The 230,686-nt window shown below is 47.3% G+C and carries 213 protein-coding genes, 6 tRNA genes, 3 rRNA genes and 4 pseudogenes (2 of these 226 running past the window's edge); 95 read left to right on the forward strand and 131 right to left on the reverse strand.

Annotation, left to right across the window (positions count from 1 at the left end):
• The 8 genes from tssH to SFSGTM_RS12180 all read right to left on the reverse strand — a co-directional run.
• Window positions 1–2,061, reverse strand: partial view of a type VI secretion system ATPase TssH gene (tssH, locus tag SFSGTM_RS12145; RefSeq protein ID WP_162085390.1) — the 5' portion only. It extends 576 nt beyond the left edge of the window; 2,061 of the gene's 2,637 nt are visible here — the first part of the coding sequence; the start codon lies at window positions 2,059–2,061; the stop codon falls past the left edge of the window.
• Window positions 2,062–2,107: 46 nt separating this feature from the next.
• On the reverse strand, window positions 2,108–3,190 hold the full coding sequence (gene tssG / locus SFSGTM_RS12150; protein WP_162085391.1) for a type VI secretion system baseplate subunit TssG: 1,083 nt from the start codon (window positions 3,188–3,190) through the stop codon (window positions 2,108–2,110).
• Complete coding sequence (tssF, locus tag SFSGTM_RS12155) at window positions 3,154–5,001, reverse strand: type VI secretion system baseplate subunit TssF (RefSeq protein ID WP_198420556.1); 1,848 nt, start codon at window positions 4,999–5,001, stop codon at window positions 3,154–3,156. The genes tssG and tssF overlap by 37 nt, the downstream gene beginning before the upstream one ends.
• Before the next feature lie 6 nt (window positions 5,002–5,007).
• On the reverse strand, window positions 5,008–5,493 hold the full coding sequence (gene tssE, locus SFSGTM_RS12160) for a type VI secretion system baseplate subunit TssE (protein WP_232525973.1): 486 nt from the start codon (window positions 5,491–5,493) through the stop codon (window positions 5,008–5,010).
• A 70-nt stretch (window positions 5,494–5,563) separates the two neighbouring features.
• Entirely contained in the window at window positions 5,564–6,055 is a 492-nt protein-coding gene (locus SFSGTM_RS12165; protein WP_162085392.1) for an Hcp family type VI secretion system effector, read from the reverse strand.
• Window positions 6,056–6,086: 31 nt separating this feature from the next.
• Window positions 6,087–7,583, reverse strand: a complete 1,497-nt coding sequence (gene tssC, locus SFSGTM_RS12170) for a type VI secretion system contractile sheath large subunit (protein ID WP_232525974.1) — start codon at window positions 7,581–7,583, stop codon at window positions 6,087–6,089.
• Window positions 7,580–8,089: a type VI secretion system contractile sheath small subunit gene (gene tssB / locus SFSGTM_RS12175; RefSeq protein WP_198420557.1), complete on the reverse strand. Its 510-nt coding sequence runs from the start codon at window positions 8,087–8,089 to the stop codon at window positions 7,580–7,582. Before tssB ends, tssC begins: the two co-directional genes overlap by 4 nt.
• Before the next feature lie 62 nt (window positions 8,090–8,151).
• Entirely contained in the window at window positions 8,152–8,853 is a 702-nt protein-coding gene (locus SFSGTM_RS12180) for a tetratricopeptide repeat protein (protein ID WP_162085393.1), read from the reverse strand.
• A gap of 326 nt (window positions 8,854–9,179) precedes the next feature.
• Between SFSGTM_RS12180 and tssJ the strand changes: the two genes are divergently transcribed.
• From tssJ to SFSGTM_RS12285, 21 genes are all read left to right on the forward strand, one after another.
• Window positions 9,180–9,794 (forward strand): type VI secretion system lipoprotein TssJ, encoded by a 615-nt coding sequence (gene tssJ, locus SFSGTM_RS12185; RefSeq protein ID WP_162085394.1) that lies wholly within the window; start codon window positions 9,180–9,182, stop codon window positions 9,792–9,794.
• Between the two features lie 40 nt (window positions 9,795–9,834).
• Window positions 9,835–11,181 carry a type VI secretion system baseplate subunit TssK gene (gene tssK, locus SFSGTM_RS12190; RefSeq protein ID WP_162085395.1) on the forward strand — a complete coding sequence of 449 codons (1,347 nt, stop codon included), beginning with the start codon at window positions 9,835–9,837 and terminating at the stop codon, window positions 11,179–11,181.
• Window positions 11,181–11,963, forward strand: a complete 783-nt coding sequence (gene icmH / locus SFSGTM_RS12195) for a type IVB secretion system protein IcmH/DotU (RefSeq protein WP_162085396.1) — start codon at window positions 11,181–11,183, stop codon at window positions 11,961–11,963. The genes tssK and icmH overlap by 1 nt, the downstream gene beginning before the upstream one ends.
• A gap of 21 nt (window positions 11,964–11,984) precedes the next feature.
• Window positions 11,985–14,750 (forward strand): type VI secretion system Vgr family protein, encoded by a 2,766-nt coding sequence (locus SFSGTM_RS12200; protein WP_198420558.1) that lies wholly within the window; start codon window positions 11,985–11,987, stop codon window positions 14,748–14,750.
• On the forward strand, window positions 14,743–15,720 hold the full coding sequence (locus tag SFSGTM_RS12205; protein ID WP_162085397.1) for a hypothetical protein: 978 nt from the start codon (window positions 14,743–14,745) through the stop codon (window positions 15,718–15,720). The genes SFSGTM_RS12200 and SFSGTM_RS12205 overlap by 8 nt, the downstream gene beginning before the upstream one ends.
• The gene (locus SFSGTM_RS12210) at window positions 15,686–16,360 is read left to right on the forward strand and encodes a hypothetical protein (RefSeq protein WP_162085398.1); all 675 of its coding nucleotides are present in this window, start codon (window positions 15,686–15,688) and stop codon (window positions 16,358–16,360) included. Before SFSGTM_RS12205 ends, SFSGTM_RS12210 begins: the two co-directional genes overlap by 35 nt.
• Window positions 16,361–16,716: 356 nt before the next feature.
• Entirely contained in the window at window positions 16,717–16,983 is a 267-nt protein-coding gene (locus tag SFSGTM_RS12215; RefSeq protein ID WP_162085399.1) for a hypothetical protein, read from the forward strand.
• 52 nt (window positions 16,984–17,035) lie between these two features.
• Window positions 17,036–19,165, forward strand: a complete 2,130-nt coding sequence (locus SFSGTM_RS12220) for a DUF2345 domain-containing protein (protein WP_269780108.1) — start codon at window positions 17,036–17,038, stop codon at window positions 19,163–19,165.
• Window positions 19,122–20,384: a hypothetical protein gene (locus SFSGTM_RS12225; protein WP_162083358.1), complete on the forward strand. Its 1,263-nt coding sequence runs from the start codon at window positions 19,122–19,124 to the stop codon at window positions 20,382–20,384. The genes SFSGTM_RS12220 and SFSGTM_RS12225 overlap by 44 nt, the downstream gene beginning before the upstream one ends.
• Window positions 20,385–20,401: 17 nt before the next feature.
• A complete protein-coding gene (locus SFSGTM_RS12230) occupies window positions 20,402–21,175 on the forward strand; it encodes a hypothetical protein (protein WP_162085401.1) in 774 nt (257 codons plus the stop codon).
• 93 nt (window positions 21,176–21,268) lie between these two features.
• Window positions 21,269–21,523 carry a hypothetical protein gene (locus SFSGTM_RS12235; protein ID WP_162085402.1) on the forward strand — a complete coding sequence of 85 codons (255 nt, stop codon included), beginning with the start codon at window positions 21,269–21,271 and terminating at the stop codon, window positions 21,521–21,523.
• 36 nt (window positions 21,524–21,559) lie between these two features.
• On the forward strand, window positions 21,560–23,500 hold the full coding sequence (locus SFSGTM_RS12240; protein WP_162085403.1) for a type VI secretion system Vgr family protein: 1,941 nt from the start codon (window positions 21,560–21,562) through the stop codon (window positions 23,498–23,500).
• A complete protein-coding gene (locus tag SFSGTM_RS12245; protein WP_162085404.1) occupies window positions 23,497–24,684 on the forward strand; it encodes a glycoside hydrolase family 19 protein in 1,188 nt (395 codons plus the stop codon). Before SFSGTM_RS12240 ends, SFSGTM_RS12245 begins: the two co-directional genes overlap by 4 nt.
• A complete protein-coding gene (locus SFSGTM_RS12250) occupies window positions 24,681–25,205 on the forward strand; it encodes a hypothetical protein (RefSeq protein WP_162085405.1) in 525 nt (174 codons plus the stop codon). Before SFSGTM_RS12245 ends, SFSGTM_RS12250 begins: the two co-directional genes overlap by 4 nt.
• A gap of 91 nt (window positions 25,206–25,296) precedes the next feature.
• Complete coding sequence (locus tag SFSGTM_RS12255) at window positions 25,297–25,836, forward strand: hypothetical protein (RefSeq protein ID WP_162085406.1); 540 nt, start codon at window positions 25,297–25,299, stop codon at window positions 25,834–25,836.
• Window positions 25,837–25,987: 151 nt separating this feature from the next.
• The gene (locus SFSGTM_RS12260) at window positions 25,988–26,389 is read left to right on the forward strand and encodes a glycoside hydrolase family 19 protein (RefSeq protein ID WP_162085407.1); all 402 of its coding nucleotides are present in this window, start codon (window positions 25,988–25,990) and stop codon (window positions 26,387–26,389) included.
• A gap of 4 nt (window positions 26,390–26,393) precedes the next feature.
• Window positions 26,394–27,143 carry a hypothetical protein gene (locus tag SFSGTM_RS12265; RefSeq protein ID WP_162085408.1) on the forward strand — a complete coding sequence of 250 codons (750 nt, stop codon included), beginning with the start codon at window positions 26,394–26,396 and terminating at the stop codon, window positions 27,141–27,143.
• Window positions 27,144–27,207: 64 nt separating this feature from the next.
• The gene (locus SFSGTM_RS12270) at window positions 27,208–27,783 is read left to right on the forward strand and encodes a M15 family metallopeptidase domain-containing protein (protein WP_162085409.1); all 576 of its coding nucleotides are present in this window, start codon (window positions 27,208–27,210) and stop codon (window positions 27,781–27,783) included.
• A gap of 629 nt (window positions 27,784–28,412) precedes the next feature.
• Window positions 28,413–28,595 (forward strand): hypothetical protein, encoded by a 183-nt coding sequence (locus tag SFSGTM_RS12275; protein ID WP_162085410.1) that lies wholly within the window; start codon window positions 28,413–28,415, stop codon window positions 28,593–28,595.
• Between the two features lie 101 nt (window positions 28,596–28,696).
• Window positions 28,697–29,149, forward strand: coding sequence for a hypothetical protein (locus tag SFSGTM_RS12280; RefSeq protein ID WP_162085411.1), 453 nt, complete (start codon window positions 28,697–28,699; stop codon window positions 29,147–29,149).
• A 122-nt stretch (window positions 29,150–29,271) separates the two neighbouring features.
• Entirely contained in the window at window positions 29,272–29,526 is a 255-nt protein-coding gene (locus SFSGTM_RS12285) for a hypothetical protein (protein ID WP_162085412.1), read from the forward strand.
• Between the two features lie 322 nt (window positions 29,527–29,848).
• Here the strand turns inward: SFSGTM_RS12285 and SFSGTM_RS12290 are convergent, their stop codons facing one another.
• From SFSGTM_RS12290 to SFSGTM_RS12330, 8 genes and pseudogenes are all read right to left on the reverse strand, one after another.
• Window positions 29,849–30,964 (reverse strand): IS91 family transposase, encoded by a 1,116-nt coding sequence (locus SFSGTM_RS12290; RefSeq protein ID WP_162083488.1) that lies wholly within the window; start codon window positions 30,962–30,964, stop codon window positions 29,849–29,851.
• Window positions 30,961–31,874, reverse strand: a pseudogene (locus tag SFSGTM_RS12300) (tyrosine-type recombinase/integrase). Before SFSGTM_RS12300 ends, SFSGTM_RS12290 begins: the two are co-directional and overlap by 4 nt.
• Window positions 31,875–32,173: 299 nt before the next feature.
• Window positions 32,174–33,655, reverse strand: coding sequence for a glucose-6-phosphate dehydrogenase (gene zwf / locus SFSGTM_RS12305; RefSeq protein WP_232525975.1), 1,482 nt, complete (start codon window positions 33,653–33,655; stop codon window positions 32,174–32,176).
• Complete coding sequence (gene gnd / locus SFSGTM_RS12310) at window positions 33,652–34,566, reverse strand: phosphogluconate dehydrogenase (NAD(+)-dependent, decarboxylating) (protein WP_162085413.1); 915 nt, start codon at window positions 34,564–34,566, stop codon at window positions 33,652–33,654. The genes zwf and gnd overlap by 4 nt, the downstream gene beginning before the upstream one ends.
• A gap of 166 nt (window positions 34,567–34,732) precedes the next feature.
• Entirely contained in the window at window positions 34,733–35,341 is a 609-nt protein-coding gene (locus SFSGTM_RS12315) for a glutathione S-transferase (protein ID WP_162085414.1), read from the reverse strand.
• A gap of 4 nt (window positions 35,342–35,345) precedes the next feature.
• Window positions 35,346–36,779 (reverse strand): threonine synthase, encoded by a 1,434-nt coding sequence (gene thrC, locus SFSGTM_RS12320; RefSeq protein WP_162085415.1) that lies wholly within the window; start codon window positions 36,777–36,779, stop codon window positions 35,346–35,348.
• Between the two features lie 18 nt (window positions 36,780–36,797).
• Window positions 36,798–38,111, reverse strand: coding sequence for a homoserine dehydrogenase (locus SFSGTM_RS12325; protein ID WP_162085416.1), 1,314 nt, complete (start codon window positions 38,109–38,111; stop codon window positions 36,798–36,800).
• A 26-nt stretch (window positions 38,112–38,137) separates the two neighbouring features.
• Complete coding sequence (locus tag SFSGTM_RS12330; RefSeq protein WP_162085417.1) at window positions 38,138–39,391, reverse strand: pyridoxal phosphate-dependent aminotransferase; 1,254 nt, start codon at window positions 39,389–39,391, stop codon at window positions 38,138–38,140.
• A gap of 107 nt (window positions 39,392–39,498) precedes the next feature.
• On the opposite strand from SFSGTM_RS12330, the gene SFSGTM_RS12335 reads away from it, so the two are divergent.
• Window positions 39,499–39,873, forward strand: a complete 375-nt coding sequence (locus tag SFSGTM_RS12335; protein WP_198420559.1) for an Mth938-like domain-containing protein — start codon at window positions 39,499–39,501, stop codon at window positions 39,871–39,873.
• Here the strand turns inward: SFSGTM_RS12335 and yrfG are convergent.
• Genes yrfG through surE form a run of 5 tightly spaced genes read right to left on the reverse strand, consistent with a single transcriptional unit; the run spans window position 39,870 to window position 43,801 of the window.
• Complete coding sequence (gene yrfG, locus SFSGTM_RS12340; RefSeq protein WP_232525976.1) at window positions 39,870–40,535, reverse strand: GMP/IMP nucleotidase; 666 nt, start codon at window positions 40,533–40,535, stop codon at window positions 39,870–39,872. The genes SFSGTM_RS12335 and yrfG overlap by 4 nt on opposite strands.
• Window positions 40,532–41,461 carry an RNA polymerase sigma factor RpoS gene (rpoS, locus tag SFSGTM_RS12345; RefSeq protein ID WP_162085418.1) on the reverse strand — a complete coding sequence of 310 codons (930 nt, stop codon included), beginning with the start codon at window positions 41,459–41,461 and terminating at the stop codon, window positions 40,532–40,534. Before rpoS ends, yrfG begins: the two co-directional genes overlap by 4 nt.
• A 2-nt stretch (window positions 41,462–41,463) precedes the next feature.
• The gene (locus SFSGTM_RS12350; protein WP_162085419.1) at window positions 41,464–42,402 is read right to left on the reverse strand and encodes a peptidoglycan DD-metalloendopeptidase family protein; all 939 of its coding nucleotides are present in this window, start codon (window positions 42,400–42,402) and stop codon (window positions 41,464–41,466) included.
• The gene (locus SFSGTM_RS12355; RefSeq protein ID WP_232525977.1) at window positions 42,402–43,073 is read right to left on the reverse strand and encodes a protein-L-isoaspartate(D-aspartate) O-methyltransferase; all 672 of its coding nucleotides are present in this window, start codon (window positions 43,071–43,073) and stop codon (window positions 42,402–42,404) included. Before SFSGTM_RS12355 ends, SFSGTM_RS12350 begins: the two co-directional genes overlap by 1 nt.
• A complete protein-coding gene (gene surE / locus SFSGTM_RS12360; protein ID WP_162085420.1) occupies window positions 43,061–43,801 on the reverse strand; it encodes a 5'/3'-nucleotidase SurE in 741 nt (246 codons plus the stop codon). The genes SFSGTM_RS12355 and surE overlap by 13 nt, the downstream gene beginning before the upstream one ends.
• A 761-nt stretch (window positions 43,802–44,562) precedes the next feature.
• On the opposite strand from surE, the gene SFSGTM_RS12365 reads away from it, so the two are divergent.
• Window positions 44,563–46,737 (forward strand): glutamine synthetase III family protein, encoded by a 2,175-nt coding sequence (locus tag SFSGTM_RS12365; protein WP_162085421.1) that lies wholly within the window; start codon window positions 44,563–44,565, stop codon window positions 46,735–46,737.
• A 389-nt stretch (window positions 46,738–47,126) separates the two neighbouring features.
• Here SFSGTM_RS12365 and SFSGTM_RS12370 read toward each other — a convergent pair.
• The 21 genes from SFSGTM_RS12370 to aas form a co-directional block, all read right to left on the reverse strand.
• A tRNA-Pro gene (locus SFSGTM_RS12370) sits at window positions 47,127–47,203 on the reverse strand.
• 46 nt (window positions 47,204–47,249) lie between these two features.
• Window positions 47,250–47,627 carry a MerR family transcriptional regulator gene (locus SFSGTM_RS12375; RefSeq protein WP_162085422.1) on the reverse strand — a complete coding sequence of 126 codons (378 nt, stop codon included), beginning with the start codon at window positions 47,625–47,627 and terminating at the stop codon, window positions 47,250–47,252.
• Window positions 47,605–47,910 (reverse strand): integration host factor subunit alpha, encoded by a 306-nt coding sequence (locus SFSGTM_RS12380; protein ID WP_162085423.1) that lies wholly within the window; start codon window positions 47,908–47,910, stop codon window positions 47,605–47,607. Before SFSGTM_RS12380 ends, SFSGTM_RS12375 begins: the two co-directional genes overlap by 23 nt.
• Before the next feature lie 7 nt (window positions 47,911–47,917).
• Window positions 47,918–50,275, reverse strand: coding sequence for a phenylalanine--tRNA ligase subunit beta (pheT, locus tag SFSGTM_RS12385; protein WP_162085424.1), 2,358 nt, complete (start codon window positions 50,273–50,275; stop codon window positions 47,918–47,920).
• Between the two features lie 11 nt (window positions 50,276–50,286).
• Window positions 50,287–51,270 carry a phenylalanine--tRNA ligase subunit alpha gene (gene pheS / locus SFSGTM_RS12390; RefSeq protein ID WP_162085425.1) on the reverse strand — a complete coding sequence of 328 codons (984 nt, stop codon included), beginning with the start codon at window positions 51,268–51,270 and terminating at the stop codon, window positions 50,287–50,289.
• A gap of 115 nt (window positions 51,271–51,385) precedes the next feature.
• Window positions 51,386–51,745: a 50S ribosomal protein L20 gene (gene rplT / locus SFSGTM_RS12395; protein WP_162085426.1), complete on the reverse strand. Its 360-nt coding sequence runs from the start codon at window positions 51,743–51,745 to the stop codon at window positions 51,386–51,388.
• Window positions 51,746–51,757: 12 nt separating this feature from the next.
• Window positions 51,758–51,955, reverse strand: a complete 198-nt coding sequence (gene rpmI / locus SFSGTM_RS12400) for a 50S ribosomal protein L35 (RefSeq protein WP_087446232.1) — start codon at window positions 51,953–51,955, stop codon at window positions 51,758–51,760.
• Between the two features lie 126 nt (window positions 51,956–52,081).
• The gene (gene infC / locus SFSGTM_RS12405; RefSeq protein WP_162086325.1) at window positions 52,082–52,600 is read right to left on the reverse strand and encodes a translation initiation factor IF-3; all 519 of its coding nucleotides are present in this window, start codon (window positions 52,598–52,600) and stop codon (window positions 52,082–52,084) included.
• A 44-nt stretch (window positions 52,601–52,644) separates the two neighbouring features.
• On the reverse strand, window positions 52,645–54,564 hold the full coding sequence (gene thrS, locus SFSGTM_RS12410) for a threonine--tRNA ligase (protein WP_162085427.1): 1,920 nt from the start codon (window positions 54,562–54,564) through the stop codon (window positions 52,645–52,647).
• A gap of 167 nt (window positions 54,565–54,731) precedes the next feature.
• Window positions 54,732–54,808: transfer RNA gene (locus SFSGTM_RS12415), tRNA-Val, on the reverse strand.
• Between the two features lie 37 nt (window positions 54,809–54,845).
• Window positions 54,846–55,739 (reverse strand): formylglycine-generating enzyme family protein, encoded by an 894-nt coding sequence (locus SFSGTM_RS12420; RefSeq protein WP_198420560.1) that lies wholly within the window; start codon window positions 55,737–55,739, stop codon window positions 54,846–54,848.
• Window positions 55,740–55,800: 61 nt separating this feature from the next.
• A complete protein-coding gene (ppa, locus tag SFSGTM_RS12425) occupies window positions 55,801–56,331 on the reverse strand; it encodes an inorganic diphosphatase (protein WP_162085428.1) in 531 nt (176 codons plus the stop codon).
• A 40-nt stretch (window positions 56,332–56,371) separates the two neighbouring features.
• On the reverse strand, window positions 56,372–56,746 hold the full coding sequence (locus SFSGTM_RS12430) for a YchJ family protein (protein WP_162085429.1): 375 nt from the start codon (window positions 56,744–56,746) through the stop codon (window positions 56,372–56,374).
• A complete protein-coding gene (locus SFSGTM_RS12435) occupies window positions 56,739–56,951 on the reverse strand; it encodes a hypothetical protein (protein WP_162085430.1) in 213 nt (70 codons plus the stop codon). The genes SFSGTM_RS12430 and SFSGTM_RS12435 overlap by 8 nt, the downstream gene beginning before the upstream one ends.
• 129 nt (window positions 56,952–57,080) lie before the next feature.
• Window positions 57,081–57,194 (reverse strand): 5S ribosomal RNA (gene rrf / locus SFSGTM_RS12440).
• 114 nt (window positions 57,195–57,308) lie between these two features.
• Window positions 57,309–60,192: ribosomal RNA gene (locus SFSGTM_RS12445) — 23S ribosomal RNA — on the reverse strand.
• 310 nt (window positions 60,193–60,502) lie between these two features.
• A tRNA-Ala gene (locus SFSGTM_RS12450) sits at window positions 60,503–60,578 on the reverse strand.
• 9 nt (window positions 60,579–60,587) lie between these two features.
• A tRNA-Ile gene (locus tag SFSGTM_RS12455) sits at window positions 60,588–60,664 on the reverse strand.
• Between the two features lie 132 nt (window positions 60,665–60,796).
• Window positions 60,797–62,334: ribosomal RNA gene (locus tag SFSGTM_RS12460) — 16S ribosomal RNA — on the reverse strand.
• The 16S, 23S and 5S rRNA genes sit together here with 2 tRNA genes alongside, the layout of an rRNA operon.
• 279 nt (window positions 62,335–62,613) lie before the next feature.
• Entirely contained in the window at window positions 62,614–63,792 is a 1,179-nt protein-coding gene (lplT, locus tag SFSGTM_RS12465; RefSeq protein ID WP_162085431.1) for a lysophospholipid transporter LplT, read from the reverse strand.
• Window positions 63,793–63,794: 2 nt separating this feature from the next.
• Window positions 63,795–65,936, reverse strand: coding sequence for a bifunctional acyl-ACP--phospholipid O-acyltransferase/long-chain-fatty-acid--ACP ligase (gene aas, locus SFSGTM_RS12470; RefSeq protein WP_162085432.1), 2,142 nt, complete (start codon window positions 65,934–65,936; stop codon window positions 63,795–63,797).
• Window positions 65,937–66,017: 81 nt separating this feature from the next.
• Between aas and SFSGTM_RS12475 the strand changes: the two genes are divergently transcribed.
• Window positions 66,018–66,497, forward strand: coding sequence for a dihydrofolate reductase (locus SFSGTM_RS12475; RefSeq protein WP_162085433.1), 480 nt, complete (start codon window positions 66,018–66,020; stop codon window positions 66,495–66,497).
• 50 nt (window positions 66,498–66,547) lie between these two features.
• On the opposite strand, the gene SFSGTM_RS12480 is transcribed toward SFSGTM_RS12475, so the two are convergent.
• A complete protein-coding gene (locus SFSGTM_RS12480; RefSeq protein WP_162085434.1) occupies window positions 66,548–68,194 on the reverse strand; it encodes a DEAD/DEAH box helicase in 1,647 nt (548 codons plus the stop codon).
• A gap of 329 nt (window positions 68,195–68,523) precedes the next feature.
• Between SFSGTM_RS12480 and typA the strand changes: the two genes are divergently transcribed.
• The 12 genes from typA (at window position 68,524) to SFSGTM_RS12540 (ending at window position 80,732) form a co-directional block, all read left to right on the forward strand.
• Window positions 68,524–70,329, forward strand: a complete 1,806-nt coding sequence (gene typA, locus SFSGTM_RS12485; protein WP_162085435.1) for a translational GTPase TypA — start codon at window positions 68,524–68,526, stop codon at window positions 70,327–70,329.
• A gap of 141 nt (window positions 70,330–70,470) precedes the next feature.
• Complete coding sequence (gene ndk / locus SFSGTM_RS12490) at window positions 70,471–70,896, forward strand: nucleoside-diphosphate kinase (protein WP_162085436.1); 426 nt, start codon at window positions 70,471–70,473, stop codon at window positions 70,894–70,896.
• 6 nt (window positions 70,897–70,902) lie between these two features.
• On the forward strand, window positions 70,903–71,985 hold the full coding sequence (gene rlmN / locus SFSGTM_RS12495) for a dual-specificity RNA methyltransferase RlmN (RefSeq protein ID WP_162085437.1): 1,083 nt from the start codon (window positions 70,903–70,905) through the stop codon (window positions 71,983–71,985).
• A complete protein-coding gene (gene pilW / locus SFSGTM_RS12500) occupies window positions 71,982–72,737 on the forward strand; it encodes a type IV pilus biogenesis/stability protein PilW (RefSeq protein WP_162085438.1) in 756 nt (251 codons plus the stop codon). Before rlmN ends, pilW begins: the two co-directional genes overlap by 4 nt.
• Window positions 72,737–73,543: a helix-turn-helix domain-containing protein gene (locus SFSGTM_RS12505; RefSeq protein WP_162085439.1), complete on the forward strand. Its 807-nt coding sequence runs from the start codon at window positions 72,737–72,739 to the stop codon at window positions 73,541–73,543. Before pilW ends, SFSGTM_RS12505 begins: the two co-directional genes overlap by 1 nt.
• 5 nt (window positions 73,544–73,548) lie before the next feature.
• A complete protein-coding gene (gene ispG / locus SFSGTM_RS12510; RefSeq protein ID WP_162085440.1) occupies window positions 73,549–74,817 on the forward strand; it encodes a flavodoxin-dependent (E)-4-hydroxy-3-methylbut-2-enyl-diphosphate synthase in 1,269 nt (422 codons plus the stop codon).
• Window positions 74,818–74,819: 2 nt separating this feature from the next.
• Window positions 74,820–76,085, forward strand: a complete 1,266-nt coding sequence (hisS, locus tag SFSGTM_RS12515; protein ID WP_162085441.1) for a histidine--tRNA ligase — start codon at window positions 74,820–74,822, stop codon at window positions 76,083–76,085.
• A 1-nt stretch (window position 76,086) separates the two neighbouring features.
• Window positions 76,087–76,728 carry a YfgM family protein gene (locus SFSGTM_RS12520; protein WP_162085442.1) on the forward strand — a complete coding sequence of 214 codons (642 nt, stop codon included), beginning with the start codon at window positions 76,087–76,089 and terminating at the stop codon, window positions 76,726–76,728.
• The gene (gene bamB / locus SFSGTM_RS12525) at window positions 76,725–77,894 is read left to right on the forward strand and encodes an outer membrane protein assembly factor BamB (protein ID WP_162085443.1); all 1,170 of its coding nucleotides are present in this window, start codon (window positions 76,725–76,727) and stop codon (window positions 77,892–77,894) included. The genes SFSGTM_RS12520 and bamB overlap by 4 nt, the downstream gene beginning before the upstream one ends.
• 42 nt (window positions 77,895–77,936) lie before the next feature.
• Window positions 77,937–79,349 carry a ribosome biogenesis GTPase Der gene (der, locus tag SFSGTM_RS12530; protein ID WP_162085444.1) on the forward strand — a complete coding sequence of 471 codons (1,413 nt, stop codon included), beginning with the start codon at window positions 77,937–77,939 and terminating at the stop codon, window positions 79,347–79,349.
• 57 nt (window positions 79,350–79,406) lie between these two features.
• A complete protein-coding gene (locus tag SFSGTM_RS12535) occupies window positions 79,407–79,814 on the forward strand; it encodes an NfeD family protein (RefSeq protein ID WP_162085445.1) in 408 nt (135 codons plus the stop codon).
• Window positions 79,815–79,826: 12 nt separating this feature from the next.
• Window positions 79,827–80,732 (forward strand): SPFH domain-containing protein, encoded by a 906-nt coding sequence (locus tag SFSGTM_RS12540; RefSeq protein ID WP_162085446.1) that lies wholly within the window; start codon window positions 79,827–79,829, stop codon window positions 80,730–80,732.
• A gap of 46 nt (window positions 80,733–80,778) precedes the next feature.
• Here the strand turns inward: SFSGTM_RS12540 and SFSGTM_RS12545 are convergent, their stop codons facing one another.
• Entirely contained in the window at window positions 80,779–82,488 is a 1,710-nt protein-coding gene (locus SFSGTM_RS12545; RefSeq protein ID WP_162085447.1) for an SEL1-like repeat protein, read from the reverse strand.
• 313 nt (window positions 82,489–82,801) lie between these two features.
• Between SFSGTM_RS12545 and SFSGTM_RS12550 the strand changes: the two genes are divergently transcribed.
• Window positions 82,802–84,664, forward strand: a complete 1,863-nt coding sequence (locus SFSGTM_RS12550) for a DUF3857 domain-containing transglutaminase family protein (RefSeq protein ID WP_162085448.1) — start codon at window positions 82,802–82,804, stop codon at window positions 84,662–84,664.
• Between the two features lie 137 nt (window positions 84,665–84,801).
• Complete coding sequence (locus SFSGTM_RS12555; protein WP_162085449.1) at window positions 84,802–85,611, forward strand: prohibitin family protein; 810 nt, start codon at window positions 84,802–84,804, stop codon at window positions 85,609–85,611.
• 13 nt (window positions 85,612–85,624) lie between these two features.
• Here the strand turns inward: SFSGTM_RS12555 and SFSGTM_RS12560 are convergent, their stop codons facing one another.
• Window positions 85,625–86,455 carry a secretin GspD/PilQ domain-containing protein gene (locus tag SFSGTM_RS12560; RefSeq protein ID WP_162085450.1) on the reverse strand — a complete coding sequence of 277 codons (831 nt, stop codon included), beginning with the start codon at window positions 86,453–86,455 and terminating at the stop codon, window positions 85,625–85,627.
• On the reverse strand, window positions 86,452–87,405 hold the full coding sequence (locus SFSGTM_RS12565; RefSeq protein ID WP_162085451.1) for an MBL fold metallo-hydrolase: 954 nt from the start codon (window positions 87,403–87,405) through the stop codon (window positions 86,452–86,454). Before SFSGTM_RS12565 ends, SFSGTM_RS12560 begins: the two co-directional genes overlap by 4 nt.
• Before the next feature lie 101 nt (window positions 87,406–87,506).
• Between SFSGTM_RS12565 and SFSGTM_RS12570 the strand changes: the two genes are divergently transcribed.
• Genes SFSGTM_RS12570 through SFSGTM_RS12595 form a run of 6 tightly spaced genes read left to right on the forward strand, consistent with a single transcriptional unit; the run spans window position 87,507 to window position 92,916 of the window.
• Window positions 87,507–88,043, forward strand: a complete 537-nt coding sequence (locus tag SFSGTM_RS12570; RefSeq protein WP_162085452.1) for a hypothetical protein — start codon at window positions 87,507–87,509, stop codon at window positions 88,041–88,043.
• Between the two features lie 9 nt (window positions 88,044–88,052).
• Window positions 88,053–88,955, forward strand: coding sequence for a regulatory signaling modulator protein AmpE (gene ampE, locus SFSGTM_RS12575; RefSeq protein ID WP_162085453.1), 903 nt, complete (start codon window positions 88,053–88,055; stop codon window positions 88,953–88,955).
• Between the two features lie 2 nt (window positions 88,956–88,957).
• Window positions 88,958–90,196: a nucleoside recognition domain-containing protein gene (locus SFSGTM_RS12580; protein WP_162085454.1), complete on the forward strand. Its 1,239-nt coding sequence runs from the start codon at window positions 88,958–88,960 to the stop codon at window positions 90,194–90,196.
• A gap of 16 nt (window positions 90,197–90,212) precedes the next feature.
• On the forward strand, window positions 90,213–91,688 hold the full coding sequence (gene ppx, locus SFSGTM_RS12585; RefSeq protein WP_162085455.1) for an exopolyphosphatase: 1,476 nt from the start codon (window positions 90,213–90,215) through the stop codon (window positions 91,686–91,688).
• Window positions 91,689–91,696: 8 nt separating this feature from the next.
• Window positions 91,697–92,371: a cytochrome b/b6 domain-containing protein gene (locus tag SFSGTM_RS12590; protein ID WP_162085456.1), complete on the forward strand. Its 675-nt coding sequence runs from the start codon at window positions 91,697–91,699 to the stop codon at window positions 92,369–92,371.
• Window positions 92,372–92,376: 5 nt separating this feature from the next.
• On the forward strand, window positions 92,377–92,916 hold the full coding sequence (locus tag SFSGTM_RS12595; protein WP_162085457.1) for a YaeQ family protein: 540 nt from the start codon (window positions 92,377–92,379) through the stop codon (window positions 92,914–92,916).
• A gap of 4 nt (window positions 92,917–92,920) precedes the next feature.
• On the opposite strand, the gene SFSGTM_RS12600 is transcribed toward SFSGTM_RS12595, so the two are convergent.
• Complete coding sequence (locus SFSGTM_RS12600; RefSeq protein ID WP_162085458.1) at window positions 92,921–93,148, reverse strand: hypothetical protein; 228 nt, start codon at window positions 93,146–93,148, stop codon at window positions 92,921–92,923.
• A gap of 6 nt (window positions 93,149–93,154) precedes the next feature.
• Window positions 93,155–93,610: a c-type cytochrome gene (locus SFSGTM_RS12605; protein WP_162085459.1), complete on the reverse strand. Its 456-nt coding sequence runs from the start codon at window positions 93,608–93,610 to the stop codon at window positions 93,155–93,157.
• Between the two features lie 132 nt (window positions 93,611–93,742).
• On the opposite strand from SFSGTM_RS12605, the gene SFSGTM_RS12610 reads away from it, so the two are divergent.
• From SFSGTM_RS12610 to SFSGTM_RS12640, 7 genes are all read left to right on the forward strand, one after another.
• The gene (locus SFSGTM_RS12610) at window positions 93,743–95,707 is read left to right on the forward strand and encodes a site-specific recombinase (protein ID WP_162085460.1); all 1,965 of its coding nucleotides are present in this window, start codon (window positions 93,743–93,745) and stop codon (window positions 95,705–95,707) included.
• Between the two features lie 75 nt (window positions 95,708–95,782).
• Window positions 95,783–96,031 carry an FmdB family zinc ribbon protein gene (locus tag SFSGTM_RS12615; protein ID WP_162085461.1) on the forward strand — a complete coding sequence of 83 codons (249 nt, stop codon included), beginning with the start codon at window positions 95,783–95,785 and terminating at the stop codon, window positions 96,029–96,031.
• A 13-nt stretch (window positions 96,032–96,044) separates the two neighbouring features.
• Window positions 96,045–96,656 (forward strand): DUF502 domain-containing protein, encoded by a 612-nt coding sequence (locus SFSGTM_RS12620; protein WP_162085462.1) that lies wholly within the window; start codon window positions 96,045–96,047, stop codon window positions 96,654–96,656.
• A gap of 9 nt (window positions 96,657–96,665) precedes the next feature.
• Window positions 96,666–98,450, forward strand: a complete 1,785-nt coding sequence (gene aspS / locus SFSGTM_RS12625) for an aspartate--tRNA ligase (protein WP_174237417.1) — start codon at window positions 96,666–96,668, stop codon at window positions 98,448–98,450.
• A 173-nt stretch (window positions 98,451–98,623) separates the two neighbouring features.
• Window positions 98,624–99,286: a homing endonuclease associated repeat-containing protein gene (locus SFSGTM_RS17070; protein WP_198420561.1), complete on the forward strand. Its 663-nt coding sequence runs from the start codon at window positions 98,624–98,626 to the stop codon at window positions 99,284–99,286.
• 97 nt (window positions 99,287–99,383) lie between these two features.
• Window positions 99,384–99,803, forward strand: a complete 420-nt coding sequence (locus SFSGTM_RS12635; RefSeq protein WP_162085463.1) for a hypothetical protein — start codon at window positions 99,384–99,386, stop codon at window positions 99,801–99,803.
• 184 nt (window positions 99,804–99,987) lie between these two features.
• Entirely contained in the window at window positions 99,988–100,455 is a 468-nt protein-coding gene (locus tag SFSGTM_RS12640; protein ID WP_162085464.1) for a hypothetical protein, read from the forward strand.
• 137 nt (window positions 100,456–100,592) lie between these two features.
• On the opposite strand, the gene SFSGTM_RS12645 is transcribed toward SFSGTM_RS12640, so the two are convergent.
• A complete protein-coding gene (locus tag SFSGTM_RS12645; protein ID WP_162085465.1) occupies window positions 100,593–101,909 on the reverse strand; it encodes a carbohydrate porin in 1,317 nt (438 codons plus the stop codon).
• 82 nt (window positions 101,910–101,991) lie between these two features.
• The gene (locus tag SFSGTM_RS12650; RefSeq protein ID WP_162085466.1) at window positions 101,992–102,321 is read right to left on the reverse strand and encodes an ArsR/SmtB family transcription factor; all 330 of its coding nucleotides are present in this window, start codon (window positions 102,319–102,321) and stop codon (window positions 101,992–101,994) included.
• Between the two features lie 102 nt (window positions 102,322–102,423).
• Here SFSGTM_RS12650 and gpmI point away from each other — a divergent pair, with 102 nt between their 5' ends.
• From gpmI to SFSGTM_RS12670, 4 genes are read left to right on the forward strand one after another with little or no spacing between them, the layout of a single operon-like run.
• Window positions 102,424–103,977 (forward strand): 2,3-bisphosphoglycerate-independent phosphoglycerate mutase, encoded by a 1,554-nt coding sequence (gene gpmI, locus SFSGTM_RS12655; protein ID WP_162085467.1) that lies wholly within the window; start codon window positions 102,424–102,426, stop codon window positions 103,975–103,977.
• Between the two features lie 26 nt (window positions 103,978–104,003).
• Window positions 104,004–105,209 carry a murein hydrolase activator EnvC family protein gene (locus tag SFSGTM_RS12660; protein WP_162085468.1) on the forward strand — a complete coding sequence of 402 codons (1,206 nt, stop codon included), beginning with the start codon at window positions 104,004–104,006 and terminating at the stop codon, window positions 105,207–105,209.
• 23 nt (window positions 105,210–105,232) lie between these two features.
• On the forward strand, window positions 105,233–106,693 hold the full coding sequence (locus SFSGTM_RS12665; RefSeq protein WP_162085469.1) for a S41 family peptidase: 1,461 nt from the start codon (window positions 105,233–105,235) through the stop codon (window positions 106,691–106,693).
• 1 nt (window position 106,694) lies between these two features.
• Complete coding sequence (locus SFSGTM_RS12670) at window positions 106,695–107,477, forward strand: HesA/MoeB/ThiF family protein (RefSeq protein ID WP_162085470.1); 783 nt, start codon at window positions 106,695–106,697, stop codon at window positions 107,475–107,477.
• Here the strand turns inward: SFSGTM_RS12670 and SFSGTM_RS12675 are convergent.
• From SFSGTM_RS12675 to SFSGTM_RS12690, 4 genes are all read right to left on the reverse strand, one after another.
• Window positions 107,474–109,003: an alkaline phosphatase family protein gene (locus tag SFSGTM_RS12675; RefSeq protein ID WP_162085471.1), complete on the reverse strand. Its 1,530-nt coding sequence runs from the start codon at window positions 109,001–109,003 to the stop codon at window positions 107,474–107,476. The two genes, SFSGTM_RS12670 and SFSGTM_RS12675, sit on opposite strands and share 4 nt — an antisense overlap.
• A 319-nt stretch (window positions 109,004–109,322) precedes the next feature.
• Window positions 109,323–110,639 (reverse strand): ATP-binding protein, encoded by a 1,317-nt coding sequence (locus SFSGTM_RS12680; RefSeq protein WP_162085472.1) that lies wholly within the window; start codon window positions 110,637–110,639, stop codon window positions 109,323–109,325.
• Between the two features lie 234 nt (window positions 110,640–110,873).
• Window positions 110,874–111,542, reverse strand: coding sequence for a response regulator transcription factor (locus tag SFSGTM_RS12685; RefSeq protein ID WP_162085473.1), 669 nt, complete (start codon window positions 111,540–111,542; stop codon window positions 110,874–110,876).
• Between the two features lie 43 nt (window positions 111,543–111,585).
• Window positions 111,586–112,701: a metallophosphoesterase family protein gene (locus SFSGTM_RS12690; RefSeq protein WP_162085474.1), complete on the reverse strand. Its 1,116-nt coding sequence runs from the start codon at window positions 112,699–112,701 to the stop codon at window positions 111,586–111,588.
• 324 nt (window positions 112,702–113,025) lie between these two features.
• Between SFSGTM_RS12690 and SFSGTM_RS12695 the strand changes: the two genes are divergently transcribed.
• From SFSGTM_RS12695 to SFSGTM_RS12710, 4 genes are all read left to right on the forward strand, one after another.
• Window positions 113,026–115,299, forward strand: coding sequence for a TonB-dependent receptor (locus SFSGTM_RS12695; RefSeq protein ID WP_162085475.1), 2,274 nt, complete (start codon window positions 113,026–113,028; stop codon window positions 115,297–115,299).
• 91 nt (window positions 115,300–115,390) lie between these two features.
• A complete protein-coding gene (locus SFSGTM_RS12700) occupies window positions 115,391–116,068 on the forward strand; it encodes a MotA/TolQ/ExbB proton channel family protein (RefSeq protein WP_162085476.1) in 678 nt (225 codons plus the stop codon).
• 3 nt (window positions 116,069–116,071) lie between these two features.
• Window positions 116,072–116,464 carry an ExbD/TolR family protein gene (locus SFSGTM_RS12705; protein WP_162085477.1) on the forward strand — a complete coding sequence of 131 codons (393 nt, stop codon included), beginning with the start codon at window positions 116,072–116,074 and terminating at the stop codon, window positions 116,462–116,464.
• The gene (locus SFSGTM_RS12710; RefSeq protein ID WP_162085478.1) at window positions 116,454–117,146 is read left to right on the forward strand and encodes an energy transducer TonB; all 693 of its coding nucleotides are present in this window, start codon (window positions 116,454–116,456) and stop codon (window positions 117,144–117,146) included. The genes SFSGTM_RS12705 and SFSGTM_RS12710 overlap by 11 nt, the downstream gene beginning before the upstream one ends.
• A 19-nt stretch (window positions 117,147–117,165) precedes the next feature.
• Here SFSGTM_RS12710 and slmA read toward each other — a convergent pair whose 3' ends face one another.
• From slmA to polA, 8 genes are all read right to left on the reverse strand, one after another.
• Window positions 117,166–117,738, reverse strand: a complete 573-nt coding sequence (slmA, locus tag SFSGTM_RS12715) for a nucleoid occlusion factor SlmA (protein ID WP_162085479.1) — start codon at window positions 117,736–117,738, stop codon at window positions 117,166–117,168.
• Window positions 117,739–117,750: 12 nt separating this feature from the next.
• Window positions 117,751–119,289, reverse strand: coding sequence for a 2-isopropylmalate synthase (locus SFSGTM_RS12720; RefSeq protein ID WP_162085480.1), 1,539 nt, complete (start codon window positions 119,287–119,289; stop codon window positions 117,751–117,753).
• 64 nt (window positions 119,290–119,353) lie between these two features.
• Complete coding sequence (gene pssA / locus SFSGTM_RS12725) at window positions 119,354–120,112, reverse strand: CDP-diacylglycerol--serine O-phosphatidyltransferase (RefSeq protein WP_162085481.1); 759 nt, start codon at window positions 120,110–120,112, stop codon at window positions 119,354–119,356.
• Between the two features lie 150 nt (window positions 120,113–120,262).
• Window positions 120,263–121,279, reverse strand: a complete 1,017-nt coding sequence (gene ilvC / locus SFSGTM_RS12730; RefSeq protein ID WP_162085482.1) for a ketol-acid reductoisomerase — start codon at window positions 121,277–121,279, stop codon at window positions 120,263–120,265.
• Window positions 121,280–121,328: 49 nt separating this feature from the next.
• Complete coding sequence (gene ilvN / locus SFSGTM_RS12735) at window positions 121,329–121,820, reverse strand: acetolactate synthase small subunit (protein ID WP_162085483.1); 492 nt, start codon at window positions 121,818–121,820, stop codon at window positions 121,329–121,331.
• Window position 121,821: 1 nt separating this feature from the next.
• On the reverse strand, window positions 121,822–123,528 hold the full coding sequence (locus tag SFSGTM_RS12740) for an acetolactate synthase 3 catalytic subunit (protein ID WP_162085484.1): 1,707 nt from the start codon (window positions 123,526–123,528) through the stop codon (window positions 121,822–121,824).
• 70 nt (window positions 123,529–123,598) lie between these two features.
• A complete protein-coding gene (locus SFSGTM_RS12745; RefSeq protein ID WP_162085485.1) occupies window positions 123,599–124,408 on the reverse strand; it encodes a M48 family metallopeptidase in 810 nt (269 codons plus the stop codon).
• Between the two features lie 47 nt (window positions 124,409–124,455).
• Window positions 124,456–127,173, reverse strand: coding sequence for a DNA polymerase I (polA, locus tag SFSGTM_RS12750; RefSeq protein ID WP_434784329.1), 2,718 nt, complete (start codon window positions 127,171–127,173; stop codon window positions 124,456–124,458).
• 10 nt (window positions 127,174–127,183) lie between these two features.
• Here polA and SFSGTM_RS12755 point away from each other — a divergent pair, with 10 nt between their 5' ends.
• The 11 genes and pseudogenes from SFSGTM_RS12755 to SFSGTM_RS12795 all read left to right on the forward strand — a co-directional run bounded on the left by SFSGTM_RS12755 (window position 127,184) and on the right by SFSGTM_RS12795 (window position 136,199).
• On the forward strand, window positions 127,184–127,912 hold the full coding sequence (locus SFSGTM_RS12755; protein WP_162085487.1) for an LOG family protein: 729 nt from the start codon (window positions 127,184–127,186) through the stop codon (window positions 127,910–127,912).
• Between the two features lie 64 nt (window positions 127,913–127,976).
• Window positions 127,977–128,306 (forward strand): DUF2782 domain-containing protein, encoded by a 330-nt coding sequence (locus SFSGTM_RS12760; protein ID WP_162085488.1) that lies wholly within the window; start codon window positions 127,977–127,979, stop codon window positions 128,304–128,306.
• Between the two features lie 54 nt (window positions 128,307–128,360).
• Window positions 128,361–129,314 (forward strand): homoserine kinase, encoded by a 954-nt coding sequence (locus SFSGTM_RS12765; protein ID WP_162085489.1) that lies wholly within the window; start codon window positions 128,361–128,363, stop codon window positions 129,312–129,314.
• Between the two features lie 8 nt (window positions 129,315–129,322).
• Entirely contained in the window at window positions 129,323–130,036 is a 714-nt protein-coding gene (locus SFSGTM_RS12770; RefSeq protein WP_162085490.1) for a BPSS1780 family membrane protein, read from the forward strand.
• A gap of 327 nt (window positions 130,037–130,363) precedes the next feature.
• Entirely contained in the window at window positions 130,364–130,633 is a 270-nt protein-coding gene (locus SFSGTM_RS17075) for a protoglobin domain-containing protein (protein ID WP_198420562.1), read from the forward strand.
• Window positions 130,575–130,817, forward strand: a pseudogene (locus SFSGTM_RS17335) (protoglobin domain-containing protein); the annotation flags it as partial. The gene SFSGTM_RS17075 and the pseudogene SFSGTM_RS17335, both read left to right, overlap by 59 nt.
• Before the next feature lie 18 nt (window positions 130,818–130,835).
• Entirely contained in the window at window positions 130,836–131,456 is a 621-nt protein-coding gene (locus tag SFSGTM_RS12775) for a GGDEF domain-containing protein (RefSeq protein WP_232525978.1), read from the forward strand.
• Between the two features lie 88 nt (window positions 131,457–131,544).
• Window positions 131,545–132,732 carry an S-methyl thiohydantoin desulfurase domain-containing protein gene (locus SFSGTM_RS12780; protein ID WP_162085491.1) on the forward strand — a complete coding sequence of 396 codons (1,188 nt, stop codon included), beginning with the start codon at window positions 131,545–131,547 and terminating at the stop codon, window positions 132,730–132,732.
• Window positions 132,733–132,736: 4 nt separating this feature from the next.
• Window positions 132,737–133,669: a sensor domain-containing diguanylate cyclase gene (locus SFSGTM_RS12785; protein ID WP_162085492.1), complete on the forward strand. Its 933-nt coding sequence runs from the start codon at window positions 132,737–132,739 to the stop codon at window positions 133,667–133,669.
• Window position 133,670: 1 nt separating this feature from the next.
• Window positions 133,671–134,851 (forward strand): annotated as a pseudogene (locus tag SFSGTM_RS12790) (IS3 family transposase); the annotation flags it as partial.
• Window positions 134,852–134,990: 139 nt separating this feature from the next.
• The gene (locus SFSGTM_RS12795) at window positions 134,991–136,199 is read left to right on the forward strand and encodes a putative bifunctional diguanylate cyclase/phosphodiesterase (RefSeq protein WP_269780109.1); all 1,209 of its coding nucleotides are present in this window, start codon (window positions 134,991–134,993) and stop codon (window positions 136,197–136,199) included.
• A 78-nt stretch (window positions 136,200–136,277) separates the two neighbouring features.
• Here SFSGTM_RS12795 and SFSGTM_RS12800 read toward each other — a convergent pair whose 3' ends face one another.
• Together SFSGTM_RS12800 and SFSGTM_RS12805 are read right to left on the reverse strand one after the other, a co-directional pair.
• Window positions 136,278–137,057, reverse strand: a complete 780-nt coding sequence (locus SFSGTM_RS12800; RefSeq protein WP_162085494.1) for an EAL domain-containing protein — start codon at window positions 137,055–137,057, stop codon at window positions 136,278–136,280.
• 74 nt (window positions 137,058–137,131) lie between these two features.
• Window positions 137,132–137,974 carry a 23S rRNA (adenine(2030)-N(6))-methyltransferase RlmJ gene (locus tag SFSGTM_RS12805; protein ID WP_162085495.1) on the reverse strand — a complete coding sequence of 281 codons (843 nt, stop codon included), beginning with the start codon at window positions 137,972–137,974 and terminating at the stop codon, window positions 137,132–137,134.
• Between the two features lie 106 nt (window positions 137,975–138,080).
• Between SFSGTM_RS12805 and sbcB the strand changes: the two genes are divergently transcribed.
• Window positions 138,081–139,508, forward strand: a complete 1,428-nt coding sequence (gene sbcB, locus SFSGTM_RS12810) for an exodeoxyribonuclease I (RefSeq protein WP_162085496.1) — start codon at window positions 138,081–138,083, stop codon at window positions 139,506–139,508.
• 10 nt (window positions 139,509–139,518) lie between these two features.
• Window positions 139,519–140,355, forward strand: a complete 837-nt coding sequence (locus SFSGTM_RS12815; protein ID WP_162085497.1) for a potassium channel family protein — start codon at window positions 139,519–139,521, stop codon at window positions 140,353–140,355.
• Here the strand turns inward: SFSGTM_RS12815 and SFSGTM_RS12820 are convergent.
• From SFSGTM_RS12820 to cysS, 4 genes are read right to left on the reverse strand one after another with little or no spacing between them, the layout of a single operon-like run.
• Complete coding sequence (locus tag SFSGTM_RS12820; RefSeq protein WP_162085498.1) at window positions 140,297–141,052, reverse strand: TrmH family RNA methyltransferase; 756 nt, start codon at window positions 141,050–141,052, stop codon at window positions 140,297–140,299. The genes SFSGTM_RS12815 and SFSGTM_RS12820 overlap by 59 nt on opposite strands.
• Window positions 141,049–141,696: a MarC family protein gene (locus tag SFSGTM_RS12825; RefSeq protein WP_162085499.1), complete on the reverse strand. Its 648-nt coding sequence runs from the start codon at window positions 141,694–141,696 to the stop codon at window positions 141,049–141,051. The genes SFSGTM_RS12820 and SFSGTM_RS12825 overlap by 4 nt, the downstream gene beginning before the upstream one ends.
• A gap of 24 nt (window positions 141,697–141,720) precedes the next feature.
• Complete coding sequence (locus SFSGTM_RS12830) at window positions 141,721–143,118, reverse strand: HD-GYP domain-containing protein (protein ID WP_162085500.1); 1,398 nt, start codon at window positions 143,116–143,118, stop codon at window positions 141,721–141,723.
• 25 nt (window positions 143,119–143,143) lie between these two features.
• Window positions 143,144–144,508: a cysteine--tRNA ligase gene (cysS, locus tag SFSGTM_RS12835; RefSeq protein WP_162085501.1), complete on the reverse strand. Its 1,365-nt coding sequence runs from the start codon at window positions 144,506–144,508 to the stop codon at window positions 143,144–143,146.
• A gap of 90 nt (window positions 144,509–144,598) precedes the next feature.
• On the opposite strand from cysS, the gene SFSGTM_RS12840 reads away from it, so the two are divergent.
• The 4 genes from SFSGTM_RS12840 to SFSGTM_RS12855 are packed head-to-tail and all read left to right on the forward strand — an operon-like array spanning window position 144,599 to window position 148,063.
• Window positions 144,599–145,567 carry a nuclear transport factor 2 family protein gene (locus tag SFSGTM_RS12840; protein ID WP_162085502.1) on the forward strand — a complete coding sequence of 323 codons (969 nt, stop codon included), beginning with the start codon at window positions 144,599–144,601 and terminating at the stop codon, window positions 145,565–145,567.
• 17 nt (window positions 145,568–145,584) lie between these two features.
• Window positions 145,585–146,811 (forward strand): L,D-transpeptidase family protein, encoded by a 1,227-nt coding sequence (locus tag SFSGTM_RS12845; protein ID WP_162085503.1) that lies wholly within the window; start codon window positions 145,585–145,587, stop codon window positions 146,809–146,811.
• A 26-nt stretch (window positions 146,812–146,837) separates the two neighbouring features.
• On the forward strand, window positions 146,838–147,329 hold the full coding sequence (locus SFSGTM_RS12850) for a peptidylprolyl isomerase (protein ID WP_162085504.1): 492 nt from the start codon (window positions 146,838–146,840) through the stop codon (window positions 147,327–147,329).
• 5 nt (window positions 147,330–147,334) lie between these two features.
• Window positions 147,335–148,063, forward strand: coding sequence for a UDP-2,3-diacylglucosamine diphosphatase (locus SFSGTM_RS12855; RefSeq protein ID WP_162085505.1), 729 nt, complete (start codon window positions 147,335–147,337; stop codon window positions 148,061–148,063).
• 5 nt (window positions 148,064–148,068) lie between these two features.
• Here SFSGTM_RS12855 and SFSGTM_RS12860 read toward each other — a convergent pair whose 3' ends face one another.
• The 21 genes from SFSGTM_RS12860 to msrA all read right to left on the reverse strand — a co-directional run bounded on the left by SFSGTM_RS12860 (window position 148,069) and on the right by msrA (window position 169,420).
• Window positions 148,069–148,467, reverse strand: coding sequence for a YccF domain-containing protein (locus tag SFSGTM_RS12860; protein ID WP_162085506.1), 399 nt, complete (start codon window positions 148,465–148,467; stop codon window positions 148,069–148,071).
• Between the two features lie 41 nt (window positions 148,468–148,508).
• Window positions 148,509–149,165: a hypothetical protein gene (locus SFSGTM_RS12865; protein ID WP_162085507.1), complete on the reverse strand. Its 657-nt coding sequence runs from the start codon at window positions 149,163–149,165 to the stop codon at window positions 148,509–148,511.
• Entirely contained in the window at window positions 149,155–150,333 is a 1,179-nt protein-coding gene (locus tag SFSGTM_RS12870) for an O-succinylhomoserine sulfhydrylase (RefSeq protein WP_162085508.1), read from the reverse strand. Before SFSGTM_RS12870 ends, SFSGTM_RS12865 begins: the two co-directional genes overlap by 11 nt.
• A gap of 140 nt (window positions 150,334–150,473) precedes the next feature.
• The gene (gene purF / locus SFSGTM_RS12875) at window positions 150,474–151,991 is read right to left on the reverse strand and encodes an amidophosphoribosyltransferase (RefSeq protein ID WP_162085509.1); all 1,518 of its coding nucleotides are present in this window, start codon (window positions 151,989–151,991) and stop codon (window positions 150,474–150,476) included.
• A 9-nt stretch (window positions 151,992–152,000) separates the two neighbouring features.
• Window positions 152,001–152,489, reverse strand: coding sequence for a CvpA family protein (locus SFSGTM_RS12880; RefSeq protein WP_162085510.1), 489 nt, complete (start codon window positions 152,487–152,489; stop codon window positions 152,001–152,003).
• A gap of 3 nt (window positions 152,490–152,492) precedes the next feature.
• Window positions 152,493–153,314, reverse strand: coding sequence for an SPOR domain-containing protein (locus tag SFSGTM_RS12885; RefSeq protein ID WP_162085511.1), 822 nt, complete (start codon window positions 153,312–153,314; stop codon window positions 152,493–152,495).
• Window positions 153,315–153,322: 8 nt separating this feature from the next.
• Window positions 153,323–154,567 (reverse strand): bifunctional tetrahydrofolate synthase/dihydrofolate synthase, encoded by a 1,245-nt coding sequence (gene folC, locus SFSGTM_RS12890; RefSeq protein WP_162085512.1) that lies wholly within the window; start codon window positions 154,565–154,567, stop codon window positions 153,323–153,325.
• Complete coding sequence (gene accD, locus SFSGTM_RS12895) at window positions 154,567–155,436, reverse strand: acetyl-CoA carboxylase, carboxyltransferase subunit beta (RefSeq protein ID WP_162085513.1); 870 nt, start codon at window positions 155,434–155,436, stop codon at window positions 154,567–154,569. The genes folC and accD overlap by 1 nt, the downstream gene beginning before the upstream one ends.
• Before the next feature lie 3 nt (window positions 155,437–155,439).
• Window positions 155,440–156,243: a tryptophan synthase subunit alpha gene (gene trpA / locus SFSGTM_RS12900; protein WP_162085514.1), complete on the reverse strand. Its 804-nt coding sequence runs from the start codon at window positions 156,241–156,243 to the stop codon at window positions 155,440–155,442.
• A gap of 22 nt (window positions 156,244–156,265) precedes the next feature.
• Window positions 156,266–157,465 carry a tryptophan synthase subunit beta gene (gene trpB / locus SFSGTM_RS12905; RefSeq protein ID WP_162085515.1) on the reverse strand — a complete coding sequence of 400 codons (1,200 nt, stop codon included), beginning with the start codon at window positions 157,463–157,465 and terminating at the stop codon, window positions 156,266–156,268.
• The gene (locus SFSGTM_RS12910; RefSeq protein WP_162085516.1) at window positions 157,452–158,075 is read right to left on the reverse strand and encodes a phosphoribosylanthranilate isomerase; all 624 of its coding nucleotides are present in this window, start codon (window positions 158,073–158,075) and stop codon (window positions 157,452–157,454) included. Before SFSGTM_RS12910 ends, trpB begins: the two co-directional genes overlap by 14 nt.
• A 6-nt stretch (window positions 158,076–158,081) precedes the next feature.
• Window positions 158,082–158,855 carry a tRNA pseudouridine(38-40) synthase TruA gene (gene truA / locus SFSGTM_RS12915; RefSeq protein ID WP_162085517.1) on the reverse strand — a complete coding sequence of 258 codons (774 nt, stop codon included), beginning with the start codon at window positions 158,853–158,855 and terminating at the stop codon, window positions 158,082–158,084.
• Window positions 158,855–159,496, reverse strand: coding sequence for a hypothetical protein (locus tag SFSGTM_RS12920; RefSeq protein WP_162085518.1), 642 nt, complete (start codon window positions 159,494–159,496; stop codon window positions 158,855–158,857). The genes truA and SFSGTM_RS12920 overlap by 1 nt, the downstream gene beginning before the upstream one ends.
• The gene (locus SFSGTM_RS12925) at window positions 159,496–162,291 is read right to left on the reverse strand and encodes a motility hub landmark protein FimV (RefSeq protein WP_162085519.1); all 2,796 of its coding nucleotides are present in this window, start codon (window positions 162,289–162,291) and stop codon (window positions 159,496–159,498) included. The genes SFSGTM_RS12920 and SFSGTM_RS12925 overlap by 1 nt, the downstream gene beginning before the upstream one ends.
• A gap of 59 nt (window positions 162,292–162,350) precedes the next feature.
• Entirely contained in the window at window positions 162,351–163,367 is a 1,017-nt protein-coding gene (locus SFSGTM_RS12930; RefSeq protein WP_162085520.1) for an aspartate-semialdehyde dehydrogenase, read from the reverse strand.
• A complete protein-coding gene (gene asd, locus SFSGTM_RS12935; RefSeq protein ID WP_162085521.1) occupies window positions 163,364–164,479 on the reverse strand; it encodes an aspartate-semialdehyde dehydrogenase in 1,116 nt (371 codons plus the stop codon). Before asd ends, SFSGTM_RS12930 begins: the two co-directional genes overlap by 4 nt.
• A gap of 14 nt (window positions 164,480–164,493) precedes the next feature.
• Window positions 164,494–165,558, reverse strand: a complete 1,065-nt coding sequence (leuB, locus tag SFSGTM_RS12940; protein ID WP_162085522.1) for a 3-isopropylmalate dehydrogenase — start codon at window positions 165,556–165,558, stop codon at window positions 164,494–164,496.
• Window positions 165,559–165,600: 42 nt separating this feature from the next.
• Window positions 165,601–166,239, reverse strand: coding sequence for a 3-isopropylmalate dehydratase small subunit (gene leuD, locus SFSGTM_RS12945; protein WP_162085523.1), 639 nt, complete (start codon window positions 166,237–166,239; stop codon window positions 165,601–165,603).
• 13 nt (window positions 166,240–166,252) lie between these two features.
• Window positions 166,253–167,656, reverse strand: a complete 1,404-nt coding sequence (gene leuC, locus SFSGTM_RS12950; protein ID WP_162085524.1) for a 3-isopropylmalate dehydratase large subunit — start codon at window positions 167,654–167,656, stop codon at window positions 166,253–166,255.
• 62 nt (window positions 167,657–167,718) lie between these two features.
• Window positions 167,719–168,873 carry an MFS transporter gene (locus SFSGTM_RS12955; RefSeq protein WP_162085525.1) on the reverse strand — a complete coding sequence of 385 codons (1,155 nt, stop codon included), beginning with the start codon at window positions 168,871–168,873 and terminating at the stop codon, window positions 167,719–167,721.
• A complete protein-coding gene (gene msrA, locus SFSGTM_RS12960) occupies window positions 168,866–169,420 on the reverse strand; it encodes a peptide-methionine (S)-S-oxide reductase MsrA (protein WP_162085526.1) in 555 nt (184 codons plus the stop codon). The genes SFSGTM_RS12955 and msrA overlap by 8 nt, the downstream gene beginning before the upstream one ends.
• An 80-nt stretch (window positions 169,421–169,500) precedes the next feature.
• Between msrA and SFSGTM_RS12965 the strand changes: the two genes are divergently transcribed.
• From SFSGTM_RS12965 to SFSGTM_RS12980, 4 genes are read left to right on the forward strand one after another with little or no spacing between them, the layout of a single operon-like run.
• The gene (locus SFSGTM_RS12965) at window positions 169,501–169,917 is read left to right on the forward strand and encodes a hypothetical protein (protein WP_162085527.1); all 417 of its coding nucleotides are present in this window, start codon (window positions 169,501–169,503) and stop codon (window positions 169,915–169,917) included.
• Window positions 169,910–170,551, forward strand: coding sequence for an endonuclease III (gene nth / locus SFSGTM_RS12970; protein WP_232526096.1), 642 nt, complete (start codon window positions 169,910–169,912; stop codon window positions 170,549–170,551). The genes SFSGTM_RS12965 and nth overlap by 8 nt, the downstream gene beginning before the upstream one ends.
• On the forward strand, window positions 170,548–171,636 hold the full coding sequence (locus SFSGTM_RS12975) for an FIST N-terminal domain-containing protein (RefSeq protein ID WP_162085529.1): 1,089 nt from the start codon (window positions 170,548–170,550) through the stop codon (window positions 171,634–171,636). The genes nth and SFSGTM_RS12975 overlap by 4 nt, the downstream gene beginning before the upstream one ends.
• Complete coding sequence (locus SFSGTM_RS12980; RefSeq protein WP_162085530.1) at window positions 171,629–172,066, forward strand: DUF1841 family protein; 438 nt, start codon at window positions 171,629–171,631, stop codon at window positions 172,064–172,066. The genes SFSGTM_RS12975 and SFSGTM_RS12980 overlap by 8 nt, the downstream gene beginning before the upstream one ends.
• Here the strand turns inward: SFSGTM_RS12980 and SFSGTM_RS12985 are convergent.
• The 18 genes from SFSGTM_RS12985 to tpiA form a co-directional block, all read right to left on the reverse strand.
• Window positions 172,052–172,345, reverse strand: coding sequence for a DUF2818 family protein (locus tag SFSGTM_RS12985; protein ID WP_174237418.1), 294 nt, complete (start codon window positions 172,343–172,345; stop codon window positions 172,052–172,054). The two genes, SFSGTM_RS12980 and SFSGTM_RS12985, sit on opposite strands and share 15 nt — an antisense overlap.
• Complete coding sequence (gene nuoN / locus SFSGTM_RS12990; RefSeq protein WP_162085531.1) at window positions 172,342–173,787, reverse strand: NADH-quinone oxidoreductase subunit NuoN; 1,446 nt, start codon at window positions 173,785–173,787, stop codon at window positions 172,342–172,344. The genes SFSGTM_RS12985 and nuoN overlap by 4 nt, the downstream gene beginning before the upstream one ends.
• A gap of 19 nt (window positions 173,788–173,806) precedes the next feature.
• Window positions 173,807–175,294: an NADH-quinone oxidoreductase subunit M gene (locus tag SFSGTM_RS12995; RefSeq protein WP_162085532.1), complete on the reverse strand. Its 1,488-nt coding sequence runs from the start codon at window positions 175,292–175,294 to the stop codon at window positions 173,807–173,809.
• A 37-nt stretch (window positions 175,295–175,331) separates the two neighbouring features.
• The gene (gene nuoL / locus SFSGTM_RS13000; RefSeq protein WP_162085533.1) at window positions 175,332–177,344 is read right to left on the reverse strand and encodes an NADH-quinone oxidoreductase subunit L; all 2,013 of its coding nucleotides are present in this window, start codon (window positions 177,342–177,344) and stop codon (window positions 175,332–175,334) included.
• A gap of 31 nt (window positions 177,345–177,375) precedes the next feature.
• Complete coding sequence (gene nuoK / locus SFSGTM_RS13005; protein ID WP_162085534.1) at window positions 177,376–177,681, reverse strand: NADH-quinone oxidoreductase subunit NuoK; 306 nt, start codon at window positions 177,679–177,681, stop codon at window positions 177,376–177,378.
• Window positions 177,682–177,693: 12 nt separating this feature from the next.
• The gene (locus SFSGTM_RS13010; protein WP_162085535.1) at window positions 177,694–178,311 is read right to left on the reverse strand and encodes an NADH-quinone oxidoreductase subunit J; all 618 of its coding nucleotides are present in this window, start codon (window positions 178,309–178,311) and stop codon (window positions 177,694–177,696) included.
• A gap of 12 nt (window positions 178,312–178,323) precedes the next feature.
• On the reverse strand, window positions 178,324–178,812 hold the full coding sequence (gene nuoI, locus SFSGTM_RS13015) for an NADH-quinone oxidoreductase subunit NuoI (RefSeq protein ID WP_162085536.1): 489 nt from the start codon (window positions 178,810–178,812) through the stop codon (window positions 178,324–178,326).
• A gap of 23 nt (window positions 178,813–178,835) precedes the next feature.
• Window positions 178,836–179,864 (reverse strand): NADH-quinone oxidoreductase subunit NuoH, encoded by a 1,029-nt coding sequence (nuoH, locus tag SFSGTM_RS13020; RefSeq protein WP_162085537.1) that lies wholly within the window; start codon window positions 179,862–179,864, stop codon window positions 178,836–178,838.
• Between the two features lies 1 nt (window position 179,865).
• Window positions 179,866–182,214, reverse strand: coding sequence for an NADH-quinone oxidoreductase subunit NuoG (nuoG, locus tag SFSGTM_RS13025; RefSeq protein WP_162085538.1), 2,349 nt, complete (start codon window positions 182,212–182,214; stop codon window positions 179,866–179,868).
• Window positions 182,215–182,222: 8 nt separating this feature from the next.
• Window positions 182,223–183,497, reverse strand: coding sequence for an NADH-quinone oxidoreductase subunit NuoF (nuoF, locus tag SFSGTM_RS13030; RefSeq protein WP_162085539.1), 1,275 nt, complete (start codon window positions 183,495–183,497; stop codon window positions 182,223–182,225).
• A gap of 1 nt (window position 183,498) precedes the next feature.
• The gene (nuoE, locus tag SFSGTM_RS13035) at window positions 183,499–183,972 is read right to left on the reverse strand and encodes an NADH-quinone oxidoreductase subunit NuoE (RefSeq protein WP_162085540.1); all 474 of its coding nucleotides are present in this window, start codon (window positions 183,970–183,972) and stop codon (window positions 183,499–183,501) included.
• Entirely contained in the window at window positions 183,972–185,225 is a 1,254-nt protein-coding gene (locus tag SFSGTM_RS13040; RefSeq protein WP_162085541.1) for an NADH-quinone oxidoreductase subunit D, read from the reverse strand. The genes nuoE and SFSGTM_RS13040 overlap by 1 nt, the downstream gene beginning before the upstream one ends.
• On the reverse strand, window positions 185,225–185,824 hold the full coding sequence (locus SFSGTM_RS13045; RefSeq protein ID WP_162085542.1) for an NADH-quinone oxidoreductase subunit C: 600 nt from the start codon (window positions 185,822–185,824) through the stop codon (window positions 185,225–185,227). Before SFSGTM_RS13045 ends, SFSGTM_RS13040 begins: the two co-directional genes overlap by 1 nt.
• Before the next feature lie 19 nt (window positions 185,825–185,843).
• Entirely contained in the window at window positions 185,844–186,320 is a 477-nt protein-coding gene (locus SFSGTM_RS13050; protein ID WP_087446148.1) for a NuoB/complex I 20 kDa subunit family protein, read from the reverse strand.
• A complete protein-coding gene (locus SFSGTM_RS13055) occupies window positions 186,311–186,667 on the reverse strand; it encodes an NADH-quinone oxidoreductase subunit A (protein ID WP_162085543.1) in 357 nt (118 codons plus the stop codon). Before SFSGTM_RS13055 ends, SFSGTM_RS13050 begins: the two co-directional genes overlap by 10 nt.
• A gap of 148 nt (window positions 186,668–186,815) precedes the next feature.
• Window positions 186,816–186,901: transfer RNA gene (locus SFSGTM_RS13060), tRNA-Leu, on the reverse strand.
• 43 nt (window positions 186,902–186,944) lie between these two features.
• On the reverse strand, window positions 186,945–187,322 hold the full coding sequence (secG, locus tag SFSGTM_RS13065; protein WP_162085544.1) for a preprotein translocase subunit SecG: 378 nt from the start codon (window positions 187,320–187,322) through the stop codon (window positions 186,945–186,947).
• Window positions 187,323–187,358: 36 nt separating this feature from the next.
• On the reverse strand, window positions 187,359–188,114 hold the full coding sequence (gene tpiA, locus SFSGTM_RS13070; protein WP_162086330.1) for a triose-phosphate isomerase: 756 nt from the start codon (window positions 188,112–188,114) through the stop codon (window positions 187,359–187,361).
• A gap of 214 nt (window positions 188,115–188,328) precedes the next feature.
• Between tpiA and pstS the strand changes: the two genes are divergently transcribed.
• The 4 genes from pstS (at window position 188,329) to pstB (ending at window position 192,093) form a co-directional block, all read left to right on the forward strand.
• Entirely contained in the window at window positions 188,329–189,384 is a 1,056-nt protein-coding gene (gene pstS, locus SFSGTM_RS13075) for a phosphate ABC transporter substrate-binding protein PstS (protein ID WP_162085545.1), read from the forward strand.
• A 115-nt stretch (window positions 189,385–189,499) separates the two neighbouring features.
• Window positions 189,500–190,462, forward strand: coding sequence for a phosphate ABC transporter permease subunit PstC (gene pstC, locus SFSGTM_RS13080; RefSeq protein WP_162085546.1), 963 nt, complete (start codon window positions 189,500–189,502; stop codon window positions 190,460–190,462).
• A gap of 2 nt (window positions 190,463–190,464) precedes the next feature.
• Window positions 190,465–191,310 carry a phosphate ABC transporter permease PstA gene (pstA, locus tag SFSGTM_RS13085; protein WP_162085547.1) on the forward strand — a complete coding sequence of 282 codons (846 nt, stop codon included), beginning with the start codon at window positions 190,465–190,467 and terminating at the stop codon, window positions 191,308–191,310.
• 21 nt (window positions 191,311–191,331) lie between these two features.
• A complete protein-coding gene (gene pstB / locus SFSGTM_RS13090) occupies window positions 191,332–192,093 on the forward strand; it encodes a phosphate ABC transporter ATP-binding protein PstB (protein ID WP_162085548.1) in 762 nt (253 codons plus the stop codon).
• A 51-nt stretch (window positions 192,094–192,144) separates the two neighbouring features.
• On the opposite strand, the gene glmM is transcribed toward pstB, so the two are convergent.
• The 4 genes from glmM to SFSGTM_RS13110 form a co-directional block, all read right to left on the reverse strand.
• Window positions 192,145–193,500, reverse strand: a complete 1,356-nt coding sequence (gene glmM, locus SFSGTM_RS13095; protein WP_162085549.1) for a phosphoglucosamine mutase — start codon at window positions 193,498–193,500, stop codon at window positions 192,145–192,147.
• Window positions 193,497–194,330 (reverse strand): dihydropteroate synthase, encoded by an 834-nt coding sequence (folP, locus tag SFSGTM_RS13100; RefSeq protein WP_162085550.1) that lies wholly within the window; start codon window positions 194,328–194,330, stop codon window positions 193,497–193,499. Before folP ends, glmM begins: the two co-directional genes overlap by 4 nt.
• Window positions 194,331–194,376: 46 nt before the next feature.
• Window positions 194,377–196,260 (reverse strand): ATP-dependent zinc metalloprotease FtsH, encoded by a 1,884-nt coding sequence (ftsH, locus tag SFSGTM_RS13105; protein ID WP_162085551.1) that lies wholly within the window; start codon window positions 196,258–196,260, stop codon window positions 194,377–194,379.
• Between the two features lie 64 nt (window positions 196,261–196,324).
• Complete coding sequence (locus tag SFSGTM_RS13110) at window positions 196,325–196,951, reverse strand: RlmE family RNA methyltransferase (RefSeq protein ID WP_162085552.1); 627 nt, start codon at window positions 196,949–196,951, stop codon at window positions 196,325–196,327.
• A 36-nt stretch (window positions 196,952–196,987) separates the two neighbouring features.
• Here SFSGTM_RS13110 and yhbY point away from each other — a divergent pair, with 36 nt between their 5' ends.
• Window positions 196,988–197,284 carry a ribosome assembly RNA-binding protein YhbY gene (gene yhbY / locus SFSGTM_RS13115; RefSeq protein ID WP_162085553.1) on the forward strand — a complete coding sequence of 99 codons (297 nt, stop codon included), beginning with the start codon at window positions 196,988–196,990 and terminating at the stop codon, window positions 197,282–197,284.
• Here the strand turns inward: yhbY and SFSGTM_RS13120 are convergent, their stop codons facing one another.
• The 4 genes from SFSGTM_RS13120 to carA form a co-directional block, all read right to left on the reverse strand.
• The gene (locus SFSGTM_RS13120; RefSeq protein ID WP_162085554.1) at window positions 197,285–197,740 is read right to left on the reverse strand and encodes a DUF4149 domain-containing protein; all 456 of its coding nucleotides are present in this window, start codon (window positions 197,738–197,740) and stop codon (window positions 197,285–197,287) included.
• Window positions 197,740–198,216: a transcription elongation factor GreA gene (gene greA / locus SFSGTM_RS13125; protein ID WP_162086331.1), complete on the reverse strand. Its 477-nt coding sequence runs from the start codon at window positions 198,214–198,216 to the stop codon at window positions 197,740–197,742. Before greA ends, SFSGTM_RS13120 begins: the two co-directional genes overlap by 1 nt.
• Before the next feature lie 20 nt (window positions 198,217–198,236).
• Entirely contained in the window at window positions 198,237–201,443 is a 3,207-nt protein-coding gene (gene carB, locus SFSGTM_RS13130; protein WP_162085555.1) for a carbamoyl-phosphate synthase large subunit, read from the reverse strand.
• Between the two features lie 93 nt (window positions 201,444–201,536).
• A complete protein-coding gene (carA, locus tag SFSGTM_RS13135; RefSeq protein ID WP_162085556.1) occupies window positions 201,537–202,664 on the reverse strand; it encodes a glutamine-hydrolyzing carbamoyl-phosphate synthase small subunit in 1,128 nt (375 codons plus the stop codon).
• A 125-nt stretch (window positions 202,665–202,789) separates the two neighbouring features.
• Between carA and SFSGTM_RS13140 the strand changes: the two genes are divergently transcribed.
• Both SFSGTM_RS13140 and SFSGTM_RS13145 read left to right on the forward strand, forming a co-directional pair.
• A complete protein-coding gene (locus tag SFSGTM_RS13140) occupies window positions 202,790–203,455 on the forward strand; it encodes a Crp/Fnr family transcriptional regulator (RefSeq protein ID WP_162085557.1) in 666 nt (221 codons plus the stop codon).
• 86 nt (window positions 203,456–203,541) lie between these two features.
• Entirely contained in the window at window positions 203,542–203,733 is a 192-nt protein-coding gene (locus tag SFSGTM_RS13145) for a YgaP family membrane protein (RefSeq protein ID WP_162085558.1), read from the forward strand.
• Window positions 203,734–203,775: 42 nt separating this feature from the next.
• Here SFSGTM_RS13145 and SFSGTM_RS13150 read toward each other — a convergent pair whose 3' ends face one another.
• Window positions 203,776–204,852: a calcium:cation antiporter gene (locus tag SFSGTM_RS13150; RefSeq protein WP_162085559.1), complete on the reverse strand. Its 1,077-nt coding sequence runs from the start codon at window positions 204,850–204,852 to the stop codon at window positions 203,776–203,778.
• 188 nt (window positions 204,853–205,040) lie between these two features.
• On the opposite strand from SFSGTM_RS13150, the gene SFSGTM_RS13155 reads away from it, so the two are divergent.
• The 3 genes from SFSGTM_RS13155 (at window position 205,041) to SFSGTM_RS13165 (ending at window position 210,357) form a co-directional block, all read left to right on the forward strand.
• The gene (locus SFSGTM_RS13155; protein ID WP_162085560.1) at window positions 205,041–206,915 is read left to right on the forward strand and encodes a pyruvate kinase; all 1,875 of its coding nucleotides are present in this window, start codon (window positions 205,041–205,043) and stop codon (window positions 206,913–206,915) included.
• Window positions 206,916–207,104: 189 nt separating this feature from the next.
• Window positions 207,105–208,961 (forward strand): ABC transporter ATP-binding protein, encoded by a 1,857-nt coding sequence (locus SFSGTM_RS13160; protein ID WP_162085561.1) that lies wholly within the window; start codon window positions 207,105–207,107, stop codon window positions 208,959–208,961.
• Between the two features lie 346 nt (window positions 208,962–209,307).
• On the forward strand, window positions 209,308–210,357 hold the full coding sequence (locus tag SFSGTM_RS13165) for an IS110 family RNA-guided transposase (protein WP_162086332.1): 1,050 nt from the start codon (window positions 209,308–209,310) through the stop codon (window positions 210,355–210,357).
• Between the two features lie 449 nt (window positions 210,358–210,806).
• On the opposite strand, the gene SFSGTM_RS13170 is transcribed toward SFSGTM_RS13165, so the two are convergent.
• Window positions 210,807–211,586, reverse strand: coding sequence for a hypothetical protein (locus SFSGTM_RS13170; protein WP_162085562.1), 780 nt, complete (start codon window positions 211,584–211,586; stop codon window positions 210,807–210,809).
• Window positions 211,587–211,678: 92 nt separating this feature from the next.
• Window positions 211,679–215,125 (reverse strand): DNA polymerase III subunit alpha, encoded by a 3,447-nt coding sequence (dnaE, locus tag SFSGTM_RS13175; RefSeq protein WP_162085563.1) that lies wholly within the window; start codon window positions 215,123–215,125, stop codon window positions 211,679–211,681.
• Between the two features lie 197 nt (window positions 215,126–215,322).
• On the opposite strand from dnaE, the gene SFSGTM_RS13180 reads away from it, so the two are divergent.
• Window positions 215,323–216,237, forward strand: a complete 915-nt coding sequence (locus tag SFSGTM_RS13180; RefSeq protein WP_162085564.1) for an ADP-ribosylglycohydrolase family protein — start codon at window positions 215,323–215,325, stop codon at window positions 216,235–216,237.
• A gap of 219 nt (window positions 216,238–216,456) precedes the next feature.
• Here the strand turns inward: SFSGTM_RS13180 and SFSGTM_RS13185 are convergent, their stop codons facing one another.
• The gene (locus SFSGTM_RS13185; protein ID WP_162083488.1) at window positions 216,457–217,572 is read right to left on the reverse strand and encodes an IS91 family transposase; all 1,116 of its coding nucleotides are present in this window, start codon (window positions 217,570–217,572) and stop codon (window positions 216,457–216,459) included.
• A pseudogene (locus SFSGTM_RS13195) lies at window positions 217,569–218,482 on the reverse strand (tyrosine-type recombinase/integrase). Before SFSGTM_RS13195 ends, SFSGTM_RS13185 begins: the two are co-directional and overlap by 4 nt.
• Window positions 218,483–218,563: 81 nt before the next feature.
• Here SFSGTM_RS13195 and SFSGTM_RS13200 point away from each other — a divergent pair.
• Both SFSGTM_RS13200 and SFSGTM_RS13205 read left to right on the forward strand, forming a co-directional pair.
• Window positions 218,564–218,824 (forward strand): ADP-ribosylglycohydrolase family protein, encoded by a 261-nt coding sequence (locus tag SFSGTM_RS13200; protein ID WP_269780110.1) that lies wholly within the window; start codon window positions 218,564–218,566, stop codon window positions 218,822–218,824.
• 42 nt (window positions 218,825–218,866) lie between these two features.
• A complete protein-coding gene (locus SFSGTM_RS13205; RefSeq protein WP_162085565.1) occupies window positions 218,867–219,727 on the forward strand; it encodes a sulfurtransferase in 861 nt (286 codons plus the stop codon).
• Here SFSGTM_RS13205 and def read toward each other — a convergent pair.
• Genes def through pgsA form a run of 3 tightly spaced genes read right to left on the reverse strand, consistent with a single transcriptional unit; the run spans window position 219,682 to window position 222,696 of the window.
• Window positions 219,682–220,215 carry a peptide deformylase gene (gene def / locus SFSGTM_RS13210; protein WP_162085566.1) on the reverse strand — a complete coding sequence of 178 codons (534 nt, stop codon included), beginning with the start codon at window positions 220,213–220,215 and terminating at the stop codon, window positions 219,682–219,684. The genes SFSGTM_RS13205 and def overlap by 46 nt on opposite strands.
• Window positions 220,216–222,108 (reverse strand): potassium transporter Kup, encoded by a 1,893-nt coding sequence (locus SFSGTM_RS13215; protein WP_162085567.1) that lies wholly within the window; start codon window positions 222,106–222,108, stop codon window positions 220,216–220,218. It lies immediately after the preceding gene.
• Between the two features lie 24 nt (window positions 222,109–222,132).
• Window positions 222,133–222,696, reverse strand: coding sequence for a CDP-diacylglycerol--glycerol-3-phosphate 3-phosphatidyltransferase (gene pgsA / locus SFSGTM_RS13220; RefSeq protein ID WP_162085568.1), 564 nt, complete (start codon window positions 222,694–222,696; stop codon window positions 222,133–222,135).
• A gap of 144 nt (window positions 222,697–222,840) precedes the next feature.
• Here pgsA and SFSGTM_RS13225 point away from each other — a divergent pair, with 144 nt between their 5' ends.
• The gene (locus SFSGTM_RS13225; RefSeq protein WP_162085569.1) at window positions 222,841–223,317 is read left to right on the forward strand and encodes a hypothetical protein; all 477 of its coding nucleotides are present in this window, start codon (window positions 222,841–222,843) and stop codon (window positions 223,315–223,317) included.
• 43 nt (window positions 223,318–223,360) lie between these two features.
• On the opposite strand, the gene uvrC is transcribed toward SFSGTM_RS13225, so the two are convergent.
• The 6 genes from uvrC to SFSGTM_RS13255 all read right to left on the reverse strand — a co-directional run bounded on the left by uvrC (window position 223,361) and on the right by SFSGTM_RS13255 (window position 228,271).
• The gene (uvrC, locus tag SFSGTM_RS13230) at window positions 223,361–225,160 is read right to left on the reverse strand and encodes an excinuclease ABC subunit UvrC (protein ID WP_162085570.1); all 1,800 of its coding nucleotides are present in this window, start codon (window positions 225,158–225,160) and stop codon (window positions 223,361–223,363) included.
• Window positions 225,153–225,785, reverse strand: coding sequence for a uracil-DNA glycosylase (locus SFSGTM_RS13235; protein WP_162085571.1), 633 nt, complete (start codon window positions 225,783–225,785; stop codon window positions 225,153–225,155). Before SFSGTM_RS13235 ends, uvrC begins: the two co-directional genes overlap by 8 nt.
• Window positions 225,782–226,867, reverse strand: coding sequence for a beta-N-acetylhexosaminidase (gene nagZ, locus SFSGTM_RS13240; RefSeq protein ID WP_162085572.1), 1,086 nt, complete (start codon window positions 226,865–226,867; stop codon window positions 225,782–225,784). Before nagZ ends, SFSGTM_RS13235 begins: the two co-directional genes overlap by 4 nt.
• Entirely contained in the window at window positions 226,864–227,244 is a 381-nt protein-coding gene (gene acpS / locus SFSGTM_RS13245; RefSeq protein ID WP_162085573.1) for a holo-ACP synthase, read from the reverse strand. Before acpS ends, nagZ begins: the two co-directional genes overlap by 4 nt.
• A complete protein-coding gene (locus SFSGTM_RS13250) occupies window positions 227,241–228,101 on the reverse strand; it encodes a radical SAM protein (protein WP_162086333.1) in 861 nt (286 codons plus the stop codon). The genes acpS and SFSGTM_RS13250 overlap by 4 nt, the downstream gene beginning before the upstream one ends.
• A gap of 82 nt (window positions 228,102–228,183) precedes the next feature.
• Window positions 228,184–228,271 (reverse strand) — tRNA-Ser (locus tag SFSGTM_RS13255).
• A gap of 264 nt (window positions 228,272–228,535) precedes the next feature.
• On the opposite strand from SFSGTM_RS13255, the gene SFSGTM_RS13260 reads away from it, so the two are divergent.
• Window positions 228,536–230,065: a cyclic-di-GMP receptor FimW-related protein gene (locus SFSGTM_RS13260; RefSeq protein ID WP_162085574.1), complete on the forward strand. Its 1,530-nt coding sequence runs from the start codon at window positions 228,536–228,538 to the stop codon at window positions 230,063–230,065.
• Here SFSGTM_RS13260 and SFSGTM_RS13265 read toward each other — a convergent pair.
• The gene (locus tag SFSGTM_RS13265; RefSeq protein WP_162085575.1) at window positions 230,032–230,571 is read right to left on the reverse strand and encodes an NUDIX hydrolase; all 540 of its coding nucleotides are present in this window, start codon (window positions 230,569–230,571) and stop codon (window positions 230,032–230,034) included. The two genes, SFSGTM_RS13260 and SFSGTM_RS13265, sit on opposite strands and share 34 nt — an antisense overlap.
• Window positions 230,568–230,686, reverse strand: partial view of a tRNA pseudouridine(55) synthase TruB gene (truB, locus tag SFSGTM_RS13270; protein ID WP_162085576.1) — the final stretch only. The gene runs 814 nt beyond the window's last position; the window shows 119 of its 933 coding nt (coding positions 815–933); the start codon falls outside the window, past its right edge — the gene reads right to left on this strand; it ends in the stop codon at window positions 230,568–230,570. Before truB ends, SFSGTM_RS13265 begins: the two co-directional genes overlap by 4 nt.

Raw genomic sequence — 230,686 nt, forward strand, 5'->3', positions numbered from 1 at the left:
TTCATCGAGCAACACCACGCTGTAAGGATTGCGGCGCACAGCTTCAGTGAGGATACCGCCCGTGCCATAACCGACGTAACCTGGTGGCGAACCTTTAAGACCGGAGACGCTATGTGCTTCCTGGTATTCACTGAGGTTGATGGTGATGAGTTTATGTTCGCCACCATACAATGCGTCAGCCAGTGCCAGCGCGGTCTCGGTTTTACCCACACCCGATGTCCCTGCAAACAGGAATACACCTTGCGGCTTATTAGGGTCGTCCAATCCTGCGCGCGAGGTGCGTATGCGTTGCGCGAGCGTGGCGATGGCGTGACGCTGGCCGATGATGCGTTTATGCAAACGCGCTGGCAAATCCAGCACTTGTTGCAGATCGTCTTTGAGCATGTTGCCCAGTGGTATGCCCGTCCAGCTGGAAATAACCTGGGCAACGGTATGACCATCGACTTGCACGGCGGTGAGAGGAATTTCACCTTGCAGTTGTTGCAGCTGCTGAGTCAAAGCGGCTAGTTCACTTTGCTGTTGTGCTGTTGGTGCATGTTCGCCAGTTTCAAGCTGGCCACGCAATGCTTGTATTTGTTGTGACAATGCACGTTCTTCATGCCAGCGCTGAGCCAATGCAGCCTGTTCGGCAAGCAGGCTGTCACGTTGTGCAATACAAGCATCCAGCCGTACCTGATGCTGACCACTGGTGCGAGTTTCACGACTGAGCTGGCTGATTTCTGCTGCAAGATGCTCCAGTCGTTTGGTAACGGTTTCCAGCGGCGCGGGAGTAGCATTCTGCGCCAGTGCGACTTTGGCACAAGCGGTGTCGAGTACGCTGATGGCTTTGTCTGGCAGCTGACGACCGCTGATGTAACGATGCGACAGACGCACAGCATCAATAATGGCCTGATCCTGTATGCGCACGTTGAAGTGTTGTTCCATATGCGGCAACATACCGCGCAGCATGGCGCAAGCAGTGGCTTCGTCCGGCTCTTCTATCTTGACGACCTGAAAGCGACGCGCGAGGGCGGCATCTTTCTCAAAGTAAGTCTTATATTCGCTCCAGGTCGTAGCCGCGATAGTACGCAACTCACCCCTCGCCAAGGCAGGCTTGAGCAAGTTGGCCGCATCGTTCTGCCCCGCTTGCCCACCTGCGCCTATCAGCGTATGGGCTTCGTCGATAAACAGAATGATAGGGCGCGGGCTTTTCTTGACTTCGTCGATGACCGACTTAAGGCGATTTTCAAATTCGCCTTTTACGGATGCGCCTGCCTGTAGCAGCCCCATGTCTAATGTGTGCAGCTCAACGTTGTCCAGCACTTCAGGTACGTCATGCGCCGCTATGCGTAATGCAAGCCCTTCTACTACTGCAGTTTTACCTACCCCTGGCTCGCCAGTAAGTATAGGGTTGTTCTGCCTGCGCCGTAGCAGGATATCAATAGCCTGACGGATTTCAGCATCGCGCCCGATAACCGGATCAAGCTTGCCTTCGCGTGCGCGCTGGGTGAGGTTGGTGGTGTATTGGTCGAGCGCTGGGGTTTTTCCTGCTGCGGGTTGAGATACGATCTCGGCATCAGCACTTGCAGCAGTATCATTTACGGTGGTTTCTTGTGAACCCGTGGTCAACGCGGGTAAATCATGCTTGAGCGCATCCAGCGCGATACGACTAAATAGCTTGGAGCTACGCCATGCCAGTTGTTGTAAATCAGGTGCTGTCAGCAGTGCCAATAGCAACTGACCACTACGTACACTCGCGCTAGCATTATCCAGTGACGCTATGAGCCAGGCGTGCTCAAACAGTTTGGACAGGTTAGGCGAAAACACGGGTGTACGGCTGTTGCCGCTCTGGAACTGTTCGGTTTCTGCCTGCAGGTCTGCGGCAAGCTGGCGCGGGTCTATGTTGTTGCGGCGCAGGATCAGGCTGATATCACTTTTATCCTGTTCCAGCAAAGCCAGAAATAAATGCTCAATATCGACTTCATAATGCCCGCGACTGATACATATATTGGCTGCCCGTTCGGTTGCTAAACGGCACGTGTCGTTAAGTTTGGTGATCAGCGTTTTAAGATTGATGCTCATATTGTTATCCCCTGTATTTTTAATTATTCACCGCTAATCGCCTGTTTCAGGCTATGGCGTTAATGATGTAGTTAATGTCGCGTCTATCTTCGGTTGCGGGCTGACTGACCAGAAAAGTATCCCAGCCTAATCGCCCATTACCCGCCGAGCTCCCCAAGCTACTCCCCTGCACATGCTCAGCGGCCAGTATCAACTGGATTTCATACTCGAATTCATGATGTGTCAGCAACATAAGCAGCTTATCCAGTGCACGCGCTGATTGCCATTCTGGCAAAAATCGTTCGAACTGCGCTTTATCCAAGGCTCCGATTACCAGCCTTATACGCAAATCTCGTTGCCATACTCTTGCACCTGACATAGCGGTGACACCTAGCACTGCGTTATTGCTGCCCAGACTGGTCTGCTGGGTAGCTGGCACGGCATACCAGCTGCCTGTGAATAGTTCGACTTCAACCGGTACGGCAAAATATGACGTCAGAGTCCGTTGCAGCACCGCAGCTGAAACAGGTCGATGCCGCATTGCGCCTGCAAAATGGGCGATGCTGGCATCCAATACACCCTCTTCCTCTTGTTGCAGACGTGCTTGTAAATCGGCATGTCCCAAACCAGATAACGACAGCAGCAGAGGTAAAAACTTGTCTTTTCCTTGACGCTCGTAGCCTAACGCCAATCGATACTTGCACCACGATTGATAAAACAGACTGACAACTCGGCTGGAGAACACATCGAGAAATGCACGGGGCGCATCGTCACGGTTATACATCGCGTGCGCAGCAATTTGCTCTGTGTAATGATTAGGCAGGCTGCCATTTCCACCCAGAAATCCCATAAATGCGGGCGTGATGGTAATGGTTTGCACGTCTTGCACACCAGGCTGTTCGGTGACAGCCGCATCGTCATCAACAGGCTGATAAGTCAGATGCAACGCCTCAATCTGGCTGGCAGGAAATTGCAATGACAAGCTGTTACGGAAACGGATGTAATCATTCAGCGTTTTGTCCGTTGCTACGCCATTCTGTTTCAACCAGTTCTCAAGCAGGCGCACCGCCTGGAAAAATTCGAAGCGGTGAGGCGCGGCTTTGAGCTGATCAATTACAGCAGGCTTAAATCGCCGCTTCTCGGTTTGCATCGTAATAATTCTTCATTGGTACGTTTTGATAGGATAACCAGCTGAACAAAGCTGTTGGCATGAGCATATAGACCCAGAAACTGCTCGAGTACACGTGCGAAACCATAGATGCCGCTACCAACGAAACTCTCTTCATCAATAGTGACTTGCACTTCAACACCACGCACCAGACAGGCAAAAGGATTGCCAGGCAACCAGGCTGTCGTTGGCTTGCTGTTCATTGCCACAATGCCACCCAGCTGGCGACGGGAAATAGGGCTGCGTGGCAAGTCATACAAAGTCAATGTTTCACGAAACGCATCGATTCCCCCCTGACTCAGCGACAAGTGGTTAAGCGATAACTGGGAGATTAACCGCCAATGCGCACCATGGCCGCGTTCGAAACGGTAAGGGTCGGTCGGTTTACGCAGAAAGCTGATATTGCGTACAACGGAACCGCCTTCAAGGAAAAGGTCACCGCCTGGCAACCCATAACTTAACTGCGCGGGTAAATCACGATTGGAGCAGGTAAGCGCCAGACTCAGCGTATCGGTTTCAATGTCAGCAGGGTTAAAATCGATGTCCACTATGGATATTTCTGTCTCATAGCCAGGGCTTTTAATCGCAGTTATATCATCGCGTCGTTGCACCCAGTAATGGCCATCGCGCTCTGCTGTTTCACCGTGACGTAATCCATAAAAAGGACGAAACTCGGTAATCGATTCACCTTGCGGGGTCTGCCTGACCATGCGCACATTGTCGATAGAGTAAACTTCATAAGCATAGGCGCGCCGCGCATCTGCCAGCACAGGATAGGCACTGGTAGTGTGCGTCAGGCGTATGGGCTCACCGCGTTGTTCGAACAAATTCACCACTGGCGTACATCCCAACAGCAATTTTTCTGTTGAGAGCGTACCCAATATGCGCGACAAACTGGAGTCTGCTCTAACATCAGACAGGACCAGATGCAGACTAAACGCATTGCAGCCTTGCGGTAACAATTTGGCTATAGCAGCCAGATCAATTTCAAAAAAATTGAATTTATCCGGAAAAGCAAAATACTCGGTCAGAATTCGGTAAGCGGTGTGCGACTGCGCGGGGAAAGGAATCAGCGCTTCATCATCTGCAAAGCCCACCAATTTAAGCGGTATATTATCCAGCGCCACCCAGCGCCCAGTTCGTGGGATTTCTATATAGGCGCGGATAGTGCGCATGAATAAAGCATCACGAAAAGCTGCACAAAAAGAGGGTTCGCCATGCATGAACACACGCAGCGACTGCAATTTTAATTGCGCAAAATTAATTTGTTCGAAAGCGGTTTCAACGCGAATGCTGATAGCCGAACTGGCATTGGCTGGCAACACTACCGTATCAGGCGCTTCAACAATGGGATCAAACTGTGCCTGAGTCAGACGTACCGGGGCAATCGCCACATCATAGGCAGTCCGGAACTTGCATGCCAAACCATTTACTGGTCGCGTGTTTAATTCGGTGCCTCGTTTGAGTATGTTTACACTGGTTAATTGCGCAGCCGCAGCGGTGTAATCCAGATGCGCAATGGAACATGAAGGAAATGGACGCAAATAATGCGGGTACATCACTTCAAATAGCGCTTCGGTAAACTCCGGATAATCATCATCCAGCCGACGTGATACGCGTGCGGTTAGTAACGCAAACGACTGTATCATGCGCTCGATGTGAGGATCTTCTGACACTTCACCAGACATCTGTAACTGGCTGGCTATTTTAGGATAGCGTTCGGCAAACTCGCGTGAATAACGCCGAATAAAACTCAACTCTTGTTCATAATAGGGGAGCAAGTCGTCCATCATTACTCCTTAAGTGCGTGCATGACGACGTGCTTTGGTGATCGTGTACTGCAAACTGGACGGTTGTAATACTGCATCAAAATTAACGGGTTCTTGTTCCATTTTCAAAACCAGCAAGGCAGCGATAGCAAAATTCAAACGATTGGTAGAGCCATCCTCCAGCTCTAATGATGCGCGCACATTGCGTAATCGCGGTTCATGACGAAGTATGGTTTGCTCTAATGATCGGCAAATATAATTTCTATCATTAGCACTCGACAAACTAAGCCCTGCAAAATCATTTAATCCATAGGTGACGATAGATTTACTACACTCCGGGTAATGACTTAACGTTGTTTCTGACATCACCGAGCGTGTATTGAGTAATGACTCAAGATCCTTGGCAACGACGTCTTTCATCTCTTCGAGACTTAAACGAGTCACTACGCTGTTCGATGTACCTGTACTTCCAGCCATCAATTTGTCAAACAAACCTAGCGTGTAACCCTTCATCATTAGCAATCCAATTAAGCCCTACAAAATAAAGAACCGCAGACTAGCTGCGGTTCCAAGGCATACCAACAGTTTATACAGTTTTGTTGGTAGAAAGATCCCAGCCGCCAGCTGTGTTACCACCTGCGCCGCCATTAACTTTCTGTTGCAGATATTTCCATTTAACTTGTGAATATTTCAAGCTCACAGTTTCATGAAGAATATCGCCGCCGTTTACTTCAGGTGCTACTCCACTCACCAAAACATTCAACAACTCAATTTCAAAATATTTAACGCGATCGCCATTGCTGTCAGCGCGTAAAAATTCGAATTTTGCTTTAGGGAAAGTTTTACCTGATGAGCAGTTTTGCAACAACAATGGTGTAGACAAATCAGCCAATTTTGTCAGCACGATATCTTTATGCTCACAACGCTCTGCTGTGTGACCACCACCTGTTGATGCGGTTGCTGACTTAGGCTGCAATACTTCCCAAGTTACTGATTTGCATTCAATCCAGTCTTTATGTGAACTGTCTGTTGACTCACCTTTGATGGTGTCAATTTGTAAATAAACATCTATTGCCATTATTCAAAAACCCCCTAATGTGTGATTAATTTTAAGATTTGGTCGACTGAGGCAGCTCCGCGACCAAACGGAGTGAAACCGAAAGTTCGTCAAGCTGAAAATGCGGTCTCAAAAACGATACTGCGCGATACACACCAGGACGACCAGGTACTTCAGCTACCTGAACCGATGCTTCCCGCAATGGAAACTGCGCTTTGGCTTCCTGGCTGGCATTGTCATCCAGCAGTACATATTGCATTAGCCAGCGATTAAGGAAATCTTCCACATTGGATGCAGCAGCAAAACTACCAATTTTGTCGCGCATCATCGCCTTCATGTAATGCGCGATTCGAGAAACGGTGAAGATATATTGCAATTGTGCTGACAGCACCGCATTCGCATTGGCAGAATCTGTATTGTATTTTTTAGATTTTTGAGCAGATTGCGCACCAAAAAATGCTGCATAATCGGTATTTTTACAGTGAACCAATGAAATAAATCCGAGGTCACTCAGTTCTTTTTCACGTCTGTCAGTAATCGCAATTTCGGTTGGACATTTCAGTGCAATTTCACCTTCATCCGTTTTGAATGTATGCGTAGGCAAATCTTCAACCAAGCCGCCACCCTCGACACCACGGATTGCAGCACACCAGCCGAAGTCCTCAAAAGCCTTGGTCAATTTGGCACCAAACGCATAAGTCGCGTTACACCACAAATATTTGCTGTGGTCAGTTCCATCAACGTCTTCAACGAAATTGAAGCCTTCAACCGTTGCCCCATCTTTAGGATTAAATGGCAAGCGACCGAGGAAACGTGGCAAGGTCAAACCCACATAACGCGCGTCTTCAGACTCTCTGAAAGATTTCCATTTAGCATATTCCACGGTATCAAAAACTTTGGACAAATCGCGTGGACGACCTAAGTCAGCGTATGTTTCCAATCCAAATAACTCAGGCGAAGCCGCAGATATGAATGGTGCATGTGCAGCTGCTGCAATATGCGACATCTGCTCAACAAAATACATGTCTTCTGGTTGGCGTGAAATTTCAAAATCGCCTAACAAGGTTGCAAATGGCGCGCCACCAAAGGTGCCAAATTCTTCCTCATAAACCTTTTTGAACATCGCACTTTGATCAAAGTCGAGCGCAGATTGAAAATCCTTGACCAGTTCTTTTTTCGTTGCATTTAACACTTTTATTTTTAGATTGCTGCTGGTTGATGTATTACGGATCAGGTAATTCAAGCCAGTCCAGCTAGATTCCAGCCGTTGAAACTCAGGTGCATGCATAATGGCACTCACCTGCGCTGAAATCAGCTGATCCAGTTCAGCCACACGCGCATCAAGCGTAGCAGTCAGATTTGCAGACATTACCACCGTGCCTTGCATGACCTGATTCACCAATTCAGAAATCAAATCCTTCGCTCGCGCATGCTCTGTCGAGGATTTAGCGACTTTACTGTTTTCAATAATCTGGTCTAACAGACTGGGTTCTGCAAACTCAGCGGCAGCGACGCCTTGAGCAGCTTCATTAAATTGAGCTGACATCATTGCTCTCCTTGGTTATGTGTCAATTCGCCAAGCGCATTGAGTTTTTCGGTGTTGTTGAGCACATCATTCAATATGTCTTCCAGCTTGTCATTGCCAGCCAACTTATTACGTAAGTCAGCAAGACGAGTGCGCGCTTCGAGTAATTGCTTGAGTGGTTCAACCTGCTGCACAACTGCTTCTGGACGGAAATCACTCATAGACTTGAATTTCATGTCTACAGCAAATTCACCACCCTGCGCACTCAGTTCATTAGCCACACGGAATACAGCTCTAGGCTCAATCGCTGCCAGCATTTCATCAAAATTATCATTATCAACACTGACGAATTTACGATCTTTCAATCGCTTCTTGTCGACTTCAGAAGCACCACTAAAATCACCGATTACGCCAGCAACAAAAGGTAATTCCTTTTGCTCAATAGCATCGCCAATTTCAACGTCATAAGTCATTTGCACACGAGGTGGACGCACTTTTTGCAGACGTTTTTGCACGCTGTCTTTTGCCATAATGTTTCTCCCTGATTATTTTTAATTACTGACTGAGGTCAATATTGATAAATACTAAATATTTATTTCAATGCACCGAATGGATTACCTGAATTGCTGGCAGGTGGTGGTGAAGATGGCGTTACGCCATGAGCAGGTGCAGCAGTCGAATTAACGGCTGACTTTGTATGATGAACCGATTTTTTATGTGACTTAGCTATGAGTGCGGACTCGCCTAAATTTTCACGTAAAATTTTAGCCAAATCTTGTGCTTCCGTACGCAATGATCCTGAGATCTCATTCTGTGTACGCAAATCAGCCAAAGTTTTCGTTGATAAACGCAGACCACTTACAACGATAATGCTTTTGGCAACTTGATCCTTCGCATCGCGCTTCAACACTTCTAACGAGTTAACAATCGCCTCCCCATAATTAGCAACATCAAATTGCGCTTGCGCCATTCTTAGCCATGGCGCTTTATCCATAGGACTGCTAACTGTTGCCTCTTTAAGAATTGCATAGGCTTTTTCTGGTTGATTAGATTTAAAAGCAATATCCGCTTTTGCAACTGCTGCATTAACCGTTGCATTATCACTAAACTTAATCGCAGGAATTTGATTTGTTTTGGCTGCTACCGTTTCCGCAGCTACATCTTTGGCGCTTTTACTTACTGTTGTTGTCTGTATACCACTAGCAGAATTTGATACATCCTGGTTATTAACTCCTGCACAACCACTCAACAATGCCACAACTAGAAAACCAGATTTCTTTAAATTACTTATCATCACCACTCCATCCCACAAGCTTAGTAAAGCCACTGTTATTGATTTATACAACCATATGAAAAAATTGAATTTATTCGCACATCACGATTAATCGACAGCAAAAATTCGCGCTATTTTTTATACTTAAAACTCAATAAAATTTGTCATCCCTTTTTAATAATGCATCAACTCAAAATTAAAAACAATCAAAAACAAGAAAATAATTTGGAAATTACAGGAAGATAAATAATAGATTTGCACCTACAGCACTAAAGATATAATATACGCACTAAATAAAAAATATAACAAAAATAAACACCAAAACTTACCGCGACATCAATCAATATATGGCCTTTACTAATAAAATAATCAGTATTCGTGCTGCATTGTCACTAATACTCATAACGACACTTTCTGGGTGCGCTGCTGCGGGGGCGGTTTCTGCAGTTGCTCAAATAGCAAGCCTGGCAATGAACTCAACTGGCCTAAACAAACCGATCGACCCTAACGCGACAAATAACATTCCATTAAAAATATTAGCCAGCAATGCTTTAAACAGTGACAACCAAAAGCATCCTTTTTCCGTTGTAGTGCGTATTTACCAACTAAAACAAAGCAGCGCATTTCAACAAGCCTTTTATGATGTATTTTTAGATCCCCAAAAAGAGAAAGATGCATTAGCTGGAGACGTAATCGCAGTTAAAGAAATCACACTTATTCCAGGTCAAACCTACATTAACACTGAGAAAATTTCTGTTACTGCCGACTATGTTGGTGTGGTTGCGCTCTATCAAGCGCCTGCCTCTGGTAGATGGAAACTGACCTTTCCCACCAAAGACATCAAGGACAAGGGATTAGTACTAGGCCTTAATGACTGCTCTATCACAGTCACTGCGGGCAACTCGCTTGAATACACGGACAACAAACAAAGCCTGATAAAAACACCGGCACAATGTAGCTAACTTCAATCAAAATTAAATAATTACAGAAAAAATTACCGACATGAACGAAACAACTAAAGTTTTATGGGGTGAAGGTTTGTTTCTCAGACCACAACATTTCCAGCAACAAGACCGCTATCACGAATCCCGTTTACAAACGGCAACAGCATCGCTGCACCCATATGCATGGGGCGTCACCAGGGTGCAAGTTGATCGGGGTGCGCTTGCCAATGACTTATTACGATTGCAGGAATTGGTTGCGATATTTCCTGATGGTGAACAATATTCAGCTCCCTCCAGTGATGATTTGCCCGAGGCTATTTCGCTAGGCGACATACCCTTGTCACAACAAACCATCACCTACTTTGCCGCATTGCCGCTGCTTAAAGAATATGGCGGTAATTTCAATGCTATGGAGCAATCATCCTCCGCAGCACGCTATATGCAACGCAATATGGAAACCCCGGATTTATTCACTCAAGGTGCTCAAGCTGAACTCAGCTACCTGACCAAATCTGTACGACTTGTTTCAGAATTAGAGCCGCGAGATTCTTTAGTAAGCTTCCCACTATTGCGTTTAAGACGTGCCAGCAGTGGAGGATTTGAGCTGGATCCTAACTTTATTCCACCCTGCATCACCATTCGTAGCGCACCGTTGTTAGTTCAACTGCTGCGCCATCTGATGGATGCGCTACAAGCTAAAATTAATGCGCTATACGGCCACCACCGCGAACCCAGCAAAAACGTCATAGAATTTCGCTCTGGCGACATTGCATCATTCTGGTTATTGCATACCGCCAGTGCTGGCTATGCCTCACTCACACACTATCTGAACAATCCTCAATTACCACCTGAGCGCTTATATGAACAACTATTAGGATTGGCTGGTGGCCTGATGACATTTTCAAAAAACCAGACATTAAACGATCTTCCTGCCTATCAGCATCTTGATACGGGGGGATGCTTTTTCAAACTCAACAGCATCATTCGTGAGTTACTGAACACTGTTATTTCCACTCGCCATTTCGCAATCGCTTTGTCTGAAGCGCGCCCATCCTATCACCAGGGCATACTTGATTCTGGCAAAATTGACGACCGGACTGCTTTCTATCTGGCTGTTTCGGCCAGCGTTCCTGCTACAGAACTGGTCGATACCACGCCACTACGATTTAAGCTGGGGGCGCCGGATGACGTAGATAAACTGGTCTTGTCAGCCATGCCTGGCGTTAAATTGGTCCACGCACCACAGGTTCCTGCTGCCATACCTGTGCGGCCAGATACTTATTACTTTGCGCTGGATAATAAATCGCCGTTGTATGCGCGCATGTTACAAGCGCAAGCCATTTCAATTTACACCCCGTCTGGCATACCAGAACTTCATCTTGAACTCTTTGCGGTGACAGCATAATGAACACAGCACCTTCATTACTAGACAACAACGTACCCCTCACTGGATCCCCATTGGGCAACGAGCCTGCCATGAATTCGGCGCATAGCTTAATGGATTTGATGTACGACGGCTTTTATGCCTTATTCCTGTTAAAAAATGGCAATGCACCCAAAGATGAAGCCAGTTTTGCTAGGAAATTACAGCAATTTCTCAGCACCGTAGATGTCAATGCAAAAAAATTACACATCTCCGCCGAAGACATCCACATGGCGAAGTATGCATTTTGTGCAGCTGTAGACGAAACTGTTTTAAAAGGCAATTTTCCCATCAGCGAATCATGGTCTCGGCACCCCTTACAGTTAGTGCTGTTTGGCGATCAATTGGCAGGTGAACACTTTTTCATGCGACTTGAAGAGTTACGCAGCAAAGGCACACCGCATGTGCAAGCGCTGGAAGTATTCCACATGTGTTTACTGCTGGGATTTCAAGGAAAATATTTGCTGGAATCCCCTGAAAAACTGCATTATCTGACAGCACGATTAGGTGAAGAAATAGCCAACATCAAAGGCAAGCCAGCTGTATTTTCACCGCATTGGGACAGGCCAGATCAAGTGATTAACAAGCTGCGTACCGAGACACCACTATGGGTTATGGCTGCCATTTTCGCTGGTGTTGCAATGGCTATATTTGTTGGTATCAACCAGATGCTTACTCATCACACGCTTACCGCAATTGCAGGGTATAACGACATTATCCAGATGGCGCCCCATCCAGCCACACTGATACTGACCCTACCTTAAGCTGACTTAGTACACGCGATTATGTCCACTATGCCCATCCTCAGCCCTGCCCTGGCTGATTTAATTGCGCAACTAGGTACTGGTTTATCCCAAAATGCGCGTCTGCTAACACTCACCCCATCACTGCCAAGTGAGCGCCCAGATAACTTTGTGGTCGAACGCATGTCCGGGTTTGAGTCAGTCAACGCAGCTTTTCAACTTACGGTTGATGTATTGAGTGTATCCACACAACTCGCTATGGATACCGTGCTTGGCGCCCCTTTGACTTTGCGCCTGTTGCAGGCAGATGGCAGTTATCGAGCATGGCATGGCTATGTTACGCAGGCAGATTGGCTAGGATCAGATGGTGGCGTTGCTCGCTATCGTTTGCAACTGGAAAGCTTTCTGGCATTTCTTGCTATGCGCGAAGACAGCTATATTTTTCAGGATAAGGATGTGCTCGGCATAGTCACCGAGCTGCTTGCTGAGTATCCTCAGGCTCACGTACGCTTCGACGTCACCCAGCCCCTGCCCATACGCGCCATCAGCACACAATATCGCGAAACTGACTGGGATTTCCTGCAGCGCATCCTGGCACAGGATGGCTTGAATTATCGTATCGAACATGATCAATCTGCGGCGTCTTCGAGCAGTGATGCAAGTCTGCAGGCGTTACATACGCTAGTGATTTTTGATGGACAAGCCACCGTGGCAGATATGCCAGGTGGACGAGCATTACGCTTTGCGGGAGTGCGTGCCAGTGACAGCACCGATGCCATAGATGGTTTTGCGTCATTAAGCCAGATACGTCCAACTCAGGTAGCCACCAGTAGCTGGTTGCCCAGTACGGTAGTCGCCCCTGCAGGTGAGGCCAGTCGGGATAGTTCATCCGCCCTGCCCAGTCTGGCGCAGTATGTAGATATGGGAGAGCAGCATTTTGCTGATACATCCCATGCTGCCACTTGGGCTGATCAGCAGTTACTGGCGTTGGCGTTTGATGCCTCACTGGTATCAGGTCAGGGTGCAGTACGCAGTCTGGCACCGGGCTTCGGTTTTGATTTGACCGGGCATGATGGTTTTGCCGCAGGTGCTAATCAATTTACGCTGGTGTCGGTGAGGCATGAGGCGGTGAACAATCTGGGGGCAGGTTTTCAGCGGGGTGTGGGATTAGCGGATGCGGAGGATGGTACTTATCGTAATCAGTTTACGGCTGCGCCTGCGACGACGATGTTAATGCCCAGTGCGTCCAGACGTTTACCCCGCCCTGCGGTGCTGGGTGCGCAGTCTGCATTGGTGGTAGGTTTACCCGATGCGGTAACCACCTCTACCCGAGATCATCAGTTGCGTATTCAGTTCCACTGGCAGCGCGGTGTGTTACCCAATATGGGTGGCTTGATGGATACGGGCAATTCGGTAGATACAACCGGGCATGCGCCAGGGAATGATCAGTCGGGTACGTGGGTGCGGGTGGCTGAGGTGTTGGCGGGTGAGAATTGGGGCAGTGTGTTTACGCCGCGTATCGGGTCTGAGGTGCTGGTGGATTTCATCGGTGGGGATATTGATAGGCCAGTGGTCACTGCCAGTCTGTATAACGGGGTGGATACGCCGCCGTTTGCAGCTGGGGTGGATGGTGGCCTGGATCATGCCGGAGTGGTGTCGGGTTGGCATAGTCAGAATTTCAGTGGAGATGGCTTTAATCAGTGGCTGGTAGATGATGCGGCGAGTGAGTTGCAGATGCAGTTGATGAGCAGTACGGCGAATTCAGCTTTGAATCTGGGCTGGCTACGCAGCCGGGTGCCAGCTTCTGCGCTGCGCGGTACGGCACGAGGATTGGGGTTGGAGGCGCGTACCGATGCGTGGGGGCAGTTGCGCGGTAATGCGGGGGCATGGCTGACGACGGCACAACGCAGTCAGTCGGGTGCGAGTGTGACGTCTACGCAGCTGGATGTGAGTGAGGCGGCTGATCAATTAGCGGCAGCGGCGAGTTTGAACCAGACGCTGCGTGATGCGGCAGTAGCGCAATCAGCTCAGGTGTCAGATGCGGCATTGAAGTCTGTGCCAGATTTGCAGTTGAAGTTGCAACCTAAGGCAGATACTGCTGCGGCCAAGGCACTGCGCTTTGATGCGGCCACCGTGGGGCTAGACAGTGATGCGAGTCTGAATGCAGCCACATCGCAGAGCATGCTGCTGTTTGCGCAAGGCAATCTGAGCTGGACTACACAAGGAGATAGCCACTGGGCGGCACAGCATACAGTGAGTGTGAATAGTGGGGATGCAACCACACTGTTTACGCATGACGGTGGCATGCATGTGATTGCGGCGAATGCGCCTGTTTCTCTGGCGGCGCATACGGATGCAATGGAGGTGTTTGCGGATCAGGCTATCAATGTGACCAGTACCAATAATGCAATTCTGGTAGAAGCGCAACAGAAGATCGTGCTGCAAGCTGGGCAGTCGGCCATTGTGCTGGAGGGTGGCAATATTACTTTTACCTGCCCGGGGACGTTCTCGGTTAAGGGGGTGGCGCATCAGTTCTCAGGTGGGGCTAGGGATGTGGCGAGTTTAGGAGCTTTGCCGAACGAATTTGCTCATATTTTCGATCAAAAACTTCGCCTTGTTTATCCCAATACAGAGATAGCAATTGCTAACCACCCATACAGAATTACAGCATCAACAGGAGAAATTATCGAAGGCACGACGGATGATGATGGTTATACCATTCGTATCTTAACAAAGGGCGAAGCCACGTTAGATATAGAAATCCTAGAAACGATGACCGAAAACACCATAGGAGATGTGAATGTCTAACCATAAAAAAACCATCGCCAAAACAAATGCAAAATCGGACAATACACAAGACTCACTACTAAAATGCGAAGTCAATCTGGAAACAGGTGAATGGATTAGCCCCGAGGGATGCAAAGTATTTTATATAAATGAGGATGCCAAGTTCCCTGATATTACATATGAGATTAAGACGGATAATCCTGGGCCGTATGAGTGGCAATGGAAAATAAATTGGGTGGTTCAGTCATGTCTAGCGCAAACAGGCAAAAAGCGAGGTAAGGTAACGCATCCAAAAACGTTTTCCGAACAAGGCAAATTCACATCCAATTCCAAGTCTTGGAAAGCTGATTTGGGTGCTGTTATTGGTGGCGACCTGACTGTCACAGTCAAAGTAGGAACTCAAAAATTTATCCGCAAAACTTTTATTCGAGGCAAAGAGCCTGGTTCGACAAAAGTTCATGCTTACCTAGACACATTCCCAATCAAGGAAGACGTTGAACTTGTTAAGAAAATTTTTAATCAGGAATCACATACCAAACACTTCTACTCAGATGAAATGCCACTTACCTCATTTGACAACGGATATGGACTTGGACAGCTGACCAATGAGCCACCTACCTATGAACAAATTTGGAGTTGGAAAAAACATATTGATGAGATATTAAAAAAAAGAATTCCAACTCATCGAAAAAGAGCCAAAGCATATTTAGATGTTCACAGAAACTATGACCAAGCAATGCTCAATCTTGAAACTCTTGCCAGCTATAACGGGCTCGCCCATCAGCAACGTTATTTTAATTGGGATGGCAAAAAGAACCAATGGATTGAAAACGAAAACGTAATTTGCGATAAAACTCAATCAAACAAAGGCTGGGATTTAGAAGAAAAAACCAATCAAGACAAAACATTGGAAGAGCTAAAAAAGGATGGACATCCCTTTTATACTGGAGTTTGCTATGCAGAACATATCAAAAACAATCAAGGCATTTAAGTTAATAGGGCTTTTACTATTAGGCGTAATGACTTCAACAATAGTACATGCGACACAAAATGAGATGTGTTTAGACAAAAAAAAACATGGCGTTTATCAAAATACACTTTCACGAACTGCTGGATGCATTAGCTTCCACTTTGACCATAAATCTAATGCAGTTTTACTCACTTCATCACAGCCACAGAATAATAAATATACCGTCATAAAAATATCACCTGAACGTTCTCCAGCATTAAATAATGAAGTAGAACATATGGGATTTTTTACACAAAAACCAATCCTCATTGGTAATACTGAATACATACCATTAATTTATTCAATGCGTACTCATTCAGGAAGTTTTAATGGCGAATGTGGCTCAGGCGTTGAAGATTACCTTGCTGTTATAAGCCTCACGAGTAAAGGTCATTTCAAAAAAGTGTTTTCACACCTTGTTTCTAGCTGTGCACAATCTCTTAGCTATGACGACAATGCAATACGTCAGCCAAATGGAGCTGTTTATGTCCAAGATGAATATATTTATTTTGATTGGTATATACATCCTGATTTTGAAAAAGCTCCCATCGGAAAAATCCATTTATCAGATGGTCAAATCGAATATGTCGACGGTATAAAAAATCAAGCGTTAAAAAACTAATACATTGTTCACAGCACCAAACTAGCCATCGGAGAAATCACATAATGTCTATATTAACTTGCCCCCACTGCCATACCAACCTCCCTCATAACGCTAACACATGCAGTGGATGCCAGGCAGAGGTGGAATATGGTGTCCCAAACTCTGCATTCATACTCTTGCTGATTGCAGCAATATTCACTGGCGTTGCCACTCGAAATATGTCGTTTGGTGGATGGGTGGCGTTAACTACTGTTCTGGTCGGCGGTAGTATTGTGCTGAATATGATATTTGCCAATCGGATTGTTTTTAAACGCTAATTTTATATTTTACCCAGCCACTAATTACAAAGTGCTACCACACGGAGGAAACATCTAATGTCTGATTTAATTTGCCCACACTGTCATACCGAAGTACCTCATGGCGCTACCGTTTGCCGTGGATGCCAAGCAGAAGTGGAATATGGTGTGCCAGGTGGCGTACTCATATTTTTGCTCATCGTTGCAATAATCGCTGGAATCGCTACTAGAAATATGATGTTAGGTGGATGGATTTTGTTCATAATAATTTTGATTGGTGGTGGAATCACTTTTAACAAACTATTTTCCAATCGAATTTCTTTTAAACGCCACTATCGTAGTTAATCCAGTCTGCCACCACATGTGAACAAGTCTGCAGGCGTTACATACGCTGGTCATTTTCGACGGACAGGCCACCGTGCCAGATATGCCAGGTGGACGGGCATTACGCTTTGCGGGAGTACGCGCCAGTGACAGCACCGATGCCATAGATGGTTTTGCGTCATTAAGCCAGATACGTCCAACTCAGGTAGCCACCAGTAGCTGGTTGCCCAGTACGGTAGTCGCCCCTGCAGGTGAGGCCAGTCGGGATAGTTCATCCGCCCTGCCCAGTCTGGCGCAGTATGTAGATATGGGAGAGCAGCATTTTGCTGATACATCCCATGCTGCCACTTGGGCTGATCAGCAGTTACTGGCGTTGGCGTTTGATGCCTCACTGGTATCAGGTCAGGGTGCAGTACGCAGTCTGGCACCGGGCTTCGGTTTTGATTTGACCGGGCATGATGGTTTTGCCGCAGGTGCTAATCAATTTACGCTGGTGTCGGTGAGGCATGAGGCGGTGAACAATCTGGGGGCAGGTTTTCAGCGGGGTGTGGGATTAGCGGATGCGGAGGATGGTACTTATCGTAATCAGTTTACGGCTGCGCCTGCGACGACGATGTTAATGCCCAGTGCGTCCAGACGTTTACCCCGCCCTGCGGTGCTGGGTGCGCAGTCTGCATTGGTGGTAGGTTTACCCGATGCGGTAACCACCTCTACCCGAGATCATCAGTTGCGTATTCAGTTCCACTGGCAGCGCGGTGTGTTACCCAATATGGGTGGCTTGATGGATACGGGCAATTCGGTAGATACAACCGGGCATGCGCCAGGGAATGATCAGTCGGGTACGTGGGTGCGGGTGGCTGAGGTGTTGGCGGGTGAGAATTGGGGCAGTGTGTTTACGCCGCGTATCGGGTCTGAGGTGCTGGTGGATTTCATCGGTGGGGATATTGATAGGCCAGTGGTCACTGCCAGTCTGTATAACGGGGTGGATACGCCGCCGTTTGCAGCTGGGGTGGATGGTGGCCTGGATCATGCCGGAGTGGTGTCGGGTTGGCATAGTCAGAATTTCAGTGGAGATGGCTTTAATCAGTGGCTGGTAGATGATGCGGCGAGTGAGTTGCAGATGCAGTTGATGAGCAGTACGGCGAATTCAGCTTTGAATCTGGGCTGGCTACGCAGCCGGGTGCCAGCTTCTGCGCTGCGCGGTACGGCACGAGGATTGGGGTTGGAGGCGCGTACCGATGCGTGGGGGCAGTTGCGCGGTAATGCGGGGGCATGGCTGACGACGGCACAACGCAGTCAGTCGGGTGCGAGTGTGACGTCTACGCAGCTGGATGTGAGTGAGGCGGCTGATCAATTAGCGGCAGCGGCGAGTTTGAACCAGACGCTGCGTGATGCGGCAGTAGCGCAATCAGCTCAGGTGTCAGATGCGGCATTGAAGTCTGTGCCAGATTTGCAGTTGAAGTTGCAACCCAAGGCGGATAGTGCTGCGGCCAAGGCTCTGCGCTTTGATGCGGCCACCGTGGGGCTGGACAGTGACGCCAGTCTGAATGCGGCTACACCGCAAAGTATGCTGCTGTTTGCGCAAGGCAATCTGAGCTGGACTACGCAAGGGGATAGCCATTTGGCTGCACAGCATACGGTGAGTGTGAATAGTGGGGATGCAACCACACTGTTTACGCATGACGGTGGCATGCATGTGATTGCGGCAAATGCACCTGTTTCTCTGGCTGCACATACGGATGCCATGGAGGTGTTTGCGGATCAGGCTATCAACGTGACGAGTACCAATAATGCGATTCTGGTGGAAGCGCAGCAGAAGATCGTGCTGCAGGCCGGGCAGTCTGCAATTGTGCTGGATGGCGGCAATATTACCTTTACCTGCCCGGGGACGTTCTCGGTTAAGGGGGTGGCGCATCAGTTCTCGGGTGGGGCTAGGGATGTGGCGAGTTTTATAAAACTGCCTGACACAAGAGCAAAACTGTTTGACGAACAATTGCGCGCAGTATCGACAACCAGCGGCGAGCCGTTAACGAACATGCCTTATAGAATTGAATCTGCTACAGGTGAAGTGTTTTCTGGAATAACGAATGAAGAAGGCAAAACAGAACGGGTAACCACTGCTGACCCAGAATCACTCAAGCTATTCTGGGAACAAACCGATGCAACACCTGAATTACAAAACGGCGAATGTGACGAGTGCTAATATGACCACAAAAAACAAAACCCCTGATTGCGTAGTAACCACCAATGATAAGCCGAATTCTTGCGTGGATGTGCCAACTCTCAAGAAAATTACCGTCACTTATGAAATACATCCGGCGGGCAAAATTACGCCTAAAGATAATCAGAAGTATGGGCCGTCAACAAAATTGAACAGCTTACCTTTTGCGGTTTGTGTGGACAGCAAAGTTCTAAGTATGTACCAAAGCAACCCTGATAAAGCAAGGGATGATAGCCCATTAATTAGACATGAAAAAGAGTCCATAAGAATTAACTCTGGGCAAAACACATCACTATATTTAGGCAGCGATGCCAGAGCAGGATATCGCAAATACCCCGTATATGAAGTAACCGCTGGTGACAACGACATTGTTGTCACCATCAATGAGAAATACGGCACACACCCGAATCCAGATACCGATAGCAAACCCGTATTTCAAAAGACGGAAAACGGTAAGGATTATTACACGGCCTCCCTCACTGGCGACATCTGGCTAAAAATCACACACAAATTCACATCTGAAGAAGTCGATACTTTGTTAGCATCAACATCGTTAAGTGCGCCAGCCAAACAGGCCGTCAGTAATATTTATGCGGGTAACTTTGATCCTGATACCAGTGGAAATGCAGCCGCGCTAACCATATCACTAACCCCGACATATCAATTAAAAATAATCTGGCTTTCAGAATCACTAACCAATGTTCGCCTCAATGTTAGCCAATACGATGCAAAGTCGGATATTTACACCCGCGTGCATCCGCATACATATGCGGCATTAATTCAGGCCGCAATTTCCACTGGTTTAACAGAAGTACAACTAACATCTGGTTGGCGTCCTATGCTGGGATCTGTATTACATCGGATTGGTTTGGGATTAGATGTAAAAGTGATTAAAAATAATGCAGAATCAATATCACTACATCGAAATCAGGCAGAATACGCCAACTATCAGCACTCAACGTTGGGGAACGAAGCCGAGAAAGAGATCGACAACTTCAGAGATGCGCTTTTAAAAGAGAAAGACCTTGTAAGACAGATTTTTGATCCATGGAAAATGGATATGAACACCTCGGATCAGAATGCCCCAACTTACAACCAGGGGATTTCAGCAAATGAAAAACTACATGAAACACATATGCATGTCACCGCAGTAGACGCCGGGTTAGGATTCACTGGCTCAACTCCAGCAACAACTAAATAGAAATTACGAAGGTTCTCATGATGCTCAATATTATTAAACGTTGCTTGGTAACGATGCTGTTATTGGGTGCTTACTCGCAAATTGTGTATGCCGATACACCTGCACAACAGAAAACAATTCAAGGCAATACTGAATGGCCATTTAGATATTTTGCTGAAGGTCATAATGGAATGCCCACGATGGCATGCGAAGGCGGAAATAAACTTATCTGCGACATTAAACCAAGCATTTATATCCAAGAAGCAGGTTCTGGTGAAGGCCTTACACCTTACGCTGCGTATGTATACTATTTTGATCATTTCGGAAATGTTCTTGATCCAGAAACAAAACAGCTAACCCAGTGGGGTGGCAAATACGAACCTGTGCCAAACCATGCACATTTATATAAAGTAAGCCTGTGGGAAAAAACTGATTCCAACCCTGATAACTTTCATTTGTTGGGCTATTACGATCCTATAAAAGATAGATTTTATGGCAAATTCAATGAAGCAGATGATGACAAACCCTACGTATATAACTTTGGTTCTTCTGAACGAAACGTAAGCACTAGATGTGCTCCAAAAAATGATTGTCGTAATTTAAACAATAAGGTAATAGACGTTACAGATTACGATAGCGATGATGCTCCGATGCCAGATCAATTCGTAGGTTATCGAAGATTCATAGACCCCATCAAACCAGTTATCGCTCTGAACGCTGACACATGGTATTGCTTTATAGATTGCCCAAATAATCAGCCCGCTGGGATATTGACGGACAAGTCGCTTATTCCACACCACAACTGGAAATAAATCAGAAATTTGTTGCACGCCATGAATGGCGGCATCCGAGCAATCATTGGGGTTAACTTCCATTTATACACAAAAATCCAAAGGAATCTCATCATGTCCGATCTAACCTGCCCACACTGTCATACCGAACTACCTCATAGTGCAAACACTTGCCATGGATGTCAGGCAGAGGTGGAATATGGTGTCCCAAGCAGTGCATTCATACTCTTGCTGATTACAGCAATATTCATTGGCGTTGCCACTCGAAACATGTCGCTTGGTGGATGGGTGGCGTTAACTGCTATTTTGGTTTGCGGTAGCGTTGCGCTGACTTCACTATTTGCCAATCGTATTGCTTTCAAACGCTAATACCAAAATCCGTTCATCCTGCCACAGTATGTAGCCATGGGTGAACAACAATTTGCCGATACATCCCATGCTGCCACTTGGGCTGATCAGCAGTTACTGGCGTTGGCGTTTGATGCTTCTCTGGTGTCAGGTCAGGGTGCAGTACGCTGTCTGGCACCGGGATTTGGCTTTGATTTGACCGGGCATGATAGTTTTGCCGTGGGGACCAATCAGTTTACGCTGGTGTCGGTGACGCATGAGGCAGTGAACAATCTGGGAGCAGGTTTTCAGCGGGGGATGGGATTAGCGGATGCGGAGGATGGGACTTATCGAAATCAGTTTACGGCTGTGCCTGCTACGACGGCGTTAATGCCCAGTGCATCCAGACGCTTACCCCGCCCTGCGGTGTTGGGTGCGCAGTCTGCATTGGTGGTGGGCTTGCCAGATGCGGTAACAACCTCTACCCGAGATCATCAGTTGCGTATTCAGTTCCACTGGCAGCGCGGTGTGTTACCCAATATGGGTGGCTTGATGGATACGGGCAATTCGGTAGATACAACCGGGCATGCGCCAGGGAATGATCAGTCGGGTACGTGGGTGCGGGTGGCTGAGGTGTTGGCGGGTGAGAATTGGGGCAGTGTGTTTACGCCGCGTATCGGGTCTGAGGTGCTGGTGGATTTCATCGGTGGGGATATTGATAGGCCAGTGGTCACTGCCAGTCTGTATAACGGGGTGGATACGCCGCCGTTTGCAGCTGGGGTGGATGGTGGCCTGGATCATGCCGGAGTGGTGTCGGGTTGGCATAGTCAGAATTTCAGTGGAGATGGCTTTAATCAGTGGCTGGTAGATGATGCGGCGAGTGAGTTGCAGATGCAGTTGATGAGCAGTACGGCGAATTCAGCTTTGAATCTGGGCTGGCTACGCAGCCGGGTGCCAGCTTCTGCGCTGCGCGGTACGGCACGAGGATTGGGGCTGGAGGCGCGTACCGATGCGTGGGGGCAGTTGCGCGGTAATGCGGGGGTATGGCTGACGACGGCACAGCGCAGTCAGTCGGGTGCGAGTGTGACGTCTACGCAGCTGGATGTGAGTGAGGCGGCTGATCAATTAGCGGCAGCGGCGAGTTTGAATCAGACGCTGCGTGATGCGGCAGTAGCGCAGTCAGCGCAGGTGTCGGATGCTGCGTTGAAGGCGGTGCCTGATTTGCAGTTGAAGTTGCAACCCAAGGCGGATACAGCTGCGGCCAAGGCGCTGCGCTTTGATGCGGCCACCGTGGGGCTGGACAGTGATGCCAGTCTGAATGCGGCAACGCCACAGAGCATGCTGCAGTTTGCGCAAGGTCACCTGAGCTGGACCACGCAAGGAGACAGCCATTGGGCGGCACAGCATACGGTGAGTGTGAACAGTGGGGATGCAACCACACTGTTTACCCATGACGGTGGCATGCATGTGATTGCGGCCAATGCGCCTGTTTCTCTGGCGGCGCATACGGATGCGATGGAGGTGTTTGCGGATCAGGCTATCAATGTGACCAGTACCAATAATGCGATTCTGATAGAAGCACAGCAGAAGATCGTGCTGCAAGCTGGGCAGTCGGCCATTGTGCTGGAGGGCGGCAATATTACCTTTACCTGCCCAGGGACGTTCTCGGTTAAGGGGGTGGCACATCAGTTTAGTGGGGGTGGGTCTGACAGTGCCATGCTAGGTGCATTGCCTGTTGCAATGCTCACGTTGCCTGAAGATTTGCACTATGGCATTGAGCTTGATGTGGGTAGTTTTTTCCATAACGATCCCGAGCTGGAAAATGCCATGTATGAGGTATGGACTCAAGGCAGTACACCCGTATTGTTAGGCAGCGGCACTATTGATGAAATAGGTCGCTCTGAGCTGGCGATGAGTGCCGCACCCTGCCCTGTCGATATTTTCGTGGGGGAAAACGAGTGGGTTGATATCGTGGATATACAGGTTAATGAGGATGATTTAGACGAGGATGTAGCATGAGTTTGTGGGAGGACTTTCTGGACGATGTGTTTGGCGATATCAAACAACCAGGTACAGTAATGATCTGCTTTGTGAACCGTTATCTGGAAGGCATGGATGACGTTAAATATAAAATTAAATATGACGGTCATGAGAAAAGTGGCGTGACCACTGCGCAAAACTATTGCATAGAATTGACACCGACTAGCTTCAAGCCTATCCAGATTTTTGTATGGTCACGCAAGGCTAAGGCCTATAAGAAGCTAGATGATGTAGCAGCAGAACCTGGGCGCAAAAAGTTAGTGCGTAAAATGATGAGAACCATTAAAGTACCGGGCAAAACAGATGATCTGCCCGATACACAACCCAACAAACGACCAAACCAACCAGCGCCTGCCCCAGCTCCTGGACCATCACCGACCGATCCACAGGGAATTACGCCAGATCAGACCCAAAACGAGAATGATCAGCCGCAGGCCAAGCCTAGACGGCCTGTGCCGGGGGAGATTACGGTTGCGCAGTTGAAGAAAATTTTTCCAGCAGCGAAAGATGATTTTTTGCAAGGCATTGCTGATGAATGCAACAAGGATTTAGTTAAATACCATCTGGATACTCCTTTACGTCGAGCGCACTTTTTTGCGCAAATCAAGGGTGAGACCGGAGCAAAGATGAAGCCAGTGAATGAAAGCTGGGAGTATTCCCCAACTTTTCTAAAAACATTCAGCTACTACAAAAAACACCCAGACGAAGCAACTCAAGATGGCTATCTTTTAGGAACCCCACCAAAAATTAATGGACGAAAAAATTATATCCGTCATGCAAACCAAGATGCAATTGGGAAAAAACACTTTAGTAAGCTTAACGGCAACAGGGCTGACCACCCTGGCGATGGCCTCCTTTTTAAAGGGCGAGGCCTGATTCAGATTACGGGTTATGAAAAATATGCTGGATTCATGGGCAACTATAGCAAATACTTTGACGGTCAAGCACCTGATTCGATCAACAATCCAGATGTTATAAATCAAGCCCCTTATGCCATAAGGTCAGCTATTTGGTTTTGGTTGTGGAAAAAAGTATATTTACAAGCAGATCAAAAAAATGGATTTAAAGATGTTGAGGATGTTACCTATAAAATAAACGGCGGCTATAACGGCATAACAGAAAGACAAAGTGCATACAAACTAGCAGAGGCTGCATTCAAATGAAAAAAGTAATTCTTAGCAACGTATTTTCCTACTTAAGCTTTATTTTATCTTCACAGATGGCTTACGCAGCTGAATCAACACTATGTAAGACAGACGAAGAAATCATTCTTTCTTGCCCTGTTAAAGGTAAAGAAAGAAAAATTATTTCCATTTGTGCTAAAAACACAGTCGACAGTAAGGAACTAAGCTACATAGAGTACCGATTTGGCACACAAAAAAATACGGAAATGACGTATCTTGTAACCAAGGATAACACTGCAAAAATTTACCGTGGTTTATATGATGGAACTTACTCAGTATTCTTCGGATTTAAAATCAAAGAATATTTTTACATAGCAGAAGTTCCTCAAGAAGTGAAAGGTGCACATATGAATGTAATCGTCAGGAAAAATAATACTCGTATTGCAACAATACTTTGCAAAGCCAACAACTGGGAAGAAAACAAAAATATTAAAACACCATTGCTTACAGAGGTAGATGGCGAAGCTTTAATGGAAGGCAAAATAGAGCCGACGAAATAAGCTCTCATGATGCTCACTATTATTAAACGTTGCTTGGTAACGATGCCGTTATTGTGTATTTACTCGGGTAATCGCCCCAGCAAATAATCGTATGCATATGAAAAAAGTAATTCTTAGCAACGTATTTTCCTATTTAAGCGTTATTTTATCTGCACAGATAACTTACGCAGATGAACCGACACTATGTGAGGCAGACGAGAAGATCATTCTTTCTTGCCCTGTTGAAGGCAAAAAAAGAAAAATTATTTCCATTTGCGCTAAAAATACAGTCGACGGCAAGGATCTAAGCTACATAGAGTACCGATTCGGCACGCAAAAAAATACGGAGATGAAATACCTGGTAACTAGGGACAACGGGGCAAAAATGTATCGAGGTCTAGATAATGGAACCTATTCTGTTTATTTTGCGTTTCAAAAATATGATTATTATTATCTGGTAGATGTAATGCAAGAGGTAATTGGTGCTCAAATGAGCGTAACAGTTACGAAAAAATCTACTGGTGCAGATGTTGCGGCCATTCTTTGCAAACCAAACAATTGGGTAGAAAACAAAAATATAAAAACATCATTACTTACAGAAGTTGATGGTCGCTATTTAATCGAAGGCGAAATCAGACCACCAGAGAAATAAATTAACTATATGGCAATATATAAAAATCAAGCTAAAAAAATAGTTCCGAGCATTTTTGCATTATTTTTCACAAACACATATGCAGCTGATGTCATACACGTACCTACTGAGCAGTCATTGTGTACTTCTGACGAAGTAAGCGTTGTTTCATGTGAAATTGAAAGCCATAAAAGAAATATTATTTCAATATGCGCAAACTCGTTGGAAATTTCGTGGTCGCGGCTTAAAACAAGTAAAGGGTAAATACAATTACTCAGAATTTACTAAAGGCTACAAATACATTTGGAGCGATGGATCGGACTTCATTGAAAATCCTGACTTGTTAGCTGCGATTCCTCATAAAGTACGTTCGGCCGTATGGTTTTGGGTTGCGAAGAAAAATGCAAATGGTCAACACTGTTGGGAAATTGCAGATGAAGGTGACAGTCCCACGACAGTAAATAAAATAACGGCAATCGTTAATTCTGGCGAGTTAGGAACTGCTGATATAGCAGGTGGTGGTGCAGAAGCTAGACGTAAATTTTTCATTCTTACATATTCAACATTCAAATAAACTCATGAAAAAATATATTTTATCTATGTTGTCAATTACCATATTTTTATTTATGGCAATTGACCGGAATGCAATCGGAAAAGACTTAAATAATGGAGCACTAATTGTTTATCCGTTAATTTCTGAAACCTCTAAATCCATAGAAGGATTTGTTCCATTGGATTGGCTAGTTGAGAAAAAACTTGAAGGCGACTTAAATAATGACGGACTAAATGATTTGGTATTGGTTCTAAGGAAAAATGATCCTAAATTAATCAAGCAAACCGAAGATAGTCCTGTGCCGTTCAATACGAACCCAAGAATTCTTGTGGTGGCAATTAAAAGTAAAGAAAACTCAAGCTATAAGTTGATATTGCAAAACCATAAGCTAATACCACGACCTGACAATCCCGCATTTGACGATCCATTTGATAGCAGCACACTAGTAAGTGGCGCCTCCATTAAAAAAGGTATTTTACATATAGACTTGGCCTCGTGGGCGAGTTCAGGAACTTGGTATATGTCCACTTCTTCATATGCATTTAAGTACAATAATATATGTTTTAAATTAATAGGTTATGACAAGAATGAAACGCACCGCACCACACTCGATTTCACAAACAAAAGCGTGAATTTTTTAACAAACAAAGCAAAAATAACCAAAGGAAATGAAAGTCAAGATAAGGAATATTCTCATTGGATAAAGCTCAAAGATAATAATGGTTACTGTTTGGATGACATTAACAATGGAATATCTTTTTCTCCAATAGATTAACTTTGTCCACCACCCGAATAATTTTTATTTGCGTGGTGATTGCGCATTAAATCTCATATAAATCATGAAACTATTCATATTCAGCCTATTCATTACATTTTTATCAAATTCTGCTTTTTCAGATGACGCTATTGAAATGGCAACTTCGAACTTATGCACAACGGATGAACAAATATTATTTTCATGTCAATTATGGAATAAAAAGATAGTTTCCATATGTGCGTCTAAAAAAGATCAATTAAATCCATTCGCTGAATATAGGTATGGAAGTTTAAAAAAGACTGAACTGATATACCAAGCCAGTGCTAAATATCCACAAAATAAGATTTACCTACTTACGACCCAGCAAAAATCAGAGCTAAAGCCCAGCTATATAATATTTTTTCAAAATCACAATTATGGTTATTCGCTAGACATTCCATATACTAGCTCAACAAATGAATATGACAATCCGAAGCTATTTGTAAACAACCCAAACTGGGCTGATGCTGACTGGAATGAATATGGTTGCGTAGCCAATGACAGCGATAAAAAATGGATAATTAACTTACTTCCGAACACACCTGAATTAACTAATGCGACAACACATGATTTTGATAAATGGGTTAAAAAATTTGGTAAACGTTCATATGCACCTTAATCCAACTCCACCCTACTGTGTTTGGTGAGCAGTCGATGCTAGTGGTGGGTTTACCCAATGCAGTAACCACCTCTACCTGAGATCATCAGTTACGTATTCAGTTCCACTGGCAATGTGGTGTGTTGTCGAATTTTGGGGGGTTAGTAGATACGGCGGATACAACTAGTCATGCACCAGAGAATGATCAGTCAGGTACCTGGGTGCGGAACGGCAAAACGCATTTATTATTGCAGAGGCAGTATTCAAATGAAATTCAAATTTTTACTTTTAGTGACTAGCAGTTTATTAAGCCTACCTGCTTGTTCTCAAGAAACCATTAAATCAACACTATGTAATAGTAATACGGAAAATGAAATCGTTGTCTTTTCTTGCTCAATGACAAATCGAGATCATAATAAAACAGTCTCCATTTGTGCATCAGCGAAGCAAGGGAAACCTGACAGCTATATTGAATATAGGTTTGGCACAGCGAAAAAATAGAATTAACTTATAGCGTCGCTCCGAATACCCAAGAAACACACATTCTGTATCGCGGCTATGCACACAATGAGGATATTGGAAAAACTGATGCATACGTCTATTTTGGCTTTGAAAATAAAGAATATTTCTACGAAATTGAAAATTACGGAATGACTGTTTTTCGTAACAAAAAAGGTGTTGCAATAAATAACGATAAAAATGATATTTATTACAGAGATATTTTATATGGTCTATCTTGTGATACACCCGCAATCGGTGAGAAATCACTCCAAAGCAATTTATTTACCGAAGTGGATGGAAAAAGGCTAAGGGTGGGGAAAATTCACAAGTGAATATCAGCTCTACCTAGGTAGCGTGCAATGAGAGATTGTTTGCATTCTAGAACTGCCCCCGAAGTTCCATCCGTTCCCATTAACTAACCTTTGGAATCAACATGGAAATTGATTGGACCAACATCGTTGCAACGTTAACCTCAGCCATGCTGGGAGGGTGGATTGCAAGTAGAATCGCAACCTATCAAACACAAGCAACCGTACGCAGTAATGAACAAAACCAGAAGCAAGAGGTCGCACGCGATTTACTCGAAGCAATTGACTCATTCATACATGTAGCATATCGAGGAGAGTCATCCGAGCGGCAACGTCATAGTCGGCGCATTCGTACATTGTGTGCTCTTGTATTGCCATCTGAATTTGAGGAGATTAACAATCATCTCAAAAAAGTTGAAGCCTGGCATCGTGCAGAAAGCAATGATAGGCCACGCGGGATGGGCATTAGTGCAACAGACAAACTTCTGAGTGCAACAAAACAACGTATTTTTTTAGATGTCTTTAATCAACGCCTAGACCTGAGCAATGATACAGATAACACAAATTCCGCTACGTAATTTATATGCTAGGGAACATCAGGATCATATCTAAGTTGATAGCCTGAGATGAGCAGATTTTTAGTTATAACGATTTTAGAAATTTTACCTACACCCAAATTACAACACGGAGGAATCACATAATGTCTGATCTAGTTTGCCCACACTGCCATACCGAACTACTTCATAATGCTAACACTTGCAGTGGATGTCAGGCAGAGGTGGAGTATGGCGTCCCAAGCTCTGCATTCATACTCTTGCTGATTGCAGCAATATTCACTGGCGTTGCCACTAGAAATATGACGCTTGGTGGATGGGTTGCGTTAACGACTGTTCTGGTCGGTGGTAGCGTTGTGCTGAATATGCTATTTGCCAATCGGATTGCTTTTAAACGCTAATAATCATTTATAACGAATAAGGTTAGATTGTGATCGCGAAGCGAGCCACAATCTGAACCGTTTGTTGGACAAGCCCGGCATGGCTGGGGCGGGTGTTGCTTGAGCGCTTATGGAAATATCTTTTTGACTATGCTGGCATAACTGGACGCGTTACGCATCCCACCCGCCATTTCACGACCTTCACGTTGCCATTGCAGCAACTTATTCTATTCAACTCACCGTTTTTAGTCGGCTTTTCGGGCATGTTAACCCAATTTCAGCCTTCTTCAGGGCGAGCACGGCCATACCTGCCTAGTCTGGCAGGTGGGCGGTGTGGGCTGGTTTAGCGCATGGTCTCCCACCCTGTGTCATCTGCTCTGTGTTCCCGTTTTATAGATGGGGCTGATGTGGCTAGCGGTATCGCTTTGATACGTGTGCGCACTATCTTCATCACCCCACCGCAACATTGGCAACGTATCGCTGGTCTGGGTTGCGCTGGCGGCGGATTGTTCCGTCGCCATAGGTGGGTCAGCTGTAGCTGGGTGAGTAGTTTGCTATTGGGATGCAGGTAGCCAAAGTTGCGGGCGCGGCGGTAGCCTTTGGGCAGAATGTGTTGCAGTATCAGTCGCAGGAAGGCTACACCACTCAAGGTACGGGTTTCCATTTGTTTGGTTTGGCTGTTCCGGTAACGGAAGGTGACCTGACCATGCCGGTCGGAGAGGATGTCTTTCTCCTGTATCACCCCCCGATACAGATAGCGCCCAAGGTAGATCAGAGCGTGCTGTCCAGTGCCGACGGCTTTGCAATCCACCACCCAATCGGTCGGGTAATCGTTTGGCAGGGTGAGTCCTGCTTGTCTGATGCCTGCCAGTAATTTGGCACGAAATACTTTGGCCAGGGCTTTGTGGTTAAACAGGTAGTTGCCGTGTTTATGACGCATGCGTCGCTGTTTGGGGTTAAAGGCGACAGCGGGCATGACGAGATGCACATGGGGGTGATAGTCCAGTCGGCGGTTATGGGTATGCAGTACAGTCACCGCCCCTGCGCTGCCGCGCAGCTTGTTGTCGTTTTGGCTGAAGGTGTTGACTGTTTCCCACGCGCAGCGTGTGATCAAGTCATACATGACGCGCTGATGTTGCCAGGCCAGTGTGCGCAACTGGGCGGGCACGGTGAAGGTGAGCATGAAGTAGTTGGCGGGGATGGATTTGTGTAATTGCTGGTCTATCCAGCGCTGTGATTCGTGCGCCTGGCAATGCGGGCAATGCCGATGACCGCAGGAATGTGGCAGGTAGCTGGGTGTTTGACAATCATCACAGGCAAGTTGCATCCTCGGGCTCATCTGGCTACGGCAGGTTTGAAAGGCGGTTAAGGCAGCTTGCTGGCTGGGCAATAGGTGATGACCGTGTTGTGCAAGCAGTTTAGCTGCGTAGGTTGCTACGATGTGCGCCAGTCTGATCATTTGACTTTGCCCCAATGAATGTGGAATTTCTCCATTAATTGATTAAGGCGAGTGTGTGCGCTCTGATGGCGTTGTTCGGTGAGGTGGGTGTAGCGGATGGTGGTGAGGATGGACTGGTGTCCGAGTATCTGCTGAATTTCGAGTAAATCGATGCCAGCTTCTATCAGGTGGGTGGCATAGCTGTGGCGCAGGCTGTGTGGTGTAATTCTTTTTTTAAGCCACAGTCACGGGTCACTTGACCCAAGGTGGTCTGGATACCACCACGATCCAGCGGGGTGCGTGCCAAGTGCGATTTGGCAAGACCGCCGTGTCGATTAGGAAAGAGCAAGCTTGGGTTGCGATGGGTGAGCCAGAAACGGCGCAATACCTGCAAGGTGTTCTCTGATAACGGCACCAATCGATCACGGTTGCCTTTGGCGTTGCGTACTTGCACCCGCATCCGATCCGCATCGATATCCCCTACCTGCAAGCGTAAGCCTTCGCCTAATCGTAAGCCCAGGCTGTAGAGGGTGAAGAAGAATACGCGGTAGCTCAATACGCGGGTGGCCATGAAGATTTGTTGTGCCTGGGCGACGGTAATGATGTCGGGCAGGCTATATGACTTGGGTGGTTTAACCAGATCCGCACCTGGCCAGGGTTGGCTGAGTACATGGGCATAATAGAACTTCAGTCCATACAGATCATGTTTGAGCGTACTCCATGAATGGGTATCCAGGATGCGAACAAAATAGTCGGTTAATTGTGGCTTGGTGAGCGCGTCTATCTGGTCATTAAAATACACCGCTGCGCGCCGTACGCCGTGTGAATACAAGGCGATGGTTTTAGGCTGCATGCCTCTGAGCTTGAGGCAATTCAGCAGTCGCTGGTGATTGTGCTCGAAGTGCGCGGGGATGGGTGTGGGGGCTGTCAATGTCGTCTCCTCGTGGTACAGTAATCAAAATTCCATTGCTGGGGGAGACGAAATTATGCTGCGTAATTTGATGGTTCGGGAATATTTCTCCGCGATAGCGGCTTCGTTCAACTGCGACTTGTAGAGGTCTCGCGGCCATAACGAGTTTGCATTTAGACTAGATTGTGACCATTGATAAGTGACATTTTGAGTTCGCTTGAAGCCGTTGCAACAATATCATGCAAAGATGCCACACCCATAAAAAAACAGGAATAATGATTCCTGTTTTTTTATGCTGCACTAACGTAACAAAATAGCTGTTACAGGTAATTACGCCATTCCTGATCTTCTGCATCAAACAAGCGATTGGCTTCCAACGGCCCCCAGATACCTGCAGGATAGGTGTGGATAAAGTCGCGTTCTTGCGCCCAGCTTTTCAGTATAGGATCGACTACACGCCAAGCCCACTCTACTTCGTCATAACGGATAAACAGAGTTCTATCGCCGCCTATCACATCCAGAATCAGGGTTTCATAAGCATCTAATTGCTCTTCGCCTTCCTGACGGTAACCTGCATCCAACGATACCACACGCGTATCCATGTCCAGACCCGGCTGTTTCACATGAATTTCCATTTTCATGCTTTCCTCTGGCTGGATGGACAGTACTATCCAGTTCGGAGAAATAGCTTCCTGAGGTGTGGAACGGAATAATTGCTGTGGTGGATGGCGGAAACGTATCGCCACCATGGACTTGGAAGCGGCCATACGTTTGCCAGTACGCAAATAAAATGGCACACCACGCCAACGCCAGTTATCGATATAGAATTTTGCTGCGATAAATGTCTCTGTCATCGATTTGGGTTCAACACCAGCCTCATCTTGATAACCAGGTACGCGCTTACCTTTAACCAGCCCCTCACCATATTGCGCACGGAAAGCATGGGCATGAACTGAGCGTTTATTAATCGGACGTATTGAGCGCAGCACTTTCACCTTTTCGTCCCGTAGCGCATCAGCCTCGAGTACAGGTGGTGGCTCCATGGCAACTACGGTCAACAATTGCATGAGGTGGTTCTGCAACATATCCCGCATCGCACCCGCTTTATCGTAATAATCGGCACGATTTTCTATGCCCATATCTTCTGCCACGGTAATTTGCACGTGATCGATGAAATTACGATTCCACAACGGCTCAATCAAGGTGTTAGCGAAACGGAACACCAGCAAGTTTTGTACAGTATCTTTACCAAGATAATGATCGATACGGAAAATCTGCTGTTCGTCAAAATGCTGGTGTAACAGTTTGTTCAATGCCTGCGCAGATTCTATATCTTCACCAAATGGTTTTTCCACCACGACGCGATGTAAACCTCGGGGTTGTGCCAAACCTGATTTATCCAGATTTTTAATAACACCAGAAAAATCGCTAGGTTTAATCGCCAGATAAAACACGACATTCCCGCAGCTACCCATACTCGGCTTGGATAGTTCTTCCTTCAAGCGATGATAGGCATCCAGATCATGTAGTTCGCCACGTACGTAACTAAAACGGGCTAAAAATTTTTCAGCACAGACTTTGTCGTATTTATCTTTTAACTTTTCCTGCAACAAAGCACGCACGTGATCGCACCACATTTCGTTGCTCCATTCACGACGACCTAAGGCTACAAAAGCCATTTCATTTGGAAGGCGATTCGCTTGCTCCAAATGATACAGTGCTGGCAATAGTTTCTTAGTCGCAAGATTACCCGTCGCACCAAAAATCACAAAACTACATGGTGTTTGCATATCCAAACTCATACATCCCCCTTAACGCCGTGTCCACCGAAACCCTTACGCATCATTGCAATCAATTTGTCGGTATAGTCGTGCTTGCCCTGGCTGGCAAAACGCATCATCAATGCCAGCGTCATCACTGGCGCAGGTGTTCCCTGCTCAACCGATTCAAGTACGGTCCAACGCCCCTCACCAGAATCAGGTACAAATGGCGCAATCGCCTCCAATGTCTGATCTTGCTGCAAAAATTCAGCTGTCAAATCCAATAACCATGAACGCACTACACTACCATGCCGCCACATTTCACTTATTGCAGCAACATCCATGCCATATTCTGTCTTTCCTTTGATTAATGCCAGCCCCTCACCCAACGCCTGCATCATGCCGTACTCAATACCGTTGTGTACCATTTTCACAAAATGACCACTACCAACGGGGCCACAATGTAGCCAACCTGTTGCTGGGCCAGGCGCCAAGATTTTAATAAACGGCGTCACCAAAGCGACAGTATCGGCTTCCCCACCGACCATTAGCGCGTAGCCATTTGCCAAACCCCACACACCACCCGATACGCCCGCATCCATGAAACGCAATCCCTTTGCGGCCATTTCAGCAGCGTGGCGCTCACTGTCTTTATAAAACGCATTTGCGCCATTTACGATTACATCGCCTGGCGCTAATAAGTCAGCTAATTGGTCCATCGCAGCTTCGGTTGCAGCACCGGCTGGCAGCATTAACCAAAGTACGCGCGGGCTCGCCATTTGTGCAACCATCGCAGCCATATCCGGACATGCGGTCACATTAGACTCAGCTTGTGCCAACTGGGTAGCTACGTCCGCGCTGCGATTCCAGACCAGTACATTCGCACCGCCACGTGACAAGCGACGCGCCATGTTAGCGCCCATTTTACCCAACCCCAACAGTCCAATTTGCATAGTTCATTCTCCTCTAAAATTATCGATATAAGCACTGGAAATAATCGTCCAATTTCTAATAACCCATACACAAGCAATATGTACGCCTAGGCTAAATTCGCACTAGCTTTTTATTATATTCAACTTGCACAAAACATTAGAGCTCCCTAAAGGAGCTCTAAAAATATCAACCTAACGGTATAGTACTGGCAAATGCAGCCCGTTCATTCAATTTGGTAGACAACCGTGCCAAGTTTGGATGGGTTTCTCGCCATGGAATATCGGCAAAACGTAAATCCAGATATCCCAGTGCGCAACCTAATGCTATATCAGCCAGACTAAAACTATCACCCATGCACCAACTTAGTTCACCCAAGTCTTTCTCAGCAGTCGCTAATCCACGATGAATTTTTTGCCGTTGACGCGCTATCCAGTCTGAGCTCTGCTGCGCCTCAGGGCGTTTTTTCTCCAGGAATATAGCCGCTGCTGCGTCGCATATACCATCCCCCAGCGCCTCCCACCGTTTTGCCATGATACGACTACGGGGTTCTTTAGGCAGTACATTACGGACTGGTGACGCATGATCAAGATACTCAACTATCACTCTGGAATCATAGAGCGCGGTACCGTCATCTAATAGCAGCACAGGGATTTTACCCAGTGGATTAAAATCCGGTACATGCGTGTCTTCTGTCCACGGGATATCAACTTGTAATTCACATTCAATATGTTTTTCTGCCAGCACAATACGCACTTTGCGTGCATAGGGGCTAGTAAGCGATGCAATTAGTTTCATGATTTTAGCTCGCCAAATGCGATACGATAAACTGCTTAATGTCCTCAACGTCATTACGCATAACTGTAAAACGTTGTGGTAAATTTTCTATATCACCTATAGTGGCTGGTCGCTCAGGTGCGCGCCCCAATGCTTCATGGATAGCTTCATCGAACTTGGCTGGCAACGCGGTTTCCAATACGATCATAGGTACGCCTGGCTCAAAATATTCCAAGCCTACTTTTAACCCGTCTGCCGTATGAGTGTCTATCATCACACCGTATTTTTCCCAGGTGTCACGTATGGTTTCCATACGACTGGCATGATTGCTGGCACCCGAAACCATACCGTAATCTGCCACTTGCTCAAACCAGCCTTGTTGATTCAAGTCAAACATACCGCCTTGATCTATAGGCTCCCACAGCGCACGTAATACCGCACCATCACGCCCGGTCAAATCAGCCACAAAACGTTCAAAGTTAGAGGCTTTGGATATGTCCATAGACGGGCTGCTGGTGTGATAAGTCTGCGCCGCAGCACGAGGACGATACACGCCTGTTTTAAAAAATTCGTCGAGTACGTCATTTTCATTAGTAGCAACAATCAAATGCTTAATCGGCAGCCCCATCATACGCGCAATATGGCCTGCACACACATTACCGAAGTTACCTGACGGCACCGAAAAACTAACTTGTTGGTTATTGTCATGGGTTGCTGCAAAATAACCTTTGAAGTAATACACGACTTGCGCAGCAACACGACCCCAATTAATTGAATTAACTGCGCCAATTTTATACTTGGCTTTGAATTCATGATCGTTGGAAACCGCTTTAACGATATCCTGACAATCATCAAAAACACCATCGACTGCGATGTTATGAATATTCTCATCTTGCAGAGAAAACATTTGCGCTGTTTGAAAGCGGCTCATCTTGTTATGAGGCGACAGCATATATACGTTAATGCCGCGTTTGCCGCGCATCGCATATTCTGCGGCAGAACCGGTATCACCTGAAGTTGCACCGAGGATATTGATATCTTCGCCCGCACGATTTAAAACATATTCAAACAGATTCCCTAACAACTGCATGGCCATGTCTTTAAAAGCCAGGGTTGGACCATTGGAAAGGCATAACAAATGCAAGCCAGGTTCTAAGGTATGCAGCGGCGTAATATCCGCTGCCTGTTCATCACTACGTGCATTGCCATATACTTCTGGCGTGTAAGTTTTATCGATAATCGCACGTAAATCTGCCGCAGGAATATCATCTATAAAGCGTGACAATACGGTATACGCCAGCTCACGGTAATTCATCCCACGCATGGTCGATAAATCTGCCGCGCCAAAATGAGGATAAGTCTCTGGCAAATATAATCCGCCATCGGGTGCTAAACCACCCAACAAAATCTGAGTAAAGCTCTGTGCGGGAGAGTTACCGCGCGTACTGATGTAACGCATTACCATATACTTACCTCTTTATTTCGCCAGCTCTTCCAGGCGTATCCGTGCAACAGGCTCTGAGATTGCTGATAAAGCCTCTATTTTTACCATCGCCGCATTCACATTCTTTTCCAGACATGTGTGCGTAAGGATGACAATATCAACCAGCTCCTGACCTTCGTGCGGTTCTTTTTGCACCATCGCATCAATGGAAATATCCAAATCAGCCAAAATTCGTGTTACATCTGCCAGCACACCAGGCTTGTCAAACGCACGCAGACGCAAATAATAAGCAGTACGTACGTCATCCATAGCCAGTATCGGTTCATCTGACAACGTATCTGGCTGGAACGCCAGATGCGGCACACGACTATGCGGATCCGCTGTATGCATACGCGTCACATCGACCAGATCCGCCACCACTGACGAAGCTGTCGGTTCTGCACCGGCACCGGCACCGTAGTACATAGTCACGCCCACCGCATCACCTTTAACCAGAATCGCGTTCATCGCACCATCTACATTCGCAATCAAACGCCGCGCAGGAATGAGCGCAGGATGTACGCGTAACTCTATACCGTTTTTAGTACGTTTGGTAATACCTAATAATTTAATGCGATAACCTAACTGCTCCGCATATCTCACGTCATCACCAGTCAGCTTGGTAATGCCTTCCATGTATGCCTTATCGAACTGCATAGGAATACCAAATGCAATCGCTGACATAATGGTAAGTTTGTGCGCAGCATCCACACCTTCAACGTCAAATGTCGGATCGGCTTCTGCGTAACCCAGACGCTGCGCCTCTTTCAGCACATCAGCAAAATCCGCTCCTTTGTCTCGCATTTCAGTCAGTATAAAATTCGTCGTACCGTTGATAATCCCAGCTATCCATTCAATGCGGTTGGCTGTGAGACCTTCACGTATCGCTTTGATAATAGGTATACCACCTGCTACCGCTGCTTCAAACGCGACCATCACGCCTTTGCGCTGAGCTGCTGCAAAGATTTCGGTGCCATGATTGGCAATCAAGGCTTTATTCGCGGTAACGACGTGCTTGCCGTTTTCAATCGCTCTCAAAATGAGTTCTTTAGCTGGGCTTTCACCCCCGATCATTTCTACCACGATATCAATTTCAGGATTATCAACAATCGCATAAGCATCATCTATCAGCTTCAAGTCAGGCGCAGCATACATTTTAGCTTTATCTAAATCACGAACTGCTGCCATGGTGACGCGAATTTCGCGCCCAGCACGACGAGTGATTTCTGCCGCATTACGTCGCAATACGGTCAATGTGCCGCCGCCTACAGTACCCAGGCCAAGCAAGCCTACATTCATTGGTTTCATCGTTATCTTTCAGTTTCTAATTAAATTTACACCACGCTGCCATGCTGTTTGCGATACCGTTCCAGAAAGCGCGCGATACGCGTCATCGCTTCACGCAACTCATCTTCATAGGGCAATATAACTACGCGGAAATGGTCTGGATAAGGCCAGTTAAATCCCGTACCTTGCACGAGCAAGACACGCTCCTCTTCCAATAAATCCAGAATAAATTTCTGATCATCCTTAATCGGGTACATTTTGTGATCCAGTTTTGGAAACATGTACAGCGCTGCCTGAGGCTTGACACACGTTACGCCGGGTATGGCCGTCAGCAACGACCAGGCTAAATCACGCTGCCGTGTCAAACGACCTTCAGGCGCAACTAAATCCTGGATACTCTGATACCCGCCCAACGCTGTTTGTATTGCATATTGGCCTGGCACGTTAGAACACAAACGCATTGAGGCCAGCATGTTCAAGCCTTCGATATAATCCTGTGCATGGCGTTTGTCGCCTGAAATCGCCATCCAGCCAGCACGGTAACCACAGGCGCGATAGTTCTTCGACAATCCATTTAGGGTCACACACAGCACATCATCAGCCAATGAGGCTATAGAAATATGCTCACAACCATCATAGAGCACTTTGTCATAAATCTCATCAGCAAATATAATCAGCTGATGTTCGCGTGCTATCGCTAAAACACCCATTAATAACTCACGGGTATACAGTGCACCCGTAGGATTATTCGGGTTAATAATCACAATAGCGCGTGTATGTTTGGTTATTTTGGCACGGATATCATCCAGATCCGGCATCCAGTTCTGGCTTTCATCGCAAATATAATGCCGTGCCACGCCGCCAGCCAAAGTTGCAGCCGCGGTCCACAATGGATAATCGGGCGCAGGTACCAGCACTTCATCTCCAGAATTCAACAATCCCTGCATTGCCATCACGATCAATTCAGACGCGCCATTACCGATGATGATGTCATCTATCTGCACCCCAGCAATTCCCTTGCTTTGGGTGTAATGCATGATAGCCTTACGCGCAGAAAATAAACCCTTGGAATCGGAGTAACCCGATGCATTAGGTAAATTAAGTATCACGTCCTGAACAATTTCTTCAGGTGCTTCAAATCCAAATGGCGCAGGATTACCAATATTCAATTTGATAATGCGCTGACCTTCATCTTCCATCTGTTTGGCACGCGCCATCACTGGACCACGAATGTCATAACAGACATTATCCAACTTGCTTGATTTCTTTACTGGTCGCAACATTTTCACTGATTTCGTCATGAATTATATCTATCCTCACCAAGCCGTCACATGTCAGCTTGGTCATCATGTTACCCAAATGTATAATCTTACTCGACTGTGCACCTATGCCGCAATTGGAGAGCGTTTTGAAATTCCATTTAACCCAACCCGAAGGTCTTAATTTATTTACTGGCTATGGTGACAACTACGTCATTATCAATGGTGAACGCTATACTCAGCCCAGTTTACTCGTCACGCCTGATGCCATATTGACTGATTGGCAAGTCAATGACTTCAGTGCGCTTACCGCCGAACATTTTGCCCATATCGCCGATCAAAAACCTGAAATCGTTTTATTAGGCACCGGTGCCCGTTTACAATTTCCCCATCCGCGCCTGTCTGTTGCTTTGCAACAAGCCAGTGTTGGTCTGGAAGTCATGGATACCAAAGCCGCATGCCGTACTTATAACATCCTCGTCGCAGAAGGGCGTCGAGTCGTGGTTGGCTTGCTCATCGGCTAAATTACGGGCATCAGCTCCAGAAACTTTCCAACTACCGCAAATTCGTCCGTCACTTGTGGCGCAGCCTGGCTATCAGGTTGCAATATACCTCGCACATGTGCCAAGCCATATTGCTGCGCACTGCGCAACACAGGCAAGCTATCATCGAACAGCACAGTGCGCGCAGGATCAAAATCTATTTCATCCCGCAATGCTTGCCAGAATCCGGCTTGCTCCTTGGCTAAACCAAATTGATGCGAAGTCAGTATTTGGTCAAAATGAGGGGCGAGTCCAGTACACTGCATTTTCAAACTCAGACTATCCTCATGCGCATTAGTGACCAGAATGATGCGTTTTCCAGCCTGTCGCAACTGTTGCAAAAAATCCTGCACACCATCACGCACCGCAATCAAATGCTGCACTTCCTGCTTGAGCGCAACAACATCCAAGCCTAGCTGTTCCTGCCAGAAGTCCAGACAATACCACTGCAAACTACCATAATGTTTAGCAAATAATGGCGTCAGATAGTCGCTCGCGAACGTGGGCGACATCTGGTTTTTTGCCGCATAGCGTAGCGGCAAATGCTGCCGCCAGAAGTAATTATCGAAATGCAAATCAAGCAACGTCCCGTCCATATCAAACAGCACGGTATCAATAACTTGCCAGTCTAGCCTAGCGTTCACAACAACCCCACTGCATCCATGCCGGTACGCCGCAACTGCTTACGCAGCACTAATAAAGCCTCGGCCTGAATCTGGCGTACACGCTCACGACTCAGATTCATACTGTCTGCAATTTGCTCCAGAGTAGCAACCTCCTGATTATTCAGACCAAACCGCCGCTCTATCACACCACGCTGCTTATCTGTCAACAGACTCAACCAGGTCTGAATAAAACTCAATACTTCCGTCTTTGCCAATACATCTTCTGGTAACTGCGCCGCGTCATCCGCCATCGCATCACCCATGCTAAGATCAGTATCACCATTCAAGGGGCTATCCAAAGATACGGCACTATCGTTCAACCGTAACAACTCATAAACTTCGCTCTCTGGCATATGCACCAATAGCGCGATATCTGCGACGCTGGCATCTTGCATACCATGCATAGCCAAATGGTGACGAGCACGCAAAATAACATTAATGGCTTTAACAATATGCACAGGTAAACGCACGGCACGCGACTGGTTCATGATCGCTCGCTCTATATGCTGTCGCACCCACCAACTGGCATAAGTAGAAAAGCGGAAACCGCGTTCTGGCTCAAATTTCTCCAAGGCGTGGATTAAACCTAAATTACCCTCTTCTATCAGATCTAGTAATTGCATACCTCGATGCTGATAGCGCTTGGCAATACTGACGACCAAACGCAAGTTGCTGGTAATCATTTTTTGCCTTGCCGCAAAATCACCTTCCCGCACACGTCGCGCCAGCGCCAATTCATCGGTGGCATTCAGAAGCTCCGCATGACCTATATCTTGCATGTACATACACACGACATCGGCCTGACGTTCATCGAATAATGTATCGACTCCGGATATCTGTGCTAAAAAGGCGTCCTCAGACACAGCCTCCAGCAACACATCCGGCAATTCGTCCGCATCATCCATCTTTATTTCCCAGCCTCAGGTAAGTATTTCATGGGGTCAACAGGTTTACCCATTTGACGTATTTCAAAATGCAGCTTTACCTGATCAGCATCGGTATTACCCATCTCGGCAACTTTCTGCCCACGCTGTACAGTCTGACCTTCTTTGACCAAGACGGTCTGATTATGCGCATAAGCACTCAGGTAAATCGCATTATGTTTGATAATGACCAATTTCCCGTAACCACGCAAACCCGATCCGCTATACACCACCTTGCCCGCAGCAGCCGCAAATATGGGTTGCCCGGCGGTACCGGCTATATCTATCCCTTTGCTTGATTGTGCTTCACTGAATTCAGCAATGGTTTTCCCTTGTGCAGGCCACATCCAGTCCAGTGCAGTATCATCCGCCTCTTTAGGTGCTACATCTTTTACAACATCCTTAACGACAGGGGGAGGAGCAGGCAGGGGTTTACTCGACAATACCGGTGAATTACTTACCACCGGCTGACTATCACTTTTTGGCTGATTTAACTGAGCTACGGCCTGTTCTGAATAAGGCAGTTTCAATGCTAAAGGCTGGGTAATGTTAACCGACTCAGGCAAGGCTTGTGTTGTTACTACGGCTGGAGACATCGCACTGGTTTGCGGACCTTCTTTAACTACCGTTGTAGCAGGCTCAGTCAATCGTAACGTTTGCCCCACGTAAATCCGATTCACGTCGGTTAATTTATTCCAGCCACTCAGTTCACGATAATCTAAACCATATTCCAACGCGATACTGTACAGAGTATCGCCTTTAGCTACAGTGTAAGTGGCAGGACGCCAATCTCGAACCTTAGCGTTCGCCGCAGCACGTTTCGCATTTGAATTTTTGTAGTTGGTGCCATCATACACAGGGGCTACCCGCGTCGTACTACAACCGGCCAATACTAATACAACGCCTATCCACCACCATTTCATCAAGCCACTCCTGGCAATAATGGTACGAAATGCACCATCTCCAACACTTGTTCATGATACCCATCAGCCTGACGCTCTATCAACACCATTTGCTGCGACTCACCGACGCCACGCGGCATCACTAATCGCCCACCCTCGGCCAATTGCGCCAGCAATGCAGGCGGCGCTTCTGCACCTGCTGCTGCTAAGATGATGCCATCAAACGGCGCCACCTCTGCCAGACCAATATGACCATCGCCATGCTGCACTTTAATATTAGCAATACGTAATGCGCGTATCGTACGCCGCGCGTGTCCAAGCAAGTTAGCTATACGCTCAATCGAATACACTTCACGCGCCAACTTGGAAAGCACCGCAGCCTGATAACCGCAGCCACAACCTACCTCTAGTACGCGCTGCATATCTTTACCATTGCGCAATACCTCTATCATCCGTGCCACACTGTACGGATGTGAAATAGTCTGACCGAAGCCAATGGGCAACGCCGTATCTTCATATGCACGTATCGCCAATGCCTCACTCACAAATAAGTGACGCGGCACCATCGCCATTGCAGTCAACACATCACTATCTTTGATACCCTTTTCACGCAAACGTTCTATCATACGCAGGCGCGTACGTTCAGAAGTCATACCTATACCATCATGTCGACTCGGTTTCACTGCCACCATCCCTGCAAGGTTTGTATTTGTTGATAATGGGTTAAATCAATCTGCAACGGCGTAATAGAAACTTGCTGTTGCGTAATTGCATAAAAGTCAGTTCCTGTACTCGCGTCTTGCGCTGCACCTGCAGCCCCCACCCAATACACGGTTTGTCCACGTGGATTGGTAGCTTTAACAACAGGCTCTGCTTTGTGTCGGCGACCCAGACGTGTAATCTGCGTACCATTTAACGCCTCATATGGCACATCTGGCACATTGACATTCAGCAACATCGGCGTTAATTGCGGTTGCTTGAGCAGTCGCTCTACCAAATCAAGCACAACACGCGCGGCTGTTTCGAAATGCCCACCACTATGATTGGTCAGTGATACCGCAATTGCTGGCACACCCAGCAAATAACCTTCAGTGGCAGCAGCAACGGTGCCTGAATAAACAGTATCGTCACCCATATTCGCACCATGATTAATACCCGAAATTACCATATCCGGCAAAGTGTCCAGCATGCCTGTGACCGCCAAATGTACGCAATCAGTCGGCGTGCCATTAACGTAATAAAAACCAGAGTCAGCCTGCCGTAACATCAATGGACGATCAAGGGTCAACGAATTACTCGCGCCACTACGGTCACGCTCTGGCGCAACCACGACAATTTCAGCAATAGTTGATAATGTCTTGGCTAGAACAGCCAGACCAGGTGCAAAATAACCGTCATCGTTGCTCAATAAAATGCGCATAAATAAATGGACGACACCCTTCTGTTGATATTTTATAAATTAAGGGAATTTGGTCGGAGCGAGATGATTTGAATATACCATCACATGCACCCCATTTTCTTAAATCCCGTTTTAAACGAAAACCTTATCGCACCTTGCTGGGCGACTTCGAACATCAAAAACAATAATGCATAACAAAAACATGATGTTAAAAAATAACGGGGTTTCAATATTTGTCCAGCAAAGTACAGCACAGTTCAATAACAACCAGCGCTCGGTTTATCCACAGATGTACTCATGAGAGGATAAAACTCATATAGCTATTATCAGCTCGATTCTAGCGCATTTTCATCATGATTGACACACATCAGACACAGCTTCATTCCTAAGGCCTAGAGGTGACAATATGTCCAAAGGGTATCCAGAGACGCAATTCGCTTTTTACCAGCCATGATCAATCATAGAAATTAACTACACCCAAGCTTTCTCCAAACAATATTCTGATGCGTCTCCAAGCGCCATTTCAGTGCGACTTGCACTGAAATGGCACGCCATCATTACTAGCTATATGGCTACATCTGTAATGAGAGGCTTGATCTGACTGCATTCGAATTTGCTTGATATATTGGCTCGTTTTTTGCTTTATTTGATCTTATGCTTGCAAGTCAAGACAGTAGTCGTTATTCGATGTTTTCTGGTAAGCACTGCCATTTGATCAAGGCCTCTTACCAAGAAGATTCGACTGAATTTATTAGTATCACAAATCTTGTCAGGAGAGAAAAATGAGTGGGAATGAAGTTCGCGTTCAAGCAATTAACAAAATTACAAACCGTGTACCTTTATCTGTAAAAACGCCAAAACCATTAAGTGAAATATGGGGATGTGACGTTTTCAATCTGGCACGCATGGAAGAATCGCTTTCCAAGAACGTCTTCAAGACCATCAAAAATACCGTACAAACAGGTGCCGCCCTTGATACGGCGACTGCTGATATGGTTGCTGCAGCAATGAAGGAATGGGCACTATCGAAAGGCGTCAAGTTCTACTCTCATATTTTCTATCCGATGACCAATATTACGGCAGAAAAGCATGATGGTTTTATCATCACTAATTCCGATGGTGGGGCGATTACCGAGTTTACCGGCAGCCTGCTGATCAAAGGCGAGCCTGATGGTTCTTCTTTCCCCAATGGCAGTATCCGTATGACCAATGCAGCTCGTGGCTATACGGCATGGGATCCGACCAGCCCTGCATATATCATGCACACAGACAATAGCTCCACCCTGATGATTCCGTGCGTATTCATGTCCTGGACTGGTGAAGCGCTTGACAAGAAAATCCCGCTGTTGCGCTCTAATCATGCAATGAACAAAGCGGCTCAGAAAGTGCTTGCTTTGATGGGCGAAACAAATATTGCAACATTGAATTCCAGCTGTGGCGCGGAACAGGAATATTTCCTGGTTGATTCCGCTTTTGCCAACAGCCGTCCGGATCTGTTGCTTGCCGGGCGCACCCTGTTCGGCGCATCACCTGCAAAAGGTCAGCAATTCGACGACCATTACTTCGGCGCTATACCAGAGCGTGTTCAAGTATTCATGCAAGATTTTGAGGACCAATTATACCGACTCGGTATCCCTGCCAAAACCCACCACAATGAAGTTGCGCCGGGACAGTTCGAAATTGCGCCCTACTTCGAAGCGGCTAATGTGGCAGCTGACCATCAGCAGCTAATGATGACTTTGATGAAAAGCACAGCGAAGAAGCACGGATTCATGTGCCTGCTGCATGAAAAGCCATTTGCAGGCGTGAACGGTTCTGGCAAGCATGTGAACTGGTCGGTGGGTAATGCAACCCAAGGCAATTTGCTCGACCCGGGCAAAACACCGCATGACAATCTTAACTTCTTGCTGTTCTGCGGAGCAGTCATCCGTGGCGTTCACCTGTTTGGGCCATTGCTGCGCGCCGTTATTGCATCCGCTGCGAACGACCATCGCTTAGGAGCTAACGAAGCGCCACCAGCCATTCTGTCTGTCTACCTGGGTGACCAGCTGGAAAAAGTCTATATGGACATCAAAGCCGGAAAGCTCGCTATGACGACGGATGGTGGATTGATGGATCTTGGACTTCCGCAAATCCTTAAGTTTGAACGCGATCCTGGCGACCGTAACCGTACTTCTCCTTTCGCGTTTACTGGCAACCGCTTCGAATTCCGCGCAGTAGGTTCATCACAGTCGGTCTCGGGGCCTTTGGTTGCGATGAATACAATGCTGGCCGACTCCTTGAACTGGATAGCTGACAAACTGGAAGCAGAACTGAAAAAGAAGGACGACAAAGCAACTGCCGTGTTTGCTGTGCTTAAGGAAATTATGGAGTTGCATGGTAATGTGGTGTTTGGCGGCAATGGATATTCACCTGAGTGGCACAAAATGGCGGTCGAAGAGCGCGGCTTGAAGAACCTGCCAACTTCGGCAGAGGCAATTCCGATGCTGCGTGAAGAGTCCGTCAGGAAGCTATTTGAAAGCACGGGTGTACTGACACGCGTGGAATTGGAAAGCCGGTTTGAGGTTTATGCTGAACAATACATTTTGTCTATCGAAGTTGAAGCCAAGTTAGTTATTGATATGGCAAAAACTTCTATATATCCAGCCGCAATCCACTACCTGTCAGAAATAGCACAGACAAGCTCAGAGATGGCAAAAATGGATGTTAAGCTGGATGACACTGTGGCAAAAGCCGTTGCAGCAGAGGCAAATGCGATGATGGCTGCTGTCGGGAAACTCAGCGCCGCTATCAAGCAGCATGATTTCGCCACGACTGAAGAACATATGAATTATTGCGCCCACGTCATTCGTGATCTGATGAACGAAGTTCGTGCTCATGCAGATGCGCTTGAAATGGAAGTAGCAGATGAACTATGGCCTTTCCCTAAATATAGCGAAATGCTGTTCATCAAGTAATTCTTAGCGGGGAACGGTAATTAACCTTTCCCCGCCTTCAAGGCCTTCTAGATTCAAGTAAGCAGCCAGTGTATAGCGGCGCGCCCTAGTTTCCCAATTAACTCTCATATATAGCACAACGATCATGACAGATCATATATTGAGTATTGAGCATCGCTGTAGCCAATACCCCTAAGATGTAAAACTATGTAGGTTGTTGGAATTTGAACCTGTTGAGGGAATGGAAGTAAGCTATTTCATAAGCTGGATTCATTGAAAACCCAACCTACAATCATAAAAATCCTGACATAAACCACTATAAGATTCTCATGATTTACCCATGAGTTTACCCATAATTTACTAAGCCAGAAAACCAGAAAGCTTAATTCAGTTTAACCCATTGATTTTATTGGTCGGGGCGAGAGGATTTGAACCTCCGACCACATGCACCCCATGCATGTACGCTACCAGGCTGCGCTACGCCCCGAAGCGTAAGATTATAGCAGGATTGGCACATGAGCTAAAGTGCCAGATCACACTTTCAAGATTTGAATGATTTCCAGTATTTCTTCACGCAATGCAGAATAATCAAGCGGTGCAGGTGCCGCAACTATCAGTTCCACTACGTCCGTCTGCACACAGGCTTGTTCATCAAGACGTTGCCGCGCACCATTAATAGTGAAGCCCTGCTCGTATAACAACTCACGGATACGACGTATCAATAACACTTCATGATGTTGGTAATAGCGCCGATTACCACGACGCTTCACTGGCTTGAGCTGGGTAAATTCCTGCTCCCAATAACGCAATACATGCGGTTTTACCGCGCACAACTCCCCCACCTCACCAATGGTAAAGTAACGCTTGGCAGGAATTGCAGGCAATGCCTCAGTTAGCTGGTGTTCCGCCATAATGCTTATCAACTAAGGTTTTTAACTTATTGCTCGGATGAAAAGTCACCACACGACGTGCACTAATAGGCATGTCTTCCCCAGTCTTAGGATTACGTCCTGGACGCTGCGGTTTATCTCGCAACTGAAAATTACCAAAACCCGACAATTTAACCAAATCACCCGCTTCCAGAGAAGTCCGGATTTCATCAAAAAAGGTTTCTACCATTTCTTTAGCTTCGCGCTTGTTCAAGCCAACTTCTTCAAATAATAAATCTGCCAATTCGGCTTTAGTCAGTGTCATTACTACCTCAGGAACGCAATTGCGCATTAAATTTTTGTTGTAACAAACTCATCAATTGAGCCATGACGGCATCTACTTCTTGGTCTGTCAGCGTCTTTTGATTGTCTTGCATCAGCACACGGAAAGCAAGGCTTTTTTTATCAGAATCAATACCTTTACCACGGTAGAGATCAAACAGCGCAATATCGATGACGCTCGGTATTTTAGCAGAGAGCATCGCATCCAGTAAGGATTGCGCAGATAAATTCTGCTCAACTATCACTGCCAAATCTCGACGTACTGATGGCAAACGAGAAATCTCGCCATGTTCAGGCACTTTGGTCGCCAATAATGGTTCGACTGCCAACTCGAACAGTACAGGCGTGCTGCTTAACCCAAATTTCTGTACCAGCGCAGGATGCAACGCGCCTAACCAACCCAGCTGCACATCACCCAACCATATCGCAGCGCTTTGACCCGGATGTAAAGCTGGATGCTGTGCCGCTTCAAAACGCACCATTTGTGGTATACACATCGCCACCACATCGGCCTTAACATCATAAAAATCGACACATTGAGCGGCAACACTCCACTGCTCAGGCATCACATCACCATAAGCCAGACCAGCTATGCGTAATGGTTGAGCATAACCACCGTCCTGCGCCAAATAACAATGCCCGACTTCCATAATGCGTACACGAGTCTGACGACGATTCAAGTTGGTTTGCAACACATCCAGCAAGCCACCCATTAAAGTCGAACGCATCACACTCATATGACTGGCAATCGGGTTTTTTAATGTAACAGGTGTCAGTTCTGGCGCTAAGTCTGCCTCCCATACCGCATCAACGAATCCGTAAGTGATAACTTCCTGATAATCACGACCAACCAACACATGACGCAAATTATCCACTGGTCGCGACAATTCAGTATCTGGCAACATGCTCAGTGCTGCCACTGGCGTGGTCGCAGGGATATTTTCATAACCATAAAGCCGAGCCAACTCTTCTATCAAATCAACTTCTATCGTTAAATCGAAACGATAACTTGGTGGCGTAACTCGATATATGTTGCCTTCAGCCACGTAATCAAACTGTGCACGTTGTAGCAAATCACCAACTTGCTCATGTGTAAGGGATACACCCAACACTTTGACTGCGCGCTCAGGACGTAAACTGATTGCTGCACGCTTGGGCAAATCACCCAGTACTTCTGTGACAGCACTTGCCTCACCGCCACATATAGCTACGATTAACTGTGTTGCACGTGCCAATGCGTAGTTGGTCTGTGCATAATCCACGCCACGTTCAAACCGGTGCGCCGCATCGGTGGTCAAATTAAGGCGCCGCGCACGTCCCGCAATAATATCAGGCTGGAAAAATGCAGATTCCAGCAACACACTGGTCGTTGTATCACCCACTGCGGTCGCTGCTCCACCCATAATCCCGGCTAAAGCCTGTGCACCATTCTGATCAGCGATAACCAGCATATCCTGATCAAGTTGTACGACTTGATCATTCAGCAAAGTCAGCTTTTCATCTGGCAGCGCCATGCGCACATTAATGCCGCCATTTAACTTATCCAAATCGAATGCATGTAACGGCTGACCCAGCTCTAACAATACATAATTGGTCACATCTACCACTGGGCTAATTGCACGCACACCACTACGACTTAAACGCTCAACCATCCAGTCAGGCGTAACTGCATTCGGGTTAATCCCAGCGATCACTTGCGCACAATATCGTGGGCTTGCATCCTTGGCCGTGACGACGATTTCAGGCACATCCACAGCGCTTGCTGGTACAGTGTCAAAGGTGGGCAACTGCCATGCTGACGCGGTCAATGCTGCCACTTCTCGAGCTATGCCAGTCACACTCAAGCAATCGCTACGATTAGGTGTGAGCTTGAGCGTAAACAAATTATCGTTCAGCCGTAGATATTCCCGCACATTCATACCAATAGGTGCATCGGCGGGCAACAGCCACAAGCCATCGGCTTCATCGGCCATGCCTAATTCACGCGCTGAGCACAACATGCCCATAGACTCCACGCCACGTAATTTTGCCTTTTTGATTTCAAATTCGGGAAGCTTGGCACCTACCGTCGCGCATAACACTTTGGCATCGGCACAAACATTAGGTGCGCCACACACGATTTGCAAGGGCGCGTCCGCACCGACATTAACCTGACACACACGCAACCTGTCAGCATCAGGATGAGGCGCAACACTGACCACATGACCCACTACCACACCGGTGAAATCAGCCGCAACAGGCTCCATTACTTCAACTTCCAAACCCGCCATCGTCAACAGATGCGACAATGCCGCACTGTCCATGGACGGGTTCACATAACTACGCAACCACAATTCAGAAAATTTCATGATTACCCAAACTAATTAAATTGCTTCAAAAAACGCAAATCATTGCTGAAGAATAAACGCAGATCATCTACGCCATAACGCAGCATCGCCAGACGCTCAACCCCTAATCCAAATGCGAATCCCAGGTACTTTTCGCTATCGATGTTCACATGTTTGAGTACATTAGGATGCACCATGCCGCAGCCACCGATTTCCAGCCAGCCATCTCCCCAACTCATATCCATCTCTGCTGAAGGCTCAGTAAATGGGAAGAATGATGGCCGGAAGCGCACTTGCAAATCATCACGCTCAAAAAAACGCTGCAGAAAATCTTGCACTACACCTTTGAGATTGGCAAAACTCACATCTTCACCTACCCACAAACCTTCAACCTGATGGAACATAGGCGAATGTGTCGCATCAGAATCAACCCGATAAACCCGGCCTGGCGCGATAATTTTCAACGGTGGCGCATTGTTCTCCATGTAGCGTATCTGTACTGGCGAAGTGTGGGTACGCAACAAATATTGCGCATCGACATAAAACGTATCGTGCATCGCACGTGCAGGATGATTTTCTGGAATATTCAGTGCGGTAAAATTATAGAAGTCTGTTTCTATCTCTGGACCCTGTGCTACATCGAATCCTATGGAACGAAACAAGGTCTCAATGCGTGCCAATGTACGTGTCACAGGATGCAAACCACCTATCGCCAAACCACGGCCAGGCAAAGTCACATCCAGCGTCTCTGCAGCCAGCTTCTCAGCCAGCTCTGCTTCTCGCATTGCTGCGCGGCGCGATTCCAATGCGGCTTGAATCTGCTCTTTGGCCTGATTAATTAAGCTACCTGCAGCAGGACGCTGTTCTGCTGGCAACTTGCCCAATGACTTCATCTGCTCAGTCATCAAACCTGTCTTACCCAAATAACGCGCCTTAACCTGCTCTAATTCTGCAGCTTGTGTCACTGCCGCAAAATCCTGCACTGCGCTCGCGACAATTTGTTCCAAGTTTTCCATGCTTATCCACTCTCACTATGGTTTATATTAAGCAACTGTATATATAAATTGTTTAATATAAACCCGCATAAACAAAAAAGGAGGCCAGCGGCCTCCTTTTTCTCTACCCGCGTATTTAAGCAGCCAGTTTTGCTTTAGCTTGTTCAGCCAATAATGCAAATGCTGGTTTATCAAACACAGCCAAATCAGCCAACACCTTACGGTCCAGCACGATTTCAGCTTTTTTCAGGCCATTCATGAACACGCTATAACGCATACCGCACTGACGTGCAGCCGCATTGATACGCGCAATCCACAATGAACGGAATTGACGCTTCCGTTGACGACGATCGCGGTAAGCATATTGACCCGCTTTCATCACCGCTTGCTTAGCAATACGGTAAACGTTTTTACGACGACCACGGTAGCCCTTGGCTTGAACTATGATCTTTTTATGACGCGCACGCGCGGTGACACCACGTTTTACTCTTGGCATTTAAATTCTCCTTTATGCGTAGGGCAACATGGCGCGCACAGAACGCATGTTGGTTGCATCAACCATCAGCGTGCCACGCAATTGGCGCTTGTTCTTGGTCGTTTTCTTGGTAAGGATGTGGCGTTTGAACGCTTGACCGCGTTTTACACCGCCGTTAGCTAACGCTTTGAAGCGTTTCGCTGCACCCGACTTAGTTTTCATCTTAGGCATTACATTACTCCTGAATGGTACACGCTAGGCAGTCTCACTTTGAGACATTTAGGAACCTCCGTATCACCTGTTAACGTTTGGTTTTCAACACCAAACGCGTTTGTGGCAAACCACACCACAAATTCTTTACTTACGCTTAGGCGCGAGCATCATAACCATTTGCCGACCTTCCATTTTTGGAAATTGCTCGACAACTGCATGTTCAGCCAAATCAGCCTCAACTCGTTTCAATTGCGCCAAACCAATTTCCTGATGCGCCATTTCGCGACCACGGAAGCGCAAAGTCACTTTTGCTTTATCACCTTCCGCCAGGAATTTGATCAGATTACGCAATTTAATCTGGTAATCGCCTTCATCAGTACCCGGGCGGAATTTAATTTCCTTAACCTGTATCTGCTTTTGCTTCAATTTAGCTTCGTGCTGACGCTTGCTTTGCTGGTATTTAAACTTACCATAATCCATCAAGCGACATACTGGCGGTTTGGCTTGTGGTGCAATTTCAACCAGATCCACTTCAGCTTCTTCAGCTAATTTCAACGCTTGTGCTGCCGTGAATATACCCAACGGCTCGCCGTCAACCCCAATCAAACGAATTTCTGAACCTGTAATTTCGGTATTAATTCGTGTTTCTTTATCCTGAGCGATAGTCGCAACTCCTGTAAATCAAAATACAAGAGGAGTGAGTAAACTCACTCCTCGCTAGGTTTACGCTGTGCTATTTCAAGCTTCAATTTGGCAACAAAGGCATCTACTGACATTTGACCGAGATCTGCACCATTACGTGCACGCACCGCGACCACATCAGCCGCCATTTCTTTATCACCAACAATAAGCTGATAAGGTAGCTTTTGTAAACTATGTTCCCGAATTTTATAGGTTATTTTCTCATTTCTCAAGTCCAACGTGACATTAATTCCTGCAGCACGTAAATCATCATAGATTTTTTGGGCATACGCGGCCTGATGGTCGGTGATATTCATGACTACAACATGAACTGGCGCCAACCATAATGGGAAAATGCCCGCATGGTGTTCTATCAAAATACCAATAAAACGCTCCATCGAACCTAATATTGCACGATGCAACATCACCGGAGGTTTACGTGTATTGTCTTCATCAACGAACTTGGCATCCAGTCGCACAGGCAGATTAAAATCAAGCTGTATCGTGCCACATTGCCACAAACGTCCGAGACTATCTTTCAACGTAAACTCTATTTTCGGACCATAAAATGCGCCTTCACCTGGCTGCAAATCATAATCTAGTTTGTTTTGCGTTAACGCAGCAGCCAAAGCTGCTTCTGCCTTGTCCCATGTTTCGTCAGTTCCCACACGTTTTACTGGACGTGTAGAAAGCTTGACCAGCATCTCGTCAAAGCCAAAATCAGCATATACCTTTTGCAGCATGACAATAAAGTCAGCCACTTCAGATTCAATCTGCGCTTCGGTACAGAAAATGTGCGCATCATCCTGAGTAAATCCTCGCACCCGCATCAATCCATGCAGTGATCCAGAAGGCTCATTCCGATGACACGAACCGAATTCAGCCAGACGCATAGGCAGATCACGATAGCTATGCAGACCATGATTAAACACTTGCACGTGACCAGGACAGTTCATCGGCTTGACCGCATATTCACGGTTTTCCGAAGACGTTGTGAACATGTTGTCGCGATAGTTTTCCCAATGACCGGATTTCTCCCACATGTGCCTGTCCATAACAGTCGGAGTACGGATTTCCTGATAATTGTATTCACGGAACTTGTCACGCATATACTTCTCAATCTGCTGCCAGATTGACCAGCCATTAGGGTGCCAGAACACCATACCTGGTGCCTCGTCCTGCATATGAAACAGGTCGAGCTGCTTGGCCAATTTACGGTGGTCGCGCTTATCGGCTTCTTCCAAACGATGTAAATAAGTGTCTAAATCTTCTTTCTTAGCCCAAGCCGTACCATATATTCGTTGTAACATCTCATTGCGATGATCGCCACGCCAGTAAGCACCGGCCAACTTCATCAGCTTAAAGTGTTTTAACTTACCCGTTGATGGAACATGAGGCCCACGGCACAAATCAGTAAAGTTTCCCTCACTATAAAGAGAAACCTCATCACCAACTGGTATAGCTTCAATAAGCTCAGCTTTATAAACCTCACCAAAGCTTTTAAAATAATTTATTGCCTCGTCTCGCGGCATCACGCTGCGCGAGACCACTTCATCCAACTTTGCCAATTCCACCATCTTTTTTTCTATGGCTAGCAAATCTTCAGGCGTAAATGGGCGTTTATAAGCAAAGTCGTAATAAAAACCATCTTCTATCACAGGACCTATAGTCACTTGCGCATCCGGAAACAAAGATTTCACCGCGTAAGCTAATAAATGCGCAGTTGAGTGACGTATCACTTCCAGACCATCAGCATCTTTGTCTGTCACTATAGCCAATTGCACATCAGCTTCAATTAAATGGCTAGTATCCACCAAACGTCCGTCTACGCGACCAGCTAAAGCGGCCTTAGCCAACCCTGCTCCGATGGAAGCAGCGACACCAGCAACTGTTACTGGCTTATCAAACTCACGAACTGAGCCATCTGGTAAAGTAATGTGCAACATAATTTCTCCGATAGAAAATAAAAAAGCGCGGACTCGCCGCGCTCTTTAGTCACAATTTAATTGTGAAATAATTTAGATAGCTACGCGACTCAATAATTTTATAAACAAACTAGTTCGCGGTGTCATAACGCTACCTTTCTATCTTACACAAATAATTTCTAATCTAATGGTAGGCAGTAGCAGACTCGAACTGCTGACCCCTTGGATGTCGACCAAGTGCTCTAACCAACTGAGCTAACCGCCTGAAACAAGAGGAGCATTATACTGCAAAAGCAGATTGGCTACAACTCGCGTACCAACCGAAAACCCATATTAACATCCAACTCATCTCGCAAGCGAGACCAGCGCGCAGCACTTCTTGCTGCTATAGCTGGATCAAACCATGACCCACCCTTGATTACGATACGTTGGTTTTTACCACCCGGCTCAATCTGATGTGCGTCACGCGGCGTTTTAGTATGGTCCGGCAACCACGGAGTCGCGGTGATTTCCCAGACATTTCCATGCACATCGTGCAAACCCCAAACATTAGCAGGCTTAGAGCCTACTTCCATCGCCCAGCGCATGGCTGCACACTTTGGGAAAAAAGACCATTTCTTTTCGGTCACATCAGGCATCGGCAAGTTAGGTTTAAATAAGACATCCTTACACGTTGCCATATCACCCATATTAAATGCAGTCTGAGTACCAGCACGTGCGGCATACTCCCACTCAGCTTCGGTAGGCAGACGGTATAGCTGCCCCGTCTGTTTATTTAACCAAGAGATATATCGCAATATATCGGCTGTTCGTACATTAACAATAGGCTCACGACCTTTAGGCCAGATCAATTCACGCTCAGGACGAAAACCCGTGGCATCAGCAAACTCAGCCCACTCCTCTGCCGTAACCGTAAAACGTCCAATTGCATACGAACGAGTCACTTGTATGTAACATTGCGGTGATTCATTGACGTCATGACCCAACTCATTGGCAGGAGACCCTATCTCAAACCAGCCTGTAGGTATAACCGTCATCTCTGGCGCTTTAATACCCAGATCATGTAACGTATCGCTAAAATAAACAGACAAGCCAACCGATTGCGCTGCATCTTGCTGTGCAGCACGTAGCTGCGAGGCTGTCATCTCATGGGATAACACCACGGATGGATCAATACCTTGCATCACCACATTCATATTCCACCCTTAAATAAAAAAGACACCGATACCGGTGTCTTTAAGATTAACCACAACAGAATTAAGCCGCTTGATAACGCGCCACACCTGCCATAATTTCAGCTTTCGCTTCATCAACACCAACCCAATCTTCGACCTTGACCCACTTACCAGGTTCCAAATCTTTATAGTGTTCAAAGAAATGAGCGATTTGTGCCAAAGTTAAGGTAGGCAAATCTTGCACAGACTGGACAGTTTTATACAAACTACTTAGCTTTTCAACAGGAACGGCAACTAATTTCGCATCAAATCCTGCTTCGTCACTCATCTTCAGCATACCTAAAGTACGGCAACGCACTACTACGCCAGGCATGAGCGGGAATGGAGTAATCACCAACACATCAACAGGATCGCCATCATCGGACAATGTTTGTGGAATATACCCATAATTACATGGGTAATGCATAGCGGTAGACATAAAGCGATCAACAAAAATAGCACCACTATCTTTGTCCACTTCATATTTAATCGGCGCACCATTCATAGGGATTTCAATCACCACATTAAAGTCATTAGGTAAATCCTTACCTGCTGCAACCTGATTTAAGCTCATGTTATTGCCTTTGCTAACTAGTTAAATTGTGAATTATAACTTATCTCAATACGCCATCGAGATAAAACCAGCGCCCTTCTTCGAAAACAAACTGACTAATTTCATGTAAACGATATGCACGTCCTGAAATTTTATAGCGTGCTATAAACTCCACCACAGCGTGAGTATCATCTTGCTGTTGGTGTTTTACAATTTTCAGACCTAACCACTTTGCCTCATCCTCATCAAGAAACCTAGGCCTTGTTCTTAGATGCCATGTAGCGAGCAGATATGCCTCATTTTTAATCGCATATGCAGTGTAACGAGATCGCATTAACTGCTCGGCAGTCTGTGCAGCCATGCCTGCAATATAACAACCACAACAATCAACCAAGTACACACCAGAACCGCACGGACAAAGCGCTTGCTTACTCATGGGTTTGCTGTTCAATTGCTTTGCGCTGAGCCTCAGCCTGTTGATCCATTTGCTGACTAACCTGTTTCGCTTGATCTAACGCTTGTCGCTGTGTATCAAACAATCTGTCATTGTTTGCCGTTTTAGGCACAGGCTTAGGAATATCAGGTGAATTGCAACCCGCAATAAAAAACACCAATAGCAAAACAATACTTCTCATCAACATGATAAGTCCAATAGCACATAAAATTGACAGGGTAATCCATTCAATCTATTAGATCAATCCAAGCTAATTAAATCCACAAGCAATAAAAAACCCCCACCAGATAACTGGAGGGGGTTTTTAGAATGGGGAGTCTGACGATGACCTACTTTCACATGGGTAATCCACACTATCATTGGCGCAGTCTCGTTTCACGGCTCTGTTCGGGATGGGAAGAGGTGGTTCCAAGACGCTATTGTCGTCAGACGTAAGGGGTGAGATGCTGATTAAATCAACATCTCTTATCTGGAAGAAGTAAAGTCAGGTTTTAGACTGCATGTCTTATAACACTCGTCACACTAACCTCATACTTAAGGTTATAGGGTCAAGCCTCACGGGCAATTAGTACTGGTAAGCTTAATGCATTACTGCACTTCCACACCCAGCCTATCAACGTGGTGGTCTTCCACGACCCTTTAGGGGGGTTATACCCCCGGGAAATCTCATCTCAAGGCGAGTTTCACGCTTAGATGCTTTCAGCGTTTATCTCTTCCGAATTTAGCTACCCGGCAATACCACTGGCGTGATAACCGGTACACCAGAGATTCGTCCACTCCGGTCCTCTCGTACTAGGAGCAGGTCCCTTCAAATTTCCAGCGCCCACGGCAGATAGGGACCAAACTGTCTCACGACGTTTTAAACCCAGCTCACGTACCACTTTAAATGGCGAACAGCCATACCCTTGGGACCGGCTACAGCCCCAGGATGTGATGAGCCGACATCGAGGTGCCAAACTCCCCCGTCGATGTGAACTCTTGGGAGGAATCAGCCTGTTATCCCCAGAGTACCTTTTATCCGTTGAGCGATGGCCCTTCCATACAGAACCACCGGATCACTATGACCTGCTTTCGCACCTGCTCGACTTGTCAGTCTCGCAGTCAAGCATCCTTTTGCCATTGCACTATCGCTACGATTTCCGACCGTAGCTAGGATACCTTCGTGCTCCTCCGTTACGCTTTGGGAGGAGACCGCCCCAGTCAAACTGCCCACCATGCACGGTCCCCGATCCAGATAATGGACCTAGGTTAGAATCTCAAACACACCAGGGTGGTATTTCAAGGTTGGCTCCACAAGAACTGGCGTCCCTGCTTCTATGCCTCCCACCTATCCTACACAAGTCTATTCAAAATCCAATGCAAAGCTACAGTAAAGGTTCATGGGGTCTTTCCGTCTAGCCGCGGGTAGATTGCATCTTCACAAACATTTCAACTTCGCTGAGTCTCAGGAGGAGACAGTGTGGCCATCGTTACGCCATTCGTGCGGGTCGGAACTTACCCGACAAGGAATTTCGCTACCTTAGGACCGTTATAGTTACGGCCGCCGTTTACTGGGGCTTCGATCAAGAGCTTGCACCCCATCAATTAACCTTCCAGCACCGGGCAGGCGTCACACTGTATACTTCCACTTTCGTGTTTGCACAGTGCTGTGTTTTTATTAAACAGTCGCAGCCACCTTTTCACTGCAACCTCGTTCTGCTCCTCCCGCAGGGGATTCACATACTTGAGGCACACCTTCTCCCGAAGTTACGGTGTTAATTTGCCGAGTTCCTTCTCCTGAGTTCTCTCAAGCGCCTTAGGATTCTCACCCTGCCCACCTGTGTCGGTTTGCGGTACGGTCGTTCTTGAACTGAAGCTTAGTGGCTTTTCTTGGAAGCATGGTATCGCTCACTTCAGTGCCGTAGCACCTCGTCATCATGCCTCAGCATTAAGATCCCGGATTTGCCTAAGATCTCTGCCTACACACTTAAACCAACTATTCCAACAGTTGGCTGAGTTAACCTTCTCCGTCCCCACATCGCATTCAAGACCGGTACAGGAATATTAACCTGTTTTCCATCGACTACGCTTCTCAGCCTCGCCTTAGGGACCGACTCACCCTGTTCCGATGAACGTTGAACAGGAAACCTGGGGCTTTCGGCGAACGGGCTTTTCACCCGTTTTATCGCTACTCATGTCAGCATTCGCACTTCTGATACCTCCAGCAAGGTTCACACCTCACCTTCTCAGGCCTACAGAACGCTCTCCTACCATATGTCATAAATGACATATCCGTAGCTTCGGTGCACAGTTTGAGCCCCGTTACATCTTCCGCGCAGGACGACTCGACCAGTGAGCTATTACGCTTTCTTTAAATGATGGCTGCTTCTAAGCCAACATCCTGGCTGTCTATGCCTTCCCACATCGTTTACCACTTAACTGTGTCTTTGGGACCTTAGCTGACGGTCTGGGTTGTTTCCCTTTTGACACCGGACGTTAGCACCCGATGTCTGTCTCCCAAGCTCGCACTCTTCGGTATTCGGAGTTTGCAATGGGTTGGTAAGTCGTGATGACCCCCTAGCCATAACAGTGCTCTACCCCCGAAGGTGATACTTGAGGCACTACCTAAATAGTTTTCGGAGAGAACCAGCTATTTCCAGATTTGTTTAGCCTTTCACCCCTATCCACAGCTCATCCCCTAATTTTTCAACATTAGTGGGTTCGGACCTCCAGTGCGTGTTACCGCACCTTCATCCTGGCCATGGATAGATCATCTGGTTTCGGGTCTACGCCCAGCAACTATCGCCCTTATCAGACTCGGTTTCCCTTCGCCTCCCCTATTCGGTTAAGCTCGCTACTGAACGTAAGTCGCTGACCCATTATACAAAAGGTACGCAGTCACGGATCAAGTCCGCTCCCACTGTTTGTATGCATGCGGTTTCAGGATCTATTTCACTCCCCTCCCGGGGTTCTTTTCGCCTTTCCCTCACGGTACTGGTTCACTATCGGTCGATTACGAGTATTTAGCCTTGGAGGATGGTCCCCCCATGTTCAAACAGGATTTCTCGTGTCCCGCCCTACTTGTCGCAAGCTTAGTTCTACTAACAGGTTTTTACATACGGGACTATCACCCACTATGGTCGGCCTTTCCAAACCGTTCTGTTAACGTGTTAGCTATATCTTGCAGGCTGCTCCGCGTTCGCTCGCCACTACTTGCGGAATCTCGGTTGATTTCTTTTCCTCGAGCTACTTAGATGTTTCAGTTCGCTCGGTTCGCTCCTCTAGACCTATGTATTCAGTCTAGGGTACCCCTAAGGGTGGGTTTCCCCATTCGGACATCTGCGGATCAAAGCTTGCTTGCCAGCTCCCCGCAGCTTTTCGCAGGCTGCAACGTCCTTCTTCGCCTGTAATCGCCAAGGCATCCACCACATGCACTTAGTCGCTTGACCCTATAACCTTAAGTCTCTGTCGCCAGAGCTTTCAGTCATAGGTTAGTGCAACGTTTGTGTTGCCAACTCGGTTCGACTAAGTTCCAAGTTGGTTTGATACAATCTAAAACCCATTTCGTCAATTCGCTTCTCAACAAGGCTTGCACCTGGTCAATCCACTTATCAACAACTTTACTTCTTCCATTTTTTTAAAGAGCATTTACACTTAAAGTGTAAGGTCTAGGGTGTTTGCTTTGTTTTTCATGCAACACGCTACACCTGACACTTCAGGTCTTCGCTTCCTAACAGTTTTACTTCGCACTAAGGTGAGTGGTGGAGGATAACGGGATCGAACCGTTGACCCTCTGCTTGCAAAGCAGATGCTCTCCCAGCTGAGCTAATCCCCCATTCATTCTTGGTGGGTCTGGTTGGGCTCGAACCAACGACCCCCGCGTTATCAACACGGTGCTCTAACCAACTGAGCTACAGACCCTTTGACAGGTCTGGTCGTGTGAGGCTGCTTGAGTCGCGTTGCTCTGCTTGTCTCAGGCTTTGCCTTGCCGCGCCATTCCTTGTGCGTCGCTGACAATCGATAAGTGTGAGTATTTACTGACGGTTACTCTAGAAAGGAGGTGATCCAGCCGCAGGTTCCCCTACGGCTACCTTGTTACGACTTCACCCCAGTCATGAATCCTACCGTGGTAAGCGCTCTCCCGAAGGTTAAGCTACCTACTTCTGGTAATACCCACTCCCATGGTGTGACGGGCGGTGTGTACAAGGCCCGGGAACGTATTCACCGCGACATGCTGATCCGCGATTACTAGCGATTCCGACTTCATGCAGTCGAGTTGCAGACTACAATCCGGACTACGATCGGCTTTCTGAGATTAGCTCCCCCTCGCGGGTTGGCAACCCTCTGTACCGACCATTGTATTACGTGTGAAGCCCTACCCATAAGGGCCATGAGGACTTGACGTCATCCCTACCTTCCTCCGGTTTGTCACCGGCAGTCTCATTAAAGTGCCCAACTAAATGATGGCAATTAATGACAAGGGTTGCGCTCGTTGCGGGACTTAACCCAACATCTCACGACACGAGCTGACGACAGCCATGCAGCACCTGTGTTACGGTTCTCTTTCAAGCACCAAGCTATCTCTAGCAAGTTCCGTACATGTCAAGGGTAGGTAAGGTTTTTCGCGTTGCATCGAATTAATCCACATAATCCACCGCTTGTGCGGGCCCCCGTCAATTCCTTTGAGTTTTAATCTTGCGACCGTACTCCCCAGGCGGTCAACTTCACGCGTTAGCTGCGTTACTAAGGAGGTCTCCCTCCCCAACAACTAGTTGACATCGTTTAGGGCGTGGACTACCAGGGTATCTAATCCTGTTTGCTACCCACGCTTTCGTGCATGAGCGTCAGTATCGACCCAGGGGGCTGCCTTCGCCATCGGTATTCCTCCACATATCTACGCATTTCACTGCTACACGTGGAATTCTACCCCCCTCTGCCGTACTCTAGTTTATCAGTTTCCAACGCAGTTCCCAGGTTAAGCCCGGGGCTTTCACATCAGACTTGATAAACCGCCTGCGCACGCTTTACGCCCAGTAATTCCGATTAACGCTCGCACCCTACGTATTACCGCGGCTGCTGGCACGTAGTTAGCCGGTGCTTCTTCTACAGGTACCGTCATTATTACTGGTTATTAACCAGTAACGTTTCTTCCCTGTTGAAAGAGCTTTACAACCCGAAGGCCTTCTTCACTCACGCGGAATGGCTGGATCAGGCTTGCGCCCATTGTCCAAAATTCCCCACTGCTGCCTCCCGTAGGAGTCTGGACCGTGTCTCAGTTCCAGTGTGGCTGATCATCCTCTCAGACCAGCTACTGATCGTCGCCTTGGTGAGCCTTTACCTCACCAACTAGCTAATCAGACGTCGGCCGCTCCACTAACGCAAGGCCCGAAGGTCCCCTGCTTTCTCCCGTAGGTCGTATGCGGTATTAGCACATCTTTCGATGCGTTATCCCCCATTAGTGGATACGTTCCGACGCATTACTCACCCGTTCGCCACTCGCCACCAGAGCAAGCTCCGTGCTGCCGTTCGACTTGCATGTGTAAAGCATTCCGCCAGCGTTCAATCTGAGCCAGGATCAAACTCTTCAGTTTAATTCCTGTTGTGCTACTCGCTACATAAATGCAACTTTCGCTTGTCGCTTGCTTACATATTTCTATTTCAGCATGCGTATTTACTACTTTTAGTTTCGTTTCAGTACAGCACCAGTTGCCCAGTACCGCACCAAACTCACCGCAGTAAATACCCACACTTATCGATTGTCTTCTTGTTAAAGAGCGTTTGCTGCTTGGTCATTCGCGCTTTGCTGCGCTAACAACGAGGTGCGAATTATACAGAGCTATTTTACGTTGTCAACTATATTTCTTGTTTATTTAACATTGACGTCTTATTTTTAACATTAATCCTGTGATACATACCAACATCAACAAACCTAAAACAAACATATCAGCCGTCACCGAATAGTTCGCTATCCCGCTATAGCCACTCACCAGTACCAACATCGTTATATTTTCAAACAGGTTTTGTATTGCCAGTGCATGCCCTGCACCTACGGTTACATGCCCTCGCTGTTGCAGTAACGCATTCAATGGAACTACGAACAATCCACCCGCCACCCCCAGCAATACCAGCAGTAGCGCAACGCCATATATAGCATGCTGCAACGACAGCAGCATAATAATAGGTCCTATAAACAATCCAACTACAAACACCTTATTTACGTTATCTAAGGTAACGAATTTTGCTGCAATAATGGCACCTATAACGATACCTATAGATAGCACCCCCATTAAATTTGCAGGTGTTTGGTTATCCATTATTCCCAGTGCCAACGGCACCCAAATAAACAACATCAAACGTAATGTTGCACCACTTCCCCAAAACAAACTTGTCCCTAACAAGCTTACAAGTGCTTGTGGATCCTTTATCAATTTCATCAATGAATTGAGAAATTCGGTAATTAGTTTATGCATCCGCCATTGCTGCATTTCATGTTCGGCTACAATTTTAGGAATAAATAAATTGAGTACTGCTGCTAGAACATAAATCCCAACCACACTGAGTAAAGCCAATCGTACGGACTGGTCGGCCAGCCAACCCCCTAGCACTACACCTAACAATATTGCGGCAATAGTTGAGCCTTCCAGCCAGCTATTAGCCCTTACTAACTTATCCACATGAAAAAATTGCGTCAATATGCCATATTTTGCCGGCGAATAAAGAGTCGCCCCAATACCTACTATTACGTATGAAACCACTGGCGATACCTGCGCAACAACCAGCAACGTACCCACAAGTTTGACTGTGTTACCAACCAGCATTACCCTGCCTTTAGGGTAAGCATCCGCAAGCGCACCCACAAAAGGTGCCAACACAATAAACGGCACTACAAATCCAATTTGCAGCCAACTAATATGCTGAGCCTGCCCGGCTGATTTCATTGAGGCTATCAATGCTATTAACAAAGCATTATCAGCCAACGCCGACAAAAATTGTGCTGTTAATAATGCAAACATCGGTCTGGATTTCAATTCCAGATTCAAATTAGCCATGCTCACACCCCTGCCCCCATTTGTTTGAGCGTCACATAATCTACTTTGCCTGTACCCAACAACGGCAAAGCTTCAATGATGATAATTTTACGCGGCACGGCTATATCTGATTGACCAAGGACTCTGGCTGACTGTTGCAAATGCTCACGTGTTAATGCCACATCCGTGGTGTATAACAAAATGGCCTCACCACGCTGCGCATCAGGTTGCGAAGTAGCTGCATGCTGCTTTGCGGGCGACGCTTCATTAGCTATCCGCTCAACCACTTCCAAAGAGACCATTTCACCCGCAATTTTGGCAAAGCGTTTTACGCGCCCCAGAATATGAATAAACCCTTGTTCATCGCGATAAACAATATCACCTGTTTCATACCATCCGACTCCTAATTCTGATTGCGGCGGCTCAAGCTGACCCGGGTGTTCTACACGCAAATAACCAGACATCATATTCGGACCATGCACATAAAGCATTCCACCATGCTCAATTCCAGGCACAGGCAGGATACGCGCATCTATTCCCGGCAATAACTGCCCAACTGTCCCTTTTCTGAAAGCCATTGGCGTATTAACCGCCAATACAGGTGCCGTTTCGGTTGCGCCATAACCTTCCAGTATTCTGATACCAAATTTCTCAAACCATACCTCTCGCACGGCGTCACTCACCTTCTCCGCCCCTGCAACGACGTAGCGAAGTCGATAAAAATCATAGGGATGCGCAAACTTGGCGTAATTACCCAGAAAAGTACCAGTGCCAAACAAAATCGTGCAACTTTTATCGTATATCACCTCTGGAATGATGCGGTAATGCAGAGGAGTGGGGTAAAGAAACACATTCATCCCAGTCAAAATCGGCAGCAGCGTCCCACCTGTTAGCCCAAACGAATGGAACATAGGCAACGCATTAAACACTTTGTCGGTAGGCTGCATATCGATTACAGCTCTAACCTGCGCTACATTTGATAACAACGCCCGATGCGACAACACCACGCCTTTTGGCTTACCTTCCGAACCCGAGGTAAACAACACTACAGCGGGATCTTCCGGATTTCCGTGCGATAAAATCTGATTGGGAAAATAAGTCGCGGCCATCACCCATAACTTATCTGGCCAAGTCATAGCAGCCTTGATATCTTCCAGATATAGAAATTGCACCTGCGGCAATTCCTGCACCACTGTAACTAAATTCGCCTTTTCCAGAAACAACCGTGAAGTCAACACCAGCTTTATATCCGCAGCTTTAAATGCACTCGCCATACCATCACGGCCTGCCGTATGATTAATCATCGCAGCCACCCGGCCACACGCAGAGAGACCAAACACCGCCGCAACCGTCGGCGCCAGATTAGGCAGCAAAATACCTATGCGCTCACCCCCTTGTGTATCGCGAGATAGCACACGCCCTATTGCCATAGACAATTTAAACAAGGTACGGTAACTCATGGGGACTTGCCGCACATCCTCAAGCACTTTACGCCGTGCGCCATAGATCAACATGGTTTCACGCAATGCTTGCCATAAAGTCAATCTTGGTTGAGATTGAAATAACATTTCCTGCATAACTTGACGCAACAACTCGCCCGCCTGCTTACGACGCAATTTCGCACTAGGCAATACTGGCATAGGGATATAGGTTGATGGCTGAATGAAAATACGGATAGCAGGAAATAGGCGATGCGGATAATTACCCGTTAAACGGCTAAAATACGAGCGGGCTGGACCATCCAGCCGCACTGCAACAACTGCCGCACCCGTCTTAGCAGCAATAAATGCCGTGCCGTCATAAATCTTCATCAAACTGCCTGTCAGCGTAATTCTTCCCTCTGGAAAAATCACTACAGGCCGACCACTTTCAACCAAGCGCAAGACAGTTTTCATTGCCATCGGCTGCATAGGATTTACCGGCAAGTAATCAACCAATTTCAACAATATGCGAAATACGGGATTTTCTGCGACCCAGCTATGCACGACAAATACTGGATTAACCGGTAAAAACAAACCTAACAATAAGCCATCTAAAAATGACTCATGATTAGCCACAATCAACGTGCGCGGGTGGTTAAATGCGTTTAAATCACCTTCAACCTTGACGCGAAAAACAACACGACACAGCAGACGCAAACCATATCTCAAAGCATTTCGTAACATAGTCACCTTTACACTCTCAACAATATTAATTAGCGTCACACGCCATCAGCACCGATATAATACCGCTTAAGGAGAAAAACCATGCCCATCATTTCACTTATTGCAGCCATGAGCAAAAATCGTGTTATTGGCATTAACAATACATTGCCATGGCATTTACCCGCGGATCTACAGCATTTCAAACAACTCACACTAGGCCACCCCATCATCATGGGCCGCAAAACATTTGAGTCAATAGGTCGCGCATTACCAGGCCGTACCAATCTGATTATTTCGCGCAACAATTACTTTGCACCTGCTAACTGCGTGGTGGTCAGCAGTATTGAAGCCGCAATTGATTCATGCAAAGAACTTAATGAGATGTTTTTTATTGGCGGTGCACAAATCTATGAACAAGCCATACAAGTTGCCGATCGCCTCTATTTAACTGAGATAGCTACTGAAATAACCGGTGATGCACATTTTCCAGAAATCGATAGTGCACACTGGCTGGAAACGGATAGGCAACACCATCAGGAGCTGCCTTACGCTTATGACTTTGTGACCTACAACCGCAAATAGCAGACAATAAAAAAGGCGCATAAAGCGCCTTTTTTCAAATCACCTGGAGATTAACTCCAAGAACGATTACCGTTACCGCGGTTTCCACCACCATTGCCAGTGTTACCACCACCGTTGCCGCCGCTATTGCCACCACGGTATCCGCCAGTAGCACCTTGACCATCACGACGAGCACCTGAGTTACCTGCAGGGCGTGGCGCGCTATCACGACGCGGTGCAGCTGGTGCTGAAGTTGAATTACCCCAGCTATTACCGTTTACTGCTGGTGCTGCAGCGCGATCGGCACCACGATCATTGCCGCGATTGGCAAAACCATTGTCACGATTTGCATAGCCATTGTCACGACCAGCAAAACCACTGTCGCGGCTAGGCGCACCGCCATCACGATTAGCAAAACCGTTTTGACCACGATCACCGTCACTACGCTGATTGTTGTTACCGTAGCCACTGCTACGACGCTGTTCACCATAACCACCGCCACCACCTGCTGGACGACCACCGCGACCTGCCCCATTGCTAGGACGGCCACCGCTTGGCGCACTACCAGTACGTGGCTTAAGCTTAGGCTCAAGACCATCAATCACCTGTGCAGGAATCAGTTGACCAGTAAAGCGCTCAATACGCTTCAATTGCATAGAATCACGTGGGCTCGCCAAGGAAACCGCAATACCTGACGCACCAGCACGACCAGTACGACCAATACGGTGTACATAATCTTCTGGGTTCTTAGGCAAATCATAGTTGATAACGTGAGTAATACCAGGCACATCCAGACCACGCGCGGCCACATCAGTAGCCACTAGCAGACGAATCGAACCATGACGCATTTGCGTAATAGTACGGTTACGCGCACCTTGATGCATATCACCGTGCAACGCAGCCACTTTATGACCTGCTGCTTGCAAGTCATCAGCCAAACTATCAGCATCACGCTTGGTAGCGGTGAAAATAATTGCTTGATTGATGTCTGTGTCATTCACCAAGTGGGTCAGAACACGATTTTTATGTGACAAATCGTCTACATAATGCATGTGCTGAGTAATGTTTTCATGACGCGCTTGCTGATGAGCCACTTCGATACGCTTAGGTGATTTCAACAACTGTGTAGCCAGACGTGCGATATTGCCTTCGAATGTTGCAGAGAACATTACGGTTTGACGAGTAGCAGGTGTCGCCATGGCGATACGCTCTACGTCATCGAAGAAGCCCATATCCAACATACGATCAGCTTCGTCCAGAATCAACAATTCCAAACGTGAGAAATCAATACGACCGCGTTCAATATGGTCAATCAAACGACCCGGTGTTGCTACCAGCACTTCATATGGCTGTGACAACATTTTGTTTTGTACTGGGTAAGGCATACCACCCAATACGCTAACTACTTTAACGCGGCGCAGATGTGAACCGTATTTTTGCGCAGCAGCAGTAACTTGCAATGCCAATTCACGAGTTGGTGTTAACACCAGCACACGCGGGCCACGAGCCGAAATAGCACTAGGGGTAGATAATTTTTCTAAAGCTGGCAACATAAACGCGGCTGTTTTACCAGTACCTGTTTGTGCGGAAGCCAATAAATCGTGACCTTCCAAAATCATTGGAATTGCTTGTTCTTGGATAGGTGTTGCTTGAGTGTAGCCAGAATCTTCTAACGCTTTGATAAGAGACTCATTAAGACCGAGAGATGCAAAAGACATGGTATTTCCTTATAAAAATGCAAAGCATAGCCAACGTTGGGGAGGCTATGCTTATAAGCCATCCACTGCCGGCGCGGGAACATCGTCGCTAACCGGGGTGGAGACTGCACTTTCAGGAAATTTCAGCTGAAATGCGATAAGGTCAGGGATCGATGGCGTGTGACTCTGTAATGTAACCAATCAACACGCACCTGATTGCTATGTGAGCAACCAGAAGCCAGCATTCTACACCAAGCTCATAATTAATCAAGTAATTTTTTAATCTTCATAAATCTATCATACTTAACATGGTATAATTTTCGGTTTATTAAATCTGGAACTTCATAAATATGGCTCGCGCGCTCCGTAACATCGCCATCATCGCTCACGTCGATCATGGTAAAACCACTCTAGTCGACAAACTCCTGCAACAATCAGGTACGTTTGCCGCGCACCAATCCGTGACCGAACGCGTCATGGATAGCAACGATCTGGAAAAAGAACGCGGCATTACTATTACTGCTAAAAATACCGCCCTCGAATACGAAGGCAACCACATCAACATCGTTGATACTCCAGGCCACGCCGATTTCGGTGGTGAAGTTGAGCGCGTATTATCCATGGTTGACGGCGTATTGTTGCTAATCGATGCTGTTGATGGCCCTATGCCACAAACTCGATTCGTTACCCGTAAAGCTCTGGCATTGGGTTTAAAGCCTATCGTTGTGGTAAACAAAGTTGACCGCCCAGGCGCGCGTCCTGACTTTGCTGTTAACGCAACATTCGATTTGTTCGACAAACTGGGTGCAACTGAAGAGCAACTGGATTTTCCAGTGGTTTACGCTTCTGCACTAAATGGCTTCGCGATGATGGACATGAGCGAAACCAGCGACAACATGCGCGCATTGTTCGAAACTATCCTGAGCCACGTACCACCTCCTCCTGGTGATGCTGAAGCACCGCTACAGTTGCAAATTACCGCTCTGGATTACTCCAGTTTCGTTGGTCGCATTGGTATTGGTCGTATCAGCAATGGCCGTATCAAACCAGGCCAAAGCGTGGTTGTTATGGCGGGTCCTGATGGCACACCTAAAACAGGTCGTATCAACCAGGTTCTGGGTTTCCAGGGTCTGAACCGCGTTCTTGTTGACGAAGCTGAAGCAGGCGATATCGTTATCATTAACGGTATCGAAGACATCGGCATTGGCGTAACCATTTGCGACAAAGAAAATCCGCAGCCTTTAGAAATGCTCAAGGTGGATGAACCTACCCTGACCATGACTTTCCAGGTCAACAGCTCACCATTGGCCGGCACTGAAGGAAAGTTCGTTTCCAGCCGTCAGATTCGTGAACGCCTGAATAAAGAATTGCTCACCAACGTCGCGCTAAAAGTTGAAGACACTGACGACGCAGATACCTTCCTGGTTTCTGGTCGCGGCGAATTACACTTGACCATTCTGCTGGAAAATATGCGTCGCGAAGGTTTTGAAATCGCGGTTTCCAAGCCTCGCGTAGTATTCAAGGAAATCGATGGCGCAAAATGCGAACCATATGAAGCCTTGACTATCGACGTTGAAGAAGTCAACCAGGGCGCGATCATGGAAGAACTTGGTCGTCGCCGTGGTGATTTGCAAGACATGTCACCTGACGGTCAAGGTCGTGTACGTTTAGAGTACCTGATCCCAGCCCGCGGCTTGATTGGTTTCCAATCAGAATTCATGACGCTGACTCGTGGTACAGGCATCATGGCGCACGTATTTGATGATTACGGCCCGATGAAAGCTGACATGCCTACCCGTCGTAACGGCGTTCTGATTTCACAAGAGCAAGGCGATGCAGTTGCTTATGCATTGTGGAAACTGGAAGATCGCGGTCGTATGTTTGTCTCCCCAGGCGACAAACTGTACGAAGGTATCATCATTGGTATTCATAGCCGCGACAATGACTTAGTGGTTAATCCAATCAAGGGTAAACAACTGACCAACGTTCGCGCATCAGGTACGGATGAAGCAGTTCGCCTCACACCTGCGATGAAAATGACACTGGAATCAGCTGTTGAATTTATCGAAGATGATGAGCTGGTAGAAATCACCCCTATCTCTATTCGTATCCGCAAACGCTATTTGACTGAAAACGAACGCAAACGCAATCGTTAATATTTAGGTAGCGCAATAGAGGTGGAATCGCTGACGCGGCTCCACCTTTTGCGTTTATACATATTGGGCTTAACGCTTTATTTAGTCAGCTTTTCATGCTATTTTTAGCAAAATTTTTTACTTAAAAACTGGAGTATTAACATGGCAATTGAACGCACATTATCTATTATCAAACCTGACGCAGTCGCTAAAAATGTAATCGGTCAAATCTATCAGCGTTTTGAAGGCGCTGGCTTGAAAGTGATTGCTGCACGCATGATGCATTTGTCACGCGCTGAAGCTGAAGGTTTTTACGCAGTGCACAAAGAACGTCCATTCTTCAAAGACCTGGTTGATTTCATGATCTCTGGTCCAGTTATGGTACAAGCATTGCAAGGCGAAAACGCTATGCAAGTTAACCGCGACCTGATGGGCGCTACCGATCCTAAAAAAGCAGACAAAGGCACTATCCGTGCTGATTTTGCTGACAGCATAGACGCTAATGCAGTGCACGGTTCTGATTCAGTTGAGAATGCAGCTATCGAAATCGCTTACTTCTTCCCAGCTTTAAACGTTTACGCACGTTAATTTTACATGCCCGTCAATCTGCTCGATTACGACCTGCCTGGCCTGACCAGTTATTTTGCCGAACTCGGCGAAAAGCCGTTTCGTGCCAAGCAAGTGCTACGTTGGCTGCACCACTACGGCGCAGCAAACTTTGAGCAGATGACGGACTTAGCAAAATCTCTCCGCACCAAACTAAATGAAGTTGCCAGCATCGTTCCGCCACAAATGATGGCAGAACAGGCATCCGTTGATGGCACACGTAAGTGGCTGCTGGATGTTGGCAGCATGAATGGTGTGGAGACCGTATTTATTCCCGATGATGGACGTGGCACATTGTGCATCTCGTCACAAGTCGGGTGCGCGCTTGAATGCACTTTCTGCTCTACAGGCAGACAAGGCTTCAATCGCAATCTAAGCGTGGCCGAAATTATCGGTCAGCTCTGGTGGGCTAATCGCGCTTTAGGTCACGACCCTAAAGGCGACCGCACCATCACCAACGTCGTCATGATGGGTATGGGCGAACCCTTGGCTAACTACGCCAACGTGGTCACCGCACTTAATCTTATGCTCGACGATAACGCCTATGGTTTATCACGCCGCCGCGTCACCGTCAGCACCTCAGGTCTGGTTCCCGCTATGGACAGACTGCGCGAAGACTGCCCGGTCGCGCTCGCAGTTTCACTTCATGCCCCCAATGATAAACTGCGTGACGAAATCGTCCCTATCAACAAAAAATACCCACTAGCTGAACTCATGGCAGCTTGCCAACGATACCTGGAAAAAGCGCCTAGAGACTTTGTCACCTTCGAATACGTCTTGCTCGATGGCATTAACGACCAGCCTGTTCATGCGCATCAATTAGTACAACTGGTCAAAGATGTACCGTGCAAATTCAACCTCATTCCTTTTAACCCGTTCCCTAATTCGGGTTATTTGTGTTCCAAAACGGATGCTATCCGTCGTTTCCGTGATATTTTGATACAAGCAGGTCACATCGTCACCACACGCAAAACACGTGGCGACGACATCGACGCAGCGTGTGGTCAACTCGCTGGACAAGTTCAAGACAAAACCAAACGCACTTTACGACGTATCGAGGTGAATCAATGAACAAAATTTTCGTCCTTTTAATACTGAGCAGCCTGATGTTATTCAACAGCATTGCACACGCTGATGATGACCAACTTACTAAAGAGCAAAGACGGGCACGTATTCATACAGAACTAGGTGCCGCTTATTTCAATCGAGGCCAGTTTGCTGTTGCATTGGATGAATTGCGGGAAGCATTAACTTCAGATAACCACTATGCCACCACATATAGCATCATGGGCCTGGTTTACATGGAACTGAAAGAAGAAAAATCAGCAGAGGATAACTTCCGTCGAGCACTGGATTTAGCGCCAAATGATTCCGATATACGCAATAATTATGGCTGGTATTTGTGCACTCGTAAACGCTATGACGAATCCGTAGTGCAATTCAATACCGCATTAGGCAATCCACTTTACAGCACGCCAGAACGCGCGATGACCAATGCAGGTATCTGTTCACTGCAAGCTGGAAAAACTGAACAGGCTGAAGGGTATCTGGAAAAATCACTCAAATTACAACCTAATCAGGCACAAGCTCTGACTAAATTAAGTGAGATTTACTTTCAGCAAGGCCGCTATTTTGAAGCTAAAACGCTAATTGACCGCTTTATCACAAATAACAATCCCACAGCAGAAGTCTTGTGGTTAGGTGTGCGTGTCGCACGCAAGCAAAACAACAAAGACGCTGAAGCCAGCTTTGCACAGCAATTACGCGGAATGTTCGCAGACGCGCCTGAAACCCAATTATTACTTCAGGGGAAATTTGAGTAATGCATCAGGATGAAGCATCTATAGATACCCTTACTGTCGGTGAACAACTTTCTCATGCGCGTGCGGCAATGCAGCTAAGCATCGAGGATATTGCACAACATCTTAAGCTATCTCCATTACAAATTACGCGCCTGGAGAACAATGATTTTGCCACACTAGGCGCCGTATTCAGTCGCGGCTTTGTAAGGTTGTACGCGCGTCATGTGGGATTAAATGCAGATGAACTTGTTGCAGCTATGGCAGGCAATTTGCATCGAAATAAAGAATCATTGAGTGTACACAATGAAGAAATCCCTCTTGGCAAAGGGTTATCAAAATATTGGCTAATCCTCTTTGTTATGGCGATTATCCTGGTGCTGGGTGTACCACTGGCAATCTACTACTGGCTATCCAGCTCCGCAACTATCACGCCCGCTTCAAAGCCGCCCGTGATTGTGCCACATCCTGTTGCCCCGGCAGTCAATAAAGTTTTAGCCCCGACAGCATTACCACCCGCTGCGCCAGCCGCAGAAAAGAAAGATGCAACAACAGAAAATGACACAGCAGTTGAGCCTGTTACCGATGCCAATACAGGACGCATGTCTTTTAAATTCGACGCTGATTCGTGGGTTGAAATTCGTGATGGCAGCAATCATACTGTGCTATCGCATTTATATCGCGCTGGTGAAACCGCTGAAATTTCAGGTACACCACCGTTGTCGCTAGTTATCGGCAATGCTGCACAGGTCAGTTTGCAATATAACGATCAACCCGTTGATTTAAAACCCTATACAGGCGTAACTGTCGCCAAAGTCACTTTAAAATAGATACCATGTTTAATACTAAACTTCCACGCCATACCACCCGCAAAGTTTGGGTAGGCAACATTGCCATCGGTGGTGATGCGCCAGTCGTTGTGCAATCCATGACCAACACGGATACAGCTGACATAGCAGGTACAACCGAGCAAACTTATGCACTATGGCGTGCAGGCTCAGAAATGGTACGCATCACTGTTAACACTCTGGAAGCAGCTCAAGCCGTGCCGCATATCCGTGATGCATTGGCGAAAATGGGCTGCGATGTGCCGCTCATAGGTGACTTCCATTTTAACGGTCACAAGCTACTTACCAGTGTGCCTGAATGCGCTGAGGCATTGGCAAAATACCGCATAAATCCGGGCAACGTCGGCAAAGGCAGCAAACGCGACGAACAGTATGCCGCCATGATAGAAACAGCCTGTCGCTACAACAAACCTGTACGCATAGGCGTCAACTGGGGAAGTCTGGATCAGGCACACTTGGCACGGATGATGGACGAAAACGCCCAGCGTGCACAGCCATTTGAACCTGAATGGGTAATGCGCGAAGCGCTGATTACGTCCGCGCTGGAATCTGCACAAAAAGCCGAAGAAATTGGCTTACCGCGCGACAAAATCATCTTGTCATGCAAACTGTCAGGCGTACAGGATTTAATCAGCACTTACCGCGAACTCGCATCACGTTCTGATTATCCTTTGCATTTGGGCTTAACCGAAGCTGGCATGGGTTCCAAAGGCATAGTCGCTTCTACCGCTGCATTATCCGTGCTGCTGCAGGAAGGTATAGGCGACACCATCCGTATCTCTCTCACCCCTGCACCTGGTGGTGACCGTAGCCAGGAAGTCATTGTTGCACAGGAAATATTACAAACTATGGGCTTGCGTTCATTTACACCTATGGTTGTGGCATGCCCTGGTTGTGGACGCACCACCAGCACCGTATTTCAGCATTTAGCCCAGGACATACAACGCTATTTACGCGACCAGATGCCGACCTGGCGTAATCAGTATCCTGGCGTTGAAGCCATGCATGTTGCCGTCATGGGTTGCGTGGTCAACGGTCCTGGCGAATCCAAGCATGCCAACATCGGCATTAGCCTGCCAGGCACAGGTGAGGTTCCTGTTGCGCCGGTATATGTCGATGGACAAAAAACTGTGACCCTCAAAGGTGAACATATTGCTGAAGAATTCCAGGCGATAGTTGAGGATTACGTTCACAGCCACTATGGCGCAAATGCCCCTGCAATAACCAACAAAACTATTCCCATACACAGTATTTAAGCATGAGCCAAACCATACAAGCCATACGCGGGATGAACGACATCCTGCCTGATATCACGCCCCGCTGGCAACATTTCGAGCATATCGTTGCCGACTGGCTTGCCGCTTACGGTTACCGTGAAATTCGCACCCCGATTGTTGAGCAGACCAGCTTATTCAAACGTGCGATCGGCGAAGTGACTGATATCGTCGAAAAAGAAATGTACTCATTTGAAGATGCGCTAAATGGCGAACATTTGTCACTACGTCCAGAAGGTACCGCTGCCTGCGTACGTGCAGTTATACAGCACAACTTAATCTACAACGCCCCGCAACGCTTATGGTATGCAGGCCCGATGTTCCGCCATGAACGCCCGCAAAAAGGCCGCTACCGCCAGTTTCATCAAGTCGGTGTAGAGTCACTCGGTTTTGCCGACGCGGACATGGATGCTGAACACATCATCATGACAGCGGACTTATGGAAGCGCTTAGGTTTATCCAACATCAGATTAGAAATCAACACGCTGGGAGACGCCGCCGCACGTACACGTCACCGTTCCCGACTAATCAGTTATCTGGAAGCACATGCTGATCAGCTGGATGAAGATGCTAAGCGACGTTTACACACCAATCCGCTACGCATACTCGACACCAAAAATCCTGCTATGCAAGCATTAGTCGATGCTGCACCAAGGCTCTATGATGACCTGGATGAAGCCGCTTTGGCACATTTTGAACAAGTGCAAATCCTGCTCCGTGCGCACAATATCGAATTCAATATCAATCCTCGCCTGGTGCGCGGACTGGATTACTATAATTACACCGTCTTTGAATGGATAACCGACCAGCTCGGGACGCAAGGTACTGTATGTGCAGGTGGTCGCTATGACAGTTTGATTGAACAAATTGGTGGTAAACCCGCACCTGCATGTGGTTATGCCATGGGTATAGAACGCCTGTTAGCACTGATTGAAGCCAATGACATTCCTGCTCCCTCGGCTAAACTTGATGCCTATATCGTGCATCAAGGTGAAGCTGCCAATGTATATGCATGGCAAGTCGCGACTGAATTACGCGCTGCAGGATTAAATATAGTCTTGCACTGTGGTGGCGGCAGCTTCAAGTCACAAATGAAAAAAGCCGATGCCAGCGGTGCAGCGTTTGCCTGTATCATAGGCGACGACGAAGCCGAACAGGCACAAATCAGCTTAAAATCCCTACGCAATGCTGCAGAACAAGTTAGCTGCACCCCAGCACAAGCCATTAGCCTATTAACCGCAAGGAATTAACATGTCACTCGACTTGGAAGAACAAGAAAAACTGGATGAACTCAAGGATGCGTGGAAACGCTATGGCAACTTCATCGTTGGCGCGCTCAGCATAGCAGCAATCAGCTACGCTGGATGGCAGTGGTGGCATCACACCCAGCAACAAAAAAATGCAGAAGCAGCCGCGTTATATGGCGCATTACAAACAGCCCAGAAATCTCAACAAACCAAAATCGTTACTGATAGCGCTAAAACACTGACAGAAAAATATGGTAGCACTGCCTATGCAGCACGCGCAGCGCTGATTGCTGCTGCCAGTAACGTTCAAGCGCAAGACAATAAGACTGCAAAAGTCGAATTACAGTGGATACTCGATAATAGTAAAGAAGATGCCATTAAATCCGTTGCTGCCTTACATCTGGCACAAATCCTTTATGATGAAAACGATTTGAATGGCGCCCTCGCCCTGCTCAATGCTGCACATGATGAATCTTATGCAGATTTATACAATGACCTCAAAGGCGACATACTCGCAGCGCAAAACAAACAAGCCGACGCACGTGCCGCCTATAAAATCGCTTTAGAAAAACTGTCAGCCGACAGTCCTTATCGTCAAGTAATCACCATTAAACTCAACGCTGTTGCAGGAGTATCAATGCAATGAAAATTCGTTTAAGTATACTTAGCCTTGCCGTAGTCACCAGCCTCAGTGGATGTGCTGGCGTGACCAGACACCTCAACCCGATGAACTGGTTTGGCAGTAGTAGCACGCCAGTAGAAAAACCTGCTGCGCTTGTAGACTTCAAACCCAGCGCAACCATCAAAACCAGCTGGCAGACCAGCACAGGCGAGAGCAAACAAATTGAATTTGCACCTGCAATCGCGCTTGATGCTATTTATACCGCCAATATCAAAGGTCAATTAACGCGTCTTAACCCCACCACGGGCAAAATAGACTGGCAAATTGATACGGGCACGCCACTCAGCGCAGGTGTCGGAGCAAATATTGACAATGAATATGTTGGCACACCCAGAGGCGACGTTATTGCCTATGATGACAAAGGTAAAAAGCGTTGGACTACGCACTTATCCAGCACAGTACTCGGCGTGCCCAAAGCCGCTGAAGGTATTGTCGTAGTACGTACTGAAGACGGCCATATATACGGTTTGAATGCCGATGATGGCGTGCAAAAATGGATGTATCAGCGCTTGTTACCCGCGTTAATTCTGCGTAGCCAAGCCAGCTTGTTAGTTACCAAAGGTGCCATATTCGCTGGTTACCCAGGTGGCAAATTGGTCGCATTGGCACTGGATACCGGTAATGTAGGCTGGGAAGCCAACGTTGCTCAACCACGTGGCGCATCTGAAATTGAACGCGTCACCGATGTTACCAGCACCCCAGTTATCGACGACAAACAAGTTTGTGCCGTTGCCTATCAAGGTCGGGTTGCCTGCTTTGAAATTCGCACAGGCAATTTATTGTGGGCCAAAGAAATGTCCAGCACCGCAGGTTTAACCATGGACACGGATAACCTCTACATTAGCGACAGTAAAGGCGATGTTGTTGCTCTGGAGAAAACCCACGGCGTCAGCGTATGGAAGCAAACTCAATTGAAGAACCGCCACCTGACAGCACCACGTCGCATAGGTAATTACCTGGCTGTGGGTGATATGGAAGGTTATATCCATTTATTGGCACTGGATGACGGTCATATGGTAGCCAGAACCAGTACTGACGGCTCCGCCATCATCAGCCAGCCACAAGATAAAAGCGACAATATCGTCGTGCAAACAGCCAAGGGTAGTATTTACACCCTGACTGTTCAATAAGCGGGCAGAACACGCCCGTTTATTTAGTTTTTTAAGGTTAACATGAAACCCACTATCGTACTCGTCGGTCGTCCTAACGTCGGCAAATCAACTTTATTCAATCGTCTCACCAAAACTCGTGATGCGATTGTTGCTGACATTCCAGGTCTCACCCGCGATCGCCATTATGGTCATGGCAAAGTCGGTAGCAAACCTTACCTCGTCGTTGATACCGGTGGTTTTGAGCCTGTAGTCAAAGACGGCATCATGCACGAAATGGCGAAACAAACCCTGCAAGCCATCGATGAAGCCGATGTAATTCTGTTCATGGTCGACGTGCGCACAGGCTGTACTGCGCAAGACAAAATTATCGCTGACCGCTTGCGCCGTTGCAGCTGCCCTGTGCATCTGGTCGTCAACAAAGCCGAAGGCATGCGCCGTGAAGTGGTCACTGCCGAATTCCATGAACTCGCCCTTGGTGAGCCTATGGCAATTTCCGCCAGCCACGGCGAAGGTGTTACTGACCTCGTAGAAATCGCACTGGAACATATTCCTGATGCGACAGAGGAAGAGGAAACCAAACATCCACGCATCGCACTTATTGGTCGTCCTAATGCAGGAAAATCGACATTGGTAAACAGCTTTCTCGGTGAAGAACGCGTTATCGCATTTGACCAGCCAGGTACAACTCGCGACAGTATTCATATCGATTTTGAACGTAACGGCAAACCCTACACCCTGATTGACACTGCAGGCGTACGCCGCCGTGGCAAGGTGTTTGAAGCAATAGAAAAATTCTCCGTCATCAAGACTTTACAAGCCATCGACGACTGTAATGTAGTTATATTGGTGCTGGACGCGCAAGCCGACATTTCCGACCAGGATGCCCACCTCGCAGGCTTTATCCTCGATGCAGGACGTGCGCTGGTTGTTGCCGTCAACAAATGGGATGGCATGAGCGATTATCAACGCGACAATATCAAACGCGAAATTGGTCGCAAACTGCAGTTTTTGGAATTTGCTAAATTCCATTACATTTCTGCGCTCAAGGGTACAGGACTAAATCCACTTTTGGTCTCAGTTGATGCCGCGTACGCAGCAGCAATGGCGAAACTGTCTACACCGCAACTCACCCGTATCCTTATCGATGCTGTTGCCGCGCACCAGCCGCCCAAAACTGGCCCATTCCGCCCGAAACCACGCTATGCTCACCAAGGCGGCATGAATCCACCGCTCATCGTTGTTCACGGTAGTGCACTGGATAAAATCAGCGACAGCTATAAACGCTATCTGGAAAAAACTTTTGTACAAGCATTCAAGCTACAAGGCACACCGCTGAAGGTACAGTTTAACGTCGGCCATAATCCATTTGCCGATAAAAAACCTGCTCCACTCACCCCTGCAGAAGAAAAAGCTGCCCATCGCAAACGTCGTACCGGTCGCAAACTCTACGGCAAACAGCGTAAAAAAGATTAACATTTGCACGGTGCTTTGCGATTACAATGGTTCATCTAATAAGCTAATTGATATTTAATGGACACAGCTACAGTTTGGTTTGTAATCGCAAGCATACTCATTATTTTTGAACTGTTCACCGGCACGTTCTACCTGCTGATATTTGGTTGTGCCGCACTCGCAGCAGCAGGAATTGCCTTTACTGGCTTAGACCTGATCGCACAATACATTACCGCAGCACTTATCGCCAGCAGTGGTGTTTTGTGGTTACGTAATCGCCCCAAATCCCAGAACAGTAGTACTAACAACCTCGATCAGAACCAGACCGTAGAAATCATCAGCTGGCTCAGCGATACCAACGCACGCGTGCGTTATCGCGGCACTGAATGGGATGCCACACTGGTTGCCAATGCCAGCAACACCGACACCCATTACCTCATCCACGAAACACTAGGCAATACCCTGATTATCAAACCCATAAAATAAAAGGAGCTCACCATGGAATTTGCTTTATTCCTGCTATTTGTCGCCGTCGTTTTTGCTGCCAGCGCCATCAAAATCGTGCCGCAACAGAATTCCTGGGTCATAGAACGGCTGGGACGCTACCATGCCAGCCTGCAACCCGGCCTGAATATCGTCGTTCCTTTCGTTGACCGTGTCGCCTACAAACATCTGCTCAAAGAAGTCCCGCTAGATGTACAACCGCAGGTTTGTATCACCAAAGACAACACGCAGGTGCAAATCGACGGCGTCATCTTCTATCAGGTCACCGACCCACGTCTGGCCAGCTATGGCACAGCCAATTTCCAGCTCGCCATCGTGCAACTGGCACAAACCAGCCTGCGTTCAGAATGTGGTAAACGTGAGCTGGACAGGCTGCTGGAAGAACGCAACGACATCAATCGTGCCGTCATCGCCGCTCTGGACGAAGCCAGTCCAAACTGGGGTGTTAAAGTATTGCGCTACGAAATCAAAGACATCACCCCACCCGATGCGGTATTGCGCTCCATGCAAACACAAATCACCGCCGAACGCGAAAAACGTGCACTGGTTGCCCAATCTGAAGGTAAGCGTCAGGAAGAAATCAACCTCGCCGAAGGCGCCATGACCGCCGCTATCCGTGAATCCGAAGGACAAAAACAAGCCGCCATCAACAACGCGCAAGGCCAGGCTCAAGCCATCATGCTCACCGCTACCGCCACAGCAGAAGCCATCCGCAAAGTCGCCGCCGCCCTCAGCGAACCAGGAGGCATGGAAGCCGTCAACCTCAAAGTGGCGGAGCAATACGTCGCCGCCTTCGGCAACATCGCCAAACAGGGCAACACCCTGATCATCCCTGGTGATTTATCCAACATGGGCAGTCTGGTTGCCAGTGCGATGGAGATTGTGAAGCAGAAAAAGTAACACTTTAACTAAACAGATGGGGCGCGTCATACCCTTTCTATAACTATCAGTTTCCCAACTGCAACACCTTTGCCAGGCCAACATTGTTATTAAGCATGTTACGTGTCAGGGTTTTGGCTTCAGTCACCTGTGCGGCGGTAAGTTGCTTACCCAGTTTTTCTCGACTATCCGCAGCCTGATGTGCGGGTGCCGCCTCGATCATGGCTGCTGCATTGTATAGTGCATAAGCTATTACTATATTTTGTGGAATTTGCTCGCCTTGTTCATATAAGCCGGCCAGACTCATGAAGGCAGGCATATTGCCCTGATCTGCCGATTTGACGTAATAATCTAATCCGAGGTGAATATCTTCCGGGATACCCATGCCAAGAGCATAAATATTACCTAATTGATATTGCGCCATTGCATGACCTTGCTTAGCGGCTTGCTGGTAATAGCGTATCGCTTCCAGATAGTTAAGTTTGACACCATGCCCTTGAGCATACATTAAACCCAAACTGTATTGCGCGGGCGCATAGCCCTGCTTGGCAGACAGTTGATAGTAACGTTCAGCAAATTCATAGTCTGTCGCGACGCCTTGGGCGTGGTCGTACATATAAGCCAGCTGATATTGTGCGAGCATGTCGCCGCGGTCAGCAGCCTGCTGGAAACAACGCAACGCCAGCGGATAATCTTGTGCGCCACCCTGACCATAATATGCCATGTACCCCAAGCTGGCCTGCGCATCGCTATTACCAAGCTGGGCGGACTTTTCCAGCCATGCACGTGCAATAGCATAATCCTGCGTAACGCCCTGTCCATACGTATAAAGTGTGCCAAGATTGTATTGTGCAATGGCATTACCCTGCGTTGCCGCTTTTTCATATAGTTGAGATGCAATGGTGAAATCTTGTGGGACGCCTTGCGCATTGGCATACATATAACCAAGATTAGTCTGCGCTTGTGCATTACCTTGTTCAGCTGCCTTTTTTAGCCAACTGATCGCCGTAGGGTAGTCAGGTTTGCCCAATGTTCCATTAGCATACATGTAACCCAAGTTTTCCTGTGCCTGTGCGTACCCCTGATTAGCGGCCTGCCGGAACCATTGCGCGGCTGTATCATAATTTTGAGTGACGCCTTGTCCATTGACGTACATCAAGCCCAAGGTAAATTGGGCGACAGCCAGACCCTGATTAGCGGATCGCAACATCCACATCTGTGCCGCATCATCATCCTGCGCCAATCCCTTACCAGCACCATACATAGTGCCCAGTTTATATTGTGCGTTAGCATAACCTTGCTCAGCAGCGGCACGGTAATACTGAACTGCGCTGCTATTACTGACAGGCACACCTTTACCTGTTTCATAAAAATAACCCAAGGTATATAACGCCTGCACATTCCCTTGCTCAGCCGCTTTTTCGTACCAGCGCAACGCCGAGGCATAACTCTGCGGTACGCCTTTACCATTGGCATGCATGTATCCCAGATTGGTTTGCGCTTGTGCATCGCCTTGATCCGCGGCCCGTTGATACCACGAAATGGCATTGCTATCATTTTGCGGCAATCCTCGACCTTGTTCATACAACAAACCTAGTGCGAATTGAGCAGAAGGCATCCCTTGACTAGCTGATAGTTGCAACTGTTGTAATGCTAACTTATTACCCAATGCAGCTTGCTGTACCGTCAATGAAATATCGGTTAAGTCAGCGGCCAGGCTAGTGCTGAATACGGCGATAGTAAGCAAAAAAACTAAGTAATATTTTTTTGAGCACATTGTATCAATCCACACGATTACAACCTCAATTAAATGGCCGTTTACTCAGGCAATGAGAACAATACGGATGACTAAAACGCACAATCACAATACGTGATGATTCGAGCTTAATTTTCATGACTTTCAAATAATTATCATGTACAGTTATTACAGCAATACGGCAAATCATATATAAAAAATAATAGCACTATAAATACAGTTTTAGTCTGTACCAAACAATTACGTAAGTATTTAAATAATATTTCAGCAAAATAAAGTCACACCAAGTGACCAAAACCATTATTCAAAATAATAAACTCCAAGGGATACTCAATTGAAAGCACGCTTGCTCAGCCTCATCATTTTACTATCAACAGCAGTACACGCCTACGCCGATGATGCCCCGGATATACAGACACGCTACACACATGATTATGTAGACTACCAGCTCAATGCAGATGGCTCTCATATAGAAACCCATGATTGGGCAATGAAAATATTAAAAGAAAACGCAGTCGCTGATGCCAAAAGCACATCCATTACTTATAGCACCAGCATTCAGAAAACCGATGTCATATCGGCATACACCATCAAGGCCGACGGGCGTCGTATCGATGCACCAAAATCCAATTATCAACTCGAGACCAATAGCGGTAAAGATCATGACGCACCAGTTTTTTCCGACTTGGCAACACTCACAGTCGTTTTCCCAGATGTTGCTACGGGTGACACAGTCGGTCTGGTATACAAAATTACGCAAACCGAGGCCATGTTTCCTGGGCAATTCTCAGAAATGGCGTATTACCCCAAAAATATCGCTTACGATGATATTCGCATACGACTGGACTACCCTACCTCATTAAATTTGAATTACGAAGCACGACAAATGCAAACTGTGGAAAACAGTGAAGCCGCTGGACGCAAAACGCTAGTGTGGACATACCAGAACAAGTCACCCATCTTAAGCAAACGACGCGACTATTCAGTCTATGACGTCGAGCAAGATCCCGGATACAGCATTTCTACCTTTAAAACCTATGCTGAGATTGCCCATGCTTATGGCATTAGAGCATTACCTAAAGCGGCAGTTACTGAACGTATACAAAAACTAGCAGATGAACTGACCAAAAACCAGAAAACGCCTTCCGATCAAGCTCGCACCTTGTATGAGTGGGTCGCAACTCACATTAGTTATGCAGGTAATTGTATTGGGGTAGGTGCTGTCGTTCCGCATGATACGGGTTTTATACTCGACAATCGTATGGGCGACTGTAAAGACCACGCCACACTGCTGCAGGCGCTATTGGCTGCCAAAGGCATTGCCAGCACCCAGGCATTGATCAACTCAGGATCTACCTACAATCTACCAAAAATCCCCGTGGTATCCATGGTTAATCATGTAATTAACTACTTACCTGACCTCCATCTTTATTTGGATTCAACTTCGGATTCCACGCCTTATGGAATGCTGCCATTTAGTATAAGTGACAAGCCCACCTTGCTGACCACAGGGTATAAGGATGGCACGCGTACACCAGCCACACCGGTAGGTAGCAACAGCCAAATCATGAAAAGCCAGCTCATTATTCATTCCGATGGTAGCGTAACTGACAATTTCAGCATATCGGCAACGGGATTGTTTGCAGTCAGCAATAGAGAACGTTTCCGCCGTTTAAACAAGGATCAACAAACTGATTTGGTCAAAAACATATACAAAAGCAGTGGCTATAGTGCAAATGGTACTATCAACCTTTACGATACCGAAACATTAGCCAATCATTACCATTACCTGGTACAGATGAACTTAGATCAATTCGTACAGCGCCCGGGTAGCGGTGCATTTAATATATATCCACTCTTTATTAGCGCCGCACCTATACAGGATTTTTTACGTTCCGCCATTGCATACGAAGACAACATTCCCACAGCATGTGTGAGTGGATATAGCGAAGAAACCTATAGCTACCAATTTCCCAAGGACATGAAAATACTTGCGATACCAGACAATATCAATATCACCAACAATGCACTCAGCTACCATGCCAGTTATCGATTGCAAGGCAATACGCTTATTGTCAAACGTAGCTTAGATGACCAAACTCCTGACAATGTATGCACAGCAGAAAAGTCTAATGCGGAGAAGAAACTCGCCATCCAGGCTTGGCAAAACATGAAGGCTCAAGTGTTATACAAATAAGCTTGGAAAAGTCGCATGTCATTGATATATATGAATGACAGAGCAAAGAAGATTCACAACGATTAGTTTAGGTATGGATCTTAGTCTTTAAAATCATAAAGTAATGCTGTTAAAAATCAAGATAAACGGGGATAACAATGAATAAATTAAGTGCTTATGGCGTAGTCATAATCATGGCTTGTATAGCCATACTAATTTTTGTTTTAGATATATTTGTACAGGTTGGTGCAGGTGAACGAGGTGTACTCATGACCTGGGGTGCTGTACAACCGGGCGTACTTAATCCCGGGCTGCATATTAAGATGCCGATAGCGCAACGAGTTGTTAAACTAAATGTGCAAGTTCAGAATTCACAAGCCGCAGAGACATCAGCCAGTCTGGATTTACAAGATGTAACAACGACCGTCGCTACGAACTGGCATATCTTACCCGCTGATGCAGAGTGGGTTTACCAGAATGTAGGTAATGAAGATGCATTAATTGCCAAAATTATCAAACCAACCATCAGCAATTCCGTTAAAGCCGTTACCGCTTTGTACAATGCTGAAGATTTAATTATTCACCGAGATAAAGTTCGTGGTCAGATCGAAGATCAAATTATGAGCTCGTTGAAGCAGTATAGAATCGTAGTGGACTCTGCAAATATTATCGATTTCAAATTTAGTCCACAATTCGCGCAAGCAATTGAGCAGAAACAAGTTGCACAGCAACATGCCCAACAGGCGCAATATGATTTACAAAAAGCACAAGTTGTTGCTGAACAGCGGGTAGTTGAAGCCGAGGCGCAATCCAAGGCACAAAAACTACTACAATCGACCATTACTCCCGAGATTATTCAACAGCAGGCGGTCGCTAAATGGAACGGTGTTTTACCACAAGTGGTGGGTGGCAATGGCGTCATTCCAATGATAGGTTCAATAAGCACCATGTCCTCGGGTAACAAGTAGAATAAGACACCAATCAATCTGCCACTTCCACCTTCAACCATACTCCGCGCTGACTTTGCTGTGACTCGCTGCCAGTACCTAATAATTGGCCAGTTGACTGGGTATTATTACTGTCAGTACCGCCGATTTGTACCCACTCGCCCAGTCTGGTTTGTACGGTGGTAGTGAGGCGCTGGACGTTGCGGTTACCATATTGCCCAGCCTGCACACTGGTTTGTTGCGGACTGATGTCCAAGGTGACACGCTCGCCGGTTAAGCGTGGCGTGGCATAGAAGCCTGAGCCCAGGTCTTGATAAACGGTGGCAGTAGAAACGATGGCGCCATTCACGCCATACTGAATACTTTGCATCACCATAGGCACTGACACGCCCGCATTAATATATGCCGCCCCACCATCGATGACACGCACCATCTGGTCTGCAGCTTCTTGGCTATTGTGCTGACTGTTTTGCACATCCAGATTGACGCCACCATCACTTAACCGTGCGCTTGGGCGTTGGTGGTTGGGTACGGTGACGCTAACACCACCCACGCCGACCCGCCCATTAACATTGATGCCACGATTTTGCTGCTGCTGATCCATATGCTGGCGCACATAAATCACCAATTGGCGTGGCGCCTGATCGATACGCGCCAATACTGCTTTAATTTGCGCACGATTTTTAGCCGATGCACGCAAGATCAGCTGATCGTCCATACCCGTCAACGTGCCACCCGGCTCCAGCAAGGGCTGCAATACCGGCAACACTTCGTTGATACTGCGGTTCTGCAATTGCAGCACTTCGATTTCATCGGCATGCGCCAGACTCACGCTTATCAGCAAAACCAGCAATAATAATTTCATTGGTTTAAGGACTCTTTTTCCATGAGCAAATAAGTGTTGTAAGCATTTGCCCGATTCGCCTGCACAAATGCTGGCATGCTGGCATATTTTTTCCAGTCCGTTTTAGCATAAGCCTCGTCGAACGGCACTAAATCCGCTACTGCCTGCCCCATTGTTTTACGTAAATATTCCAGATATTCACGCGTAAATTTCAAATCACGGGAAGATTTAAGCGATGCAGTACCATGTCCAGGTATCATTACTCTGGGTTTAAGAACAATAAGCTTATTCAATGAACCTAACCATAATTTACTATCCGCGTCCCCCACAAACGGAATGCGCCCACGGAACACGACATCACCCGTATACAACACGCCATCTTCCTGCACCAGCATTGCCATATCCTCCGCACTATGCGCAGGACCAACATAACGCAATTTGAAATGCACGCCTCCCAGTTTAAAATCCGTATCACCGTCTAGCCATTTATCAGCAGGCAACAGCTTGGTTTGCTCATCAACCCAAGGGAATAAAGTCACACGACGCTGTGCCAAACGTTCAGCCGCCGCATCGGTATCTATCGCACCCTGACCATTCTTGTGTGCCCAACTTTCAGCACCCAAGGCCTTAAATACCTGTAAACCGTAATAATGGTCGGCATGATAATGACTGATAATGACGTACTTAATCGGCAACGGCGTTATTTTATGAATTTGTCTGACCAGTTCTGCTGCCAATGAAGGTGTACCCAGCGTATCAAATACCACTACACCGGCTGGCGTCACCACAAATCCAGCATTTGACATATAACCTTGATTCTCTGACGACGCGGCGCCAGCCATGCCCTGAACATAATAACTGTGCTTGCCAACTTTGATGGGGGTCATGTGCACACTCACTGCAGCGTAATCCTCAGCCTGCGCAAAACTCACCCACATAAGCAATAAAACCAAGATCAATTTATACATCATCACCCTCCTATTTGTTATAGCAGTCTCATAGTACCGCGACAATGGGTGCCTGAATATGGTATCTTCACACCAACTGACATTACTAACTTCGAACACGCATTATGCAATTTATCAAGAAAAACTGGATCGCTTTCTTATTAGCTTTTATTTTCCCTATCGTTCTCATCATTTGGTGGTGGGGCGGATTCAGCCACGCGACAATTACCGAAACCGAAAGTGAACCGCTGTATTATGCCTATACTGAATATTATGGTGATTATGGCAATCTGGGTGACACCCAACAGAAAGTGTACTCCGCCCTAATCGCACAAAATATCAAACCTGGCAAATTTCTCACCATACTCTATGCTGATCCACGCACCACCAAAAAGCATGATCAACATGCGCGTGTAGGTTATTTATTACCCATGAATACCGTAGTCAGACAACCCTTACTCACTGACACGCTGCCACGCCGTCAGGTACTGCGTGCCAGCGCCAAGGCAAGCCTGATGTTAGCCCCCAGCATCGCTTATCAGGGACTGCACGATTACCTCAAGCCTCTCGGCAAAGACATCCAAATGCCCAGTGTGGAGATTTACACAGCCGGAACCAGCATCAATGAGATGGGCACTTTAACCGTGGACATCCCTTACTAACTCAATACTATGACTGCAATCCTCGCCGCGATTTTACTTGAACACTTTCGCCCCTTGCAGTCATCCTGGACACGCTGGCTGACACGCCCGCTCCAGACGCTGGCACATCTCCTCAACGCGGGCACCCACCAGCATGGTGTGATTGCCTGGTTAGTTGCTGTATTACCGTTATTAACCATCACCAGCCTGATATTTTTCACATTGACCTCCATCAGTGCCTGGCTGGGCTGGCTCTGGCAAATTGCCGTACTTTACAGCTGCATACGCTTCAAATCGGTCACGACACCAGCATCCACTATTGCTCAGGCACTTAATCACAACGACCTCCCAAAAGCGCAAACGCAATACTCAGTTAACCATCATGAGATACCCGAGACGACTCACGGACTTGCCCGCGTGACCATAGAATGCTTATTCAGTGATGCATTGCACTATTTATTTGGCATATTGTTCTGGTTTATTCTGCTGGCGCCACTGGGACCTGTAGGCGCACTGTTATATCGCCTTAGCCATCATCTTGCACACACCTGGCAACCCAACCAAATGGGTGAATTCGCGCAATTCTCTCAACGTGTCAGCCAGGTATTAGATGCCCTGCCCGCTCGCCTGACAGCGCTTACCTTTGCCATTGCAGGCGATTTTGAAGATGCAGTTTATTGCTGGCGCAGCCAGGCTGCAGACTGGGCTAATCACGGCATAGGCATTGTGCTCGCCAGTGCGGCCGGCGCCATGGAAATTAAGCTCGGCGGCAAAATACAGCACCAGCAGGGTGAAACCTGGCGCCCCGAATTAGGTCTGGGCAAGCCTCCCGAAGCAACAGATATCAATAGCGCTATCAGTCTTGTCTGGCGGGCACTGACCATATGGCTGTTACTGCTGTTTTTCTTTGCACTAGCCAAACTGGCACACTGAACATGCTCAATCTGATTTGGGCAGGATTTTTTTTAGTTGCGTTTGTTTTTGCCAGTGTCAATTGGTTAATCTATGGTCAAGCTGACAGCTACGCCCTTATCATGCAGGCGGTGTTTACTGCCGCAAAGAATGCAGTCGAAATTTCGCTAGGCTTAATCGGCATCATGGCGCTATGGTTAGGCATCATGCGCGTAGGCGAAAAGGCCGGATTTTTACAAAGCCTGACCTGGCTGATGACGCCGCTTTTCCGCCGCCTGTTTCCAGATGTCCCTGCCCACCATCCTGCGCTAGGCGCGATCACCATGAATATGGCAGCCAATATGCTGGGGCTGGACAACGCCGCTACACCCATGGGAATTAAAGCCATGCAGGAACTGCAAACACTGAATCCTGACAAAAAAACCGCTTCCGATGCACAGATACTATTTCTGGTCATCAACGCCTCATCAGTCACTCTGCTCCCCGTCACCATTTTCACCTACCGTGCGCAAGCAGGTGCGCATGACCCGACCGATGTGTTCATCCCCATCCTCATCGCTACCTATTGCTCAACCATGGCTGGGTTATTGGCAACCGCTTTTTTCCAGCGTATTAACTTATGGGATAAAGTCGTACTGGCTTATTTAGGTGCAATTAGTGCACTGGTGTTCGGACTGGTTGCTTATTTTGCCCAGTTACCAACAACAGAAATGCTACGACAATCCAGCCTGATCAGTAATCTGCTGTTATTCAGTTTAATCATCAGCTTCATCGCAGGTGCAGCATTTAAACGTGTCAATGCCTACGAGGCTTTTGTCGAAGGCGCGAAAGACGGTTTTCATACTGCTGTCACCATCATCCCTTACCTTGTCGCCATGCTGGTTGCGATTGCCGTGTTTCGTGCCAGTGGCGCATTGGAGTTAGTCATGCAAGGCTTACGCCACACCGTTCTCTGGCTGGGCTGGGATGCGCGCTTTGTCGATGCACTGCCGACCGCATTAATGAAGCCATTATCAGGCAGCGGCTCACGCGCAATGATGATAGATACCATGCATACCTTCGGTGCCGACTCTTTTGCAGGCAGACTGGCGTCCGTCATCCAGGGCAGCACAGAAACCACGTTCTATGTAGTCGCAGTTTATTTTGGCGCTGTCGGCATACAGCGCGTGCGTCATGCCGTCGCTTGTGGTCTAATCGCTGACTTAGGCGGATTAATTGCCGCAATTGCTATTACCTATTTATTTTTTGGTGCACTAAGCTAAACACCCGCTGTTAATTATGAATGAATATACCACCCTCGCTGCCGTAGATCTTGGTTCCAACAGTTTCAAACTCCAGGTTGCACGCGTTGTTGATGACCAAATTTACCCGCTGGACGTACTCAAAGAACCTGTACGTCTGACTGCAGGCATAGGCGCAGACAAGTTACTGGACGACGCCTCACAGGCTCGTGGCTTGGCCTGTCTGGCTCGATTTAGCGAAAGATTACGCGACTTACCGCAAGGCGCAGTTCGTTGTGTGGGCACCAGCGCCTTACGTGTCGCCGAAAACACTGATGCATTTCTGCAACAGGCAGAAGCTATCCTTGGCTATCCAATAGAAATTATTGCCGGCCGTGAAGAAGCACGTCTGGTCTATATCGGTGTAGCACATAGCCTGCCTGCTGCCGATCATCCACGCATGATTATTGATATTGGTGGCGGCTCGACTGAATGCGTCATTGGCGTAGGCATGAATCCGCAGTTGATGGAAAGCCTGCATCTCGGCTGCGTCAACTTTACCCAGCGTTTTTTCATAGACGGCAAAATCAGCAAAAAAAACATGGATCTTGCCATCCTCACTGCTCGCACCGAAGCCCAGACCATAGCCGCAAATTACACAGGGAAATGGCATGAAGCCGTTGGCTCCAGTGGCACGGCACGGGTCATCAGTGATGTATTAGTTCAAAATGGCTGGGCAGAACAAGGGATTAGCAGCGAGGGCTTGGCTAAACTTTGTGAGCACATGATCATGGTCGGCGACCTTGCCAAAATTGAACTCGCGGGGATGAAGTCCGATCGCAAACCAGTTTTTGCAGGTGGCGTTGCGGTCATGGCGGGCATATTCGCCGAATTCGGCATTACCCAAATGACCATCGCAGATGGTGCATTGCGTGAAGGCGTACTATACGATTTGCTGGGACGATTCCACCATAAAGACATGCGCGCGGCGACCGTCACCCAATTCATGCGCCGCTATCATGTTGATAGCAAACAGGCACGGCGTGTGAGTGACTTTGCCACCCAGCTATTTAATCAGATTGCGCCCCAGCTCACTGATGCCGAAGCACTGAAACCTTATCTGATCTGGGCGGCACAACTGCATGAAATCGGCATTTCCATAGCCCATGCCGGCTATCATAAACATGGTGCTTATATACTCGCCAACGCCGACATGCCAGGATTTTCGCAAAAGGATCAGGCACGTATTGCGCTGCTGGTACGTGCTCAACGTGGCGGAATGGATAAACTGACACCCAGCCTGCCTGATACACTCAAACCACTAGTACTAATTTTACGTTTGGCTATTTTGTGTTACCGCAGTCGTGCCAATCTGAGTTTGAGTGAACTGGCACTAAAGCTCAACGACAATAGCGCACAACTCACGCTTACCCACAACTGGCTTAACAGCAATCCACTGACTGCAGCCGCACTCACCGATGAAAGTCGAAGCTGGAAACAAATAGGCTATAAATTCACTATCAACGCTATCTAAACATCACTATGAATACGACCAATCAAAAAATCAAAGTCTGGGATTTGCCCACGCGTTTATTTCACTGGAGTCTGGTACTCTGCTTTGCCGTCTCATGGGGAAGTGTCGAACTTTTTGACGACGCCATGCAAATCCATTTTTACGCGGGTTATACCCTGCTCACACTGCTCATATTCCGTGTACTTTGGGGATTCGTTGGTGGCAGCACAGCACGATTCAGCCATTTCTGGTCCGGAGTACACGCCACTAAAGCTTATGCACGTACATTACTCAAGCCCCGTCCCAATGACAATATAGGCCATAATCCAGTCGGTGGCTGGGCGGTTATTATCATGCTCACATTACTGGCAGCACAGATGATCACCGGACTGTTTTCCAATAATGATTTACTGGATAGTGGCCCACTCGCGCACTACATCAGCGGGGACTTGAGCGATACGATCAGCGGCATTCATGGCACCATATTTAATTTCCTGATCACTATTGTCGGCCTGCATATTGCAGCTGTATTTTTCTATCGTTTCTACAAACACAGCAACCTGATTATCGCCATGATCACAGGTTACAAAACCTTACCCAACACCCTCAACACCAGCGGCCTGTATTTCGTCAGCAATTTCCGCGCCATACTGGTGTTAGCCATTGCCGCAGCCTGTGTTGCCGCGCTGGTCATTTACAGCTAAACAATATGGCACTCAAATCCACCATTTTCAAAGCTGCGCTGCAAATCTCCAATATGGATCAGCATTATTATCAGGATCACGCGTTGACACTTGCCCGCCATCCATCCGAAACCGATGAACGCATGATGATGCGCCTGCTGGCTTTTGCACTTCATGCCAATGATGCGCTCAGTTTTGCCAATGGTATCTGTGTAGAAGATGAGCCAGACTTATGGCACAAAGATTTAACGGGGGCGATTGCCACCTGGATCAATGTCGGCTTACCCGACGAAAAACTGGTGCGTCGCGCCTGTGGTCGAGCAGATCAGGTTTATATCTACAATTATGGCGGACGCACTGCTGATATGTGGTGGGAACAAGCCAGCAGCAAACTGAACAAGCTCGATAATTTAACTGTTTACAGCCTGCCGCCAGAAACCACACGCGCACTCGCCAAGCTGGCTGAACGCAACATGCAGCTGACATTTACCATGCAAGAAGCGCAAATATGGTTAAGCAATCAGGCGGAAACTGTAGAGGTAGAGTTAGTTGCGGTTAAAGCGTAGTAGCTTATTGTGCCAACAGCTTAACCACATTTTTGATTTGAGCTGTTTGGTCAACGGGGTGATCATCAAACTTATCAACCACCGCTGACACCAGCAAAGACACCACGGTAGCAAAAACAAAAACGACAATATTGCGGGTCATACCGTGATTAATGTCGTTTTCGTCGAGATAGCGTTTAATCCAGAATGCCGCCGCAAAAAACGCGATGGTTGAGAGCAACAGGCTCAGCATTACGATTTAACGTGGAATGCCACGGAATTGTTGGTGACAGGCTTTACAGCTATCTTCTACTGCTGCGTAATCATGTTTAATCTTACTAAAATCACCTGTTTTTGCCGTGCTGACTAGCACCGTACTCGCATCCATAAAATGCTGTTGCGCCTGTTTGAATTCTACAGGTTTATCCCACACATCAGGCTTGGCACGAGTCGGGGCGTAATTACTATCCGGGGTAAAATAATGCCAGGGTTGGCTGCTTAAGGCTTGTAGCGCTTCAGCATATTTCAAAAACTCAGCGGCATTGTAAGGGTTACGTTCACGCACCATCAACCCCATAGGTTCGAAAGAGCGTAGCATTTCTTTAAAAACCGCTTTACGTTTAGTAACAGGCTGGCCTTTATGGGTATCCTCATTGCTGCTACATGAGGCTAATGCAAAACAAGCCAATAATATTACGGATAATTTAATCATCATTCTTTCTCTCACAAACACAGATAGGATAGTGCCACTTTGCCACTGACAGCATCCTGAAACCAAAACGCGAATTCTTGTTCAATAACACGTTACAATCAACCAACCGAAGTTTATCACCTTGTCGAATACGTAATGGATTACACACCAGAATATTTAGAGCGCGCATTAAAACGCATGATGCAAGAGCCTGCGAATGATCAGCACGCCTTGATGTGGCGGCTATTCTTTCTGCTCCGCCCCAAAAACTGCAGAGATATTACCTCAGCCACTCAAAAATTAGCAGATTTATTAGGATTAATTGAACGCAATCCAGACTATGCGACTGCATTACGCACGCATTTATTCAGCCTGATTAATCAAAAACAGATCAGTGAACTGTTGATGTCCGCGGATATTTTACCTACTCACAGTTTTGCAGGTGAATTTTCACGACGCCTACAGTTCAAACTGCTACCGCCGCTTCCCCTGACCCACTCCCTCCGCGACTGGCTCGATAATACGCTGCGCGAGGATGACAGCGTATGGATAGGCGGTATTGATCCCAGCTTGTGGCAACGTTTATTTATTACACTTAAGACTGACGTACCGGCAGCGGACTTTGACCAGCTCAACATTAACTTTCGCGAAGCCATTAATGGATTATCGCACCGTATTGCTGCGGCAGGATTAGAACAAGAGTTGCTCGCTCGGGAACCTGAACTTAGCCAGCATGCATCGCCTTTTTTAGCGCAGCATGAGGAAATTGCCACCCGAATACTCGGTAACACAGACCAATTACCGGATATCGCACAAGCACAAGTGCTGATAGAACAATGCCAGGAAGTATTAAACCGCATTGCCCGCAATGTTGCACACCAAGGTACCAGTATTGAACTCACCCATTTGCGAGTGCGTTTAGAGCAGCAACTGGCTCGCCTCGATTTATTATTACGCATACTCAGTACCGACGGATTAGCACAGCTGGATTTGATCATCAGCTTATTCGTGACGATTAGTGACAGTACAAGAGAACGTTACAGTATAAGAAGGCTGTTACGTGACACCACGCAACAACTGGCTTACCAAATCACTCAACACGCAGGTCACACAGGTGAGCATTATGTGGCAGAAGACCGCTCCGCATTATTCAGCATGTTCTACTCCGCCTCGGGTGCCGGTATTATTATTGCTGTGATGGCGCTACTCAAAATCTTCATTGCCAAGTCACACTTTCTCCCCTTGCAAGAAGCGGCGCTGGTCAGCCTGAATTATGCATTCGGTTTTGTACTGGTCTATATGTTGGGGTTAACGATAGCGACCAAACAGCCAGCGATGACCGCCAGCTGGATGGCGCAAACACTCACTCAGCTACGCACCGAAGCCAGCCAGTTCAAGGCGCTGCAAACATTTATTCAACAGGTATTCAAAAGCCAGTTGATGGCGATTCTGGGTAACCTGATTTTTGCATTTTTAACTGCATTTGCCATCATGGCTGTCGCAGATCACTTCTGGCACTGGAAGCCAATTGGCACAGATAAAGCCCAGATTTTATTGAACGAAGTATCGCTGTTAGCACCAATGAACTGGTTCTATGCTGCAGTTGCTGCCGTTGGGCTTTTTCTTTCTGGTGTGGTCAGCGGTTATTACGATAACAAAAGTATCCATGAAAAAATCCCGCAACGTCTGGCATTACTGACTTGGCCCACACACATTATCGGCGCCCATCTCTGGCGCTGGATAACGCGATATGTTGAACATAATCTAGGCGCATTAGCGGGTAATTTTTTCTTTGGCTTATATCTGGGATTAGTCGCCGCATTTGGTAGCTTATCCGGCCTGCCACTGGATATACGCCATATTGCTTTTGGGGCTGCCAATCTTGCTTACGCACTATTCACCCTGGGCTGGCAAGCAGGTTGGGTAAACATTACGCTAGGTTCTCTGGGTGTATTAGCCATCGGCTTTATCAATCTTACCGTCAGCTTTTCCCTCGCATTTTATCTGGCACTCAGAGCCTCTAAAATGTCCAGGCAAGATGCACGCCGCTGGCTAATTCAAGTCGTTAGTGATTTATTAACGGCCCCCTGGCGATTTATAGCCAAGCTATTTAGATCTTGAAATTAGTGCAAATAGCCTTAAATTCACATGGCTTAATGTACAATATCGCTTATATATATTTTCAGGAGTTTTATCATGGCTATCTATGCATATAAATGTGCCGACTGTGGTTTTGAACAAGATGTTATGCAAAAAATGTCTGATGCTGAATTAACCACTTGTCCACAATGCAGCAAGGAAACTTTCAGCAAACAAATCACTGCTGCAGGCTTCCAGCTCAAAGGTGGCGGTTATTATGTAACCGATTTCAAAAACGGCAGTCCGAAGCCGGAAGCAGCGCCATCTCCAGCATGTGGCACGGGCGCATGCCCGGCGTGTGTGTAAACCGTCACCCTTTATGAAACGCTACTTCATTACCGGTCTACTGATTTGGGTGCCGCTGGGCATCACCATTTGGGCACTTAATCTCATCATATCCTCACTGGATCAGAGTTTATTATTGCTTCCTATGGAGTGGCGTCCTGAAGCCTGGCTGGGACATAGAATCCCCGGATTAGGTGTCATACTCACGCTGGCAGTCATCGGTTTGAGTGGCGTCGTAGCCACCAACATTGTGGGTCAGCGCCTGCTAGCATACTGGGAAAATTTACTGTCACGCATTCCTATCGTCAAGTCAATTTACTCCAGCGTAAAGCAGGTGTCAGACACATTATTCTCGGGCAATGGCGAAGCGTTTCGTAAAGTACTGATGGTGCGTTATCCGCATCCTCAGGCCTGGTCAATTGCATTCCAGACCAATTTACCTAAAGAGCTACTTCAGCATTTATCTGAAGAGCACGTTGCGGTATTTATTCCGACCACACCTAGTCCAGTAAATGGATTTTATTTTTTCGTCAAGAAAAGTGAAACTGTAGAACTCAACATCAGCGTAGACACCGCATTGAAATACATCGTATCCATGGGTGTGGCAAGCGCATCCGAAAAACTTATTCCTTCTTCACATACTTAAAAAATCATTATGCGTACTCATTACTGTGGCGCGGTTAACCGCGCACATCTAGATCAAACTGTTACCATCACTGGCTGGGCGCACCGTCGCCGCGATCACGGCGGTGTTATTTTCATCGACTTGCGTGACCGTGAAGGCATGGTGCAAGTGGTGTGCAATCCTGAACAAGCGGAAACATTCAAAGTAGCGGAAGAAATCCGCAGCGAATACGTCCTCAAAATCACTGGTCTGGTTCGCGCCCGTCCTGAAGGCACGGTCAATACCAATCTGGCCACTGGCGAAATCGAAATCGTCGCCGCCGACATTGAAGTGCTTAACGCCTCCGCCACCCCGCCATTCCAGCTGGATGACGAAAACCTGTCCGAAAACGTGCGCTTGACCCACCGCTATCTGGATCTACGTCGCCCTGCCATGCAAGCCAATATGCGCCTGCGTTACCGCGTTGCCAAGACCCTGCGTGATCATCTCGATGCCAATGGCTTCATGGAAATTGAAACTCCGATGTTAACCCGCTCCACACCGGAAGGTGCGCGTGACTATCTGGTGCCATCACGCGTGCATTCAGGTATGTTCTATGCGTTGCCACAATCACCGCAGCTGTTCAAACAATTGCTGATGGTGTCTGGCTTTGATCGTTATTTCCAGATTACCAAATGTTTCCGTGACGAAGATTTACGCGCAGATCGCCAGCCTGAATTCACTCAGGTCGATATCGAAACCTCATTCATGAACGAAGACGAAATCATGGATCTGGTTGAAGACATGATACGCAAAATGTTCAAACTGGTAATGGATGTGGATCTGGTCAGCCCGTTCCCTCGCATGCCTTACTCAGAAGCGATGAACCGCTATGGTTCAGACAAACCTGACATGCGCATTGCACTGGAACTCATCGACCTTACCGATTTGATGAAAACAGTCGACTTCAAAGTATTCCGCGGCGCTGCCGACATGGAAGGTGGCCGAGTTGCCGCGATGAACGTACCGAACGGCGCCAGCTTGTCACGTAAAGAAATCGACGACTATACCGATTTCGTCAAAATTTACGGCGCTAAAGGTCTGGCATACATCAAGGTTAACGATGCCAGCCAGGTTACTGAGCCAGGTTTGCAATCACCTATCGTTAAATTCCTGCCTGAAGCAGCTTTGGCAGAAATCATCAAACGCACTGGCGCAAAAAATGGCGACTTGATTTTCTTCGGCGCCGACAAAGCCAAAGTCGTCAACGACGCATTAGGTGCACTACGCCTCAAAGTCGGTCACGCTCACGGTCATGCAGTCAACGAATGGCGTCCATTGTGGGTGGTCGACTTCCCCATGTTCGAATACAACGAGGACGAAAAACGCTGGGATGCGCTGCATCATCCGTTCACCGCGCCAAAAATCGGACACGAAGAACTGCTCACCAGCAACCCGGGCGCAGCATTATCCCGCGCCTACGACATGGTATTAAACGGCTGGGAAGTCGGCGGCGGTTCAGTCCGTATCCACCAGCAAGCAGTGCAAGACGTAGTCTTCCGCGCCCTCGGTATCAGCGCAGAACAAGCCCAGGAAAAATTCGGTTTCCTGCTAGACGCACTCCAGTTCGGCGCACCACCGCACGGCGGTCTGGCATTTGGTCTGGACAGGCTAGTCGCACTGATGGCAGGCGCAGAATCCATCCGTGATGTGATTGCATTCCCTAAAACTCAGCGTGCTAACGACCTGATGACACAAGCGCCTAATAATGTAGATGAAAAACAACTGCGTGAATTGCATATCCGTTTGCGAAATTTGGAAGTGAATAAGGCTTAATGATTAGAGATACCCTGATGTCGTTATTTCCATCGACATTTAGGGTGTGTTGTTATTTTTTCTTATTAAAATACAATTAATTGCATTATTAACTCCAGAATATACACCTTGAAGATGCTTTTTATGGCATTTTTTAGGGTGTCTACTTTACGTTATGCGGCAAAGGCTGACCCGTGCAATTTGAACTGAGTCACGACAAACGGAACATCTCAGACGACGACCTGTTGGCTGATCTTCAGCGCGTTGCGTCCGAGCAATCGGAGCAACAAGTGAAGCAACGCACCTACAAAGATTTCGGAAAGTATGGCGTAACGACGGTCATTCGGCGCTTTGGCTCCTGGAACGGTGCTGTGAAAGCAGCAGGGTTGGAAACTCCGATAGAGCGGAACATCCCGGACGAGCAGTTGTTTTCTACCCTCTATGATTTGTGGCTTACCCTTGGTCGGCAGCCCAGTTACTCGGAAGTACAAAAGCCTTCATGCAAATTCCATGTCGCCACCTACGAACGGCGTTTTGGTTCTTGGAGGCAAGCCCTTGAGGTGTTCGTTGCCTATGCCAATTCCGAAGACATGGCCGGGCCAGAAGCTTCCGAGTTCTCTGGAGTGGCTTCCCGTCGAACGTCTCGGTCTCCCGACCTGCGGCTTCGTTTCAAGGTGCTCCAACGTGACCGCTTCGGTTGTTGCGCGTGTGGTGCATCGCCATCAGTTACACCGGGTGTCGTGCTTGAGGTCGATCACATCAAACCGTGGTCAAAAGGTGGTGAGACCGTCATCGAAAACCTTCAAACACTGTGTCTTGCTTGCAATCAGGGGAAAACCAACCTCCATGAAACGTAAGCCACATAACACTGCGCTCCAAGGGACGCACTACATGCCGCTTCGCGACATTCCGTGCGCCCTGCGCTTCGACGTTAGACCGCTAAAGGAGTTCCGCATGAACACTGCACGCAATCTAGTAACGGCCACAATTATCGCCGCAGGTCTTCTTGTCTTTTCTGAAGCGAACGCACAGCTTCTTCGATCTGATGAGTTGGTTTGCAGCGGAATAGTTACGTATGGCAAAAATACCTTCTCGGATCAAATCGTATTGCGGTTTTCGAACAATGACGTTGCAGTGAGTGGCGAGGCAGGAATGACAAGCACGTTCGAGGGCTTGCTGCGATACAAAATTTGTTCCGAAAGCGAGAACGAAGCCGATTTTGAATACACAACATCAAATAAGTGCGGCAGCAAGGCAACGCGCAGCGGACATTTGAGCAAAGTTGTCGGAAGCCTTCGCCTCACACGATCAGACAGAGGAGAACCGTTCATTGGTGAGTACAAGTGCAAACCCGCACAGCGCGTTCTCAAGTAACGCGGTCTAACCTTACGGTCAATGAAGCTCGGGGTCAAGTCTAGATTCGTTAGGATGTGTTTATATTTATTGGAATACAATGCGTTATATTACTAGTTCCAGAATAGAAATCTTGAAGGTAGTTTTAATGGTATTTTTTGGGGTGGTTTTTTATGTTGAACTTTAAGTTACCACGAGGATAGCGATGAAAAGACTATTTGTTGCTGGCTTTCTGTTTTTACTCTCATTAAGCGCATTTGCAGATATTGACACAACCGTATTACATGAACTAAGTGTAAAAATGGTTGTTCAAGCTACAAAGATAGCGTCCGCATTTACTGAGAATAAGATGCGAACTGACGACGGTGTTTATCAAGACATTTGGTTAGAAGAGTTTAATATTAGTGATTCTCTCGAGATTGTTGTCAATACGGTAGAACTATATAAAGGTTTGAGTAGTAAAAGCAAGGACTCTTTAGTCATTCATGCGTTAGATAATTTAATGCTCACTAATGAATCATGCAAAATAAATCTAGTGAACTTAACTAACTCAAGAGATAGCATTCATAATATTCATTTAAAAAACGAAGTCGCTAAACAGTCTGACTATGCTAACCAAGCTTGTGATGGTATTGAAAAAATGCAGAAGGTTTTTTTAAAGACGCTGAATTGAAACTAAACGAAGCTCGGGGTCAGGTCTAGATTCGAAGCGCAGTGTCAGGCCTTACATTCCACACATAAATTTTAACTATAAATTCAATTAGTTATATACTAGCTTTGAAAAAATCAGATTTGCAGCATTTCTGTGAATCAAAACTCCGTATGCAATCGTAAAGCCACCATATCCACAGGGCCGCGGTCGGCGTTGTAGGCGGGGTTGCGGATGTGTTGCCAGTCTGCGGTCAGACTCAGCAGTTTTGCTACTTGCCAGCTATAAAAACTCTCCAATATCAGCTCAGGCTGATAGTTCAATGCACCATCGCCAATAAAAAATCCCAAGCCACCCGCAGCGAGATAATCACGGTGCGCTTTTGACAGTTCATTCCGAGCAAATGCAATGCCCAGCGTATCTTGCGCGCGTCCCCAGGCGGCACCTTTGAGCAGCGTGCCCGCAGACACAGACTGGTCTATTTCGGTAAATGCGTAGGTTTCGGTTTGACCATCACCCCAGCCTGCGCGGGCGAATACGCCAATGTTATCGCTGATGGACTGCTCTGCATTCAGGCCAAAACCGTATTTGATCTGCTCGCCGTGACGCACGGCACTCAGTTCTGGTGTGGTGCTGGTAGCTGCTGCTAAATTCAGGGCATCATCATAACGCGCCATGATTGCGCGGTTACGGAATGCCAACACGCGTATCTTACCTGGCTGATTGGCAATGACATGTCCATGTTCGATTTCGATCTGGTCGCCAAAGTGGGTGAAGATTGCGCTGTCCAGGCTGGTCTGATTCGGCTGGTTAGGCTGGATAAAGCGCCCTGCACGTAATGCCCAGTTGTCGCGATACCACTCGACCGCTGTTCCCCATGAGTAACCCCGCGCATCGGCTGCATAATCATAGGAGCCTTGGTTCATGATAGACCAATTCATAAACTGGGTGCGCGGATCGTGACTGTAGGCGTTATTGTCAAAAATATCGCTCACAGCCAGATTGCCTATGGTCCAGACAACACGGCGTTTATCAACCATACCAGCCAATTGATTCATGTCGGAATCCTGTTGCTCGCTACCACCACCCAAACCCCAGGTCTGCCGCAAAAATAGTCGCGCCTTGTAAAGCGCTAACCGAGGTCCCGAAGTACGCGCCATTTCACCATTGGTAAAACCAGCCAGACCAGTCAAGTTTGACAGCGGCACACCTTGAGACAATTCAGGATTGAAGTAAATCTCACCCCCTGCCCAAGGCCGAAAGCCAAATGCGGCGGTGGTGGTAAAGGAATAGCTTTTTTCGTGCGCCGTGATCAGGCTGTTGGCACCTGAATAGGCCGCTGGAAACGCATCTTTGACTTGCCAGACGTAGGTGGACTGGAATTTAAGGTTGTACTCTTCGGTGTCAGCATGGCTGTACGTTGTTGCCAGCGCTAATGCGCCTGAAAGTAGCAAGACCCTGATATCAAAAGACGGCATACAACTCCACATAGCGACTTAAACTTCAAAGTCTTGGATTGTAACAAACCGCCAAATTGAATTTATGAAAGTTTAATGAAAATCAGGCAAATCCGCAGAATACATCGCGCATCAAGCTGATTAAACGCAAGGTGCGGGTATCGCCGACGCGATAATAAACTTTATTTGCATCTTTACGAGTGCGCAAAACGCCTTTGTCACGCAAGATAGCCAGATGTTGGGAGATATTACTTTGCGATGTGCCCACATGGTCGACTATATCTTGCACACTAACTTCTTTATCACCTAGCACACATAAAATTTTCAACCGCAGAGGATGCGACATCGCTTTCATGGCACGTGAGGCTTGCTCAATGTGCTCATCTTTGTCGATCAAATCAATATGTTCTAAATTTAGGTTATTGGTTGGCATCGCGTAGTAAATAAGTATATAACCTAATCATTATAATCCAACATGACACAAAATATACTAAATCCGCGTGGTAAAATAAATATAAATTAAATTTCACTCTGCATGAAGAAAGAATCGCCCGTGACTCCTGCATTATTGATCATACTAGATGGCTTCGGCTGCCGTAAATGCAACACTGACAATGCCATCGCGCAAGCAACCAAACCCAATTGGGATAAGTACTGGCAGCAATATCCACACACGCTCATTCAGGCTTCTGAATCTGCTGTTGGCTTGCCATCAGGGCAAATGGGCAACTCGGAAGTCGGGCATCTGAATATTGGTGCAGGACGCGTTGTTTATCAGGAATTCACCCGTATTGATCTGGCAATTAAAGGCACCTCGTTCTTTACCAACCCTGCGCTCAAACGTGCAGTTGATCTGGCGCTGGAAAATGACCGTGCCCTGCATATTCTGGGTCTGCTATCAGATGGCGGCGTACACAGTCATGAACGACATATCCACGCGATGCTGGCGATGGCTGCGCATGCGGGGCTCAAAAAAATCTATGTCCACGCATTTCTGGATGGCCGCGATACCGCGCCTAAGAGCGCTGAACTCTATCTCAAAAATCTACAAGCCAAAATAGACGAACTTGGCGCCGGTCACATCGCCTCTATCATCGGTCGTTACTACGCCATGGACAGGGACAATCGCTGGGCGCGAGTACAAACAGCATATGATTTAATCACTCAGGGCAAAGCTGATTTCAGCGCAACTGATGCACTAGACGGACTAGCGCAAGCTTACGCACGTGGCGAAACCGACGAGTTTGTCAAAGCCACCAGCATCGTTCCCGCAGGCACGCAGCCAGTGCGCGTTGAGGACGGTGACAGCATCGTATTCATGAACTTCCGTTCAGACCGTGCAAGACAGATCTCGCGCCCATTCATCGAACCTGATTTCAACGAATTTGAACGCCCCTATGCACCGAAAATTGCTGACTTTTGCACACTGACCGGTTATAGCGATGATTTCAATGTATCGGTTGCGTTCCCACCAGAAAAAATCCGCAACGGTTTTGGTGAACATATCGCACAACTTGGCTTGAAGCAATTACGCATCGCCGAAACCGAAAAATATCCACACGTAACTTTTTTCTTTAACGGTGGCGAAGAGCTGGTTTACGAAGGTGAAGAACGCATTATGGTGCCATCACCCGATGTGGCCACCTACGACATGAAGCCAGAAATGAGCGCGTTTGAACTCACAGACAAATTGGTTGATGCCATTGAGAGCAAGCGTTTCGACGCCATTATCTGCAATTACGCCAATGCTGACATGGTTGGACACACTGGTAATCTGGAAGCCGCCATCAAGGCCATCGAGGCCATTGATGTCTGCCTGGGTCGGGTTATTCCTGCGATGCTCGCCACAGGCGGTGAAGTCCTGATTACCGCAGATCACGGCAATGCTGAATTGATGCTCGATGAAGTGACTCGCCAGGCCTACACTGCGCATACTACCAATCTTGTGCCTTTGCTTTATATTGGCAATCGCCCGGCACAGTTACTCAATGCTGGCGCACTGGAAGACGTCAGCCCGACTTTGCTCAACATCATGGGCGTCAAACAACCAGAAGAAATGACGGGCAAATCGCTCATCGAATACGAGTGAAATTCAGTCAGTTTATTTTCACCAGCATGTGCGTTTTAAGCATCAGCGCGCATGCTGTTGATGCGCCCGACATTGCTGGCATTCATGCCAAAATAGAACAGTTACGCCAACAAAATCACGAAGCTGAAACCAATCGCAACCAGGCAAGCGATGCGCTGCAACAATCCGAACGCAGCATTAGCGATGCCAATCGCAGCCTCTATGAATTAGAACAACAGAATACCGATATCGAACAAACCCTCGCACAACTTCACAATCAGGGGGACTCAGCACGTTCTGCAATTACACGGCAACAAAATGCACTGATGCAACTCATACGCCAGCAGTATTTATCAGGCCAGAGTGATGCTACTAAACTACTGCTAAACGGCAGCAATCCCAATCAGACCACACGTAATTTAACCTATTTAAGCTACATCACTCGCGCACGCAACCAGTTGATCAGCAGCTTGCAACAGAATGTGACACAACTCGACCAGCTCGCTATTGAGCAACAATCTCAACAGGCACAACTGGACAAAATTCGTGAACAACGCGAACAACAGCGCAAAATACTTGAATTAGAACGCAATAAAAAACAACAAATTGTTAAACAACTGGGTTCGCAAATCCAGCAACAACGCCAGCAAATCGCCACCTTGGAGCAAGATGAAAAACGCATGACCAAACTCATGCAAGACCTTGCCATTGCGCGCAAAAAAGCTGAAGCCGCAGCTGCCGCGCGTGCCGCTAAAGAAGCCAGAGAAGCTGCCAGAGTTGCCAAGCAATCCAGAAAATCGACCACCAACACGCTGCCCCCACCCACACCGATTAAGCAGCCTTACACCCCGAATATTGGTCTGGGGCAACTAAAAGGTCGCCTCATCATGCCAACCCATGGGGAACTAATCCATCGTTTTGGTACTCCACGTGAACAGGGCGCAAGTTTATGGAAAGGCTTATTTATTAAGGCTGCTTCCGGGCAGCCTGTGTATGCGGTTGCTGCTGGTCAAGTCGTGTTTGCAGACTGGATGCGCGGCTTTGGCAATCTGATTATTATTGATCATGGTGGCGGCTATATGAGTCTATACAGTAATAATGAAACCCTGTATAAACAGACTGGTGCAACGATTAAAGCAGGCGAAACGATCGCCAGCGTTGGCAATACTGGTGGCAGTAACGAAACAGGTTTATATTTTGAACTTCGCTATCAAAGTCAGGCGTTTGACCCCAGTCCATGGATAGCAAAATAAACACTACAAAGGAAAGACCCGCAATGCGCAACAAACTACAAAAAATAGGCTTAGTCAGCACTGGCATATTCATCGGTGTTGCTGTTTCACTTAACTTTTCTGCAATTGCAGATCGTGAAGCTACCCAGCCGTTACCGCTGGATGAATTGCGTGCATTTACCGAAGTGTATGGCAAAATCAAAAGTGATTATGTCGAACCTGTTGAAGACAAAAAGCTTATTAGCCAGGCCATCAATGGCATGCTGTCCGGTCTTGATCCACACTCTGCCTACATGGATGCAGATGAATTCAAAGACTTGCAAGTTGGCACCCAAGGCGAGTTTGGTGGATTAGGAATAGAAGTCGGTATGGAAGATGGCTTTGTCAAAGTCGTCTCACCGATAGAAGACACGCCAGCGCAAAAAGCCGGGCTGAAAAGTGGTGATCTGATTATCAAACTTGATGATGTGCCAGTCAAAGGCATGTCCATCAACGACGCAGTTAAACGCATGCGCGGCAAACCCAATACACCGATTACACTCACTGTTGTACGCAAAGGCATGAACAAGCCTTTTAACGTGACACTGATACGCGCCATCATCAAGGTCAAGAGCGTTAAATTCAAACTGGTCGAACCTAATTTTGGCTATGTGCGTATTACTCAGTTCCAGGAACACACTGGCGAGAATCTGGTAGATGCGATCAATGCCTTGCTCAAAGAAAACAAAGCGCCACTAAAAGGCCTAGTACTCGATTTACGCAACGATCCAGGTGGCTTGCTCAACAGCGCAGTTGGTGTCTCAGCCGCTTTCCTCAAGCCCAACAGTTTGGTTGTATATACCGATGGTCGTGCGGAAGATTCGAAAATGCATCTCACCGCCTCACCAGATTTTTATCTGCGCGGCAATCAGGATGACTACCTCAAAGCGTTGCCTGACTGGGTTAAATCTGTACCCATGGTAGTTCTTGTAAACAGTGGTTCTGCCTCTGCTTCCGAAATCGTAGCGGGTGCGCTGCAAGACCAAAAACGCGCTGTCATTATGGGCACGCAATCATTTGGTAAAGGTTCCGTGCAGACCATCCTGCCGCTTGGCAATGGCACCGGTATCAAACTGACTACAGCGCGCTATTTCACGCCTAGCGGTCGCTCCATCCAAGCTAAAGGTATCACCCCTGATATCGTGGTTGAAGAAGGCACAGTCGTTGGCAATAGCGAAGAGGATGGTTTCGGTGTACGCGAAGTTGATCTGGAAAATCATTTGACTAATCCAAACAGCACTGTCACTACTACCACCACAATTGTCACTCCACCTACGGTGATCACACCTGAAAATACGGGTGACAAGATGAATAAAACAAATAAGGGCAGGAGACTACTGCCTGGCGAAATTGTCTCCAAAGATGACTTCCAGCTTAATCAGGCATTGAGCTTGCTCAAAGGGATCAACATCCTTAAAACCGTGGATGCTCCTGCAAAACCAGTCGAAACCAGCCTGGCAAAATAAGATGCAAGATGCTGACCTGTTGCGGTATAGCCGCCATATCCTGCTCAACGATATCGGCATAACAGGTCAGCAAGCAATACTCGATGCACGCGTATTAATCGTGGGTGCAGGTGGCTTAGGTTCACCTGTCGCCCTCTATCTTGCCGCAAGTGGTGTGGGTTATATCAGCATCGCAGACAATGACAGCGTGGATCTCAGCAATCTGCAACGACAAATCATCCATCAGCACAATGCAATCGGTCAGAACAAAGCGCTATCTTCTGCAACCAGCATACAGCTACTCAACCCCAACACGCATATCAACGCAATTACAGAACGCCTGTCTGGCTCGGCATTGGCACAACAAGTTGCAGCGCACGACATCATTATCGATGCAAGTGACAACTTTACCACCCGTCATGCCATCAATCGCGCCTGCGTCACCCACCGCAAGCCACTGGTATCGGGTGCAGCTGTGCGCTTTGATGGACAAGTCACTGTATTTGATCTGAGACAGGAAGACAGCCCTTGCTACCACTGCCTGTATCCAGACAATGGCGCAGAAGACGAAATAAGATGTAGCGAGAACGGCGTATTTTCTCCGCTGGTCGGCATCATTGGCGCCACTCAGGCCGCCGAAGCCCTCAAACTCATCACTGGTGCAGGCACTACACTGAATGGACGACTACTGTTACTGGATGCACTCGACATGCAATGGCGCAGCATCAAACTCAAGCGTGATGCGAATTGTGCAGTATGTGGAAAAAAACCACCTAATCACAACTACACCATTCCTAAGAACTAAATTCCACTAGTTATTTGCTGTTTGATGGCATGCCAATTTTCCCCAGGCAAAACCTGCGTACCCTGTTTCGTCACCGCGTCCAGCGCATCCGGTGACAAACCCAGACTCTGCAACAAGGTTGGTGCCACTTGTGTGGTAGTAACCAGATTGCTGTTTAACTTCCCTGTGCTTGCCAGTGACGGATTTGATATCAACAATGCCACATGCGTATCATCATCATCGTAACCTCCGTGTTCAGCTTTTTTCGTATCACCAAGCTTGCTGTAAATAACACCTTTTCTTGGCAACACGATCAAATCAGGGGTACGAGTATCTGTGTCTGGCGATGGTAAAGACAAACTCGCCCCATGTAACACCTGACTGATGCCAAGATGCTCACGATTACGCATCAGCGCCTCAGCAACCTGAACCGTTTTACTCTGATTGCGCAGCCAGATCAGTGCACTGCGATCTGCTGCCATAAACGCCAAAGTGCCCGGCGCCACTTGCTCAACAGCACGCGACAGCGCCTTTTCGTCTACATGATGAAGCATTTTTGGATTAACCGGTCCGTTACCATGTTTTGCTGTCACTATCAGCAATGTTGAATCCAGCAGATTCTGCTCCCGTAATGCGGCAACAATCTGTCCAATCTGCTTATCGCTGTTTGCCATAGCTGCTGCCAGTTCTGGTGTTGGCCGTCCAAATTTAGCCTGATAACCAGCCAGTTTCTGCGCTACGCTGACCGACTGTAAATTCAGTCCGAATAGCATAGGCACGGGTGCTGATATCTTTCCATCATGCTTAAAACCATGAATTTGATTAATCAGTGCATCAACTTTGGATTGATCGTAACGTTCCGTGCCAGCAATCGACGCAGTGATTTTGTCACTTAATTTGCCTGCACCTGCCTCAGGATTTGACCCGATTTCTGGTGTATATAAATCTTCTACACCTAGACCGCTTGGCCCATTCGCGATTTCATAGACTGGATGTTTGTCTATCCAGGCGGTATGTCCACCAGCCTGTCTGACCACTTCGAATACCGTATTAACCCGCAAATACGAATGCGGGTAAACGGGTTTGCACTCCTTACCACCACGCGGCAACAGGCTTGCTTGCAACACGGGCTTGCCTATTTCGGCACCGGGCACATCCACTGACTCATCATAAATGACTGGCGTACCTAACTGCTGGCAATGACTGCCAGGTGAGAACAAATGTCGATCATACGACACATCAAAATACACCCCGGTGACCGCAGGTGTGCCACCCGTAATTAAGCCCATTAAGCCGGGAAATGAATCTGCCGGGCCAGCAACGTGAGCTTGAGTATAAGTAATACCTGTACGTTTTAGCCCTGCCAATGCAGAGTTTGGATGTGATGTTGAAAAATTCTGCAAATCAAGTGCATGCAAGCCATCCACACTGATCAATAACACATGTTTGATAGCACTGACTTTAGTATCTGTCTGCGCTGCAACAGGATTAACAAACGACACAGCCAACATCAGTGCTGCAAGAGTAGGTTTAATTGTGATTTTCATTATGTATCCAGATAAATATGATGAGTTGTTATTTTGAGACCTTTGCACGATGTAGCGAGCGCAGTTCAGATGAGGCGGAAATCAGCGAAAAAGCGCAGTGTACAAGTAGTACATGAACATTTTGAGCTGATTTCCAACGACATATGAACAAGCGCAGTAATCGTGCAAAGGTCTCATTTTGATTAATCGGAAAATTTTCCACTCTTCAAAAAACAAACCCAGCTTACCTATCCAGACTTAGCGCATCACGAACGAATTATGATTTTTTTGTTACAAAAAGATGAAAGCCCTCACCGAACAGCAAAGGTCTGACCAATACTCACACCGCCAAACTGAATATGACACGGGCACTCAGACCATGCCCATCCTGCCTGTTAGCCAGCACAACACGAGCTGACTGGCGTTGTGCTATCGCCTGCACGATCGACAGCCCTATGCCACTGCCCTCGGTTTCCTGACCTGCTACGCGGAAAAAGCGATCAAATATTCTGGGCAACAAAGATTCAGGAATACCGGACCCTGTGTCCAGCACCTCAACAACAACCTCCTGATTAGCAACACGCAAGCTGACATCTACCTTGCCGCCTTCAGGCGTATAACGAATTGCGTTGTCTATCAGATTACCCAGCAACACGCGCATATCCTCGGCAACACCCATGATCATGGCGTCATCATCCTGAGTCATGCCAAGATCAATGTGGCGATGATCAGCCAGAGGGATGAAATCTGCCAGGCAGGCTTTCACTACAGTGTTCAGATGTATCCTGCCCGACATCGCAGACTTACCTTGCGCCTCATAACGACTGATTTTGAGTAACTGTCCAACCAGATGTGATGCACGTTGTGAACCTCGCCGCATTTCTTCTATACGATTATCCAGATCATCACGCGAATGTGACTGTGACAGATTTTCTATCTGCAGTTGCAATGCGGCAAGTGGAGTACGCAATTCATGTGCGGCATCTGACAAAAACTGGCGCTGTAACTCTATGGCTGCACTCAAGCGGACAATAAGGTCATTCATCGCCAAAACCAAAGGTGCTACTTCTTGCGGAACATCTTCGACAGGCAGCAAGGCCTGACTTGTCACATCACGATTCTTGACCTCATTCGTCACTCTTTCCAATGGTTGCAGCAAACGACTCACCACCACACCTATCAACAACCAGGAAATAGGTATCACCAGCGCGAAAGGAAATAACACTCGCATAGCTGAATGCAAAGCGATGTCATATCGCACATCTTCCTGTTGTGCAATTTGCACTGTCCGATCCGGGTAGATCATGGTGTAAGCACGCCACTTAAGCCCGCGGAACCATATGTCTGAAAATCCTGGCGTAGCAGCACGAGGCAATTTGAAATCGGGTCTGGAGGATCGGCCTGATTCATTACCTATCCACACCTGAATAATAAAACCCTGTTTCTTTTCTTCTGCGTTTTTGCGTTCAAATCTGGATTGCATAGCGGGTAATTGCGAGCCTTCATCCACACTGCTGGCGATCTCGCTCAACTGCTGATCAAGCAAGCTACTCGCCTCTTTCCAGGCAAAATAAAATGAAATGCTACCCGCCATGACCGCAGCTAAGGTCAACAATCCAACCAGCCAGAAGATCAGCTGTTTTTTCAATGATTTCATGATCCTAGAAACGGCAGTTGGACACGTTGAAGTGCACGCCCATCAGGGTGCAGGGCAAGGCGCGACAAACCTGAATGGCCATTCCATTCAGGTGCGGAGCAACGCCGCCATGTGCCGTGAGGGGTGTGCAATTCAACGGGTAGCGTATTCACCAATCGGGTGATAGGTAAATTACAAAAATAAGTCTTAAGCATGATGATGTTAACTCAATAAATTAGCGGTCAACTGCCGTTTCTAGGATGATGGGTTTCTGACTACCATCCAGCCGATGCCGCGCACGTTGCGGATAATATCGTTATCGAATTTCTTACGCAGGTAATGGATCAACACATCCACTGCATTGTTACCCACATCCTTGTTCCACGCATATAAACGCTGCTCAATCTGCACACGAGAAAATATCGTCCCCGGGTTATCAGCCAACGTATGCAATAACGCAAATTCACGAGCCGGCAACAGTACGGTTTTACCGCGATAAGTCGTCTCACGCGTCACCATATCCAGCATGAGTTCGCCATTGCCAACCACGTGACCAGCGAGCACTTCGTTGCGCCGCAATACGGCTCTGACACGCGCCATCAGCTCCTTCAGGCCAAACGGCTTAATCAGGTAATCGTCCGCACCCAATTCCAGACCACGCACTCTGTCATCAACTTCATCGCGCGCGGTTACTATCAGCAATGGCGTACGATCACCTCGGGCACGCATAGCTTTCAGCACATCAAATCCGGATTTCCCTGGCAACCCCAAATCCAGCAGTACCAATACATAGCCACCAGATTTCAGCGCCAACTCTCCGGCCATGCCGTCACGCACCCACTCGCACGTCATACCCGCATCCATCAGCGCTCGAGACAAACTCTGGCCTATCATCGGATCATCTTCGATCAATAAAATGCGCATCACCAGCTACCTATATCTATCCTGGCAAAAATACACCCCGCCATTACAGATCCAGACTGCTCAACAAGCGCGTTTTACCATAATGCTCATCAAATCCATATGCATTCAAATGCACTTTACCACTTGCATGCAACTCCACAACTGCCCAGGCATACATACGGTCAGTCGGATTTTTACTGTCTCCAGCCTTTGCAGCGAATGGCGAGCCGCCTGAACCGACTAATACCTGCCAGGCTTTGCCACCCGTGGATTTGGTTGGCTGAGAAATATTGAATATATGCTCATGCCCGCAGAAATAAGTCGCATCGGCATTTTCTATAACCTGCCAGAACTGCTTCTGCTGCTCTGCATCCTGATCCAAACCCGCTAATTTGATGCCGGGTTTGTAATAATAAGTAAACGCCAGTTTGTGGCCGAACACAAATTCATGCTTCATGCCCCGCACTTTCGCTTTCTGCAGATCGTCGCGTAACCAGTTGGTTGGCGCATGTCCATCATATCCAACCGGATCGGTGTTAATCACAACAAAATGGCTGTCCCCGTAATCGAATGAAAAACTGAGCTGCGACTGATTCGTCTGTATGTGATCTGCACTACTGATTGCTGGGGTATTGGCGACATCGAAGGCATTGATGCTGTTACCAGTAATGGTTTTCCATCGGTCGACATCCATGATGAGGTCGCCCATATTGTTGCGCCAGCTGACTTCCTTATGCACTTGCGTCACAGCTTTGCTTTTGCCGCCTTCGGTTATTTTATCCTGCATTTCGTGGTTGCCAGGCACTGGCACTACATATGTACCCATTTCCATCAGATTTGCCATCATGCCACGCCAGAAAGCATATTGCCGGTTCAAAGTCGCGTCATCTGCATTGAAGCCATAGATCATGTCGCCGTTAAAGAACAATGCCTGCGGTTTTTTATCCTGAATCTCACGAACGATGCGCGACAGTGCTTTGGTGTTTTGCAGCCAGATATGATCTTGTCCGCTTAGCTGATCATCACCAGGATCAGCACGAGAGTCCCCTACGGTAGCAAATGACATGACCACTGGATCAACAGGTGCTGCAGATACATTTGATGGACTGATAAAAACTGAACCACCTAATAATGCACAAGCAAACACACGCTGCAAACTACTCAATTTCTTCAATTTCATGATCAAGCACCGTCGCGAATAAAGCCACAAAGTAGCAATGCAATATTGCAGCTTGATGACAGTTTGATGTGATAGCTCTGATAACCCGCGAATTTTCTCAGTTAGCCCACCCTGTAACAAAACAATCACAATTCATTCACTTTGCCCTAAGTTTGCCTGCCTAAAATGAATTTACCGCTCGCTTGCAATGATTAGCAGCAGCAATCCGGGGGGATAAAATATTTAGCCATATTTAATCTGTAACAGAATTGTCGCTAAGTTTTCTTATCACCTTCATACAATGTTTTTTATTAGCAATGTAACTTTTAAGGGATGGTCATCAAAATGAAAAAACGTAACAATTGCCGCGTCTTGGGCAAATCTATACCAGCATGGCTGGTTTTAACCACCTTGGCTTCTGCAATCAATACAGCATATGCAGCTGACACAGTTGATCTTGGTACAGCAGGTACGCAGTTTGATAGTGGCAGTACAGAAGCCAGCGATCCTAAGACAGACCCAACAGCCAAAGGTCGTGCAGCAGCTGTTGCCCCGACCCAGACTTCACTGGACGCAACCCAACCTGAATCTATAATTAATAAATCATTCATCGAAGATACCAAATCCCCTGTAACTGACTATACCGCTGCCGCAGCTGTTGCACCGGGCGTATCGGGTGGTGTATCTGCTAACGGCCCTGGCTTGGGCGAAGCTAAAAACGTATTGCGTGGCTTCCAGGACGGTGAATATAACGTGACTTATGATGGTATCCCTTGGGGTGACACCAATGGTCCTACTCACCATTCAACAGCGTACTTCCCAGCATCAGTTATTGGTGGTGTCACAGTAGAAAGCGGCCCAGGCAATGCCAGCAATATGGGGCAAGCCACATTTGGTGGTAGCGTGAATATCACTTCCAATCCATTAACTTCGACTCAAGCCGTTTCACCATACTTCGCCTATGGCTCATGGAACACACGTCTGGAAGGCGCAACTTATAACTCAGGTACGATAGGACAATTAGGCGATGTACGTTACTCAGTAGATGTGCAAGACATGGCAAGTGATGGCGCGCGTAAAAATATGGGTGTAGGTGCGCAAAACTACAATCTAAAACTTGAAAAACCATTAGGTTCATCAACCTTATTCACCATATTCCTCAATCACCACGACAACTTCTACTATCAGAACGATAACGACAAGGGTATGACGGTTGCCAATACCGCCATCTACGGTAAAGATTATGGTTTGGGTACCGACCCAACTAAAGCCAATTACTATGGCTACAACCTGACCCATAAAAACACCAACTTCCATTACGCGCGCTTGCAAAGTGAGTTAGGTGGCGGCTGGGCAATTGATAGCAATGCCTATTACTATGACTATCACAACAATACAGGTTCCAGCTCTGCCAATACAGGTAGCTCGCCTACCGCTGGTGAGAGCAGTGTGTATTTAACCACTGCACACGTCGCCACTCTGGGCATGCCTGGTTACATCAAAACTAACGAATACAATATTTTTGGTAACATTTTCAAAGCCACTAAAAAATTCGATGACAATTTGATGCGTGTCGGTGTTTGGGTAGAACAGGCTTACACCCACCGCAGTCGTACTGACTTCGATCTGCTGACTGGTGCTGCCAACTATGATCAGACCGCGGTTCCAGGTGTCTACACTACTTACAACAACGTTCAATATGAGCAAAATTCAAGCTGGTTCCAATATCAGCCATTTGCGGAATTTGAATGGGCTGCCACCAAAAGCCTGACTATCACACCAGGTATCAAGTACATGAACACGCTGCTCAATGTGCAGGCACTGGTTAACCAGTCCAGCCGCGTACCGCAGACACTGACAGAGGATTTCACTAAGACCCTGCCTTTCCTGACAGCCAACTACAAAATCAATCCACAATGGTCTGCCTATGCACAATATGCTCAAGGCATGCTGGTACCTGACATCAGTTACTATCAAAGTTCAGGTGCTAGCAACACCAATATTGCGCCGCAAACATCTACTAACTACCAATTAGGTTTAGTACATAAGTCAGATCGTATCGCGACCAGTGGTGATATTTACTACATCGATTTCGCAAATAAAATCGCACAAGACCCAACCTCATCTTCCAGCAATCCAGTTTATTACAACCAGGGAGCGGTGGTTTATAAAGGGATAGAGGGTCAGATTACTTATGCCTTGTTAAACGGCTACTCACTCTATGCCAACGGCTCTATCAACCATGCCACTTCCAAGGATACTGGTCTGGAAATCGCTAAAGCACCAGAAACCACAACAACACTAGGTGTACTCTACAAGAAAGGTGCGTTGTTTGGATCACTGATGTACCAACGCACAGGTACGCAATACGCACTAGATGGACAACTGTACAAAATGGGTCCGCAGTCAGCAGCTGATTTCAACATCGGCTATGTCATCAAGCATCCAGGTATGGGGGCAAAATCACTGAGAGTGCAGTTGGGTGTCTATAACATATTTAACAATCAGGATTATCTGTCGGTTAAACCTGCCAATAGCAATGGCACAACCAGTGCATCCGATTTGTTCCAGTACCAACCTGAGCGCAGTTTCATGACTTCAGCGAAACTGGATTTCTAAACTCAAGTAGGTTATTAGCGCGACAACTACCCTGAAGGTGGCAGTCGCGCTAATTTGTTTAATGCATCAGTAAGGAAAGCAGATATTAATCATGAATATACAATACATCACCAACCTGGCCGCCAACAGCGGCGGCACACTGTACCTGATGGCTATACTGCTGTTAGTTGGCCTCACCGTTATCGTTGAGCGCACCTGGTACTTATATAACGTTATGGCGGGTGGCAAAGCGGTGAATGAACGCATAGCTAAATTACCCCGCCTGCGTACTGACTTACTAGCACAAGAAATTGAACAGGCAGGCCACTTGCCTCATGCAGAACTAATGAACATGGTGCTCTCTCACCCAGATCAGAATGAACGCGAAATGCTCTCTGGCAGACTGGAAGAAACCATCATGCACGAAATCCCCAAGCTGGATAAATCGCTATGGATACTGGATACAGTCGTTACTCTGGCTCCGCTACTTGGACTATTCGGTACGATTATCGGCATGTTTAATGCGTTTTCCGGTCTCGGCAACAGCGGCGCGGCACCCGTACAGGTTACTGGTGGCGTGGCAGAAGCGCTGGTTGCAACCGCTAGCGGTCTGTTTATCGCGATGACGGGTTTGATTTTCCTGAACAACCTCAACAACCGCATCCGCCTGATGGTGCATCAACTGGAAACACTGAAGCAAATCCTGATTAATCGCTATGCCCAGCCTTGCAATCAAACTGGCAATCGCGCCGATACGCCAACCATCGCGCTAGCGCGTACAGGGAGTTGAGTCGTGCGTTATTTCGAAGTTCGCAAACCCCGCATAGAAATCATCCCGATGATAGACATCATGCTATTTTTGCTGGTGTTTTTCATCATGATGGCGATGAACATGATACCAACGAGTGGTTTAATTGGTCACCTGCCATCCAGCTCAACCAGCCAGGCACTGCCACCACCCAAAATCATGATAGAAATACATCAGGATGGCGGTTTGGTAGTAGACCAGCAAGCCATGTCACTGGAAGGCCTGCGTGCAAAATTGCGTGCAACGGCAACAGATAAAACCATAGTCAGCATTGCAGGTTCAGCCAGCGCGTCATTACAACAACTCACTGCCGTGATGGATATATGCCATCAGAATGGCATCAATAAAATTGGGTTGGCCACACAAAATGTTCAATAGCAGTGTTATCAATATGGGCGCTATGTCGCCTAAACAAGATTTACCGGTTTCGCGTGCTGTGCTGGTCGCGTTAGGTATCGAAATAGTCTTGCTCATCGCAGGTTCGGTTGCTATTGCGAATGCAAAAAGCAACCCAGCCCCTGTTGCAGATCAGTCAGTCGAACTCAGCTTTGAAGATCCGCAACCTAAGAAAATAGAAAAGATCGAACCCAAACCACAACCCAAACCCGTCATACAACCTGTGATCAAACATCACATAGCAACACCGATGAAAACCGTAGCACCACAACCCGTGCCTGCGCCTGCCCCCATACGACCTATTCCAGTAGTCAATACACCCGTTGCAGTACCTGTCGTCGCCCCCCCACCACCGCCTCCACCACCCACAGTCAACAATGAAGCTGCAGAAAAAGAAGCCAGCTTTGCAGCCCAATTAAAAGCTGCAATTATCACAGCGCGAATCTACCCAGCGGCAGCGCGGATGATGGGTACACACGGCAAAACAAAATTAGGATTTACATTTCTAGATGGTGTATCAAGTCAGATACACATTATCAAGAGTAGCGGCAGCACGATGTTCGATCAGGCCGCCATACAGGCAGTCACGGCAGCACCTGTGCCACCGATACCAGAATCGCTCAAAGGGAAAAGAGTCAATTATGAAGTGGAAGTGGTTTTCTAGTTCAACCACAACTTACAGATTACATACCTGAGCGCAGTGATGTCCAAAGTGCGGCGAAATCCGCATTTGGACTACGTTTAAAACCGCTTTTGGCAAACTGTTGCCAGCGCCCTACCACGACACATAGCAGCATATTCGCGGTGATATTCGCATCAGCCTGTGTTTCCTGCTGGCTGGCAGCAATACGCAAGCTCTGACGTAACGTGGCTTCCAGTCTGTCATGCAATTGATTGATGCGCGCTTGCAGCCTGTCGTTTTCATTAACCAGCGCGTCCCCTATCAGCACCCGCGTCATGCCCGGATTAGTTGCGGCGAAGCCTAGCAATACGTTCACGATGGCTTCAAGTTGCGCCATACCGCTTTCTTGCTGACTGGTGATCTTGTTGATAATGCCAAATACCGATTGCTCAATAAATTCTATCAAGCCTTCATACATTTGTGCTTTGCTGGCAAAGTGACGATATAGTGCAGCTTCCGACACTTGCAACCGTGCTGCCAACGCCGCTGTAGTAATCTTTTCAGCGGCTGGCATTTGTAACATTTCTGCTAATGTTTGCAGTATTTGTAGTTTTCTTTCCCCTGTTGCTGCCATGCTGCTCCCTTTTTATATTTGTGGATGTGCGCGTTCCAGTTTGTTATATAAGCCATTGAGTGCATCTAAATATGCTTCGGCTGATGCAACTACAATATCAGTATCGGCGCCCTGACCATTGACTATGCGACCAGCTTTAGCCAGACGTACGGTGACTTCCCCCTGTGCATCTGTTCCCGTGGTGATGTTATTAACTGAATAGAGCTGTAATTCAGCAGCACTATTCACCAGTTGCTCGATAGCTTTGAAGGTCGCATCAACTGGTCCACCACCTGTCGCTTGCGCTGACTTTTCTTCACCATGAGCGCTGATAACCACTTGCGCCAATGGCGTTTCACCGGTTTCTGAGCACACTTTAAGTGAAACTAATTTATAGGCTTCTACACTGTGCGATGCCACTTCATCACTGGCCAAGGCATGCAAATCTTCGTCGAAAATTTCGTGCTTTTTATCAGCCAACTCTTTGAATCGGGTAAAAGCTGCATTAATCGCCTCTTCACTACCCAGATCTATGCCTAGCTCGGTTAAGCGAGTACGGAAAGCATTGCGCCCAGAGTGCTTGCCCAGCACCATTTTATTCGCGCTCCAGCCCACATCTTCTGCGCGCATAATCTCGTAAGTTTCACGATGTTTAAGCACACCATCTTGATGAATACCTGATTCATGCGCAAACGCATTGGCACCAACGATAGCCTTATTCGGCTGCACAGCAAAGCCGGTAATACTGGCGACTAAACGTGAAGCCGGTACAATTTGGGTCGTATCTATACGGGTACTGCATTGGAATACATCTGAGCGAGTACGAACAGCCATGACGATTTCTTCCAGCGCTGCATTACCCGCACGCTCGCCTAATCCGTTAATAGTACACTCAACCTGACGGGCACCATTTAACACGGCGGACAAGGAGTTAGCTACCGCCAAACCCAAATCATTATGGCAATGCACAGAAAAAATTGCTTTATCTGAATTCGGTATACGCTCACGCAGATTACGTATCAATTCACCAAATTGCCCAGGCACGCTATAGCCTACAGTATCAGGTATGTTCAATGTACGAGCGCCTGCATCGATCACCGCTTCCAGCACACGACAAAGGAAATCGGGATCTGAACGACCCGCATCTTCTGGTGAAAATTCTACGTTATCAGTATATTGCCGCGCCCACGTCACTGCTTTCACTGCCTGCTCTATCACCTGCTCGGGCGACATACGCAGTTTCTTTTCCATATGAATAGGACTGGTAGCAATAAAGGTGTGAATACGCGAGGAATTCGCGCCACGCAATGCTTCACCAGCCCGCTGTATATCGCGTTCCAACGCCCGTGCCAGACCGCAAATCGTGCTGTCTTTAATCGCATCGGCGACCGCCTTAACTGATTCAAAATCACCATTCGATGCTGCGGGGAAACCGGCTTCTATCACATCCACACGCATACGCTCAAGCTGACGGGCTATACGTACTTTTTCTTCCCGTGTCATGGATGCGCCCGGGCTTTGCTCGCCGTCGCGCAAGGTGGTATCAAATATGATTAAGTGGTCGCTACTCATGACTTACTCCGAATTTATAGATGATTAGTCAGCTGAGACTGACTTTCTGGGTTAACAACCCAGCTTACTGTTGTGTTTTTGGCTTTTTATGTAATAGTGCCCAAGCGCCCATCGCATATCCCGATAATGCGTACACAGTCACCACACCAAACAACATCTCTGGTGGACTATAGGCTATCAACATAAAACCCATGGCAATCAGGAATACCACCATGAAGGGCACACTGCGACGTAAATTAATATCCTTACCACTGTAATAACGCACATTGCTCACCATGGTCAGACCAGCGAATAATGTCACCGCAAATGCCAGCCATTTGGCGTCATTTCCAGCAATACCATATTCATTCATTACCCATACCAGACCAGCTACTAATGCTGCTGCAGCTGGACTAGGCAATCCCTGAAAGTAGCGTTTATCGGCTACATCCAATTGCGTATTGAATCGAGCCAGGCGCAAGGCTGCGCCCACACAATAAACAAAAGCCGCCATCCAGCCTAATTTACCCAGCCCTTTTAATGCCCAGACGTAAGCGATGAGCGCTGGCGCCACACCAAACGAAACCATATCTGACAAGGAGTCATATTCCGCGCCAAATGCGCTTTGGGTATGTGTCAACCGCGCTACTCGGCCATCCAGACCATCCAGCACCATAGCTACAAAAATTGCCACGGCTGATAATTCAAAATGCCCATTCATCGCCTGCACGATGGCATAAAAGCCAGCGAATAATGCCGCAGTTGTAAATAAATTAGGCAATAAATAAATGCCACGCCGATGCGTGGAATTTCCTACCAGTGATTTATAACCAGGATCTGACATAGCTCACAATTCATATGAGACAGGACATAAACAATGTGCTGCCATTAAAAAACAATTAACCAACGAAAAACACCCCAGAGTGTTTTTCGTGGATTAGCTATTCGCTATCCACAAACTAAAACGAGGTCTAGGACCTCGTTTTCTGCCACTTTAGTTTTTGCTTTGATCAACCAGCTTGTTAGCTTTAATCCAAGGCATCATACCACGCAGTTTTTCACCCACAATTTCAATTGGATGTTCTGCATTCTGACGACGCTTGGCGTGCATGCCCGCACCACCAGCTTTGCTTTCCAGAATAAAGCTCTTAGCGTAATCGCCGTTTTGTATGTTAGCCAAAGCTACTTTCATTGCAGCACGCGCCTGATCGCCAATCACTGATGGGCCAGTCACATACTCACCGTACTCTGCGTTATTGGAAATAGAGTAGTTCATGTTAGCGATACCACCTTCGTACATCAAATCAACGATTAATTTGAGTTCGTGCAAGCACTCGAAATAAGCCATTTCAGGTGCATAGCCAGCATCAGTCAAGGTTTCAAAACCAGCTTTAACCAGTTCTACGCAACCGCCACACAATACAGCCTGTTCACCGAACAAGTCAGTTTCAGTTTCTTCACGGAATGAAGTCTCGATAACGCCACCTTTAGTACCGCCGTTTGCAGCAGCATAAGACAAAGCCAAATCACGTGCTTTACCTGAGTTATCTTGATGCACAGCGATCAATGAAGGTACGCCGCCACCTTGTTTGTAAGTTGAACGCACCAAGTGGCCAGGGCCTTTAGGTGCAATCATCACTACATCCACATCTTTACGTGGGGTGATAAGACCATAATGCACGCTGAAGCCATGTGCGAAAGCCAGAGTTGCGCCTGGCTTCAAGTTAGGAGCAATTTCATTGGTGTACATTTCTGGTTGATTTTCATCTGGTACCAGAATCATGATCAAGTCAGCATTTTTAACAGCGCTGCCAACTTCTTGCACTTGCAAGCCAGCTGTTTCGGCTTTGCTCCATGAAGCGCCGCCCTTACGCAAACCAACGATAACATTCACGCCTGAGTCTTTTAAGTTGTTAGCGTGGGCATGGCCTTGTGAACCATAACCGATGATAGCAACGGTTTTGCCTTTAATTAATGATAGATCAGCGTCTTTATCGTAATAAACATTCATGTAAAACTTCCTTTTAATAAAAATCTTTTAACAATATTAATAATACAAATTAAACTTTAAGTATGCGTTCACCGCGACCGATACCTGAAGCACCCGTACGCACGGTTTCCAGAATAGCAGCTGCGTCGATCGCTTCAATAAATGCATCCAGCTTCGTGCCGGGCCCCGTCAACTCGATAGTGTAGGTTTTTTCAGTGACATCAATGATGCGCCCACGGAAGATATCCGCCATACGCTTCATTTCTTCACGATCTTTACCGAATGCACGCACTTTCACTAACATCAACTCACGTTCAATATGGCTACCATCGGACAAATCCAGTATCTTCACCACATCAATCAACTTATTGAGCTGTTTGACGATTTGTTCGATAACTTCTTCAGATCCACGGGTGACGATAGTCATACGTGACAATGTCGCATCTTCGGTCGGCGCAACAGTGAGTGACTCAATGTTGTAACCACGTGCCGAGAACAACCCTGCCACACGTGACAGCGCACCGGCTTCATTTTCCATTAATATCGAAATAATATGGCGCATGTTATAGCTCCTCCGCCAAAATCATTTCGGTAATGCCCGCACCACCCGGCACCATAGGGAAAACGTTTTCAGTCTGATCAGTAATGAAATCCATAAATACCAAACGTTCCTTCATCGCAAAGGCTTCACGCAATGCTGGCTCAACATCTTCCGGCTTCTCGATTTTCATCCCAACGTGACCATATGACTCGGCCAATTTCACAAAATCAGGCAGCGAATCCATATAGGACTCAGCATAACGATTGCCATAGAAAAACTCTTGCCACTGACGCACCATACCCATGTAGCGATTATTCAAATTCACCACTTTAACCGGGATGTGATATTGCTTGCATGTTGATAGCTCTTGTATGCACATCTGGATACTGGATTCACCTGTCACACAGGCAACATCAGCATGTGGATGCGCTAACTGCACACCCATGGCAGCTGGCAAACCAAAACCCATCGTACCCAATCCACCAGAAGTAATCCAGCGACGTGGTTCGTCAAATGGATAATACTGAGCTGCCCACATTTGATGCTGACCTACGTCAGTCGTGACAAAGGCTTCGCCCTTGGTGACTTCCCACAGCTTCTGCACAACATATTGCGGTTTGATAATCGCGCTGGCACGATCAAATTTCAGGCAGTCTATGCTGCGCCACTCGTTAATCTGTGACCACCAGGCCGATAGTGCAGCAGCGTCACCACGTTCTTTACTGGCTTTAATCAGCTTAATCAACTCATCCAACACAGCTGCAACGTCACCTACGATAGGCACGTCGACCTTAACACGCTTGGAAATTGAGGATGGATCTATGTCTATATGAATAATACGGCGTGCTTCACGTGCAAAATGGTCAGGTGAACCTATGACACGATCATCAAACCGCGCACCTATCGCCAGCAACACATCACTGTGCTGCATCGCCATATTAGCTTCATAAGTACCATGCATCCCCAGCATACCGACGAACTGCTTATCCGTTGCAGGATACGCGCCCAAACCCATCAAGGTATTGGTGCAAGGAAAACCCAGCAAACGCGTTAATTCTGTCAGTTGCTTGGCTGCATTACCCAGCACCACACCACCACCGCTATATATCATTGGGCGTTTCGCCTCAAATAACATTTGCGCAGCTTTTTTAATTTGACCAGTATGCCCCTTTACCACAGGATTATACGAACGCATGTCTACCGCCATCGTATAATCATAAGGATATGGCTGACCCGAAATATCTTTGGGAATATCAACCAGAACAGGACCTGGGCGACCAGTAGAGGCGATATAAAACGCTTTCTTGATCGTCGCAGCCAAGTCCTTGATGTCTTTGACCAGGAAGTTATGTTTCACGCAAGGACGTGTGATACCAACCGCATCAACCTCCTGGAATGCATCCATACCAATCGCGGCAGTAGGCACTTGTCCACTGATCACCACCATAGGAATAGAATCCATATAAGCCGTAGCTATCCCTGTTACTGCGTTGGTAATCCCAGGGCCAGACGTGACCAATGCCACACCGACTTTACCTGTAGAGCGCGCATAACCATCGGCCGCATGAACGGCAGCTTGCTCATGGCGTACCAATACATGCTTAAATTTATCCTGTTTGAAGATCGCATCGTAAATATTGAGTACCGCGCCGCCAGGGTAGCCAAATACAAACTCTACCCCTTCATCAGCCAGACACTTTACGGTAATCTCTGCACCATTTAATTCCATTGCAGTCGTCTATCCATTTAATTCGTTGAACATTCAATACTAAAGCTAAAACCGCTTCAGGTCAAAAAAATTACTTGCGTGCAGCCTCATACAGCGGCATCACTCTGGCCGAATAATCTTGCAAATCCTGCATACGTGTTTGCGGGCTAGGGTGCGTACTCAAAAATTCTGGGGGAGCGCCTCCCAGCTGACTCATTTTTTGCCACAAGCCTATCGCTGCCCGCGGATCATAACCTGCACGTGCTGCCAATTCCACACCCATGCGATCCGCCTCGGTTTCGTGCGTGCGGCTGTGAGGCAAACCGACACCCACGTTATACAATTGATTCGCGGCATTCAAAGTGCCACGCCCTAAGCCACTCAATTGCGCACCGAGCATACCAATCTGCATCAAACTCTGTTCAGAAGCCTGTTCGCGCGCATGCTCCCGTAATGCATGAGACATTTCATGCCCCAGAATCGCCGCAATTTCAGCATCTGACAATTTCAACTTATCGATAATGCCGGTATAAATCGCAATTTTTCCGCCCGGCATACACCATGCATTAACTTCCGGGGAAGCAATCACATTCACTTCCCATTTCCAGTTCACCGCATCGGGACGAAATACAGCAACTTGTGAAATCAAACGATAGGCTATGGTGCGAACACGCGCAGTCTGTGCTGGATTAGGATTGAGCGCACCTTGTCTGGATTCCTTTTGCAGCAATCCGCTATAACTTAACGCCGCCTGCTGCATCAACGACTGACTCGACACCAAGGGTGACATTATCTGTGTTCTATCTATACCCACCAAACCACCTTGGGTCGTTTGCACCGTCTGGCACGCACTCAGGCTTAAACTCAAACAACCCAATACCAAAATCTTACTCAGTTTCATACACCGATCCTCTGGTTCATTACTTTATAACTATCAACGCATTAATATCAATGCGCCGCTTCCCAATTTTTCCCTACGCCGACGCCGACCTGCAACGGCACATTCAGCTGTGCAACATGACACATCAATCCAGATAAATTTTCCAGCACTGAGTTCAATTCAACCTGCGGCACTTCCAGCACCAGTTCGTCATGAACCTGCATAATGATGCGGGTCTGCATCTGCTCACGCGCCAACCAGCCTGCCACGGCTATCATCGCCAGCTTAATCAAATCAGCAGCCGTCCCCTGCATAGGTGCATTAATTGCTGCGCGTTCCGCACCATCTCGACGGTGTTTATTACTGCTGCGTATCTCTGGCAGCCATAAACGCCGACCGAATACTGTTTCCACATAACCAAACTCATATGCGGTGGCACGAGTGCCCTGCATATAGGTCGCCACACCAGGATAACGCGCAAAGTAACGGTCTATATAAGACTGCGCAGCCGCTCGCTCCAGCCCCAATTGACTAGCCAACCCAAATGCCGACATGCCATAAATCAGCCCAAAGTTAATAGTCTTTGCCACGCGCCGCTGCTCGCTGCTGACTTCAGCGAGCGTCACGCCAAATATCTCTGCAGCGGTTGCGCTGTGTATATCAGCATCTTCCATAAACGCTTTAACCAGACTAGAGTCACCCGACAAATGCGCCATGATGCGCAATTCTATCTGTGAATAATCCGCTGATACCAGCACACAACCCGGAGCGGCAATAAACGCCTCGCGCACGCGCCGCCCTTCGGCTGTTTTCACTGGGATATTTTGCAGATTCGGCTCTACGCTGGATAACCGCCCAGTCACCGCCACCGCTTGAGAATAACTGGTGTGCACACGCCCCGTCGCCGCATTCACCATGCGTGGCAATTTATCGGTATAAGTCGATTTCAGTTTTGCCAGACTGCGATATTCCAGCAAAATTTTTGGCAGCGGATAATCCGCTGCTAATTGCGACAACACATCCTCATCGGTAGACGGCACGCCGCCAGGTGTTTTTTTAATGACAGGTAATTTCAACTGATCGAATAAAATGCCCTGTATCTGTTTAGGCGAGTTCAAATTAAACGGCTGCCCTGCCAATTCATAAGCCTGTTGCTCCATCGCCAGCATAGCCTGCCCTAACTCATGACTTTGCTGTTCCAGCAGTCCGCTATCCAGCAACACGCCATTGCGCTCAATTTGCCACAATATCGGCAATAACGGCATTTCAATCTGGCGATACACATAATCCAGCTTGGGCACGGCATGTACACGCGGATATAAATTCTGGTGCAAGCGCAGCGTAATATCGGCATCCTCCGCCGCATATTCCGCGGCCAGTTTAAGCTCAACCTGATCGAAGCCAATTTGGGACACACCCTTACCAGTCACAGACTCGTAACTAATGGTCGCCTCACCCAAATGCCGTTGCGCCAGACTGTCCATATTGCGTGGCAAATGCGATTCCAATATATACGCCTGCAACATAGTGTCATGAACCACTCCTGCCAGTCGGATATCGTGATTCGCCAGTACATGCATATCGTATTTCAAATTCTGCCCAACCTTTGCCCGACTGGCGTCCTCCAGCCACGACTGCAAACGCGCCAGCACCACATCCAAAGGCAATTGCACCGGCGCGTCTGGCCCGCGATGCGCCAAAGGCAAATAGGCCGCCTGGTAAGGTGTAATTGCAAATGACATGCCTACCAACTGAGCCTGCATGGGGTCCAGACTGGTCGTTTCGGTATCAAAACTCACCAATTCAGCCTGCATTAACTTGCTTATCCAGACATCCAATTGCTCCAGCGTCAGTATCGTTTCATAAGCTTTCGCCACAGGCGGCGCAGCCAAATCCAGACTCACCTGCCCGAGTTCCACAGGCGCACTGGCCACTACGTTGTCTTGCACTTCACGCAGCCAGGTTCTGAAATGATAATGCCCATACAACTCAACCAGCGCAGGCTTGTCTGCTGGCCGCATAACTAAATCAGCAACAGTGCTATCTAGCGGCACATCGGTGCGAATAGTAATCAGCTTGCGTGCCATCGGCAGCCAATCCAAGGCGCGGCGTAAATGTTCGCCCACTGCGCCTTTCACCTCTTCCGCATGTGCGATAACCTCTTCCAGCGTATCAAACTGAGCCAACCATTTAACTGCTGTTTTCGGCCCAACCTTTTCCACGCCCGGCACGTTATCAACCGCATCACCGATTAAGCTCAAATAATCCACAATGCGATTCGGCGGTACACCAAATTTTGCCAGCACGCCCGCTTCGTCCATGGCCTCATTACTCATGGTATTAATTAAACTGACATGGGCATCAACCAGCTGCGCCATATCCTTATCACCGGTAGAAATAATAGTCGCAATACCTTGCTGGCTGGCCTGATAAGCCAAAGTACCAATCACGTCATCCGCCTCAACGCCCTCAACCATCAATACTGGCCAACCCATCGCTTTAATCGCTGCATGCAGAGGGGCAATCTGACTGGCTAAATCTGCGGGCATGGATGGGCGATTCGCTTTGTATTCCGGATACCAGTCATCACGGAAAGTTTTCCCTTTGGCATCAAACACACAGGCGCTATAATCAGTGGCATAATCCTTCTGTAAGCGGCGTAACATATTCAATACGCCATAAATCGCATTGGTGGGCTCGCCCGCGGGGTTGCGCATATCCGGCAATGCATGAAATGCACGATACAAGTAAGACGAACCATCGACCAACAACAATTTTTTAGCCACAACACACTCCATGCATAAAGAAAAACTACCCCATCTTGCCGACCCAGAACTCGCCGCACACGCTAATTATAACGCCCGCGAATCATGGCGCATGTTCGAGATTATGTCAGAGTTTGTCTCTGCCACTGAACGTTTAAACGAAATTCACCCTGCCGTAAGCATCTTCGGTAGCGCCCGTACACCTGTTGACCATCCTTATTACGCACTCACTGAACGCATTGCACGGCAATTATCCGATGCTGGATTTTCCGTCATTTCTGGCGGCGGCCCTGGCATCATGGAAGCTGCAAATAAAGGCGCATTTCACGGCACATCACCCAGTGTCGGACTCAATATTCAATTGCCCCACGAACAGCATGACAACCCGTATCAGGATATTTCGCAAACGTTTGCGCATTTTTTCGTACGTAAAGTCATGTTTGTAAAATTCGCCTCTGCCTATGTCGTTATGCCAGGCGGATTCGGCACTATGGATGAGCTGATGGAAGCTTTAACTCTGGTGCAAACAGGCAAAACCCGCAAAATCCCTATTATTCTGGTGCAAAGCAGCTTCTGGGCAGGCCTGATCGACTGGTTCAAAAGCAGTCTGGTCAAGGAAGGCATGGTAAATGCCGAAGACATGAATCTGATCCAGGTTATCGACAATCCTGAAGATGTGGTCTGTGCAATTTTTGATCATTATGAAAAGCAGGGCTTTGAGCCAAGCGCGCGGGATCGTCAGATACAACTTTATTTATAAGCAAGCCGTCAGCCAGGGGCTGGCTCTGCTAAAATCCTGCTAATACACCATTACGAGGTTCACCATGCGTAAAATCATCGTTGCAGCTTTGCTAGGACTCCCACTCATCTGTAGCGCGGCTGATCGCCCTGCTAATTTAGAGCCTTTACCTGTTGCACCACCCCCACCGGCGTTGAGCAACGAAGACAATGAACCCCAAATCACCATCAAACAAAAAGGTGAGGACAAATATGAAGAATACCGTCACAACGGTAAGCTCTATATGATAAAAGTCACACCTAAAGTCGGCAAACCATATTACTTGGTTGATGATAGAGGTGATGGTCAGTTTACCCGTCAGGATATTTCAGATTCTGGTGTACGCCCGCCAATGTGGATTATCCATCAGTGGTAATTTAATTTGAATCCAGCCTGATGCTGCCATCAGGCTAATAGAACTCTCACACCCATGTCTGTATTTACCACCGTCAGCGAAGACCAAGCCCGTGCCTGGTTAGATAACTATCCCATAGGCCAACTCACCGAATTGCGTGGCATCGCGTCAGGGATAGAAAACACCAACTATTTTCTCAGTACCGATCAAGGCAAGTATGTACTTACTTTGTTTGAAAATCTGACGGCGTCTGAACTGCCTTATTTTTTGAATCTCATGCATCATCTGGCCAGCCAGAACGTGCCGTGCCCGCTACCTATCGCCAATGCGCAAGGTGAATTGCTCAGCGCCCTGAATGGCAAACCTGCCAGCATAGTCACACGCTTGACGGGTGCATCACTGACTGCACCCACCACCAGCCAATGCGCTGCTATGGGTGCAACATTGGCACAAATCCACATTGCAGGAAAAAACTTCCCTATGCAACGTGATAATGAACGCAGTGCAGCATGGTGGAAAGCCACCAGCCCACAATTATTGCCATTTTTAGATGCTGAAGCAGCGCAGCTATTACAGGCCGAGATTAAATTTCAGGCACTGCACCGCTTGCAAGACCTGCCTCGCGGTGTCATCCATGCAGATTTATTCCGTGACAACGTATTGTTTGACGGCGACACGGTATCAGGCGTCATCGACTTTTACTTTGCCTGCAACGACGCATGGCTGTACGACATCGCCATCACCGTCAACGACTGGTGTGTAACTGCTAATGGCGAACTGGATGAAACGGCTACCATCGCATTTCTACAGGCATATCACCGTGTCCGTCCATTCACCGCGATTGAGCGTGGAGCATGGCCGATCACCCTGCGCGCTGCTGCACTGCGTTTCTGGGTGTCACGCCTGTACGACCTGCACTTTCCACGCGCAGGCGAAATGACTCACGCCAAAGACCCATCCCATTTCGAGCGTATTTTACGCAACCGCATACTAACCCAGTCCGCATTACAGCGGATGTGGGTGAGCTAGGAATCATTATGACCCCACGTACTGTACCCGCCAGCCATGGCTGGCAATGGATTAAATCCGCATTTAATATATTCAAGAAAAACTATCTGCTGTGGATAGCATTCAGTCTCACCATCATTTTTATCGGTGCGATACTCATGACAGTACCCGTCGTAGGCGGGCTTATTTTCACCCTTATATATCCCGCACTCATCGCTGGTTTATTATTAGGTTGCCATACACAACAACAAGGCGAAAAGCTCGAAATCCGTCACTTGTTTGCAGCGTTTAAAACACATGGCACGCAGCTCATCACAGTTGGCGGCATCTACCTCACCGGTATGCTCATCATTGGCCTCATAGTCGGACAGCTCGGAGGCGAAGGCTTAATTCGTGACCTGACCGCAGGCCACTCCAATGCAGAAACTCTGGCACTGCTTGCCAATTACCGCCTGCCCATACTCATCAGCGTCACCCTGCAATTACTGCTGATTTCCACCTACTGGTTCGCCCCTGCACTTATCGTCTTCGGCAACCTCACCCCAGTTCACGCCATGAAAGCCAGCAGTCTTGCCATCCTCTCAAATGCAGGTGCATTTTTACTCTACGGTTTTAGCCTGTTCGCACTATTTTTCATTGCAACTATTCCCCTCATAGGACTCATCGTCATGATACCAGTCGCATTCATCACTTATTACACTGCATTTATGGATGTATTTACTGGCGATACCGATAAGATTTAAAACCAATTACTCTCGCTATCAATAATCATCACTCTTCCGCTTTAACTACAGTATGCTTTCATCAACTCAGAACAAACGTTGATGAAAGCACAAAAAAGTACAGCCTATACACCACAAAAATAATTAACTTTATCTGTCATAAAAAATTACACAAAATTAGCAGCAATATTCAACAATACCCCCTATACAGTTATTGCTGCCCATTAATATTAAGCTTAGAATCTCACTCAGGCTGTCAAAAGGAAGTGATATTAAACAGCAACACAGAATATAACTGCGCACTAGAATAATTAAAACTCCAAACACTGCTTATAAAGGTGGGGACGCATGATGAAGCAAACGGAACAAACACTCCTTGAGCAGATGCGCATCACCGAATTCGAAGTAGACCAGCGTAAAGCCTTATTTTTATTCACTAAGAATGACGTACAAACACTAGTTTCCTACAAGCATCTGATTGAAGAAAACATCGATGAACTGGTAGAAGAGTTTTATCGCATGCAAACCAGTAATGCCGAAATCGCGCTGTTAATTGGCGATGCCGACACCCTCTCACGGCTACGCAACGCACAACGCACAACGCAGGTATATTATTGATTTATTCAGCGGGAGATACGATCTTGAATATGTAAACAACCGCTTGCGCATTGGGCTGGTACATAAGTGCATCGGTGTTGAACCCAAGCTTTACCTTTCCGCGATTTACCTACTAAAAGATCTGATACAAAAACTCCTTAGAAAACTATCACCAACTGACACCGAATATCAGGCCGTGGTTGATTCCCTGGACAAACTGATTATGTATGACATCACCCTGGTGTTTGATACCTATATTCGCAGTCTGGTTTCCGAAATCGAAACGGCCAAAGAAAAATCCGAACACTATGCCCGCAGTCTGGAAGAAAAAGTTCAGGAACGAACCCGACAACTGGAAGAAATGTCCCACACAGATCCACTCACTGGATTGCTCAATGTACGCCATTTCGAAAACATTATTACTACTGCTTTATACAGTGCACAGCGACGCTCGGAACCAGTCACGCTGATTTATATAGATATCGATGACTTCAAAACAATTAACGATATGTACGGACATCAACGTGGTGATGAAGTTTTACGTCTCGTTGCCAATGCGATTAAAAGTGTAGCGCGGGCTGAAGATATCACCGTACGTTATGGCGGTGATGAGTTTTGCATGCTGCTATCCAACCTGCGGGCAGAACAGGCACAAGAACTGATCATTAGTCGCCTTGAACATACCATGACCAAAACACTGGAGCATGTTTCGCTCAGTATAGGTATCGCACAGACAGGACCCGAAGCGTATATCGATGCATTCACATTAATTAATTTAGCTGATAAAAATATGTACTCCACCAAAGCATCACATAAAACTGACAAACAAGAACCCAAATTGTAAAAGTATTAAGTGCGTCAAATATGACCTAACAATATCAATATCTTAGATAAAAATTTTCACCAAACATGTGATTCTATTTAAAGGCACTATGATGGCAACTTACGAATATGGCATTACAGATTTCCAATACATAGCTGCAGGGGCTGCCATACTGGCAAGTGGTGGAGGTGGCAGCTATAACGATGCAGTCCAGGTCATTACAGAGCTGGCTGATAGCGGCTGGAGTAATACAGTTCTGGTTAAGGACTATGACGGTGTATCCAATTGTTCTGTACTCGCATTAATGGGCTCCCCAGATGCAGCTGACACACTGACACTGGCTGATGTAGTTTATTCTATTACAAACACGATTACTGCCTATCAAGCCATGACCGGATTTACATTAGGCTGTGTTATCCCAGTAGAAATTGGCCCAATAAATTCCATTGTCCCACTCATAGCCGCAGCCATCTCCAACAATGCCCTCTGGGTTGTAAATGGCGATGGTGCTGGGCGCGCTGTACCTGAATTACCTCAGACAACTTATAGCGGCAGCGCTACACTCGCAGTCAGTCCATGCATACTGGCCAACGATGCCAAGATAGCGGCAACATTAGAATCCGCCCTGCTAAATTCAACCACTGCTGCGCAGGCTGAATCACTGGCTGGTGGCATCGTTTCTGCATTTGGTAATTTTTCGGGTATTACCCTTTGGCCATCCAATGCAACTAACAACTACGCATTAACTGGCAACTACATTTCGGGCACCTTAACCCAGGCATGGGCACTCGGTGAATTCCTGTTAAATTCCCCAACACCCCCTGCCACCAATGCAGTAACGACACAAATTACGCAAATAACTGAACGTGCTGCAACCGCTATCGCCACCAATTTTTACATCACGTCCATCACCCAATCCACTACAACGGGCTCACTAGATACTGGCATCATCCGACTGGACAATACGCCCAACCCCAATAACAGCACGGCAACCTATACCATTTACAACCTGAATGAAAATCTGATCATGTATTCGAGCCTGAGCAATACGCCCAGCATCATTGCGCCAGACTCCATTTGCTACTATTCCGAAAGCACAGGTCTGGGCTTCTCCAATGCTACCGATGACTTAGCTATCTATTTTGATACAAATACTGGTCAAAGCACGGGTAAAACAGTTAGTATCATCAAAATTGATGCTGCATCGCAGCTGTATGATGCAGCAGGTGTGATAACTTCATTCGCGACTCTGCTGCATAATCTTGGTTATGCTGGTGCTATGCCTTACCCTGCCTAAAAACATGACAGAAAATGACATCGACAAAGATAGACTTGAACTTGCTTTAGAGGCAGCAGGGCTAGACCTTTGGGAAAACAATCTGGTTACTGGTGAAGTTACTCGTAAAGCGATGAAGACCTTTGCCGAGCTAGGCTACACCGAAACTGAAACAGCCTCACTAGTCGATGATATGTTCGCTATTGTTCATCCCGACGACGTCTCCATTATCAAAAACACCGTTAGCGAATATCTGGCAGGTGCCACTTCACAATATCGGTGTGAATTCAGATTACGCAGTAAGAAAAATGACGCATGGGTATGGTATGCAAACTATGGTCGCAGCATGGATTGCAACGGCCAAGGTCAACGCTTTATCGGTGTCACTTTTAATATTGATGATAGAAAATGCAAAGAAGAATTGCTCGCCACCCGTGAACTGGAGTGGCGCACGCTAGTTGAAAACTCCCCCAATACCATCTCGCGTTATGATCAGGACTGCCGACGAATCTATGCCAACCCAGCCTTTTGTGCCATTTCTGAAGGTGGTAAAGCTGCATTATTGGGTAAGGCGCCTACAGAACACCCTGGTGGTGAAAATATGGCGCAGTATGAAGAAAAAATCCGCTCGGTCTTTGCAACGGGAGAAAATGTTGAATTTGAGTTGAACTGGACAGGCAAGAATCAACAAGAGTTTTGTAGCCATATCCGCCTGACTGCAGAATATGATCTGAATGGTGTGGTTACTACTGTTTTAGCCGTGGGACACGACATTTCAGAACTCAATGCACAACGTCAAAAAATACGTGAAATAGCCTTCTATGACCCGCTTACCCAACTTCCCAATCGACGTTTTTTCATGGATAGACTCCAGCATGCGCTAACTTGCTGTCAAAAAAGCGGTCGACAGGGTGCACTGCTGTTTAAAGTGGACCCCGATTTCTGGACAATGAATTAAGATGGTAACCTGCTGTAAAAAGGAGCGGGTTGTGAGTGAAACAAATCGTAAGCATTTTTCGGGTGAGTTTAAAGCCAAGGTTGCAGTGGAAGCGATTCGTGGTGTCAAGACGGTTAACGAAATAGGTCAGGAATTTGGCGTGCATCCGACCCAGGTTGGATTGTGGAAGAAAGAGTTGCAAGAACAAGCTGCTGGCTTGTTTAATGCCAAACGCGGCCCGAAGCCAGTGGATCTCTCTGCTAGTCCAGAGCGACTGTATTCCGAGATTGGCAGACTCAAAATGGAATTGGACTGGCTTAAAAAAAAGTCCGGGATCAACCCATAGCACTGCGCAAGCAGTGGATTAGCCAATGCACATCTTTAGCACTCAGTCAGCAGTGTGCATTGGCGGGTGTGGCGCGATCCAGCGTTTATGCGCCCAGATTGATCAAAGCCACTGACGAACAAGAATTGGCATTGCTGACGTTGATAGACACAGAATACACACGGCATCCATTTTATGGCAGCCGCAAGATTAGGCATTACCTGAGTAGCATAGGACACCACATCAATCGCAAACGAGTGCAACGATTAATGCGCACACTGGGGTTAGCTGGCATGGCGCCAGGACCGAACACCAGTCGTGCGCACCCGCAGCATAAGATTTATCCTTACCTGCTCAGAGGTGTCGCAGTGACCCGTCCCAATCAGGTGTGGAGTACGGATATCACTTACCTGCGCCTGCCACGAGGATTCGTGTATTTGGTGGCAGTGATAGATTGGTACTCGCGCAAAGTGCTGGCATGGCGATTATCGAATACGATGGACAGTGGCTTCTGTGTGGACTGTCTGGAACAGGCACTACAGTCGCACGGCATACCTGAGTTATTTAACACTGATCAGGGCAGTCAGTTCACCAGTGACGCGTTTACGGGTGCACTCAAGGAAAACGGCATTACGATTAGCATGGATGGTCGCGGACGGGCATTGGATAACATCTTTGTGGAACGGCTCTGGCGTAGCGTCAAGCACGAAGACGTATATTTGAAAGGCTATGCTACATTACCAGCACTGCTGCTAGGATTGACGGAATACTTTGTGTTTTATAACGCTGAACGTATCCATCAGTCACTGGGTTATAAAACACCAGACGAGGTTTATCGAACAGCCAGTGGCGGTGGTGCCAGCATCGTGGACAAGTTCACTACGTCAGGAAAAGCGTTGTTAGAAAAAGATCGAAAACCAGAAACAAAACCGGGGCAGCGCCGTGCAGCTGCATATGAAAGGTTACCCTCTTAAACTCGACGTATTATTGTCTTGACGGAGGGGTCCACTTTAGTTCATAGATCTAGATAATTTCAAAAACATTAATGACACCCTAGGTCACGACACTGGCGACTTGTTATTACAATTGGTCGGCCAACGACTAGTACACAGCGTACGTAAAAACGATTCTGTTGCCCGCATGGGTGGCGATGAATTCGTCATCATCATGGAAGATTTAAGTGAATGCCCTCACGAAGCCATTAATCAAGTTGAAGTCTTTACACAAAAAATACTGACTATCCTCAATCAACCCTATCAGCTACTCAGCAATACTCGCCATAGCACCCCTAGCATAGGCGTCACTATGATCTCTAACCACAAACTCACTATTGATGAATTGATGAAACGGGCAGATATTGCCATGTACTCCGCTAAAAAAGCAGGGCGTAATAACATACGCTTCTTCGATCCAGACATGCAAGCCGCAGTTGAGCAACGATCAACCATGGAAGTATGTCTAAATCACGCTTTAGCTCAACAGCAATTCATGCTTTATTATCAGCCGCAGGTAAACAATGATGGTGTGATAGTAGGTGCAGAGGCTTTGCTACGTTGGCTACATCCAGTCAATGGCATCATTAATCCAGCCGATTTTATACCGATTGCCGAAGAAACCGGCCTCATCATTCCTATCGGTCTATGGGTACTCGAAACCGCGTGCCATCAACTGAAACTATGGGAATCAGATACAGCTAAAACCGCCCTGCACCTTGCAATTAATGTTAGCTCACGCCAATTCCAACACCCTGATTTTGTCGAACAAGTGACTACTGTTATCTACAAATCCGGCATTAATCCAACCCAACTCAAACTAGAGCTGACCGAAAGTATGGTCATAGGCAACATCAATGAGATTATCAACAAAATGCAGGCACTCAAAAAGCTGGGAGTGAAATTTTCTATGGATGATTTTGGTACTGGCCATTCTTCCCTGTCCAGCTTGAAAAAATTGCCACTGGATCAGCTTAAAATTGACCAGAGTTTTGTGCACGATATTGCCAGCGACCATGACAGTGCGATTATTGTACAAACCATCATCGCCATGGCCAGCAATCTCGGTATGGATGTCATTGCTGAAGGCGTGGAAACCGAAGAACAAAGAAACTTTCTTAATGAACACCATTGCCTGAATTTTCAGGGTTACCTGTTTGGCAAACCAGTACCTGTAGATCAGTTTGAGCAGATACTAAAACACAATCCTGATCTAACAAGCATGAACATCTAAAAAGACATGCTAGCAATGCCCCAGCAAATAACAGCAGTCAATAAAGCACAATATTCAAATACAATTGACCATAATCAGTTAACCAAAATTCCAGTTTGACACAGTCGGGAGTGATTCAAACCCAGGTCTGGCAAAATAATAACCCTGCATTAAAGCCACGCCATTCTCCTTGAACCAACGTGCCTCAGCTGCTGTTTCCACACCCTCTGCAATAACTTGCACACCTAACATCTGAGTAGTTAACAAGATACCTTTCACTACGGCCTGCTTAACTGGATTTACATCTATATCCTTGACCAAATGAATATCAATCTTGATAAGATGAGGTTGGAAATTCGTAAGCAGTGTTAATCCTGCATACCCGGCGCCAAAGTCATCTATAGCTGTGTAAAACCCACGATCTCGATAGTATCGGAAGATAGACAACAGTTTTTCCGGCTCAAGAATCTGCTCACCTTCAGTGACTTCGAAGATGATTTGCTCCAAAGGAAACCCAGCCGCCTCAGCAGCAGCAATCGTTGTACGGATGCACAACTCTGGTTGATACACGGCATTAGGGAGAAAATTAATCGAAATGCGGGCTGTCATCCCCAACCGCTGCGCAAGCATTATGCTCCGTTTGCGACATTCCTGATCAAAGCGATAACGGTTGTTATCATTTACTTTAGCCAATATCTCAGCGGCACCTTCCTTATTCGGACCGCGCACCAAGGCTTCATAAGCAAAAATAGTTTGCTGTTGAACATCGACGATAGGCTGAAAAGCAAACGTAAAATCGAAATCCAGTAAGTCTTTACAGCCCTTGCATGCCGGGTCAGCAAGTTCAGCGAGTATGGAATTAAAAACAGTTTTTGACATCTCAAATCTCCAGACTAATTCAAACAGAATTTAAGATATATAGGAGAAACGCACAAATTTCACACGCCTAACAACTACCCCATCGTTTCCAGTACAAACCCAGCCCCCTTATCCTGCCCCAGCACATTCGTTAAATAGAGCATGACCGTTTTGAGCGTAGCGTGCAAAGTCCACGGGGGATTGATAATAAACATGCCGCTGCCATGCATGCCAAAGCCATCCACTGATGGCGTTTGCACTGCCAGACTAACATTGAGCCATGACTTGGCGGGAACGCGTTTGAGCGCTTCAACAAAATGTTGCGACTCATGACGTTGCAACTGAGGATACCATACAGCATAAGTGCCAGTCTCAAAACGTTTGAGCGCATCTTTCAGCGCAGCGGGAACACGCTGGTAATCCTGTTTTTCTTCATAGGGAGGATCTATCAATACAAAACCTCGGCGTGGCGCGGGTGGCAACACTGCCTTTAAGCCAGTGAACCCATCTATTGCCTGTATTTTTACCCGTCGTCCCGCACTGGCAAAGTTTTCATGCAGCAACTGACTGTCGGTCGGATGCAGTTCAAACAATTTCAATTGGTCCTGGCTTCGCAACACTTGCATAGCAACCCACGGCGAACCGGGATAAATCTTCAATGTGCCATCTGGGTTTAAACCACGTACCAATGTCACGTATTCAGCCAAAGCAGCTGGAATATCATTACGTTCGATAAGCTTGGCGATACCACTTTGAAACTCAGCATTTTGCGTCGCATAGCCACTATCCAGCGCATACAAACCTGCGCCTGCATGCGTATCAATAGCCCAGTAGGGTTTATCTTTCTGATTGAAATATTGCAAAATCTGTAATTGAACGAAGTGTTTTAACACGTCGGCATGATTGCCAGCGTGGAAGGCGTGACGGTAACTCAGCATGATATTTGACTCGATTTGCGGTATCTCGCATTGTAACTGATTTTGCGCATTGCCATTCCCGCGTGAAACCGCAATAATTCAGGGATAACCTTAACCAAAACCTACCATGCACACTTTTCTCTGGCACGATTACGAAACCTTTGGCGTGAATACCCGCAGTGACCGCCCTGCACAATTTGCAGCTATCCGCACCGATGCGGATTTAAATGAAATTGGTGAACCTGTGATGTGCTATTGCCAGCCTACGCCAGATTATCTGCCCGACCCGCAGTCCTGTTTAATCACAGGTATCACCCCACAAACCTGCATGACACAAGGCATCAACGAAGCCGCGTTTGCTGCACAAATCGAGACTGAACTATCACAGCCAAATACCATAGGCGTGGGCTACAACACCATACGTTTTGACGATGAAGTGACGCGCTTCATGTTCTGGCGCAATCTTATCGATCCTTATGCGCGGGAGTGGCAAAATGGCTGCGGCCGTTGGGACATTCTCGATGTGGTTCGAGCAGCTTATGCACTGCGACCTGATGGTATCAACTGGCCAACCGGTGCCGATGGCCGTGTGAGTTTCCGCCTTGAACTACTCACCGCAGCTAATAACATCAGTCACACCGCTGCGCATGATGCACTCTCGGACGTGCGCGCGACCATCGCACTGGCCAGACTCATCCGCACCAAGCAACCCAAGCTATTTGATTTCTGCTTCAAACTACACAAAAAAGACGCCGTCGCTGAACAAATCAGTCTGCACGCACCGCGCCCATTTGTACATATTTCGGGAATGATACCCGTGGAGCAAGGTTGTATCATGGTGGCCTATCCGCTCGCCACGCACCCGACTAACAAGAACGAAATCATAGTCTGGGATTGCGCATATGACCCCAGCGAGCTTGCCACACTAGACGTTGCCACGCTGCGCACACGCATGTTCAGCAAAACTGATGCACTCCCTGCGGGTGTCACGCGGCTACCGATCAAGACCATCCACATCAACAAATCCCCCGTCGTCAGTCCCCTTAAAACGCTAAGTGCAGAACAGGCCCAACATTGGGGATTAGATATGGATAACGTCATGGCTAACGTCGCTGCATGCCAGCAATTGGGTGACATGAACACAACATGGCGGGAAGTTTATCAGCGTGAATATGCCGACACGCTTGATGTTGACGAAGACTTATACAATGGATTTATCAGTAATGATGACCGCCGCTTGCTCACGCGCTTACGCGGGCTTGCCCCTGAAGCGCTGGCGCAGTCACGCCCCAGCTTTACCGATGCACGTCTGGATGAGCTGCTGTTCCGCTACCGCGCACGTAATTACCCAGCCACACTGAATACAGAAGAATCTGGTCGCTGGCACGGGCATTGTGCGGACAGGTTATTCAATGGCAAGCATGGCGCACGCACACTTACCCAGTTTAGCGAAACTATAGACCAACTTGCTGAAACTGCCGATGATCGAGGCGAAGTGATATTATCAGACTTATACGACTACGCTGACAGCATCACCCCTGACTATCCTGATTAGGCAGCCCAATATGAGCATAGACAACTACCGGCATTACATAGGCATAGGCGGTGTACCAAAACATGACAAAGCTATTGCCTACCTTTGGGAACAACGCCTGCATCGCTTAATGCTGGTTGTCGCCTTGCTCACTCTTCCCGCGTTTTATCTGGAAATCACAGAACAATCTGGCTGGTTCAGGCATCTGGGACAGGCACTGGATTTCGTCATCCTTATGGCTTTCATTTCGGAACTCGTCTGGATGCTGTATCTGGTCGAACAGAAGTCGCTATACCTGTTACACAACTGGCTCAATTTACTCATTATTTTTGGAGCTGCCATTAGTCTGACCGGTGTGGATGGTGAATGGTTACCGTTAGCACGACTGTTTCGATTAGCGTATGTATCACTCATGATTGCACGCTTGCTTGGCACCATACGCAATCTGTTCACGCCTGGCGCCATCCCCTATCTATTAGGCTGGGCTACTATATTGTTTCTGTTGGCAGGTGCTGGTTTTTATTGGCTGGAACCGACAGTACACACATACTCCGAAGGTTTATGGCTGGCTTTCACAACAGGTGCCACTGTAGGCTATGGCGATATAGTACCGACTACCAGTGCAACACGTATTTTATCAGTCATTATTGTATTATTTGGATTAGGCATCCTATCTGTTACCACAGCGAGCATTGCAGCTGTCTTTATCGGTGCCGATGAGAAAAAGTTACGTGAAGAACTCCATCATGACATACGCGCCCTGCATGCAGAGGTGCTGCAATTACGCATAGAGCTGCAACAATGCAAACCTAAGCCAACTGACGCACTCGCTCAAACACACACACAGCCAGTGCAGCCGCCGCGTTGAGCGACTCAACTTGCCCTGGCATGGGTATACTGATCGCGCAATTAGTCGCCGCACGAAGTTGCACAGATAACCCTGCACCTTCGTTGCCGATCACAAAACCAACTTTGCCAGTCAGATCAGTTTGAAACAAGCTATACGGTGCATCCAGTGCAGTAGCGCAAATAAGCCCGTTGAACTGCTGTGCAACTTCTATCAAATTGGCATGCTCGACAATCTGCGTCGCGAAATGTGCGCCCATACCACCACGCAACACTTTGGGTGACCATGCATCAGCGCAGCCTGCGGACAAATACACTGCATCCACTCCAGCAGCCGCTGCACTACGCAATATCGTGCCGAGATTTCCCGGATCCTGAATTGCTTCCAGCAATACAATAAATTTGCTATCAGCAGGCGCAACACCTGGTGGAATATCCACTAATAACAACAAGCCTGTTGGCGTTTTTACAGGTGATAGCGTGTTAAACAGACCTTGCGACAATGCTAATACAGGCACGTTAGTTAGACGCGCCAGCAACGGATGCTGCTCGGCCGATTCAGCAACGATAACCAGACGTGGCAATTGTTCTGTTGCGAGGTAGCTTAAGAGTAAATGCTCACCATCCAGCAAAGTTTGTCCTAATTCGCGCCGTTCACTAGTAGAGTCGGCCAGTTTTTTTAAAGCTTTGTATTGCGGATTGTGCATAGAAGTGATCATTTTGCTGCCAACCCAGGCAATAATACGATTAAACCATCAACCATAAATTGCACTGCCATCGCTGCCAATATCAACCCCATCACCCGTGTTGATATATTCAATCCTGCTGTACCCAAACGATCACCGATCGGCTCAGCCATTCGCAACACCAACCACACCAGCAAGCCTACCCCGGTAATTGACAAACTAAACAGTATCTTATCCAGAAAACTAGCCGCCTGATGCGCATCAACAATCACCAGACTAATTGCACCAGGGCCAGCCAGTAAGGGAATAGCCAATGGCACAACGGAGATATCTACTTTGGATTCAGCTTCGATTTCCTCAGCATCAGTATGCCGCGCAGGGCTGACTTTGGCGTGAAACATGGAAATCGCAATCATCATCACCAGCAACCCACCAGCAATCCGGAACGAAGGTATGCCTATACCAAAGAAGCCCAGCACACCATCACCTGCCCACACCGAAAACACAAGAATAATGGTCACGGCAACCGCCGTTTTTAACGCAGTGCGGTGCATTTCCAGCGGCCGCCGATCACCCGCCATACTCAAAAAAATCGGAATTGCCCCCAGCGGATTCAGAATGGCGAAGAGCCCGACTAAGAATTTAACCTGTTCAGCAAGGTGAAGTTGAGTAAGCACTATAGATTTATCTCGGTATGAATACTAAATTGTAAAACCCGCAGGCAATTCCACATAACCTTGTAAAGCCAAATCAGGTAATGCCCGTATTAACGCATCCAGACAATCACTGTCTATCGCTGTACCGCGCTCTTTTTCCATAATCGCTATTGCGTCAGGCACCGGGATGGGACCGCGATAGGGTCGATTGGCAGTAATTGCGTCAAAAATATCTGCCACAGTAATAATACGTGTTTCCAGCGTAATCTTGTCCGCACTAATTCCATGCGGATAACCTTTACCATCCAGACGCTCATGGTGCGCAGCGGCCACTTGTGCCAGCTCAGCAAACACATTCAACCGCGACAAAATCTGCTCGGAATAAAACGCATGTGCCTTGACTTGCGCCCATTCATCCTCATCAAGCTTGCCCGGCTTATCCAGCACGCCATTACTCACGCCGAGCTTGCCTATATCATGCAGCAATGCGGCGCGGTATAGCCATTTCTGTCTGGCAGGCCGTATCCCCATACGCTTCGCCACCGCCAAGGTGTAAGCGGCCACTCTGCTGCTATGCCCATAAGTGTATGGACTTTTCGCATCGACCACTTTAGCAAAAGCCTCGGCTATGGTATCCAGCCTGTCTTCGTCTATCTCTATTACCTTGGAGTGAGGCTCTAATTGGCAGACCTTGTCCTGTAAATCATCACAAGCAAAACCATGCCAGAAACCATCTTGTTGCCGAGCAATATTAAACGCCTCGACCAACGCCGGATCAAACCAGGTACCAGAACGTTTATTGACTTCAGCAACCGCAAAATCCATCCCGTCGGCCGCATAAAACACTTCTATGACTTGAGATAACAGGGCAATTCTTGCATTCGCAGGTATTGCTTCACCAACCAGTCCAAAAGGCTTGCCCTTACCGTTCCAGTGTTCATCAAGGTAGCGCACACCAAGCGCGACTTCTTCATCAAACCCCAACTGCCGCGCAATATCTGCACCGCGTTCACAACGGGTAGATACCAACTCCTGAGCAAACTCCTCGCCGCGCTCTACCAGCGCCAGCATTTTACTCACACGTTCATGCAAAGATTTACCCACGCCAACGTGGGACATCACAAATTTACCCAACTGAAACAGACTCTCGGTATCGACCTGCTTAAAATCATTTTTTACCGTGCGATCATCGGTTTCATAGATTTCAAACAGGCGCGCTGCATTACTACTGCACCCCGCATCCTTGAGTAAGATGGTGTAATACAAATGCGAAAGCGCACTTTGATCCATGCCGTATTGTTGCCCGACATGCATACCAACCCAGCAACTACGCAAGCAATGTCCTGGTGGCAAACCTTCGGTTAAATCCAGTGCATAGCTGAGCGAACCAATAATATCGGATAGTAATAATTTATCTGCCACTGGTAATTCAGTTGCTATCATCACTTGCTCCCTGGATTGTTACAACCTAGCTTTGTCTCCAAATCGTACCCTGTGCCGTATCTTCCAGCACGATACCCATCTCTAACAACTGCTGACGTATGCGATCACCTTCAGCAAAGTTTTTGGCTTTACGCGCTGCAACCCTATCCGCTATCAACTGCTCAATTTGTTCAGCATCCACCGCACTAGTTGCCCCCTGCAAATGACTGACTGCATCATTTTGCAACAAGCCCAGCAAACCGCCCAGGCTTTTTAACAGACTAGCTGTTTGAGCTGATTTGGTTTTATTGGTTTCATTCGCCAAGTCAAACAATACCGCAACAGCCTCTGGCGTATTAAAGTCATCATCCATTGCCGCTTTAAAACTTGCGGCCTGAGGCTGAGTCCAATCTATACTGCTCACGGTAGCAGGAACTTCACGCAACGCGGTATAGAGCCGGTTAAGCGCTTGTTTGGCATCATCCAGATGGTGATCAGAATAATTCAAGGGGCTGCGATAATGCGCACGAACGATGAAAAAGCGTAGCGTTTCTGCATCATACTTTTCCAGCACTTCACGTATGGTGAAAAAATTCCCCAGCGACTTGGACATTTTTTCATTATCAACGCGCACAAAGCCATTGTGCATCCAATAATTCGCCATGGTGCACCCATGCGCACCTTCAGATTGGGCAATTTCGTTTTCATGGTGAGGAAATTGCAAATCTTGACCGCCACCATGTATATCAAAGTGGTTAGACAAATAATGCTCACTCATAGCCGAACATTCGATATGCCATCCAGGTCGCCCCTCACCCCAAGGCGAGGCCCATGCAGGTTCGCCAGGCTTAGCTGCCTTCCATAATACAAAATCCAGTGGGTCACGCTTATGCTGGTCAATTTCTACCCGCTCGCCTGCTCGCAACTCATCCAGCGATTTACCTGACAGCTTGCCGTAACCCACGAAGTTATGCACGATGTAATACACATCACCGTTGTCAGCAGCATAGGCTAACCCACGCTCTATCAATGTGCTAATCATCGCTTGCATAGGCGCAACGAATTCTGTAGCACGTGGCTCATGGGTGGGTGGTAACACACCCAAAGCCGCTGCATCTTCATTCATCGCAGTGATAAAACGGCTGGTCAATGCGGTGGTAGTTTCATTGTTTTCGGCAGCACGCTTGATGATTTTGTCATCAATATCCGTAATATTGCGCACATACTCCACGGCATAACCCGATGCCCGCAACCAGCGCGTGACCACGTCAAATGCCACCATGACACGCGCATGACCCAAATGGCAATAGTCATACACCGTCATCCCACACACGTACAAACGAACTTGCCCAGGGGTAATTGCTACGAAGGGCTGTTTTTCTCGGCCTAAAGTATTATAAATTGTTAGCATAGTGGTTCAATTATTAAGGTAATAGTTTGAATCAGCGCGAGTTCTTGTATAATTGAACTCCCTGATTAGTGGTCGGATGAGTATATCATAATGAAACGCACTTCCCTTTTAGCCCTGCTGTTCTTAGCCTTTACTAGCCATGCAGGATTAAGTCTTGCGGCAACGAGTTCCGAATACCAAGAAATCAACAGCTTGTTCAAACAAGGGCAATATGACAACGCACTCACTCGTGCTAATGCATACATTGCAAAAAATCCACAAGATGCACAAACCCGTTTTCTCAAAGGCTTAATTTTAACCGAGCAAAACAAATCAGCGGAAGCGATTAAGGTTTTTACAGGCCTGACTGAAGATTTTCCAGAACTGCCAGAACCCTACAACAACTTAGCGGTACTGTATGCAGCACAAGGCCAATATGACAAAGCCAAAAATGCGCTGGAAATGGCTATTCGCACCCACCCCAGCTATGCTACCGCGCACGAAAATCTGGGCGACATCTACGCAAAAATGGCATCACAGGCATATGACAAAGCGCTGCAACTGGATAATAAAAATGCCACTGCTCAAACTAAACTGGCATTGATCAAAGAACTATTTAGTAACCGCAATACCTCGGTGGCCAGCGCATCCAAATCAACTGCAACACCAGTTGTAGCAGCACCGGTTGCAGCAGCACCTGTCAGCAAGCCTACCGATACCAAACCAAACGTGGCTGCGGCGGACAATACCGATATCAGTGATGCCGTACAAGCTTGGGCGACAGCCTGGACTAACCAGAATGTTAAAGCTTACCTTGCCAGCTACGCGCCAAAATTCAAAACACCCAATGGCGAATCACGCAGCGCTTGGGAAAACAGCCGACGCGAACGCATTACCGCACCGAAAAAGATTGTGGTTAGCCTATCGGATATCAACGTAACTAATGTTACTGGTGATTTGGCAGCTGTCAGCTTCAAACAAACCTATCAATCAGACCGACTCAAATCGAACACACATAAAATCATGGCATTAGCCAAGGTAAACGGGAAATGGTTAATTACTGAGGAACGTTCACGTTAATCCCACGTCTCATGTTTATGACCAAAACACGCGTTACCATCACTGCTGTTTGTTTGCTGGCTTCGACTAGCACGTATAGCAGTGAACAAATCGCAATGGCAGGCCCGATATTTGATAGCGCACCTGTCCATCATTATGTGCCACTCAAAAATCAAGTTGATAATTTATTAGCCGAAGCACTCCTGTCCATACAGGAAAATCGACTGGACATCGCACTCAAGCAAATCGAAAGTTTGTTGCGCTTGCATCCAGATTATCGTCTTGCGCAACTCATACATGGCGACTTACTGACAGCACGAATACAACCCCTCACTAATTTCGGCAACAGCAAAGTTGTCACTCCTGCCATCGCAGATTTGCGTGATGAAGCGCGTGCGCGTCTCTCCAGCTACCTCGACAGACCCAGCGTAGGGATGGTCCCACAACAGTTGTTACAACTCGACCCCAGCATTCCCACTGCCGTCGTTGTCGACACTGACAAATCACGTTTATATGTATTCAAGAATCAACACGGTGTATTGCAAAACGTTGCTGATTACTATGTCACTATCGGTAAAAACGGGGTAGATAAAACGCGGGAAGGCGACAATCGCACACCACTCGGCGTGTATTACATCACCCACAAACTTGAAGGCAACAAACTCCCTGATTTGTATGGCAATTTTGCACTTACACTAAACTTCCCTAATGACTGGGATGAAAAACTAGGCTCATTTGGTCATGGTATCTGGCTACACGGCACCACCAGTGCAACCTACAGCCGCCCACCCAAAGCCAGCAGTGGTTGTGTAGTGCTTACCAATAACGACTTGGTCGAGCTTGGAAAATACATTACACCCAGCCTCACTCCCGTTGTTATTGCTGACCATATTAAATGGGTACCTGCACGCAGTGCAGAATCCAGCAAAGATGAATTAATGAAGCAAGTAGAAACCTGGCGACACGACTGGGAAAGCCGCGATACCGATCGCTATATCAAGCACTACGCGGCCAACTTTACTGCAAACAAGATCAAATTCAGCGATTGGGCAAATGCTAAGCGTCGCGTTAATCAAGGCAAGACCTGGATTAAGGTAGCACTTTCACGCGTCAGCATCTTTGAATACCCTGGCCAGAAAAATATGTATATGGTCAGTTTTGAACAAGACTACCGCAGCAACAATCTGGATAATGTCATGCATAAACGACAATACTGGGTTAATCAAAATGGCAACTGGAAAATCGTCGCAGAAAACGGCGCATAATTTTTAACTTTAAAAGGGAACAAAAAATGGTCAAATTACATACCAACTACGGCGTTATCACTTTGGAAATGAATGCTGAAAAAGCGCCTAAGACAGTAGCTAACTTTTTGGAATATGTGAATAGCGGTTTCTATAGCAACACCATATTCCATCGCGTCATCGATGGTTTTATGATACAAGGTGGTGGTTTCGAACCAGGCATGAAGCAAAAAGAAACCAATGCCGAGATCGAAAACGAAGCTGCTAACGGTTTAACTAATGATGCCTACACTGTCGCCATGGCACGCACACCTAACCCGCATTCAGCTTCATCACAGTTTTTCATTAACGTTAAAAATAACAGTTTCCTGAATTTCAGCGCGCCTACTGCACAAGGCTACGGCTACTGCGTATTCGCCAAAGTGGTTGAAGGTCAGGATGTCATCGACACCATCAAAAAAGTAAAAACTGGCAACAAAGCTGGTCATCAAGATGTGCCAGTCGAAGACGTGATCATCGAACGCGCTGAAGTCGTTTAAGCAATATGCAGCACTCGCACAGCCTGTTCATCTCGGATTTACACCTGTGCGAGTCACGCCCGAACATCAACCAGCAATTTTTTGATTTCCTGACACAAACTGCAATACACGCCGATGCGCTTTACATACTCGGTGATTTATTTGAATACTGGCTAGGTGATGACACACTAGACCAGCCACTCAACCAGCAAGTAGCCACAGCACTCAAACAACTGACTGCCACAGGCGTAAAACTCTACTTCATGCATGGCAACCGTGACTTCCTGATCGCGCAAGACTTTGCTGTACTCAGCGGTGCAACCCTGCTACCAGACCCCAGTCTGATCGATTTATACGGCACACCGACACTGCTCATGCACGGCGATACCTTATGTACCGATGACGTTAAATATCTTGCTTTCCGCAACCAGGTACGCAACCCAGTCTGGCAGCATCAATTTCTGGCGCAACCACTCGCCACACGCATCGCGCTCGCCCAACAAGCGCGCAAGCAGAGTGAATCTGACAAACAAGAAAAATCCAGTGAAATTATGGATGTAAATGATGCGGCCGTTACCGCTGTGTTAACCGAATACAACTACCCTCGCCTAATCCACGGTCACACCCACCGTAGCGCAGTCCACAACCACAACATAGATGGACATATGTGCCAACGCTGGGTGCTTACCGACTGGTATGAGCATGGCGGTTATTTGCGTTGCGACAACCAGGGTTGCGAATTTACACAGCTTTAAGCTGTTTAATCCTTGGCAACGACCGTCATCCCTATCGGTGCCAATGCTATTATTGCCAGCTTCAAATGCTGTATGCCAAAAGGTATGCCAATAATGGTGATAAAACAGGCTAGCGCAGACATCACATGCCCTATCGCCAGCCATATACCCACAAACACAAACCAGACAACATTCCCCAGCAAGCCTAATGTACCAGTGCCGATATCATCCTTCCCGGTCAGCATTTTCCTGCTAACGACTTCTTTACCAAACGGAAAAAATGCAAATTGTCCTATTACGAAACAAGCTTTTGCCCAGGGTATGCCGACGATGGTAATCAAAGCCAATATCCCAGCGAACCACCAGCCCAGTCCCATCAGCGCTCCACCGAGTACAAACCACAGTATATTTCCTAAAGTCTTCATTTCTTATTCCTTATCGTTTAGGTAGATACGACATACCATCATCACTGCACCTTGATAACTTTGTAATCAGCCGGCAACACAAACAGCTCTGCACGCAACGGAACCACACTATCGGATTGATAATGACGACTGCGTCCATCACTTGCTTCATCACTCAATGGCAAACCATACTGGAACACAAATGGAATAGCGACCACGTAACGTGCTAAATCACATTGGTTACGCACATCATCAGGAGTCCGCTGCCAGGTCTTCCACTGACTCAATGCCAGAGCACGCCAGTATTGTTGCAGAGCAACCGCCGTATCAGCTTGCAGCTTGCTGGTGGCGGTGATTTCCCCACAATGATTGCCATTCACAGCCCAGTCAAACCGATGCGTACTGGTATTTATTTGGGTGACGTGCTGGGTAATTTTCCATGGCTTAGGTAGTGTTATCTTGGGTGCCTGTGTGTCATAAAGATAGACTTGGTGATCATCGCGACTGACATTATAAAGCTTGCCTGTGGCACGATAGAGCAAGGCAAAATTATCTGCATCAATCCCGGTATCCATACGTAAAAAATCAGGCGTCACCAATATGCGCGTACGGTAAGCAGGTGTGCCAGCATCACTATCCTGATAATCGAGCTCGGTCATCGTTGCCGCCCACGCATGCACGGACAGCATCATACCCAGAATAATCAGCTTATAGCGCATCCAGACCTCGCGCCAAATCATTCTGAATATCACGTAGCGATTCCAGACCAACTGCAACGCGCAACAACCCGTCATTTATCCCCGCATTCGCCCGCTGCTCTGGCGTCATACGGCTGTGTGTCGTCGTCGTAGGATGGGTAATAGTGGTTTTCGCGTCACCCAGATTAGCAGTAATCGAAATCATTTTGGTTGCATCAATTACTTGCCAGGCAGCTGGTTGCCCACCTTTAACCTCAAACGCAACAATGCCGCCACCTGTACGCTGCTGGCGCATCGCCAATTCATGCTGTGGGTGAGAAGCCAAGCCAGGGTAATACACCCGTGCCACATTCGGATGCGCTTCCAGCCAGGTAGCCAAAGCTAACGCCGATGCAGAATGTGCATCCATGCGGAGTTTCAGCGTTTCCAGGCCTTTGAGAAACACCCAAGCATTGAACGCGCTCATAGTCGGCCCTGCGGTACGTAAAAAACCGTACACACCTTCAAGCAACTGATGACTACCCAAGACTGCACCACCTAGTACACGACCTTGCCCATCCAGATATTTGGTCGCAGAATGCACGACTATATCCGCGCCCAATTTTAATGGCTGTTGCAATGCTGGCGAACAAAAGCAATTATCCACCGCCAATACCACGCCAGACTGTTTCGCCAATGCCGACAATGCACGAATATCACTGACTTCCGTCAGTGGGTTAGAAGGAGATTCCACAAAAAACAGCTTGGTGTTGGGGCGTAACGCCGCTTGCCATTCACTGATATCAGTCGGCGAAACATAAGTTGTTTCCACACCAAAGCGCCCGATAATATTACTGAACAGTTGCACAGTAGAACCAAAAATGGAGCGCGATGCAATGATGTGATCGCCCGCTTTGAGCAAGCCCATTACCGTAGCCAGTATCGCCGCCATTCCAGAAGCTGTCGCCACACAACGCTCAGCGCCTTCCAATGCGGCCAGCCGCTGTTCAAACATGGTGACGGTGGGATTGGTAAAACGCGCATAAATATTCCCGGGCTGCTCACCCTTAAACCGAGCTTGAGCTTCGGCCGCATTGTTGAACACGAAACTGGAAGTCAAATACAGTGCTTCACTATGCTCACCAAACTGGCTACGCGTAATGCCGGCCCGTACTGCCAGAGTTTCTATATCGTAATCTTCGTTTTGCATAAACCACTCCTAATAAAAAACCCGTTTTGCTGACTACAGCTAAAACGGGTTAGGTTTTTTAGCTGAATTTATTAAGCGCCCGCAAGTTAGAAATCGGCGCATGATTCATCTTAAACACTCGCTGGTTTAACGTCAACCACTTACGTCCCACGCGCCAGATTCAAGTCCAGCTGCAATGAGGACGACTTCACTTTTATATCCGAACCACAGCGCATGGATTCGATAATGTCCAGATATTCCGGAGTAATATCACCTGTCACATAATTACCGTTAAAACACGATGTATCAAAATGCACTAGCGCAGGATTAATCTCACGCACAGCTTCAATCAGCGCATCTATATCCTGATAAACCAGCGCATCTGCACCGATTTCGCGAGCGATTTGCTCATCAGTACGACCTGTAGCCAGCAATTCCTGACGTGTAGGCATGTCGATACCATAGACGTTAGGGAAGCGCACAGGAGGCGCAGCAGAAGCAAAGAATACCTGACGTGCACCCGCATCACGCGCCATTTGTACGATTTCACGACTGGTGGTACCACGCACGATAGAATCATCGACCAGCAGCACATTTTTATCTTTAAATTCCATGCCAATCGCATTGAGCTTCTGGCGTACGGACTTCTTACGCATGGCCTGTCCTGGCATGATAAAAGTACGGCCAATATAGCGGTTCTTGATAAAGCCTTCGCGATAAGACAAGCCCAGTGCATTAGCCAGCTGCAATGCGCTGGGACGGCTGGTGTCAGGTATCGGGATAACCACGTCGATATGCAGGTGCGCCCATTGCTGACGGATTTTTTCAGCCAGCTGTTCGCCCATACGCAGACGGGTTTCATATACGGAAACGCCATCTATCACTGAATCAGGACGCGCTAAATAAACGTATTCAAAAATACAGGGGAAATACTGTGGATTATCCGCACATTGATGGCTGTGCATTTTTCCAGTTTCATCAATATAAATTGCTTCACCTGGCGCGACATCACGCAGCACTTTAAAGTCCAGCGAATCTATCGCCACACTTTCCGATGCGAGCATGTACTCAACACCGTCTGCAGACTGACGGCTACCGATAATCAAGGGACGAATACCGTATGGATCACGAAATGCCAATAAACCATGACCTGCTATCATTGCCACCACGGCATAAGCGCCACGGCAACGTCTATGTACACCACTCACTGCCTTGAAAATACGATCCACACTCAACTGCTGAGTACTGCCGACTTCTACCAGCTCATGTGCCAACACATTCAATAAAACTTCTGAGTCCGAACTGGTATTGACGTGGCGCAAATCCAGACGGAATAAGTCTTCTTTGAGCTGGTCAGTATTGGTCAGATTACCATTATGTGCCAACACGATGCCATAGGGTGAGTTCACATAGAAAGGCTGCGCTTCGGCGGTAGAGGCTGCATTACCTGCAGTTGGGTAGCGCACATGCCCGATACCAGAATTCCCCAGCAGATTACGCATGTCACGCGTACGGAATACGTCACGCACCAAGCCATTGGCTTTATGCATATGAAACACGTTACCCTCAGCTGTCACTATCCCCGCTGCATCTTGCCCACGATGTTGCAAAACCAATAAACCATCATAGAGTAACTGATTGACGGGTGAGTGAGAGACGATGCCGATTATGCCGCACATAGGAAATCCCTAAAAGTGTATATATTTAACCAAACCATCAGGCAGCCAAGGCGTGGATATGACTGCCAACTTTACAAATATCGGTACGAAATAAGACTGCTGCCACAATTCAATTTTTGGCAAAGCAGTCAAACCCGCCAGCAGCACCATGGTTGTCACTATAAACAATCCACGTATTGCCCCAAATATGAATCCCAACAGCCTGTCAAACAGACCTAACCCTGCCGCTTTAAGTGACTCTGCCAATAGCAGCGTCAACAACATGGATAGTGCCATCACGGCAATAAACACCAGCACGAATCCACCTAAATAACGAATTGCAGGTGTGGTAATAAATGCCGGCATATACACCGCCGCGCTTTCAGCGAAATATTTCGCCATTATGAAAGCTAATATCCACGCCAATAACGACAATATTTCTTTGACGCCACCACGAACCAGACCCAGCAGCATAGACAGGAACAACACCAGCAAGATGCCCCAGTCCACACTATTCATACATTATTTCAGTGGAACAACTTGCGCTTGTACACCTGCCGCATTAATTTTAGCGAGCACTTTATCAGCCTGCGCTTTATCCGTGTATGGACCGACACGCACACGCGTTGCACCGCTAGGCAGTTTTTCCGTATAAGTAACCACTCCGACTGCACTTAAACGGTCACGCAACTGTTGCACATTCTCGGCATTACTAAACGCACCTAATTGGACAACAAAATGTTGGGAACTGACAGGAGCTTTAGCAGTAGGTATCTCAGCAGATGGCTTAGGTTCGGTTTTTGCAACAACTTTAGGCTCAACTTTAGCCACAGCCTTGGCTTCAACTTTCACTTCAGGTTTTTTAATTTCCTGTTTAGGTTTGACTACTTCTTTAACCTCAACTTTGACAACAGGTTTAGCTTCAACCTTAGATTCGGGTTTAGACTCGATAACTGGAACCACTTTTGGATTTGCGTTAGCTTTAAGTTCGGCTGGTTGCACGACATCCTTAGCGATTTTTTCAGAGGCTGAATTAACCTCGGTAATTTTATCTTCTGAATTATTCTGTGGCGTGGTCGATGGTGTTTCCGCTGCATCAGCGATAGATGATACGGCAGCCTCAGTTTTAGCAGGCACCGGCGGCACTACTGGCTCGGCTAACTTAGATGCGACTGGGTTCACCATATCAATAACGACATCGGCATTTTGCTGTCGTGGTGTCGCATCCAGCACTAAAGGCAAGACTATCGCAGCCGTCAGCAATAACGCACCCGCACCTAGCAAACGCTGGCGCGCACGTTTTTTAAATTTCAGCTGTTCTTCAGAGGTGGCTTGTATGGCCATTGTGCTTCCTATTTGACTGCATCTAAAACGGCGGCGACTGTGTAGAAGGAACCAAAGGCGCATATTCTATCATTTTCTGCCGCGTGTTCACAGGCATAAAACCAAGCTGACCTAATATCCATTTGGGGAACAATGACAGGAATTTGCAGTGCATGCAATTGTGCTTGCAATACCTCAAGTATTGCCCCGCGCGGCACATCTAACTCGGCAATCACCCATACATCAATTACCTCACGCATCGCGGCTATCACGCCTGCTATATCTTTATCTGACAGCATGGCAAAAACAGCATAAGTCTTTCCAATAATGGGCTGTTGCGCTAAATTAGCGGCTAACGCTTCAGCGCCATGAGGATTATGAGCGACATCCAATATGCGCATCGGCGCCTGGGCTATCACCTGGAAACGCCCTGTGACCTGCGCTCCTTGCAAACCATGCCGTATCGCCTGCTCATCAACCAAACAATACGCATTAAAATAACTCAGAGCGGCAATCGCAGTAGCCGCATTATTGATTTGGTATGCACCACGCATCGTTGGCAGAGGTAAATTTAAATATTTTTGCACCCCATCATAATCCCAGCTATCTGAATTCACTTGATAGTTAAAATCATGCCCCAGCGCATGCCAATCTGCGCCAATTAATTGTGCAGCAGCTTGTAAGGATAAAGGTGGCTGTGCATCACCACAAATTGCCGGGTGCTGTGGACGAAACACACCTGCCTTCTCACGACCTATCAACTCGCGATTGTCACCCAGATAATCGACATGGTCGATACCAATATTGGTCACAACAGCCACTTGCGCATCAAATACATTAACCGCATCCAGACGACCGCCCAAACCAACTTCCAATATCATCACATCGACATCAGCTCGTTCAAAGATCCAAACCGCAGCCAGCGTTGCAAACTCAAAATAACTTAATGAAATATCGCCGCGCGCCGCTTCTATGGCGCTGAATGCTGCACAAATTGCAGTATCGTCTACTTCTGACTGGTTTAATCGTATACGTTCATTAAAACGTAAAAGATGGGGTGAGGTATATAAACCCACTTGGTGACCTGCTGCACTAAGCATGGTTTCGAGGTAGGCACAGGTTGAACCTTTGCCATTTGTTCCTGCCACTGTGATGATAGGTGCGCGCAACTGGGGCAGCAACACATTGCGCACCGCCCCCACCCGCGCCAGCCCCATATCGATGGTCTGCGGGTGTAAATTTTCTAAATGATTCAGCCAGGCGGCTAAATCCATTAAGCAGCCGTCGGCATATGTTGCATCATGGACAACAGGCTGGACAATCGGTCACGCATTTCACGGCGGTCTATAATTAAATCCACCGCGCCATGCGCCTGTAAAAACTCTGCACGCTGGAAACCTTCTGGCAATGTTTCACGCACTGTTTGTTCAATCACGCGCGGACCGGCAAAGCCGATTAACGCCTTAGGTTCAGCAATAATCACATCTCCCAGCATGGCAAAACTTGCTGACACACCACCCATGGTCGGATCCGTCAACACTGAAATAAACGGCAATTTTGCTTCCGACAATTTAGTCAGCGCCGCACTGGTTTTTGCCATTTGCATCAATGAGAACAAGCCTTCCTGCATACGTGCGCCACCACTGGCTGCGTAACACACAAACGGCACTTTATCCTGTATGCAAGCTTCTACACCACGAACAAAACGCTCGCCGACTACGGCTCCCATAGAGCCGCCCATGAATTTGAATTCAAACGCGGCCACGACCAACGGCACATGACAAACACTACCCTTCATTACGATAAGCGCATCTTTCTCACTGGTTGCGCGTTGCGCTTCCAAGATACGATCACTATATTTTTTGCTGTCTTTGAATTTCAGCGTATCGACTGGAATAACCCCTGCTGCAATTTCAAATCGACCTTCTGTATCCAGCAGCATGTCCAAACGAGCACGGGCATTGATACGATGATGATATCCACATTTAGGACAGACTTCCGAGTTTCGTTCCAGATCAGCCCGATACAACACTGTTTCACACGATGGACATTTGCTCCACAGGCCTTCTGGCATAATCTTTTTAGCATCATCCGCTAAACGGCGATTGATTTTTGGACGTAATATTTTTTGAAACCAGCTCATAGTTTATCCTTTTGCTACTGCATTCATGGCAGCGCGCACTTCAGCTACAAATTTAATTAAATTGCTCACCACTTGTTCACGTGGTGAATTTTCTATCTCTTCAACAATACGGCTACCAATTACCACCGCATCAGCAAACTGTGCAATTTTAGCCGCTGTTGCTGCATCACGAATACCAAACCCCACACCTACAGGCAAACCGCAACGTTCACGTATAACTGGAATGTGTTGTGCAACCTCATCCAAATCAAGGTTAGCGGAACCTGTTACACCCTTAAGTGAAACGTAATACACGAAACCACTGGCTTTGCTGGCGACCAGATTAATACGGGTATCAGGTGTAGTAGGCGATAACAGGAATATCGTATCGACGCCAGCTGCCGTAAATATTTCAGCAACACTTTCCTCAGGTGGAATATCCACAGTTAACACACCATCAACCCCAGCCTGATGAGCGGCTTGCGCAAAAGTTGCATAACCCATATGTTCTATTGGATTAGCATAGCCCATTAACACGATGGGCGTAGTTGCATTGGTGGTACGAAACTCAGCTACCATAGCCAACACGTCACGCAAGCCCACATGATGCTTCAAGGCCCGTTCAGACGCACGCTGTATAGTTGGGCCATCTGCCATAGGATCAGAAAAGGGCACACCCAGCTCAATAATATCAGCGCCCGCCTCAACCAAACCATGCAATATAGCCACGGTAAGCTGTGGATCCGGATCACCTGCAGTAATGAACGGAATCAGCGCAGCCTTGTTCTGAATTTTGAGTTGCGCAAAAGTTTGTTGAATACGACTCATAGTTACTTTCTTTTATGTAGGCTTACAGCGTAATACCCGCAAGCTTCGCCACAGTATTGATGTCTTTATCGCCACGGCCAGACAAATTGACTAACAGCACCTGATCTTTAGCCATAGTTGGCGCAATTTTAGCGGCATGTGCCAATGCATGACTGGATTCCAACGCCGGGATAATCCCTTCAAAACGGCATAAATTATGGAACGCAGCCATCGCTTCATCATCATTAATAGCTACATATTCAGCACGCCCGGTATCTTTTAACCATGCATGTTCAGGACCTACTCCGGGATAATCCAACCCTGCCGACACAGAATGGGTTTCGATAATTTGACCATTGTCATCCTGCATTAAATAACTACGGAAACCATGCAACACACCTGGCGTACCAGCAGATAATGGCGCGGCATGACGACCTGTGCTTATGCCGTCTCCACCCGCCTCTACACCAATCAAGCGTACATTTTTTTCATCCAGATATGGATGAAATATACCTATCGCATTACTGCCACCACCCACACATGCGATGATCGCATCAGGTTGTCGGCCTACCATTTCTGGCATTTGCGTTAAACATTCATCACCAATTACCGACTGAAAATCGCGAACCAGCATAGGATAAGGATGCGGACCTGCTGCTGTGCCAAGGATATAAAATGTAGATGCAACGTTAGTCACCCAGTCACGCATGGCCTCATTGAGCGCGTCTTTCAAGGTTTTGGAACCCGAGGACACAGGCACCACTGTTGCACCCAGCAGTTTCATACGGTAAACGTTAGGCGATTGGCGCACCACGTCGTCAGCCCCCATGTATACCACGCATTCCATGCCATAGCGTGCCGCTACCGTTGCCGATGCAACGCCATGCTGGCCAGCGCCAGTTTCAGCTATCACGCGTTTTTTGCCCATCCGTCTCGCTAACAAGGCTTGACCGATAGTGTTATTGATTTTATGCGCGCCAGTGTGATTCAAATCTTCACGTTTCAGATAAATCTGCGCACCGCCCAAGTGTTCGGACCAGCGTTTAGCGTGATAAATCGGACTAGGACGACCTACGTAATGTTTGAGCTCATGGCGAAATTCAGCCATAAATGCTGGATCTTTGCGTGCAACATCATATTCTTGGCGTAACTCATCCAGTGCTGCGATTAGCGTTTCCGCAACAAAAATACCACCATAAGAGCCAAAATGCCCACGTTCATCAGGGAGTTCACCGATACGCATTATTTACCTCGTGTATAAATTGAGCGACTTTAGCCGCGTCTTTAATGCCTTTACTTGCTTCTACGCCGCTGGATACATCGACAGCCCATGGATGTGTACGTCGTATTGCTGCGCCGACGTTATTTGCATCCAGTCCACCTGATAATATTAATGGCAGCGGTAAGTTTGCAGGAATTAAATTCCAGTCAAACCCATGCCCAGTACCACCTGCTTCACCAGCAACATAAGCATCAAGCAAGATGCCCTGCGCATCATGGAATTGCAAAGCATATTGTACCAAATCTAGCCCTTGCTTTACGCGTACAGCTTTAATATAGGGCAAATTGAACTGTCGGCAGTAAACTGGTGATTCGTTGCCATGGAATTGCAATAGACCAGGCCTTACCTGTTCGATTACTTTTGCCACTGTTGCCACATCAGCATCAACAAACAATGCTACGCTGCTCACAAACGCAGGCACCGCCCTGGCTATCAAGCTCGCTTGCGCTATTTCGACATGCCGAGGGCTGGGCGGATAGAACACCAAACCTATCGCATCGACGCCTTGCTGTGCTGCATAAACCGCAGCGTCGACACTGGTAAATCCACAAATTTTAATCCGAGTTCGCATAGTATTTTACTCGCAAGGTGAACGACTGGAGGGCAAATCCCATTCTGCATCATAGCTCACATGACACAAATGCAATCCTGCCGCGGCAAAAGTAGGTGCAGACTGCGTGCGATCACGTTGCCGCAACAAATGCTGCATCCATATTGCAGGCTGCTTACCCTGACCAACATAAACCAACGCACCAACTATATTACGCACCATGTGGTGTAAGAATGCATTTGCAGTCAGATTAAAGATAACGTGATGACCTTCACGCATCACCTTTAATTCGCTCATGTTACGCACAGGCGTATTGGCCTGACATTCAGCCGCACGGAACGCGCTAAAATCGTGCTCACCAATTAAATATTGCGCGGCCTCCTGCATAAGCATTGCGTCCAATGGCAGATGATACCAACCAACTTGTCCTGTCTGTAACGCTGGTCGTATAGAGTGGTTTAACAAAACATAGCGATAACTGCGTGTCAGCGCACTGAATCGGGCATGAAACCGTTCACTGACCGGATGAGCCCACAACACAGCCACACCCGCAGGTAAAAATGAATTCACACCACGTACCCATGCACTGAGTGGGCGTGTTACCTCTACATCAAAATGCACTACTTGCAAAGTTGCATGCACCCCCGTATCCGTCCGCCCAGCTGCTACGACCGCAACAACATGACCCGCAATTTGCGCCAATGCATGCTCTAGCGCATCTTGCACACCACAACCCTGTGGCTGATGTTGCCAGCCACAAAATTCGGCGCCATTATATTCCACTCCCAACGCAATACGCATTATGGCATCCACCAAAACAAAACCATCATGGAACAGAAGCTGACATAATCCAGCCAGATAAATGGTCGCTGTTCCAGAGTCATATCAGATGTCGGAACGGCCTGAGTTGGCTGGCTTAACTGTCGCAAACGCTGTTGAAATGAGATTTTGTGTGATTCGTTCATCAGCGCATCTGCATAAGTCAAAGTCAAACCAATACGAGTTGCTATACGCTTTGCTGAACACCCCCAAAAACACACATAGCGCATAATGCTATACAACCCTAACAACAACGACTCTCGCGAGAGCCTTGCCATTAATATCGCCAATAATGCCAATACCAGAACCAGTCGCCACATTTGCAACAAGCCACTTTGCACACCCACTATACTCGGACTATACATTGCAAATTGGGGCATCAGCGGCACACCCGGCAAACTGTAAGCGTGAACCAGTAACAATACCAATAGCAACCATCGACTACGGCGCAGATAGCGCAGGAATAAATTAATTACCTGTCTGTTAGCACCTAACGTCAAAAGACCACTCATTCCCAATAATATTAATGGTGGCTTATCCATCATCCATACAACAAAAAACAGCCACAGCAATATTGCTGTGGCTGGATGGCAGGAAATGAAAGACTTTAGTCTAACTTGCATTAACCTGCTTGTTGTAGAAATGCATGCGCTTGTTCTTGCTGTTGTGCATTACCTTCTTGCATAACCTCTTGCAAAATTTCACGCGCATTTTCATTGTCACCCATTTCCAAATAAACCTGAGCCAAATCTAATTTAGTTTTGACTTCCTGCTCAGCCTCACTCAACTCATGAACAACAGGTGCCGCTTCAGCAACATTATTAAGCGTATCAGCTTCTTCCGTAGCTTCCGTAGCTTCTGCAACTTCTGCAACTTCTGCAACTTCTGTAGCTTCTGTAGCTTCTGTAGCTTCTACAACTTCTGGGGCCGCTACGGGTTCTGCAGCTTCAGGCTCATCAAAATCCAAACTAATGCCTGAGAAATCCAATGCAATATCTTCAGTCGCGGCAACTGGGGCAGCTTCTGCAGCCACTTCCTGATGATCATGCTCATCCAGATTAAAATCAAAATTGAGCATATTGTCATCATGAGCTACGACTTCAGGCACTGCGACATCCTCAACTTTGACAGGCTCATCAGCCTCTACTGCAACTTCATGATGCGCAACATCTGGCATATCAAAATCCATTACATCTGATGCCTCAGCAGCAACCGGCTCAGTTTCAGCAGGTAACTCAAATTCACTCATGTCCAGCATATCATCTGCGGATATCTCTTCCTCCGTGACAACTTCCTTGTGCTCTACTTCACTGCTGCCCAATGACTCACTATCAAAATCCAACGCACCAGACAAGTCCATCACACTCTCATCAGTGGGGGCTTCGATATGATCGACCACCTCATCAGCTGGCATAGATACCGCCTCTGCAATTTCAGCAACGGGTTCATCTATCGCTTTTTCCACTTCCGACGCAGTTGTTGTCGAACCACCATACAATGGATTATTCGGGTCTAAACTCCGACCCAGCTCTGCAGCTTTTTCCCAAACCGGGGTGTTTTCCCCTGCTAACGCTGAATACAATTCAGTCGCGATAAATTCAAATGCAGGTAAATTTTTACGACCTGCATAAATTTCCAGCAACTTCAATTTAATTTCATGGCGAGCTGGATCTTTAACCATTGCTTCTTTGAGTATTTCTTCAGCCTGTGCATCACGACCATACGCCATATACACTTCGGCCTCGGCTATCGGATCAACATCATGCGTATCCAAGCTACCAAGGCCTGACTGACTGAAATCCGTCAAGAATGATGTGTTGTTTGTATTAACAACCGCACCACCTTGCGTACCGTAAACCGTATTTGGCTTAGCCTCAACATTGGTCATAATGCTATTTTCAAACTTGGATAAGTTTGCACGACGACTACGACTCTTAGCCATAAAACCGAACAATGCCAACAAGAGCGCAGCAACAGCGCCGCCACCAGCGTAAAGTGGATTAATATCCTCATACCAAGCTGATTCAGCAACTGGCACAGGTGCCGGCACAACCGGTTTTACTACAGGTTTTTTGACAACAGCAGGCGCAGGCTTAACTTCTGGTTTAACCTCAGGTTTAACCTCTGGCTGAGCTGCGGGCGGTACCGGAATAGCAGCTGGTTTAGCAGCTTCTTTCTGCATATTCGCCATACTCTGGTTTTTCAATTCAACCAAACGCTGCATATCTTTAATATTTTTCTCTAGTGCAGCAGCGCGATCATTTGCTTCTTTTAACGCTTTTTGCTTAGCAACTGCCTCATCCTGAGCTGCCTGTTTTAGTTCAGCAGCGGTTGGTTTAGCTGGTTTTGTCGCATTTGCTGTTTTACTATCTGTAGCTGGTGCCTCACCTTTAGATAGTTTCAACACGTCCTGCCCAGCTTTAACCGGAGCTGCCTTATCCTCAACCTTGGGTGTAATCTTGCCACTATTAGGCGTAGACTTTGCTTCCGCCGCAGGTGCTGCAGCCACTTCAGATGCCAATTTTTGACGGTAGCTATGCCAATCATTCGCTTGCAACTTGATTTCACGCACTGCATCCGCTTCACTGATTGCAGCAACATCTTCTTTACTTGGCACTTTCAGAATTTTGCCAGCTTTCATCTGATTCATATTGCCATCAAATGCTGATGGATTTTGGCGATATAAACCAACCAGCATCTGTTCCAGCTTCACGCCTTCTGGCTTGACCTGTTTGGCCAGCGAACTTAACGTAGAACCGCGTTTTGCTGTAATAGTGCTAGCCGCTGCAGCCAAATCATTTGATGCGGCACTTTCTGGTTTCACTGGTGCCACTTCTGCAGGCTTTGCTACCACAGGTGCAACGGCTTTAGGCTTAGTAACAGATTTAGAACTTACTGCCTTCTCTGGAGCGCTATTGTTTGTAATTACTTTTTCTGCTGTCGGCGCTACAGTATTCACGACTGGTGCTGACGAAGTAGCAGGCGCCACAGTGACGCTATTATTATTGGTTGGCATCATGCCTGGCGGATCAAGCAACAACGTGTACTCACGCACCATCTGCCCGCTGCCCCAACTTAATTCAATCAACATATCCAAGAAAGGATCGTTTATCGGCTTGCTGGAAGTCACTTTCAACACTGACCGACCGCTAGGTTTCTTTTCCAACGCCAACTTCAAACTAGATAATGCACCCGTCATATCCAAATTAGCATTGCGATACGCATCTGCACCTGCCATACGCGCTTGCAATGTTGCTAACTCAGTCGGATCGGCAGCCAATACTTCAATTTCGGCATTTAAAGGTTGACCCAGCGCTGAATTGATTGAAAGCTTACCCAAACCTGCGCTATATGCGGGTGCTTGCGCAAGTAGCAACATAGCAGCTGACAAACAACTCACCATCTTCTTTTTATGCATTATCTCGACCCCTTTATTTCGATATGCTTCAACATATCCATTGTTTTAAATAAATCACATTACAACAAATCTTTTAGCACATTAACAATTCGCACACTATTTAACGCCACACCCGAGTGAATATTATCGGCGACCAGCCAATAATTCAGGCCAGGCTGAGATCCCATTGCACCGCGTATGCGGCCTACGAAGACATCGTCACAACCCACCACGTCAACAGGAGTAGGATAAACACCGTCTTCAGCATCCGCCACCAGCACGCCGGTCTGTTGCTGCCACAACGCCGTTGACAATCCAACACTCACTGGCTTGCTTGTTATTACCTGAACTGATTGACCATGCCCATAAAAAACTGGTACACGAACTGCTGTAGGATTAACAACCAAGTCTGGAAGCGCCAAAACTTTCTGCGTCTCATTAATCAACTTCATTTCTTCAATACTATAACCATTATCCATCAAATCACCAACTTGCGGCAAAATGTTAAAGGAAATACGCTTAGAATATACGTTATTTTCAGTTTCGTTAAGGCTAAAAATCGCTCTGGTTTGTTCAGCCAGCTCATCGACTCCAGCTCGACCAGAGCCAGAAACTGACTGATAAGTTGAAACATTTACACTAACCAAGCCAAATTCACTTGCTAATGGCTTCAAACTCAACGCCAAGTGCATACTCACTGCACATGGACTGGCAATAATCGATAATTTACCAGAATCTGTAAGCACTGCTTCATTCACACCCACTACGACGAGTGGCACACCGCTATCTTGACGAAAATGGGGACTAGTATCAATGACTACACAACCTGCAGCTACGGCAACAGGAGCAATTCGTGCAGATAATTCGGCACTTGCTGCAAATATAGCCACCTGCACCAGTGAAAAATCAAAGTCATCAACGTCGGTTACAATTTTATCCTGATATTTAAACTGCAATTCACTACCCACCGCTTCACCGGTGGATAGCATATAGAGCTGACCCAAACCAATCTCCGCCTCAGCCAAATGCGCCAATACCGCCTCGCCAACCAAGGTGGTTACACCTAACACCGCAATATTCAATACAGCGGCGCTCATTGAGCCTCTACCAGGATACGCAACATGCGACGCAACGGCTCTGCCGCACCCCATAACAACTGGTCACCCACTGTGAACGCGGACAGATATTCACCGCCCATATACATTTTGCGCATACGTCCGACAGGAACAGCCAGCGTGCCTGTTACTGCGACAGGGGTTAAATCAGTCATACTAATTTCCTTTTGGTTAGGTACGACTTTTACCCATGCATTATGACCAGCAATAATAGATTCAATCTCATCCATAGGCACGTCTTGATTAAGCTTAACCGTCAGCGCCTGGCTGTGGCAACGCATTGCACCAATACGCACACATAATCCATCAATATTAATTTGATCGCCATGTAAACCTAAAATTTTGTTAGTCTCAGCCCGCGCTTTCCACTCTTCTTTACTCTGACCGTTTCCCAAATCCTTGTCTATCCAAGGAATCAAACTCCCAGCTAATGGCACACCAAAGTTAGATTTAGGGAAAGCGTCATCACGCAAGACTCCGGCAACTTCTCTATCAATATCCAAAATGGCTGAAGCCGGATCATCCAGCAAACCGGACACCGTACGATGTGTTTCACCCATCTGGTTTAGCAACTCGCGCATGTTTTGTGCGCCCGCACCTGAAGCAGCTTGATAAGTCATCGCGCTGATCCAATCCACCATATTTTCGCGGAACAAGCCACCCAACGCCATCAACATCAATGACACGGTGCAATTACCACCGATGAAATCCTTACCACCATTAGCCAGCGCATCTTTGATCACATGCTGGTTAACGGGGTCGAGGATAATCACGCTATCGGATTCCATGCGCAATGTTGAAGCCGCATCTATCCAATAGCCCTTCCAGCCCGCAGCACGCAATTGCCCGAATACCTCAGTCGTATAATCACCACCTTGAGTAGAAATAATCGCATCCATGGCTTTAAGCTCATCGATATTGCGCGCATCTTTCAATGCAGGAATATCACGCCCAATTTCTGGACCTTTGCCACCCACTTGCGAGGTAGTAAAAAACACAGGGTCTATTACATCAAAATCACGCTCTTCGCGCATACGCTGCATAAGCACCGAACCTACCATGCCACGCCAACCAACCAGACCTACTCGCATCATACTTCCATCCTTAATTAAAGCGCTGCAACAACAGCATCGCCCATCGCTGCACAACCCACTTTAGTCGTGCCTGCGGTATAAATATCTACTGTACGCAGACCACTGCTAATCACTTTCTTCACTGCGTTTTCGATGCGATCGGCAACATCATCACGTCCGAAGGTGTAACGCATCATCATCGCCGCGGATAAAATGGTGGCCAATGGATTAGCAATATCCTGTCCTGCTATATCAGGTGCAGAGCCATGTATAGGCTCGTACATGCCTTTGCGATTCTGGTCTAACGACGCCGAACCCAGCATGCCAATAGAACCTGTCAACATAGACGCCTCATCGGACAAAATGTCACCAAAAATATTACCAGTGACAATAACGTCAAATTGCTTAGGATTACGCACTAATTGCATCGCTGCGTTATCAACATACATATGCGACAACGCCACTTCTGGATATTCCTTGGCCGTTTCAATAACCACTTCACGCCATAACTCACTGGTTTCCAGTACGTTGGCTTTTTCCACTGAGCACAATTTTTTGTTACGCTTCATCGCAATCTGGAAACCGATATGCGCCACGCGACGCACTTCTGATTCACTATAACGCATAGTGTTATAGCCTTCGCGCTCGCCGTTGGCATTGACATGTATGCCGCGCGGCTGGCCAAAATATAAATCGCCGGTCAATTCACGCACAATCATGATATCCAGTCCTGACACCACTTCTGCTTTCAAAGTAGACGCATCCGCGAGTTCTGGATAAACATTAACGGGACGCAGATTCGCAAATAAATTTAGCTCTTTACGAATGCGTAGCAGCCCTTGCTCAGGGCGCATGGGGCGCGGCAAACTATCATATTGATAACCACCTACAGCGCCTAACAAAACAGCATCAGCCGCACGTGATAGTGCCAGCGTTGCTTCAGGCAAAGGATCGCCCGCTGCATCATAACCCGCGCCACCGATAGTCGCATGCTCCATTTCGATTTTCAAACCTTCGCTATTCAAAGCCTGCAACACTTTTACTGCCTGCGCAGCTACTTCAGGACCTATTCCATCACCCGGTAAAACAGCAATTTTCATTTTATGCTTTCAATAATCAAATAAATAACCGTCAATCAACTCTTAAACAAACAACCATGGCGCAGTCAGATTGCGCTGTGCTTCATACGCACGAATTTCATCCACATGTTTCAAAGTCAGCCCAATATCATCCAGACCATTCAACAAACAATATTTACGGTGAGCATCAACCTCAAAACCGAATACCGCACCCGATGGAGTAGTAACGGTTTGCTGATTCAGATCAACATGCAAACGATAACCAACGGTTGCAGCGGTTTCAGCAAACAGCTGGTCGACCACTTCTGCCGCCAAAACGATAGGTAACAAGCCATTTTTGAAACAGTTGTTGTAAAAAATATCAGCAAAACTCGGTGCAATGATGGCCCGTATGCCATAATCCTCTAACGCCCAAGGCGCATGCTCACGGCTGGAACCACAACCGAAGTTCTCACGGGCCAACAACACTTCAGCACCTTGATACTGCGACTTATTCAACACAAAATCCGGATTCAGGGGACGATGGGTATTATCCTGGCCAGGCTCACCATGATCCAGATAACGCCACTCATCGAACAAATTAGGTCCGAAACCGCTGCGTTTAATGGATTTCAGAAACTGCTTAGGAATAATGGCGTCGGTATCCACATTCGCTCTATCGAGCGGAACAACCAGCCCATCTAACTCAACAAATGGCTTCACTTAGCAGCACCTTTCAAAATTCACGCACATCAACAAAATGGCCAGCCAATGCCGCAGCAGCAGCCATTGCAGGACTCACCAAATGGGTACGCCCACCTTGCCCCTGACGACCTTCAAAATTTCGGTTGGAGGTTGCAGCACAACGCTCACCAGGCTCCAGCCTGTCCGCATTCATCGCTAGACACATAGAGCAACCAGGATCACGCCACTCAAAACCAGCAGCAATAAACAGCTTATCCAAACCTTCTTGCTCAGCCTGTTGCTTAACCAGACCGGAACCCGGCACCACCATCGCCAATTTCACATTTGCTGCTTTTTGACGACCTTTGATAACGGCCGCAGCGGCGCGCAAGTCTTCTATACGTGAATTTGTACACGAGCCTATAAACACTTTATCAATCGCAATCTCTGCCATCGGCGTATTTGCAGTCAGACCCATATAAGCCAACGCCCGTTCCCAGTCATTACGCTTAACTGCATCCGTTGCGTCAGCTGGATCAGGCACGCGACCAGTCACTGCCACCACCATTTCCGGTGATGTTCCCCAAGTCACTTGCGGTTGAATATCCGCGGCATTGAGCACAACCTCATGGTCAAACACAGCATCCGCATCTGACACTAAGGTCTGCCACCACGCAACAGCCTGATCCCACATTGCACCCTTAGGCGCAGCAGGACGGCCATGTACGTAATCTATGGTTTTAGCATCCACCGCAACCATACCTGCACGCGCGCCAGCTTCTATCGCCATATTGCATAACGTCATGCGCCCTTCCATACTCAAACCACGTATCGCCGAACCAGCAAATTCAAGCGCATATCCTGTACCACCTGCAGTGCCGATGACACCGATAATCGCCAATGCCACATCTTTAGCAGTCACGCCTGCACCAAGGTCACCTTCTACCAGCACACGCATGGACTTGGATTTCTTACTCACCAGACATTGTGTCGCCAATACATGTTCAACTTCGGATGTACCAATACCAAAAGCTAAAGCACCAAATGCACCATGCGTACTGGTATGCGAATCTCCGCACACCACGGTCATGCCAGGCAGAGTCAAGCCTTGCTCAGGTCCGATAACATGCACTATGCCCTGACGCACATCATTCATTTTAAATTCTTGTATGCCAAATTCAGCACAGTTCTGATCCAGCGTTTCTACTTGCAAACGCGAAATAGGGTCGGCTATACCCGCTGCCCTATGAGTAGTCGGCACATTGTGATCGGGCACTGCCACAGCGGCACCTGCACGCCACGGTTTGCGGCCAGCCAGTCGCAAACCTTCAAATGCCTGAGGACTGGTAACTTCGTGAACCAAATGCCTATCTATGTAGATCAACGCAGACCCATCGGCTTCTGTATGTACCAAATGCGCCTGCCAAAGCTTATCGTATAACGTTTGCCCGCTCATGAATCTAACCAATCTTAATAATCGAACCAGAAATTATACACAGACTCCAGCAAATTGATAAATCAGCACATTTTCGCCTCTAACTTACTCAGCTGGCTTGCAACCAGAATAGCGCCCACGGCCGCGCAAGCTGCCGCAATACTAAACACCCAAACGGCTCCCCAACTATCCCAAACCGCGCCCGCATACAGACCACCCAACGTGCCACCTGCACCATAAGTGACACTGTTATACAGGCCTTGACCTCGTGCCTGGTTACGGCCATGAAAATATCGGTGTATGAGTGCTACCGCCGATAAGTGATATGCGCCGAAAGTTGCTGCATGCAGAATCTGCGCAAATATTATCCAGCCTAAATAATCTATGCCCCAGGCGATAATAATGAATCGCAGCACAGCAATCAGCAATGTCGTCAGCAATATCCGCGCCATGGACACGTTAGGCAACCACCGCGGCAACCACATGAAAACAGCTATTTCAGCTATCACACCAAGTGCCCATAACCAGCCTACTGCGCTTTTACTGTAGCCATGCGCAACTAAATCAATAGAATAAAAAGCATAATAAGGTCCGTGTGCTACAGCCATCAGAAAACAGCCCAGCAACAAGCTCATGACCTCTGGTCGCCGTACCACATGCCATATATCTACATGCACTCGCGTTTGCGTATTAATTTTCGCATCAGGGATATAACTTGCCAACCAGCCTATCCCGACCATAATCGCCAGGATAGCCCACGGCAAATCACCCACTGGACGGAAATTCAGCCAATAACCCAACCCTAACACGGCTATCACAAAGCCTATGGAACCCCACAACCGTATCTGACCATATCGATGCGTATGCGACCCCAAATGCGACATCGTAGTTGCCTCAACCAAAGGCAAAGACGCGCTCCAGAAAAAACTCATTGTCGCCATCACCACAAACAACCACGCAAACTGACTACCGAAAAACACGCCAGCAAAACACAATAAACTTAACCAGGCCGTCAATCTCACCATAGCGGCACGCTTACCCGTTTTATCCGCCAGCCAACCCCAAATATTAGGTGAGAATATACGGGTCACCTGTAACAGCGACATCAACACCCCGATTTGCCAAGCACTAAACGACAGTGACTGCAGGTATAAGCCCCAATATGGCGACATCGCGCCGACAAATGCAAAATAAAAGAAGTAGAACCCTGACAGCCGCCAATACGGTAAATTAGCCACGCACTTCTACCCATTGTGGGAAGTGTTGCTGAAATTTAGCCACTTTAGGTGCCACCACATACTGGCAATAACCTTGCTGCGGATGCAATTCAAAATAATGCTGGTGCATTTCTTCCGCTCGATAAAACTCAGTAGCCGGACTTAACTCAGTTACGACCGGGCGATCCATTTTCGACTGTAATTGTGTTAACACTTCAGCAGACGTCTTCTTTTGCATTTCATCATAATAAAAAATAACCGAGCGATATTGCGTACCAACATCATTACCTTGACGATTTAATGTCGTAGCATCATGAATAGTAAAAAAAACATGCAATATATCTACCAAACTAGTCTGCTGTGTATCGTATGTAACTTGAACTACTTCTGCATGTCCGGTCGTACCCGTACACACATCCTCATATACAGGATCAGGTTGCGCACCGCCCATGTAGCCTGATACAACACGTATTACACCATGCATTTTTTCAAACACAGCCTCAAGACACCAGAAGCAGCCGCCGCCTAAAGTTACTGTTGATATTTCGTGATTATTTCCTGTTGACATTCAACTCTCTCACTTCCATATACCAAATACAAAAAAACAGGTTAAAATATGATTTTTTACTATCATGAAGGACGTTAGGTATGTCAGGTCATTTCCCTTTCAGCGGCAACACTAACCGTGTAAGCGTATTCGGTTTTTACGATCGTCACAACCTAAACACCACCATGCAAGAAAAGTATTATAAATGGTGGTACGACTGGGCGAAAAACTTTGTCATGAATGACCCAGACTTGAGCGCTGTTAAGGGTTATGAATTCAAAAACTACCCTTACGGCCAACACTCCCATACGGACTTCCATTTACGTCAAGGTTTATGGGCTACCACGCTAATTGATTTGGGTGGCTTCATTACAGGTACATTGTTTGGCAAAATGTCAGATGACGCCATGCATAAACTGGATGAAGATCATCACCACTTCCTGCATAAGCTTGAAGAAGAAGCTAAACAGAATCCACGTCCAGCATCACCTGAAATCGGCTGGTTCCGCCATTTCTAAACTCACCAGCAGTCAACGCCGCGAGATATTTTCCCGTTTCGCGGCGGTTAATCCCACCCCTACCACTGAACTCGAATATCAAAGCACATTTGAATTATTGGTAGCGGTTGTACTTTCAGCACAAGCAACTGATAAAAGCGTCAACATTGCCACACGCATTTTATTTAAAATTGCTAATACCCCTGAAGATATATTTGCACTAGGTGAACAGCGCTTAGCTGAATACATTCAGAGAATAGGCTTATACAAAAGCAAAGCCAGACACTTAATCGCGACTTGCCAAATTCTGGTTGAGCAGCATAACAGCATCGTTCCCAATAACCGCACCGAATTAGAAGCATTACCTGGCGTAGGACGTAAAACTGCAAACGTCATACTCAACACTGCATTTGGCGAAGCTGTCATGGCGGTGGATACCCATATATTTCGGGTATCTAATCGCATCGGGCTGGCGCCTGGTAAAACAGTACTAATTGTTGAACAAAAATTAATGAAAGCCATACCTAAAGATTATATGGTCAATGCACATCACTGGCTGATATTGCATGGCCGATACATTTGCAAGGCACGCAAACCTGACTGCACCCATTGCATCATTGCTGACCTCTGCAAATACAAAGATAAAACCGTATGATAGCCACCGGCATCGCAACGGGTAAAACCGCTGACCCTGCTATTGCAGCACAAGCAGTTGCAATGGCAATGGATAAGCTATCAGTTACTCACGCCAATAGTGTATTACTTTTTTTGAGCGATGCATTTGCACGAGACCCACAACCTGCACTGCTCGCTGCATCACGCCAGAGTCAATGCATACAAATCAGCGGTTGTAGTGCTGCAGGTATATTCACTGAACAAGACTGGGTACTTGACGCTCCTGCTGCCGCTGCCATGGTATTTAGCGGAAATCTGGGTCTAAATACTGCACACTCTCCTGAATCTGACGACTTATTGCTAGCACTGACAGCCCCTAACGCCATTAACCACAACTGGATTAAATCGCCAGGACAACGTTTCGGCGGCGTAGCCGGTGATGCTACTGGCCACGGCCTATACAAAGTTTGGAATAATGGAAAAATCAACACCGCAGGACACTGTGAACTATATTTGCCCAACACGACTGGTGCTATCGGCATATCGCACGGCATCCGCGCCTTAACTGCCCCTGTAACCGTTACCGAATCCAATGGCTACGATGTGCTATCTCTAGGCCGTCAATCTGCACTCAACCTGCTTGCCAGAGAGTTACCACTTGAGATTCGTGAGTTACCACGTATACCACTCCACCTCATCATGGCGGCAGAAGTCTACGGAGAGCCTGATTCGGCACTAATGGATGGTCGTTATCGTCTTATCCCTGTTATCGCCACCAACACTGACGACAGATCCGTGACGTTGGCATCTCGTTTAGCTGAAGGCAGCCAGATGTTCTGGGCTATTCGCCAACCACTCGCGGCAGAACGCAGCATGCGTGTTGCCGTTGATAGAACTGCGCAGATTTTAGGCCATGATCCGAAATTTGCGATTATCGCCAGTTCATCTGGACGTGGTCCTGGCTTCTATGGTGGCATAGATAAGGATTTACTTGCAGTGAAGTCATGCTTCCCCGACTTACCATTTATCGGCTTTTACGGCAATGGAGAAATTTGCTGGCTCAATGACAGCAACCAGTTATTAGAATACTCAACCGTTTTCGGACTTTTTGACTACAATGTTTAATCCAAGCAGACAGGACGCTCGCCAGTTTTATTTCACTACCTGGCGCAAATATCAAGATAAGCAACCTCTAGTAGGTGCAGAACTCATTGCTATTGATATTATGCTGACACATCCTGAATATCATGATTTACTAAATCAGCCTGAACGTTATGGCGAGCAGGACTACCCGCCCGAGCTAGGTGCAACCAACCCTTTTTTACATCTTTCCATGCACTTAGCGATTCATGAGCAACTATCCATCGATCAACCTGCTGGTGTACGTGGCCACTACCAAAAATTATGCGCGCTATTTCAAGACGAAATGCGCGCACAGCATGAAATGATGGACTGTTTAGCAGAAATGATTTGGCAGGCTCAACGACAGCAAACTGCCTTTGATCCTGCCATTTATTTTGAATGCCTGATTAAGAAAACCTTAACGACGCCATAAGTAACGATACACAAACCCCGGGAACGCAAGCACTATAAACATACTTGCTGTAACTGCATAAAACTCCCAATGCTGGGGATGTGCCACACCTGTCTTTTGTTCCAGCAGGCGACCTAAGAATCCCACAACAAAATACCAAATCACCATTTCCAATACATGCCATCCCAGCGCCTTATATTCCGTTTTCACTGGAATTACCAGCATCACTCTGTTGGTAAAAAAAGGAATATTGGCCGCAGCTAAAGCTACAACTAGCAATGCTAATACACTGGTATTCATAATGATTGCTGTATAGCGTAAGCACACAAAGCCATCAGCGGCTGAGGAAGTATGCCTAATGCTAATACACCTAAACCATTCGCACTCATCAAGAAAGCCACATCACCTTCAGGCTTAATCACATGCGTATCGGTTGCTTTATCAAAATACATAAGTCGAACTACGCGCAAATAGTAGAACGCGCCGATCAACGAGAAGATCACAGCTATAACTGCAAGCCAGGTATAGCCTGCATTTACTACTGCCTGCAATACAGACAATTTCGCATAAAAGCCAACGGTAGGTGGTACGCCTGCTAATGAGAACATGATGATCAACATCATAAACGCATACCAAGGATGACGCTGATTCAAGCCTTTTAAATCTTCCAGATTATCCGCCTCGAAACCTTTGCGTGAGAGCAGCATGATCATGCCAAACGCACCCAAACCAGTTATCGTGTAAGTAACAATATAGAACATCGCAGCACTATAACCATTGATATCTCCTGCGAGTAAACCTAACAGCAGAAATCCCATGTGCGAAATTGTCGAATATGCCAACATACGCTTAAAGTTGGTTTGTGCAATCGCAGTAATATTACCTATAGCCATAGACAACACGGCCATAATTATCATCATTTGCTGCCAGTCAGGAGACATAGACTGCAGTCCCTGCGCTAGGATACGCAACACAAAAGCAAAAGCGGCTATTTTAGTTGCCGTTGCAATAAACAAAGTAACTGCTGTAGGCGCGCCCTGATAGACATCAGGCAACCACATATGAAATGGTGCAGCACCAAGCTTGAATGCCAAACCTGCAATAATGAACACCAAGCCAAATACGAGTACAGTGTTATTAGCTACACCAGCCTGCAAGACCGTGGCAATTCTTGTAATATCCAAACTACCCGTTGCGCCATATATCATTGACATTCCATACAGCAACATCCCTGATGCCAAAGCGCCCAGTACAAAATATTTCATCGCGGCTTCACTCGATACTGCAGAGTCACGCTGCAATGCAACCAGCGCATAAAGTGACAAACTCATCAACTCCAACCCCATGTACAGCGTAAGCAAACTACTTGCAGAAATCATCACCATCATGCCCAAGGTAGCAAATAGCACCAGCACAAAAAACTCACCCTGGAACATGCCACGTGCATGAATGTATGAACGTGAATAAACCAACACAACAGCCACTACAAAATACAACATTAATTTCAACGTATCTGACAATAAATCATCAATAAACATGCCATGCATTGCATACGTTGGAACACCTGTTGCCGTTGTCAGCGTCAACCAACCACAGCCTAACAAAGTTAGCAAACTGAGTATGTAAGTAATAAAACGCTGTTCATCACTCAAAAACAAATCAATAAGTAGAATTAACGACACCGCTGCCAGCAAAAATATTTCTGGCAACAATGGCAACACATCCGTAAAAGCGAGATTCATCCGTATTCCTTCTTATGCTTTAAGGCAACTTACTGATTGCAACATGCGCAAGCAGATTATTAACTGAGGTATGCATGACTTCGGTATATGGCTTAGGATATAAACCCATAGACAATACCAGCACAGCCAAGATTGCAAGGAAACTAAATTCTCTCGCGCTCACATCTTTCATCTCATTTACATGTGGATTAGTAACTGCGCCAAAAATCACGCGCTTATACATCCACAAGGTGTAAGCCGCACCAAAAATTAATGTTGTAGCAGCCAAGAAGGCATACCAGAAATTAACCTTGATAGCACTCATGATCACCATAAACTCACCGATGAAACCACTCGTACCTGGCAAACCTGAGTTAGCCATAGAGAACAGCATCAGAAATGCCGCAAATATCGGCATCTTATTTGCCACGCCACCATAATCCGAAATTTGACGTGAATGCAAACGGTCATACATCACACCAACACTCAAGAACATCGCAGCGGAAATAAAGCCATGTGAAATCATCTGAATCAAAGCACCCTCAGTCCCAATCGCGTTGAACATGAAGAATCCCAAGGTCACAAAACCCATATGTGAAATCGACGAGTAAGCAATCAGCTTTTTCATATCCTGCTGCACAAGTGCAACCAGGCCGATATAAACCACAGCTATCAAGGAAATGGTGACGATAAAGCCTGTCATGTAATGGCTTGCATCTGGTGCAATCGGCAGATTGAAACGCAAGAAACCATAAGCACCCACCTTAAGCGTAATTGCCGCCAATATTACCGAACCACCGGTAGGTGCTTCGACGTGGGCATCTGGCAACCAAGTATGCACTGGCCACATTGGTACTTTTACCGCAAAGGACAGGAAAAAAGCCATGAACAGCAAAATCTGCGCTGACATCGCAATAGGTAAACGATGATAATCAAGAATTTCGAAACTACCACCCGATTGAAAGTACAAGTACAAAAATGCAACTAGCATTAACAGTGAACCGAGCAGCGTATACAAGAAGAATTTAATCGCAGCATAAACTCGACGCGGACCACCCCAGATACCAATCACCAGAAACAATGGTATTAACATTGCTTCAAAGAACACGTAGAACAAAATCGCATCCAAGGCTTCAAACACACCAATAATAGCGCCAGACATGAATAAAAATGCGGCCATATATTGCGACACTTTGGTTTGAATAACTTTCCAACCAGCAATCACGACCAAAATAGTTGTGAAGCTAGTAAGTAATACAAATGGCATAGATATACCATCTACTCCGAGATGATAATTGATATTGTATGTAGGTATCCATGGCATTAATTCTTCAAACTGCATATTTGCGGTCATCGTATTAAAGCCCGTATAAAGCGGTACAGTAACCGCAAAAGATACGATAGCACCTATCAACGCAATCCAGCGCGCCATGCTTGCATTACGATCCGACCCTGTTGCCAACACTAGCGCACCAGAAATAATCGGCACCCAAACGGCCAAACTTAAAAGTGGGTATCCAGCTAACATAAAATCCCTATTCTAATTGTATTGCTTTAAATTATGGTCAAGCTACGCGCACAAACCACGTCACCAAGGCGAACACGCCGATAATCATGGCAAATGCGTAATGATAGATATAACCTGATTGCCACTTGCGCGTGATAGTTGAAAACCAACCTACTAAATGTGCTGCTCCGTTAACGAAGAAACCGTCTATTATTTTCACATCTATTACACGCCAGAAAAAACCACCTAAAGCACGCGCTCCACCGGCAAAGAACCAGGCATTAAACGTGTCAAGACCATATTTATTATCCAATATATTATAGATAACAATGAAACGCTGTTTAATCGCTTCCGGAATATCTGGACGCTTCATATAGAAAAACCATGATAGCGCCACGCCAGATATTGCTAACCACAATGGCAAACTGGTCAAGCTATGCAACGCCATAGCAGTTGAACCTTGATAATCAGCTTTCAACTCCTCCATTGCTGGGTGCAATGTGTTATTAATAACAATGGCCCCATGGAAATAGTCTCCAAACAACATAGGCTGAATCGCAAAATAGCCTATTAATAACGATGGAATAGCCAGCAATATTAATGGGATGGTTACAACCAAAGATGATTCATGCGGAACACCACCGTGATGCCCATGATCATCATGTCCATGTTGATGCTCATCGTGACTGTGCGTATCAAAGCGTTCTTTACCGTGGAACACCAGGAAATACATGCGGAAAGAGTAAAAAGCCGTGACAAAAACGCCTGCTACTACCGCGAAATAGGCAAAACTTGCACCAGCCAAACCATGCTCCATCGCAATGTGTGTCGCCTCGATGATACTGTCCTTGGAGTAGAACCCAGAGAAGAATGGTGTACCTATCAACGCAAGCGAGCCTATCAGGGACGTTATCCAGGTAATCGGCATATACTTGCGCAAGCCACCCATATTGCGAATATCCTGGTCATGATGCATACCCATAATGACCGAACCCGCTGCTAAGAACAGTAAAGCTTTGAAAAACGCATGCGTCATTAAATGGAACACTGCGACTGAGTACGCTGAGGCTCCTAGTGCAACAGTCATATAACCCAGCTGTGACAATGTAGAGTAGGCAACCACACGCTTAATATCATTTTGGATAATACCCAAAAAGCCCATAAATAACGCGGTAATCGCACCGATTACAATCACAAAAGACAATGCGGCCTGAGACATTTCAAACATAGGTGACATACGCGCCACCATGAAAATACCCGCTGTCACCATAGTTGCTGCATGGATCAATGCAGATATAGGTGTAGGGCCTTCCATTGAGTCAGGCAACCAAACATGCAGTGGAAACTGAGCTGACTTACCCATCGCACCAATGAATAACAGGATACAAATCACAGTAATCAACGACCAGTCCATACCAGGGATGATACTGACGTGTGTCGAAGCCATCGCAGGCAATTGAGCGAATACAGATGCGTAGTCCAGCGTACCAAAGTACGCTAGCACCATGCCAATACCAAGCAAGAACCCGAAGTCACCTACACGGTTTACTAGGAATGCTTTTAAGTTCGCATAGATTGCTGTTGGACGAGTGAACCAAAAACCAATAAGCAAATATGACACTAAACCAACCGCTTCCCAACCAAAAAACAGTTGCAGGAAGTTGTTAGACATTACTAACATCAACATTGAGAATGTGAACAATGAAATATAGCTGAAGAAACGCTGGTAGCCTGGATCTTCTTTCATATAACCGATAGTGTAAATATGCACCATCAATGATACAAACGTCACTACTAACATCATCATTGCAGTCAGACTATCAATTAGGAAACCGACTTCCAGGCGTAGATCACCAGTAGTGATCCAAGTGTATACCGTCCCATTAAATACATGTCCTGCCTGCACATCCTGGAAAATCACCCAAGAAGCCCAACATGACACAGCGACACCTGCAATAGTGACGATATGCGATAGCGTGCGGCCTATAGCCCAGCCAAACAATCCTGCTACTATCGCACCAAACAATGGTGCAAGCGGGACTAAAAGATAAAGTTTTTGAATTTCCGTCATGGTTGATTCCTGTCAGATGCCTAACGCATCATTAGCCTTTAAGTTGATCCAAATCGTCCACGTGTATGGTACGCAAGTTACGGAACAGCACTACCAGTATCGCCAGTCCAATTGCCGACTCTGCTGCTGCCACGGTCAAAATAAAGAACACAAATATTTGCCCTGCTGTATCCCCCATAAAATGGGCAAAAGCGATGAAATTCATATTCACTGCCAATAGCATTAACTCTATCGACATCAATAAAATAATGACATTCTTACGATTGAGAAATATACCCAGCACACTGATGGCAAACAGAATGCCAGCCAATATCAAATAGTATGATAACGAAACCATGTCACGCGCTCCTTAAGACTTAGTAGAAGATGGCTGTTCAGCGGCCATACTTACGAGACGCACACGATCGGCACGCTTAATTCTGACTTGTTGCGCAGGATCTTGATATTTACTGGTTTTACGTTTACGCATAGTTAATGCAATCGCAGCAACAATGGCGACCAGCAATACTACAGCAGCCAATTCAAATGGATAGACATAGTCAGTGTAAAGCAAACGACCCAACTCTTTGGTATTGCTATAATTGGCTGCGTGTTGAGCAGGTGCAGGAACTATATCCAGACCAAAACTACGACTACCTAATACCACTGCCATCTCTATCACCAGCATTACTGAGACAAAAGCCGCTAATGGTAAATAATCCCAAAAACCTTCACGCAATCTGTCCAGATTAATATCCAGCATCATCACCACAAACAGGAACAGAACCATAACCGCGCCTACATATACCAATACCAAGGTAATAGCCAAAAACTCGGCTTCAAGCATCAGCCACAACCCTGCTGCTGTAAAAAAAGCTAACACCAGAAACAATGCCGCATGTACTGGATTACGTGTAGTAATTACGCGAAATCCCGCAAACAACAAAATTGCTGCAAAGCCAAAAAATACGATAGTTTCAAAATTCATTGTCTATACACCTTATCGATATTTAGCATCGGCAGCACGAGCCGCTGCAATTTGATCTTCGTGCTTGTCACCAACAGCCAACAACATTTCCTTGTTGTAATACAGGTCACCACGTTTTTCACCGTGATATTCCAATATGTGCGTCTCGACTATGGAATCCACAGGGCATGACTCTTCGCAAAATCCGCAGAAAATGCATTTGGTCAGATCTATATCATATTTCGTGGTACGACGAGTCCCATCATCACGCTGTTCTGATTCTATGGTGATGGCCATAGCTGGACATACTGCCTCACACAATTTACAAGCGATACAACGCTCTTCGCCATTAGGATAACGACGCAACGCATGTAAACCACGGAAACGCACTGACTGAGGTGTTTTCTCTTCAGGAAATTGCACTGTGATTTTGCGTGCAAAAAAATGCCGCCCAGTCAGGCGCATACCTTGCAGCAATTCCAACAACAGCAAGCTGGTAAAAAAATGTTTTATCGCTTTCATCAAATCACTCCATTATTCCACGCTTAGTGGAATAAATATCCGTAAGGGGTTTGCATCATTGCGCCGACAAACAGCAACCAGACCAAGGTAATAGGGATGAACACTTTCCAACCCAAACGCATAATTTGATCATAACGATAGCGAGGAAACGTGGCGCGGAACCATAAGAATAAGAATAAAACAAAACCTATTTTGAACATCAACCATACAAAACCTGGTATCCAGGTAAATGGCGCGATATCAAATAAAGGCTGCCACCCACCCAAGAACATGATCGAAGTCAATGCCGCAATCAAAATCATGTTGGCATATTCAGCCAGGAAGAAAACAGCAAATGCCATCCCTGAGTATTCAACATGGAAACCAGCGACAATCTCAGACTCACCTTCAGCCACGTCGAATGGTGCACGGTTGGTTTCAGCCACACCCGCGATCAAATAAACGATAAACATAGGGAACAACGGTAACCAATACCAGCTAAAAACTCCGCCCGTTTGGCCTTTCACAATGTCGACCAAATTCAGACTTTGCGCTGCCATTAACACCCCTACCAAAGCGAAACCCATGGCTATCTCGTAAGACACAATTTGAGCTGCTGAACGCAAGCTTCCAAGAAATGCGTACTTGGAGTTGGATGCCCAACCCGCAATAATCACGCCATACACACCAACAGAGGTCATCGCCAGGATATACAACAAACCTGCGTCAACATTCGCCAACACCATTTCTGGTGAAAAAGGAATAACGGCCCAAGCTGCCAGCGCAGGTGCTATGGTCAATACAGGCGCAAGCACAAACAAAAACTTATTCGCGCCACTCGGTATGATGATCTCTTTCATCAATAGCTTGATACCATCGGCTATCGGTTGTAATAAACCCTTAAAACCTACGCGATTTGGACCTATACGTACCTGCATGTAACCTATGACTTTGCGTTCAGCATAGGTCAAATAAGCTACAGCTATCATCAACGGACCAACAATGGCAATGATTTTGGCCAGATTCCACACCAGTGGCCAAGCAGCACCAAACAAATTTTCTAAAAAGGCCATGTTATGCGCGCTCCAACTTGATTTCACCCATCATTGCACCCAAGCCAGCTGTCAGGGGATGACTAGCAACCAGTCGAACACATTCATCGGCTACCGCGTTATCGAGCTCGCTGCGCAGGGTTAAACGTACACCTGCTTGCTCGACAACAACGAGTCCACCCGAAACCACATTCAGCTTCTGCATCAGCGCTGCATTCATACCAACACCGACAAATTCGCTATCTTGTGTTTTCTGCAAAGATTCAGCACGACGAACTATGGCATCGGCTTGATACATAGGGACTGTTCCAACACGATATACACCTTTGGCTATAGTTACATCACCAACATCAAGTGTAGATAACCCATTGCTCAATGCGGTCTTCGGCAAGTCTCCTTGTGGTAGGAAAGCTCCACGCACTTCTTCTACACTGTCCAAATCGAATCCATTCAGACCCATCATCGTGCCAAGCACTCTCAATACTTTCCAAGCCGGACGAGTTTCACCCAAAGGTTTAACTGCACCATTGAAAGTCTGAAGTTTGCCCTCTACGTTAATGAAACTACCTGCTGTCTCAGTAAATGGTGCAATTGGCAAAAGGACATCAGCATACTCTAACGCGTTATGTTTATATGCACTCATAGCAACAACCATATCGGCACTTTGCATCGCTTTTATCGCTAGTGCCGGATTATTACAATCCAACTCAGGCTCAACACCCAGCAACAAATAAGCTTTACGCGGGTTCGACAGCATCGCATCAGCATTTAAACCCGTTTTAGTACCCACAGGTGCTGCACCAGCAACATAAGCACCTATACTATTTGCTGCTTCACCCAAGAAACCTAAAGTAGCGCCAGTCATCTCTGCAATGCACTGTGCCAAGGTATGCAAATCTGCATATTGTTGATGATGTTGTGCCATGTTTCCCAGGAACACTGCTTTGCGCTCGCCACTATTCAAACTGGTTGCAATCGCAACGCTATTAGCGTCAGCAACCACACCAGCTAATTTTGCAAGTAATTCAGCAGGTATCGCCTTGCCTGTTTGCGCAGCCAATGCCAACAGAATTTGTGCCAGCGTTTGCACCATGGCTTGTGGAGCAACAATAGCCTTGTGAGCAACCTTCATTAACAAATCATCATCTACTGGATTTACCAGACTAAACTGCGCACCATGCCGTACTGCATTGCGCAAACGATGAGCCATTAACGGATGATCTTGACGCAGACTACTACCAATCAACAATATTCGGTTTAACGTGTCCAGATCAGCAACGGGCATACCTAACCATGGAGCGCCCATTACACGTGCATCGGCACTAAAATCAGCCTGACGTAACCGCGTATCCACATTACCTGAGCCCAAACCACGCACTAATTTCTGTAGTAAATATAATTCTTCTATTGTTTGATGCGGTGTTGCTAATGCACCTATGCTATCAGCGCCATGCTGCTCACGAATTTGTTTCAATCCATTGGCGACATACTGTAGCGCAGCTTGCCAGTCAACTTCTATCCATTTACCGTCCTGTTTAACCATAGGCTGAGTTAAACGCTGCGATGAATTCAAGCCTTCATAGGAAAAACGATCCTTATCCGATAACCAGCACTCATTAATCTCTTCATTTTCCAGTGGCAGAACTCGCATAACCTTATTGTTCTTAACCTGCACAGCCAAATTGCTGCCTAAGCCATCATGCGGGCTAACAGATTTGCGACGTGACAGCTCCCAGCTACGGGCGGTATAACGGAAAGGTTTGCTGGTTAACGCACCAACGGGACACAAATCAATAATATTGCCGGACAACTCTGAATCTATGGTTTTGTTGATAAATGGCATGATCTCGGAATGCTCACCTCGACCAACCTGACCCATTTCCATAATCCCTGCGATTTCCGTACCGAAACGTACACAGCGTGTGCAATGGATGCACCGTGTCATATCAGTTGAAACCAAGGGACCCAAATCCTTTTCTTTGACTACACGCTTTTCTTCTTGATAACGCGAAGAGCTACCACCATAGCCCACAGCCAGATCCTGCAAACTACATTCCCCACCCTGATCGCAAATTGGGCAATCCAGAGGATGATTAATTAACAGAAACTCCATCACGCCTTTTTGCGCTTTAACGGCATAATCCGATTTGGTAAATACTTTCATACCTTCGGTCAATGGCGTAGCGCAAGCTGGCATCGGTTTGGCAGCTTTCTCTACCTGTACCAAACACATACGACAGTTGGCCGCTATCGACAATTTCTTGTGATAACAGAAAGAGGGAATATAAACACCAATCTGCACGGCAGCATCCATAATTGTGCCGCCTGTAGGTACAGCCACTTTCGTGCCGTCAATTTCGATTTCTAGCATATGTTCACCTAAACCATGCACTTGCCATGTTCGATGTGGTACTCGAATTCATGACGATAATGTTTGAGCATCGCTTGTACTGGCATTGCAGCAGCATCGCCAAGCGCACAAATAGTTCGACCACCAATATTATGAGCAACGTCAGCCAGCAGGTCTAAATCCTCTGGACGACCTTGGCCATGTTCAATACGATGAATAACGCGATATAACCAGCCTGTACCTTCTCGACAAGGCGTACATTGTCCACAAGACTCTTCAAAGTAAAAATATGACAAGCGCTCCAACGCTTCTACCATACATACCGTTTCATCCATGATAATGACTGAACCCGCACCTAGAGCCGAACCCGCCTTGGCAATTGAGTCATAGTCCATAGTACATTGCATCATAATCTCAGCTGGTAACACTGGGGTTGAAGAACCACCAGGTATACAGGCTTTGAAGGTATGCCCAGTGCGTATACCACCCGCCATTTCTAATAGCTCGGCAAATGGCATACCCATATGCACTTCATAATTTCCAGGCTTGTTAACATGCCCAGACACCGAGAATATTTTGGTACCGCCATTATTCGGCTTACCTAACTCCAGAAATTTTTGCCCGCCTTCACGAATGATGTAAGGGATACTTGCAAATGTTTCCGTGTTATTGATGGTTGTGGGTTTGCCATACAAACCAAAACTTGCTGGGAATGGTGGTTTAAAGCGCGGCTGACCTTTTTTACCCTCAATGGATTCCAGCAATGCGGTTTCTTCACCGCAAATATAAGCGCCATATCCATGATGATTAAACAGATCAAAACTAAAATCTGTTCCCATAATCTTCTCACCGAGAAAACCTGCTGCACGCGCTTCCTCTAAAGCAGCTTCCATGCGTTCATATGTTTGCCAAATTTCACCGTGAATATAGTTGTATGCACGCTTTACACCCATAGTGTAAGCAGCGATTGCCATACCTTCTATTAATGCGTGTGGATTCAACAACATAATGTCGCGATCTTTGAAAGTACCTGGTTCACCTTCATCAGAATTACATACCAAGTATTTGTCACCCTGGTAATGACGTGGCATAAAGCTCCACTTCAAACCTGTTGGGAAACCCGCACCACCACGACCACGCAATGCTGATTTTTTAACTTCTGCAATAATAGTCTCAGCCGACATAGGCTCGGTTAGCACTTTACGCAAAGCACTGTAACCACCATTGGCAACATAAGTTTCCAACTTCCATGACTCAGGAAGGTGAGCCGTATTGAATATAACTTCTCCGCCTTTAATAACCATATCAGTTCAACTCTTTAAGAATAGCGTCGATTTTCTCAGACGTGAGAAAACCTTCCATACGATGATTATTGATAAGGCACACAGGCGCATCACCACATGCACCCATGCATTCACCTTCTTTCAATGTGAATTTGCCATCAGTCGTGGTTTCACCAAAACCACAATCGAGACGCTGCTTCACATGTTTTGCCAACTCAGGTGCACCCATCAGCATACAAGAAATATTGGTACACAATGTCACTTTGTACTTACCGACAGGTGCGGTGTCATACATATTATAAAAAGTCGCGACCTCGGCTACTGCAATTGCAGGCATGCCTAAATAGTTCGCTACAAAATCCATCGTTTCAGTTGCCAGCCAACCTTTTTCAACTTGCGCAATCCGCAGAGCTGACATGACGGCTGACTGACGTTGATCAGCTGGATACTTAGCGATCTCACGATCGATTTGGGCTAATGATGCTGGGCTCAACATTATCGGTCTATCTCCCCAAACACTATATCTTGCGTACCTATGATAGCGACTACGTCAGCAATCATATGGCCACGCACCATTTCATCTAGCGCTGCCAGATGTGGATAACCTGGGGCACGAATTTTAAGGCGATAAGGTTTATTAGCGCCATCAGACACCATATAAATACCAAACTCGCCCTTAGGGTGCTCTACCGCCGCATAAGCCTCACCTTCAGGCACATGCATACCTTCCGTAAACAGTTTGAAGTGATGGATTAGCTCTTCCATATTTTGCTTCATATCGTTACGGGACGGTGAAGCCACTTTGTGGTTATCCGTAATCACAGGACCCGCGTTTAGCTTCAACCAACTAATACATTGCTTGATAATACTGTTTGACTGACGCATTTCTTCCATGCGCACCAAATAACGATCATAGCAATCACCATTCACGCCAACAGGAATATCAAAATTCAACCTGTCATAAATTTCATAGGGTTGTTTTTTACGTAAATCCCACTCGATACCGGAGCCACGTAACATAGGTCCCGAAAAACCCAGTGCCATCGCACGCTCAGGACTGACCACACCGATACCTACGGTACGCTGCTTCCAGATACGGTTATCCGTAAGCAGTGTTTCATACTCATCCACATAGCCATCAAAACGACGAGTGAAATCCTCCAGAAAATCCAGCAAGGAACCCTGGCGATTCTCATTCATACGATTAATCGCAGTTTCATTATGAATCTTGGATGCTTTGTATTGCGGCATAGTGTCTGGCAAATCGCGATACACACCACCTGGACGATAATACGCAGCGTGCATACGTGCACCGGATACGGCTTCGTAGCAATCCATCAAATCTTCACGCTCACGGAATGCATACAAGAACACCGTCATCGCGCCGATATCAATCGCATGCGCACCCAACCACAGCAGGTGATTCAAAATCCGTGTTACTTCATCAAACATCACACGAATATATTGCGCACGCTCAGGCACTGCAATACCCATTAATTTCTCAATCGCCATGACATAAGCATGTTCATTGCTCATCATGGATACATAATCCAGCCTGTCCATATATGGCAATGATTGAATATAGGTTTTGCTCTCAGCCAACTTCTCAGTGGCACGATGCAGCAAACCGATATGCGGATCTGCACGCTCAATAACCTCGCCATCCAGCTCCAGCACCAGGCGCAATACGCCATGTGCTGCTGGGTGCTGAGGTCCAAAGTTCATAGTGTAATTACGTATATCAGCCATTACGCAGCATCTCCATAATTCGCTACACGTACTATACGCGGCGTAATTTCACGCGCATCGATACTGACAGGTTGATAAATAACACGCTGCTGTTCAGGGTCGTAACGCATTTCAACATTACCTGACACAGGAAAATCCTTACGGAAAGGGTGCCCTACGAAACCATAATCGGTCAGCAAGCGACGTAAATCAGGATGACCTTCAAACACAACGCCAAACAAGTCAAATGCTTCTCGCTCAAACCAGTTTGCTGCTGGCCAGACAGGTATCATGCTATCCAAAATAGGGAAATCATCATCATTAGCAAATGCACGCACACGTATACGGCGATTTTTATTGATAGATAGCAAATGGTAAACCACTGCAAAACGCTTACCCTGCCACAGACCTTCCTGATAATCAGAATAGTCCATGCCACACAGGTCGATCAGCTGCTCAAAACGCAGACCAGGATTATCACGCAACGCCATCATGACATCTCGTAAATCCTGTGCACGCACTTCTATCGTTAACTCATCCAGCGCCACCACCTGGCGAACCACTTTGGTTCCCAGCGCAGTCAACACGGTGACCGACAAACTTTCTAAAGATGGATTCATAAGAACTCGCTCTTAAATCTTAGCGCGCAATAGTATTAGTGCGCTTGATCTTGTTTTGCAACTGAATAATGCCGTACAGCAAAGCTTCAGCCGTAGGTGGGCAACCCGGAACATAAATATCGACTGGTACAATCCGGTCACAACCGCGTACAACAGAATACGAGTAGTGATAGTAGCCACCACCATTCGCGCATGAACCCATTGATATAACCCAACGCGGCTCAGCCATTTGATCGTAAACTTTGCGCAACGCAGGTGCCATTTTATTGCACAAGGTACCCGCAACAATCATGACATCAGACTGTCGCGGACTTGGTCTAAACACCACACCAAATCTATCCAGATCATAACGAGAAGCACCCGCCTGCATCATTTCCACAGCGCAACATGCCAGACCGAAGGTCATGGGCCAGAGCGAACCAGTGCGCGTCCAATTTATCAGTTTATCAGCCGTGGTCGTTACAAAGCCTTGTTCTAAAACGCCTTCTATTCCCATTCCAGCGCTCCTTTCTTCCACTCATATACGAAACCGACAACCAAAATAGCCAAAAACAAAACCATCGCCAAGTACCCAAACATACCGATTTCTTGCAGCACGATTGCCCAAGGGAACAAAAATGCGATTTCCAGATCGAATAGTATGAATAAGATTGCTACCAAATAGTAACGTACATCGAATTTCATACGCGCATCTTCAAATGCTTCAAAACCACACTCGTAAGGTGAAAGCTTTTCACTATCAGGATGATTAGGCGCAAGCAACCAACCCAACACCATTGGGCCAACACCAACTGCTAATCCAACCAGCACGAATAGCAAAACAGGAAAATAATTTTCAAGCATGGAAACTCCTAGCCACTACACAGCCCATCAGTTTAATTGCCATAAAAGCACTGCGTCAAGTTTAAAAAATTTGTTCAGATTCACACAAACTTTTTAAGCATTCAATCCCACAGCAAGCTGCAGCGTCGCGCTTGCGTGTAAATACTTGTGGTGCCGACGGCGAGACTCGAACTCGCACAGCTTTACGCCACTACCCCCTCAAGATAGCGTGTCTACCAATTTCACCACGTCGGCCTATTTGACAGGACGGATTGATAATCCGCCCCACGGCACATCCTTATTTAGGAATTTCACCAGCTTTTGACTGGCTATTGCCTGGAACTACTGAACCTGCAGGTGCAACAGGTGCAATCGCACTTGCTGGTATTACAGGTGGCATTACTTGCAATTTTTGTTGCGATTGCATTACGCCTGCAGACTGTACGCGATGCCCTGAATAATAGGTCAACACCAAACTAGTCACAAAAAAAACGGCCGCCAACACTGCAGTGGTACGACTTAAAAAGTTTGCAGATCCTGAAGAACCAAACAAACTGCCCGACGCACCACTACCAAATGACGCACCCATATCAGCACCCTTACCTTGCTGCAACAGCACCAAGACAATAACCGACGCTGCCGATAACAAATGCAAAATTAAAATTAAAGTTTCCAATGCATATCCTTATAACGCGCAAATATTAAACAAATATTAAAATTGCGCAGCCTTACATATCGCAATAAACTCATCGGCGACAAGTGAAGCACCACCAATTAAACCACCATCAATATCGGGTTGACTAAATAACTCGGCAGCATTCGCTGCTTTTACACTACCGCCATATAGAATCATCAAGCCCTGAGCAATGCCTGCATCCAAACCAGCAATCTTCTGCCGAATAAACGCATGTATAGCCTGCGCTTGTTCAGGACTTGCTGTCTTACCCGTTCCTATCGCCCAAACTGGCTCATAAGCAACAACTGCTTTAGCCAATGCTGACACACCAGCAACTTCTATAATTGCATCGATTTGTCGAGCAATAACTGATTCTGCACATCCTGATTCACGCTCATCCAATGTTTCACCCACGCAAAGCACCGGGGTCAATCCAGAAGTCAATGCCGCCATAAACTTTGCGGCAGCCATCTCATCCGTTTCACCAAATATTGCACGACGTTCAGAATGCCCTAACAACACATACTTACAACCGAAATCCAGCAACATTGAAGCAGCAACTTCACCAGTAAAAGCGCCTTTGGCATGCTTGCTAACATTCTGCGCACCCCAGGCAATCGCTGAACCTGTCAATTCATGCTGCGCTTGTGGGATATATGGTGCAGGAGGAAATACCGCACAAGATACGTTACGCAGCCCAACTAATTGAGTTCGCAAAGATAACAACAATGCCTGGTTATCCACCAAGTTGCCATGCATCTTCCAATTACCAGCAACCAGTTTTTGCCGCATCGCCATACCCCTACTCCGAAAACCCTAGATAGTACACACAACACCCCTCTTTGGTCAATCCTTAGTCAGCGCTAAGACTTGATTAAATACATTTCTTTATACTGTCACATTCTTGTAACATTCACACACTAACATGGTAAACAGTATCAGCAAATGATGTTTATCTCTGCTACTGGCAATACTGCAACTTCATCAATCTTTTGGGAGCACAATTATGAAATTGAATAAATTGACCACTCGCACTTTAGCGAGCACATTATTATTAAGCGCAGGATGGGCATTTGCTGCAAGCACCCAAGCTGCAGAAATCACCGGCGCAGGCGCAACATTTCCATACCCTATTTATTCAAAATGGGCTGAAGCATACAAGGCTAAAACTGGTGTAGGTTTAAATTACCAATCCATTGGTTCTGGTGGTGGTATCAAACAAATTAAAGCAAAGACAGTTGATTTTGGCGCGTCTGACATGCCTTTAAAGCCTGAAGTATTAGCTGAAGCTGGTTTAATGCAATTCCCAGCTGTTATTGGTGGTGTTGTGCCTGTTATCAACGTTGAAGGCCTGACCCCTGGTCAGATCCATCTAAATGGTCAAGTGTTGGCTGACATATTCATGGGTAAAATCCTGACCTGGAATGACCCAGCGATTGTCGCACTTAACAAAACAGCAAAACTTCCTTCTACACCGATTACCGTAGTTCACCGCTCAGATGGTTCTGGCACTACTTTCATCTTCACTAACTACTTATCCAAAGTAAGTGCAGACTGGAAGACAAAAGTAGGTAATGACACAGCAGTTGCATGGCCTGCAGGTGTAGGTGGCAAAGGTAACGAAGGTGTTGCATCTTTCGTACAACGTATCAAAGGTTCTATTGGTTATGTAGAGTACGCATATGCCAAGCAGAACAAAATGACTTACACCATGATGCAGAACAAAATGGGTACTTTTGTTGCACCTGACGACACCACTTTCCAAGCTGCTGCTGCAGGTGCTGATTGGGAACATGCACCAGGCTTCTACGAAATTCTGACTGATGAAGCTGGTAAAATGAGCTGGCCTATTACTGGCGCAACATTCATTTTGATGCATAAAGCTCAAGACAAACCAGAGAATGCTAAAGAAGTATTAAAGTTCTTTGACTGGTCTTACGCTAATGGCGATCAAATGGCTACTGATCTGGACTATGTACCATTACCAGACAGCCTGGTTAAATTAATCGCTAAATCTTGGAAAAATGATATCAAAGCAACAGACGGTAAAGCAGTCTGGTAAAATTCATTGCGGCACTTGGGGCCGCGATGAATCGAAGGGGAGCAAGTAGAACTTACTCCCCTTTTTTAAGCACTACAAGTGCCGCGTCACGCACAATATCTTAGATGGTACTACTATGAACAACACCTTATCTGATCGCAGAACTAAACGTTTCGTCATACAAGACACTTTATTTCGTAATGCGACTAAACTGTTTGCTTTTATCGTGTTAGCTTTACTGTTCAGCATCATCATTTCACTCGTAGTTGGCAGCATGCCATCTATTAAAGCTTTTGGTTTACATTTCCTTATCAGCGACCAATGGAATCCAGTGACCGAACAATTCGGCGCGTTAGTTCCCATCTTTGGCACTGTCACCACCTCCGTAATTGCATTGCTTTTGGGGGTACCTATTAGTTTTGGTATCGCGCTGTTCTTAACTGAAATCTCACCTAATTGGCTGAAGCGCCCGTTAGGTATTGCCATCGAACTGCTTGCAGGCATTCCCAGTATCATTTACGGTATGTGGGGTTTATTTGTCTTTGCACCATACTTCGCCGACAACATCCAACCATGGATGATAGACAAACTAGGCCCTCTCCCCATGGTAGGCTTTCTGTTTCAAGGCGCACCTATGGGTATAGGCATGCTGAATGCAGGATTAATCCTGGCCATCATGGTTATTCCATTTATTGCATCTGTGATGCGCGACATGTTTGAAATTGTCCCCCCGATGCTGAAAGAATCTGCCTATGGCTTAGGCGCAACGAAATGGGAGGTGGTACGTAATATCGTATTACCTTATACCAAAGTTGGTGTTGCAGGCAGCATCATGCTGGGATTAGGTCGTGCGCTGGGTGAAACCATGGCCGTCACCTTTGTCATCGGTAATGCGCATAACCTAAGCAGCTCACTAATGATGCCAGGCAACAGCATTTCTTCAGCACTTGCTAATGAGTTTACAGAAGCTGACGGCGTGCTCTATACCTCATCACTGATAGAGCTAGGTTTGATTTTGTTTATTATCACTTTAATCGTTCTTAGTATTTCCAAACTCATGCTACTGCAATTAAGCAAAAAAGAAGGAGCTAAGAGTTAATCATGATTACTCTCTATCAGCGTCGTAAATTAATTAACAACTTTAATCTATTTTTTGCATGGGTCACCATGTTTATTGGGCTAGCTGCGCTTGGCTGGATATTATGGACACTACTGAGCCACGGCATACATGGCATAAAGCTGTCGTTATTCACACAAAACACACCAGCTCCGGGTAGCGAAGGCGGCTTGCTCAATGCCATTGCAGGTAGTTTTCTGATGTCAATCACCGGTGCGCTAATAGGTACCCCTATCGGCATTATGGCAGGCACCTATCTCGCAGAATTTGGTGGACGCGGCTGGCTAGCGCCAACTACGCGATTTATTAATGACATTCTGCTATCGGCGCCGTCTATTGTTATTGGTTTGTTTGTTTATGCTGTGTATGTAGCAACCACCCACCACTTCTCTGGTTGGGCTGGCACTTTCGCATTGGCTTTACTCGTCATACCTGTCGTTGTACGCACCACCGAAAATATGTTGCGTTTAGTTCCACACACACTGCGTGAAGCTGCTGCTGCCTTGGGTGCACCGCAATGGAAAGTAGTTACTATGGTCACTTGGCGCGCTTCTAAAGCAGGCATGATGACTGGTGTATTACTTGCTGTGGCGCGCATCACTGGTGAAACGGCACCACTGTTGTTTACTGCCTTAAACAATCAGTTCTGGAGTAGCAACATGAATGCGCCTATGGCCAACTTACCTGTTGTAATTTTCCAAATGGCTATGAGCCCCTACGATAACTGGCATGATTTAGCCTGGTCCGGCGCATTACTTATAACTTTCACTGTTTTGTTACTAAGCATACTTGCGCGCGTACTCTTCCGCCAAGAACGCTCAGCTCATTAATTCCAATTAGAAGGCACAACGATGGACATCAAACCAAAAATCAGTTTGCAGAATTTAAATTTCTTTTATGGCAAACATCATGCGCTGAAAAACATTAATCTGGATATACCTGACCATCATGTGACTGCATTCATAGGTCCATCAGGTTGCGGTAAGTCCACATTACTACGGACACTAAACCGCATGTATGACCTCTATCCTGGCCAACGTGCCGAAGGTAAGATTTTGCTGGATGGCGAAGACATACTGCAAAAAGAAACTGATTTGAACAAACTGCGTGCACGTGTAGGTATGGTTTTCCAAAAACCAACGCCATTCCCAATGTCTATTTATGACAACATCGCATTCGGTATTAAGCTATATGACAACCCTAGCCGATCGGAACTTGATGACCGTGTTGAATGGGCGTTAAAAAAAGCTGCATTGTGGAATGAAGTAAAAGACAAACTTAACCAAAGTGGTTATAGCCTTTCCGGTGGTCAACAACAACGCTTGTGTATTGCCCGTGGAATAGCGGTTAAACCCGATGTATTACTGTTAGACGAGCCAGCTTCTGCTTTGGATCCTATTTCTACCGCACGCATTGAAGAACTCATACACGAACTCAAAACCGACTACACCATCACCATAGTCACGCATAGCATGCAACAGGCAGCGCGCGTTTCAGATTACACTGCGTATATGTATCTGGGCGAAATGATGGAATTTGGTAAAACTGATGTAATTTTCACCAATCCAACAAAAAAAGAAACCGAAGATTACATTACAGGTAAATTTGGTTGATATGTAGTTGATAAGCAAAAATAAAAAAAACCGCCGCAAATGGCGGTTTTTTTATTTCACAGCATTACGTACAGCAGTCGCAATTAATTCCGCTTGTTGCCGTGCCTGATCTTCACTTTGACACTCTACCATGACCCTGATCAATGGTTCAGTACCCGACGCACGCAACACTACCCTGCCCGTTGCACCCAGTACCTGCTCAGCTGCCGCTACCGCTTCTTGAATAAGAGGTGCCTTTAAATCTACCTTGCCCATCAAACGCACATTTAACAACGTCTGTGGATACTGCTGCATATCCGCTGTGTATTGCGCCAGCGTCATCCCTACATCCTGCAGTACTTGCAGCACCTGTAGTGCCGCAATAATCCCATCACCTGTCGTATGCTTATCCAAACACAAAATATGTCCAGAAGCTTCCCCACCTAACTGCCATCCCTGTTCTGCAAGCATTTCCAACACATAACGATCGCCAACCTGAGCACGCATAAACGGAATATTCAGCCGCTCAAGTGCATGCTCCATCCCCAGATTCGTCATCAGGGTTCCAACCACGCCGCCTTTAAATTTACCCATTTGCTGGCGATATTTAGCAATAACGTAAATCAGTTGATCACCATCATAAATTACGCCATCCCTGTCTGCCATCATCAATCTATCACCATCACCATCCAAGGCAATGCCGAAATCAGCACGATGCAATTTCACTGCTGCACTTAACGTTGCAGTATGTGTTGCACCGCACTCACGATTAATATTCATACCATTAGGTTGGTTGGCTATCGCAATGACCTCGGCACCTAATTCATGCAAAACCGGAGGTGCAACATGGTAAGTGGCACCTTGCGCGCAATCCACCACAATACGCAATCCACGCAGATCACTGTCAAAAGGAAATGTACTCTTACAAAACTCAATATAGCGCGCAGCAGCATCATCTATCCGTTTTACACGCCCCAAATATGCAGAATCCATGGTTTGCATCGGACTATCCAGCATAGCTTCTATCGCTAATTCGGTTTCATCTGCCAGCTTTTGACCAGTTGCTGAAAAAAATTTAATTCCATTATCTTCATACGGATTATGCGATGCCGAAATCACCACACCAGCCTGTAACCGTAATGCTCTGGTCAAATATGCTATTGCTGGGGTGGGCATAGGTCCGACCAAACGCACATTTACACCAGCCGCGCACAAGCCTGCCTGTAATGCGGCTTCTAACATATAACCAGAAATACGTGTATCTTTACCTATCAAGACCACGGGGTTTTCACCAGCACTCAGATGGCTACGATCACTGGCCAACACCTTACCCGCTGCATAACCTAAACGCATAACAAAGTCAGGCGTAATCGGTGCTACACCAACACGACCACGCACACCATCAGTACCGAAATATTTTCTACTCATGCTACATCCCCTATCATTTTCCATACCGTAAGCGCATCTCGACAAGCAGCCACGTCATGCACTCTAATTATGTTTGCGCCCTGTTTAACCGCATACAAATGCGCAGCCAAGCCGGCTGCTAACCGCTCTTCAATCGAACGCCCCGTTATCAAACCGAGCATAGACTTACGTGACATCCCGACCAACACTGGATAATTCAAAGTTACAATACGATCCAGATGTTTTAATAACTGCAAATTTTGCGTCAAGTTTTTGCCGAAACCAAACCCTGGATCTATGACAACACGGTCACTGGCAATACCAGTGGCTAATAACAATGCAATTCGAGATTTCAGGAAATCAGTAACTGTAACTACCACATCATCATAATCCGTAAGTGCCTGCATAGTCTTAGGATTGCCTGGCATGTGCATCAAGCATAACGCAACGTTGGACTGCGCCACCACCTCTAAAGCGCCATCGGCTTGCAACGCTTCAACATCATTTACCATATGCGCACCCGCAGCAATCGCTGCACACATGACTTCAGGTTTGCGTGTATCTACCGAAACCACCACACCACAGCCACGCAAGGCGGCAATAACGGGTATTACCCTTGCAAGCTCTTCATCAACACTGACAGATTCTGCTCCTGGGCGCGTAGACTCTCCACCAATATCAACAATATCTGCTCCCGCATCAATTAGCTCATGAGCTTGTGCAACTGCGGCATCCACCGTAGCATGACGCCCACCATCAGAAAAAGAATCAGGTGTGACATTAACTATCCCCATAATACGGGGATAGCTCAGATCCAATTGAATATCAGCACACTGTAATCGCATATTCATAAAAAAAGCCGAGGCAAACCTCGGCTTAATACACTCCCTAAATTGATTACACTTCAGCCGCGGGTTTTGCCGCAGGACTGACTGGCGCGCTAGGCGTACCCCCTTGTGGTGGCACAGGCGGTACCGAAGCTAAAGGTTTTGGTGGGCGCGGCTGTAAACCATCCATAATATCTTTAATTTGATCCGCATCTATCGTTTCCCACTCCAACAATGACTTAGTCATCATTTCAACTTTGTCACGATTATCTTCCAATATCTTGCGGGCAATCGCATATTGCTCATCAATTATTCTACGGATTTCTATATCAACTTTTTGCATGGTTGACTCAGAGACGCTCTTACTACGCCCACCGAAGCCTTCTGCTTCATTGTCGCTATAAACCATGGTGCCCAACGTAGGTGACATACCCCATTGCGTCACCATGCGCCGCGCCATATCAGTTGCACGCTCAAAATCATTCGATGCACCAGTCGTCATATTGTCCATGAATACTTCTTCGGCAATACGCCCACCGAATAGCACGGATATATTTTGCAGTATTTGTATTCTGTCCATACTATAACGATCTTCTGTCGGCAACTGCATGGTCAATCCCAGTGCACGCCCACGAGGAATGATGGTTACTTTATGCACAGGATCAGTTTTATCCAGCAGATAGGCAACCACTGCATGGCCTGACTCGTGGTATGCCGTGTTCTGACGCTCATGCTCGGGCATCACCATACCCTTACGTTCCGCACCCATCATGATTTTATCTTTGGCACGTTCAAAGTCATCCATCTCAACCAGACGCTTATTACTGCGAGCCGCAAATAAAGCGGCTTCATTCACCAAATTTGCCAAATCCGCACCGGAAAAACCAGGTGTGCCACGCGCCAGAATATCAGGACGCACATCTGGTGCAGCTGGGATCTTACGCATATGCACTAACAAAATCTGCTCACGACCGCGTATATCTGGCAAGTTCACATACACCTGACGGTCAAAACGACCCGGACGTAATAAAGCTGGATCAAGTACATCAGGACGGTTAGTTGCAGCGATAACGATGACACCAGATGCACCTTCGAAACCGTCCATCTCAACCAACAACTGGTTCAAGGTTTGTTCGCGCTCGTCATTACCACCACCCATACCAGCACCACGCTGGCGACCTACCGCGTCAATTTCATCAATAAAGATAATACAGGGCGCGTGCTTTTTCGCCTGATCAAACATATCACGCACACGCGATGCACCAACGCCGACAAACATTTCCACGAAATCCGAACCTGAAATGCTGAAAAATGGCACTTTTGCCTCGCCTGCAATCGCCTTAGCCAGCAAGGTTTTACCCGTACCCGGGCTACCTGCCATTAATACACCACGTGGCACGCGACCACCCAGCTTCTGGAATTTAGATGGATCACGCAAGAAATCAACCAGTTCCGAAACCTCTTCCTTGGCTTCATCGCAACCCGCCACATCCGCAAAAGTAATCTGGTTAGTAGATTCATCCATCATTTTCGCTTTGCTTTTACCAAACGAAAACGCACCACCTTTACCCCCACCTTGCATCTGGCGCATGAAAAATACCCATACACCGATCAACAATAACATCGGGAACCAGGATATGAATATCTGCGTCAGGAATGAAGGTTCTTCTTCAGGCTTAGCTTCAATCGCAACACCATTTTTAAGTAAGTCAGAGACCATCCAGGGGTCTGATGGCGCATAGGTACTAAAACGCTTACCATCATTTTTAATACCCTTGATGACATGATTTTCTATCACGACCTTAGCGATCTGACCTTGTTTCACTTCATCAACAAACTGGGAGTAATCCATTTGCGCTTGTGCAGCTTGGTGCGAACCAAATTGATTGAACACCGTCATCATTACCAACGCAACGACCAACCATATCGCAATATTTTTAAACATATTATTCATAAACTAGCTCCAGACTGAGCGATTGTAACTATCTCAAAGACAATGATTGATTCTAACGCGTTTCCTAGGCCGGCGTCACCGATGGACGCAAATTTTTGCACAACAAATAAACCTCACTACTACGATCCCTTGACGCTTTCGGCTTCCGGGTCAGCACCTGTTCAAACACATCTCGCATTAACTTTACGTACTCCTGAAAACCCTCACCTTGAAACACTTTGACCAAAAATTGACCATTTGGTTTCAAATAAGCACTTGCAAATTCCAGCGCAAGCTCACACAAATACATGCTACGAGCCTGATCGGCAGTGGCTACACCACTCATATTGGGGGCCATATCGGAAATAACAAGGTCCACTTTACGATTATTTAATGCCAGAGCTAATTGTTCCAATGTCGCCTGTTCAGTGAAATCACCCTGAATAAAGGTTACTCCCGGAATACTATCCATCTCCAGTATATCCATAGCGATAACTTGCGCACCCTTACGCATAGCCAGTTGCGACCACCCACCCGGGGTGGCACCCAAGTCCACTACTAAAGCACCATTACGTAGCAAATGATCGCGCTCGTCTATCTCGGCCAACTTGAATGCTGCACGTGAACGATAACCTTGCGCCTTAGCCAGTTTCACATAAGGATCATTAATATGCTCTCGCATCCAAGCTTTGCTGGTTCTACTAGGCTTCATCAGATAAAATACGGGTTTGGTTTAAGGAATAACAAGATGATTAGTATTAACGCGCTACAACGTCGCTATTTACGCGCCCAAGCTCATGCTCTGCACCCTGTCGTCATGATAGGCGACGCAGGACTATCCGAAGCTGTCATGCGTGAAATTGATATTAACCTAAAAAGCCACGAATTAATTAAAATTCGCGTACTAGGTGATGATAGAGACGCACGTGCAACCATGCTAACAACAATATGTGAAACTTTAGGCGCTGTAAACGTCCAGCACATCGGCAAACTACTTATCATTTACCGCCCGGCAGAGAAACCAAAACTGGCTTTACCAAAATAATTACTTAGCCGATTGCTTAATCAACAGCACCAAGCCTAGCAGGCTTTCTATAATATAAGCAATGCGGGAAACACCATGCCAATGTGCAAAGCGATCACTAAATATGCTTTGCATAACGGCTTTAGGCATGGCTTGTTCTTTCAAACTTTCCATAATGGGCTGTATACCAAACTGCATACCTACGGTAATAAGCAACATCAACAATACAGCCCAAACAAAAGCCTGCTTAAAAGCAGCCCCGCCAAACTGGTTGATACGGAAAATCAGCAAATACACAGCACATACGATGCCAACATAGGCGATTACCGTAAACATACTACCCGCCAAGTTACCCGCAAGCTGTTTATCATCCAACTGGATAAACAAAACAGGTGCAGCAATATACCCTATCGCCCACAAGCCACCTACCCACATGACCATGGCAATTTTTTCCATCAACATACCCAGTTTAGGCATTAGATGTACTGCACTTCCAGAATTTCATATTGACGAATCCCGCCCGGCGCCATCACATCTGCTGTATCGCCCTCACTTTTACCTATCAATGCACGCGCTATGGGCGACCCTATCGATATTTTCGCTTGCTTGATATCAGCCTCATCATCACCCACAATTTGATAAGTGACTTGCTCGCCCGTTTCCAGCTCTTCCAGCATTACAGTAGCACCGAAAACGATACGCCCTTCGGTGTCTAGTGTTGCAGGGTCGATAATTTGTGCGGTGGACAGTTTACCTTCCAGATCCGCAATCCGCCCCTCAATAAAACCCTGCTTTTCTTTCGCTGCATCGTATTCTGCGTTTTCTGACAAGTCACCTTGTGCGCGCGCTTCGGCAATAGCCTGAATCACTGCATGACGCTCTACAGTTTTGAGTTGATGCAACTCATCACGCAACATTTGCGCGCCTTTAACAGTTAACGGAGTTTTAATCATCATGTTCATCTTACTTTTCCTCAGGCATTAAGTTGCCCATGTAATCCCTGTAAATCATACACGTTCAATTCACTCATCGCCTGCATACCTATACATGCTGCTCTCGCACCTGCCAAAGTAGTGTAATAGGTAACTCGATGCGCTAACGCAGCACGACGTATTTCAACAGAATCACGCACAGCACGTTTATCATCGACCACATTAACGATAAAGCTAATCTCTTTATTTTTAATCATATCCACCACATGTGGACGACCTTCAGCAACTTTATTCACTACAGTCACCGCCATGCCACCCGCACTTAATGCAGACGCGGTACCACGTGTTGCATATAACTCGAACCCTAATGCCAGTAACTGCGCACCGATTTCCAGTATTTTCTGTTTATCCGCATTACGAACACTAATAAAGGCACGCCCATCTTTAGGCAGTTTCACACTGGCGGCAAGTTGTGACTTCACAAATGCTTCAGCAAATGTCTTGCCCACGCCCATGACCTCACCAGTAGACTTCATCTCAGGTCCAAGCAGGGTATCAACACCCTGGAATTTGGCGAAAGGAAACACAGCTTCCTTAACTGAATAATACGGTGGAACGACTTCACGTGTAATTCCCTGTGCTGCCAAGCTAACGCCTGCCATACAACGAGCCGCCACTTTAGCCAATTGCACACCTGTTGCCTTGGATACAAAAGGCACAGTCCGCGAAGCGCGTGGATTCACTTCCAGCACGTAAACAGTCTCGCCTTGCAAAGCAAACTGCACATTCATCAAGCCCACCACATTCAATGCTTTTGCCATCGCTACAGTTTGGCGGCGTATCTCATCCTGAATCTCAGCTGACAAGCTATATGGAGGCAATGAACAGGCAGAATCGCCAGAATGAACACCCGCCTGTTCAATATGTTCCATGATACCGCCAATAACGACATCCACACCATCGGACACTGCATCTACGTCTATTTCAATCGCATCATTCAAGAACCTGTCCAACAGCACAGGTGAATCATTGGAGACTTTAACTGCTTCACGCATATAGCGTTGCAAATCTTCTTCAGCACGTACGATTTCCATCGCCCGCCCACCTAATACATAGGAAGGACGCACAACTAACGGATAACCAATTTCCGCAGCACCTGCCATCGCTTCTTCAGCTGACCGCGCAGTACGGTTAGGCGGCTGTTTCAGGCCCAACCCCATCAACATTTGCTGGAAACGCTCACGGTCTTCCGCACAATCTATCATGTCTGGAGTAGTACCAATAATTGGTGTACCAAAGGCTTCCAGCTCGCGCGCCAGTTTCAATGGTGTTTGGCCACCATATTGAACAATCACACCTACCGGTTTTTCGATGCGCACGATTTCTAACACATCTTCCAAAGTTAACGACTCGAAATACAACCTGTCTGATGTATCGTAATCGGTAGAAACAGTTTCCGGATTACAGTTAACCATAATGGTTTCATAACCATCTTCACGCATCGCCAGCGCTGCGTGTACGCAGCAATAATCAAATTCGATACCTTGACCGATACGGTTTGGACCACCACCCAGCACCATAATTTTTTTACGATCAGTTGGACGTGATTCGCACTCTTCCTCATAGGTTGAATACATATAAGCAGTAGACGTCGAAAACTCGGCCGCACAAGTATCCACCCGTTTATATACGGGATGAATATCCAGCTCCCAGCGTCGCGCACGGACTTCATTCTTATCACTGTTTAGCAATTTAGCCAAACGACGATCAGCAAAGCCATTGCGCTTCAAACGACGAATTTCAGTCGCATCCAGATCAGCTAACTGTTTACCTTGCAAACTCGCTTCATCAGCTACCAGCGCCTGTATCTGCACCAAGAACCAAGGATCAATTTTGGTGAAAGCAAACACTTCATCCATACTCATACCGATACGGAACGCATCAGCAACGTACCACAAACGCTCAGGGCCAGGATTACCGATTTCCGCTTCAATAATGTCACGATCCAAACTGAGAGAATCCAGTCCATCCATACCCGTTTCCAAACCACGCAATGCTTTTTGCAATGATTCACGGAAAGTACGCCCCATCGCCATCACCTCACCCACAGATTTCATCTGCGTGGTTAAACGATCATTAGCTTGCGGGAATTTCTCAAAAGCAAAACGTGGGATTTTAGTGACTACGTAATCGATACTAGGCTCAAATGACGCTGGCGTTGCGCCGCCAGTAATATCATTCTGCAATTCATCCAGCGTATACCCCACCGCCAGTTTTGCAGCGATTTTTGCAATCGGGAAACCTGTGGCTTTCGAAGCCAAAGCAGACGAACGCGACACGCGCGGATTCATCTCGATAACCACCATGCGCCCATCAACTGGGTTAATACCAAACTGTACGTTAGAGCCGCCTGTTTCCACGCCGATCTCACGCAATACCGCAATCGAAGCATTACGCAATATCTGATATTCACGGTCAGTCAATGTCTGCGCAGGGGCAACGGTAATCGAATCACCGGTATGCACGCCCATAGGATCCAAGTTTTCAATGGAGCAAACGATGATGCAATTATCATTACGATCACGCACCACCTCCATCTCGTATTCTTTCCAGCCTATGAGTGACTCTTCTATCAACAACTCTTTAGTTGGTGAGGCTTCCAGACCACGTTCGCAAATCTCAACGAACTCTTCCCGGTTGTAAGCAATACCTCCACCCGTACCCCCCATCGTGAAAGACGGACGAATAATCGTGGGATAGCCTAACACCGCCTTAACCTGCAATGCCTCTTCCATGCTATGCGCTATCATGGAATGCGGTGAAGCCAAACCAATACGCGTCATTGCCTGCTTGAATTTTTCGCGATCTTCAGCCATGTCGATAGCTTCACGCGACGCACCTATCATTTCAACTTTGTATTTTTCCAGCACACCATGTTTAGCTAAATCTAACGCACAATTCAGTGCAGTTTGACCGCCCATAGTAGGCAATACAGCGTCTGGGCGCTCTTTTTCTATGATTTTTTCCAGCACCTGCCAGGTAATCGGCTCGATGTAGGTTACATCGGCCATGTCTGGGTCAGTCATGATAGTCGCTGGGTTAGAGTTCACCAGTATGACTTTGTAACCTTCTTCACGCAGCGCCTTACACGCCTGCGCGCCAGAATAGTCAAATTCACACGCCTGGCCTATGACAATAGGGCCGGCACCAATAATCAGTATGCTATGTAAGTCTGTACGCTTGGGCATAATTTTTCTAGCAAGATTAATGCAGCGATATATAACTCATTATCATCGCCACGAACAACATAAGCCGATGAACATTCATCGGCTCCAAATAACTTATCGCGCCTGCATCAGTGCGACAAATCGATCAAACAAATAGTCCACATCATGTGGGCCAGGACTGGCTTCAGGGTGACCCTGGAAGCAGAATGCCGGCACATCAGTTCGCGCAAATCCCTGCAACGAACCATCAAACAATGACACGTGCGTCACTTTCACATTCGCTGGCAAGCTATCCATATCCACAGCAAAACCATGATTTTGACTGGTAATAGAAACACGACCCGTTTCAAGATCTTTTACTGGATGATTAGCGCCATGATGACCAAACTTCATCTTCATGGTTTTTGCGCCTGATGCCAACGCCAACAATTGATGACCCAGACAGATGCCAAAAGTCGGGATACCGGTTGCAACCAATTCCGTAATGGCTGCAATTGCATAATCACACGGCTCAGGATCGCCTGGACCGTTAGACAAGAAAATACCATCTGGATTTAATGCCAGCGCATCTTGAGCGGTCGCTTGCGCTGGTAACACGGTGACTTTACAACCACGCGCTGCCAGCATACGCAGAATATTACGCTTAACACCATAATCAAACGCCACGACATGATAGGGTTGCTGCACAGGGGTAATAAAACCTTTGCCCAACGCCCATTCACCTTCCTGCCAGGTGTAAGAAACTTTAGTTGACACCACTTTAGCCAAGTCCATACCAGCCAGACCAGGGAAAGCACGCGCCAGACGCAACGCTTCAGCATCGTCAACTTCACCCGCCATAATACAACCCGATTGCGCGCCAGTTTCACGCAACACACGGGTTAAACGACGCGTATCGATATCGGCAATTGCAACAATATTTTGCGCAGCCAGATAATCAGCCAAAGAAGAAGTAGAACGGAAATTACTGGCCAGCAATGGTAAATCACGTATAACCAAACCTGCGGCATGAATCTGAGTAGATTCCACATCTGCAGGGTTAGCACCGGTATTACCAATATGCGGGTAGGTCAACGTAACGATTTGACGGGAATAAGAAGGGTCAGTCAGGATTTCCTGATAGCCAGTCATAGCGGTATTAAATACCACCTCACCAACAGTTGAGCCTAACGCGCCGATGGAAACACCGCGAAAAACTGTTCCATCAGCAAGCACCAAGATAGCGGATTGGGCATGCGACAAGGGAGTACTCCAGTGTAAGGCTTATACAAAGAAGCGGGCAAGGTTCGCACCACGCCCGCTTCTGCAAGAATTTCGTAATTTTACCGCAACTGGACGATAACTTCAATCTGCATTACATTATGCCCATGATCAATACCGCTATAATCACGCGCTTACAGCAGCATTACCCAGCACTGCAAACCCTGTCTGGCGAGCAACTTAACCTGCTATTACCTGACCCGCGCGTTATCTCGTTACCCGCAGGCACCATAGTATTTGATGAGAATCAAACCTGCCAAGGCTTTCCCATGTTGCTGTCGGGCAGCATACGTGTCATTAAAGCCGCCCCTAACGGGCGTGAATTACAACTATATCGCGTCCACCCCGGCGAAAGTTGCATACTCACCAGCAGCTGCCTATTGGGTCACAGCCATTACACTGCCCGTGGCATCGTTGAACACGATGCAGAATTACTGATGCTTACTACCAGCAACTTTAATCATCTCATTCAACACCATACCCAATTTCGCGATTACATATTTCACTTATTCGCGGAACGACTAACCGACTTAATGCAACTCGTAACCGCTGTCGCTTTTCAGAAACTGGATCAACGCCTTGCTGCCACCCTGATAAAAAGAAATGCGCCCATACTATCCACCCATCAAGCATTAGCTGACGAGCTTGGCAGCTCACGTGAAATTATCAGTCGCATCCTCAAGGGATTTGCTGATCAGGGCTGGGTATCATTGGGACGCGAACAAATTGAAATAGTGAACCAGACTGCACTAAAACAGCTGGCAGAATTTTAATTGATGCTATGTGACATTTGTCACAGACTATTCAACAGGATGCGCTAAACTAGGCACTTCATTAACCCTCACACAAGGAGCACATCATGGGCTGCAATACAGGTGGAATAGATCGTGTACTACGTATTATCGTAGGTCTGGCATTAATCGCATTAGCCGCAACCAATACAGTGGGTGCGTGGGGATGGATAGGCGTAGTGCCATTACTGACCGGCATATTCAGTTTCTGCCCTGTTTATACCCTGCTAGGATTAAACACCTGCAAAACCAAAAAATAATTCCATAGCGGCCTCTTGCATCATGCCAAGTGGCCGCTTTGCTTAAATCACGCCAATAACCACCAACATAATAAACGCTGCGAATAGGGCAAAATGACTCACTCCTTCAATAGCGTTAGTCTCGCCGTCATGTAAATTATTCATCACAGTCACAAAAGTCAGCAATAACACACCACCTTGTATCGGCGTCAATGCCATCACAATACGCTCACCATTCAGCAGAGCCAACGCCTCTATCACCGGCAAGGTCAACAACACTGTCGCCAACGATGCGCCCAGTGCAATATTTACCGTCGTCTGCATACGATTATTTTGCGCTGCCCGTAACGCTGTCAAAATTTCAGGGCTAGCAGAAATTAACGCAACCAGCACTGCTGGAATAGCCTTGGGCAAATCACTTCCATGCAAACCTGCATCCAGCAATACCGACATCACCTCAGACAACAACCCCACTAGCACTATCGCCACGACCATAATTGACACATGCAAACTATTCGGGCTATGCAACACATCATGCACCTCATCGCCAACGCCACTGGAGTATTCAAAAAAGGTACGATGTTCCACCGTCTGCAAGCGTAAAAAAGCGATATACATCATCGCCATCACCGCAATGGAAAACACAGAATAAATTTCCCACTTAGATTCAGGTACAAAATCAGGAATAAACATCCCCACCCCTATCGCCACCATCAACATCGCAATATAGGAGTTTGCCGAATCCAGATTGTATTTGGCACTACCATGCTTCAACCCAGCTACGATTGCTGCCAGACCCAATATGCCATTAATATCAAACATCATCGCCGCAAACACCGTATCACGCGCCAGCGTAGGATTCGGCTCACCCTGCAACAACACCACCAGTATCACCACCTCAACCGACACCGCCGCCAGCGTCAAAATCAGCGTGCCATAAGGCTCGCCCAACCGCAACGCCAGGATTTCCGCATGATGACTAATCCGGAACGCCACTGCAATAATCGCCGTCAATATCACCAGCAATCCAGTCCAGAGCAAACCACCACCCTGCGCTACAACCGCGTGCTCAAACACATATCCCAACCCCAGAACAATAAGTGCCACAACGACAGGCAGTTCAGATTTAAGACTTTTCATGAGTTTGGATTCCATTTCGATATTTACAATAACTAGCGAGCACAGTTTAACACAGCCACAATATTGTCATAATGTTAGAATTGACCCCTTGCTTTTTCCACACACTCCACACCTGTCACCTAATGTTCACACTAACGTCGTAAACTGACATCTCATTGTAATGTAAAGTTAAATTGAGGTTGTTTAATATGTCGGCAGCGCAAAATAGTGTCAGCGAAATTAGCTCTCTCCTGCAAGAGGCTACAGCTTTACGCACAGCATTAATTACTGTTCAAACGCAGTTACTCGCCAACTGGCACGCTCATCTTAATCTTCCACACTACTTGCCCAGCGCTGCGAATCTGGCGGCTTATATTGGGCTGCGTCGTAATGATTTGCGCGCATTACAGATTCGATTAGCGCGCGTTGGTCTTTCTTCATTAGGCCGCTGTGAAAGCCATGTGCTGGCGACACTGGATGCGGTGTCGTATGCGCTCGCCATGATGGATGGGGCGACAGCGCTGTATTGCCCAATAACTGACATTAACCACACCATGACACGCGAACAGTCATTGCTCCGTGAAAACACAATATCGCTATTTCCGCGCACCGATAATAAGCCTGGCACGCTGATGATGGTCACCATGCCCAGTGAAGCTGCGGACGACTTTGCACTGGTGCGCGACATGATCAGCGCAGGTATGGATTGCGCACGCATTAATTGCTCACATGACGACGCAGCAAAATGGGGCAATATGGTCACCCACATACGCCAGGCCGCTAAGGAAGTTACACGCGAGTGCCTGATCATGTTCGATTTAGCAGGGCCTAAACTACGAACCGGCGAGATGTCGCCTGAACCGCCTATCCTGCACATCAAAATCAAGCGCGATCAATATGGTGACATTATCGCGCCGACCGAAATCGTACTTGATGGCACAGGCAACCCCGGCACATCTGCCAGCACCGATCCAGCTGGGAAAAACCACCCCGCCAGATTAAGCGTACCGGCCAAATGGCTACAAAGGCTAAAGGCAGGCGACACCATCAAATTCCATGATGCGGGCAAACGCAAACGTGAATTTATCGTGACATCATGCCTGGCAAACAACGAAGTTATCGTAACCTGCGCAAAAGGCGCTTATATTGCACCAGACACTGTACTGGAACATGTGAGCAACAAATACAAAGACAACAAAACCACCACAAGCGAATTCAATGCCCCACCAGCTCGGATACATGTAGAGAAAAACGATGTCATATTACTCATGCGCGCCCAACAGTCAGGTCAACCAGAACAACGTGACAAACGCGGCAACATCACCCTGCCCGCCCGCATAGCCTGCACCGCCCCAGAAATATTTGAATTCATAAAAGCAGGACATGCCGTATGGATAGATGACGGACGCATAGGTTGCCTGATAGAAGAAATCGACGCGCAGGGCGCATGGTTACGGGTAACGCAGGTAAAACCTGGTGGTGAACACATAGCCGCTGAAAAAGGCCTGAATTTCCCCGACAGCAAACTGGTCTTACCCGCACTCACCGCAAAAGACATCAGCGACCTGGATTTTGTAGCACAGCACGCAGACATCGTCGGGTTATCATTCACCCAGCAAGCAGACGACGTTGATCAATTACGTGCCGCCTTAATCCAGCGCAACGCCGGCAATCTGGGCATAGTAGCCAAAATAGAAACCCGTGCAGCAGTCAAAAACCTGCCTGAAATCATAGTACACGGTGCAGGCAAAGGCGCATTCGGCATCATGATTGCACGCGGCGACCTGGCCGTAGAAATCGGCTATGAGCGGCTGGCAGAAATACAGGAAGAAATATTATGGCTATGTGAAGCCGCCCACATCCCCGTCATCTGGGCCACACAAGTACTGGAAAGCCTGGTAAAACAAGGTCTGCCGTCACGCGCAGAAATCACCGATGCAGCAATGTCAGAACGAGCCGAATGCGTCATGCTTAACAAAGGCCCCTACATCGTACACGGCATATCCGTGCTAAACAGCATCATTACCCGCATGCAAGCGCATCAGGATAAAAAGACCCCGCAATATCGTGCGTTGCATTGGTAATGCAGCTTAAGCGTAAAGTGACAATGGGTGGCTATCGACTGTCAGGCCCGACACCTTCATTCCGCTAACAACGGGCATGCTTTTCATGATGGTAGCTAACTCTGAACTTCAGTCACGCTAAACAGTTCATAAAAACTACCGGCTTTGCCGGGGAATGCATACTAAGTAATAGAAAACGTCGAAACCAATATGTTTAAATTTCTCGAATCTCTTATCCATGGTACCAGAGCACACAAGGCGACAGTGCCCCCTGCAGGTCTGCTTGCTTTCTATTGGCATTTCATCAGGCAAACACCATGGTTTTACGTGGCTATGCTAGCCGGCAGCCTGAGCGTTGTCTTGGTAGATATGACGCTTCCTATTTTTATGGGCAAGTTGGTCTCGTTGATGAGCGCGCCAGATCCAACCACCGCGCTGGCGGCACAAACTACGGGGTTGTGGATCATGCTAGTGGTGGTGCTCATTGTAAGACCATTTCTCCAGTTCGCTGATACTGCGATACGTCTCAATGCGTTGATTCCAGGTGTCACCACTCTGATACGCTGGCAAAGCCATTGGCATGTAGTACGTCAGAGCTTGCTATTCTTCCAGAAAGATTTTTCCGGACGTATTGCCAACCGTGTCCTGCAAACAGCACATTCGTTGCGCGAAAGCGTGATATTGGCCATCCGAGGGGTATTGTATTTTTTTAGCTGGGGTATTTTGACGCTGATATTGATCTCCGGCTTCAATTGGAGACTATCCCTGCCTACTCTAATCTGGCTACTGGCGTATGTGGCCTTCCTGCGATTTTTTGTACCGCGTTTGTGCGAGTTGGCCAAACAAAGCGCGGATGCAGACTCAATGGTGACAGCACGCGTAGTCGATACCTATTCCAACATTCTGACCGTCAAACTATTTGCCCGCATCGTTGATGAGGATGCCTACGTGCGCGAGGTTATGGACGAACATCAGGTAGCCAGCGCCCTGCATATGCGTATGGAGACTCGCTTTGAACTCACACTAAGAATGTTGAATGCGCTGTTATTGGCGAGCACGGCAGTGATAGGAGTGAGTCTTTGGAAGCAGGGGCTGATTAGCACCAGTCAACTAGTGGTCGCATTGCCCCTAGTCTGGCAAATCACCAATATGGCCAGCTATATAGCCTCTAGCTCTGCAAGTATTTTTGAGGGTATAGGTACGGTACAGAGCGGCATAGAAACCATTGCCGTCCCCCATGCCCTGATTGACGACACTGCTGCTAAACCAATTAAAGTTACGCAAGGGGAGATTCGTTTTGAGCAAGTGACTTTCGCTTATGACGTAGGTAAGCATGTACTCAATAACATCGATTTAACTGTGCATCCCGGTGAGCGAATCGGATTGATTGGACGGTCTGGTGCGGGTAAATCGACGCTGGTTAACTTGTTGTTGCGTTTTTTCGATATCGATCAGGGTCGTATTACTATCGATGGGCAGGATATTCGGCACATCACGCAAGAAAGCCTGCGCACCCAAATTGGGCTGGTCACACAGGACACCTCGCTGCTGCACCGCTCAATTGCAGACAATATTCGCTATGGTCGTCCGCAGGCAACGCAGGCAGATATTGAAACGGCGGCACGACAAGCACAGGCTCACGACTTCATTATGCAACTGCGCGACTGGAATGGCAGAGAAGGCTACCAAGCTCATGTTGGCGAGCGTGGTGTGAAACTTTCTGGTGGGCAACGCCAACGTGTGGCGATTGCCCGCGTTATCCTCAAAGATGCGCCCATCCTATTACTCGATGAAGCAACTTCAGCATTAGATAGCGAGATTGAGGCTAGCATCCAAGAGCAACTAGTGGGCTTGATGGACGGCAAGACGGTGATCGCCATTGCACATCGACTATCTACCATCGCGCATATGGATAGACTAATTGTACTCGACCAAGGCCAAATCGTTGAGCAAGGCACACACCACGAGTTACTGCAAAAGAACGGACTCTATGCGGCACTATGGCAATATCAGTCAGGAGGTTTTCTTGCGGATGCGTTGCCCGAGGGCATGAGCCGCATCCAGTAGGTTTTGTCTAAATAGTTGAATTTTAAAACCTGAGGGGAGTGTCTGACATTTGACATTTTTACCCTGAATATAACTAGCAGGGATTCCAGCCTGAGGACTTAATAAACCACATTCACCGCATCATTACCCATATTACGAGCACATCAAGATAAAAAGACCCCGCAATATTGCACGTTGCATAGGTAATTGGTTCAACCCCACCCCTTTCTGCGCCACCGTGTAGTGGTGAACAATACGGGGGCAGTCGGCGAGGACTAATGTAATGGACGCTCCCTTCCTAAAATGGCATCTCGGTGCCAAAGTAGTGATTGCACCATCACCACGCAACCAGAAAGGAGTGTCCATTATGAAGATTACGACGATTGGAATTGATTTGGCAAAGACTGTATTTCAGATTCACGGTGTAGATGAACATGGCAAGGTGATCTTGCGTAAACGGCTTAATCGATCTGAGATGGCCGTATTCTTTGCCAAGTTATCACCTTGTCTGATCGGCATGGAAGCCTGCGGCAGTGCGCATCACTGGGCCAGGAAACTAAGCCAGTTCGGTCATGTTGTAAAGTTGATGGCACCACAATTTGTGAAGCCATATGTCAAAACCAACAAGAACGATATGGCTGATGCTGAAGCCATTTGTGAAGCAGTAGCACGACCCAACATGCGCTATGTTGCTGTGAAAAATATCGAGCAACAGGGGGTGCTATCGATCCATCGTGCGCGTGCCGGATTTGTAAAAAGCCGAACCGCACTAGCCAATCAGATACGCGGATTGCTCGCTGAATTTGGCATTGTAATCCCGCAAGGCATTCGCTCTATCATGAAGAAAATGCCATCAATACTGGAAGATGAGGAAAACGGTTTGCCAGGTGTGATGCGCAATCTCATGCGCGGATTGACTGAGCATCTGAAGGGGCTGGACACACTGGTTGCAGAATTGGAAATACAGATTCAGCGGTGGCACCGTGAGAGCGATGCCAGTCGGAAGCTGGAATCTATTCCTGGCATTGGCCCGATCACAGCGAGCGCGATCGTGGCAACTATTGGCAATGCAAGAGAGTTTAACAATGGTCGCCAGTTGGCTGCATGGTTGGGTTTGGTACCCAGGCAACACTCAAGCGGGGGCAAGCCAACACTGTTGGGGATTAGCAAACGGGGTGATGCGTATCTGCGAACTTTGCTGATTCATGGTGCGCGGTCGGTGATCCGGGTTGCAGAAACGCGGATGGATGGTGATAACTGGCTGCGTAAGTTGTTGGCAAGGCGAAACAGGAATGTAGCGTCGGTGGCGTTGGCCAACAAGAATGCACGGATCATCTGGGCACTGCTGGTGCGTGAACAGTCATTCCAACCTGGTTATGTTACGACAGGCAATTGGGCTGTGACATCTTCAGACTAAGAGGGTATCAGGGCACTATAGTTGAAATAGCAGGTTCAAAGTGTAAGTTCCACAGATTGCTCAGGCAATCATGATGTGATGGTTAGACAGGTCAGACCGTGAGTGGCGTAACCTGCCTCAGACAAGGCACTTCGAGTGCGCAGGACTATAAGGTTCTACTCAGCGGATTCCATCAGGGACAGAAGCAAAAGCTTCACCTAAAGTCCGGATGTATGGCTGCAATCTTTACCTTTCTATCATCATCGATTGAAAGCTTGGCATAACTGGGAGCGTCCATGTATGTCTGAGACCGCAGGCCGAGTTCCGCAGCCGCCCGTTTTGTTCGTCACTACACGGGAAGTCGGCAGGAATGGCGCAGTAGGCTGCCATTCTCTTAGCTTACTTTCTCTTGGGCAAGCAAGCGTAAGTAACTTGCCATCAGACAACCCCGACCAGAATCTGCAAGCAAATTAGTAATTTATGAATTTATGACTCTGGTCATAGAAATAACAAATATCTTGTATTTCTTTAGCCTGCTTGTATTTTCCAACCACAAGCCATTCTGGATTGCGATCTGCCATGCTGATGTATGTTGTCCCATGCCAGATAAACGGCTGTAAAACAAAAAACCCCCCAATACTCGCATGATCAAAATTTTTACGGAGTTCTTCGGTATTCGTTTTTTTTAGATATTTTGGGAGATGCTTGAGTTTGTATGCCAATATTTGCTCTTTTAGCAATGTGGGTACATTTTTCAAGTGATAAGAGTAATTAGTGTCATTGCCAAATAGAAAGTCAGGTGTAGATGACAACGCTTCTAATCCACCTTTACCTGGTTTGAGTTTTGAGAGCACATTACTTTCCATTGGAAAGATATATAGCACATCATTAAAATAGTTAAATTCTTGCATCGTTGATTTGACGACTAATTCATTTTTCCCATCATTGTTGATATCAAAAATGGCTCGCTGAACGAAGGAGTATGAATCATCATTTAAACTATCGATACTTAACCAGTTAATCTGGGTAAATACTTCATGTGAATCATAATTAATACGTCCATATGTATCCATATCTTTGTTGTACAATTTAAGCATAGAGTCACAAAGCTCTTTCTCCTTGCTCATGACTAATACATAAGGGTCAGCCTCTGCTGCTTCATTTGTAATTAGCAGTAACATAAAAATTAAAAATATGCGGCTTATAATCCACTTATGAATATTAAGCGATAGAGTGCCTTGGTGCTTCATGTTGCCATTCTCCATTTTGAAACCTTATGGTCTGAACATACATTTAACATTTTCCTCATGAATATACGTAGCTGGAGTTCTAGCTCGAGGAATTAATACACCACATTCACCGCATCCGTCCCCAAATACCCCCGCAACGCCCCTAACAAATCATCATGCAACGACACCCGCCAGCTATCGCCCAAAATCAGATCCGTCTCTGCATCAGGCAAAGTCAAATGACAGATCACCTGACAAGCTTCCGCATCACTGCGGAACGGGTCTAACTTGGCTTGCAACTGTTGCACACTGGTTGTGGGGCTAACCCGCAGGCGCAGGTTCTTAGCATAACGAGTTCGTGCGCTGGCGACGTCGAACAGTTTGTCAACGTTGATACGCAAACCACCAGAATAATCATCCTTGCTGACTTTGCCTTCGACCAGTAGCAACTGGTCTTCTTTCAGGCTATCACGGTGGCGTTCGAACATTTCGTTGAATATGGGGACTTCTACCGTGGCTGTGCCATCATCAAGCAACACAAATGCCATTTTGCCGCGACGCGTCACCTGCGTACGCATGGACACAATGACACCTGCCAACAGCACGGGGTTATGGCTGGGCGCCAGTTTATCCAGCCGCACTTTGAGCAGCGATTTTAATTCGGCGGCATAGGCATTGAACGGATGACCACTGTAATAGAAACCTAGTGCCGTTTTCTCTTGCAGCAACTGTTCTTTTTCCGACCAGCGCGGCACTTCGACCAGACTCATCCGCGTTTCCGGATGGCTGTCAAAATCATCAAACAAGCCTACCTGATTGGCATTCGCCGCTGCCTGATTTGCCATGTCCAACGCCACGCCGACCGAAGCCAGCAATGATGCGCGATGATCATTCAGCCCATCCAGCGCACCCGCGCGTATCAATGACTCCAGCGTGCGGCGATTGACGCTGCGTTTATCCACGCGCGTGACCAGATCAAACAAATCCGTAAATGCGCCATCTGCTTCGCGCGAAGCTACTATTGCTGCAATTGCTGCCTCACCCGTGCCCTTGATTGCTCCTAGCCCGTAGCGTATTTGTCGAGTATTTTCCGGAGCGAAACGATAACCCGAGCGATTAATATCGGGCGGCAATATTTCCAGCCCGGTTGCCAGCGCGTCTTCGTAGAAGTTTTTAACCTTATCGGTGTCATCCATATCCGCCGACAACGTCGCCGCCATGAATGCAGCAGGGTGGTGTGCTTTCAGATACGCAGTGTGGTACGCCACCAGCGCATAAGCTGCCGAGTGTGATTTATTAAAACCATAACCTGCAAACTTTTCCATCAAATCGAAAATATAGGTTGCCTGTTTGGCATCTATATTTTTCGCCACCGCGCCATTAACGAAGAGATCGCGGTGCTCGGCCATTTCCTCGGCTTTTTTCTTACCCATCGCGCGCCGCAGCAAGTCCGCACCACCAAGGGAATAACCGCCCATCACCTGCGCGATTTGCATCACCTGTTCTTGATAAACGATGACACCGTAAGTCGGCTTGAGCGTCGCTTCCAGTGACGGATGCATGTAATCGACCTTGGCTTTACCGTGTTTACGATTGATAAAGTCATCCACCATGCCTGACTCCAGCGGACCGGGACGGAACAGCGCCACCAGCGCCACCACGTCTTCAAAACAGTCAGGCTGCAAACGCCGTATCAAATCTTTCATACCACGCGATTCCAGCTGGAATACCGCCGTGGTCTTGCACGCCTTGAGCAGGTTATAGCTCGCTCTGTCGTCCAGCGGCAAAGTTTCCAGACTGAACGGTGCTTTACCGTCCGCGGACAATTGCGCCACATAGCGCATCGCCCAGTCCAGAATAGTCAGAGTGCGCAAACCCAAAAAGTCGAATTTAACCAGACCCGCTTTTTCAACGTCATCCTTATCAAACTGCGAAACAGCCGAATCCGAACCCTCTGCCTGATACAGCGGACAGAAGTCGGTTAGTTGTCCAGGCGCAATCAGCACGCCACCCGCGTGCATACCGACGTTGCGTGTCAAATCTTCGAGCTTGCTGGCCAGCGCAAACAGTTCGCGCACATCCTCTTCGTTGTCATAACGCTCTTTGAGCTGCGGCTCCATCTCCAGCGCTTTCGCCAGCGAGACGGGTTTGACGCCTTCTATCGGTATCAGTTTCGATAGCTGATCGCACAAGTTATAAGGCAAATCCAGCACGCGGCCGACGTCACGGATAACTGACTTGGAACCCAGCGTACCAAAGGTCACAATCTGCGAAACCGCGTCGCGCCCGTATTTATCCTTGACGTAATTGATGACGCGGTCACGACCATCCTGACAGAAGTCGATATCAAAGTCGGGCATGGATACCCGCTCAGGATTCAAAAACCGCTCAAACAGCAAGTCATAAGGCAAAGGATCCAGATCAGTAATGTTCAGCACATACGCAACCAGCGACCCAGCACCCGAACCCCGTCCAGGACCGACAGGCACGCCATTCTGTTTAGCCCAGTTGATAAAATCCGCAACAATCAGGAAGTATCCCGGGAAACCCATCTGAATAATGGTATTCAGCTCAAAATCCAGGCGTGCCGCATACTCAGGATAACGCTGCTCTCGTACCGCTGCATCGGTATATAACACCTGCATACGTGCAGCCAGCCCTTCCGCTGAACGCTGCCGCAAATAATCATCCAGCGTCATGCCATCAGGCGTAGGAAACTGCGGCAATTTACTTTTGCCCAGCTCCAAATTCAGCGAACAGCGTTTGGCGATTTCCACCGTGTTCGCGCAGGCATCAGGCACATCGGCAAACAATGCCAGCATTTCTGCCTGCGTTTTAAAATATTGTTCTTCAGTAAACGCTTTCTGCCGCCGCCTGTCGCCGAGCAATGCACCTTCGGCAATACAGACCCGCGCTTCATGCGCCTTAAAATCATCGGCATCGAGGAACTGGATAGGATGTGTGGCCACTACTGGCACAGCTAACTCCGCAGCCAACGGCAAGGTCAGATTCAGGCAATTTTCCGCTTCTGGCTGCCCGGTGCGCTGAATTTCCAGATAATAACGATCAGGGAATAACACCGCCCAGCGCTGGGCTGCCAGCCGGGCTTCATCCAGATTGCCCGCCAGTAACGCCTGACCAACATCGCCCAACTGCGCACCTGACAACGCAATCAGACCCGTGGTATCTATCTCATTAAACCAGGCTAACCTTATCTCGGCACGACCGCGCTCACGGTTTTCCAGATTCGCGCGCGTCAATAATACTGACAACGCCCGATATCCAGCGACATTCTGCACCAGCAAACCCAACCGACTGGGTCGGTCACGATCAGCTTCATTGGTTATCCATACATCGCAACCCACAACAGGCTTTACACCCTTGCCGCGCGCCGCCTGATAGAACTTGAGCAAGCCAAACACGTTGGACAAATCGGTCAACGCCAATGCAGGCATACCATCCTGCACCGCCCGCGCTATCGCGTCATCAATGCGCACGATACCGTCAGAAATAGAAAACTCCGAATGGAGCCGAAGATGGATGAATTGGGAAGAAGACATGGGCACATTTTAACTCAGAAACACGCACCGAACGCATACTCAATGTGCAACATGGGCTGCAACTTACAGCGCAAACAAAGTTAAATGCAATTAAACATAGACATCGACAACAGGGTAGAACTTAATGATTATGCATACTGTCGAACTTGGCTTAATTGCTGTATTAAAAATACATACCCAACAAAAAGGAGATCGCTATGGATCGAGCAGCTGGCGCCATTATGGGTGCACTTATCGGCGATGCCCTGGGCTTGGGTTGCCACTGGTACTATGATCTCGCCGAGTTGCGCCGCGACTGTGGCGTATGGATTAGTGATTACACTACGCCAAAAGCAGACCGTTATCATGGCGGCATGCGCGCCGGACAATTGTCGCAGAGCGGACTCATCATGGTCATGCTGCTTGAATCTGTGGTTGAGCATGGCGAATATCAGGAAGACGATTTCACCCGCAGGCTGGATGAAGAACTGTTCCCGTTATTAAATGGCAGCCCAGTTTACGGCCCCGGTGGCTATACCAACCAGTCTATCCGCGAAGCTTACCGGCGGCGCGTGCAGCAACACAAATCCTGGCGCGAAACTGGCGGCCACGCCGACACCAGCGAATCGGCAGAACGCGCCATCGTACTGGCGGTCAGATATGCCAAACAGCCTCATTTATTGGCTCAATTTGTCAGTGCCAATTGCGTGCTGACTCAGGCCGATGAAGCCATCGTCGCAATGAGCACAGCTTACAATGCCATACTGTCCTTACTCGTAACCGGGGAAAAGCTGAGCCCAGACATCTCGAACAAGCTCATGCAACTGGTGCACAGTAATGAATTGCCGTTCCATGCAGTCACAAAAAGTGATTTTTCCGCACCCCAGCGCGGCGATCCGGACCCACCATTAGCTGGGCGCTTCTCTTCTCCCGACGCTTTGTTGACGCCACATTACATGGCTCTGGCAGCGCTGGATCCGGGCATCCAGATCGAACCAGCCTGGAAAGCCGCTATCGTATACGGCATGCCTTGTGCGATTTACCGAATAAGGTTAGATTGTGATCGCGAAGCGAGCCACAATCTGAACCGTTTGTTGGACAAGCCCGGCATGGCTGGGGCGGGTGTTGCTTGAGCGCTTATGGAAATATCTTTTTGACTATGCTGGCATAACTGGACGCGTTACGCATCCCACCCGCCATTTCACGACCTTCACGTTGCCATTGCAGCAACTTATTCTATTCAACTCACCGTTTTTAGTCGGCTTTTCGGGCATGTTAACCCAATTTCAGCCTTCTTCAGGGCGAGCACGGCCATACCTGCCTAGTCTGGCAGGTGGGCGGTGTGGGCTGGTTTAGCGCATGGTCTCCCACCCTGTGTCATCTGCTCTGTGTTCCCGTTTTATAGATGGGGCTGATGTGGCTAGCGGTATCGCTTTGATACGTGTGCGCACTATCTTCATCACCCCACCGCAACATTGGCAACGTATCGCTGGTCTGGGTTGCGCTGGCGGCGGATTGTTCCGTCGCCATAGGTGGGTCAGCTGTAGCTGGGTGAGTAGTTTGCTATTGGGATGCAGGTAGCCAAAGTTGCGGGCGCGGCGGTAGCCTTTGGGCAGAATGTGTTGCAGTATCAGTCGCAGGAAGGCTACACCACTCAAGGTACGGGTTTCCATTTGTTTGGTTTGGCTGTTCCGGTAACGGAAGGTGACCTGACCATGCCGGTCGGAGAGGATGTCTTTCTCCTGTATCACCCCCCGATACAGATAGCGCCCAAGGTAGATCAGAGCGTGCTGTCCAGTGCCGACGGCTTTGCAATCCACCACCCAATCGGTCGGGTAATCGTTTGGCAGGGTGAGTCCTGCTTGTCTGATGCCTGCCAGTAATTTGGCACGAAATACTTTGGCCAGGGCTTTGTGGTTAAACAGGTAGTTGCCGTGTTTATGACGCATGCGTCGCTGTTTGGGGTTAAAGGCGACAGCGGGCATGACGAGATGCACATGGGGGTGATAGTCCAGTCGGCGGTTATGGGTATGCAGTACAGTCACCGCCCCTGCGCTGCCGCGCAGCTTGTTGTCGTTTTGGCTGAAGGTGTTGACTGTTTCCCACGCGCAGCGTGTGATCAAGTCATACATGACGCGCTGATGTTGCCAGGCCAGTGTGCGCAACTGGGCGGGCACGGTGAAGGTGAGCATGAAGTAGTTGGCGGGGATGGATTTGTGTAATTGCTGGTCTATCCAGCGCTGTGATTCGTGCGCCTGGCAATGCGGGCAATGCCGATGACCGCAGGAATGTGGCAGGTAGCTGGGTGTTTGACAATCATCACAGGCAAGTTGCATCCTCGGGCTCATCTGGCTACGGCAGGTTTGAAAGGCGGTTAAGGCAGCTTGCTGGCTGGGCAATAGGTGATGACCGTGTTGTGCAAGCAGTTTAGCTGCGTAGGTTGCTACGATGTGCGCCAGTCTGATCATTTGACTTTGCCCCAATGAATGTGGAATTTCTCCATTAATTGATTAAGGCGAGTGTGTGCGCTCTGATGGCGTTGTTCGGTGAGGTGGGTGTAGCGGATGGTGGTGAGGATGGACTGGTGTCCGAGTATCTGCTGAATTTCGAGTAAATCGATGCCAGCTTCTATCAGGTGGGTGGCATAGCTGTGGCGCAGGCTGTGTGGTGTAATTCTTTTTTTAAGCCACAGTCACGGGTCACTTGACCCAAGGTGGTCTGGATACCACCACGATCCAGCGGGGTGCGTGCCAAGTGCGATTTGGCAAGACCGCCGTGTCGATTAGGAAAGAGCAAGCTTGGGTTGCGATGGGTGAGCCAGAAACGGCGCAATACCTGCAAGGTGTTCTCTGATAACGGCACCAATCGATCACGGTTGCCTTTGGCGTTGCGTACTTGCACCCGCATCCGATCCGCATCGATATCCCCTACCTGCAAGCGTAAGCCTTCGCCTAATCGTAAGCCCAGGCTGTAGAGGGTGAAGAAGAATACGCGGTAGCTCAATACGCGGGTGGCCATGAAGATTTGTTGTGCCTGGGCGACGGTAATGATGTCGGGCAGGCTATATGACTTGGGTGGTTTAACCAGATCCGCACCTGGCCAGGGTTGGCTGAGTACATGGGCATAATAGAACTTCAGTCCATACAGATCATGTTTGAGCGTACTCCATGAATGGGTATCCAGGATGCGAACAAAATAGTCGGTTAATTGTGGCTTGGTGAGCGCGTCTATCTGGTCATTAAAATACACCGCTGCGCGCCGTACGCCGTGTGAATACAAGGCGATGGTTTTAGGCTGCATGCCTCTGAGCTTGAGGCAATTCAGCAGTCGCTGGTGATTGTGCTCGAAGTGCGCGGGGATGGGTGTGGGGGCTGTCAATGTCGTCTCCTCGTGGTACAGTAATCAAAATTCCATTGCTGGGGGAGACGAAATTATGCTGCGTAATTTGATGGTTCGGGAATATTTCTCCGCGATAGCGGCTTCGTTCAACATCAGCTTCCAGCGGCCTATTACCTGGCAGCCCGCTTTGCCGACGATTTCGAAGCCGCTGTACTCCACGCCATTAACGGTGGTGGACAAAACATGTCCCGCGCCATGCTGACAGGCGCTCTGGTGGGCGCACAGGTTGGGCTGGAAGGTATTCCCCAGCGATTCATTGACGGTCTCGACAACGGTGCGGCATTATTGGCGCTCGCAAAAAAACTGGGAACCCAGCTTTAAACGTTATAATGCTGAGTAATCAAATTGCTACATTCACATATCATGGCCAACATATTAAATATCGCTGCATATCGCTTTGTCGAACTCGACCAACTACCTGAACTACGTGAACAGTTCCGTAATAAAACAGCTGCACATAAACTCAAAGGCACTATATTACTCACGCCCGAAGGCATTAATATGTTTTTGGCTGGCATCCCTGATGAACTGGAAGCGTTTATCAGCTGGCTGACTGCTGATGCGCGTTTTGCAGATATCGAAATCAAACGCAGCTGGTCAGACGAAATGCCGTTTAACCGCATGCTGGTCAAACTGAAAAAGGAAATCATCACCTTCCATCAGCCTGGCTTTGACCGCACTGCTCATCCTGCGCCGCAATTGCCTGCCAGCGAATTGAAAAAATGGTATGACGAAGGTCGTGAATTCGTTATTGTCGATACGCGTAATGATTTTGAGTTTCAGGTAGGCACATTCAAAAACGCAGTGAACCTGCAGCTTAATACCTTTGGCGACTTTGCCGCCGCGACCAAACAACTGGACAACTATCGTGACATTCCTATCGTCACCTTCTGTACCGGCGGCATACGCTGTGAAAAAGCTGCACCTTATATGGCTGGAGAAGGATTCAATCAGGTGTATCAACTGCAAGGTGGAATACTGAAGTACTTTGAAGAATGCGGCGATACGCATTATGACGGCGAATGTTTTGTGTTTGATAAGCGTGTTGCGCTGGATGGTGAACTCAAACCGACTGCAACCAATATCTGCTTTGCCTGCCGCACTGTACTTACACCTGAAGAACAAACCAGCCCTGATTATGTAGTGGGTGTGTCATGCCCACATTGCATAGGCAAGGTTCAGTCTTCTACGTCTACCATGGCAGGAAACAGCACTTCGGTATAACCAAAGTCACGCATATCTTTAATGCGCATGGGGTAGAGCACGCCCCACAGGTGGTCAACTTCATGCTGCACCACCCGAGCATGAAAGCCTGAAACGGTGCGGTCTATGGCATTACCATATTGATCAAATCCCTGGTAGCGCAGGTGGGTATAACGTGGCACCAGACCACGCATACCTGGCACGGATAAGCAGCCTTCCCAAGCTTCATCCTGCTCCTCGCTCAAAGCGGTGAGCACAGGATTAATCAGTACGGTTTCGGGTACAGCTTCTGCATCAGGATAACGGGGATTATTGCCCACACTGAATATCACCACTTGCTGGCTCACGCCTATCTGCGGCGCGGCCAAACCTGCACCATTCAGCGCCGTCATGGTATCGCGCAAATCTGCTATCAGACTATGCAGTTCAGTGGTATCAAATTCAGTAATGGCAGACGCCTGCTGAAATAACAGCGGCTCGCCCATTTTTAAGGTGGATTTAATCGCCAATTACAGCTCCACTTGTGTACCAAGTTCAATTACACGATTAGTCGGGATATGGAAAAATGCGGTTGCACTGCTGCCGTTACGCGCCATACTAACAAATAGTTTTTCCCGCCAAATCGCCATACCTGGCACTTTGGTCGCAATCAACGTTTCACGACTGAGGAAGAATGAGGTTTCCAGCAGATTAAATTCGTTACCCTTAATCTTGATACGACTCAATGCTAATGGGATATCCGGCTCATCCTTGAAACCATAGTAAATAGTCACCCGATAAAACTCATTTTTGAGCGACTCAACGATCACACGTTCGGTCTCTGGCACCCAAGGCTCATCCTTCACTTTCACGGTCAACAACATCACCGTTTCATGTATTACCTTGTTGTGCACTAAATTATGCAACATGGCATGAGGCACGCCATCTGGATTAGTGGTTAAAAATACCGCCGTACCGGGTACGCGTATCGGTGGATGATCCAGTATGCCGCGCAAAAATGGAAGTAACGCAATGGAAGCACTTGCCTGACGTTCGGCCAGTATTTCTTTACCACGCTTCCAAGTCGTCATCAACGTAAACACCAACAAACCGATGGCCAGTGGGAACCAGCCACCTTGCAAAATTTTAATGGAGTTCGCACTGAAGAATGCCAAATCTATACTCAAGAAAAACAGCATGCCTGTCAACGTCACAGCCCAGCTCCATTTCCACATCCCACGTACAACGACAAAAGCTAAAATCGTGTCTATCGCCATCGTCCCGGTTACCGCAATGCCGTATGCCGATGCCAGATTACTTGAGCTCTGGAAACCCAATATCAAGGCAACGATACCTATCAACATGGCCCAGTTCATCACAGGGACATAGATTTGCCCGATTTCACGCGCTGAAGTGTGCACAATATCCATGCGCGGCATAAAACCCAATTGCGTCGCCTGTCGGGTTACCGAAAACACGCCGGAAATCACTGCCTGTGAAGCGATCACTGTCGCCAGCGTTGCCAACCCGACCATAGGATACAAAGCCCAGTCAGGTAGCATATTGTAAAAGGGGTTAGCAGCTGAAGCCGGGTCTTGTATTAACAACGCACCCTGACCAAAATAATTCAGTAATAGCGTAGGTAATACAAACAAAAACCACGCCGCACGGATAGGATGCTTACCAAAATGCCCCATATCTGCATAGAGCGCTTCGGCACCTGTCAGTGCCAATACCACTGCACCCAGCGCAAGGAATCCATGCATCTTATGCTCAATAAAAAAATTCGCAGCGTACATAGGATTCAAGGCTTGCAACACGGCGGGATACTGGAAAATTTTAATTACCCCCATTATGCCCAGCGTTAAAAACCAACCTATCATGATCGGCCCAAACAATATACCGACCGTAGCCGTTCCCTTACGTTGTATAAAGAATAACCCACCCAACACCCCTAAGGCGATGGGAATCACGAAAGGTTTGAAAGCTGGCGTGGCTATTTCCAATCCCTCAACCGCTGACAACACGGAAATTGCCGGGGTAATAAGACCATCACCAAAAAACAGCGAACCACCAAACAAGCCCAGCATTAGCAAAGGCCAACGCAGCTTAGAATCAGTAGAGACCACTCGCTGCATCAAGGCTATCAGCGCCATAATACCGCCCTCGCCCTTGTTATCCGCGCGCATAATAAACACGACGTATTTAAGTGACACGACGATCAATAACGACCAGAACACCAGCGACAACACACCCAGCACATTTTCATGACTGGTACTGATACCATGTGCCGGATTAAATACTTCTTTCAGGGTGTACAACGGGCTAGTACCAATATCGCCGTATACGACACCAATAGCAGCAATAGACAGCGCGGCTAAACTTTGTTTATGGACAGCTTCATTCGGATTTGCAGGTTGCATGGATAACCTTAACGAGAATAAGTTCTAGCGCGTCACGGCAGGAAGTGCACGACGCAGATAATAAACCATAGACCAGACTGTCAGCACTGAAGCCAGCCAAATCAGCCAAGTGCCAATATATTGAATATCCAGACCAAATAATGACTCATGAAATAGCAATAAAGCTATCGCTATCATTTGTGCGGTCGTTTTAAGTTTCCCCAACATCGACACCGCCACGCTTGAACGCGCCCCAATATTCGCCATCCACTCACGCAGCGCAGAAATAGTGATTTCACGACCGATAATAATCAACGCGATAAGTGCATCAACCCGTCCCAATTGCACCAGCACGATTAACGCCGCTGCTACCATGAGTTTATCCGCGACGGGATCAAGGAAAGCACCAAAATCTGAAGTCTGGTGCCACATGCGCGCCAAGTAACCATCTAACCAATCAGTCACTGCTGCCACTGCAAACATCCCCGTGGCAGCCATATTCACTTGATGTTCCGTCAGCCAACCTGCTGGCAAATAAAACACAGCCACCACCAGTGGTATCAGTAGAATGCGTAACCAGGTTAGTAAATTTGGTACGTTAAGCGGCATATTGCATCAACAAAATAGAATGTACGCTTATTCTAACTCAGAAAATGCTTATCACTAAATCGGGTTAGCAAACCTGATGTTGTCATGCAATGCCATCATCACTATCCGTTATACTGATTCCAACGCATACGAAATGGAAATTTGATGAAAATCTCGAGTTTATTTATTAGCTTATTCGCTGGATTAACGCTGAATGTGGCTGCCGCTGCAGACCTGTTAAAAACCGGGGACGAACTGCCAAAATTAACGCTAACCGATCAATTCGATAAAGCAGGTGCTATTCCCACAGCCACTAAGCTTATCGTCTTCATGGCTGACCCGACAGCAGGTCGCATGATAGTGTCGTACATAGACAGCAAGAGCTCAGCCTGGCTTGCACAAAAACATGCGGTAATTTTAAGTGATATCCACAAGATGCCAGCGATGATGAAATTATTTGCTTTCCCTGAGTTACGCAGCAAATTTTATAGCATCATACTGGGTCGGGAAGAAGCTGATTTGGCAATGTTCCCACATCAGAAAAGCTGCGCTACCGTGCTGGCAACGCAGGCCAACACCATTACAACTATACAATATGCATGTAGCGAAAAAGAATTAAGCGTACAAATGGAAGCTCATTAACCTGCCGCAGATAAACCGCAGCATTGGCGGGTCACAGTGCCTATTAGCGCAACGCCTGATAAATCTGTTCGGCTAGCTTCAGGCTAATACCTTCCACCTGTGCTATCTCAGCCACACCCGCATTTTTCAATTCGCGCATACCGCCAAAAGTTTCCAGCAATTTTTGTCTGCGCTTTGCTCCCACCCCAGCAATATCTTCCAGTGATGAAGTTACACGCGCCTTTGCCCTGCGGGCGCGATGACCGGTGATAGCGAATCGGTGCGCTTCGTCGCGGATTTGCTGTATCAGGTGTAGCGCGGGATCATCAGGCGATAAACGCGTAGCCTGACCGTCAGTGCTGATCAATTGCTCCATACCCGCCTTGCGCTCCACGCCCTTGGCCACACCGATAAGCATGATGTCGGTGATACCCAGATCATCCATTACCGCCTTGGCAATGTTGAGTTGCCCAGCACCACCGTCGATCAATATCAAATCAGGTCGCTGTGCATCGGTTTGCTGTATTTTGGTATAACGTCGTGTCAGCGCATCACGCATGGCAGCATAGTCGTCGCCCGGGGTGATACCGCTGATGTTGTAGCGACGATACTGACTGTTCTGCATAGCTTCGAGGTCATAAACCACACACGACGCCACCGTCGCTTCGCCCATGGTATGACTAATGTCAAAACACTCTATGCGTTGTAAATTTGGCAAATTCAATGCCGTTTGCAACGCCGACAATCTCGCACTTTGCGTGGTTTTTTGAGCAACCTGGCGAGTAATTGCCAGTTGCGCGTTATTCACCGTCATTTGCAGCCAGGTTTTACGCTCACCTGTCGGTTTGCTCTGGATACGCACCGCATAACCCGCTTGTGCGCTCAACATCTCTACCAGTGCAGGCTCATCGACCTGCTCCGAGACGACAATCTGCGCAGGCACGGCGCGCTCAGTGTAATGCTGCGCAATAAAAGCCGTCAAAGCTTCTTGCGTACTCACATCCTGCGCGTTTTGTGGAAAGATACTACGGTCACCCAAATGCCGCCCACCGCGTATCATCAACAAGTTGACGCACAGCAAACCATGTGCGGCAACGACTGCAATCACATCCGCATCCGCCTGACTGTTGCTGGTGACAAATTGCTTCTCACGTACCGCAGTCAGACTCTTGATCTGATCGCGATACAACGCCGCTTCTTCATAATGCATCAACTCTGCCGCGTGTTGCATCTTGACTGTAATCGCCTGTAGCACTTCATTCGCTTTGCCCGCTAAAAATAATGCGGCATTATTCACGTCAGCAGCATAATCTGCTTTGCTAATCACCCCCACGCATGGCGCGGTACAACGCTGAATCTGATGTAATAAACATGGCCTTGAGCGATTATTGAAAACACTGTCTTCGCAAGTACGCAGACGAAATACTTTTTGCAGTATATGAATACTTTCGCGCACGGCATAACTGTTAGGAAACGGTCCGAAACAATTATCCTGACGCTGCGGCGTACCACGAAAATATGCCAGTCGAGGATAATCGTGGCCAGATAACAGCAGATACGGATAAGACTTATCATCACGAAATAAAATATTGTAACGCGGTGATAAGGCCTTGATGAGGTTGTTTTCCAGCACCAAGGCTTCCGATTCCGAGCGTGTCACGGTGATTTCCACCGCGTGGATTTTGCCCACCATCAGTCGTATGCGTGGCGATAAATCATTTTTTTGGAAGTATGACGATACACGCTTTTTTAGATCACGCGCTTTACCCACATACAATACATCTCCCGTCTCACCCAGCATCCGATACACGCCGGGTAAATTCGGCAAGGTAGAAAGTAAGTGCGTACTATCAAACTCAGCCATTGTCTGACTTAATTTTCGCAAAGACCGCCTTAAACATCTCCGGCGTCAGTCGGCGCGTATTGGTGTTATAGCGACTGCAATGGTAACTATCATACAAACGCTGTCCACTGGCGAGTTCATGCACCGCACCGTGGGCAAATTTATGTGCCTTGGCGGGGACGCCGCAAGCCATCAACACCGCAGCATGCGCCACCGCCCCCAGTGCCAGTATGCTGATATTGGCTGGCAAGCCCGCCAATTCGGCTTGCAAATAATGATTGCACTGGCGTATCTCCGCCGTTTCTGGCTTATTCGCAGGGGGCAAGCACTTCACTGCATTAGTAATACGGCAACCCTGCAACACCAGCCCATCATCTACACGCGTCGACACAGGCGCGCTGGCATAACCAAACTGATGCAAAGTTTCGTATAGTAAAATTCCCGCATAATCGCCAGTAAATGGTCGCCCAGATCGATTTGCACCATGTAACCCTGGCGCCAACCCAACAATCAGCAAGCGAGGTTCGACGTCGCCAAAAGCAGCTACAGGGCGCGCGTAATAGGTCGGATAGTCAGTACGTACTTGCGCCAAGAAACCCGCCAGACGAGGGCACTCCGTACATTGCGCATCAAATACCGCACTCATACACCACCACTCAAACCACAGTTATTACTCGCATCCTTAGCCCATAAATCACTGTCATCTTGTCCGATTGCTACAACCCGACGCACCGCTTCAACATAACGCGCTTGCTCGCGCAGCGCAGTCATATCCAGCGGATGCGAGTGACCATGCAAACGTGCGATACGGGTAATGTTGGTCGCCGATTGCTGCCAGCGCAATCCATGCAATACCGCATCCGCAGCTGCGCAGTTATTGCATACCAACGCCATATCACAACCCGCGTCCAGCGCAGCTTGCGCACGCTGCACAATATCACCTGCTACACTCGCGCCTTCCATCGACAGATCGTCGCTGAATATCACGCCATTAAATCCCAACTGTCCACGCAGCACACGCTGTAGCCAGTGCTTGGAAAAACCAGCAGGCAAACTGTCAATTGCCGGGTAAATCACATGCGCAGGCATAATCCCTGTCATCCCATCTGCCACCAGACGCACAAACGGGATCAAATCCGCATGCTCAATTTCCTGCCAGCTACGTTCGTCGACAGGAATAGCCAGATGCGAATCGGCGCGCACATAACCATGCCCGGGGAAATGCTTACCCACACTACCCATGCCCGCCTCTTTCAACCCCAGCATCAAGGCATGCGCCAAGTCAGCCACCACATCAGGCTGCACATGAAAAGCACGATCACCGATAACACCGGACTCACCATAATCCAGATCAAGCACAGGCGTAAAACTCAAATCCACACCATGCGCGCGCAACTCTGCCGCAAGCACATAGCCACAATCCTGCGCCAAATGCCGCGCTTGCGACGGATTATGTTCCCACACCCGCCCCAGCTCACGCATGGCTGGCAGCACAGTAAATCCAGCACGAAACCGTTGTACCCGACCACCCTCGTGATCAACAGCTATCAATAAATGTGGATGCCGCAAAGCGCGTATCTCGCTAGTCAAGGCGATAAGCTGCGCGGGTGATTCGTAATTACGCTTAAACAAAATCACGCCACCGACTAAGGGATGCAGCAATCGCTGTTTATCATCCTCAGTCAAAGTCAGCCCTGGCACATCCACCATCACTGGCCCTAAACTCATACCCGCTCCAATATCACAAATGCCACTACTGTATCCATTTCGTCTGTTATCGATAAATGACTGGAAATTATCCCGTGTGCCGTTAACCATTCTTGCAATGGCGCGGCAAAACTAAATTGTGGCTGCCCCAGTTTAGTATGAATGACTGAGATATTGGCGAAATTCACTGGCTCCCGCAAACCCGTGCCCGTCGCTTTTGACAATGCCTCTTTGGCGGCAAAACGCTTCGCTAACAACCTCGCAGGATCCTGATGCTGTGCAAATTCCTTCAGTTCATTCACTGCCAACAATCGCGCCGCCGCACGTTCACCATGCCGTGTCAGCATCGCTGCAATACGCGGTATGCTGACTATATCCGTCCCTATTCCGTAAATCACACACTCACCTTAACCAGTACGCCACCCGCGGCAATCCGCGCCGCAAACTCATCCAGCCATGCACGCGGTAACGCCGCCAGACGCGCCGCTTCAGGTTGTTGCGAATCACGCGCAATACCGTACAACAACACCCCCTGCAACCTCACACCCAACGCTAACGCCTGCTGGATAAAATCCAGATAAGCCGCTTGTTCCTGCGCAGACGGCGGCTCATTATCCATAGCAAACACACAAGTTTGCAACCAGGTCGGGCACAAGCCCGCTGCAATTTGCAAATTAGCCAACATCCGCGCAGGCGCTATTTCAGTATCATTAATCCGCCGCAAGCCTTCTCGGGTCGCACTATCAACCTTAAACCACACCTCGCCACCTACCGCGGCCATTTCACGCAAACCCGCCTGCACGTAAGGCTTATCCATCAAGCTGCCATTGCTGATCAACACCAGCTTGATTTTATCTACCAAATCAAATGCCGCCATCACTCGCGCGATCACCGCCACCACCTCTGCAAACGCCTTGGCACTGGTGGGTTCGCCATTACCCGAGATTGCAATATCATGCAGCACACGCATATTCTCAGGCACAGAGGTCTGCATAAAGTCACCATGTACAATGCTAGACAACATTGTCGTCAGTTCCTGTTCCAGCGAAATCAAATCTATCTCAGGCGCAGCCCCACGTTGCAAGTCAGGCACCTGGCAATATGCACAACGCCAGTTACAGGCGTTATTCGGGTTCAGATTTATCCCCACCGACACCCCACCTGCACGACGAGATACCACGGGATAAACGTAAGTCATCCCCGCTGCGTCACGCGAATGTTGGGTTACTGTTAATATTTCAGAAGACAGGGGCATAGAGGGCATAGTAGAAGATTCGTCCCACATTATGACAATAAAAAAGCCCTTAATCAAAAGGGCTTTTTTATTTACAGTTCGATGGCGGAGGCTGTGAGATTCGAACTCACGGAAGGTCTCCCTTCGGCAGTTTTCAAGACTGCTGGTTTAAACCACTCACCCAAACCTCCTCGTCATTGCGACTAGGGCGACATTGTAACGCATATGGGTAGTTTCAGCAATTATTGCTTGTCACCACTATCACCGCCATACGATTACCATTTGTGTCACATTCCTCCGAAAACCGTCACTGCATCACTTCAAAATAATTCACCAGAATAAACAACATATTGAATAATATAATAATTATTATTGGCACGGCTTATGCTGTTAGTTCACTGAATAAAACACACTAATAATTAATAGTTATGCTTAATCATTTTTTGGACAAATTTTTGCAAAAGCCCGATATAGAAAGTATTTCGCCTATATCAACGGTTGGTGCAGCTCAAAAATGGGTATTAGGTCTAACAAAATTACATGAGTATGATGCACATCAACAAATCATCAAGATACTCAAATTATACAATCAAGGCCACCCTCCGTTTGATCCGCAGCGACTGCATATACTCAGCATTATTGAACAAGCAGGCTCTAAATATCAGCACGGTCTGATTACGCAATTTCTTACTAATCACGCCAACCTGGAATATGCGGGTAAATCGCTCTGGAAAGAAATTGTTAACTTTTACTGGCAAATGGCGCTGTCTTATCAAGTGCTGACGAATGCAGCATTACATGGTGGCGAACAAGGTAGCGCAGCTTTATCAGGACTGGTTTTACGCAGTATTCATTATCAAGGTAAATTAATACAGTGGCGGTATTTGCGTTATGAATTACCCACTGCGCAGATTTGGCATTCCATCCACAAGTTATATCGTATCGCTGAGCAGCATGGTTTTGCGCACGAGAGTCTGGTACTTAAAGGCAGCGCTTATTGCAGCTGCGAGCAGGCCTATGCACGCGTTTTACTACTTCATTTGATGCATCCGGTTGGACTGAGCCCTAACGAATTAGAACTGGCTGCGTATTGGGCATGGAAATGGCGCGATGCGCTCAAGCTTGATAAAAAATATCTCGGAAATGAACACACCTATTGTGTGGCACTAGCCGATAGCCTGCCACCCCAGCCTACCTATGGCAATATCATCGAGCTTGAGTCGGCTCGTTATTTTTCCATGCAGGCTGTCATCAATCAATTAATTCAAGCGCAGGCAATGCTGACGCAACGCCAAAAGAATATAAAGCTATATGGCGTACCCTTTTCCGACGATCCTAACTTGCTACTTAATCATATTCATACTCAATTTACCTATGTTGAGGGCAATCCAGCGCTAAATCAGGTTAACCTGCTCACGGAAATCAACATTATTGGATGTAAACCGGAACTAATACCTGCGCTGACCCAGCCTGAGATGGTCCAGCCGTTATTGGCCTACCATGAAGCAGCTGGACATCCCATTGAACATTATTATCGTTTGAACTTGCCATCCAATACTTTGGAATGCCCAATTCAGCAGCATGATCTGGTGCTTATTTATAATGAAAGTAAAACTAAGATTGCCAGCGTTGCCGCTGTCAGATGGATGGAAATCAGTGCCAGCAAAATTACCACGCTAGGACTCGAACAACTGGGGATTACTCCGCAATTAGTAACCTTATGTGAGGTACGAGACGTATTTGCACCCAGAACATTTATGAACGAACACAATGAATTGGCATTCCCTGCCATGTATTTATCGCAATCATCCAACCTCGTTGCATTGCATGCTATAGACGGCAAATATTACGATATGTTAATGGATGATTACGTTTACCGAATACGCATCCATGCACGACTTGAGCATCAATATGATTGGCTACGCGCCAAATTCAATATGCTCACTCGCACTCACTTAACACGTCTTTCAACATCACCTATATGAAATTCGAAGTGCCCTTTACGCCGGTCTTCAAAATACTGGCGTAGGGTTTTTTCTATGGTGAGAAATGCAATTTCATCCCACGGAATTTCATCTTCGCTAAACAGCCTGACTTCCAGACTTTCTTCTCCGGCAGAAAAATTCAAATCCAGCAATTTAGCGCGAAACATTAAATAAACCTGGCTGATGTATGGCAAATTGTACAGCGTGAACAAATGCGATATTTCCACGCGCGCGCCCGCCTCTTCCCAAGTTTCTCGCAATGCGCCCTGTTCAGTGGTTTCGGCGTTCTCCATGAACCCTGCAGGTAAAGTCCATTTTCCATATTGCGGCTCTATTGCACGCTTGCACAGCAGTACTTTATCTTGCCATTCAGGCAAACAACCAACAACCATCTTGGGGTTTTCATAATGGATGGTCTCGCACGTTGTACAGACAAACCGTAGTCGATTATCCCCATGAGGAATACGTTGTTTCACTTCACTACTGCAAACACTACAAAACTTCATAACGTCTCCAATAAAGTATGGCTAGACATTAAACGCTGAGGAATCAACCTGCCATCAGCCTGTAACTGCACCAAGCCCAAAAACTGTTGTAGATGGTAGGCACGCAATAAGCCAT

It is taken from the genome of Sulfuriferula nivalis (assembly GCF_009937995.1).
In the GTDB taxonomy this organism is placed as follows: Bacteria; Pseudomonadota; Gammaproteobacteria; order Burkholderiales; family Sulfuriferulaceae; genus Sulfuriferula; species Sulfuriferula nivalis.

Bases quoted from the DNA above. Each gene is read 5' to 3' on its own strand.
- lplT (WP_162085431.1), bottom strand. From the start codon at position 63,792: ATGGCTAATTTGAATCTGGAATTGAAATCCAGACCGATGTTTGCATTA.
- SFSGTM_RS12870 (WP_162085508.1), bottom strand. From the start codon at position 150,333: ATGCAAAACGAAGATTACGATATAGAAACTCTGGCAGTACGGGCCGGC.
- SFSGTM_RS13235 (WP_162085571.1), bottom strand. From the start codon at position 225,785: ATGAGTGCGGTATTTGATGCGCAATGTACGGAGTGCCCTCGTCTGGCG.
- SFSGTM_RS12850 (WP_162085504.1), top strand. From the start codon at position 146,838: ATGGTCAAATTACATACCAACTACGGCGTTATCACTTTGGAAATGAAT.
- ftsH (WP_162085551.1), bottom strand. From the start codon at position 196,260: ATGAATAATATGTTTAAAAATATTGCGATATGGTTGGTCGTTGCGTTG.
- rlmN (WP_162085437.1), top strand. From the start codon at position 70,903: ATGCCCGTCAATCTGCTCGATTACGACCTGCCTGGCCTGACCAGTTAT.
- aspS (WP_174237417.1), top strand. From the start codon at position 96,666: ATGCGTACTCATTACTGTGGCGCGGTTAACCGCGCACATCTAGATCAA.
- SFSGTM_RS12545 (WP_162085447.1), bottom strand. From the start codon at position 82,488: ATGTGCTCAAAAAAATATTACTTAGTTTTTTTGCTTACTATCGCCGTA.
- SFSGTM_RS12600 (WP_162085458.1), bottom strand. From the start codon at position 93,148: ATGCTGAGCCTGTTGCTCTCAACCATCGCGTTTTTTGCGGCGGCATTC.
- leuB (WP_162085522.1), bottom strand. From the start codon at position 165,558: ATGAAAATTGCTGTTTTACCGGGTGATGGAATAGGTCCTGAAGTAGCT.
- SFSGTM_RS12315 (WP_162085414.1), bottom strand. From the start codon at position 35,341: ATGAAACTAATTGCATCGCTTACTAGCCCCTATGCACGCAAAGTGCGT.
- SFSGTM_RS12815 (WP_162085497.1), top strand. From the start codon at position 139,519: ATGAGCATAGACAACTACCGGCATTACATAGGCATAGGCGGTGTACCA.
- SFSGTM_RS12965 (WP_162085527.1), top strand. From the start codon at position 169,501: ATGTCAGGTCATTTCCCTTTCAGCGGCAACACTAACCGTGTAAGCGTA.
- SFSGTM_RS12355 (WP_232525977.1), bottom strand. From the start codon at position 43,073: ATGGTGGCAGTGAAACCGAGTCGACATGATGGTATAGGTATGACTTCT.
- tssF (WP_198420556.1), bottom strand. From the start codon at position 5,001: ATGATGGACGACTTGCTCCCCTATTATGAACAAGAGTTGAGTTTTATT.
- SFSGTM_RS12785 (WP_162085492.1), top strand. From the start codon at position 132,737: ATGACAGAAAATGACATCGACAAAGATAGACTTGAACTTGCTTTAGAG.
- nagZ (WP_162085572.1), bottom strand. From the start codon at position 226,867: ATGAGTTTAGGGCCAGTGATGGTGGATGTGCCAGGGCTGACTTTGACT.
- folC (WP_162085512.1), bottom strand. From the start codon at position 154,567: ATGGATTTAGCCGCCTGGCTGAATCATTTAGAAAATTTACACCCGCAG.
- nuoG (WP_162085538.1), bottom strand. From the start codon at position 182,214: ATGCTAGAAATCGAAATTGACGGCACGAAAGTGGCTGTACCTACAGGC.
- SFSGTM_RS12675 (WP_162085471.1), bottom strand. From the start codon at position 109,003: ATGAAAATCACAATTAAACCTACTCTTGCAGCACTGATGTTGGCTGTG.
- ilvC (WP_162085482.1), bottom strand. From the start codon at position 121,279: ATGAATGTTTATTACGATAAAGACGCTGATCTATCATTAATTAAAGGC.
- glmM (WP_162085549.1), bottom strand. From the start codon at position 193,500: ATGAGTAGAAAATATTTCGGTACTGATGGTGTGCGTGGTCGTGTTGGT.
- SFSGTM_RS12610 (WP_162085460.1), top strand. From the start codon at position 93,743: ATGGATTACACACCAGAATATTTAGAGCGCGCATTAAAACGCATGATG.
- SFSGTM_RS12680 (WP_162085472.1), bottom strand. From the start codon at position 110,639: ATGAAATCATTGAAAAAACAGCTGATCTTCTGGCTGGTTGGATTGTTG.
- SFSGTM_RS12290 (WP_162083488.1), bottom strand. From the start codon at position 30,964: ATGATCAGACTGGCGCACATCGTAGCAACCTACGCAGCTAAACTGCTT.
- SFSGTM_RS12570 (WP_162085452.1), top strand. From the start codon at position 87,507: ATGCAATTTATCAAGAAAAACTGGATCGCTTTCTTATTAGCTTTTATT.
- SFSGTM_RS13150 (WP_162085559.1), bottom strand. From the start codon at position 204,852: ATGAAAAGTCTTAAATCTGAACTGCCTGTCGTTGTGGCACTTATTGTT.
- SFSGTM_RS12765 (WP_162085489.1), top strand. From the start codon at position 128,361: ATGTCTGTATTTACCACCGTCAGCGAAGACCAAGCCCGTGCCTGGTTA.
- der (WP_162085444.1), top strand. From the start codon at position 77,937: ATGAAACCCACTATCGTACTCGTCGGTCGTCCTAACGTCGGCAAATCA.
- SFSGTM_RS12420 (WP_198420560.1), bottom strand. From the start codon at position 55,739: ATGAATGTGGTGATGCAAGGTATTGATCCATCCGTGGTGTTATCCCAT.
- nuoK (WP_162085534.1), bottom strand. From the start codon at position 177,681: ATGGTTTCGTTATCATACTATTTGATATTGGCTGGCATTCTGTTTGCC.
- SFSGTM_RS13155 (WP_162085560.1), top strand. From the start codon at position 205,041: ATGTCGGCAGCGCAAAATAGTGTCAGCGAAATTAGCTCTCTCCTGCAA.
- pheT (WP_162085424.1), bottom strand. From the start codon at position 50,275: ATGAAATTTTCTGAATTGTGGTTGCGTAGTTATGTGAACCCGTCCATG.
- pilW (WP_162085438.1), top strand. From the start codon at position 71,982: ATGAACAAAATTTTCGTCCTTTTAATACTGAGCAGCCTGATGTTATTC.
- rpoS (WP_162085418.1), bottom strand. From the start codon at position 41,461: ATGGATGATGCGGACGAATTGCCGGATGTGTTGCTGGAGGCTGTGTCT.
- SFSGTM_RS13110 (WP_162085552.1), bottom strand. From the start codon at position 196,951: ATGAAGCCTAGTAGAACCAGCAAAGCTTGGATGCGAGAGCATATTAAT.
- SFSGTM_RS13170 (WP_162085562.1), bottom strand. From the start codon at position 211,586: ATGAAGCACCAAGGCACTCTATCGCTTAATATTCATAAGTGGATTATA.
- pgsA (WP_162085568.1), bottom strand. From the start codon at position 222,696: ATGCCGCTTAACGTACCAAATTTACTAACCTGGTTACGCATTCTACTG.
- SFSGTM_RS12770 (WP_162085490.1), top strand. From the start codon at position 129,323: ATGACCCCACGTACTGTACCCGCCAGCCATGGCTGGCAATGGATTAAA.
- SFSGTM_RS12695 (WP_162085475.1), top strand. From the start codon at position 113,026: ATGAAAAAACGTAACAATTGCCGCGTCTTGGGCAAATCTATACCAGCA.
- slmA (WP_162085479.1), bottom strand. From the start codon at position 117,738: ATGGCAGCAACAGGGGAAAGAAAACTACAAATACTGCAAACATTAGCA.
- dnaE (WP_162085563.1), bottom strand. From the start codon at position 215,125: ATGTCTTCTTCCCAATTCATCCATCTTCGGCTCCATTCGGAGTTTTCT.
- tssJ (WP_162085394.1), top strand. From the start codon at position 9,180: ATGGCCTTTACTAATAAAATAATCAGTATTCGTGCTGCATTGTCACTA.
- aas (WP_162085432.1), bottom strand. From the start codon at position 65,936: ATGTTACGAAATGCTTTGAGATATGGTTTGCGTCTGCTGTGTCGTGTT.
- SFSGTM_RS13215 (WP_162085567.1), bottom strand. From the start codon at position 222,108: ATGCAACCTGCAAATCCGAATGAAGCTGTCCATAAACAAAGTTTAGCC.
- SFSGTM_RS12755 (WP_162085487.1), top strand. From the start codon at position 127,184: ATGCATAAAGAAAAACTACCCCATCTTGCCGACCCAGAACTCGCCGCA.
- SFSGTM_RS12620 (WP_162085462.1), top strand. From the start codon at position 96,045: ATGAAACGCTACTTCATTACCGGTCTACTGATTTGGGTGCCGCTGGGC.
- ampE (WP_162085453.1), top strand. From the start codon at position 88,053: ATGACTGCAATCCTCGCCGCGATTTTACTTGAACACTTTCGCCCCTTG.
- SFSGTM_RS12225 (WP_162083358.1), top strand. From the start codon at position 19,122: ATGCAACACCTGAATTACAAAACGGCGAATGTGACGAGTGCTAATATG.
- SFSGTM_RS12920 (WP_162085518.1), bottom strand. From the start codon at position 159,496: ATGCAAGTTAGACTAAAGTCTTTCATTTCCTGCCATCCAGCCACAGCA.
- gpmI (WP_162085467.1), top strand. From the start codon at position 102,424: ATGAAGAAAGAATCGCCCGTGACTCCTGCATTATTGATCATACTAGAT.
- uvrC (WP_162085570.1), bottom strand. From the start codon at position 225,160: ATGGCTGAGTTTGATAGTACGCACTTACTTTCTACCTTGCCGAATTTA.
- SFSGTM_RS12780 (WP_162085491.1), top strand. From the start codon at position 131,545: ATGATGGCAACTTACGAATATGGCATTACAGATTTCCAATACATAGCT.
- SFSGTM_RS12180 (WP_162085393.1), bottom strand. From the start codon at position 8,853: ATGATAAGTAATTTAAAGAAATCTGGTTTTCTAGTTGTGGCATTGTTG.
- SFSGTM_RS12665 (WP_162085469.1), top strand. From the start codon at position 105,233: ATGCGCAACAAACTACAAAAAATAGGCTTAGTCAGCACTGGCATATTC.
- SFSGTM_RS12590 (WP_162085456.1), top strand. From the start codon at position 91,697: ATGAATACGACCAATCAAAAAATCAAAGTCTGGGATTTGCCCACGCGT.
- SFSGTM_RS12640 (WP_162085464.1), top strand. From the start codon at position 99,988: ATGAAAAGACTATTTGTTGCTGGCTTTCTGTTTTTACTCTCATTAAGC.
- SFSGTM_RS12325 (WP_162085416.1), bottom strand. From the start codon at position 38,111: ATGAAACCAATGAATGTAGGCTTGCTTGGCCTGGGTACTGTAGGCGGC.
- SFSGTM_RS12240 (WP_162085403.1), top strand. From the start codon at position 21,560: ATGGGTGAACAACAATTTGCCGATACATCCCATGCTGCCACTTGGGCT.
- SFSGTM_RS12615 (WP_162085461.1), top strand. From the start codon at position 95,783: ATGGCTATCTATGCATATAAATGTGCCGACTGTGGTTTTGAACAAGAT.
- SFSGTM_RS12800 (WP_162085494.1), bottom strand. From the start codon at position 137,057: ATGTCAAAAACTGTTTTTAATTCCATACTCGCTGAACTTGCTGACCCG.
- SFSGTM_RS12860 (WP_162085506.1), bottom strand. From the start codon at position 148,467: ATGAAGACTTTAGGAAATATACTGTGGTTTGTACTCGGTGGAGCGCTG.
- SFSGTM_RS12865 (WP_162085507.1), bottom strand. From the start codon at position 149,165: ATGCGCTATAAGCTGATTATTCTGGGTATGATGCTGTCCGTGCATGCG.
- SFSGTM_RS12565 (WP_162085451.1), bottom strand. From the start codon at position 87,405: ATGATGTATAAATTGATCTTGGTTTTATTGCTTATGTGGGTGAGTTTT.
- SFSGTM_RS12805 (WP_162085495.1), bottom strand. From the start codon at position 137,974: ATGCTGAGTTACCGTCACGCCTTCCACGCTGGCAATCATGCCGACGTG.
- SFSGTM_RS12820 (WP_162085498.1), bottom strand. From the start codon at position 141,052: ATGATCACTTCTATGCACAATCCGCAATACAAAGCTTTAAAAAAACTG.
- SFSGTM_RS13045 (WP_162085542.1), bottom strand. From the start codon at position 185,824: ATGAATCCATCTTTAGAAAGTTTGTCGGTCACCGTGTTGACTGCGCTG.
- SFSGTM_RS12830 (WP_162085500.1), bottom strand. From the start codon at position 143,118: ATGATAGCAACTGAATTACCAGTGGCAGATAAATTATTACTATCCGAT.
- ppa (WP_162085428.1), bottom strand. From the start codon at position 56,331: ATGAGCTTAAATCAGGTTGCAGCAGGTAAGGATTTACCTAATGACTTT.
- tssK (WP_162085395.1), top strand. From the start codon at position 9,835: ATGAACGAAACAACTAAAGTTTTATGGGGTGAAGGTTTGTTTCTCAGA.
- SFSGTM_RS13040 (WP_162085541.1), bottom strand. From the start codon at position 185,225: ATGGCTGATATACGTAATTACACTATGAACTTTGGACCTCAGCACCCA.
- SFSGTM_RS12910 (WP_162085516.1), bottom strand. From the start codon at position 158,075: ATGCGAACTCGGATTAAAATTTGTGGATTTACCAGTGTCGACGCTGCG.
- SFSGTM_RS12760 (WP_162085488.1), top strand. From the start codon at position 127,977: ATGCGTAAAATCATCGTTGCAGCTTTGCTAGGACTCCCACTCATCTGT.
- SFSGTM_RS13160 (WP_162085561.1), top strand. From the start codon at position 207,105: ATGTTTAAATTTCTCGAATCTCTTATCCATGGTACCAGAGCACACAAG.
- tpiA (WP_162086330.1), bottom strand. From the start codon at position 188,114: ATGCGGCAAAAACTGGTTGCTGGTAATTGGAAGATGCATGGCAACTTG.
- SFSGTM_RS12840 (WP_162085502.1), top strand. From the start codon at position 144,599: ATGAAACGCACTTCCCTTTTAGCCCTGCTGTTCTTAGCCTTTACTAGC.
- cysS (WP_162085501.1), bottom strand. From the start codon at position 144,508: ATGCTAACAATTTATAATACTTTAGGCCGAGAAAAACAGCCCTTCGTA.
- SFSGTM_RS12740 (WP_162085484.1), bottom strand. From the start codon at position 123,528: ATGGAATTAAATGGTGCAGAGATTACCGTAAAGTGTCTGGCTGATGAA.
- SFSGTM_RS12430 (WP_162085429.1), bottom strand. From the start codon at position 56,746: ATGAGTAAGCAAGCGCTTTGTCCGTGCGGTTCTGGTGTGTACTTGGTT.
- thrS (WP_162085427.1), bottom strand. From the start codon at position 54,564: ATGTTGCACATTACTTTACCAGATGGCTCAGTTCGTGAGTTTGATAAG.
- SFSGTM_RS12720 (WP_162085480.1), bottom strand. From the start codon at position 119,289: ATGAGTAGCGACCACTTAATCATATTTGATACCACCTTGCGCGACGGC.
- SFSGTM_RS12775 (WP_232525978.1), top strand. From the start codon at position 130,836: ATGTATGACATCACCCTGGTGTTTGATACCTATATTCGCAGTCTGGTT.
- SFSGTM_RS12475 (WP_162085433.1), top strand. From the start codon at position 66,018: ATGCCCATCATTTCACTTATTGCAGCCATGAGCAAAAATCGTGTTATT.
- leuC (WP_162085524.1), bottom strand. From the start codon at position 167,656: ATGAGCGGGCAAACGTTATACGATAAGCTTTGGCAGGCGCATTTGGTA.
- SFSGTM_RS13205 (WP_162085565.1), top strand. From the start codon at position 218,867: ATGGCCAACATATTAAATATCGCTGCATATCGCTTTGTCGAACTCGAC.
- SFSGTM_RS12595 (WP_162085457.1), top strand. From the start codon at position 92,377: ATGGCACTCAAATCCACCATTTTCAAAGCTGCGCTGCAAATCTCCAAT.
- SFSGTM_RS12580 (WP_162085454.1), top strand. From the start codon at position 88,958: ATGCTCAATCTGATTTGGGCAGGATTTTTTTTAGTTGCGTTTGTTTTT.
- SFSGTM_RS12975 (WP_162085529.1), top strand. From the start codon at position 170,548: ATGATAGCCACCGGCATCGCAACGGGTAAAACCGCTGACCCTGCTATT.
- SFSGTM_RS12200 (WP_198420558.1), top strand. From the start codon at position 11,985: ATGTCCACTATGCCCATCCTCAGCCCTGCCCTGGCTGATTTAATTGCG.
- SFSGTM_RS12540 (WP_162085446.1), top strand. From the start codon at position 79,827: ATGGAATTTGCTTTATTCCTGCTATTTGTCGCCGTCGTTTTTGCTGCC.
- pstS (WP_162085545.1), top strand. From the start codon at position 188,329: ATGAAATTGAATAAATTGACCACTCGCACTTTAGCGAGCACATTATTA.
- SFSGTM_RS13225 (WP_162085569.1), top strand. From the start codon at position 222,841: ATGAAAATCTCGAGTTTATTTATTAGCTTATTCGCTGGATTAACGCTG.
- pstB (WP_162085548.1), top strand. From the start codon at position 191,332: ATGGACATCAAACCAAAAATCAGTTTGCAGAATTTAAATTTCTTTTAT.
- folP (WP_162085550.1), bottom strand. From the start codon at position 194,330: ATGAATATGCGATTACAGTGTGCTGATATTCAATTGGATCTGAGCTAT.
- tssG (WP_162085391.1), bottom strand. From the start codon at position 3,190: ATGCAAACCGAGAAGCGGCGATTTAAGCCTGCTGTAATTGATCAGCTC.
- SFSGTM_RS13145 (WP_162085558.1), top strand. From the start codon at position 203,542: ATGGGCTGCAATACAGGTGGAATAGATCGTGTACTACGTATTATCGTA.
- typA (WP_162085435.1), top strand. From the start codon at position 68,524: ATGGCTCGCGCGCTCCGTAACATCGCCATCATCGCTCACGTCGATCAT.
- SFSGTM_RS12255 (WP_162085406.1), top strand. From the start codon at position 25,297: ATGCATATGAAAAAAGTAATTCTTAGCAACGTATTTTCCTATTTAAGC.
- pssA (WP_162085481.1), bottom strand. From the start codon at position 120,112: ATGTCAGATCCTGGTTATAAATCACTGGTAGGAAATTCCACGCATCGG.
- carB (WP_162085555.1), bottom strand. From the start codon at position 201,443: ATGCCCAAGCGTACAGACTTACATAGCATACTGATTATTGGTGCCGGC.
- pstC (WP_162085546.1), top strand. From the start codon at position 189,500: ATGAACAACACCTTATCTGATCGCAGAACTAAACGTTTCGTCATACAA.
- SFSGTM_RS12520 (WP_162085442.1), top strand. From the start codon at position 76,087: ATGTCACTCGACTTGGAAGAACAAGAAAAACTGGATGAACTCAAGGAT.
- SFSGTM_RS12710 (WP_162085478.1), top strand. From the start codon at position 116,454: ATGTTCAATAGCAGTGTTATCAATATGGGCGCTATGTCGCCTAAACAA.
- SFSGTM_RS12885 (WP_162085511.1), bottom strand. From the start codon at position 153,314: ATGGCCATACAAGCCACCTCTGAAGAACAGCTGAAATTTAAAAAACGT.
- SFSGTM_RS12980 (WP_162085530.1), top strand. From the start codon at position 171,629: ATGTTTAATCCAAGCAGACAGGACGCTCGCCAGTTTTATTTCACTACC.
- SFSGTM_RS12605 (WP_162085459.1), bottom strand. From the start codon at position 93,610: ATGATGATTAAATTATCCGTAATATTATTGGCTTGTTTTGCATTAGCC.
- SFSGTM_RS12205 (WP_162085397.1), top strand. From the start codon at position 14,743: ATGTCTAACCATAAAAAAACCATCGCCAAAACAAATGCAAAATCGGAC.
- nuoH (WP_162085537.1), bottom strand. From the start codon at position 179,864: ATGGCCTTTTTAGAAAATTTGTTTGGTGCTGCTTGGCCACTGGTGTGG.
- SFSGTM_RS12560 (WP_162085450.1), bottom strand. From the start codon at position 86,455: ATGAAATTATTATTGCTGGTTTTGCTGATAAGCGTGAGTCTGGCGCAT.
- ndk (WP_162085436.1), top strand. From the start codon at position 70,471: ATGGCAATTGAACGCACATTATCTATTATCAAACCTGACGCAGTCGCT.
- SFSGTM_RS12650 (WP_162085466.1), bottom strand. From the start codon at position 102,321: ATGCCAACCAATAACCTAAATTTAGAACATATTGATTTGATCGACAAA.
- SFSGTM_RS12365 (WP_162085421.1), top strand. From the start codon at position 44,563: ATGAGTGGGAATGAAGTTCGCGTTCAAGCAATTAACAAAATTACAAAC.
- truA (WP_162085517.1), bottom strand. From the start codon at position 158,855: ATGCGTATTGCGTTGGGAGTGGAATATAATGGCGCCGAATTTTGTGGC.
- SFSGTM_RS12285 (WP_162085412.1), top strand. From the start codon at position 29,272: ATGTCTGATCTAGTTTGCCCACACTGCCATACCGAACTACTTCATAAT.
- SFSGTM_RS12265 (WP_162085408.1), top strand. From the start codon at position 26,394: ATGAAAAAATATATTTTATCTATGTTGTCAATTACCATATTTTTATTT.
- nuoI (WP_162085536.1), bottom strand. From the start codon at position 178,812: ATGAAAGCGATAAAACATTTTTTTACCAGCTTGCTGTTGTTGGAATTG.
- SFSGTM_RS13010 (WP_162085535.1), bottom strand. From the start codon at position 178,311: ATGAATTTTGAAACTATCGTATTTTTTGGCTTTGCAGCAATTTTGTTG.
- SFSGTM_RS12270 (WP_162085409.1), top strand. From the start codon at position 27,208: ATGAAACTATTCATATTCAGCCTATTCATTACATTTTTATCAAATTCT.
- hisS (WP_162085441.1), top strand. From the start codon at position 74,820: ATGAGCCAAACCATACAAGCCATACGCGGGATGAACGACATCCTGCCT.
- zwf (WP_232525975.1), bottom strand. From the start codon at position 33,655: ATGAGTTTGGATATGCAAACACCATGTAGTTTTGTGATTTTTGGTGCG.
- SFSGTM_RS12165 (WP_162085392.1), bottom strand. From the start codon at position 6,055: ATGGCAATAGATGTTTATTTACAAATTGACACCATCAAAGGTGAGTCA.
- SFSGTM_RS12380 (WP_162085423.1), bottom strand. From the start codon at position 47,910: ATGACACTGACTAAAGCCGAATTGGCAGATTTATTATTTGAAGAAGTT.
- SFSGTM_RS12690 (WP_162085474.1), bottom strand. From the start codon at position 112,701: ATGAAATTGAAGAAATTGAGTAGTTTGCAGCGTGTGTTTGCTTGTGCA.
- trpB (WP_162085515.1), bottom strand. From the start codon at position 157,465: ATGCGTATCGGTGAACTCCCTGATGAACGTGGGCATTTTGGCTCTTAT.
- SFSGTM_RS13140 (WP_162085557.1), top strand. From the start codon at position 202,790: ATGATCAATACCGCTATAATCACGCGCTTACAGCAGCATTACCCAGCA.
- SFSGTM_RS12930 (WP_162085520.1), bottom strand. From the start codon at position 163,367: ATGAGCGCCGCTGTATTGAATATTGCGGTGTTAGGTGTAACCACCTTG.
- ilvN (WP_162085483.1), bottom strand. From the start codon at position 121,820: ATGCGCCATATTATTTCGATATTAATGGAAAATGAAGCCGGTGCGCTG.
- thrC (WP_162085415.1), bottom strand. From the start codon at position 36,779: ATGCGTTACATCAGTACGCGCGGTAACTCTCCCGCACAGAGCTTTACT.
- purF (WP_162085509.1), bottom strand. From the start codon at position 151,991: ATGTGCGGCATAATCGGCATCGTCTCTCACTCACCCGTCAATCAGTTA.
- SFSGTM_RS12215 (WP_162085399.1), top strand. From the start codon at position 16,717: ATGTCTGATTTAATTTGCCCACACTGTCATACCGAAGTACCTCATGGC.
- SFSGTM_RS12245 (WP_162085404.1), top strand. From the start codon at position 23,497: ATGAGTTTGTGGGAGGACTTTCTGGACGATGTGTTTGGCGATATCAAA.
- SFSGTM_RS17075 (WP_198420562.1), top strand. From the start codon at position 130,364: ATGATGAAGCAAACGGAACAAACACTCCTTGAGCAGATGCGCATCACC.
- SFSGTM_RS12280 (WP_162085411.1), top strand. From the start codon at position 28,697: ATGGAAATTGATTGGACCAACATCGTTGCAACGTTAACCTCAGCCATG.
- SFSGTM_RS12235 (WP_162085402.1), top strand. From the start codon at position 21,269: ATGTCCGATCTAACCTGCCCACACTGTCATACCGAACTACCTCATAGT.
- SFSGTM_RS13165 (WP_162086332.1), top strand. From the start codon at position 209,308: ATGAAGATTACGACGATTGGAATTGATTTGGCAAAGACTGTATTTCAG.
- SFSGTM_RS12375 (WP_162085422.1), bottom strand. From the start codon at position 47,627: ATGGCGGAACACCAGCTAACTGAGGCATTGCCTGCAATTCCTGCCAAG.
- SFSGTM_RS12880 (WP_162085510.1), bottom strand. From the start codon at position 152,489: ATGAATAGTGTGGACTGGGGCATCTTGCTGGTGTTGTTCCTGTCTATG.
- SFSGTM_RS12275 (WP_162085410.1), top strand. From the start codon at position 28,413: ATGACTGTTTTTCGTAACAAAAAAGGTGTTGCAATAAATAACGATAAA.
- SFSGTM_RS13055 (WP_162085543.1), bottom strand. From the start codon at position 186,667: ATGCTTGAAAATTATTTTCCTGTTTTGCTATTCGTGCTGGTTGGATTA.
- ispG (WP_162085440.1), top strand. From the start codon at position 73,549: ATGTTTAATACTAAACTTCCACGCCATACCACCCGCAAAGTTTGGGTA.
- rpmI (WP_087446232.1), bottom strand. From the start codon at position 51,955: ATGCCTAAGATGAAAACTAAGTCGGGTGCAGCGAAACGCTTCAAAGCG.
- SFSGTM_RS12505 (WP_162085439.1), top strand. From the start codon at position 72,737: ATGCATCAGGATGAAGCATCTATAGATACCCTTACTGTCGGTGAACAA.
- SFSGTM_RS12210 (WP_162085398.1), top strand. From the start codon at position 15,686: ATGCAGAACATATCAAAAACAATCAAGGCATTTAAGTTAATAGGGCTT.
- SFSGTM_RS12435 (WP_162085430.1), bottom strand. From the start codon at position 56,951: ATGTTGATGAGAAGTATTGTTTTGCTATTGGTGTTTTTTATTGCGGGT.
- tssE (WP_232525973.1), bottom strand. From the start codon at position 5,493: ATGATGAAGGGTTACACGCTAGGTTTGTTTGACAAATTGATGGCTGGA.
- sbcB (WP_162085496.1), top strand. From the start codon at position 138,081: ATGCACACTTTTCTCTGGCACGATTACGAAACCTTTGGCGTGAATACC.
- SFSGTM_RS12670 (WP_162085470.1), top strand. From the start codon at position 106,695: ATGCAAGATGCTGACCTGTTGCGGTATAGCCGCCATATCCTGCTCAAC.
- SFSGTM_RS13050 (WP_087446148.1), bottom strand. From the start codon at position 186,320: ATGGGAATAGAAGGCGTTTTAGAACAAGGCTTTGTAACGACCACGGCT.
- SFSGTM_RS12535 (WP_162085445.1), top strand. From the start codon at position 79,407: ATGGACACAGCTACAGTTTGGTTTGTAATCGCAAGCATACTCATTATT.
- SFSGTM_RS12925 (WP_162085519.1), bottom strand. From the start codon at position 162,291: ATGCATAAAAAGAAGATGGTGAGTTGTTTGTCAGCTGCTATGTTGCTA.
- SFSGTM_RS12480 (WP_162085434.1), bottom strand. From the start codon at position 68,194: ATGTCTTTTGCATCTCTCGGTCTTAATGAGTCTCTTATCAAAGCGTTA.
- SFSGTM_RS12995 (WP_162085532.1), bottom strand. From the start codon at position 175,294: ATGTTAGCTGGATACCCACTTTTAAGTTTGGCCGTTTGGGTGCCGATT.
- SFSGTM_RS12700 (WP_162085476.1), top strand. From the start codon at position 115,391: ATGAATATACAATACATCACCAACCTGGCCGCCAACAGCGGCGGCACA.
- SFSGTM_RS12985 (WP_174237418.1), bottom strand. From the start codon at position 172,345: ATGAATACCAGTGTATTAGCATTGCTAGTTGTAGCTTTAGCTGCGGCC.
- SFSGTM_RS12660 (WP_162085468.1), top strand. From the start codon at position 104,004: ATGTGCGTTTTAAGCATCAGCGCGCATGCTGTTGATGCGCCCGACATT.
- SFSGTM_RS12230 (WP_162085401.1), top strand. From the start codon at position 20,402: ATGATGCTCAATATTATTAAACGTTGCTTGGTAACGATGCTGTTATTG.
- SFSGTM_RS13250 (WP_162086333.1), bottom strand. From the start codon at position 228,101: ATGCCCCTGTCTTCTGAAATATTAACAGTAACCCAACATTCGCGTGAC.
- SFSGTM_RS12330 (WP_162085417.1), bottom strand. From the start codon at position 39,391: ATGACGAAATCAGTGAAAATGTTGCGACCAGTAAAGAAATCAAGCAAG.
- SFSGTM_RS13185 (WP_162083488.1), bottom strand. From the start codon at position 217,572: ATGATCAGACTGGCGCACATCGTAGCAACCTACGCAGCTAAACTGCTT.
- greA (WP_162086331.1), bottom strand. From the start codon at position 198,216: ATGATTAAAACTCCGTTAACTGTTAAAGGCGCGCAAATGTTGCGTGAT.
- nuoF (WP_162085539.1), bottom strand. From the start codon at position 183,497: ATGGTTATTAAAGGCGGAGAAGTTATATTCAATACGGCTCACCTTCCT.
- nuoL (WP_162085533.1), bottom strand. From the start codon at position 177,344: ATGACGGAAATTCAAAAACTTTATCTTTTAGTCCCGCTTGCACCATTG.
- SFSGTM_RS12845 (WP_162085503.1), top strand. From the start codon at position 145,585: ATGACCAAAACACGCGTTACCATCACTGCTGTTTGTTTGCTGGCTTCG.
- accD (WP_162085513.1), bottom strand. From the start codon at position 155,436: ATGAGCTGGTTTCAAAAAATATTACGTCCAAAAATCAATCGCCGTTTA.
- SFSGTM_RS12855 (WP_162085505.1), top strand. From the start codon at position 147,335: ATGCAGCACTCGCACAGCCTGTTCATCTCGGATTTACACCTGTGCGAG.
- rplT (WP_162085426.1), bottom strand. From the start codon at position 51,745: ATGCCAAGAGTAAAACGTGGTGTCACCGCGCGTGCGCGTCATAAAAAG.
- SFSGTM_RS12555 (WP_162085449.1), top strand. From the start codon at position 84,802: ATGAATAAATTAAGTGCTTATGGCGTAGTCATAATCATGGCTTGTATA.
- tssB (WP_198420557.1), bottom strand. From the start codon at position 8,089: ATGGCAAAAGACAGCGTGCAAAAACGTCTGCAAAAAGTGCGTCCACCT.
- msrA (WP_162085526.1), bottom strand. From the start codon at position 169,420: ATGTCAACAGGAAATAATCACGAAATATCAACAGTAACTTTAGGCGGC.
- SFSGTM_RS13180 (WP_162085564.1), top strand. From the start codon at position 215,323: ATGGATCGAGCAGCTGGCGCCATTATGGGTGCACTTATCGGCGATGCC.
- SFSGTM_RS13120 (WP_162085554.1), bottom strand. From the start codon at position 197,740: ATGCCTAAACTGGGTATGTTGATGGAAAAAATTGCCATGGTCATGTGG.
- yhbY (WP_162085553.1), top strand. From the start codon at position 196,988: ATGATTAGTATTAACGCGCTACAACGTCGCTATTTACGCGCCCAAGCT.
- surE (WP_162085420.1), bottom strand. From the start codon at position 43,801: ATGCGCATTTTATTGAGCAACGATGACGGTTATTTTGCACCTGGTCTG.
- nuoN (WP_162085531.1), bottom strand. From the start codon at position 173,787: ATGAATCTCGCTTTTACGGATGTGTTGCCATTGTTGCCAGAAATATTT.
- SFSGTM_RS12645 (WP_162085465.1), bottom strand. From the start codon at position 101,909: ATGCCGTCTTTTGATATCAGGGTCTTGCTACTTTCAGGCGCATTAGCG.
- pheS (WP_162085425.1), bottom strand. From the start codon at position 51,270: ATGGAAAACTTGGAACAAATTGTCGCGAGCGCAGTGCAGGATTTTGCG.
- SFSGTM_RS13265 (WP_162085575.1), bottom strand. From the start codon at position 230,571: ATGAAGTTTTGTAGTGTTTGCAGTAGTGAAGTGAAACAACGTATTCCT.
- bamB (WP_162085443.1), top strand. From the start codon at position 76,725: ATGAAAATTCGTTTAAGTATACTTAGCCTTGCCGTAGTCACCAGCCTC.
- trpA (WP_162085514.1), bottom strand. From the start codon at position 156,243: ATGAGTCGTATTCAACAAACTTTTGCGCAACTCAAAATTCAGAACAAG.
- asd (WP_162085521.1), bottom strand. From the start codon at position 164,479: ATGATGCGAGTAGGTCTGGTTGGTTGGCGTGGCATGGTAGGTTCGGTG.
- nuoE (WP_162085540.1), bottom strand. From the start codon at position 183,972: ATGTTGAGCCCAGCATCATTAGCCCAAATCGATCGTGAGATCGCTAAG.
- icmH (WP_162085396.1), top strand. From the start codon at position 11,181: ATGAACACAGCACCTTCATTACTAGACAACAACGTACCCCTCACTGGA.
- SFSGTM_RS12745 (WP_162085485.1), bottom strand. From the start codon at position 124,408: ATGAAACTGAGTAAGATTTTGGTATTGGGTTGTTTGAGTTTAAGCCTG.
- tssC (WP_232525974.1), bottom strand. From the start codon at position 7,583: ATGATGTCAGCTCAATTTAATGAAGCTGCTCAAGGCGTCGCTGCCGCT.
- ppx (WP_162085455.1), top strand. From the start codon at position 90,213: ATGAATGAATATACCACCCTCGCTGCCGTAGATCTTGGTTCCAACAGT.
- gnd (WP_162085413.1), bottom strand. From the start codon at position 34,566: ATGCAAATTGGACTGTTGGGGTTGGGTAAAATGGGCGCTAACATGGCG.
- SFSGTM_RS12350 (WP_162085419.1), bottom strand. From the start codon at position 42,402: ATGAAATGGTGGTGGATAGGCGTTGTATTAGTATTGGCCGGTTGTAGT.
- pstA (WP_162085547.1), top strand. From the start codon at position 190,465: ATGATTACTCTCTATCAGCGTCGTAAATTAATTAACAACTTTAATCTA.
- SFSGTM_RS12635 (WP_162085463.1), top strand. From the start codon at position 99,384: ATGAACACTGCACGCAATCTAGTAACGGCCACAATTATCGCCGCAGGT.
- SFSGTM_RS12250 (WP_162085405.1), top strand. From the start codon at position 24,681: ATGAAAAAAGTAATTCTTAGCAACGTATTTTCCTACTTAAGCTTTATT.
- SFSGTM_RS12685 (WP_162085473.1), bottom strand. From the start codon at position 111,542: ATGCGCATTTTATTGATCGAAGATGATCCGATGATAGGCCAGAGTTTG.